Origin of the sequence: Rhizobium sp. NPDC092011 (assembly GCF_044756305.1) — a bacterium.
GTDB lineage: Bacteria > Pseudomonadota > Alphaproteobacteria > Rhizobiales > Rhizobiaceae > Rhizobium.
This window is the reverse complement of the sequence record NZ_JBIVSO010000003.1, coordinates 227,159-447,874: the sequence shown is the minus strand read 5'-3', so window position 1 is coordinate 447,874 and position 220,716 is coordinate 227,159. Positions and strand designations below refer to the sequence as shown.

At 60.3% G+C, this 220,716-nt stretch carries 222 protein-coding genes, 2 tRNA genes and 1 pseudogene (2 of these 225 only partly in view); 102 read left to right on the top strand and 123 right to left on the bottom strand.

All coding sequences use genetic code 11. From position 1 onward, the window contains the following. Positions 1–119, top strand: the 3' end of a protein-coding gene (locus tag ACIQJ2_RS17410; RefSeq protein WP_199147392.1) for a PilZ domain-containing protein. 274 nt of this gene lie to the left of the window's left edge; the window shows 119 of its 393 coding nt (coding positions 275–393); its start codon lies beyond the left edge, outside the window; it ends in the stop codon at positions 117–119. Positions 120–198: 79 nt separating this feature from the next. On the opposite strand, the gene ACIQJ2_RS17405 is transcribed toward ACIQJ2_RS17410, so the two are convergent. Then, positions 199–519 carry a DoxX family protein gene (locus tag ACIQJ2_RS17405; protein ID WP_400667222.1) on the bottom strand — a complete coding sequence of 107 codons (321 nt, stop codon included), beginning with the start codon at positions 517–519 and terminating at the stop codon, positions 199–201. Position 520: 1 nt separating this feature from the next. Then, a complete protein-coding gene (locus tag ACIQJ2_RS17400) occupies positions 521–901 on the bottom strand; it encodes a DUF4267 domain-containing protein (RefSeq protein WP_400667224.1) in 381 nt (126 codons plus the stop codon). A 124-nt stretch (positions 902–1,025) separates the two neighbouring features. Here ACIQJ2_RS17400 and ACIQJ2_RS17395 point away from each other — a divergent pair, with 124 nt between their 5' ends. Both ACIQJ2_RS17395 and ACIQJ2_RS17390 read left to right on the top strand, forming a co-directional pair. Next, positions 1,026–1,613 carry a WHG domain-containing protein gene (locus ACIQJ2_RS17395; RefSeq protein ID WP_400667227.1) on the top strand — a complete coding sequence of 196 codons (588 nt, stop codon included), beginning with the start codon at positions 1,026–1,028 and terminating at the stop codon, positions 1,611–1,613. Positions 1,614–1,742: 129 nt separating this feature from the next. After that, positions 1,743–2,855, top strand: a complete 1,113-nt coding sequence (locus ACIQJ2_RS17390; protein WP_400667228.1) for a pyridoxal phosphate-dependent aminotransferase — start codon at positions 1,743–1,745, stop codon at positions 2,853–2,855. A 342-nt stretch (positions 2,856–3,197) separates the two neighbouring features. Here ACIQJ2_RS17390 and ACIQJ2_RS17385 read toward each other — a convergent pair whose 3' ends face one another. Next, entirely contained in the window at positions 3,198–3,461 is a 264-nt protein-coding gene (locus ACIQJ2_RS17385) for a sel1 repeat family protein (protein WP_004121770.1), read from the bottom strand. A 460-nt stretch (positions 3,462–3,921) separates the two neighbouring features. Between ACIQJ2_RS17385 and ACIQJ2_RS17380 the strand changes: the two genes are divergently transcribed. The 3 genes from ACIQJ2_RS17380 to ACIQJ2_RS17370 all read left to right on the top strand — a co-directional run bounded on the left by ACIQJ2_RS17380 (position 3,922) and on the right by ACIQJ2_RS17370 (position 6,313). Continuing rightward, entirely contained in the window at positions 3,922–4,260 is a 339-nt protein-coding gene (locus ACIQJ2_RS17380) for a DUF2147 domain-containing protein (RefSeq protein ID WP_400667231.1), read from the top strand. Between the two features lie 261 nt (positions 4,261–4,521). Further along, complete coding sequence (locus tag ACIQJ2_RS17375) at positions 4,522–4,689, top strand: hypothetical protein (RefSeq protein ID WP_199147461.1); 168 nt, start codon at positions 4,522–4,524, stop codon at positions 4,687–4,689. A 121-nt stretch (positions 4,690–4,810) separates the two neighbouring features. Next, positions 4,811–6,313, top strand: a complete 1,503-nt coding sequence (locus ACIQJ2_RS17370; protein WP_400667233.1) for an AMP nucleosidase — start codon at positions 4,811–4,813, stop codon at positions 6,311–6,313. Positions 6,314–6,330: 17 nt separating this feature from the next. Here the strand turns inward: ACIQJ2_RS17370 and ACIQJ2_RS17365 are convergent, their stop codons facing one another. Then, complete coding sequence (locus ACIQJ2_RS17365; protein WP_400667235.1) at positions 6,331–6,648, bottom strand: hypothetical protein; 318 nt, start codon at positions 6,646–6,648, stop codon at positions 6,331–6,333. Between the two features lie 69 nt (positions 6,649–6,717). On the opposite strand from ACIQJ2_RS17365, the gene ACIQJ2_RS17360 reads away from it, so the two are divergent. The 4 genes from ACIQJ2_RS17360 to ACIQJ2_RS17345 are packed head-to-tail and all read left to right on the top strand — an operon-like array spanning position 6,718 to position 9,094. Then, a complete protein-coding gene (locus ACIQJ2_RS17360; RefSeq protein ID WP_199147410.1) occupies positions 6,718–7,077 on the top strand; it encodes a YciI family protein in 360 nt (119 codons plus the stop codon). Positions 7,078–7,087: 10 nt separating this feature from the next. Continuing rightward, positions 7,088–7,450 carry a YciI family protein gene (locus ACIQJ2_RS17355; protein ID WP_199147412.1) on the top strand — a complete coding sequence of 121 codons (363 nt, stop codon included), beginning with the start codon at positions 7,088–7,090 and terminating at the stop codon, positions 7,448–7,450. 17 nt (positions 7,451–7,467) lie between these two features. Continuing rightward, positions 7,468–7,845: a YciI family protein gene (locus tag ACIQJ2_RS17350; RefSeq protein ID WP_199147414.1), complete on the top strand. Its 378-nt coding sequence runs from the start codon at positions 7,468–7,470 to the stop codon at positions 7,843–7,845. A gap of 10 nt (positions 7,846–7,855) precedes the next feature. Beyond that, positions 7,856–9,094, top strand: coding sequence for an RNA polymerase sigma factor (locus tag ACIQJ2_RS17345; RefSeq protein WP_400667739.1), 1,239 nt, complete (start codon positions 7,856–7,858; stop codon positions 9,092–9,094). 8 nt (positions 9,095–9,102) lie between these two features. Here the strand turns inward: ACIQJ2_RS17345 and ACIQJ2_RS17340 are convergent, their stop codons facing one another. Next, on the bottom strand, positions 9,103–10,062 hold the full coding sequence (locus ACIQJ2_RS17340) for a lysylphosphatidylglycerol synthase domain-containing protein (protein WP_400667238.1): 960 nt from the start codon (positions 10,060–10,062) through the stop codon (positions 9,103–9,105). A gap of 95 nt (positions 10,063–10,157) precedes the next feature. Between ACIQJ2_RS17340 and ACIQJ2_RS17335 the strand changes: the two genes are divergently transcribed. Next, positions 10,158–11,177, top strand: a complete 1,020-nt coding sequence (locus ACIQJ2_RS17335) for a glycosyltransferase family 2 protein (protein WP_400667240.1) — start codon at positions 10,158–10,160, stop codon at positions 11,175–11,177. Positions 11,178–11,269: 92 nt separating this feature from the next. Here the strand turns inward: ACIQJ2_RS17335 and ACIQJ2_RS17330 are convergent, their stop codons facing one another. Continuing rightward, on the bottom strand, positions 11,270–12,637 hold the full coding sequence (locus tag ACIQJ2_RS17330; RefSeq protein WP_400667242.1) for an aspartate aminotransferase family protein: 1,368 nt from the start codon (positions 12,635–12,637) through the stop codon (positions 11,270–11,272). Between the two features lie 79 nt (positions 12,638–12,716). Between ACIQJ2_RS17330 and ACIQJ2_RS17325 the strand changes: the two genes are divergently transcribed. Then, positions 12,717–14,057: a glutamine synthetase family protein gene (locus ACIQJ2_RS17325; protein ID WP_400667244.1), complete on the top strand. Its 1,341-nt coding sequence runs from the start codon at positions 12,717–12,719 to the stop codon at positions 14,055–14,057. A gap of 5 nt (positions 14,058–14,062) precedes the next feature. On the opposite strand, the gene ACIQJ2_RS17320 is transcribed toward ACIQJ2_RS17325, so the two are convergent. Beyond that, positions 14,063–15,010, bottom strand: coding sequence for a diacylglycerol/lipid kinase family protein (locus ACIQJ2_RS17320; RefSeq protein WP_400667246.1), 948 nt, complete (start codon positions 15,008–15,010; stop codon positions 14,063–14,065). A gap of 326 nt (positions 15,011–15,336) precedes the next feature. Between ACIQJ2_RS17320 and ACIQJ2_RS17315 the strand changes: the two genes are divergently transcribed. Then, the gene (locus ACIQJ2_RS17315; RefSeq protein WP_400667248.1) at positions 15,337–16,554 is read left to right on the top strand and encodes an MFS transporter; all 1,218 of its coding nucleotides are present in this window, start codon (positions 15,337–15,339) and stop codon (positions 16,552–16,554) included. Here ACIQJ2_RS17315 and ACIQJ2_RS17310 read toward each other — a convergent pair. Further along, positions 16,519–16,911: a winged helix-turn-helix transcriptional regulator gene (locus ACIQJ2_RS17310; RefSeq protein WP_400667249.1), complete on the bottom strand. Its 393-nt coding sequence runs from the start codon at positions 16,909–16,911 to the stop codon at positions 16,519–16,521. The genes ACIQJ2_RS17315 and ACIQJ2_RS17310 overlap by 36 nt on opposite strands. Before the next feature lie 104 nt (positions 16,912–17,015). Here ACIQJ2_RS17310 and ACIQJ2_RS17305 point away from each other — a divergent pair, with 104 nt between their 5' ends. Together ACIQJ2_RS17305 and mgtE are read left to right on the top strand one after the other, a co-directional pair. Continuing rightward, positions 17,016–18,029, top strand: a complete 1,014-nt coding sequence (locus tag ACIQJ2_RS17305) for a zinc-binding alcohol dehydrogenase family protein (protein ID WP_199147429.1) — start codon at positions 17,016–17,018, stop codon at positions 18,027–18,029. A gap of 355 nt (positions 18,030–18,384) precedes the next feature. Beyond that, the gene (mgtE, locus tag ACIQJ2_RS17300) at positions 18,385–19,758 is read left to right on the top strand and encodes a magnesium transporter (RefSeq protein WP_400667252.1); all 1,374 of its coding nucleotides are present in this window, start codon (positions 18,385–18,387) and stop codon (positions 19,756–19,758) included. Positions 19,759–19,809: 51 nt separating this feature from the next. Here mgtE and ACIQJ2_RS17295 read toward each other — a convergent pair whose 3' ends face one another. Beyond that, on the bottom strand, positions 19,810–20,283 hold the full coding sequence (locus tag ACIQJ2_RS17295; protein ID WP_199147433.1) for an Lrp/AsnC family transcriptional regulator: 474 nt from the start codon (positions 20,281–20,283) through the stop codon (positions 19,810–19,812). A gap of 145 nt (positions 20,284–20,428) precedes the next feature. On the opposite strand from ACIQJ2_RS17295, the gene ACIQJ2_RS17290 reads away from it, so the two are divergent. Then, complete coding sequence (locus ACIQJ2_RS17290; protein WP_400667254.1) at positions 20,429–21,343, top strand: DMT family transporter; 915 nt, start codon at positions 20,429–20,431, stop codon at positions 21,341–21,343. Between the two features lie 80 nt (positions 21,344–21,423). Here ACIQJ2_RS17290 and ACIQJ2_RS17285 read toward each other — a convergent pair whose 3' ends face one another. Next, the gene (locus tag ACIQJ2_RS17285) at positions 21,424–23,088 is read right to left on the bottom strand and encodes a 4Fe-4S dicluster domain-containing protein (protein WP_400667256.1); all 1,665 of its coding nucleotides are present in this window, start codon (positions 23,086–23,088) and stop codon (positions 21,424–21,426) included. Positions 23,089–23,383: 295 nt separating this feature from the next. Here ACIQJ2_RS17285 and ACIQJ2_RS17280 point away from each other — a divergent pair, with 295 nt between their 5' ends. The 6 genes from ACIQJ2_RS17280 (at position 23,384) to ACIQJ2_RS17255 (ending at position 31,751) form a co-directional block, all read left to right on the top strand. Next, positions 23,384–24,172 carry an SDR family oxidoreductase gene (locus tag ACIQJ2_RS17280; protein ID WP_400667258.1) on the top strand — a complete coding sequence of 263 codons (789 nt, stop codon included), beginning with the start codon at positions 23,384–23,386 and terminating at the stop codon, positions 24,170–24,172. A gap of 429 nt (positions 24,173–24,601) precedes the next feature. After that, complete coding sequence (locus ACIQJ2_RS17275) at positions 24,602–25,843, top strand: efflux RND transporter periplasmic adaptor subunit (protein ID WP_400667260.1); 1,242 nt, start codon at positions 24,602–24,604, stop codon at positions 25,841–25,843. Next, positions 25,840–28,959, top strand: a complete 3,120-nt coding sequence (locus tag ACIQJ2_RS17270; protein WP_199147443.1) for an efflux RND transporter permease subunit — start codon at positions 25,840–25,842, stop codon at positions 28,957–28,959. Before ACIQJ2_RS17275 ends, ACIQJ2_RS17270 begins: the two co-directional genes overlap by 4 nt. Positions 28,960–29,188: 229 nt before the next feature. Continuing rightward, positions 29,189–30,478, top strand: coding sequence for an Hsp70 family protein (locus tag ACIQJ2_RS17265; RefSeq protein WP_400667262.1), 1,290 nt, complete (start codon positions 29,189–29,191; stop codon positions 30,476–30,478). Positions 30,479–30,533: 55 nt separating this feature from the next. Next, positions 30,534–31,421, top strand: coding sequence for a uracil-DNA glycosylase family protein (locus ACIQJ2_RS17260; protein ID WP_400667264.1), 888 nt, complete (start codon positions 30,534–30,536; stop codon positions 31,419–31,421). Positions 31,422–31,559: 138 nt separating this feature from the next. Beyond that, the gene (locus tag ACIQJ2_RS17255) at positions 31,560–31,751 is read left to right on the top strand and encodes a hypothetical protein (RefSeq protein WP_199095190.1); all 192 of its coding nucleotides are present in this window, start codon (positions 31,560–31,562) and stop codon (positions 31,749–31,751) included. Positions 31,752–32,074: 323 nt separating this feature from the next. Here ACIQJ2_RS17255 and ACIQJ2_RS17250 read toward each other — a convergent pair whose 3' ends face one another. Continuing rightward, positions 32,075–32,950: a hypothetical protein gene (locus tag ACIQJ2_RS17250; RefSeq protein WP_199147451.1), complete on the bottom strand. Its 876-nt coding sequence runs from the start codon at positions 32,948–32,950 to the stop codon at positions 32,075–32,077. 494 nt (positions 32,951–33,444) lie between these two features. On the opposite strand from ACIQJ2_RS17250, the gene pepN reads away from it, so the two are divergent. Together pepN and ACIQJ2_RS17240 are read left to right on the top strand one after the other, a co-directional pair. Beyond that, complete coding sequence (gene pepN, locus ACIQJ2_RS17245) at positions 33,445–36,093, top strand: aminopeptidase N (protein WP_400667267.1); 2,649 nt, start codon at positions 33,445–33,447, stop codon at positions 36,091–36,093. 229 nt (positions 36,094–36,322) lie between these two features. Further along, positions 36,323–38,638 carry a PAS domain-containing sensor histidine kinase gene (locus ACIQJ2_RS17240; RefSeq protein WP_400667269.1) on the top strand — a complete coding sequence of 772 codons (2,316 nt, stop codon included), beginning with the start codon at positions 36,323–36,325 and terminating at the stop codon, positions 38,636–38,638. On the opposite strand, the gene ACIQJ2_RS17235 is transcribed toward ACIQJ2_RS17240, so the two are convergent. The 13 genes from ACIQJ2_RS17235 to ACIQJ2_RS17175 all read right to left on the bottom strand — a co-directional run bounded on the left by ACIQJ2_RS17235 (position 38,639) and on the right by ACIQJ2_RS17175 (position 53,950). Continuing rightward, entirely contained in the window at positions 38,639–41,599 is a 2,961-nt protein-coding gene (locus ACIQJ2_RS17235; RefSeq protein WP_400667271.1) for a bifunctional [glutamine synthetase] adenylyltransferase/[glutamine synthetase]-adenylyl-L-tyrosine phosphorylase, read from the bottom strand. Positions 41,600–41,752: 153 nt separating this feature from the next. Beyond that, positions 41,753–43,168 (bottom strand): HAMP domain-containing sensor histidine kinase, encoded by a 1,416-nt coding sequence (locus ACIQJ2_RS17230; RefSeq protein WP_199151406.1) that lies wholly within the window; start codon positions 43,166–43,168, stop codon positions 41,753–41,755. After that, the gene (locus ACIQJ2_RS17225; RefSeq protein ID WP_281436344.1) at positions 43,165–43,923 is read right to left on the bottom strand and encodes a response regulator transcription factor; all 759 of its coding nucleotides are present in this window, start codon (positions 43,921–43,923) and stop codon (positions 43,165–43,167) included. Before ACIQJ2_RS17225 ends, ACIQJ2_RS17230 begins: the two co-directional genes overlap by 4 nt. A 102-nt stretch (positions 43,924–44,025) precedes the next feature. Beyond that, the gene (locus tag ACIQJ2_RS17220) at positions 44,026–45,567 is read right to left on the bottom strand and encodes a Do family serine endopeptidase (protein ID WP_199151405.1); all 1,542 of its coding nucleotides are present in this window, start codon (positions 45,565–45,567) and stop codon (positions 44,026–44,028) included. Positions 45,568–45,735: 168 nt separating this feature from the next. Next, on the bottom strand, positions 45,736–46,242 hold the full coding sequence (locus ACIQJ2_RS17215) for a cytochrome c-type biogenesis protein (protein WP_199151404.1): 507 nt from the start codon (positions 46,240–46,242) through the stop codon (positions 45,736–45,738). Beyond that, complete coding sequence (locus ACIQJ2_RS17210; protein WP_400667274.1) at positions 46,239–48,227, bottom strand: heme lyase CcmF/NrfE family subunit; 1,989 nt, start codon at positions 48,225–48,227, stop codon at positions 46,239–46,241. The genes ACIQJ2_RS17215 and ACIQJ2_RS17210 overlap by 4 nt, the downstream gene beginning before the upstream one ends. Continuing rightward, complete coding sequence (gene ccmE, locus ACIQJ2_RS17205) at positions 48,224–48,673, bottom strand: cytochrome c maturation protein CcmE (RefSeq protein ID WP_199146061.1); 450 nt, start codon at positions 48,671–48,673, stop codon at positions 48,224–48,226. The genes ACIQJ2_RS17210 and ccmE overlap by 4 nt, the downstream gene beginning before the upstream one ends. Beyond that, entirely contained in the window at positions 48,670–49,812 is a 1,143-nt protein-coding gene (gene ccmI, locus ACIQJ2_RS17200) for a c-type cytochrome biogenesis protein CcmI (RefSeq protein ID WP_199146060.1), read from the bottom strand. Before ccmI ends, ccmE begins: the two co-directional genes overlap by 4 nt. A gap of 196 nt (positions 49,813–50,008) precedes the next feature. Continuing rightward, a complete protein-coding gene (locus tag ACIQJ2_RS17195) occupies positions 50,009–50,440 on the bottom strand; it encodes a hypothetical protein (RefSeq protein WP_199146059.1) in 432 nt (143 codons plus the stop codon). 90 nt (positions 50,441–50,530) lie between these two features. Continuing rightward, positions 50,531–51,925, bottom strand: coding sequence for a HAMP domain-containing sensor histidine kinase (locus tag ACIQJ2_RS17190; protein ID WP_199146058.1), 1,395 nt, complete (start codon positions 51,923–51,925; stop codon positions 50,531–50,533). After that, positions 51,915–52,586, bottom strand: a complete 672-nt coding sequence (locus ACIQJ2_RS17185) for a response regulator transcription factor (protein ID WP_199094421.1) — start codon at positions 52,584–52,586, stop codon at positions 51,915–51,917. Before ACIQJ2_RS17185 ends, ACIQJ2_RS17190 begins: the two co-directional genes overlap by 11 nt. A 137-nt stretch (positions 52,587–52,723) precedes the next feature. After that, positions 52,724–52,972: a hypothetical protein gene (locus ACIQJ2_RS17180; RefSeq protein ID WP_199146056.1), complete on the bottom strand. Its 249-nt coding sequence runs from the start codon at positions 52,970–52,972 to the stop codon at positions 52,724–52,726. Positions 52,973–53,641: 669 nt separating this feature from the next. Beyond that, positions 53,642–53,950 carry a Dabb family protein gene (locus ACIQJ2_RS17175; RefSeq protein ID WP_400667278.1) on the bottom strand — a complete coding sequence of 103 codons (309 nt, stop codon included), beginning with the start codon at positions 53,948–53,950 and terminating at the stop codon, positions 53,642–53,644. A gap of 154 nt (positions 53,951–54,104) precedes the next feature. Here ACIQJ2_RS17175 and ACIQJ2_RS17170 point away from each other — a divergent pair, with 154 nt between their 5' ends. Continuing rightward, a complete protein-coding gene (locus ACIQJ2_RS17170) occupies positions 54,105–54,434 on the top strand; it encodes an MmcQ/YjbR family DNA-binding protein (RefSeq protein WP_400667280.1) in 330 nt (109 codons plus the stop codon). Here ACIQJ2_RS17170 and ACIQJ2_RS17165 read toward each other — a convergent pair. Beyond that, positions 54,412–54,900 (bottom strand): YcgN family cysteine cluster protein, encoded by a 489-nt coding sequence (locus ACIQJ2_RS17165; RefSeq protein WP_199146050.1) that lies wholly within the window; start codon positions 54,898–54,900, stop codon positions 54,412–54,414. The two genes, ACIQJ2_RS17170 and ACIQJ2_RS17165, sit on opposite strands and share 23 nt — an antisense overlap. A 265-nt stretch (positions 54,901–55,165) precedes the next feature. Here ACIQJ2_RS17165 and ACIQJ2_RS17160 point away from each other — a divergent pair, with 265 nt between their 5' ends. The 3 genes from ACIQJ2_RS17160 to ACIQJ2_RS17150 all read left to right on the top strand — a co-directional run bounded on the left by ACIQJ2_RS17160 (position 55,166) and on the right by ACIQJ2_RS17150 (position 58,746). Next, positions 55,166–57,361, top strand: a complete 2,196-nt coding sequence (locus ACIQJ2_RS17160; protein WP_400667282.1) for a transglycosylase domain-containing protein — start codon at positions 55,166–55,168, stop codon at positions 57,359–57,361. 256 nt (positions 57,362–57,617) lie between these two features. Next, the gene (locus tag ACIQJ2_RS17155) at positions 57,618–58,205 is read left to right on the top strand and encodes a DUF1214 domain-containing protein (protein WP_199146046.1); all 588 of its coding nucleotides are present in this window, start codon (positions 57,618–57,620) and stop codon (positions 58,203–58,205) included. Continuing rightward, positions 58,198–58,746, top strand: coding sequence for a DUF1254 domain-containing protein (locus ACIQJ2_RS17150; RefSeq protein WP_199146044.1), 549 nt, complete (start codon positions 58,198–58,200; stop codon positions 58,744–58,746). The genes ACIQJ2_RS17155 and ACIQJ2_RS17150 overlap by 8 nt, the downstream gene beginning before the upstream one ends. A 114-nt stretch (positions 58,747–58,860) precedes the next feature. Here the strand turns inward: ACIQJ2_RS17150 and ACIQJ2_RS17145 are convergent, their stop codons facing one another. Continuing rightward, positions 58,861–59,028, bottom strand: coding sequence for a hypothetical protein (locus ACIQJ2_RS17145; protein ID WP_199146041.1), 168 nt, complete (start codon positions 59,026–59,028; stop codon positions 58,861–58,863). 521 nt (positions 59,029–59,549) lie between these two features. Here ACIQJ2_RS17145 and ACIQJ2_RS17140 point away from each other — a divergent pair. Continuing rightward, positions 59,550–59,756 (top strand): hypothetical protein, encoded by a 207-nt coding sequence (locus tag ACIQJ2_RS17140; RefSeq protein WP_199146039.1) that lies wholly within the window; start codon positions 59,550–59,552, stop codon positions 59,754–59,756. Positions 59,757–60,195: 439 nt separating this feature from the next. Then, a complete protein-coding gene (locus ACIQJ2_RS17135) occupies positions 60,196–61,215 on the top strand; it encodes a DUF2336 domain-containing protein (protein ID WP_199146070.1) in 1,020 nt (339 codons plus the stop codon). 42 nt (positions 61,216–61,257) lie between these two features. Here ACIQJ2_RS17135 and ACIQJ2_RS17130 read toward each other — a convergent pair whose 3' ends face one another. The 3 genes from ACIQJ2_RS17130 to ACIQJ2_RS17120 are packed head-to-tail and all read right to left on the bottom strand — an operon-like array spanning position 61,258 to position 64,204. Further along, entirely contained in the window at positions 61,258–61,617 is a 360-nt protein-coding gene (locus tag ACIQJ2_RS17130; protein ID WP_400667285.1) for a DUF1491 family protein, read from the bottom strand. 48 nt (positions 61,618–61,665) lie between these two features. Next, a complete protein-coding gene (locus ACIQJ2_RS17125; protein ID WP_400667287.1) occupies positions 61,666–62,697 on the bottom strand; it encodes a peptidoglycan-binding protein in 1,032 nt (343 codons plus the stop codon). Continuing rightward, positions 62,669–64,204 (bottom strand): ATP-binding protein, encoded by a 1,536-nt coding sequence (locus ACIQJ2_RS17120; protein ID WP_199146068.1) that lies wholly within the window; start codon positions 64,202–64,204, stop codon positions 62,669–62,671. The genes ACIQJ2_RS17125 and ACIQJ2_RS17120 overlap by 29 nt, the downstream gene beginning before the upstream one ends. A gap of 471 nt (positions 64,205–64,675) precedes the next feature. Between ACIQJ2_RS17120 and ACIQJ2_RS17115 the strand changes: the two genes are divergently transcribed. Together ACIQJ2_RS17115 and ACIQJ2_RS17110 are read left to right on the top strand one after the other, a co-directional pair. Continuing rightward, positions 64,676–65,143, top strand: coding sequence for a DUF5330 domain-containing protein (locus tag ACIQJ2_RS17115; RefSeq protein WP_199146034.1), 468 nt, complete (start codon positions 64,676–64,678; stop codon positions 65,141–65,143). Between the two features lie 130 nt (positions 65,144–65,273). Then, positions 65,274–65,696 carry a SufE family protein gene (locus ACIQJ2_RS17110; RefSeq protein ID WP_199146033.1) on the top strand — a complete coding sequence of 141 codons (423 nt, stop codon included), beginning with the start codon at positions 65,274–65,276 and terminating at the stop codon, positions 65,694–65,696. 108 nt (positions 65,697–65,804) lie between these two features. Here ACIQJ2_RS17110 and ACIQJ2_RS17105 read toward each other — a convergent pair whose 3' ends face one another. From ACIQJ2_RS17105 to ACIQJ2_RS17070, 8 genes are all read right to left on the bottom strand, one after another. Next, positions 65,805–66,236 (bottom strand): MucR family transcriptional regulator, encoded by a 432-nt coding sequence (locus ACIQJ2_RS17105; RefSeq protein WP_184701282.1) that lies wholly within the window; start codon positions 66,234–66,236, stop codon positions 65,805–65,807. 530 nt (positions 66,237–66,766) lie between these two features. Further along, positions 66,767–67,132, bottom strand: a complete 366-nt coding sequence (mnhG, locus tag ACIQJ2_RS17100; RefSeq protein ID WP_199146032.1) for a monovalent cation/H(+) antiporter subunit G — start codon at positions 67,130–67,132, stop codon at positions 66,767–66,769. Further along, positions 67,132–67,509, bottom strand: coding sequence for a cation:proton antiporter (locus ACIQJ2_RS17095; protein ID WP_199146031.1), 378 nt, complete (start codon positions 67,507–67,509; stop codon positions 67,132–67,134). The genes mnhG and ACIQJ2_RS17095 overlap by 1 nt, the downstream gene beginning before the upstream one ends. Next, positions 67,506–67,979, bottom strand: coding sequence for a Na+/H+ antiporter subunit E (locus ACIQJ2_RS17090; RefSeq protein WP_199146030.1), 474 nt, complete (start codon positions 67,977–67,979; stop codon positions 67,506–67,508). Before ACIQJ2_RS17090 ends, ACIQJ2_RS17095 begins: the two co-directional genes overlap by 4 nt. Next, complete coding sequence (locus ACIQJ2_RS17085) at positions 67,976–69,541, bottom strand: Na+/H+ antiporter subunit D (protein WP_400667290.1); 1,566 nt, start codon at positions 69,539–69,541, stop codon at positions 67,976–67,978. The genes ACIQJ2_RS17090 and ACIQJ2_RS17085 overlap by 4 nt, the downstream gene beginning before the upstream one ends. Before the next feature lie 4 nt (positions 69,542–69,545). After that, on the bottom strand, positions 69,546–69,923 hold the full coding sequence (locus ACIQJ2_RS17080; RefSeq protein WP_199146027.1) for a Na+/H+ antiporter subunit C: 378 nt from the start codon (positions 69,921–69,923) through the stop codon (positions 69,546–69,548). Next, positions 69,923–70,342, bottom strand: a complete 420-nt coding sequence (locus ACIQJ2_RS17075) for a Na+/H+ antiporter subunit B (RefSeq protein WP_199146025.1) — start codon at positions 70,340–70,342, stop codon at positions 69,923–69,925. Before ACIQJ2_RS17075 ends, ACIQJ2_RS17080 begins: the two co-directional genes overlap by 1 nt. Continuing rightward, positions 70,339–72,732 (bottom strand): putative monovalent cation/H+ antiporter subunit A, encoded by a 2,394-nt coding sequence (locus tag ACIQJ2_RS17070; RefSeq protein WP_400667293.1) that lies wholly within the window; start codon positions 72,730–72,732, stop codon positions 70,339–70,341. The genes ACIQJ2_RS17075 and ACIQJ2_RS17070 overlap by 4 nt, the downstream gene beginning before the upstream one ends. A 381-nt stretch (positions 72,733–73,113) precedes the next feature. Between ACIQJ2_RS17070 and ACIQJ2_RS17065 the strand changes: the two genes are divergently transcribed. Next, positions 73,114–73,629, top strand: coding sequence for a hypothetical protein (locus tag ACIQJ2_RS17065; RefSeq protein ID WP_400667295.1), 516 nt, complete (start codon positions 73,114–73,116; stop codon positions 73,627–73,629). On the opposite strand, the gene ACIQJ2_RS17060 is transcribed toward ACIQJ2_RS17065, so the two are convergent. Next, a complete protein-coding gene (locus ACIQJ2_RS17060) occupies positions 73,604–74,272 on the bottom strand; it encodes a hemolysin III family protein (RefSeq protein WP_199146019.1) in 669 nt (222 codons plus the stop codon). The genes ACIQJ2_RS17065 and ACIQJ2_RS17060 overlap by 26 nt on opposite strands. Before the next feature lie 310 nt (positions 74,273–74,582). Between ACIQJ2_RS17060 and ACIQJ2_RS17055 the strand changes: the two genes are divergently transcribed. Both ACIQJ2_RS17055 and ACIQJ2_RS17050 read left to right on the top strand, forming a co-directional pair. Next, a complete protein-coding gene (locus ACIQJ2_RS17055) occupies positions 74,583–75,449 on the top strand; it encodes a VOC family protein (protein ID WP_199146017.1) in 867 nt (288 codons plus the stop codon). Between the two features lie 178 nt (positions 75,450–75,627). Then, on the top strand, positions 75,628–76,719 hold the full coding sequence (locus tag ACIQJ2_RS17050) for an AI-2E family transporter (protein WP_400667742.1): 1,092 nt from the start codon (positions 75,628–75,630) through the stop codon (positions 76,717–76,719). A gap of 22 nt (positions 76,720–76,741) precedes the next feature. On the opposite strand, the gene ACIQJ2_RS17045 is transcribed toward ACIQJ2_RS17050, so the two are convergent. Then, positions 76,742–77,533 carry a polysaccharide deacetylase family protein gene (locus tag ACIQJ2_RS17045; protein ID WP_199146066.1) on the bottom strand — a complete coding sequence of 264 codons (792 nt, stop codon included), beginning with the start codon at positions 77,531–77,533 and terminating at the stop codon, positions 76,742–76,744. Positions 77,534–77,793: 260 nt separating this feature from the next. Between ACIQJ2_RS17045 and ACIQJ2_RS17040 the strand changes: the two genes are divergently transcribed. Both ACIQJ2_RS17040 and ACIQJ2_RS17035 read left to right on the top strand, forming a co-directional pair. Next, positions 77,794–78,705 carry a DnaJ C-terminal domain-containing protein gene (locus ACIQJ2_RS17040; protein WP_400667297.1) on the top strand — a complete coding sequence of 304 codons (912 nt, stop codon included), beginning with the start codon at positions 77,794–77,796 and terminating at the stop codon, positions 78,703–78,705. A gap of 3 nt (positions 78,706–78,708) precedes the next feature. After that, on the top strand, positions 78,709–79,041 hold the full coding sequence (locus tag ACIQJ2_RS17035; RefSeq protein WP_400667299.1) for a chaperone modulator CbpM: 333 nt from the start codon (positions 78,709–78,711) through the stop codon (positions 79,039–79,041). 12 nt (positions 79,042–79,053) lie between these two features. Here ACIQJ2_RS17035 and ACIQJ2_RS17030 read toward each other — a convergent pair whose 3' ends face one another. Next, complete coding sequence (locus ACIQJ2_RS17030) at positions 79,054–79,443, bottom strand: DUF930 domain-containing protein (RefSeq protein ID WP_199146009.1); 390 nt, start codon at positions 79,441–79,443, stop codon at positions 79,054–79,056. A 388-nt stretch (positions 79,444–79,831) separates the two neighbouring features. On the opposite strand from ACIQJ2_RS17030, the gene ACIQJ2_RS17025 reads away from it, so the two are divergent. From ACIQJ2_RS17025 to ACIQJ2_RS17010, 4 genes are all read left to right on the top strand, one after another. Beyond that, entirely contained in the window at positions 79,832–81,925 is a 2,094-nt protein-coding gene (locus ACIQJ2_RS17025; RefSeq protein ID WP_400667301.1) for a S9 family peptidase, read from the top strand. A 20-nt stretch (positions 81,926–81,945) separates the two neighbouring features. After that, positions 81,946–82,467, top strand: coding sequence for a DUF1697 domain-containing protein (locus tag ACIQJ2_RS17020; RefSeq protein ID WP_400667303.1), 522 nt, complete (start codon positions 81,946–81,948; stop codon positions 82,465–82,467). Positions 82,468–82,584: 117 nt separating this feature from the next. Further along, positions 82,585–84,063 carry a YdiU family protein gene (locus tag ACIQJ2_RS17015; RefSeq protein WP_400667305.1) on the top strand — a complete coding sequence of 493 codons (1,479 nt, stop codon included), beginning with the start codon at positions 82,585–82,587 and terminating at the stop codon, positions 84,061–84,063. A gap of 72 nt (positions 84,064–84,135) precedes the next feature. Next, positions 84,136–84,678 (top strand): hypothetical protein, encoded by a 543-nt coding sequence (locus tag ACIQJ2_RS17010; protein ID WP_400746553.1) that lies wholly within the window; start codon positions 84,136–84,138, stop codon positions 84,676–84,678. An 84-nt stretch (positions 84,679–84,762) separates the two neighbouring features. Here ACIQJ2_RS17010 and bla read toward each other — a convergent pair whose 3' ends face one another. The 3 genes and pseudogenes from bla to dmeR form a co-directional block, all read right to left on the bottom strand. Continuing rightward, positions 84,763–85,764, bottom strand: a complete 1,002-nt coding sequence (gene bla / locus ACIQJ2_RS17005) for a class A beta-lactamase (RefSeq protein WP_400667309.1) — start codon at positions 85,762–85,764, stop codon at positions 84,763–84,765. 86 nt (positions 85,765–85,850) lie between these two features. Next, a pseudogene (locus tag ACIQJ2_RS17000) lies at positions 85,851–86,171 on the bottom strand (cation transporter); the annotation flags it as partial. A 126-nt stretch (positions 86,172–86,297) separates the two neighbouring features. Beyond that, complete coding sequence (gene dmeR / locus ACIQJ2_RS16995) at positions 86,298–86,570, bottom strand: Ni(II)/Co(II)-sensing transcriptional repressor DmeR (RefSeq protein WP_199146002.1); 273 nt, start codon at positions 86,568–86,570, stop codon at positions 86,298–86,300. A 193-nt stretch (positions 86,571–86,763) separates the two neighbouring features. Between dmeR and ACIQJ2_RS16990 the strand changes: the two genes are divergently transcribed. Beyond that, positions 86,764–87,177, top strand: a complete 414-nt coding sequence (locus tag ACIQJ2_RS16990) for a helix-turn-helix domain-containing protein (RefSeq protein WP_400667311.1) — start codon at positions 86,764–86,766, stop codon at positions 87,175–87,177. Between the two features lie 115 nt (positions 87,178–87,292). After that, positions 87,293–87,862, top strand: coding sequence for a GNAT family N-acetyltransferase (locus ACIQJ2_RS16985; RefSeq protein ID WP_400667313.1), 570 nt, complete (start codon positions 87,293–87,295; stop codon positions 87,860–87,862). A gap of 103 nt (positions 87,863–87,965) precedes the next feature. Here the strand turns inward: ACIQJ2_RS16985 and ACIQJ2_RS16980 are convergent, their stop codons facing one another. Then, positions 87,966–88,616 (bottom strand): C39 family peptidase, encoded by a 651-nt coding sequence (locus tag ACIQJ2_RS16980; protein ID WP_400667744.1) that lies wholly within the window; start codon positions 88,614–88,616, stop codon positions 87,966–87,968. Between the two features lie 75 nt (positions 88,617–88,691). Here ACIQJ2_RS16980 and ACIQJ2_RS16975 point away from each other — a divergent pair, with 75 nt between their 5' ends. Then, positions 88,692–89,471, top strand: coding sequence for a class I SAM-dependent methyltransferase (locus tag ACIQJ2_RS16975; protein ID WP_400667315.1), 780 nt, complete (start codon positions 88,692–88,694; stop codon positions 89,469–89,471). A gap of 62 nt (positions 89,472–89,533) precedes the next feature. On the opposite strand, the gene ACIQJ2_RS16970 is transcribed toward ACIQJ2_RS16975, so the two are convergent. The 3 genes from ACIQJ2_RS16970 to ACIQJ2_RS16960 form a co-directional block, all read right to left on the bottom strand. Further along, positions 89,534–90,448 carry a c-type cytochrome gene (locus ACIQJ2_RS16970; RefSeq protein WP_400667317.1) on the bottom strand — a complete coding sequence of 305 codons (915 nt, stop codon included), beginning with the start codon at positions 90,446–90,448 and terminating at the stop codon, positions 89,534–89,536. Positions 90,449–90,606: 158 nt separating this feature from the next. Then, entirely contained in the window at positions 90,607–91,050 is a 444-nt protein-coding gene (locus tag ACIQJ2_RS16965; RefSeq protein WP_199145991.1) for a cytochrome c, read from the bottom strand. Positions 91,051–91,216: 166 nt separating this feature from the next. Beyond that, the gene (locus ACIQJ2_RS16960; protein WP_400667319.1) at positions 91,217–91,852 is read right to left on the bottom strand and encodes a LysE family translocator; all 636 of its coding nucleotides are present in this window, start codon (positions 91,850–91,852) and stop codon (positions 91,217–91,219) included. A gap of 128 nt (positions 91,853–91,980) precedes the next feature. Between ACIQJ2_RS16960 and ACIQJ2_RS16955 the strand changes: the two genes are divergently transcribed. Further along, the gene (locus tag ACIQJ2_RS16955) at positions 91,981–92,682 is read left to right on the top strand and encodes a helix-turn-helix transcriptional regulator (RefSeq protein WP_400667321.1); all 702 of its coding nucleotides are present in this window, start codon (positions 91,981–91,983) and stop codon (positions 92,680–92,682) included. A 118-nt stretch (positions 92,683–92,800) separates the two neighbouring features. Here ACIQJ2_RS16955 and ACIQJ2_RS16950 read toward each other — a convergent pair whose 3' ends face one another. Both ACIQJ2_RS16950 and ACIQJ2_RS16945 read right to left on the bottom strand, forming a co-directional pair. Further along, positions 92,801–93,643, bottom strand: a complete 843-nt coding sequence (locus ACIQJ2_RS16950; RefSeq protein WP_400667323.1) for a metallophosphoesterase — start codon at positions 93,641–93,643, stop codon at positions 92,801–92,803. 127 nt (positions 93,644–93,770) lie between these two features. Next, on the bottom strand, positions 93,771–94,373 hold the full coding sequence (locus tag ACIQJ2_RS16945; protein WP_184701229.1) for a superoxide dismutase: 603 nt from the start codon (positions 94,371–94,373) through the stop codon (positions 93,771–93,773). Between the two features lie 253 nt (positions 94,374–94,626). On the opposite strand from ACIQJ2_RS16945, the gene ACIQJ2_RS16940 reads away from it, so the two are divergent. Further along, complete coding sequence (locus ACIQJ2_RS16940) at positions 94,627–95,301, top strand: aspartate/glutamate racemase family protein (protein ID WP_400667325.1); 675 nt, start codon at positions 94,627–94,629, stop codon at positions 95,299–95,301. Here ACIQJ2_RS16940 and ACIQJ2_RS16935 read toward each other — a convergent pair. Continuing rightward, the gene (locus ACIQJ2_RS16935) at positions 95,296–95,640 is read right to left on the bottom strand and encodes a nuclear transport factor 2 family protein (protein ID WP_400667326.1); all 345 of its coding nucleotides are present in this window, start codon (positions 95,638–95,640) and stop codon (positions 95,296–95,298) included. The two genes, ACIQJ2_RS16940 and ACIQJ2_RS16935, sit on opposite strands and share 6 nt — an antisense overlap. 177 nt (positions 95,641–95,817) lie before the next feature. Here ACIQJ2_RS16935 and ACIQJ2_RS16930 point away from each other — a divergent pair, with 177 nt between their 5' ends. The 3 genes from ACIQJ2_RS16930 to ACIQJ2_RS16920 all read left to right on the top strand — a co-directional run bounded on the left by ACIQJ2_RS16930 (position 95,818) and on the right by ACIQJ2_RS16920 (position 98,654). After that, on the top strand, positions 95,818–96,633 hold the full coding sequence (locus tag ACIQJ2_RS16930) for a helix-turn-helix domain-containing protein (protein ID WP_400667328.1): 816 nt from the start codon (positions 95,818–95,820) through the stop codon (positions 96,631–96,633). 108 nt (positions 96,634–96,741) lie between these two features. After that, positions 96,742–97,428: a YbhB/YbcL family Raf kinase inhibitor-like protein gene (locus ACIQJ2_RS16925; protein ID WP_400667330.1), complete on the top strand. Its 687-nt coding sequence runs from the start codon at positions 96,742–96,744 to the stop codon at positions 97,426–97,428. Next, on the top strand, positions 97,425–98,654 hold the full coding sequence (locus tag ACIQJ2_RS16920; protein ID WP_199145974.1) for an MFS transporter: 1,230 nt from the start codon (positions 97,425–97,427) through the stop codon (positions 98,652–98,654). Before ACIQJ2_RS16925 ends, ACIQJ2_RS16920 begins: the two co-directional genes overlap by 4 nt. Before the next feature lie 5 nt (positions 98,655–98,659). Here the strand turns inward: ACIQJ2_RS16920 and ACIQJ2_RS16915 are convergent, their stop codons facing one another. Both ACIQJ2_RS16915 and ACIQJ2_RS16910 read right to left on the bottom strand, forming a co-directional pair. Beyond that, complete coding sequence (locus ACIQJ2_RS16915) at positions 98,660–98,911, bottom strand: DUF1488 domain-containing protein (RefSeq protein ID WP_199145972.1); 252 nt, start codon at positions 98,909–98,911, stop codon at positions 98,660–98,662. A gap of 70 nt (positions 98,912–98,981) precedes the next feature. After that, the gene (locus tag ACIQJ2_RS16910; protein WP_281436238.1) at positions 98,982–99,104 is read right to left on the bottom strand and encodes a hypothetical protein; all 123 of its coding nucleotides are present in this window, start codon (positions 99,102–99,104) and stop codon (positions 98,982–98,984) included. A gap of 152 nt (positions 99,105–99,256) precedes the next feature. Between ACIQJ2_RS16910 and ACIQJ2_RS16905 the strand changes: the two genes are divergently transcribed. Next, positions 99,257–99,793 (top strand): GNAT family N-acetyltransferase, encoded by a 537-nt coding sequence (locus tag ACIQJ2_RS16905; protein WP_400667333.1) that lies wholly within the window; start codon positions 99,257–99,259, stop codon positions 99,791–99,793. A 54-nt stretch (positions 99,794–99,847) separates the two neighbouring features. Here the strand turns inward: ACIQJ2_RS16905 and ACIQJ2_RS16900 are convergent, their stop codons facing one another. After that, on the bottom strand, positions 99,848–100,735 hold the full coding sequence (locus ACIQJ2_RS16900; protein WP_400667335.1) for a branched-chain amino acid aminotransferase: 888 nt from the start codon (positions 100,733–100,735) through the stop codon (positions 99,848–99,850). A 208-nt stretch (positions 100,736–100,943) separates the two neighbouring features. Between ACIQJ2_RS16900 and ACIQJ2_RS16895 the strand changes: the two genes are divergently transcribed. From ACIQJ2_RS16895 to zwf, 4 genes are all read left to right on the top strand, one after another. Beyond that, the gene (locus tag ACIQJ2_RS16895) at positions 100,944–101,984 is read left to right on the top strand and encodes a zinc-dependent alcohol dehydrogenase family protein (RefSeq protein ID WP_400667337.1); all 1,041 of its coding nucleotides are present in this window, start codon (positions 100,944–100,946) and stop codon (positions 101,982–101,984) included. A gap of 438 nt (positions 101,985–102,422) precedes the next feature. After that, complete coding sequence (locus ACIQJ2_RS16890; RefSeq protein ID WP_400667339.1) at positions 102,423–103,982, top strand: TerC family protein; 1,560 nt, start codon at positions 102,423–102,425, stop codon at positions 103,980–103,982. A 15-nt stretch (positions 103,983–103,997) separates the two neighbouring features. Continuing rightward, positions 103,998–104,768 (top strand): trans-aconitate 2-methyltransferase, encoded by a 771-nt coding sequence (gene tam, locus ACIQJ2_RS16885; RefSeq protein WP_400667341.1) that lies wholly within the window; start codon positions 103,998–104,000, stop codon positions 104,766–104,768. A 243-nt stretch (positions 104,769–105,011) separates the two neighbouring features. Then, on the top strand, positions 105,012–106,532 hold the full coding sequence (zwf, locus tag ACIQJ2_RS16880) for a glucose-6-phosphate dehydrogenase (protein WP_199145961.1): 1,521 nt from the start codon (positions 105,012–105,014) through the stop codon (positions 106,530–106,532). A gap of 96 nt (positions 106,533–106,628) precedes the next feature. Here zwf and ACIQJ2_RS16875 read toward each other — a convergent pair whose 3' ends face one another. Continuing rightward, entirely contained in the window at positions 106,629–107,024 is a 396-nt protein-coding gene (locus tag ACIQJ2_RS16875) for a hypothetical protein (RefSeq protein ID WP_184701199.1), read from the bottom strand. A 328-nt stretch (positions 107,025–107,352) separates the two neighbouring features. On the opposite strand from ACIQJ2_RS16875, the gene ACIQJ2_RS16870 reads away from it, so the two are divergent. After that, a complete protein-coding gene (locus ACIQJ2_RS16870; protein ID WP_400667344.1) occupies positions 107,353–108,867 on the top strand; it encodes a helicase HerA-like C-terminal domain-containing protein in 1,515 nt (504 codons plus the stop codon). A gap of 124 nt (positions 108,868–108,991) precedes the next feature. On the opposite strand, the gene ACIQJ2_RS16865 is transcribed toward ACIQJ2_RS16870, so the two are convergent. Then, entirely contained in the window at positions 108,992–109,768 is a 777-nt protein-coding gene (locus tag ACIQJ2_RS16865) for a VOC family protein (protein ID WP_400667346.1), read from the bottom strand. Positions 109,769–109,982: 214 nt separating this feature from the next. Beyond that, positions 109,983–110,708 carry a DUF899 domain-containing protein gene (locus tag ACIQJ2_RS16860; RefSeq protein ID WP_400667348.1) on the bottom strand — a complete coding sequence of 242 codons (726 nt, stop codon included), beginning with the start codon at positions 110,706–110,708 and terminating at the stop codon, positions 109,983–109,985. Positions 110,709–110,783: 75 nt separating this feature from the next. On the opposite strand from ACIQJ2_RS16860, the gene ACIQJ2_RS16855 reads away from it, so the two are divergent. Further along, complete coding sequence (locus ACIQJ2_RS16855) at positions 110,784–111,230, top strand: MarR family transcriptional regulator (RefSeq protein WP_199145952.1); 447 nt, start codon at positions 110,784–110,786, stop codon at positions 111,228–111,230. A gap of 71 nt (positions 111,231–111,301) precedes the next feature. On the opposite strand, the gene ACIQJ2_RS16850 is transcribed toward ACIQJ2_RS16855, so the two are convergent. The 3 genes from ACIQJ2_RS16850 to ACIQJ2_RS16840 form a co-directional block, all read right to left on the bottom strand. Continuing rightward, complete coding sequence (locus tag ACIQJ2_RS16850; protein WP_400667350.1) at positions 111,302–112,054, bottom strand: RES family NAD+ phosphorylase; 753 nt, start codon at positions 112,052–112,054, stop codon at positions 111,302–111,304. Then, a complete protein-coding gene (locus ACIQJ2_RS16845) occupies positions 112,014–112,397 on the bottom strand; it encodes an antitoxin Xre/MbcA/ParS toxin-binding domain-containing protein (RefSeq protein ID WP_400667352.1) in 384 nt (127 codons plus the stop codon). Before ACIQJ2_RS16845 ends, ACIQJ2_RS16850 begins: the two co-directional genes overlap by 41 nt. Before the next feature lie 120 nt (positions 112,398–112,517). Further along, positions 112,518–112,940 carry an organic hydroperoxide resistance protein gene (locus tag ACIQJ2_RS16840; RefSeq protein WP_199088517.1) on the bottom strand — a complete coding sequence of 141 codons (423 nt, stop codon included), beginning with the start codon at positions 112,938–112,940 and terminating at the stop codon, positions 112,518–112,520. 133 nt (positions 112,941–113,073) lie between these two features. Between ACIQJ2_RS16840 and ACIQJ2_RS16835 the strand changes: the two genes are divergently transcribed. After that, positions 113,074–113,538, top strand: coding sequence for a MarR family winged helix-turn-helix transcriptional regulator (locus ACIQJ2_RS16835; RefSeq protein ID WP_400667355.1), 465 nt, complete (start codon positions 113,074–113,076; stop codon positions 113,536–113,538). Between the two features lie 199 nt (positions 113,539–113,737). Here the strand turns inward: ACIQJ2_RS16835 and ACIQJ2_RS16830 are convergent, their stop codons facing one another. The 6 genes from ACIQJ2_RS16830 to ACIQJ2_RS16805 all read right to left on the bottom strand — a co-directional run bounded on the left by ACIQJ2_RS16830 (position 113,738) and on the right by ACIQJ2_RS16805 (position 120,180). After that, the gene (locus tag ACIQJ2_RS16830) at positions 113,738–114,469 is read right to left on the bottom strand and encodes a L,D-transpeptidase (protein WP_199145944.1); all 732 of its coding nucleotides are present in this window, start codon (positions 114,467–114,469) and stop codon (positions 113,738–113,740) included. A 162-nt stretch (positions 114,470–114,631) separates the two neighbouring features. Beyond that, positions 114,632–115,435: a L,D-transpeptidase gene (locus tag ACIQJ2_RS16825; RefSeq protein WP_400667746.1), complete on the bottom strand. Its 804-nt coding sequence runs from the start codon at positions 115,433–115,435 to the stop codon at positions 114,632–114,634. 227 nt (positions 115,436–115,662) lie between these two features. After that, positions 115,663–116,643, bottom strand: coding sequence for an alpha/beta hydrolase family protein (locus tag ACIQJ2_RS16820; protein ID WP_400667357.1), 981 nt, complete (start codon positions 116,641–116,643; stop codon positions 115,663–115,665). 89 nt (positions 116,644–116,732) lie between these two features. Next, the gene (locus ACIQJ2_RS16815) at positions 116,733–118,370 is read right to left on the bottom strand and encodes a cisplatin damage response ATP-dependent DNA ligase (RefSeq protein ID WP_199145940.1); all 1,638 of its coding nucleotides are present in this window, start codon (positions 118,368–118,370) and stop codon (positions 116,733–116,735) included. Continuing rightward, positions 118,370–119,380, bottom strand: a complete 1,011-nt coding sequence (locus ACIQJ2_RS16810) for a ligase-associated DNA damage response exonuclease (RefSeq protein ID WP_400667359.1) — start codon at positions 119,378–119,380, stop codon at positions 118,370–118,372. The genes ACIQJ2_RS16815 and ACIQJ2_RS16810 overlap by 1 nt, the downstream gene beginning before the upstream one ends. 53 nt (positions 119,381–119,433) lie before the next feature. Next, positions 119,434–120,180 carry a carbon-nitrogen hydrolase family protein gene (locus tag ACIQJ2_RS16805; protein WP_400667361.1) on the bottom strand — a complete coding sequence of 249 codons (747 nt, stop codon included), beginning with the start codon at positions 120,178–120,180 and terminating at the stop codon, positions 119,434–119,436. A 320-nt stretch (positions 120,181–120,500) separates the two neighbouring features. Here ACIQJ2_RS16805 and ACIQJ2_RS16800 point away from each other — a divergent pair, with 320 nt between their 5' ends. Then, positions 120,501–121,871, top strand: a complete 1,371-nt coding sequence (locus ACIQJ2_RS16800; RefSeq protein WP_400667363.1) for a TIGR03808 family TAT-translocated repetitive protein — start codon at positions 120,501–120,503, stop codon at positions 121,869–121,871. Here the strand turns inward: ACIQJ2_RS16800 and ACIQJ2_RS16795 are convergent. The 7 genes from ACIQJ2_RS16795 to ACIQJ2_RS16765 form a co-directional block, all read right to left on the bottom strand. Next, positions 121,868–122,656 (bottom strand): crotonase/enoyl-CoA hydratase family protein, encoded by a 789-nt coding sequence (locus ACIQJ2_RS16795; protein ID WP_400667365.1) that lies wholly within the window; start codon positions 122,654–122,656, stop codon positions 121,868–121,870. The genes ACIQJ2_RS16800 and ACIQJ2_RS16795 overlap by 4 nt on opposite strands. Further along, complete coding sequence (locus ACIQJ2_RS16790; RefSeq protein ID WP_400667367.1) at positions 122,653–123,522, bottom strand: hydroxymethylglutaryl-CoA lyase; 870 nt, start codon at positions 123,520–123,522, stop codon at positions 122,653–122,655. The genes ACIQJ2_RS16795 and ACIQJ2_RS16790 overlap by 4 nt, the downstream gene beginning before the upstream one ends. After that, positions 123,519–125,507, bottom strand: a complete 1,989-nt coding sequence (locus ACIQJ2_RS16785; protein ID WP_400667369.1) for an acetyl-CoA carboxylase biotin carboxylase subunit — start codon at positions 125,505–125,507, stop codon at positions 123,519–123,521. The genes ACIQJ2_RS16790 and ACIQJ2_RS16785 overlap by 4 nt, the downstream gene beginning before the upstream one ends. A 9-nt stretch (positions 125,508–125,516) precedes the next feature. Beyond that, a complete protein-coding gene (locus ACIQJ2_RS16780) occupies positions 125,517–125,900 on the bottom strand; it encodes a RidA family protein (RefSeq protein ID WP_199150930.1) in 384 nt (127 codons plus the stop codon). A 10-nt stretch (positions 125,901–125,910) separates the two neighbouring features. After that, positions 125,911–127,518: a carboxyl transferase domain-containing protein gene (locus ACIQJ2_RS16775; RefSeq protein ID WP_400667371.1), complete on the bottom strand. Its 1,608-nt coding sequence runs from the start codon at positions 127,516–127,518 to the stop codon at positions 125,911–125,913. 35 nt (positions 127,519–127,553) lie between these two features. Continuing rightward, positions 127,554–128,717, bottom strand: coding sequence for an isovaleryl-CoA dehydrogenase (locus ACIQJ2_RS16770; RefSeq protein WP_400667373.1), 1,164 nt, complete (start codon positions 128,715–128,717; stop codon positions 127,554–127,556). An 86-nt stretch (positions 128,718–128,803) separates the two neighbouring features. Then, on the bottom strand, positions 128,804–132,277 hold the full coding sequence (locus ACIQJ2_RS16765; RefSeq protein WP_400667375.1) for an indolepyruvate ferredoxin oxidoreductase family protein: 3,474 nt from the start codon (positions 132,275–132,277) through the stop codon (positions 128,804–128,806). A gap of 304 nt (positions 132,278–132,581) precedes the next feature. On the opposite strand from ACIQJ2_RS16765, the gene ACIQJ2_RS16760 reads away from it, so the two are divergent. Then, the gene (locus ACIQJ2_RS16760; RefSeq protein WP_400667377.1) at positions 132,582–133,241 is read left to right on the top strand and encodes a glutathione S-transferase family protein; all 660 of its coding nucleotides are present in this window, start codon (positions 132,582–132,584) and stop codon (positions 133,239–133,241) included. 60 nt (positions 133,242–133,301) lie between these two features. On the opposite strand, the gene ACIQJ2_RS16755 is transcribed toward ACIQJ2_RS16760, so the two are convergent. After that, complete coding sequence (locus ACIQJ2_RS16755) at positions 133,302–134,198, bottom strand: LysR substrate-binding domain-containing protein (RefSeq protein WP_400667379.1); 897 nt, start codon at positions 134,196–134,198, stop codon at positions 133,302–133,304. A 149-nt stretch (positions 134,199–134,347) separates the two neighbouring features. Here ACIQJ2_RS16755 and ACIQJ2_RS16750 point away from each other — a divergent pair, with 149 nt between their 5' ends. After that, complete coding sequence (locus ACIQJ2_RS16750; RefSeq protein WP_199150936.1) at positions 134,348–134,533, top strand: hypothetical protein; 186 nt, start codon at positions 134,348–134,350, stop codon at positions 134,531–134,533. A gap of 27 nt (positions 134,534–134,560) precedes the next feature. Beyond that, positions 134,561–134,917, top strand: coding sequence for an MmcQ/YjbR family DNA-binding protein (locus ACIQJ2_RS16745; RefSeq protein ID WP_400667382.1), 357 nt, complete (start codon positions 134,561–134,563; stop codon positions 134,915–134,917). Between the two features lie 5 nt (positions 134,918–134,922). Here the strand turns inward: ACIQJ2_RS16745 and ACIQJ2_RS16740 are convergent, their stop codons facing one another. Beyond that, entirely contained in the window at positions 134,923–135,543 is a 621-nt protein-coding gene (locus ACIQJ2_RS16740) for a glutathione S-transferase N-terminal domain-containing protein (RefSeq protein WP_199150938.1), read from the bottom strand. A gap of 150 nt (positions 135,544–135,693) precedes the next feature. Beyond that, positions 135,694–136,050 (bottom strand): DUF4406 domain-containing protein, encoded by a 357-nt coding sequence (locus ACIQJ2_RS16735; protein ID WP_184701129.1) that lies wholly within the window; start codon positions 136,048–136,050, stop codon positions 135,694–135,696. Positions 136,051–136,175: 125 nt separating this feature from the next. On the opposite strand from ACIQJ2_RS16735, the gene ACIQJ2_RS16730 reads away from it, so the two are divergent. Both ACIQJ2_RS16730 and ACIQJ2_RS16725 read left to right on the top strand, forming a co-directional pair. Continuing rightward, positions 136,176–136,931: a DeoR/GlpR family DNA-binding transcription regulator gene (locus ACIQJ2_RS16730; RefSeq protein WP_400667384.1), complete on the top strand. Its 756-nt coding sequence runs from the start codon at positions 136,176–136,178 to the stop codon at positions 136,929–136,931. 162 nt (positions 136,932–137,093) lie between these two features. Further along, positions 137,094–137,570, top strand: a complete 477-nt coding sequence (locus tag ACIQJ2_RS16725) for a DUF2127 domain-containing protein (protein WP_199145007.1) — start codon at positions 137,094–137,096, stop codon at positions 137,568–137,570. A gap of 130 nt (positions 137,571–137,700) precedes the next feature. On the opposite strand, the gene ACIQJ2_RS16720 is transcribed toward ACIQJ2_RS16725, so the two are convergent. Next, positions 137,701–138,708, bottom strand: a complete 1,008-nt coding sequence (locus ACIQJ2_RS16720) for an asparaginase (protein WP_400667386.1) — start codon at positions 138,706–138,708, stop codon at positions 137,701–137,703. Positions 138,709–138,810: 102 nt separating this feature from the next. Then, positions 138,811–139,437: a helix-turn-helix transcriptional regulator gene (locus tag ACIQJ2_RS16715; protein ID WP_400667388.1), complete on the bottom strand. Its 627-nt coding sequence runs from the start codon at positions 139,435–139,437 to the stop codon at positions 138,811–138,813. A gap of 203 nt (positions 139,438–139,640) precedes the next feature. Between ACIQJ2_RS16715 and ACIQJ2_RS16710 the strand changes: the two genes are divergently transcribed. Next, a complete protein-coding gene (locus ACIQJ2_RS16710) occupies positions 139,641–141,065 on the top strand; it encodes an MFS transporter (protein ID WP_400667390.1) in 1,425 nt (474 codons plus the stop codon). Here ACIQJ2_RS16710 and ACIQJ2_RS16705 read toward each other — a convergent pair. The 4 genes from ACIQJ2_RS16705 to ACIQJ2_RS16690 all read right to left on the bottom strand — a co-directional run bounded on the left by ACIQJ2_RS16705 (position 141,046) and on the right by ACIQJ2_RS16690 (position 145,240). Continuing rightward, positions 141,046–142,044 carry an NAD(P)H-quinone oxidoreductase gene (locus ACIQJ2_RS16705; protein WP_400667392.1) on the bottom strand — a complete coding sequence of 333 codons (999 nt, stop codon included), beginning with the start codon at positions 142,042–142,044 and terminating at the stop codon, positions 141,046–141,048. The two genes, ACIQJ2_RS16710 and ACIQJ2_RS16705, sit on opposite strands and share 20 nt — an antisense overlap. Before the next feature lie 79 nt (positions 142,045–142,123). After that, positions 142,124–143,929, bottom strand: a complete 1,806-nt coding sequence (locus ACIQJ2_RS16700; RefSeq protein ID WP_400667394.1) for a GGDEF domain-containing protein — start codon at positions 143,927–143,929, stop codon at positions 142,124–142,126. Positions 143,930–144,138: 209 nt separating this feature from the next. After that, the gene (locus ACIQJ2_RS16695; protein WP_199145018.1) at positions 144,139–144,384 is read right to left on the bottom strand and encodes a type II toxin-antitoxin system ParD family antitoxin; all 246 of its coding nucleotides are present in this window, start codon (positions 144,382–144,384) and stop codon (positions 144,139–144,141) included. A gap of 307 nt (positions 144,385–144,691) precedes the next feature. Beyond that, the gene (locus ACIQJ2_RS16690; protein ID WP_400667396.1) at positions 144,692–145,240 is read right to left on the bottom strand and encodes an HdeD family acid-resistance protein; all 549 of its coding nucleotides are present in this window, start codon (positions 145,238–145,240) and stop codon (positions 144,692–144,694) included. Between the two features lie 154 nt (positions 145,241–145,394). Between ACIQJ2_RS16690 and betI the strand changes: the two genes are divergently transcribed. From betI to ACIQJ2_RS16665, 5 genes are all read left to right on the top strand, one after another. Beyond that, a complete protein-coding gene (gene betI / locus ACIQJ2_RS16685) occupies positions 145,395–145,982 on the top strand; it encodes a transcriptional regulator BetI (RefSeq protein WP_199145022.1) in 588 nt (195 codons plus the stop codon). 4 nt (positions 145,983–145,986) lie between these two features. Beyond that, positions 145,987–146,628, top strand: coding sequence for a glutathione S-transferase family protein (locus ACIQJ2_RS16680; protein ID WP_400667398.1), 642 nt, complete (start codon positions 145,987–145,989; stop codon positions 146,626–146,628). Further along, positions 146,628–148,091, top strand: a complete 1,464-nt coding sequence (gene betB, locus ACIQJ2_RS16675; protein WP_400667400.1) for a betaine-aldehyde dehydrogenase — start codon at positions 146,628–146,630, stop codon at positions 148,089–148,091. The genes ACIQJ2_RS16680 and betB overlap by 1 nt, the downstream gene beginning before the upstream one ends. 163 nt (positions 148,092–148,254) lie before the next feature. Beyond that, the gene (gene betA / locus ACIQJ2_RS16670; RefSeq protein WP_400667402.1) at positions 148,255–149,907 is read left to right on the top strand and encodes a choline dehydrogenase; all 1,653 of its coding nucleotides are present in this window, start codon (positions 148,255–148,257) and stop codon (positions 149,905–149,907) included. Between the two features lie 178 nt (positions 149,908–150,085). Continuing rightward, the gene (locus ACIQJ2_RS16665; protein WP_400667404.1) at positions 150,086–151,447 is read left to right on the top strand and encodes a chloride channel protein; all 1,362 of its coding nucleotides are present in this window, start codon (positions 150,086–150,088) and stop codon (positions 151,445–151,447) included. Between the two features lie 62 nt (positions 151,448–151,509). Here the strand turns inward: ACIQJ2_RS16665 and ACIQJ2_RS16660 are convergent, their stop codons facing one another. Next, a complete protein-coding gene (locus ACIQJ2_RS16660; RefSeq protein ID WP_199145037.1) occupies positions 151,510–151,956 on the bottom strand; it encodes an Rrf2 family transcriptional regulator in 447 nt (148 codons plus the stop codon). 490 nt (positions 151,957–152,446) lie between these two features. On the opposite strand from ACIQJ2_RS16660, the gene ACIQJ2_RS16655 reads away from it, so the two are divergent. From ACIQJ2_RS16655 to cysN, 3 genes are all read left to right on the top strand, one after another. Beyond that, on the top strand, positions 152,447–153,181 hold the full coding sequence (locus tag ACIQJ2_RS16655; protein WP_400667406.1) for a phosphoadenylyl-sulfate reductase: 735 nt from the start codon (positions 152,447–152,449) through the stop codon (positions 153,179–153,181). A 126-nt stretch (positions 153,182–153,307) separates the two neighbouring features. Then, positions 153,308–154,261: a sulfate adenylyltransferase subunit CysD gene (gene cysD / locus ACIQJ2_RS16650; protein ID WP_199145041.1), complete on the top strand. Its 954-nt coding sequence runs from the start codon at positions 153,308–153,310 to the stop codon at positions 154,259–154,261. Between the two features lies 1 nt (position 154,262). Beyond that, positions 154,263–155,753 carry a sulfate adenylyltransferase subunit CysN gene (cysN, locus tag ACIQJ2_RS16645; protein WP_400667408.1) on the top strand — a complete coding sequence of 497 codons (1,491 nt, stop codon included), beginning with the start codon at positions 154,263–154,265 and terminating at the stop codon, positions 155,751–155,753. A gap of 78 nt (positions 155,754–155,831) precedes the next feature. Here cysN and hisC read toward each other — a convergent pair whose 3' ends face one another. After that, positions 155,832–156,890: a histidinol-phosphate transaminase gene (hisC, locus tag ACIQJ2_RS16640; protein WP_400667410.1), complete on the bottom strand. Its 1,059-nt coding sequence runs from the start codon at positions 156,888–156,890 to the stop codon at positions 155,832–155,834. Positions 156,891–157,118: 228 nt separating this feature from the next. Here hisC and ACIQJ2_RS16635 point away from each other — a divergent pair, with 228 nt between their 5' ends. Beyond that, the gene (locus ACIQJ2_RS16635; protein WP_400667412.1) at positions 157,119–157,580 is read left to right on the top strand and encodes a GNAT family N-acetyltransferase; all 462 of its coding nucleotides are present in this window, start codon (positions 157,119–157,121) and stop codon (positions 157,578–157,580) included. 94 nt (positions 157,581–157,674) lie between these two features. Here the strand turns inward: ACIQJ2_RS16635 and ACIQJ2_RS16630 are convergent, their stop codons facing one another. After that, on the bottom strand, positions 157,675–158,598 hold the full coding sequence (locus ACIQJ2_RS16630) for a LysR family transcriptional regulator (protein WP_400667414.1): 924 nt from the start codon (positions 158,596–158,598) through the stop codon (positions 157,675–157,677). A 174-nt stretch (positions 158,599–158,772) separates the two neighbouring features. Between ACIQJ2_RS16630 and ACIQJ2_RS16625 the strand changes: the two genes are divergently transcribed. The 4 genes from ACIQJ2_RS16625 to ACIQJ2_RS16610 all read left to right on the top strand — a co-directional run bounded on the left by ACIQJ2_RS16625 (position 158,773) and on the right by ACIQJ2_RS16610 (position 163,966). Further along, positions 158,773–160,335 carry an MFS transporter gene (locus tag ACIQJ2_RS16625; RefSeq protein WP_400667416.1) on the top strand — a complete coding sequence of 521 codons (1,563 nt, stop codon included), beginning with the start codon at positions 158,773–158,775 and terminating at the stop codon, positions 160,333–160,335. Positions 160,336–160,554: 219 nt separating this feature from the next. Then, positions 160,555–160,914 carry a hypothetical protein gene (locus ACIQJ2_RS16620; protein WP_400667418.1) on the top strand — a complete coding sequence of 120 codons (360 nt, stop codon included), beginning with the start codon at positions 160,555–160,557 and terminating at the stop codon, positions 160,912–160,914. Positions 160,915–161,381: 467 nt separating this feature from the next. Continuing rightward, positions 161,382–162,443, top strand: coding sequence for a porin (locus ACIQJ2_RS16615; protein ID WP_199095091.1), 1,062 nt, complete (start codon positions 161,382–161,384; stop codon positions 162,441–162,443). A gap of 464 nt (positions 162,444–162,907) precedes the next feature. Beyond that, complete coding sequence (locus ACIQJ2_RS16610) at positions 162,908–163,966, top strand: 3-deoxy-7-phosphoheptulonate synthase (protein WP_400667420.1); 1,059 nt, start codon at positions 162,908–162,910, stop codon at positions 163,964–163,966. A gap of 30 nt (positions 163,967–163,996) precedes the next feature. Here ACIQJ2_RS16610 and ACIQJ2_RS16605 read toward each other — a convergent pair whose 3' ends face one another. The 6 genes from ACIQJ2_RS16605 to ACIQJ2_RS16580 all read right to left on the bottom strand — a co-directional run bounded on the left by ACIQJ2_RS16605 (position 163,997) and on the right by ACIQJ2_RS16580 (position 167,235). Next, a complete protein-coding gene (locus tag ACIQJ2_RS16605; protein WP_400667422.1) occupies positions 163,997–164,410 on the bottom strand; it encodes a DUF6314 family protein in 414 nt (137 codons plus the stop codon). After that, a complete protein-coding gene (gene msrA / locus ACIQJ2_RS16600) occupies positions 164,410–164,937 on the bottom strand; it encodes a peptide-methionine (S)-S-oxide reductase MsrA (protein ID WP_199145059.1) in 528 nt (175 codons plus the stop codon). The genes ACIQJ2_RS16605 and msrA overlap by 1 nt, the downstream gene beginning before the upstream one ends. Further along, positions 164,934–165,383: a peptide-methionine (R)-S-oxide reductase MsrB gene (gene msrB, locus ACIQJ2_RS16595; protein ID WP_199145061.1), complete on the bottom strand. Its 450-nt coding sequence runs from the start codon at positions 165,381–165,383 to the stop codon at positions 164,934–164,936. Before msrB ends, msrA begins: the two co-directional genes overlap by 4 nt. Positions 165,384–165,563: 180 nt before the next feature. Next, positions 165,564–166,061, bottom strand: a complete 498-nt coding sequence (locus ACIQJ2_RS16590) for a GAF domain-containing protein (RefSeq protein ID WP_400667425.1) — start codon at positions 166,059–166,061, stop codon at positions 165,564–165,566. Positions 166,062–166,104: 43 nt separating this feature from the next. Then, positions 166,105–166,818, bottom strand: a complete 714-nt coding sequence (locus ACIQJ2_RS16585; protein ID WP_199145154.1) for a pentapeptide repeat-containing protein — start codon at positions 166,816–166,818, stop codon at positions 166,105–166,107. A 340-nt stretch (positions 166,819–167,158) separates the two neighbouring features. Then, positions 167,159–167,235, bottom strand: a tRNA-Pro gene (locus ACIQJ2_RS16580). A 304-nt stretch (positions 167,236–167,539) separates the two neighbouring features. Here ACIQJ2_RS16580 and ACIQJ2_RS16575 point away from each other — a divergent pair. Then, positions 167,540–167,968: a hypothetical protein gene (locus ACIQJ2_RS16575; protein WP_199145065.1), complete on the top strand. Its 429-nt coding sequence runs from the start codon at positions 167,540–167,542 to the stop codon at positions 167,966–167,968. Positions 167,969–168,139: 171 nt separating this feature from the next. On the opposite strand, the gene ACIQJ2_RS16570 is transcribed toward ACIQJ2_RS16575, so the two are convergent. Further along, positions 168,140–168,214: transfer RNA gene (locus tag ACIQJ2_RS16570), tRNA-Gln, on the bottom strand. 158 nt (positions 168,215–168,372) lie between these two features. On the opposite strand from ACIQJ2_RS16570, the gene ACIQJ2_RS16565 reads away from it, so the two are divergent. Continuing rightward, a complete protein-coding gene (locus ACIQJ2_RS16565; protein ID WP_400667427.1) occupies positions 168,373–168,675 on the top strand; it encodes a cupin domain-containing protein in 303 nt (100 codons plus the stop codon). Further along, positions 168,672–169,580, top strand: coding sequence for an MBL fold metallo-hydrolase (locus ACIQJ2_RS16560; protein WP_199145069.1), 909 nt, complete (start codon positions 168,672–168,674; stop codon positions 169,578–169,580). Before ACIQJ2_RS16565 ends, ACIQJ2_RS16560 begins: the two co-directional genes overlap by 4 nt. Before the next feature lie 6 nt (positions 169,581–169,586). On the opposite strand, the gene ACIQJ2_RS16555 is transcribed toward ACIQJ2_RS16560, so the two are convergent. Next, the gene (locus ACIQJ2_RS16555) at positions 169,587–170,519 is read right to left on the bottom strand and encodes a DUF1499 domain-containing protein (RefSeq protein ID WP_400667430.1); all 933 of its coding nucleotides are present in this window, start codon (positions 170,517–170,519) and stop codon (positions 169,587–169,589) included. Positions 170,520–170,761: 242 nt separating this feature from the next. Between ACIQJ2_RS16555 and ACIQJ2_RS16550 the strand changes: the two genes are divergently transcribed. Both ACIQJ2_RS16550 and ACIQJ2_RS16545 read left to right on the top strand, forming a co-directional pair. After that, entirely contained in the window at positions 170,762–171,178 is a 417-nt protein-coding gene (locus tag ACIQJ2_RS16550) for a hypothetical protein (protein WP_400667748.1), read from the top strand. 156 nt (positions 171,179–171,334) lie between these two features. Next, the gene (locus ACIQJ2_RS16545; protein ID WP_199095080.1) at positions 171,335–171,616 is read left to right on the top strand and encodes a hypothetical protein; all 282 of its coding nucleotides are present in this window, start codon (positions 171,335–171,337) and stop codon (positions 171,614–171,616) included. A gap of 54 nt (positions 171,617–171,670) precedes the next feature. On the opposite strand, the gene ppdK is transcribed toward ACIQJ2_RS16545, so the two are convergent. The 5 genes from ppdK to ACIQJ2_RS16520 all read right to left on the bottom strand — a co-directional run bounded on the left by ppdK (position 171,671) and on the right by ACIQJ2_RS16520 (position 180,972). Continuing rightward, complete coding sequence (gene ppdK / locus ACIQJ2_RS16540; RefSeq protein ID WP_199145075.1) at positions 171,671–174,337, bottom strand: pyruvate, phosphate dikinase; 2,667 nt, start codon at positions 174,335–174,337, stop codon at positions 171,671–171,673. 207 nt (positions 174,338–174,544) lie between these two features. Continuing rightward, positions 174,545–175,870, bottom strand: coding sequence for a hemolysin family protein (locus ACIQJ2_RS16535; protein ID WP_199145076.1), 1,326 nt, complete (start codon positions 175,868–175,870; stop codon positions 174,545–174,547). Between the two features lie 133 nt (positions 175,871–176,003). Further along, entirely contained in the window at positions 176,004–179,465 is a 3,462-nt protein-coding gene (locus ACIQJ2_RS16530; protein WP_400667433.1) for a chromosome segregation SMC family protein, read from the bottom strand. Between the two features lie 153 nt (positions 179,466–179,618). Beyond that, entirely contained in the window at positions 179,619–180,308 is a 690-nt protein-coding gene (locus ACIQJ2_RS16525) for a DsbA family protein (RefSeq protein WP_199145156.1), read from the bottom strand. Positions 180,309–180,477: 169 nt separating this feature from the next. Beyond that, positions 180,478–180,972, bottom strand: coding sequence for a DUF721 domain-containing protein (locus ACIQJ2_RS16520; RefSeq protein WP_400667435.1), 495 nt, complete (start codon positions 180,970–180,972; stop codon positions 180,478–180,480). 98 nt (positions 180,973–181,070) lie between these two features. Between ACIQJ2_RS16520 and mutY the strand changes: the two genes are divergently transcribed. Genes mutY through ACIQJ2_RS16505 form a run of 3 tightly spaced genes read left to right on the top strand, consistent with a single transcriptional unit; the run spans position 181,071 to position 183,179 of the window. Next, the gene (gene mutY, locus ACIQJ2_RS16515; RefSeq protein WP_400667437.1) at positions 181,071–182,198 is read left to right on the top strand and encodes an A/G-specific adenine glycosylase; all 1,128 of its coding nucleotides are present in this window, start codon (positions 181,071–181,073) and stop codon (positions 182,196–182,198) included. Then, positions 182,195–182,809, top strand: coding sequence for an HAD family hydrolase (locus ACIQJ2_RS16510; RefSeq protein ID WP_400667439.1), 615 nt, complete (start codon positions 182,195–182,197; stop codon positions 182,807–182,809). The genes mutY and ACIQJ2_RS16510 overlap by 4 nt, the downstream gene beginning before the upstream one ends. Before the next feature lie 4 nt (positions 182,810–182,813). Beyond that, a complete protein-coding gene (locus ACIQJ2_RS16505) occupies positions 182,814–183,179 on the top strand; it encodes a nuclear transport factor 2 family protein (protein WP_199145080.1) in 366 nt (121 codons plus the stop codon). Positions 183,180–183,362: 183 nt separating this feature from the next. Here the strand turns inward: ACIQJ2_RS16505 and ACIQJ2_RS16500 are convergent, their stop codons facing one another. From ACIQJ2_RS16500 to ACIQJ2_RS16490, 3 genes are all read right to left on the bottom strand, one after another. Next, positions 183,363–184,493, bottom strand: a complete 1,131-nt coding sequence (locus ACIQJ2_RS16500) for a site-specific DNA-methyltransferase (RefSeq protein WP_199145081.1) — start codon at positions 184,491–184,493, stop codon at positions 183,363–183,365. 138 nt (positions 184,494–184,631) lie between these two features. Further along, positions 184,632–184,997, bottom strand: coding sequence for an antibiotic biosynthesis monooxygenase family protein (locus ACIQJ2_RS16495; protein ID WP_400667442.1), 366 nt, complete (start codon positions 184,995–184,997; stop codon positions 184,632–184,634). Beyond that, positions 184,994–185,323, bottom strand: coding sequence for an NIPSNAP family protein (locus ACIQJ2_RS16490; protein ID WP_400667444.1), 330 nt, complete (start codon positions 185,321–185,323; stop codon positions 184,994–184,996). The genes ACIQJ2_RS16495 and ACIQJ2_RS16490 overlap by 4 nt, the downstream gene beginning before the upstream one ends. Positions 185,324–185,394: 71 nt before the next feature. Between ACIQJ2_RS16490 and ACIQJ2_RS16485 the strand changes: the two genes are divergently transcribed. Further along, positions 185,395–186,093 carry an ArsR/SmtB family transcription factor gene (locus ACIQJ2_RS16485; protein ID WP_400667446.1) on the top strand — a complete coding sequence of 233 codons (699 nt, stop codon included), beginning with the start codon at positions 185,395–185,397 and terminating at the stop codon, positions 186,091–186,093. Between the two features lie 32 nt (positions 186,094–186,125). Here ACIQJ2_RS16485 and ACIQJ2_RS16480 read toward each other — a convergent pair whose 3' ends face one another. The 3 genes from ACIQJ2_RS16480 to ACIQJ2_RS16470 all read right to left on the bottom strand — a co-directional run bounded on the left by ACIQJ2_RS16480 (position 186,126) and on the right by ACIQJ2_RS16470 (position 188,087). After that, positions 186,126–186,551, bottom strand: a complete 426-nt coding sequence (locus tag ACIQJ2_RS16480; RefSeq protein WP_400667448.1) for a DUF1284 domain-containing protein — start codon at positions 186,549–186,551, stop codon at positions 186,126–186,128. Then, a complete protein-coding gene (locus ACIQJ2_RS16475) occupies positions 186,548–187,138 on the bottom strand; it encodes a biotin transporter BioY (protein WP_400667450.1) in 591 nt (196 codons plus the stop codon). Before ACIQJ2_RS16475 ends, ACIQJ2_RS16480 begins: the two co-directional genes overlap by 4 nt. Before the next feature lie 280 nt (positions 187,139–187,418). After that, complete coding sequence (locus tag ACIQJ2_RS16470; RefSeq protein WP_199145087.1) at positions 187,419–188,087, bottom strand: GntR family transcriptional regulator; 669 nt, start codon at positions 188,085–188,087, stop codon at positions 187,419–187,421. Positions 188,088–188,321: 234 nt separating this feature from the next. Between ACIQJ2_RS16470 and ACIQJ2_RS16465 the strand changes: the two genes are divergently transcribed. Next, entirely contained in the window at positions 188,322–189,014 is a 693-nt protein-coding gene (locus tag ACIQJ2_RS16465; protein WP_400667452.1) for an HAD-IA family hydrolase, read from the top strand. A 115-nt stretch (positions 189,015–189,129) separates the two neighbouring features. On the opposite strand, the gene ACIQJ2_RS16460 is transcribed toward ACIQJ2_RS16465, so the two are convergent. Further along, the gene (locus ACIQJ2_RS16460) at positions 189,130–189,750 is read right to left on the bottom strand and encodes a hypothetical protein (RefSeq protein WP_199145089.1); all 621 of its coding nucleotides are present in this window, start codon (positions 189,748–189,750) and stop codon (positions 189,130–189,132) included. A 313-nt stretch (positions 189,751–190,063) separates the two neighbouring features. Here ACIQJ2_RS16460 and thrC point away from each other — a divergent pair, with 313 nt between their 5' ends. Genes thrC through ACIQJ2_RS16440 form a run of 4 tightly spaced genes read left to right on the top strand, consistent with a single transcriptional unit; the run spans position 190,064 to position 196,354 of the window. Beyond that, positions 190,064–191,461, top strand: a complete 1,398-nt coding sequence (thrC, locus tag ACIQJ2_RS16455) for a threonine synthase (RefSeq protein WP_400667454.1) — start codon at positions 190,064–190,066, stop codon at positions 191,459–191,461. 20 nt (positions 191,462–191,481) lie between these two features. After that, a complete protein-coding gene (locus tag ACIQJ2_RS16450) occupies positions 191,482–192,780 on the top strand; it encodes a pitrilysin family protein (protein ID WP_199145092.1) in 1,299 nt (432 codons plus the stop codon). 50 nt (positions 192,781–192,830) lie between these two features. Continuing rightward, positions 192,831–193,445, top strand: a complete 615-nt coding sequence (locus ACIQJ2_RS16445; RefSeq protein WP_199145095.1) for a GNAT family N-acetyltransferase — start codon at positions 192,831–192,833, stop codon at positions 193,443–193,445. Further along, on the top strand, positions 193,442–196,354 hold the full coding sequence (locus ACIQJ2_RS16440) for an EAL domain-containing protein (protein ID WP_400667457.1): 2,913 nt from the start codon (positions 193,442–193,444) through the stop codon (positions 196,352–196,354). Before ACIQJ2_RS16445 ends, ACIQJ2_RS16440 begins: the two co-directional genes overlap by 4 nt. Before the next feature lie 34 nt (positions 196,355–196,388). On the opposite strand, the gene ACIQJ2_RS16435 is transcribed toward ACIQJ2_RS16440, so the two are convergent. The 3 genes from ACIQJ2_RS16435 to ACIQJ2_RS16425 form a co-directional block, all read right to left on the bottom strand. Next, complete coding sequence (locus tag ACIQJ2_RS16435) at positions 196,389–197,456, bottom strand: putative zinc-binding metallopeptidase (RefSeq protein ID WP_400667459.1); 1,068 nt, start codon at positions 197,454–197,456, stop codon at positions 196,389–196,391. A gap of 137 nt (positions 197,457–197,593) precedes the next feature. Then, entirely contained in the window at positions 197,594–197,785 is a 192-nt protein-coding gene (locus ACIQJ2_RS16430; RefSeq protein ID WP_199145099.1) for a CsbD family protein, read from the bottom strand. Between the two features lie 95 nt (positions 197,786–197,880). Next, a complete protein-coding gene (locus ACIQJ2_RS16425; RefSeq protein ID WP_199145101.1) occupies positions 197,881–198,486 on the bottom strand; it encodes a YqgE/AlgH family protein in 606 nt (201 codons plus the stop codon). Positions 198,487–198,627: 141 nt separating this feature from the next. On the opposite strand from ACIQJ2_RS16425, the gene ACIQJ2_RS16420 reads away from it, so the two are divergent. From ACIQJ2_RS16420 to ACIQJ2_RS16395, 6 genes are all read left to right on the top strand, one after another. Further along, on the top strand, positions 198,628–199,467 hold the full coding sequence (locus ACIQJ2_RS16420) for a protein-disulfide reductase DsbD domain-containing protein (protein WP_199145103.1): 840 nt from the start codon (positions 198,628–198,630) through the stop codon (positions 199,465–199,467). An 83-nt stretch (positions 199,468–199,550) separates the two neighbouring features. After that, positions 199,551–200,036: a peroxiredoxin gene (locus ACIQJ2_RS16415; RefSeq protein WP_400667462.1), complete on the top strand. Its 486-nt coding sequence runs from the start codon at positions 199,551–199,553 to the stop codon at positions 200,034–200,036. A gap of 226 nt (positions 200,037–200,262) precedes the next feature. Continuing rightward, a complete protein-coding gene (locus ACIQJ2_RS16410) occupies positions 200,263–200,391 on the top strand; it encodes a hypothetical protein (protein ID WP_281436227.1) in 129 nt (42 codons plus the stop codon). Then, complete coding sequence (locus ACIQJ2_RS16405) at positions 200,388–201,170, top strand: metal ABC transporter ATP-binding protein (protein WP_400667464.1); 783 nt, start codon at positions 200,388–200,390, stop codon at positions 201,168–201,170. Before ACIQJ2_RS16410 ends, ACIQJ2_RS16405 begins: the two co-directional genes overlap by 4 nt. Next, the gene (locus ACIQJ2_RS16400) at positions 201,167–202,039 is read left to right on the top strand and encodes a metal ABC transporter permease (protein WP_400667466.1); all 873 of its coding nucleotides are present in this window, start codon (positions 201,167–201,169) and stop codon (positions 202,037–202,039) included. The genes ACIQJ2_RS16405 and ACIQJ2_RS16400 overlap by 4 nt, the downstream gene beginning before the upstream one ends. Before the next feature lie 19 nt (positions 202,040–202,058). Continuing rightward, positions 202,059–202,961: a metal ABC transporter solute-binding protein, Zn/Mn family gene (locus ACIQJ2_RS16395; RefSeq protein ID WP_400667468.1), complete on the top strand. Its 903-nt coding sequence runs from the start codon at positions 202,059–202,061 to the stop codon at positions 202,959–202,961. Positions 202,962–203,041: 80 nt separating this feature from the next. Here ACIQJ2_RS16395 and ACIQJ2_RS16390 read toward each other — a convergent pair whose 3' ends face one another. Continuing rightward, entirely contained in the window at positions 203,042–203,350 is a 309-nt protein-coding gene (locus ACIQJ2_RS16390) for a Dabb family protein (RefSeq protein WP_400667470.1), read from the bottom strand. Positions 203,351–203,563: 213 nt separating this feature from the next. Between ACIQJ2_RS16390 and ACIQJ2_RS16385 the strand changes: the two genes are divergently transcribed. Then, positions 203,564–203,992, top strand: a complete 429-nt coding sequence (locus ACIQJ2_RS16385; RefSeq protein WP_400667472.1) for a RidA family protein — start codon at positions 203,564–203,566, stop codon at positions 203,990–203,992. A 25-nt stretch (positions 203,993–204,017) separates the two neighbouring features. Here the strand turns inward: ACIQJ2_RS16385 and ACIQJ2_RS16380 are convergent, their stop codons facing one another. The 6 genes from ACIQJ2_RS16380 to ACIQJ2_RS16355 form a co-directional block, all read right to left on the bottom strand. After that, positions 204,018–204,515: a GNAT family N-acetyltransferase gene (locus tag ACIQJ2_RS16380; RefSeq protein WP_400667474.1), complete on the bottom strand. Its 498-nt coding sequence runs from the start codon at positions 204,513–204,515 to the stop codon at positions 204,018–204,020. 78 nt (positions 204,516–204,593) lie between these two features. Continuing rightward, the gene (rnhA, locus tag ACIQJ2_RS16375) at positions 204,594–205,034 is read right to left on the bottom strand and encodes a ribonuclease HI (RefSeq protein ID WP_199145122.1); all 441 of its coding nucleotides are present in this window, start codon (positions 205,032–205,034) and stop codon (positions 204,594–204,596) included. Further along, the gene (locus ACIQJ2_RS16370; RefSeq protein ID WP_400667476.1) at positions 205,031–205,996 is read right to left on the bottom strand and encodes a homoserine kinase; all 966 of its coding nucleotides are present in this window, start codon (positions 205,994–205,996) and stop codon (positions 205,031–205,033) included. Before ACIQJ2_RS16370 ends, rnhA begins: the two co-directional genes overlap by 4 nt. A gap of 194 nt (positions 205,997–206,190) precedes the next feature. Then, positions 206,191–207,198: a 4-hydroxy-3-methylbut-2-enyl diphosphate reductase gene (gene ispH, locus ACIQJ2_RS16365; RefSeq protein ID WP_400667478.1), complete on the bottom strand. Its 1,008-nt coding sequence runs from the start codon at positions 207,196–207,198 to the stop codon at positions 206,191–206,193. 220 nt (positions 207,199–207,418) lie between these two features. Next, the gene (locus ACIQJ2_RS16360; RefSeq protein WP_400667480.1) at positions 207,419–208,204 is read right to left on the bottom strand and encodes an SURF1 family protein; all 786 of its coding nucleotides are present in this window, start codon (positions 208,202–208,204) and stop codon (positions 207,419–207,421) included. Beyond that, complete coding sequence (locus ACIQJ2_RS16355) at positions 208,173–208,592, bottom strand: DUF983 domain-containing protein (RefSeq protein ID WP_400667482.1); 420 nt, start codon at positions 208,590–208,592, stop codon at positions 208,173–208,175. Before ACIQJ2_RS16355 ends, ACIQJ2_RS16360 begins: the two co-directional genes overlap by 32 nt. A gap of 248 nt (positions 208,593–208,840) precedes the next feature. Here ACIQJ2_RS16355 and ACIQJ2_RS16350 point away from each other — a divergent pair, with 248 nt between their 5' ends. Continuing rightward, positions 208,841–209,488, top strand: coding sequence for a chloramphenicol phosphotransferase CPT family protein (locus ACIQJ2_RS16350; RefSeq protein WP_400667484.1), 648 nt, complete (start codon positions 208,841–208,843; stop codon positions 209,486–209,488). A 125-nt stretch (positions 209,489–209,613) separates the two neighbouring features. Here the strand turns inward: ACIQJ2_RS16350 and ACIQJ2_RS16345 are convergent, their stop codons facing one another. From ACIQJ2_RS16345 to coxB, 7 genes are all read right to left on the bottom strand, one after another. Continuing rightward, on the bottom strand, positions 209,614–210,423 hold the full coding sequence (locus tag ACIQJ2_RS16345; RefSeq protein ID WP_400667486.1) for a hypothetical protein: 810 nt from the start codon (positions 210,421–210,423) through the stop codon (positions 209,614–209,616). Positions 210,424–210,580: 157 nt separating this feature from the next. Beyond that, positions 210,581–211,459 (bottom strand): cytochrome c oxidase subunit 3, encoded by an 879-nt coding sequence (locus ACIQJ2_RS16340; RefSeq protein ID WP_199145129.1) that lies wholly within the window; start codon positions 211,457–211,459, stop codon positions 210,581–210,583. A gap of 63 nt (positions 211,460–211,522) precedes the next feature. After that, on the bottom strand, positions 211,523–212,134 hold the full coding sequence (locus ACIQJ2_RS16335; RefSeq protein ID WP_400667488.1) for a cytochrome c oxidase assembly protein: 612 nt from the start codon (positions 212,132–212,134) through the stop codon (positions 211,523–211,525). Between the two features lie 9 nt (positions 212,135–212,143). After that, positions 212,144–212,284, bottom strand: a complete 141-nt coding sequence (locus tag ACIQJ2_RS16330; RefSeq protein ID WP_199090027.1) for a hypothetical protein — start codon at positions 212,282–212,284, stop codon at positions 212,144–212,146. Beyond that, complete coding sequence (locus ACIQJ2_RS16325) at positions 212,281–213,231, bottom strand: heme o synthase (RefSeq protein WP_400667490.1); 951 nt, start codon at positions 213,229–213,231, stop codon at positions 212,281–212,283. Before ACIQJ2_RS16325 ends, ACIQJ2_RS16330 begins: the two co-directional genes overlap by 4 nt. Before the next feature lie 58 nt (positions 213,232–213,289). Further along, positions 213,290–214,984 (bottom strand): cytochrome c oxidase subunit I, encoded by a 1,695-nt coding sequence (gene ctaD / locus ACIQJ2_RS16320; protein WP_199089976.1) that lies wholly within the window; start codon positions 214,982–214,984, stop codon positions 213,290–213,292. A gap of 14 nt (positions 214,985–214,998) precedes the next feature. Then, the gene (gene coxB / locus ACIQJ2_RS16315) at positions 214,999–215,889 is read right to left on the bottom strand and encodes a cytochrome c oxidase subunit II (protein ID WP_199145135.1); all 891 of its coding nucleotides are present in this window, start codon (positions 215,887–215,889) and stop codon (positions 214,999–215,001) included. A 337-nt stretch (positions 215,890–216,226) separates the two neighbouring features. Here coxB and ACIQJ2_RS16310 point away from each other — a divergent pair, with 337 nt between their 5' ends. Next, positions 216,227–216,847 (top strand): invasion associated locus B family protein, encoded by a 621-nt coding sequence (locus ACIQJ2_RS16310; protein WP_199145137.1) that lies wholly within the window; start codon positions 216,227–216,229, stop codon positions 216,845–216,847. A 63-nt stretch (positions 216,848–216,910) separates the two neighbouring features. Next, the gene (gene tldD, locus ACIQJ2_RS16305) at positions 216,911–218,326 is read left to right on the top strand and encodes a metalloprotease TldD (protein ID WP_199145139.1); all 1,416 of its coding nucleotides are present in this window, start codon (positions 216,911–216,913) and stop codon (positions 218,324–218,326) included. 13 nt (positions 218,327–218,339) lie between these two features. Here tldD and ACIQJ2_RS16300 read toward each other — a convergent pair whose 3' ends face one another. Together ACIQJ2_RS16300 and ACIQJ2_RS16295 are read right to left on the bottom strand one after the other, a co-directional pair. Further along, positions 218,340–218,648 carry a pyrophosphatase gene (locus tag ACIQJ2_RS16300; RefSeq protein WP_400667493.1) on the bottom strand — a complete coding sequence of 103 codons (309 nt, stop codon included), beginning with the start codon at positions 218,646–218,648 and terminating at the stop codon, positions 218,340–218,342. A gap of 211 nt (positions 218,649–218,859) precedes the next feature. After that, entirely contained in the window at positions 218,860–220,164 is a 1,305-nt protein-coding gene (locus tag ACIQJ2_RS16295) for a serine hydrolase (protein ID WP_400667495.1), read from the bottom strand. Positions 220,165–220,391: 227 nt separating this feature from the next. Here ACIQJ2_RS16295 and ACIQJ2_RS16290 point away from each other — a divergent pair, with 227 nt between their 5' ends. Next, positions 220,392–220,716, top strand: partial view of a polysaccharide deacetylase family protein gene (locus ACIQJ2_RS16290; protein ID WP_400667497.1) — the start only. The gene runs 734 nt beyond the window's last position; the window shows 325 of its 1,059 coding nt (coding positions 1–325); its start codon is at positions 220,392–220,394; its stop codon lies off the right edge, out of view.

Sequence of the window (220,716 nt, the reverse complement as noted above, 5' to 3'; positions counted from 1 at the left end):
ACCGGGTCCATGTCCGCTTCATCAACCTGATCGAGCCGGAAACATTGCGTCGCGTCGTGCGCGCCGATTTCATGATCGGCAACGTCGAAGCGCTGGCTGCACGCGGCAAGAGGCAGTAGGCGCAATTCGGCAAAAACCAGGAACGCAGCTGGCGGCTGCGTTCGGTTTTCTGTCGGACCAGGGTCTTGCCGGCAGCGCTCAAGATGAGACCGCGGCAAGAGCAATCAAGGTGACAAAGACGCTCAAAGGCGCAAGGTGCGAATATTCCCGATTACGCAGGACGCTTAGCAACGCGGCCGCGACGATTGCAGCGCCCAGCACTATCCCGGCGACGCGGCTAACAGAAAACGCAATCATTGCGGCGCTGACTATCTCCACCCCACCGGCGACAATGCCCCACCAGGGCGGATAGCCCCAGCGAACGAAATCGTTTCGTGTCGCGGAGCTACGGATCACGTTTGCAAGACCTGCGCCGCAAAACGCAACAACCAAAAACCAGATTGAAAGAATATGAACCATCTCAGTGCCCGCCGATCATCATGGGGATGGCAGCCAGCAGCATGACCACCGCCGTAAGACCGTGAATGCCGAAGGCGCTTTTGCTGGAGCCTTTCGCTGCGAGAATGAGCAGCATGTCGCCGATGGGGATGATCGCTTCGACCAGAAGGACGATGCCGATCTCCCGCTGAGCGCCCCACACCATAAATGCAAGCACGAGCAATCCCGCCGCGATGTCGCGAACTCCCTTGAGGCGCAGCCACCAAGGGATGTTGGGGCCATCTTCCGGAAGCGGCAGGCCAAAACTGCGCGTCATGGTCATTGGGTTCGCAATATAGCCGGTGCCGATCGCAATAATCGCGAGAGCCACAAGCAGCGCGATCCCGTTAACAAGCCAGTCCATCTTTCAATTCTCCTAGCGTTGCAATATAATCTATCGTCGCTAGATATTGACTTAGCGTTGCTAGATAGTCAAGCGTCGCTATAATTCGAGCATGTATTTGCCGTTCGGACATGGAGCTTTTGGGATGACTGTCACAGACCGGAAAAGTCGGGAACGAGCCGAACGCGAGGATCGCATCGTTGCGGCAGCACGTGCAATTGCGGAAAGCGAAGGATGGGAAGCCGTTACCATTCGCCGCCTAGCCAACGAAATCGAATATAGTCAGCCCGTCCTCTATTCACATTTCGCGAGCAGGGATGCCATCGTTGCGGCAGTTGCCCTGGAAGGTTTCAAGGAGCTAGCAACCGCTCTTCGTGCCGCGGCGGAGGCGGCAGACGGACAACGGGATGCCCTTATGAGGGTTGCCAGAGGCTACTTTGCCTTCGCACTCAGTCGCCCGGCACTCTATGACGCCATGTTCATCCTGCCGACCCAGTTGATGTTCGCCGAAGCGGAAACGAGGGCAGAACTTCGGGACGGTTTCGAAGCCATTACGGCAGTCGTTTCTCCGTTCTGCAGGGATGTGGAGATCGTCACCGAGACTTTCTGGGCAGCGCTTCATGGGCTCGCCGAGCTTGAACGTTCCGGCCGCGTGAGGCCCGGCATGCATGAAAAACGCATCGCACTTGTCGTTCAGGCGATCATCAACGCCGAGAGCGCCGAACCGAACTGAAAAGCTCACCTCATTCGGTCGCAGCGCCCAAATGCCGCCATCCGGAAGCGGCGCTTTCTGCACTTGCAACCACCCACCAAGCGCCTATTCTGCCGCACCTTGCAACTGAATTCGGGAAACCAAGCCAGTATGTCCGCCTTCTCGCGCTTCACCCCGCTGATCAGCGCCCTGTCCTCCACTGTTCCCTTCGTCGGCCCCGAAGCGCTGGAGCGTCAGCGCGGGCTGACGGTCAAAGCCCGCATCGGCGCCAACGAAAACGGCTTCGGGCCTGCGCCCTCCGTCATCGCAGCCATGCGTGAACACGCTGGCGACATCTGGATGTATAACGATCCGGAGAATTTCGAGCTGAAGCAGGCGCTTGCGGCGCATCTCGGCATCCAGCCGGCCAATATCGCGGTCGGCGAAGGCATCGACAGCCTGCTCGGCCTGATCGCGCGCATGGTTATCGAGCCCGGCACGCCCGTCGTCACCTCGCTCGGCGGCTATCCCACCTTCAACTTCCATGTCGCCGGCTTCGGCGGTCGCCTCGTCACCGTGCCCTATGTCAATGATCGCGAAGATCTCGACGGGTTGCTCGAGGCGGTGAAACGGGAGAATGCGCCGCTCGTCTATTTCGCCAATCCCGACAATCCGATGGGAAGCTGGTGGGATGCCGAAAAGGTCGTCGCCTTCGCCCGCGCGCTGCCGGAAAACTGCCTGCTCATTCTCGATGAAGCCTATAGCGAAACCGGGCCTGCAAGTTCGCTGCCTGATATTTCGGCCCTGATCGATCTGCCGAACGTGCTGCGCACCCGCACCTTCTCGAAGGCTTACGGCCTTGCCGGCGCCCGCGTCGGCTACGCCATCGGTGCACCGGAGACGGTGCTGACCTTCGACAAGATCCGCAACCATTTCGGCATGAATAGGCTCGCGACTGCGGCCGCCCTCGCCGCGTTGAAGGATCAAGCCTATCTCACCGAGGTGGTCGGCAAGATCCAGGCAGCGCGCGACATTATCGGGACGATAGCTCGCGACAACGGCTTGCTGCCTCTCGCTTCCGCCACCAACTTCGTCGCCATCGATTGCGGCCGCGACGGCGTCCATGCCCGTGCCATCGTCGACGGGCTGATCCAGCATGGCGTCTTCATCCGCATGCCGGGGGTGGCCCCGCTCAACCGCTGCATCCGCGTCAGCGTCGGACCCAAGCAGAATCTGGACCTCTTGGCTGAAGCGCTGCCCAAGGTGCTGAAGGCGATCGACTAAGCCGGAGAGCCTTTCCGCTTTTCTTCGAAACGCGACAACGCTCTATCCTTTTTTGTTATTACGCAATTCCGGACAGAAAACCGCTGCGCACTTTTCCTGGAGTTGCTCTACTGCATAATTCCTTAGGTCGGAATCGACTTGAGGATAAAATTATGCAGCAGATCTAAAGTGCTACAGCGACCTTTGCGCGTCATATATGACGCGCGGCGCTGTAGAACGACGAAACCGCGCCAGCCTTGTTCCGGCTGGTCGCGGTTTTCATCATTCGGCTGGCGTCTCCGTCGTCCGCCGACATCCCCTCCCTCGAGGTCAGTCTTCAGGTCGTGTTCTTTGCGGCACGCTTCAGTGCGTCGTCATCCACTCGCGAGCGGCGCGGAGCGCGGTTGCGAGCTGCATCTTCGTCAAGGTTGCGGCGACGTCGGCACGAAGCTCGGCGGCCCGCGCACTGCCACGGATGGCAGCGATATTCAACCATTTATGGGCGGCAACGAGGTCTGCGGAGCAGCCCCGGCCAGTCGCATAGTTCACGCCCAGCTCGCAAAGGGCATCGGCGCTATTGCCACCCAACATGGCCATTTCAGACATCGGTGTTTCGAAGCGTGCCATCGGTTTTGTCCCTGTTTACTTCCGTTCGTATCTGCCCTGTTTTCCGTCCGAACCTTGCCGTCATTCGCGGCTTTCCGGTTCTTCCGGTCGGCGGGTTTGCCCCGCTCGTTTGATGGCTTCACTATCGCAGACGGCTTTCAAAAAACGGCTAAAATGCATGCTTAATTCGATGCAAACAAAGTACAAATGCTTGGTAAACTTCGGTTTTTGTTAAACATCGCTTCCCTTGCAAATTAAGGACTTTTGCGCGAATTTTACGCTTCGTTAAGATCCGGATTTAAACCCTTCGTTCACCACGAAAAAAGCCGAGACGATCACAAGCAGCATTTCGGCACGGCAACAGGAGCCGCCAAACCGCGATTTCACGCCCGCAAAATATATTTACCTTTACGTTCGCGTCAGATAATCTCGCGCCAGTTCCGGTCATCGCACCGGCAGGTACCTGGGGAGGAGCAACCATATGATCCGTGTGACCATTCTAGCCGCGGCGCTGCTCGCCAGCGCGGGCACCGCATTCGCCGAAGAGCCGATCGTCGGCAACTGGAAAACCGTCGCCGGCGATACCGCCGCCATCGCGCCCTGCGGCGACAGCTATTGCGTGACGTTGAAGACAGGCAAATATGCCGGCAAACGGATCGGCAAGATGCAGGGCAAAGGCGACACCTACACCGGCGAACTCACCGACCCGTCGGAAGACAAGACCTATAGCGGCTCCGGCACGGTCAGCGGCAATACCGTCAGAATGAAAGGTTGCGTGCTGAAGGTATTCTGCAAGTCGCAGACCTGGACCAGGCTTTAAAAGCAAATCCTCTGCACAAAAAATGCCTGCTCGACCCGCCCGCCATCGACCGGCGGGTCTGCAATCAAATGAGTAGCGCGTGATGTCATCCGTAAACCGCCTATACTTTGCGGCAGCACGCTCTATCGGATCAAACGGGCCAGCTCGAAGCTGGTAATATTTCTGAACGCCGGATGAACCGGTATCTCAGCACCCGTTCAGCCTGACCATGGCAAAACAGTGTCCAGTATAGGGCACGGTAGGGCCAGGAACATGGACTCGATGATCATCGCACGGCGCTTTGTCGTTATTATGCTGTTTGCGGCCGTCTTCGCATTCAGCTTTTCGGTTGCGGTCGAACATGCCGGTCGCAGCGGCGCGCAATCGCATTTCGGGGCAAGCTTCACCTGCCTGCAGACCGGCGCGCCTTATTGCACGACGGTGCAATAGACAGACACCACCGCACCGCGGATGACCGGGGTGCGAATGCGGCCAAAAAATAGCTGAGAAAATCCGAGCCCCGCTTTTGCAACGTCGTTTGCTTGTTAACAACGACACTCTATAATAGCTCATGAGCAACCGAATCTCTCCCTTTTCGCCCCTCGACATCTCCTCCCCCAGCCCGTTCCAGCCGCGGACCTTCGATGATCCGGCCAAGGCGGTCGAAGCGCTGACGGAGCTTTACGACCGCAATACGGCGTTCCTGATCGACAATTTCACCAAGCTCGCGCAGGGTGCGCCCATTACGGCGCGTTATCGTGCTTTTTATCCGCAGGTCAGCATCGAGACGACGAGCTTCGGCCATGTCGATTCACGCCTCTCCTATGGCCATGTCACCGCGCCGGGCGTCTACACGACGACGATCACGCGGCCGCATCTCTTCAAGCACTACCTCGAGGAACAGCTGACGCTGCTGATGCGCAGCCACAACGTTCCGGTTGTTGTGTCGGAGTCGACCACGCCGATCCCGCTGCATTTCGCCTTCGGGGAAGGAGCCTATGTCGAGGCATCCGCGGCGGTGTTCGAGGATATCCCGCTACGCGATCTCTTCGACACGCCCGATCTGAACACCACGGATGACGAGATCGCCAACGGCGAATATATCCCGCCGCCGGGCGAGCCCTCGCCACTTGCACCGTTTACGGCACAGCGCATCGATTATTCGCTGGCCCGCCTGGTTCACTACACAGCGACCAGTGCCGCGCATTTCCAGAACTTCGTGCTGTTCACGAACTACCAGTTCTATATCGACGAATTCTGCAAGTGGGCGCGCGACCTGATGGCGAGCGGCGGCGACGGCTACACCGAGTTCGTCGAACCCGGCAATATCATCACCGAGGCAGGCTCCAGCCAGCCAGAAGGCGATACGACACCGCCGCGCCTGCCGCAAATGCCGGCTTACCATCTGAAGAAGAAGGGCCATGCCGGCATCACCATGATCAACATCGGCGTCGGCCCGTCCAATGCTAAGACGATCACGGACCACGTCGCCGTGCTGCGCCCGCATGCATGGCTGATGCTTGGCCATTGCGCCGGTCTGCGCAACAGCCAGCGCCTCGGTGACTATGTGCTTGCGCACGCCTACATGCGCGAAGATCACGTTCTCGACGACGACCTGCCGGTTTGGGTGCCGATCCCGGCTCTGGCCGAAGTTCAGGTGGCACTGGAGGCCGCGGTTGCCGAAATCACCGGCTATGAGGGCTTCGAACTGAAGCGCATCATGCGCACGGGCACCGTTGGCACCATCGACAACCGCAACTGGGAGCTGCGCGATCAGGCAGGTCCGGTCAAGCGGCTGTCCCAGGCCCGTGCCGTGGCGCTCGACATGGAATCGGCCACGATCGCCGCCAACGGCTTCCGTTTCCGCGTGCCCTACGGCACGCTGCTCTGCGTTTCGGACAAGCCCCTGCATGGCGAGCTGAAGCTGCCGGGCATGGCAACCGCCTTCTACCGCACCCAGGTGAACCAGCATCTGCAGATCGGCATCCGCGCCATCCAGAAGCTGGCCGAAATGCCATCGGAAAAGCTGCATTCACGCAAGCTGCGCAGTTTCTTCGAAACCGCGTTCCAGTAACTCACGAGGCGCTTGCCTCACTGCCCGTCCACTGGCACGGAGTTTACCTTCGCAACGGCCGCAACTTGCGGCCGTTCGTCGCTTGGCTGCGCACCCAAGCCCAGGCATAGGATCAGGAAAGCAAAACCCGCAAATCCGATCCAGATGCGATACACCACCCTGCCAGCATCGGCCACCTCAAGCAGCTCCTCTTCCGACAGCGTTTTCCTTTGCCAATAATGAACGATTGCGGCTTCCAGACCGTACATTTCCGTCTCTCCTTGTCGTGATGACGGAACTGGTCGACCGACGGCGGCCTTTTTCGACAGCGCCGGAAATTTTTGCCATGCTGCCAATCAGGGTGTCGATTTGCGCGAAAGCCGCTCGTCTAGGGCTGTCAGCAAATTGAAAGAGGAGACGCTGCGATGAAATATCTCTGCCAAGTCTGGTTCGATGGCACGACGCTCGACGTCATGACCAAGGAGGAAAAGCACAAGCTCGATTCAGATTCGCTCGGCTATGATCGCGATCTGATGGCGAGCGGCAATATGATCCATGCCGAAGCGCTGCAATCGCCGACGTCCGCAGTAACCGTGCGGGTCCGCAATAGCGAGACCGCGGTGACGGATGGTCCCTTCATCGAAACCAAGGAATATCTTGGCGGCTTTATCCTGATCGACGCGAAAGACCTGAACGACGCGATTCGCATTGCCGCCGGCATTCCGCTTGCCAAGCTTGGCGCAATCGAGGTGCGCCCGATCTATAATTTTGGCCCGGATGCTTGAGGAGGCGACCATGAGATTTCTTTGCCAAGTCTGGTTCGAGAGCGCAGAGATCGCCAAGATTTCCGAAGAGGAAGGGCGAAAGCTGACGCAGGATTCAATCGACAACGACAATCGGCTGCGCGAAAGTGGCCACATCATCGTCGCCAATGCCTTGTATGAGCCGCAAGAGGCCAGAACGGTCCGGGTGCGCAAGGGCGAAGCCGCCGTCACCGATGGTCCTTTCGCCGAAATGAAGGAGCATCTCGGTGGCTTCGTGCTGATCGAAGCGAAGGACATGCAGGAAGCGACTGAAATTGCCGCGACCTTCCCCGTCGCCCGGTACGGCATGATCGAGGTTCGCGCCGCCTACGACATACGCTTTCCGGACCAATAGCTAGAAAGGAAAAAGACATGCGGTTTCTGTGCCTGATCTACACATCCGTCGACGTCGACGGACGCCTCAGCAAAAGCGAGATGAACCACCTGATCGGCGAGCATTTCGTTTATGACGAGGGCCTGCGGAGGGACGGCACCCTGATCGTGTCGGATGCGCTGGAGCTGCGAAACAGATCGATCGTTGTCCGGCCGCATGGCGACACCTTTTCCGTCACGGACGGGCCATTCGTGGAAACCAAGGAATATCTGGCCGGCTTTTATCTCATTGACGCACCGGATCTGGAAAGCGCAGTGGATATCGCCAAACGCATCCCGTCGGCGCGTTACGGTGCCATCGAGATCCGTCCGGTGCGCACCCTGACCCTTCAGGGAGACCTTGCGGAGACATCCTGACGCCGTGTCGCTGAACCAAACCATCGACAACATCTATCGCAGCCACTCTCGTCGCGTACTGGCAACGCTGATCCGTCTGCTCGGGGATTTCGACCGAGCCGAGGAGGCGCTTCACGACGCCTTTGCGGCGGCGGCGCAGCAGTGGGCGGAGGAGACGATCCCGGCCAATCCTTACGCCTGGCTCGTCTCTGCCGGGCGCTTCCGCGCCATCGATCACATCAGGCGCCGGACGCGCTTCGATGCGGCTCGCCCTGATATTGCCGAGAGCCTTTACCCGGAGGGAGAGGCGATGGAGACACAAGAAGTCGAAGAGATCGAAGACGACATGCTGCGGCTGATCTTTACCTGCTGCCATCCCCTCGTGCCCGCCGAAGCGCGCATGGCGATGGCGTTGCGAGAGGTTTGCGGGCTGACGACGGAAGAGATTGCCCACGCCTTCCTGATCCCGGCACCGACCGTTGCCCAACGCATCGTCCGCGCCAAGAACCGCATTCGCACCGCCCATATTCCCTATGAAGTGCCCGGCAAGACCGAGCTACCGGAGCGGTTGGCGCAGGTGCTGCACGTCATCTATCTCGTCTTCAACGAAGGCTATTCCGCATCCTCCGGTTCAGCGATAGTGCGCGCCGATCTTGCCGCGGAAGCCATTCGACTCGGCAGACTTTTACAGCAGCTGTTGCCGGATCCGGAGGTCGAAGGGTTGCTTGCGATCATGCTGCTGCAGGATTCGCGACGGCTTGCGCGCTCCGACGCATCAGGCGATCTGGTTCTGCTCGTCGACCAGAATCGCGCACTCTGGGATCGCAGCCAGATCCGCGAGGGCCTGTTGCTCTCGGCAAGGGCTATGTCGGCGGAAAGTGTCGGCAGCTATGCCCTGCAGGCCGCAATCGCAGCAGAACATGCTCGCGCTGCAACAGCTGGCGATACGGACTGGCGACAGCTTGTCACGCTCTACGACCTGCTGTTGATGGCCAGCCCCTCCCCTGTGATCGAACTCAATCGGGCAGTGGCAATCTCCATGCGCGACGGGCCGGCTACAGCGCTTTCCATCGTCGACGTTCTGCTGCACGAAGAGCGCATGGCACGGTATCATCTGACCCATGCCGCGAGGGCCGATTTCCTGAGACAGCTTGGACGATTGGACGAGGCGCGGCAGGCCTACGAAACTGCGCTTGCGCTTTGCCAGCAGGCACCGGAACAAGCCTTCCTGCGCAAGCGATTGTCCGAGCTGGATGACATCGCGCGGTGACGATCGCTTCAGCTGCGCTTGCGCCCGACCAGCAATCCGATCGCAGTTCCCGTCAGCGCCGACACGACGATCAGCAGATGCGCATTGATGCTGGCCTGCGCGAGGTTTTCGATTGCCTCTTTCGCGCTCGAAGCTCCAAAGGCCATGGCACCAGCGGTAATGCCGGCGGGATAGGTGCCGACGCCGCCCGGCGCATGCACCGGCAGAACGGATGAGAGCTCGCCGCCGAGCGCGCCGCCGAAGCTTGCCGAAAGCGGGGCGACATTCATGAGGCGGAGCGCCCAGGCAAGCACGACGACCTTGACCAGCCAGTTGACGACGGTCGTCAACCAGGCGCGCGCAAAGGCGCTGGCGTTAGCCGGCAGGCCACGCTCCAGCTCGTGAACCAGCCCCTGCGCCTTCTTCGGCAGTACCCGGGCAGCAAGACGGATCAGCGGACGCCGAGAGGCAAAGCCCAAGACGGGCAGCACCAGGAAAATCGCCCAAAGGATCCAGGCGAGAGCATGATAGGGTGAGGCAAGCGCGAGGCCGATGCCCGCAGCCGCCAGCAGTGCATGCAGGTCGAGCAGCCGCATGACGAACAGCGCCGACGTGCCCCGCGCCAGCGGAATGCCGAATTCCGAGCGCATCAGCACCGGAAAGCTGGTCTCGCCTGTACGAAACGGCATCATGATGTTCAGAAGATTATGGACCTGTGTCACACGGAAGAGCGCTGCGAAATGACCCGAGGTTTCCTTCGGGAAGTAGTCATAGATGCGCCATGTGCGCAGGACGTAGGTGCCGGTCAGAAGCGCAAGCGCGAGAAGGATCGGCAGCACCCCGACCTTGCCCCATTGCGCCAGGATGGAACTCCAGCCCCAAAACCATTCGATGAAGGCGGCATAGGCTACGACAACGGCGAGAGTCAGCAGCGTCATTCGATTGCGAATAAACCAATTCTGTCGACTGGCCACCATTGGAGTCTTCATGTAGTTAGGGCACCCAAATGCGAGCGGAGGCTGAGCCCGGACGTTTCGCTCGTTCCGTCCGGCAGGTTCTGCCGGTCTTTTAGGAGAAAGAAGAGTTGCAGACAACGGCAGAGTCGACCCTCCCCCAGGCCGATGCGGCAGACCAGCTAGAGCTTTCGCTGGTCGTACCCGTCTTCAACGAGGAAGAAAGCGTCGGACCGCTGATCGAACGTATCTGTACGGCGATGACTGACTTCACCAAGCCGTGGGAGCTGATCCTTGTCGATGACGGCAGCACGGATGCGACGCTTGCCAATGCGCGCCGGTCGCTGGCGCGCGAAGGGCTGATTCTGCGCATCGTCGAACTGCAGCGCAATTTCGGCCAGACGGCCGCCATGCAAGCAGGCATCGATGCCGCCAATGGCCGCCTCATCGCCACCATGGACGGCGACTTGCAGAACGACCCGAAGGATATTCCTTCGATGGTCGACGAACTGGAGCGGCGGCAGCTGGACCTGCTCGTCGGCTGGCGCAAGAACCGCCAGGACGGCCTGCTGCTGCGCAAGATCCCCTCCTGGTGTGCCAATTATCTGATCGGCCGCATCACCGGCGTCAAGCTGCACGACTATGGCTGCAGCCTGAAGATCTATCGCGCCTCGATCATCAAGCAGGTCAAGCTGATGGGCGAGATGCACCGGTTCATTCCGGCCTGGGTCGCCGGCGTCGTGCCGAGCTCGCGCATCGGCGAAGTGCCCGTCACCCACCATGCCCGCCAGCACGGCACATCGAAATACGGGATTTCGCGTACCTTCCGCGTGATCCTCGATCTGCTCTCGGTGATGTTCTTCATGCGCTACAAGGCGCGGCCGGGGCATTTCTTCGGCTCGCTCGGCCTCGGCCTCGGCGCGCTTGCAGCGATTATCCTGTTCTGGCTGTTCATCGACAAGTTCATCTTCGGTGACGATATCGGCAGCCGTCCGCTGCTGATGGTCGGTGTCGTGCTGCTCTTGTCCTCTGTTCAGATGATCACGACGGGCATTCTCGCCGAAATGATCGCCCGTATCTATTATCGCGACGATCTCTCGCCGAACTACATCGTGCGCAAGATTTTCGACCGCGAGCACCAGGACGTTTAGGTTTCCGATCGAAGCTGGCCTGCTGACTTCGTGATTACGCCCTCCGTGCGCCGTTCCATTGGCGCACGGCCGTCGTTGAAGCGAGGCGCCGCCTACGAGCGCATGTCGGCCCAGACGGCATCGAGCGCCTGCCGGGCAATGCGCACCATCGTATCCACTTCCTCATGACTGATGATGAACGGCGGCGAGGCCAGCATTCGGTCGCCGGTCGCCCGCAGCACGAGACCGTTTGCCAAGGCATGGTTGCGCACGGCCGCGCCTACCGCATCCGGCTTTTCGAACCGGCGGCGCGTGGATTTATCCGCCGCAAGCTGCACAGCGCCCATCAGCCCGATGCTGACGGCTTCGCCGACCATATCGTGATCCGCCAGACTGCCCCACGCCTTGGCGAAATAAGGACCGATATCGGCGCGGACGCGCTCCACCAGCCTTTCCTCCTCGATAATCCTCAGATTCTCGATAGCGGCAGCCGCGCAGACGGGATGGCCCGAATAGGTGAAGCCGTGATTGAACTCACCGACCTCGTTGATGAAAACATCGGCGATGCGATCGCTGACGAGCACGCCGCCGATCGGCAGATATCCAGAGGAAAGTCCCTTGGCAATTGGTGCAAGATCGGGCTCGACGCCGAAATGCTGAAAGCCGAACCATGAGCCCAGACGTCCGAAGCCGCATATGACTTCGTCCGAAACGAGCAGGATATTCCGCGCCTTGCAGATGCGTGCGATCTCGGGCCAATAGGTTGATGGCGGGATGATCACGCCGCCGGCCCCCTGAACGGGCTCGGCGACGAAGGCGGCGACATTGTCCTCGCCCAGTTCGTCGATCTTATCTTCCAGCTCGCGGGCAACCTTCAGGCCGAATTCTTCCGGCGAAAGATCGCCGCCTTCGGCGTACCAGTAGGGCTGGCCGATGTGGACGACACCCTGTATCGGCAGATCGCCCTGTTCGTGCATGTATTTCATGCCGCCCATGCTGGCGCCGGCAACGGTGGAGCCGTGATAGCCGTTCCTGCGGGCGATGACGGTCTTCTTCGTGGGCTTGCCGACAGCAGCCCAATAGACGCGCGCCATGCGGAACCAGGTGTCACTGGCTTCCGAGCCGGAATTGGTGAAGAAGACATGGTTGAAATGCGGCCCGGCATGGGCGCAGACCTTCTCGGACAGCAATGTCGTCGGTGTCGTCGTCGTGCCGAAAAACGTATTGTAGTAAGGCAGCTCGTTCATCTGCCGCATGGCGGCTTCGGCGATCTCGGTGCGACCGTAACCGATATTCACGCACCAGAGACCGGCAAAACCGTCCAGATATTTCTTGCCGTTGCTGTCGAAGATATGGGCGCCCTCGCCGCGCTGGATGATCCGCGTGCCATCGGCATTCAGCTTCTTCATGTCCGTGAAGGGATGAAGGTGGTGAGCAGCATCGACGGCGGCGAGATTGGAACGGCTTGACGTATCGGACATCTGCAAGATTCCTGTCGGATTGAAAGGCTGGCTATGATCAGTTACGACCATGCCGTGAGCATTGGGGATTTACAAGAGCATGGCTGCCGACATCGCAACCGAAGGTAACGCGCGCATCGAAGTGCTGATATCGGACATGAACGGCCGGCTGCGCGGCAAGCAAATCCCGATCTCGGCCGAGAAGAAAGTGTGGTCGGGCGCCGTGCGACTGCCGACCTCGACACAATCGCTCGATATCTGGGGCGACGACAATGACGATATTACCGGCCTGTCGCTGACGATCGGCGATCCGGACGGGACGTGCATTGCCGACAAGCGCACGCTGACCGACATGCCCTGGGCTCCGACTGGATCGAAGCAGGTGCTGGCCACCGTGCATGAACTCGACGGCAGCCCGAGCTTTCAGGACCCGCGCGCCATCCTCGCAGCCGTTCTCGATCGCTACAATTCGCTTGGCCTGACGCCCGTTGTTGCGACCGAGCTGGAATTCTATCTGCTCGCCGGAGACTGGCGCGAAAGAGGCGTTCCCTCGCCACCGGCGGCCCTGACCTATCGGGGCGAGCCGAACGGCTTTCAGGGTTACGATATGGACGCCGTCGACCTGCTCGGCGACTATCTTGAGACGCTGCGCGGCTATGCGAGAGCGCAAAGGTTGCCGGCAGACGCGACGACTGCCGAATTCGGAGCCGGGCAGTTCGAGATCAACCTGCTGCATCGCCCGGATGCACTGGCGGCCGCCGACGACTGCATCATGCTGAAGCGTGTGGCCGAGCAGGCAGCACGCAAGCATGGCCTGAAATCGACCTGCATGGCCAAGCCCTATACCGATGAGGCCGGCTCCGGGCTGCATGTGCATGCGAGCATCATCGACGCTCAGGGTCGCAATATCCTCGATGCGGCCGGCGGCGAGCCGAAAAAGCTGAAGTCGATCTGCGCCGGGCTGCTGCAGACGCTGCAGGATGCGCAGCTGGTCTTTGCGCCTTACGCCAATTCCTATCGCCGTTTCCAGCCGGGATCTTTCGCCCCTGTCGATCTCACCTGGGGCTTCGGCCACCGCGGTACGGCCGTGCGGATTCCCGAGAAAGACGGACCGGCCGCCCGCATCGAACACCGCGTCGCCGGCGCAGACGCCAATCCCTATCTGATGCTGGCGGCAATTCTCGGCGGCATGTTGCTTGGGCTGGAAAACGACCTCGATCCCGGCGAAGAATCAACGCCCGCCTACGTGCCGGCCGACGCGCCCAAGCTGACCCATGATTTCCTCACCGCCGTCGAGCGCTTCCGCGCCTCGTCGTTCATCGCCGATGTCTTCGGCGAGCGATATCAGAAGCTCTACGGCGATACGAAGCACAAGGAAGCGATCCGCCACCTGCGCACGGTTTCCGATTTCGATTATCGCACCTACCTGCCCCGCCTCTGATCGCCTCAGACGGCGAGGCTATCGACCGCCCCCTCGCGCTCGACACGGGCGGCGGTGCCTTGCCGCACCATCACTTTCAGTTCGCCGGGATGCACCTTGAGCGTCACGTCACGCTCGAGCGGCAAAAGCTCGCCATCCACCACGCAATTCGCGAGCTGGCGTAGCTTCGGGAAATGCAGGTGCACCTCCGGCGTATGCATGACCATGACATCCGTGTTGTCGCGCACCCGGCCGCGCAGCATATCGATGGCAAGTCGGGCGACGCCGAGCGGCCGCAAGGGCTTTGCCATGTAGAAGCCCAGTTCGCCGCTGCGCAGACTATCGGCATAAAGCAGCGCGTTGGTGCCAAAGGGATTGTTGGAGACGGAGATCGCCGAGACGTGCCTGCGTTCGCTGATATCGCCAGCCTCGAAATCGACGTCGAATTCGGGAGGATTGGCGATGACGCCGAAGGCAGCCCGGGTGCTGGCCGACATCTTCCCGATGCGCGACCGATATGTGTAGCTGTTGCGGTAACGCACCAGGCGCGCATGCAAACCAGCCGAAAACTGATGCACAAAAGCGCGACCATTGGCGCTGCCGATATCGACGTTGTCGACCTCGCCGGTCGCCAGCACGCTCAGCGTCTGCCAGATATCGAGCGGCAATCTCAGCGAACGGGCAAAGAGGTTCATCGTGCCGGCCGGGACGACGCCAAGGGCGACGCCATTCTTCCAGGCTATGGCCGCAGCTGCAGAAATCGTGCCGTCGCCACCGCCGGCGACGATACCGTCAATATCGTCGCGTCGAGCCGCGCGCTCCATCGCCGATACGATGTTGCGCCCCTCGACGATGACAGCTTCGAAATCGTGACCGGCATCGCGGAACACCTGCTCCGCTCTCTTTTCATAGGCATCCATGTCGGTCGTGCGGAATGTACCGCCGTCGCGATTGAAAAAGCCGATCAACTTCATCGGGGCTCTCGGTCTTTTCACAAATTGTGTCTCAAAGAGGGGCTGATACCCCGTGCGCTTCCACAGAGATGGTTTCGGATAAAGCGATTTCAAGCATTGCGTTGCCTGCTCCGGAAGCAGAACCGGCGCGTACTTATGCGCCAGTCGACATACTGCGCTGCAAAAAATGCACGGGACAGAAATGGTACGATCATTGATAGTGCAGTTTGAGGCATGTCCATGCCGTCTCAGTCCATTTATGTCCCCATGATGCGCCGAATGCCCGGATACAGGGCCCGCCGCATGATTCGCGGTGTTTCGACCCGATTGCCGCCCAAGGAGTTTTCGTGAGCGATATTGCCGTCGACGCCCTCGATACCCAAGCCGTCCTGGAAGCGCCGTCGCGTACCGCCATTGCGCTGGTGACGCTGGCTCTTGCGGTCGGCAGCTTCGGCATCGGCACAGGCGAATTCGTCATCATGGGGCTCCTGCCCGAGGTCGCCGATACGTTCGGCGTGACGACGCCGCAAGCAGGCCACGTCATCAGCGCCTATGCACTTGGCGTCGTCGTCGGCGCGCCGATCATTGCCGTGCTCGCCGCCAAGATGGCACGCCGCACGCTGCTCCTGCTGATGATGGCGCTCTTTGCCGCCGGCAATATTTCCAGCGCGTTTGCGCCGACCTTCGCAAGCTTCACGGTGCTGCGTTTCATCACCGGCCTGCCGCATGGAGCCTATTTCGGCGTCGCAGCGCTCGTTGCCGCCTCCATGGTGCCGGTCCACCGCCGCGTGCGAGCCGTCGGTCAGGTCATGCTCGGCCTGACGATCGCCACGTTGATCGGCACACCGATCGCCACCTATCTCGGCCAGCTCCTCGAATGGCGCGCGGCGTTCATGATGGTCGGCGGCGTCGGCCTCGTCACCATGCTTCTCATCGCCCTGTTCCTGCCGAAGGACAAGGTCGAGGAAGGCGCCAGCATCACCCGCGAACTGGGCGCACTCAAGCGCATTCAGGTCTGGCTGACGCTGGGTGTCGCAGCCATCGGCTTCGGCGGCATGTTTTCGATCTTCAGCTACGTCGCCACGACAACGACCCAGGTCGCCGGCCTCGGCACCGCCATGGTGCCGGTCGTGCTTGCGCTATTCGGCATCGGCATGAATGTCGGCAACATCGTCGGCTCGCGCCTAGGCGACATCTCGATCAAGGGAACGATCGGCGGCATGATGATCTTCAATGTCGTCATCATGACGTTGTTTGCACTTACCGCCGCCAACCCCGTCATGCTTTGTATCTGCGTCTTCCTGATCGGCTGTGGTTTTGCCGCCTGCCCCGCAGTGCAGACCCGCCTGATGGACGTGGCAGCCGATGCACAGACGCTGGCCGCGGCCTCCAATCACTCCGCCTTCAACATCGCCAACGCGCTCGGCGCCTGGCTCGGCGGCCTCGTGATCTTCTGGGGCTTCACCGCGGCAGCGACCGGTTATGTCGGCGCGGTCCTCTCCGTCGGCGGTCTTGCCGTCTTCGCGCTGTCAGTTGCTCTGGAGCGCCGTACCGGTCACGCATGAGGCCAGCTGCTGGCGGCCGTCGTGGCAGAACACATTCTCTTCGCCCCATATGGCCATGGCCTTGATGATCGGCCCAAGGCTGGCGCCTAGCGGCGTCAGCGCATAATCGACACGCGGCGGCACCACCGGAAAGACGGTGCGTGAAACCAGCCCGGATTCTTCCAGCTCCCGCAATTGCTTGGTCAACATACGCTGCGTCACCGACGGCAACTTGCGGCGGATCTCGTTGAAGCGCAGTGTTCCCTCCATCAGGTGAAACAGGATTACGCCCTTCCACTTGCCGTCGAGCAAGCTGAGCGTCGCCTCGACCGGACAGCCCGGAAAATTACTGACAAGTTTTGAGCGGGGAACCGACATCGACAGTATCCTTTTTGTACCTACGTACAGAAATTGTGCATTCTTGCGCCATTTGAGGATAATGCGCATCTAGCCACTGTGCAACAAACCGAGGAGCTTCTCCCATGCGCGCAGTCGCCTACAAGCAACCGCAGCCCATTTCTGCAGACACATCCCTGATCGACGTCGAACTGCCGACGCCCGAGGCAAAGGGGCATGATCTGCTCGTCGAAGTGAAGGCCGTTTCCGTCAACCCTGTCGATGTCAAAGTCCGCGCCAACGTCGCTCCCGGTGAAGGTGAGTACAAGATCCTTGGCTGGGATGCGGCCGGCATCGTCAAGGCAGTCGGACCTGACGTCACAATGTTCAAGCCGGGAGACGAGGTCTTCTACGCAGGTGCAATCAATCGAGGTGGCTCCAATGCCGAATTCCATCTCGTTGATGAGCGTATCGTCGGCGCCAAGCCGAAGAGCCTGGATTTTCCGGCCGCTGCCGCTTTGCCGCTAACCGCGATCACCGCCTATGAAGCGCTGTTCGACCGCCTGAAGGTGCAGGACCCGGTTTCCGGTGTAGCCAATGCCATCCTCATTATCGGCGGCGCGGGGGGCGTCGGATCGATTGCCATCCAGATCGCACGGGCGCTCACCGATCTCACCATCATCGCCACGGCGTCCCGGCCGGAAACACAAGCCTGGGTGAAGGAACTCGGCGCTCATCACGTCATCGACCATTCGAAGCCGCTTGCGCCGCAAATGGAAGCCCTTGGCATCGGCGCGCCGGCTTTTGTTTTCTCCACGACGAATACCTCCGACCACATCGCATCGATCGTCGACATCATCGCACCGCAGGGCCGGTTCGCTTTGATCGATGACCCGAAGACGCTCGATATCGTGCCCTTCAAGCGCAAGGCGGTGTCTATCCATTGGGAGCTGATGTTTACGCGTCCCCTCTTCAACACCGCCGATATGATCGAGCAGCACAAGCTGCTGACAAAGGTCGCCGCGCTGGTCGACGCCGGCAAGATCCGCTCGACGCTGACGGAGACTGCGGGAACGATCAACGCCGCCAATCTGAAGAAGGCGCATGCCCTCGTCGAGACCGGCAAGATGAAGGGCAAGATCGTTCTGGCGGGCTTCTGAGCGGCCAAATCCGGTGCAAACCAGGCCGGGCGCTCGTCGTCCGGCCTGGCTATTTTGACCCATCCGCAATGCTACCTGTTGCGCCGCACAAAATTTCAAGCACCCAGGCAAATTTTTCTTTCGACATGAGGCCTTAAACCGTTTCCACCTCTTGACTTTTTATGCCTTCGGCGCGACTTCTGCCCCAGATGGAGAGCAGCGCTTTTCCATGCCGATTAACCGGAGCCATCTTTAGATGCCTAGCGACAGTAGTAGTCGATTGCCTTTGCCGTCAGTAGCATTCGTGCACTAACCGACTCCTGTCGGCTCGCCACGATCCGCTACGACGGCGGATCGACTGGAAAGGCGAGCTATAATGAACATCAACAGCTTTCCCGCGCGGGCTGGCAATGCCGCTCGTGCATTCATCAATAACAACCGCGGCGCCACCATCGCCGAACGCGTCGAGTCGCTGAATGTGCTCGATGTGGCCGAAGCCGCACGCATCCTCGCCAAAATGCCGGAAGAACGCGCCGTGCGCATTCTCGACCGGCCGGAACTGCGCAACGCACACGCTATCCTCGAAGTCATGGGCAATGCAGATGCCTCACGGCTGCTGCACGGCATGTCCAACGACCGTGTTGCCGACGTGCTGCTCGAAATGGATGTGGAGACGCGCGCACGGCTCTTCGCCACCTTCGACGAGCATGCCCGCCAGGCTATCCAGGGTCTGATGGGCTATCCGCCGCGCACAGCCGGCGGCATCATGACGACGGAGTTCGTCAGCGTTCTCGCCAGCTGGACCGTCGCCCAGACGCTCGATCATATTCGCCAGGTCGAGCGCTCCCGCGAAACCGTCTACGCCATCTACGTGCTGGACGACGAAACGCATGTGCTGCTGCATGTCGTGACGCTGCGCCGCCTTATCACCGGCGAGCCGGATGCCTGTATTCTCACCGTCGCGCAGAAGGGCACGCCGGTCACGGCACCGCCGCTGATGAAGCAGGAGGATGTCGCCCGCCTGATCCGGCGCCACGATCTGCTGGCGCTGCCTGTCGTCGACGACAAGGGTCACATGCTCGGCATCGTCACCGTTGACGACGTCATCGACACGATGATCGCCGATACGACCGAAGATGCCCAGAAATTCGGCGGCATGGAAGCACTCGGCCAGCCCTATATGAAAATCAGCTTCGGCGGCATGATCCGTAAGCGTGCCGGCTGGCTCGCAGCCCTCTTCCTTGGCGAAATGCTGACGGCAAGCGCCATGCAGCACTTCGAGGGCGAGCTGGAAAAGGCCGTCGTGCTGACGCTCTTCATCCCGCTGATCATGAGCTCCGGCGGCAATTCCGGCTCGCAGGCAACGTCGCTGATCATCCGCGCGCTGGCGCTCGGCGAACTCAAGCTCTCGGACTGGTGGCGTGTCGCGCTTCGCGAACTTCCCACAGGCATCGTGCTCGGCGCCATCCTCGGCCTCGTCGGCTTCACCCGCATCGTGCTCTGGCAAACCATCGGCCTGTTCGACTACGGCCCGCACTGGCAGCTCGTCGCCCTGACTGTCTTTGCAGCCTTGATCGGCATCGTCACCTTCGGTTCGCTTGCCGGCTCGATGCTGCCATTCGTTCTGCAGAAGCTGCGGCTCGATCCGGCCAGCGCATCAGCTCCCTTCGTCGCGACTCTCGTCGATGTCACCGGTCTTGTGATCTACTTCTCGGTGGCACTGCTGATCCTCAGCGGAACGATGCTTTGACCGCATTGAGATTTTCATCACAAAAGGGCCGGCAACGGCCCTTTTTCGTTTTCATTCCGGCGTCGGCAGCTTCAGCGCGCCATTGGCCTTGATCGTTCGTATCGCGAAGTTCGAGCGCAGATCGACCACCCCGGGGAGAGCCAGCAGCTTTTCCGACATTACCTTTTCGTAGGCGGCAAGGTCCGCCACCACGACCTCCGCCAGAAAATCGGCCGTTCCCGAAATCAAATGGCAGGCAACGATCTCGGGAATGGCGAGCAGCGCGGCCTGCTGCGCTTCGGAATTTTCCTTCGAATGATGACCGACCTTGAGTTCGACGAAGACGGTGAGGCCGAGACCGGCCTCCTTACGATCGATATCGGCACGATAGCCGCGCAAAAGTCCCGATTTTTCCAGATTGCGAATGCGCCTGAGGCAGGGCGATGGCGAGAGATTCACACGTTCGGCAATCTCGACATTAGTGGCGCGCGCATCCTCCTGCAGGCAGTTGAGGATGGCAATATCGAATTTATCCAGTTTTGGCATAATAGAGAAGTTTGGCCTCTCAGATTAGTGGATTAATGCTGATAGCACGATTTTCACGCCATAACTAGCAAGGACATGCCTCGGCCTTCGGCGCTATCTTTTCCTCGTTCACAAGATGAACTGAACGGATCGGAAGGATATGTCGATGACCGCTTTGTCGCTCTCCACACACAAGCCAACATCTACCGCGATGGGGTATGCGGGCGCTATCGTCACCGTATTGATTTGGGCAAACTGGATCCTCGCGACCCGTCATACCGCCGAGACGCAGATGAGCACGATCGACCTCGGCTTGATCCGCTACGGCGTGCCAGCGCTGATATTGGCTCCCGTCTGGTGGCGCACCGGTCTGCTGCCGAAAGGCGTATCGCTGAAACTGCTGGCCTTGATGGTCTGCGGCTCCGGTGCGCTCTTCTTTCAGCTGACCACCTTCGCCATTCAATTTACCCCTGCCTCTTCAGCCGGAATTCTGCTCGGCGGCTCCATGCCCCTCGCCGCTGCTGTCATCGGCATCCTGCTGTTTCGCGAACGGCTTGATATAACCCGCTGGCTCGGCCTTGGCGGCATTGTCGCGGGTGTCGTCATCCTTCTGGCACGCAGCCTTTACGGCGTGCAAATCTCCTGGGAAGGCTTTACGCTGCTGCCGCTCGCAGCGCTGCTTTGGGCTGCTTATACGCACGCCTTCCGTCGCTCGGGTCTAACGGCCGTGCAATCGAGCGCGCTCATCGCGGTCTGGTCGTTCCTGACCCATGTCGGCCTGGCTGCCATCTTCGGTAGCTCGCTGACTTCGCTGCCGCTGCCGGAAATCGGCCTGCAGGTCGTCAGCCAGGGGCTGCTGTCCGGCCTTGCCGCCACGCTTGCCTATGGCCTTGCTGTTCAGGCTCTAGGCGGCACACAGGCCGCAGCCTTCACCGCGATTACGCCCGTTCTTGCCACGATCGGCGGCGGGTTGCTGCTTGGCGAGGAAATCGGCGTGGCCGGGATCGCAGCGGCAATCGTCACCGGCATCGGTGTCGCTCTGTCCACTGGCCTGCTCGCTCGCAAGCCTGCCCGGCATTAATCGCATTCCTTGTACAGATAGTGGTTCCGTAGGGCCAAACGCATTGTTTCAGCGTTTGGCCCTACGTCACTCATTCCATCTCACATATTCGGATAGACCGGCCCCTCGCCGCCCTGCGGCGGTACCCAGTTGATATTCTGGTTGGGGTCCTTGATGTCGCAGGTCTTGCAGTGGACGCAGTTCTGGGCGTTGATGACGAAGGTTTCCTTGCCGTCCTTCTCCACCCACTCATAGACCCCTGCCGGACAGTAGCGCGTTGACGGACCGGCGAAGATATCGTGTTCGGACGATACCTGCAGCGCCATGTCTCCGACCTTGAGGTGTACCGGCTGATCTTCCTCATGATTGGTGTTCGACAGGAACACCGAGGAGAGGCGATCGAAGGTCAGGACACCATCCGGCTTCGGATAATCGATCTTCTGATGCATGGCCGCAGGCTCCAGCGAGGCCGCATCCGTCTTGCCGTGCTTCAGCGTGCCGAAGAAGGAGAAGCCAAACAGCTGGTTCGTCCACATGTCGAGCCCGCCGAGCGCCACGCCGACTGCCGTGCCGAACTTCGACCAGAGCGGCTTGACGTTCCGGACCCGCTTCAGGTCCTTGCCTATATCCGTCTGGCGCCATTCGTTCTCGATCTCGATCACTTCGTCATTGGCGCGACCGGCGGCAATCGCGTCTGCGATCTTGTCGGCCGCCAGCATGCCCGACAGCACCGCATTATGGCTGCCCTTGATACGAGGGACATTGACAAGGCCGGCCGAGCAGCCGATGAGCGCGCCGCCCGGGAAGGTGAGCTTCGGCACCGACTGGTAACCGCCCTCGGTGATGGCGCGGGCGCCATAGGAAATGCGCTTGCCGCCCTCGAAGGTGCCGCGGATGGCCGGGTGCGTCTTGAAGCGCTGGAACTCCTCGAAGGGGAAGAGGTAGGGGTTCTTGTAGTTCAGGTGCACGACGAAGCCGACCGCGACCAGATTGTCCTCGAGATGATAGAGGAACGAGCCGCCGCCCGTCTTCATGCCGAGCGGCCAGCCGAAGGAGTGCTGCACGAGGCCCGGCTTGTGGTTTTCGCGCTTGACCTCCCAGAGCTCCTTGATGCCGATGCCGAATTTCTGCGGCTCGCGGTCTCTCGACAGATCGAACTTGGCGATGAGCTGCTTGGCGAGCGAGCCGCGCACGCCCTCGCCGATCAGCACATATTTGCCCATCAGCGCCATGCCGCGCGTATAGTTCGGGCCGGGCTCGCCGTTCTTCTCGATCCCCATGTCCCCGGTGGCAACCCCGATGACGACACCCTGGTCGTCATAGAGCACTTCGCTTGCGGCAAAGCCGGGATAGATCTCGACGCCGAGCGCTTCGGCCTTCTCGGCCAGCCAACGACAGACATTGCCGAGCGAGACGATATAATTGCCGTGATTGTTCATCAGCGGCGGCATGAGGACATTCGGCAGCCGGACGGAGCCGGCGGGACCGAGAAGCAGGAAGTGATCCGCCTTGACTTCGGTCTTGAAGGGATGCCCCTCCTCTTCGCGCCAGCCGGGCAGCAGGCGATCGATGCCGATCGGATCGACGACCGCGCCCGAGAGAATATGCGCACCGACCTCTGCGCCCTTTTCGAGCACGACAACTGTCAGATCCGGATTGATCTGCTTCAGCCGGATCGCCGCCGACAGGCCCGCAGGCCCTGCCCCGACAATCACAACGTCGAATTCCATGCTCTCGCGTTCCGGCAGCTCGCTCGCGTCAGTCATTCACTCTCTCCGCTTGGCCGGCATCCCATGATATCGGATCGCAGCCTCATCCCCGTTGGGCATCTTCCCCGCTTTGATTATCTCTTGTCAAAATGGAAAGGGATTGTCGAGCCGGGAAGCGACAGGCGATCCTCCAATTCGTCCAACCCGACGGTCAAGTTAAATTACGCTTACGTTAACGTCAATAATTGGATCGCGTTTGCAACCTTCTTCTCGCCGGCGGCTTTCAAAGGCGGCCAATGGCGCTCTATAAGTATGGCTTGGGAAAATCCGGATAGCATTAGAGGTGATCGACATGGATCTTCGTATCGAGGGAAAACGCGCGCTGGTGCTCGCCTCCTCCAAGGGCCTCGGCCACGGTATCGCCGTCGCGCTGGCGCGGGAGGGAGTAAACGTCCTGCTCTGCGGCCGCAGCGGCGAACGACTCCAAAGCAATTGCCAAGCCATCAATGCCGAGGGCAAGGGTCGAGCAGATTGGATATGGGCCGACCTCAGCGACGAAAATTTCGTCGACATCGTCAGCAAGGCTGTAGCCGAGAAGCTCGGAGGCATCGGTATTCTCGTCAACAACAGCGGCGGCCCGACACCAGGGACGACCGAAGAAATGACCGCCGACCGGCTGGAGACCTATTTCATCACCATGGTGTCGCGGATCATCACGCTCACCAATACCCTGCTGCCGGCCATGAAGGCGCAAGGCTGGGGCCGCATTCTCACCGTCGCCTCATCCGGGGTCGTAGAGCCGATCCCCAATCTGGCACTCTCGAATACGCTGCGTCCCGCACTCGTCGGCTGGAGCAAGACCCTGGCCAGCGAAGTGGCGGCGCACGGGATCACCGCCAACATGCTTCTGCCCGGCAGCATTGCGACCGATCGCTTGGCCGAACTGGACACGGCCGCTGCCCGGCGTGGCGGCAAGAGCCTGGAGGATGTCAGCGCTGAACGCCAGCAGCGCATTCCGGCTGGCCGTTACGGTCGTGTCGAGGAGTTTGCGGCAACGGCTGCCTTTCTCTGCAGCGAACCGGCAAGCTATGTGACCGGAACGATGGTCCGTTGCGATGGCGGTGCCGCGCGTTCGCTTTAAATCGTCTCGCCCTTCGAAAAGAGCAGGCCCTTTTGTAAACGGGGCCTGTCAACACAATTGCGTGAGCATAGGCAAAGGCTACCATGAGCGTTAGGGGCCTGCTTCTCACTATAAATGCCGGAAACGACCAAGCAGCTGTCCAATCATTACATGACGGCAATCAAAAAATAGTCATTTGATCATTTATTGCGCCGCACAAGCGGTAGCAATTCCAAAGCTTTCCAAGCTTTAATTTTTCGTCCCGCCGAACTGTGATAGATTGCTGGGGATGAGCGTTCATGAATTCACGTTATAGGGACAGAATTACCGAACGTTAGCGGTAACGGCGATGTGATGAATTGCGGCGAAGCCCGTCTTTGTTGTGCGACGCAATAGATACACCTCGAGTCATCGCGCTTTTTGCAACTCGCTTCGACCGGTTCTTTAAATATGAAAAAATTCTGGCTTCCCCTCGGCCTTCTTGTCGTTGCAGCCCTTGCAGCCTGGGGCTATCGCGACCGTATTCCTTTTCTTTCCGCATTTGTCGATCAGGCCTCCGCAGAAACCAAGGATGCCAGTAAAGCCGCAGCGGCTGGCGGCAAAAAGCATCAGGCCGTATCCTCGGTCGTCAAAACTGCCGCAGTGGTGAAGAGATCGCTGCCGAACGACATCACCGCCACCGGCTCTGCCGTAGCGCAAAATGCGACGACCATCGCCGCACAGGAATCCGGCATCATTACTTCAATCGAGGCGCAGGACGGCGCAATGGTGAAGGCCGGCGATCTGATCGCGAAGCTGGACGCACGCACGGCGCAGGCCGCCGTCGACAAGGATCAGGCGACCATCGTCAAGGATCAGGCGACGCTTGCTGCTGCTGAATCTGCTCTGACCCGCGCAAAGAGCCTGCTCAACAATGCCGGCACGCAGCAGACTGTCGACCAGGCCGTTGCCGCACGCGACACCGCGGCCGCCGACGTCAATGCCGACAAGGCTCAGCTCGCATCCGACCAGGTCCTGCTGGAGAACACGCAAATCCGCGCGCCCTATGACGGACGTCTCGGGAATGTCGTCCCAAGCCCCGGCGCCTACGTCACGCCCGGCACGGCGATCGTGACCATCACGCAATACAATCCGATCTACGTTCAATTCCATATGCAGGAAAACCAGCTGCGGGAATTGGAAGAAGCACTGCAAGCCGGCACCGTGCCGGTCAGTACCGTTCCGAACTCGAGCAAGGGTAAGGCCCGCCAGGGCGCGGTCAGCTTCTTCAACAATACGGTCGACCCCGCTTCGGGCACCATCCTGGTCAAGGCGAAATTCGATAATGCCAACGGTGCGATCTGGCCCGGCCGATCGGTCAACGTCGTCGTTCATCTGACCAACAACCAGCCTGTACTTGTCGCTCCGACTGTTGCGATCAGCCCCGGCCCGGACGGCTTCTATGCCTATGTCGTCAAGGACAACAAGGTCCATCTGACGCCGGTCACCGTCGAGCGGCAGAACGGCGGCTTTACGGCTGTTGCCAAGGGCCTGACTGAGGGAGATCATGTCGTCGTCGAAGGACAGGTGCAGTTGATCGACGGCCAGACCGTCGTCGAACAGTTCAACGACGAAAAGTCTGAGAACGTGGCTGCAGCCAACGATCAGTCGAGCCAGAAGAGCGAAACGATTTCGGTTGGAGCACAGCAATGATCCCACAATTCTGTATCCAACGACCGGTGGCGACGACGCTTCTGGCGCTGGGTGTAGTCATGGCTGGTCTGGCTGGTTATCAGCTCCTGCCCGTCGCCGCCCTGCCCCAGGTGGACTTTCCGACCATCAACGTTTCGGCCCAGCTGACGGGCGCCTCGCCGCAGACGATGGCGACCTCGGTTTCCACGCCGCTGATCAAGCAGTTCGAAACCATCCCCGGCATCAGTGAAATCTCGGCGACGAACTCGCTCGGCAATACGAGCATCGTGCTGCAGTTCGATCTCAACCGAAGCATCGACGCCGCAGCCGCCGACGTTCAGGCCGCGATCTCGAATGCGACTCGGCAATTGCCCAACAACCTGACGACGCCGCCAGGCTACAAGAAGACCAACCCGGCCGACGCTCCGATCATGCTGCTTGCCGTACAGAGCGATACGATGCCGCGCAGCAAGCTGGACGAAATCGCCGAAGACATCATTTCACCGTCGCTGTCGACCCTTCCGGGCGTCGCGGAAGTTACTGTTTACGGCGCACAGACCTACGCCGTGCGTGTCGAAGTCGATCCGAACAAGCTGCAAGCTCGCGGCATCGGCATCGACACCGTCAACGCCGCGATCGTCAATGCCAACAGCCAGGTTCCGGTTGGCACTCTGCAGAACAGCAAACAGAGCATGACGCTCAATGCCAATACCCAGAACACCAACGCCGCGCAATTCAAGTCGCTGGTCATTGCCAGCCCCAATGGCGCGCCGATCCACCTCAGCGACGTCGCCGACGTTCAGGATAGCGTGCAGAACACCAATGCCGGCTCCTGGTACGACGGCAAGCAGGCAATCATTCTTGCCATTCAGCGCCAGCCGGATGCCAACACCGTCGACGTGGTCGATGCGATCAACGCAAAGCTGCCGCAGCTGCATGCGGAAATTCCGGCCTCGGTGCAGACGCATGTCATGAACGATTCGGCGCAGCCGATCCGGGATGCGATCTCGGACGTCAAATTCACCTTGCTCCTGACGATCAGCCTGGTCGTTCTCGTCATCTATCTCTTCACCGGCCATGTGACGGCAACGATCATCCCCGGTCTTGCCGTGCCACTGTCGCTGATCTCGACCTTCGGGATGATGTATGTACTGGGCTACAGCGTCGACAACATCTCGCTGCTAGGATTGACGCTCGCCGTCGGCCTTGTGGTGGACGACGCGATCGTCATGCTGGAAAACATATTGCGGCATGTCGAGGAAGGCATGCCGGTGCTGCAGGCAGCGATCAAGGGATCGGCCGAGGTCAGCTACACCATCATTTCCATGTCCATCTCGCTGATCGCGGTGTTCATCCCGATCCTGCTGATGGGTGGTGTCGTCGGTCGTATCTTCAACGAATTCGGCATGGTGGTTGCGATCGCCATCGTGTCATCGGCAATCGTCTCCCTCACCGTCACACCGATGCTCAGCTCGCGTCTGTCGGCGGGCCACGGCCAGCCGCCCTATCCGGTGCGCCTGTTCAACCGCGGTTTCGACTTGACCCAGCGCGGCTACGACAAGGGCGTCGCCTGGTGCTTGCGCAATCGTGGCACCGTTCTGCTCTGCTTCCTCGGCTCTGTAGCGCTCTCGGTCTATCTCTTCATGGTGCTGCCGGCGAGCTTCTTTCCGACGGAAGATATCGGGCGCCTGCAGATCTCCACCCAGGCGCGTCAGGATATTTCCTATCCGGCAATGCGTGACCTGCAGAACCAGGCCGCAGCGCTCGTCCAGAAGAACCCTGCCGTTGCCGGCGTGATGTCAATCGTTGGCGGCAGTGTCCGCCAGCCGTTGAACAATGGCACCATGTTCGTTCAAATGAAGCCGAAGGATCAGCGGCCTCCGCTGGACCAGACGCTGCGCGAATTGCGCACCAGCATCGGCACCATAGCAGGCCTGAAGGCTTATATCACGCCGCAGCAAAGCCTGCGCTTCGGTGGCCGCCAGACCGCCAGCCAGTATCAGCTCGTCATTCAGGCGCTGAGCGCCGACCAGACCAATCTCTGGGCCAACAAGATGCTGGACGCCATGCGTCGCGACCCAAGCTTTACCGACGTTGCGTCGGACGAGCAGAACAACGCACTGCAAGCCAACATCGTCATCGACACCGAAAAGGCGTCGCAATACGGCATCAACAACAATCAGCTGCGCACGACGCTAGAGGAAGCTTTCGGCGGCTATGACGCCGCGCAGATCCAGACCACCGGCGACAGCTACGACGTGATGGTCGAGTTCGACACAAGCAAGCCCTGGGACGACCAGAGACTGCAGGATATCCACGTAGCCTCGTCAAACGGCTCGCTGGTTCCGTTGTCCAACTTCGCCCATGTTCAGCGCACGACCGGCCCTGTCACCATCAACCAGACAGGACAGCTCGTTTCGACCACTGTCTCCTTCAACCTGCCGGCTGGCGAAGCGCTTGGCGACGCCACGGCGCGGATCGATCAGATCAAGAAGGACATCAACATGCCGGCGGACATCTTCACGTCCTACGGCGGCACGGCGCAGATCTTCCAGCAATCGCAGGGCAGCACGCCTTATCTGATCCTCGCAGCCGTGCTGACGATCTACGTCGTTCTCGGTGTTCTCTATGAAAGCTTCATCCATCCGCTGACCATTCTGTCGGGCCTGCCGGCCGCAGCTCTCGGTGCGCTGCTTGCCCTGAAGGTCTTCGGCTTCGACCTATCGATCATCGCGTTAATCGGCCTGTTGATGCTGATAGGCATCGTGAAGAAGAACGCGATCATGATGATCGACGTCGCGCTGGAAACGCTACGATCGACAACGGGAATATCGCCCGCGGAGGCAATCCATGAAGCATGCGTCCGTCGTTTCCGCCCAATCATGATGACGACCTTCTGCGCGCTGCTCGGCGCCCTGCCGATCGCAGTCGGCGGCGGCGCGAGTTCCGAGCTTCGGCAGCCGCTCGGTATCGCGGTCGTTGGCGGCCTCGTAGTCTCACAGCTTCTGACACTGTTCATCACGCCGGTGATCTTCCTTGAGATGAACCGCCTGAACGACTTCCTCGGTCGCTTCGGCAAACGCAAGGACGACGATCCGCACCACAAGGAACCGCCGTCGGCCATTGCCGCGGAATGACAAGATCGGGCGCCGAAGGGCGCCCGTTTCATTTGCGCGGAGCGAAGCAACGAAGCCCTTCCGACTGTGTCCCGCTCCTCCATCGACGTAGGGAAATAAAACCGGCGCCGCGTCTTGCACTTGCGGCGAAGCCATGCCATGACGCGCCCTCTTTGCGATCTGGGCGCGGCGTGCGCCTCATAGGGGCTTTGCCCCAATCCATAAAATTTCAACGGAAAGGAGTGCGGGCATGGCTCGGGCGCTTGGTTTCGACTTCGGCACCACGAATACGGTTCTGGCAATGGCTGACGGATCTGCGACGCAATCGGTCGCCTTCAACAGTGCCGCCGGTACGGCAGACAGCATGCGCACCGCGCTTTCCTTCATGAAGGATCCGGGACTGGGTGCGGCCGCGCTCAAGGTCGAGGCCGGTCATGCGGCCATCCGCCAGTTCATCGACAATCCGGGCGATTGCCGTTTCCTCCAGTCGATCAAGACCTTTGCCGCAAGCGCACTTTTCCAGGGCACGCTGATCTACGCCAAGCGCCATAGTTTCGAAGATCTGATGGAGATCTTCGTGCGCCGTCTGCGCGCCTATGCCGGAGAAGGCTGGCCAAGCGATGTTTCGCGGATCGTGACCGGCCGCCCCGTACATTTTGCCGGCGCCAATCCGGATCCGGCGCTCGCGACGGAACGCTATAACGCCGCCCTCACCCGCTTTGGCTTTCCCGAGATCCACTACGTCTACGAACCCGTGGCCGCCGCCTTCTACTTCGCACAGCATCTGAAGAAGGACGCGACCGTACTGGTGGCGGACTTCGGCGGCGGTACGACGGACTATTCGCTCATCCGTTTCGAAACCCTGGCCGGAAAGCTGACGGCAAGCCCCATCGGCCATTCCGGTGTCGGCATCGCCGGCGATCACTTCGATTTCCGGATGATCGACAACATCGTCTCGCCGGCCATCGGCAAGGGCAGCTACTTCAAGAGCTTCGACAAGCTGCTGGAAATGCCCAGCTCCTATTACGCCAATTTCGGACGATGGAACCAGCTTTCGATCTTCAAGACCTCGCGCGAATATGCCGATCTGAAGACGCTGGTGCGCAGCAGCCTCGAGCCCGAGAAGCTCGAAACTTTCATCGATCTCGTCGAGCATGATGAAGGCTATCCGCTCTATCAGGCGGTATCTGCTACGAAGATGGCGCTTTCGGCCGAGGAAGAGGCAGAATTCCATTTCCCGCCGCTCGGCAAGGCAGGCCACCGGAGCGTTCGACGCGCCGATTTCGAGAGCTGGATCGCCGAGGATCTTGCCCGCATCGAAGGGGCTCTCGACGATGTCCTGACGACGACGAACACCTCGCCCAACGCCATCGACAAAGTGTTCCTCACCGGCGGCACATCCTTTGTTCCTGCCGTGAGACGCATCTTCACCGAGCGCTTCGGCCAGGAGCGCATCGAGACGGGCGGCGAATTGCTGTCGATCGCTCACGGGCTTGCCCTGATCGGCGAGCGCGAGGACATCGCCCAGTGGACGGCGTAAGATAGCGGGTCGCCCTGCCCTTTCGTTCCGGCGCCGCTTTGGCTAGAGTTCCCCCATGATTTCCGCCAGCGACCTCACACCGGCCGAACTTGCCGCCCTTCTGCATTTCCATGCGGATGCTGGCGTAGATTGGCTGCTGGAAGAGGAGCCGGTGGATCGCTTCGCCGAATTCGAGGCCATGCGCGCTGCCCGGCAGGGCGCAAGGGCCGCACAGGCGCGGCCCGAAGCACAGCAACAGGCGGGCAAAGCGCAGCCGGATCGCCGTCAGGCCGCAAAACCGGCCGCTGCTCCACCGCCTGCTTCGCCACGCAACGCTCCGGCCATTCCCGACGAACAAGCGGTTGAACAAGCGCGATTCGCAGCGGAAAGCGCGCGCTCGCTCGCCGAATTGAAAATTGCGATCGAGGCGTTCAACAGCTGCAATCTCAAGAACAGCGCCCGATCGACGATCTTTGCCAGCGGCACGCCGGAAGGCCGCGTCATGGTGATCGGCCCGATGCCGAGCGCCGATGACGATCGGGAGGGCGCGCCGTTTGCCGGGCGCGCCGGACAGCTGCTCGACAAGATGCTCGCCGCTATCCGCTTGCGACGCGAAGAAATCCTGCTGACCAACGTCATCCCGTGGCGGCCGCCCGGCAACCGGGCCCCCTCTGCGCCGGAAGTCGAGATATGTCGTCCGTTCATAGAACGGCAGATTGCGCTTGCCGAGCCGAAAGCCTTGTTGCTACTTGGTAATTTCACCGCACGGCATTTCTTCGAAAGCGCCGAAACGATCCACGGACTTCGCGGACAATGGCGCGAAATCGACATTCTCGGCCGAAGGATACCGGCTATCGCGAGCCTGCATCCGCAGGAACTGCTCACCGCGCCCATCAACAAGCGGCTCGCATGGAGCGATCTTCTCGCCTTCAAGAATCGTATCGACGCCGAAATATTAGGCTGATTTTCGTCATCATTAACAGAATATGACACGAGCCATGCATTTTGGCATGACAGTTCATCGATGTTGTGCATTGCAAAATCAATGTTGCGTTGCAATATATGGCGTGTCTTGGGAGGAATTTCGAAAGGAACCAAGGCAATGACTATACGTTTTCGCCCTATTCACTGCGGGTTTGATACCCTGCGTCGCGCCCTCGAGCCCGTGCGCGCCACAAACGGACATCGCAACCTCGGCATCGCTGCCAATGAGCAGATGACCGCCCGGGGTACTGGCGTTTCGGCCCGTATCGGCCGCCCGACCGCCATTTTCGCGGATTTCCGCGCCTGCTAATCTGCGGGCGCGAAGTCGCGCGTTCTGTTCAGCGTTTCTATCTTTCAGGAATTACATCATGTCTTCGGGTTTGCGTTCGCTCATCACTCTCTTCGATTCCGTCGGACACATCGGCGCCGCCGTGCGGGCAGCCGAGGAGTTCGAACGCTCGCGGAGCCTTCGTGGTGATGAGTGCCGAAACACAAGCCCTGCTCGCGCTGCTGCCGCAAGCATCCCGCTATAGGGGATTCCAAGTCCACATCCCGGCACGACAGATTTCGTGATGGCTCGGGACATCAGCCCATAAAGGCCGGATCTCGGAACCCGGCATCATCTCGACAAGATCATTTCTTTTGATCGGATTGCCGTGCTGCGTCTCGCGCCCAGGCGAAAGCCTCGTCGATCGCGGCAAGTTTCACGGCCTGCCATTGGCAATACTGATCCAGAAACTCGCGCGAGATCCACATCCGCGTCTTCTTCGTCTCGTCATGCCAGCCTATGTCTCCACGATCGGCGGACTTGCGGAGAAGGCGCTGCAAATGGGTGCGCGATATCATGAAATGTGCCGCAAGCGCGCGTGCATCGATCCTTCCGATGTCGATCTGCGGACCCGGCTCTCCGCCGAGATCCAGCTGCGACATAATATAGTCGACGACCAGACCGCCCGCCTCAGTCCAGAGAAATAGACCGACGCATTCCGGTGGCTCGCGCCAGAGGTCGGTTTCCAGGCAATAGCGCGCCATGCGCGGCTGCGCCAGATCCATCAATTCCGGAGAGGCAGCCAGCTCCGCGGCGCGGCTGCCGTCATCCAGCAGATCGAGCGTCGCCAGATTGGACAGGCACCAGCCGAACATCCCCGTTAGACTGGCCTCGGTCGGCACGTAGCGTCGCGGCCGCTTGACATGACCTGGAGCCAGCGTGAGAAAACGATAGGTGAGCAGTTCGTCGATAAAACTGAGCACTGTATTGCGGCTGGCGACACGATGCTGCGTGATCAGATCGCGAAGCCCGACGACGGTCAGGCCGGAGCCCGGCACCGCCGGATCATATTCAAGATGAAGCGCATAGGCCGTCTGCGTCAGCAACCAACGTTGATGCGAGGCCAGCATACGGGCAATTCGGGGGCCATGATCGTAACGATTTCGCAACGCCTCTGCGAGAAAGCGCAGTGACGACACGAATTTAGGATGACGAGCAAGCTGCTCGATAGAAAAACTCAATCGGGCCTCCTTGGGGTGCCCTTCTCAATGTATCAACAAAAGGAGGATGTTTCATTTTTGTGAACGAATTCACCGGAATCGATCATAATTCCGACATCTAATAGCATGCTATAGTTATGTAGATGCGCTTATACCGCAAGAGGTTAAACAAATAATTTACTTTAAATAACTGTTTCCTGGAACAGGCTTGATGCATTCTAAGGATGGCATCCCAATGATCATGTATCCCCTATGCGAGGAATGCCGCCCGGATATCCGTAAAATCAGGTAGTAGGTGATTGCGTGAGCATCCAGAATACATCCGCGGACGGAGCCTGAACGGACAAGAGCGACAGCTCGTCGCCCTAATACTTGCTGTGTCACAACGGAACATTTCCATGTAGTGATATGACTTTAACTTTGGTTCAGATTTCGATGTAATGATGCGCCGACTTTCGGTCCGGAGGAGGGCTTCGGACTGTGCCTCAAAAAGCATAGCCTGATCAGGATAGACCATGCGAACAGATACCGGCCAGATCGTAAATCTGGCAGATTACCGTCCTACCGACTTCGTTCTGGAACGCGTGGACCTTACTTTCGATCTGCATCCCACCGAAACTAAGGTGGAGGCGCGGCTGATCTTCCATCGCCGCGAAGGCGTCGATTTGAGCGCCCCACTGGTGCTTGACGGCGACGAGCTGGTGCTGTCGGGGCTGTTGCTCGACCAGGTAGAGCTGCCCGGCGAGCAATATGAAGCCACGCCCGAGAACCTGACCGTTCGCGGCCTTCCGGCAAGCACGCCGTTCGAACTGACGATCACAACCGTCATCAATCCGGAGGCCAACACGCAGCTGATGGGCCTCTATCGCACGGGCGGGATCTACTGCACCCAATGCGAGGCCGAAGGCTTCCGCCGCATCACCTATTTCCCCGATCGACCCGACGTTCTCGCCCCTTACACGGTCAACATCATTGCCGACAAGGCGGCCAACCCGCTGCTGCTGTCGAACGGCAATTTCCTCGGCGGCGCCGGCTATGGCGAAGGCAAGCATTTCGCCGCTTGGTTCGATCCACACCCGAAGCCGAGCTACCTCTTCGCACTCGTCGCCGGCGACCTCGGCGTTGTCGAGGACACATTCACGACCATGTCGGGTCGTGAAGTGGCGCTGAAGATCTATGTCGAGCACGGCAACGAGCCGCGCGCGGCCTACGCCATGGATGCACTGAAGCGCTCGATGAAGTGGGACGAAGAGCGCTTCGGGTGCGAATACGATCTCGACATCTTCATGATCGTCGCCGTGTCGGACTTCAATATGGGGGCGATGGAGAACAAGGGTCTCAACGTCTTCAACGACAAATACGTGCTTGCCGATCCCGAGACGGCAACCGATGCTGACTATGCGAATATCGAAGCCATCATCGCGCACGAATATTTTCACAACTGGACAGGCAATCGCATCACCTGCCGCGATTGGTTCCAGCTCTGCCTCAAGGAAGGCCTGACCGTCTATCGCGATCACGAGTTTTCTGCCGACGAGCGCTCGCGCCCGGTCAAGCGCATTGCGGAAGTCCGCCATCTGAAATCAGAGCAGTTTCCCGAGGACAGCGGGCCCCTCGCCCATCCGGTTCGGCCGACAAAGTATCGCGAAATCAATAACTTTTATACGACGACTGTCTATGAGAAGGGTAGCGAAGTCACACGCATGATCGCGACCCTGCTCGGCCGCGATCTGTTCAAGAAGGGCATGGATCTCTATTTCGAGAGGCACGACGGCCAGGCTGTTACGATCGAAGATTTCGTCAGGTGTTTCGAGGATGTCAGCGGCCGCGATCTCACGCAGTTTTCGCTGTGGTATCATCAGGCCGGAACGCCGCTCGTGACGGCCTCCTGCGCCTATGATGCGGATCGTAAGACCTTCACGCTGTCGCTCGAACAGATGGTGCCGGCAACGCCGGGTCAGACCACCAAGAAGCCAATGCATATTCCGCTGCGCATGGCACTGATCGCCGCAGACGGCACCGCGATTGCTCCGACATCGGTAACTGGCGCGGAACTGACCGACGATGTGCTGCATCTGACGGAAAAGGTGCAGACGGTCGTCTTCCACGACATCCCATCGAGGCCGGTGCTGTCGCTGAACCGCAGCTTCTCGACACCGATCAATCTGCAATTCAATCAGAGCGTCGAGGATCTGGCGCTGATCGCGCGTTTCGAGATCGATCATTTCGCGCGCTGGCAGGCGCTGATCGATCTCGGCCTGCCCAATCTGCTGCAAGCGGCTCGCGATGCACGCCAAGGCAACGACATCACCTGTGATTCGTCTTTCGTAGGCGCATTGTTGGCGGCAGCCGCCGACGACAGCCTCGAGCCGGCCTTCCGCGCACAGGCGCTTGCTCTGCCAAGCGAAGCGGATATCGGCCGCGAACTTGGCGGCAACAACGACCCCGACGCGATCCGCACGGGGCGTCAGGCTATCTTCAAGCGGATTGCCGAAGCCGGCAAGGATATCTTTGCGGCACTCTACGACAGCATGCAGACGCCAGGGCCGTTCAGCCCGGATGCCGAGAGCACCGGCCGTCGGGCCCTGCGCAATGCGGCGCTGGGCTATCTGTCGCAATTGGATGGCACTCCGGTCCGCGCAAAAGCCGCCTATGACGCGGCAAATAACATGACCGATCTCAGCGCCGCGCTGACCATTCTTGCGCATCAATTCCCGGAGACAGCGGAAACCGCGGCGGCACTTGAGCATTTCCATGACCGCTTCTCGAAAAATGCTCTTGTGATCGACAAATGGTTCGCTATCCAAGCTGGAATTCCCGGACCCGATGCGCTGGCGCGTATCCAGCGCCTCATGGAAGCGCCGCAGTTCAAGCGCAGTAATCCCAACCGCATGCGCTCGGTCCTCGGCACGTTCGCCTTCGCAAACCCCACAGGCTTCGGCCGCGCAGACGGTGCTGGCTACAATTTCCTGGCCGACGAAATTCTCGATATCGATCAGCGCAATCCACAGCTTGCGGCACGCATCCTGACCTCGATGCGCTCTTGGCGCCTACTGGAGCCGGTGCGTGCCGACCATGCCCGCTCGGCATTGATGCGGATCGAACGCGCAGCCGGTCTTTCGACCGATGTACGGGATATTGTCGACCGCATCCTCAAGGAGTGATTTCGATCGCTCTGCGCGCCGATCTGAAGGGCCGATTTGCATCGGCCTTTTCAGCCTCAACGAGTCCCGCATATGCGCAACTTACCGCTGCGTGTAAGGAAAGCGCCGAAATCGCAGATGGTTAAGAAAGTTTTACCGCACCCTCTGGACAAGCCGAATCACGAATGATTCATTAGGGCAGATTCGGGCGAGCGGCGCAGCGAATCATACGAGGGACAAGGCTAAAGCGATGGTGGACGTGCGGCGGGCAACCGCGGCCGATGGACGGCTGCGTGTTAATTTCGACGGTCTGAAATCCTGGCATAGCGGCGTTACTGATCGAACGGGTACACGGGCGGAGACGATCTCGCGTCGCTTCCCGCAGACCGAGCATATCCTCAAGCGCATCATCCCGGTCCTCATTGTTTCCTTCCTGATGGTCGTGGCGGCTTCGCATTTCTTCGGCATGGTGACAGAGCACGGCCGGATGGCCGCCGCCGCTCGCCGCACCACCTCGCTTTCCATCGCCGCCGCCTCTGCCGCATTCTCGAACGATGCCAGCCTGTTTCAGGCAGGCGACCGCGGTGGCGCGGAGCGGAAACTTGCCGCCTATCTGCCGCAGGACCGGCTGGATACCGGAGCATTTGTGCTGCTCGTGCAATCGAGCGGCCGGGTTTTCGGCTCGTCAGCCGCTGGCTCTGCTTTTATCGGCATGTCGATCTCGGATTTCTTTCCGGAAGTGTCCGCCATCAGAAGCTTCGGCGACCATGCCGGCGTGATCGAAACCATGATCGGCGGCGAGCCTTATTATGCCGCGATCTCCCTGATCGGCGACAAGGGTGATTTCGTCCTGTCGGCGGCGTCGATGGATCAGATCGAAAAGCTCTGGCGCGACGAGCTGACGCTCAACGTCACCCTCTTTGCCGGCATTTCCTCCATCCTGCTCGTCATACTCTACGCTTACTACACGCAGGTGCGGCGGGCTCGCGACGCCGACGAAATCTTCCTCGAATCCAATCTGCGCGTCGAGACGGCGCTTTCACGCGGGCGTTGCGGCCTCTGGGATTTCGACTTCACCAGCCGCGAATTCTTCTGGTCGCGGTCGATGTACGACATGCTGGGGCTACCGGCGGCCGACAAGCCGCTTGCCTTTGCCGACGCTGCGCGGCTGATGCATCCAGACGACAGCAGCCTGCATTTGCTGGCGCGCTCCGTCACGCGCGGCGGCGCCGGACAGGTGGATCAGATCCTGCGCATCCGTCATGCCAAGGGACACTATGTCTGGATGCGCGCCCGCGCTCAGATCATCCGCAACAATTCCGGCCGCGTGCATATGATCGGCATCGCGATGGACGTGACGGAGCAGCACAGGCTGGCGCAGCGCTATGCCGAAGCCGACCAGCGCCTTGCGGACGCAATCGAATGCACCTCCGAGGCCTTCGTATTGTGGGACAAGAACGATCGCCTTGTCATGTGCAACGCCCATTTCCAGCAGGCTTACGGCCTGCCCGACAATGTGCTGGTGCCCGGCACCGAGCGCGCCTTGGTCAATGCAGCAGCAGTCCGGCCCGTCATCGAACGGCGCATCGTCGATCCCGGTCGCTCCAACCATTCGCAGACGACGGAAGTACAGCTGGCCGACGAGCGTTGGCTGCAGATCAACGAACGCCGTACCCGTGATGGCGGCCTCGTCTCCGTCGGCAACGACATCACGCAGCTCAAACGCAATCAGGAGCGCCTTCGCGAATCCGAGCGCCGCCTGATGGCGACCATCAACGACCTCTCCGCATCGCGACAGATTCTGGAGCGGCAGAAGGCAGAGCTTTCCACCGCCAACACCAACTATCTTGCGGAAAAGGAACGCGCCGAAGCCGCCAACAAGGCGAAATCGGAATTCCTTGCCAACATGTCGCATGAGCTGCGTACGCCGCTCAACGCCATCCTCGGCTTTTCGGAGATCCTGCAGGATCAGATGTTCGGTCCGCTCGGCTCGGCACGATACAACGAATATGCCAAGGATATTCACGACAGCGGCAAGCATCTGCTCAACGTCATCAACGACATCCTCGACATGTCGAAGATCGAGGCCGGCCATATCAAGCTTTCCCGCGAGCAGGTCGATCTCGCCCCGCTGATCGAAGAGTGCCTGCGCTTCACCCGCATTCCGGCAGCGAACAAGAACATTCTCGTCGAACAATGCATTTCCCCGGAAATCAAGCTCAGCGCCGATCGCCGCGCGATGAAGCAGATCGTTCTCAACCTGCTCTCCAACGCCGTGAAGTTCACCAATGACGGCGGCCGCATCGCAGTCCGCACCCGCAGGGTAGACGACGCCGTGATGCTCATCATCGCCGACACCGGCATCGGCATCCCGAAATCGGCCCTGGGCAAGATCGGCCAGCCGTTCGAGCAGGTGCAGAGCCAATATGCAAAAAGCAAGGGAGGCTCCGGCCTCGGGCTTGCGATCTCACGTTCGCTCACGGTGCTGCATCAGGGCCGCATGCGTATCCGTTCTCGCGAAGGCATCGGCACGGTCATCGCCATCCGCATTCCCGACCAGGGTTGATCAGTTTCCAACCGTTGCCTGGAATATTTTCCGCACCGCCTTCGACAGCCGCTTCAGCTCCGCCTCGAGCGTGCGGATATCGGGGCAGTCGCCGGCACGGCAGACAAGCTCGATCAGACCGGAAGGGGTATTTTTCGGATCGAACGTACCGTCGATGCAAAGGCGAATGAGCTGCGACACTTCCGTGTAGAGATGCAGGGCCTCCAGGCAAACATCCAGATCGTTGCGATCCATCAGGCTACCGCCAAGCAATTTTAGCGCCTCGGCCGTGCTGAGGCCATTTGCGTCAATGCCGACGCCGCGGGCCGGCGCAATCAGCCGCAGATATTGCGCGATGAATTCGATATCGATCAGCCCGCCGGGGATCAGCTTCAGATCCCAGATGCTTTCAGCCGGCTTTTCCTGCTCGATCAGCCCGCGCATCTCGCGGACATCCTTGGCGATCTTGGCGACATCTCTCGTCGAGGAAAGGATCTCGCCGATGATCCGTTCTGCATCCAGCGAAAACTCCTCGTCGCCGCAGATCAGGCGCGCGCGCGAAAGTGCCATATGCTCCCAGGTCCAGGCTTCCTCGCGCTGATACTTCTCGAACGAGTTGATGCGTGTGGCGACCGGGCCTTTGTTGCCGGATGGACGCAGGCGCATGTCGACTTCGTAGAGTACTCCCTCGGCCGTCGGCGCCGAAAGGGCCGCGATCAGGCGCTGCGTAATACGCGTGAAATAGCGCGTTGCATCCAGCGGCTTAGGACCGGAGGATTCTGCCGCCGTGTCATCGTAGTCGTAGAGCAAGATAATATCGATGTCGGACCCGGCCGAGAGCTCGAAGCTGCCGAGTTTACCCATTCCGATCACGGCAACGCGGCCGCCGGGGTAATCACCATGCGCCGACCGGATTTCCTTCGTCACGGCATCCAGCGCCGCCTCGACGATCAGATCGGCAAGATAGGTGAAGGCGCGGGCCGCCATGATCCCGCCGATCGCGCCCGTCAGCAGGCGAATACCGATCAGGAAGCGCTGCTCGGACGCGAAGATGCGCAGCAGGTCGAGCGTCTCCTCATAATGTCTCGCCGGAGCAAGGAAGCTCTTGAGGCGTTCGGCCAGATAATCGCGCGTCGGCAGCTCGGCCATCAGGCTTGGGTCCAGCATGCCGTCAAAGACATGCGGCTTGGCCGCGATGATCTCGGCAAGCCGCGGCGCCGACGACATGATGTTGACGATGAGCGACAGCAATGCCGGGTTGGTCCCAAGCAGCGAGAAGAGCTGAATGCCCGCCGGCAGACCGGAAATGAAGCTGTCGAAGCGCAACAACGCCTTGTCGGCACGCTTGCTTTCGCCGAAGACGCGCAACAGTTCCGGCGTCAGCTCCGTCAACCGCTCACGCGCCTCCACCGATTGCGTGGCGCGATAGCGCCCGTAGTGCCAGGTGCGGATCACATTGGCGATGTCAGACGGTCTCTCGAAGCCGAGACGGCGCAGCGTTTCGAGCGTGTCGGGATCGTCGCCCTGTCCGGTGAAAACCAGGTTGCCGGTTTCGGACGAGAGCTTCGTCTCCTGCTCGAACAGCTGTGCATAGCGGCGCTCGACCGTCTTTAGCGTGCTGACAAGGGCCTCGGAGAAGGACGATACGTCGGAAAAGCCCATCATGAAGGCAATGCGGCGCAGCTCTGCATCCGTTTCCGGCAGAAGATGCGTCTGCTCGTCACGCACCATCTGGATGCGGTGCTCGACATCACGCAGGAACCAATATGCCGTGGCCAGCTCGTCGCGCGTTTCCGCGTCGATCCAGTTTGCCTTGGTCAGCTCGGCGAGCGTTTCCTCCGTCGCGCGGCTACGCAGCGCCGGCATTCGGCCGCCTGCGATCAGCTGCTGCGTCTGCACGAAGAACTCGATCTCACGAATGCCGCCGCGACCAAGCTTGACGTTGTGTCCCTTCACGGCAATCGCACCATGGCCTTTATGCGCATGGATCTGCCGCTTGATGGAATGAATGTCCGCGATGGCGGCGTAATCCAGATATTTGCGGAAGACGAACGGCACGAGATCGCGGATGAACGCCTGGCCTGCTGCAATGTCGCCGCCAACCGGCCGCGCCTTGATGAAGGCGGCACGCTCCCAGTTCTGGCCCCTGCCCTCATAGTAGATCATCGCCGCGTCGACCGGGATCGCCAGCGGCGTCGAGCCGGGATCGGGGCGCAGACGCAGATCAGTACGGAAAACATAGCCATCGGCCGTACGTTCCTGCAGGATCCGCACCAGACGGCGCATCAGCCGTGGGAAGATATCGATCGCATCTTCGGGATTGGGAACAATGCCGGCCATCTCGTCGAAGAAGACGACGAGGTCGATGTCGGACGAATAGTTCAGCTCATTGGCCCCGAGCTTGCCCATGCCGAGCACGAGCAGACCGGAATTTCGGCTTGGCGCGGCGAGATCGGCCACGGAGATCTTGCCGGCTTCGTGCGACGACAGCAGAAGGTGATCGATCGCCGCCGATATCGAGGCCTCCGCCAGCTCGCTCAGCCAACGGGTCGTTGTCCTGCCGTCATGGATACGCGCGAGATCGGCAAGGGCTGCAAGAAAGGAGGCACGGCGCTTGGCGACGCGCAGGCGGCTCATCACCTCGGACTCCGAAGGCGACTGATCCTCGCCATCGGCCGGCCGCCAGGCATTGCGAGCCTGCTGGACCAAGGTCTCGATCTGCGGCGACAACGGCTTTTCGATTGCGGCAACGAGCAAGGACGGTTCGAGATTGGCCGTTTCGCGCAGATGTGGTGATAGAGCAACGACGGCGACCACAAAGTCCCGCAGAGCGCTTTCGCCGGCGAGCAAGGTGGCAATGGCCGGCTCTGCGGCAGCGATCTGCTTGAGATCGGCGAGCGCGGATTTCGCCTCTGTCTGGTTCAGCGGCCTCAGCCGCCCAGGCGGGACGTCCCGCAACATATCGCCTTGCGTCATCGTCATGCAGCGCTCCCCATGAGCAATCGGATAGAGCATGATGCCGAAAAGTGTGAGCGGTTTTCGGACAACATCATGCTCTACTTCTTCGACGCTAGAGCGGATTCAGATTTTAGGTCGTTTCGACCTAAAATCATCCAGCTCTAGTGCAGGATTAACCTATTGTTTCTGCATGGGGAAGATCATCGTTACCGTTAGCCCCTTCGCATCGACGCTATCGGGATCGGTATCCGAGAGCTCCAACCGACCGCCATGCAATTCCATAACGGCTTCCACCAGCGCAAGGCCGAGCCCGGTTCCCGGTTTGGAACGGCTTTCATCCAGCCGGAAAAAGCGTTTGACGACATCGGCGCGCTGATGAGCCGGAATGCCCGGGCCATGATCCGCAACGGCAAGCATCACAGCATCATGGCTGTGCGACAGTTTCAGGGTCACTTTCGGTTCGCCTTGGCAGCCGGCAGCATATTTGAGGGCGTTGTCGATGAGGTTGAAAAGCGCCTGGCCGATCAGTTCACGATTGCCCTGCACCTCAACATTCGATTCGATATCGGCCGTCAGCGCGAGCCCCGCCTCTTCGGCCACAGGCTCGTAGAGCTCGGACGTATCGGCGACGATGGAGGAGAGGTCGACGCCGGTCATCTCGGCTGCCACCGAGCCCGCTTCGACGCGAGAAATCATCAGCAGCGCATTGAAGGTGCGGATCAGCTGATCGGATTCGCCAATAATGCCTTCCAGCGCGACGCGACGGCCGGCGCTATCGGCATTATCGAGCGCATCAGCCGCCTTGTTGCGCAAGCGCGTCAGAGGCGTCTTGAGGTCATGGGCGATATTGTCGGAGACCTGCCGCAGCCCTTCGTTCAGCTTTTCGATGCGCTCCAGCATCGCATTCAGCGATGCGGACATGCGGTCGAACTCGTCGCCGGAACCGCCGACGGGCAAGCGCTGCGAGAGGTCGCCGGCCATGATCTTCCGGCTGGCATCCGTCATCCGGTCGATGCGTTTCAGGGCGTTGCGGCCGATGCCGAACCAGATGACCAGCGCACCGAGACCCATGATTGCCAGTGCCAGCATCAGAGCCTGGCGCACCAACACGCGGAACCGCTCCGGTTCGCCCAGGTCGCGGCCGATGAGGATGCGCAAGCCATTGTCGAGGATGAAGATATTGGCGATCGCGAGATGCCGGCGCTCTGGATCGTTCGAGGCGTCCGTATAGCGCTCGTAGATGAAGGGCAGCTCCGTCCAGCCGGACTGACCGAGCACTCCGGGCTGCACCGAGGCGACGTTGCCGGCGAGAATATCGCCCGAGGGCCCGGCTATCACGTAGAGATTGGCGCCAGGCTGGCGAGCCCGGCGCTCCATCGTGCGCAGCAGCAGGTTCAGCCCGCCGATATCGTATGCGCGCTTGACCTGACTAACTTCCTGCTGGACGGCATCGCGGATCTGTCCGGTCAGAAGTCGCTCGGACATGGCCGTGACGTAGAAGACCAGCGTCGCGGCGCATAGTGCAAAGAGGAGGATATAAAGGGCGGAAAGGCGGACTGCTGTCGACTTGAAGAGGACGCGGAAGCGACTCATCCCTCGTCCTTGATCATGTAGCCGGCGCCGCGAATCGTCTTCAACAATGGTTGGCTGAAATCCTTCTCGATCTTCGAGCGCAGTCGCGAGACGTGGACGTCGATGACGTTGGTCTGCGGATCGAAATGATAGTCCCAGACATTTTCAAGCAGCATCGTGCGGGTGACGACCTGACCGGCATTCTTCATCAGATATTCCAGCAGGCGGAACTCGCGCGGCTGCAGCGGGATTTCCTTGCCGCCGCGGCGAACCTCGTGCGACAGACGATCAAGTTCGAGATCGCCGACGCGATAGAGAACATCCTGCTCGGGCGTTCCCTTACGGCGCCCCAACACTTCCACGCGCGCCAGCAACTCGCTGAAAGCATAGGGTTTGGGCAGATAGTCGTCGCCGCCGGCGCGCAGGCCGGTGACGCGATCGTCAACCTGGCCAAGCGCCGAGAGGATCAGAACGGGCGTGTGAACGCCCTTGCGGCGCAGCTCGCTGATAACCGAAAGGCCATCACGGCGCGGCAGCATGCGGTCGATAATGGCGACGTCGTAGGTGTTCTCAGTGCCCATGAAGAGGCCGCTCTCGCCGTCGCTGGCGTGATCGGCAATGATGCCGGCCTCGCGAAACGCCTTGGTGAGATAGGCTGCCGCCTCGAGATCGTCTTCGATGATCAGAATCTTCATGTGGGCGACATTACCCGCCGAGGGCGTCTCGGCACAACCGGATTCGGAAGGATCTACGGCATGTTGGCCAGCGGTTGTCATCTTTCACCTGCCTTGGAGCCAGTCATCGTTGACGTCACTTAAAGAGGAAGCCGCGCAAGCCGTGGCTGCGCGGCTTCCCTTGCATTCTAAAGACTGAAAGGATCAGCCAGCATTGATCGGCAAGGCGACGAAACGGCTGCCGTCACCGGACTGGATCTGGAACAGGGCGCGCGTGCGACCGTCCTTCTTGGCCTGCTCGAGAACCTTGACAATGTCCTTGCCGCTCGAGACCTGCTGGTTGTTGACCGACGTGATCTTCTCGCCTTCCTTCACGCCCTTGTCGGCAGCGTCGGAGTCCGGATCGACCGCGGTGATCGCGACACCCTTGCCGTCGTCGGCAGGGCCGACGGTGAGGCCGAGATCAGCCAGCGCCTTTTCGGAGGACGGCTGCGACTGGTTCTGCTGCGAGTTGCTGTCGTCGGTAGAAGCCTGGTTCTGATCGAGTGGCAGCGTGCCAAGTTCAACCGTGACCGACTGGGACTTGCCGTTACGCCACAGTGAAACCTCGACCTTCGCGCCCGGCTGCATGGCACCGATGCGACGAGCCAGATCACGCGGATCCTTGACCGGCTCGCCGTTGACCGCCGTCACCACATCGCCGTTCTTGATGCCGGCCTTCTGTCCGGGCGAACCATCCTGCGGAGAAACGACCAGAGCACCGCTTGCTTCGGAAAGGCCGAGCGATTCGGCGATATCCTTGCTGACAGGCTGGATCTGAACGCCGAGCCAGCCGCGCGAAACGGTGCCCGTCTTGATCAGATCCGTGACGACATCCTTGGCTGTGGTCGCCGGAATGGCGAAGGCGATGCCGACGCTGCCGCCCGACTGCGAGAAGATGGCAGTGTTGATGCCGACCACCTGGCCGTTGAGGTTGAAGGTCGGGCCACCGGAATTGCCCTTGTTCACCGGCGCATCGATCTGGATGTAGTCGTCATACGGGCCGGAATGAATGTCGCGGCCGCGAGCCGAGACGATGCCTGCGGTGACCGTACCGCCGAGGCCGAACGGATTGCCGACGGCAACGACCCAATCACCGACACGAACCTTCGCATCATCGGCCCAGCCGACATAGGTGAATTTCTTGCCCTTCGGATCGACCTTCAACACTGCCAGGTCGGTGCGCGAATCCTTGCCCACCAGCTTGGCGTCAAGCTCGGTGCCATCGTTGAGAACGACGACGAAGGCTGCGCCGTCGGAAACGACGTGATTGTTGGTGACGATGTAGCCGTCCTCAGACACGAAGAAGCCGGAGCCCTGTGCCACCGGCCGCAGGCGACCCTTGCCATCCTCGGAATTCTTCTGCTGGCCGCGGCCCTGCTGCTGCTCGAACTGACGGAAGAACTTCTTCAGCGGGTGATTGTCGGGGAGGTCGTCGAAGCCACGACCGAGGCTGAAGGAGTCGTCTTCATCGGCAGCTGCGTTGACGCGGGATTCGACACGGACCGAGACGACCGCCGGCGATACGGCATCCACTACATTGGCGAAGCTCGGGACCTGCGGAGCCTGGACATTGACGGCATCGGCATAGGAACTGCTGACTTCTGCGGGAACACCCGTGGCCAGCGCAGCAACAGCGAGGCCTGCGACGATAGAAGCCTTCATAGCCGTGCTACGGGACAAGGTGTCCTTGATATTCCTGAACATATGCGAGTTACCTTCTCTTCTCTCGTCAGATTTTTGCCGGCGCAAACCGGCCGTGACTTGCGGTGATAAAGATATAGGGCATGGGACCTTACGGCGAACTGTCCGCCCCATGAAAAATTCGTAATGTAAGGAAATGTTTCCAATGAGGCGAAAGGAAACGCGTCTGCGTCACTTTCCCAAAATCTCTTTGAGCTGGGCTTCTTCCTCTGCGCTCAAAGGCTTGCCGGTCGGCTTGCCTGCGCGGCGGCGGGCGTAGACGGCAAGGGCAATGCCACCCAGGACGAAAAGCGTGATCGGCGCGCCCCAGAGTATGAGTGTTTTCTCAGTGAAGCGAGGCTTCAACAGCACGAACTCGCCATAACGCGACACGACATAATCCAGGACCTGCTGGTCGGTATCGCCGTCGCCGAGGCGCTTGCGGACCAGCAAGCGCAGGTCTCTTGCGAGGTCTGCATTGGAATCGTCGATCGACTGGTTCTGGCAAACCATGCAGCGCAATTCTGATGATATCGTGCGCGCTCGCGCCTCCAGAGCTGGATCGGGCAAAACCTCGTCCGGATTGACGGCGAAGGCCGATAGCGGTGTCAAAAACGCTGCAAGGCACAACCAAAGCCGCAAAGAGCCGGACAGGCGCCGGAGGCTGGCAAACATCGCTATCGACCGGGTACGGCTCATTCGGCCGGCTCCATGGCAGGACGAACGGGCTTTGCCTTCCGGCTGGGCGCGCCGACACGCAGACGTCGGTCGCTGAGCGACACGAAGCCGCCGATCGCCATCACGAGGGCACCCATCCAGATACAGAGGATGAACGGCTTCCACCAGATACGCACGACCATGCCGCCATCCTTGCTGGCGTCCCCGACCGATACGTAAAGCTGGTTCGGCCCGAGCGTCAGAATGCCGGATTCTGTCGTCGCCGTGCGGCTGGCGGTGAACACCCGCTTGGATGAGGACATTTCCGCAAAGGCGACACCGCCGCGACTGACGGTGAAGCGGGCGCGATCCTCGGTATAGTTCGGGCCGACTGCCGGCTGCATACCCTCGAAACGCAGGCTGTAGCCGCCGAGTTCGGCCGTCTCGCCCGGCTTCATGCTGGTGATATTCTCCGTCTCGAACGTCGTCACAGCGACGATGCCGAGGACCGTGATGCCAAGGCCGGCATGGGCAAGCGCCGTCCCGAAGGCCGAGCGCGGCAGCCCGCGCAGCCGCCGCCAGGCGACACCGGCGGCAACCTTGCCCACACCGGCCCGATACCAGAGATCGGCCAGTGCGCCGAAGACCATGAAGAAGCCGGCGGCAAGACCAAGGGCGGCCAATACCGGACCGCCATGCTTGAGATAGAACAGGACGAGGCCCGCAAGAAAGGCAAGAGCCGCCACGACATAGAGGCGCTGCAGCGCACCAAGCAGATCTCCGCGCTTCCAGGCGAGCAGCGGGCCAAACGGAACCGCGATAAGGATCGGCGTCATCAGCAGGCCGAACGTCATGTTGAAGAAGGGCGGCCCGACGGAGATCTTGTCGCCCGTCAAGGTTTCCAGTGCGAGCGGATAGAGCGTGCCGGTCAGGACGGTGCCGCAAGCGACCGTCAGGATGAGATTGTTCAGAACAAGCGCGCCTTCACGCGAAATCGGTGCAAACAGCCCGCCGGCGGCAAGCCTCGGCGCGCGGAACGCAAAAAGCGCCAAAGCACCGCCGATGAAAATCAGGAGAATGCAGAGGATGAAAATGCCGCGCGTCGGATCGCTTGCGAAGGAATGGACCGAAGTCAGCACGCCGGAGCGAACGAGGAAGGTGCCAAGCAGCGAGAGCGAGAAGGTGAGGATCGCCAGCAGCACCGTCCAGATCTTCAATGCGTCGCGCTTTTCCATGACCAGCGCCGAGTGCAGCAGCGCCGTGCCGGCGAGCCATGGCATGAAGGATGCATTTTCCACCGGATCCCAGAACCACCAGCCGCCCCAACCGAGTTCGTAATAGGCCCAGTAAGACCCCATGGCGATGCCGAGCGTCAGGAAACTCCAGGCGGCGAGCGTCCAGGGCCGAACCCAGCGCGCCCAGGCAGCATCGATGCGGCCTTCGAGCAGTGCCGCAACGGCGAAGGAAAAGCAGACCGAAAAGCCGACATAACCGAGATAGAGCAAGGGCGGATGGATCGCGAGGCCGATATCCTGCAGGACCGGGTTGAGATCCTTGCCTTCGGCCGGTGCCGGATTGAGCCGAATGAAAGGGTTTGAGGTCAGCAGGATGAAGACCAGAAAGGCCGACGAGATCCAAGACTGCACCGCCAGCACGTTGGCACGCAAAACATCCGGCAGATTGCGGCCGAACAGGGCGACCAGCGCGCTGAACAGTACGAGGATCAGCAGCCACAACATCATGGACCCCTCGTGATTGCCCCAGACGCCGGAAATCTTGAAGATCAGCGGCATGAGCGAATGGGAATTGGCCCAGACGTTCAGCAGGGAAAAATCGGAGGCAACATAGGCGTAGGTCAGGACGCCAAAGGAAAAGGCCACAAGCAGGAACGTGACGACGGAACCGACGGGTGCAATATCCATCATCGACACATCGCCGCGCCGCGCGCCGATGACGGGCAGAATGGAGACGATAAGCGCCGTCGCCAGCGCCAGCACCAGGGCATAATGTCCAAGCTCGATGATCATCGGGTCGCCTCCTCGCCCTTCCACACTCCATCCGCCTTCAGCTTGTCGGCGACCTGCTTCGGCATGTAGCGCTCATCATGCTTGGCCAGCACGCTATCGGCAACGAAAACGTCACTGCCCGGTTCGAACTTGCCCTCAGTCACCACGCCCTGCCCTTCGCGGAAGAGATCGGGCAGGATGCCGTCATATTTGACCTTGATGGTATCGGTGCCGTCGGTCACGGCGAACTGCACCTGCGTGCCCTGCCCGCGCACGATCGAGCCCTCACCGACGAGCCCTCCCAGGCGGATCAGCGTTCCCGCATTGACGGGAGTCTTGGCGAGGTCCGCCGGCATGTAGAAATAAGCGACCGATTGGCTGAAGGCGAACAGGACAAGCAGGACAGCGGCGGCGATGAAGCTCATGCCGCCGGCAATGACAGCCATACGTTTCTGCTTGCGGGTCATTGCTGCTTCACCTCCGTCGGGAGTCCCAATTCCTTCGCCAAAGCCAGAAGCTGCTGGCCCTCTCCTCCCTCGGCCGGAAACGCCGCAAGGCCGCGCTTCAGCGCATCCGCGGCCCGCTCCCGATCGTTCAGAACCGCATAGGATCGGATCAGCCGCATCCATCCCTCGAAATTCTTCGGATCGTCCTTGAGCTTCGCATCGAGGCTTTCGACCATGCCGCGGATCATCTGCTGGCGATCGCCGCTGCTGAGCGCATTGGCGGCGGCGACGTCCTCGGCGGTAGGATTGCCCGGTGCGTTGGCGTTCGCAGGGGCCGTCGGCTGACCGCCATTTTTGACGATATGCTCGTTGACGGCCGCAAGCCAGGGCGCATCCGGCGGCGACTGCTTGACCAGCGCCTCGAAGGCGGTTTTCGCGTCCGCGGCCTTCCCCTCCTGCTCAAGCGCCAGCGCCAGATAGAAGAGCGTGCGCGGATTGGAGGCATCGAGCGCCAGCGATTGTTGCAGGACGCCGCGAGCATCGGCCGTCACGATGCCGTCGGCCTTGACCACCAGCACTTCGCCGAGATCGCTGAGCCGGGCGGCATTCGGCCCGAGTATGCGGATGACATTGCGATAGGCGAGCTCCGCGTCGCCGATGCGATTGGTCTTGAAATAGATTGGCGCCAGGACCTCCCAGCCCTTGGCGTCGTCTGGGTTCTTGGCCAGATGCTGTTCAATCTTGACGATGGAAATGGCGAGATCGCCTCCCGATTTCTCAAGACGCGCTTCCAGCGGCTGCGACGGCAGGCCGGGATTACCGTTGGCAAGATAAAGACAGAGGCCCACGATGGGCAGAATGGCGATGATGAACGCCTGGGAAAGACGATAGTTGCCGCGAGCGAGCGATTTCGCTCCGATCACCTCGTCCTTGGAAACGGCAATAAGGCGCCGGCCGATCTCGGCGCGAGCATAACCGGCCTCTTCCTGTGAGATCAGGCCGCCGGCTAAGTCACGATCCAGCTCGCGAAGCTGATCGCGATAGACCTCTGCCTCTCCGGAACGACAGTTTTCGGCCTCCTTCGCACCACGCAGAAGAGGATAGAGCAGCACAGCGCCGACAACCGCCGTGATAACGGCCACGAGAATCCAGAACAGCATACACGCCCATTACTTTAACGGGACGCTTATTCCAACCGAGAAAGCCTTGCTGACGAAGATTTGAGGCGTTTGGCCGCGCCTTGCGGCGCGGGAAGCTGGTGCGTCTCCGCTTTTCTGAAACGCGAAAACGCCCATTTCTCTTGTTTGCCTGCGAATTTCCGACCGAAAGCCGCTAAACACTTTGTTGGATCGTGCTCTAGTCGAGCGGCGTCCAGGTGCCATCGTCATTGCGGCAGGCGGCGCCTCTCCCCGTCGTCGGCTTGCCGTCGACGGTTATGGTATGAGTATATTGCCGGCAGTTTTGCGAGCCGACCTGATATGGTGCGGCGGCAACGACCTCACCGCTGGCACCCCGGCCCTTCCAGACCACGGGCTGACCAAGCGGTGCGCTTTCCAGCGCCCGATACTCCGCCTCCAGCGCCCGCTGCTTGTCGTTGTCGCTGAGCTTGATGCCTGTACGGTCGATAATGCCGCCATCGAGCGCCGCGATAAACGTCGCCGACGCCGGCGGCTTCGGCGAGGAAAGCAGGCTACCGCTACCGTCTTTGCCACTCGTGGTGGAACAACCGGAAAGCGCAATTGCTGCGAAGAGAGAGGGAATGACCAGGAAAAAGGTACGAAGCTTCATACAACCGAACCAGTAACAAAAAGCAAAACCATAGGTACTGCGATGCGGCATCATCATGACCCACAATCTCTTTTGGCATCAAGGCGTGCGTCACGCAACATCCTTCATCAACCCAGGCAGAATTAGGCTGGCACGAAGGCCGCCCCAGGCGCCTCGGGACAGTTCGAACCGGCCTTGATATTCATTGGTGATCTCGCTGACGATCGACAGGCCAAGACCTGTGCCCGGCTTGCTCTCATCGAGCCTGCGGCCACGCTTCATGGCCTCGCGTATCTGATCCGGCTCAAGGCCAGGCCCATCGTCTTCTACCACCAGCTCAACCCAATGGCGGCGCGCGGGATCGATCCCCTTGACTTCGGCTGGCGCTTCGCTTGCAACCAGACGTACCTTATGCTCGGCAAAACGGGCGGCATTTTCCAGGAGGTTTCCAACCGTTTCCTCCAGATCCTGCTGCTCCATGGCAAGCGCCAGATTGGGGGAGACGGCGAGTTCGAATTCCTTGTCCGCATTGAGCCGCCGCATGACGCGGACAAGCCTCTCCAGTGCCGGTTCCGCTTCCGTTCGGGCAAGCACGGAGTCACGCTGCGCCGCGATGCGGGCACGGTTGAGATAGGATTGCACCTGCCCCTGCATGGCTTCGGCCTGGTTCTTCACCAAGTCGCCATGCGAGCGCTCCAGCACGCGGGATTCGTTGAGCAGCACTGCAATCGGCGTTTTCAGCGAATGAGCGAGATTGCCGACCTGCATGCGCGCACGCTCGACAATGCGCCGGTTGCTCTCGATCAGGGCGTTGATCTCGTTGGCAAGCGGCAGGATCTCTCTTGGGAAATCGCCTTGCAGGCGCTCGCTCTCGCCGGCGCGGATGCGCTCCAGCGCGGCGCGAGCCTTGTCGAGAGGTTTCAGGCCGAACAGAATGGCGAGCGCGTTGACGATCAGACTACCAACCCCGAAGCCGACCAACGCGAAATAGAGGCTGTGGGAAAAATTGCGGACATCATCCTCGACGACGGCGACGTTGCCGGTGACACGAAAGCGGGCAGCATGGTCCGTATCGAACTGGATTTCGGTTTCAGCCACCTGCACGCGGTTTCCGAAGGCGTCCGTGACAATGTAATAGCGCTGGTACAGCTTGTCGAAGGGCGCCTCCAGCACTGACAACACCGGCAGGTTCGACGCGCCGAGCGACGGCGATACCAGCGGTGCCGAGGTGTAGGTACCGAGAGGCTCGACTATCCAGTACCAACCGGTCTTCGGCTGAGCGAAGCGCAGGTCGCCAAGCTCCGGTTTGCCTGATAGCGCACCCTGATCCCCGATCGTGACCGAATTGATCACGCTGGAGAGCTGTGCCCGCAGCAGGTCCTGAAAGCCGCGCTCGGCGCTTTTGCGATAAATATTGGAGATCACGAGGCCGATCACCACCAGCGCCACTGCCGACCAGAGCGTGGTCAGCAGCAGGACGCGCGCGGTAAGCGACTTAATTCGCATTGGTCGGAGCTTGGATGCGGTAACCAAGGCCACGGACCGTTTCGATCAGGTCAACACCCATTTTCTTGCGCAGGCGGCCGACGAACACCTCGATCGTATTGGAATCCCGGTCGAAATCCTGATCGTACATATGCTCCACCAGCTCGGTGCGTGAAACCACTTCGCCCTTGTGATGCATGAGATAAGCGAGCAGCCGGTATTCGTGGGAGGTCAGCTTCAACTGCTTGCCGTCCACCGTCGCCTTCGAGCTTTTGGTATCAAGCCGCACGGGACCGCAGACGATTTCCGACGATGCATGACCGGCGGCCCGGCGGATCAGAGCGCGGATGCGAGCCAGCACCTCTTCGACATGGAATGGCTTGGCGACATAATCATCGGCGCCCGCGTCGATACCGGCAACCTTGTCGCTCCAGCGGTCTCGCGCGGTCAGGATCAGAACAGGGGTCGCGCGACCGGCGCCGCGCCATTTTTCCAGCACGGTAATTCCATCCATTTCCGGCAGGCCGATATCAAGGATGATCGCGTCATAGGGCTCGGTATCGCCGAGAAAATGTCCCTCTTCACCGTCAAAGGCCGTATCCACCACGTAGCCGGCCTCTTTCAAGGCTTCGGCAAGCTGGCGATTGAGGTTGATATCGTCTTCGACAATGAGAATGCGCATGTTTGGACCCAATTTCCCCGGTTCGATAAACGCTACTGCAAATCGAGCTACAGTGGAATCACGAAAACAATAAGAATTTGTGTTGGATTCAAGGCTTTAGAGCCCCTACCAAGCTTTAAGGCTCAAGATGCCCATGCTCACATCGGCACCTTCATCGTCACCTTGCGCGGACGTTGCCCATTGCCCTGTATAAGGACCGTTACGATGCAGCTGTCGCCGGATGGCTGCACGGAAAGGAGCTGGCCGCCGGTTTTTTCCACAACTTGGTCTGCGGCCTCGCTGCAATCGTTGCTCACTCGGGCCACGAGGGTCGTCGGCGGCGCGGGCAGAACAGTCGAGCCGGCCACCACAAGGGCCGCGGCTGCTATGCTTGATAATGAGGCCATGCTTCGGACTTCCCACAGGGACATTAACTTGAGCAAATATGTACCCAAACAGGTCTGAATGGCAAATGAATGGGCTGTAATTTTCCGTTTTCAACACGTTCAGCGGATCCGAGAGAAGATTTAACCGTTTGAATTTATTGAATGTGCGACCGGCGAGCCACGACGACGATAGCGGATCGGCGCCAAGCGCGCGTATCTCCGGTCAGATCTTGTAGCAATGCCTGTTTGAGCGGTATCTAAATAGCTGCTGGCGGCAGAAGCAAACTACAGGCTCAGCCAATTTTAATCATTCTCTAATATCACTGATCACAGGAGCGCGGTCCGAACGGCCCCGCCTCCGCGGCCGATGCGATTGGCCTGAAGGTGTCTTGCTGGCGCTAGACATCCTGCTTTCCTTGAGTCTTTTGAACTGCTTGAGGCGGCTTTCTTTCAAATTGAATCCGCGACCTCAGAGGCTGATTCAAGAACCTCATGCGACGAATCGGGTTGCCGACAATTCGATTCCGCCGCTACGCACAATCGCTTGAAATAACTAAAGCGCGTCGCGATCTCTAAGATTCGCTTCACGCGCTTTAGCTCTTTGATTTCACGCATGTCGTAGCCGCAAAAACCGCTGCACACTTTTGCGCGACATGCTCTAGGCAGGCCGGCACGCAGTTTCGGCGCCGTTCAGAACGGCTCACGCACGGCGACCGATGTCTCATAGTCCGCGGCGATCCGCATCTCGCGCAGCGGACGCACGCGCTCGATCGAGCGCTGATAATTCGGATGGGCCTTATAGGCTGCAAGCGCGGCCTCGTCGTCGAATTCGCCATAAACGACAATATCGACGTCCGTGCCGAGCTGATCGGTCTTCACGTTCATTCCGATTTCCAGCAGGCGAGCGTGCGGAATGGCCGTCAGGATCGAGAGGCCCGAGCGAACCTCTTCAAGCTTGGCGCGATCGGGAACAGTGAAGAAGACGATATGACGGATCACGCGACGTTTCCTTGTACACGGGCGAAGGCACCGCGCGATATCACGCGCATCCGTTCAATTCAATGAAGAGGCGCCGCTCTGCCATCAGAGTACGTTGTCGCAGGTCCCGCGCATCACCATTTTCCGCGCGTCGCCAGGCATGGTATCGTTCCTCATGACAGATGAGGAACTCGTTAGGCTGGCCCTTGGCCTGCCGGAGACCGTGGAAAGCTCGCATTTCGGGACTCGCGATTTTCGGGTGCGGGGCAAGATCTTCATGACCCTTCCGGGCCCGGATTTCTGCGTCGTGAAACTGACGCCGGATCAGCAGCAAATGGCCTTGGCGACCATGCCAGAACATCTCTCCCCCGTTCCAGGCGGCTGGGGCCTGAAGGGCTCGACCCGTCTCTTCCACCATCACGCCGATGGGGACGCGATCGAGACGCTCGTACGGCGTGACTGGCGGAATGTGGCGCCGAAATCTATGGCTTTGCCGGCGGATTAGGCAACATATCGTCTTCGACGGTCAACGGCCAGTCGACGACGAAGTCCTCGAAGTCGTCGAGATTGACATCATCTTCGCTCACCGTGCGTCCCCGCGCGGAAACGCCGGCTATGTGCACCGTCTCCGGATCACCCGAGATCAGCGGATGCCACCAGTAGAGATCGCGGCCGTCCTTGACGAGACGGTAGGCACAGGTCGGCGGCAGCCATTCCAGCTCGGGCACCTTTTCCGGCGTGAGTTGCACGCAATCGGGCACGAAATCCCAGCGGTTCGGATAGCTGGTGCAACGACAGCTCTCGCCATCCATCAGCTTGCAGCGGATCGAGGTGAAATAGACGTCGCCACTATCCCACTCTTCCAGCTTGTTGAGACAACAGAGCCCACAGCCGTCGCACAGGCTTTCCCACTCCGACGAACTCATCTCCGTCAGGGTCTTGCTTTTCCAGAAGGGTATTTCGTCTGTCATCTTCATTGTCCTCGCCGCCCGGCCAAGGGGAATTCGGGCTGCGGCATGCATGTCTCTTGTTCTTTTCTCTAAATCAACCAATTATTCAATTCGCCGATCTATGAGATAATAGGCTCTGCGCGTGCCATAAGGAAACGCGCAATGTCCCAGCATAATTCCTAAATCGGAACCGATTTAGGAATTATGCTGCAGATTTTGAGTAGTACAGCGACCTTTGCACGTCATATGCGACGCGCGGCGCTGTAATGTGGTCGGGAAGTAGAGCGTGGAAGACCCATCCAATCCAGAAAACGGGCCAAAGTCCGAGCCCGAAGCCCCACAGGATAATGGGGCTGGCAAGCCGCGGCGCCGCAAGCGGTATTTCTTCCTGCGTCTCGATTCCTGGATCGATTCCACTCTTTGGAACGCTGGCTTCCGTCTTGCGGAAGCTTGGGAAGAGATCACCATCTTCTTCCGCCGTTTCCGCGTACGTGGTTGGAAACGCATCGTTTTCGAGTTGCTCGGAGAAGGCCTGACGCTGGGTGCCGCCGGCTCCGTCGTCATGTTGATGCTCGCCATGCCGGCTTTCGAGGCGACGCAGGGCGACTGGCGCAATCGCGGCAACTTCGCCGTTACCTTCCTCGACCGTTACGGCAACGTGATCGGCCATCGTGGCATTATTCACGAGAATTCCGTTCCGGTCGATCAGCTGCCGGACTATTTCATAAAAGCGGTGCTTGCGACCGAGGATCGGCGTTTCTTCGACCATTTCGGCATCGACGTCATCGGCCTCTTCCGCGCGGTGACTGTGAATGCGCAAGCGGGCGGCGTGGTCCAGGGCGGCTCGACGCTGACGCAGCAGCTTGCCAAGAACATTTTCCTCAGCAACGAACGCTCCATCGACCGCAAGATCAAGGAAGCCTTCCTGGCGATCTGGCTTGAAGCCAATCTCTCCAAGAAAGAGATCCTCAGTCTCTATCTCGACCGTACCTATATGGGCGGCGGCACTTTCGGCGCGGCGGCGGCCGCCCAATTCTATTTCGGCAAGAGCATCACCGACGTCAATCTGGCGGAGGCAGCCATGCTCGCCGGTCTGTTCAAGGCACCGGCAAAATATGCGCCGCACGTCAATTTGCCGGCGGCACGCGCCCGCGCCAACGACGTACTGTCCAATCTGGTTCAGAGCGGGCTGATGACCGAGGGCCAGGTGATTGCCGCGAGGCGCAATCCCGCGTCCGTCGTCGACCGCGCCCAGATCGAAACTCCCGATTATTTCCTCGACTGGGCCTTCGATGAAGTCCAGCGCATCGCGACACGTTTTCCGGAGCGCTCGCTGATCGTTCGCACGACCATCGACATGGGATTGCAGAAGGCGGCGGAGGATTCGGTTCAGTCCAGCCTGCTGGAATATGGCGAACGCTATCATGCCAAGCAGGGCGCGAGCGTCATGATCGAAAACGGCGGCGCCGTCCGTGCCATGGTCGGCGGCAGCGATTACGGCGAGAGCCAGTTCAACCGCGCGACCAAGGCGCTGCGCCAGCCGGGCTCCTCCTTCAAGATCTACACCTATTCCGTGGCTATGGAGAGCGGGATGACCCCGACCTCGACCATCGTCGACGCGCCGATCACCTGGGGCAACTGGAGCCCGCACAACTACGAAAACCGCTATGCCGGCAAGGTGACGCTGACGACGGCGATCGCACAATCGATCAACACGATCCCGGTTCGCCTGGCCAAGGAAAAGCTCGGCATTCAACCCATCCGCGACATGGCCAAGGCCATGGGCGTGGAAACGCCGATCCGCAACGACAAGACCATTCCGATCGGCACTTCGGAAGTGACCGTGCTCGATCAGGCAACGGCCTATGCGGTTTTCCCGGCCGACGGCATGCAGTCGCGACGCCACGGCATCGAGCAGATCACCGGCTATGACGGCAAGGTGCTCTACGATTTCACCCGCGACGAGCCGGCAGCCAAGCGCGTGCTGAGCGAAAAGGCCAATTCCTACATGAACCAGATGCTGACGCAGGTTCCGGTGATCGGCACCGGCCGCAAGGCGGCTCTGGACAATGGCATCGTCGTTGGAGGCAAGACCGGCACGACGCAGGCCTATCGCGACGCCTGGTTCATCGGCTTCACCGGAAATTACACTTGCGCCGTGTGGTTCGGCAACGACGACTATACCTCGACGAACAACATGACCGGCGGCACGCTTCCGGCCATGACCTTCAAGAAGATCATGGATTACGCCCATCAGGGCATCGTGCTGAAACCGATTCCGGGGATCAGCGATCCGTTCCCCGCACAGAAGCCTCAGACTGCATCCGCCAAGAAGCCGGCGGATCCGGCAAATGGCGGCTTGCCACCGCTGGTGCGCCCGCGTTCCCTTTCGGTGGACTCCACGAAGATCCTGCGTGATATCGGCGAAAAGCTGAAAGAGGCAGCTCCCCTCGAAGCCCAGAAGCTCGCGGCGGCGGAGTAACGAGCGTCCGGCAAGAGCCGGACGACCTGCCAGCACACATCCCAACGGCTTCCGCCGATCACTCGAAACGGGACGCTCTTCCGTCGAAATTGGCTGATGGGCGTGGGACCGGCTGACGCCTGCGTCAGGTTGTCGGGTGTCCCGTCATTCCGGCTGAGAAAATCGACATAACCGGCCGCAGAAACACCCTGCCCTTCCCCCTGCCGCCAGAATCAGGAATAAATCCATATCGATTTGTCACGAGGACGATCCCAGGGTGTTCCGAGTTCCCTTTCTTGTTGCGCTTTCGCTGCTGATCGCTTTCGGCGGCGGGATCATGTTCACGCTCTTTGCGTTGAACGCGACATCCGGTTTCGGCGCAATCAAGCTCGGCGCGTGGCAGGCATTTCCGGAAATGCAGACGGCGGATGCGGATCCTTACGCCAAGTCGCATCGAGCCCGTGCGGGCCGGCTGCTCTACGGCACGGCCGAGGGCTTGGTCTTTACCGCCTCGGACGACGACAGCCGCGCCAGGCTGACCGCGAGTTGCAGCTATCGTATCAGTGGCCAGACGCCGCCGGCGCGCCTTTGGACGCTCTTCATCGCCGGTAATGATGGCCAGCCCATTGAAGCGGGTGCCGGACGCCCCTCCACCATCAATTCATGGGTCGTGCTACGCAACCCGGACTCAAGTTTCAGCATCACCGTTTCGCCGAATGCGCAGGCGGGCAACTGGCTCGCGCTGCCCGCCACCGGCAATTTCCGGCTGGTGTGGACTCTCCTGGATTCGCCGGCAGCGAGCAGCTCCGGCCTGATCGACCTTACGATGCCGAAACTCGAGAAAATCGGGTGCGGCAATGTTTAAATTTGTTTTCGCCGTTCTGACCGGCCTCTTCGGCGCAGCGCTGCTACACATCGTCATCATCCTGTCGCTGCCGCATTTTTCCGACCGAGATGCCTACACCCGTGTCTCGGATGAAGGCGACGAGAACCATTTCTACGTGCTCGACGACGAGGATGACGAAGCAGGGCTCTCCAACACCGATCCCTATATCCGCACCGCCGTTTGCGCCTTCGACATCGAAGACAAGCCGGTGCATCTGACCGCAAAGGGCAAGGTGCCTTTCTGGTCGCTTGCCGTCTATGATGCCGCTTCCAACGAAGTGTTCAGCATGAGCGACCGCACCTCGGTCGGCGGCGCGCTCGACCTGCTGCTTGCCTCTCCGGTCCAGCTGACAGGCATACGCAAGGCGCTGCCGCCAGCTCTTGCGCAATCAATCCTGGTGGAAGCTCCGCGCACGCAAGGCTATGCAGTCCTGCGCACGATGGCACCGCAGGCGAGCTTCAACGATGCGGCCGGGGAATTTTTGTCGCAAGCCGGCTGCGACGAGTTCGGCGATAATTGATTATTGGCTGGTGACGACGGTTACACTGCCAGTCGACCCGATTGTGAGAGCACAATACGCCTCAGCAACCAAAGGGCGCGTTCTAACGCGCCTGCTGCGTCTTAAGGACGGGTGCTACTTGCCTTTCGCCCGCTTCGGTCCAGCTCCCGGACGATGGGTAGGAGTGTCCAGATGCTCGTAGCGCACCCCGGTAAACAGCAACACCCTGGCTTCCACCGGTTCCTTCTGGACGCGCGGCGGCTGGCGTAAGCGCCAGTCCGAAAGAGATATTATCTTTGCCATTCTCGTCTCCATTTACGTCTCGAGACGGATGAACTTGCGACTGATTTCACCCTACCCGCCACTGAGGCGGGCTAGCGTATCCCTTTCTCAACCCTATCCTTCTCGGTCGAGACCCGGGACCATTTACGCCTTCTCGCGGCATCTCCGGAACGCCTCGGCATGGGCTCCGATGTCGGTTTCCATGCCTTCCTTGCATCTGATGACATTCTGCCAACGGCTGCATTCACCGGAATTCAGACATATTGCAGTTAACAGAATGCTAATCTTCGTCGCACGCCATCCTTTGCACGAGTCGTCATGGTCTATTAACGCTGCGATAGGCGCTTTGGTTTCATCCATCGCGGAAAAATGTCGGGCGTCAGTTTTTCCATAAAATAAAATAATATCAGTAGTTTATTTCAAATATCGACGTAGATGAAAAAAGCGTCGTCCCTGAATTCGTTGCATAAAAGCGTCACGCAAATATTATTTGCGCTCACGAAAAATTAACGTATTGTAAGGCCGATAATCGAGGGCGAAACATGTTTGCGACGGGCAATTCCGTCTTCTCTCCAGAGGATGTCATGGTCCTGCGTGGCGCGCTCGATGAGTGGTGCCAGGAAAAGCGGATCGACATCAAAAGCGCGGAAGCCCAGTTCGCAGCGACGGCAGCACTTGGCCTTTTTCAATCCGGCTACAACACATCGGAAAAACTTCTGACCGCCTTGCGCGAGCATAGAGGCATCTAAGTCCTTTGCGCTTTTTCGAGACTTGTCGCGGCTAGAGCAAATGCCTGTGGACAAGCCTGCCGAGGTCTCCGGGGCCTCCTTAAATCAAAGCCCTCATAGGTTGAATTTGGAAATAGGCACTCCTACGGCGAAAGTGGCCTATGGTGGGCCATAGCCTCTGATCTCCATCCCATCCCGCGGAAACATCGCCGTTTCCTTCGCGCAAGCTTAACGCGCAATTTTTATTTGGATTTTAATAAAGTTTTCACGAACCATTAACCCAACCGGCCTTAGTCTTTCCCGAAAGCCAGACAAGGACGGTCGTGTCCATACCCATTTCGCCAATCGCTGCCGCGGATGCCCCGTTACCGGGAAGCGTCATTCGGCACGAACCGAAGGTGGTGTGGTGGCATCGGCGCTCGACAATCCGGCTCCCCGTGTTTTTGTTCTGCGTATCAGTATGGGTGTTTGCGTGCGTGACCGGTTTCGAGACCTTGAAGAACCTGCAACAGTCCGGAAAAAGGACGTGGTTCTGATGGCAACGATCACCAGTTTCGAAGGCATGGGACACCCTTCCAAATCGGAACTTCGCCAGTTCGCCGAATTGTTCACGCCAGTCTTCCAGGCTTCCTCGGATGAGGCAAAGCGCCAGGCCGTGGCCGCGCTTTCCCAGTGCCCGACAGTGCCGCAAGCCGTCGCCCTTTTCATCGGCTGTCAACCGATCTCCATCGCAGCCCCTTTTCTCACCAGTTCCCAGGCGATCGACGACGACACGCTGATCACCATTGCCCGCACGCAGGGCGCAGCCCATGCCCGCGCGATCGTCAGCAGGCCATCGCTGTCACCCAGGGTGATCGACGCGCTCGTCGGCCTGCATCAGGCCGAGCCGGATCGAGGCATGGCAATGCAGGGCGCTGCAACGAACTTGCCCGCGGCCAAAACCGAAACGTCCGAAGCCGAGCGGTTTGCGCGCGAAGAAGCGCTGCGCATGCAGATCAAACAGGCCGCACGTCACCTGGCGCGGGACGACAGAGATCGCCTTGGCCTGCGCAGCCTTGGAGAAATGCAGGAAGCCCTGCTCGTTCGCTTCGCGCGTGAACGCGACGCTCTGCAGTTTGCGACCACGCTCGCCGATGCACTTTCCTCCAGCCAATGGCTTGCGGAACGCATCATGCTCGACACGTCCGGCCAACAACTGGCCGTGACGCTGGTGAGCCTTGGCATGGGCATTGCGGATGCGGTCTACTCTCTTGAGCGCTTCTATCCGCACCTGACGGAACGGCACGGCAGCGTCAGCCGCGCGTGGCTCGTGCTCGATGGCATCGATGCCGAAGAAAGCCAGGCCCGCGTCGAAGCATGGCGTCGAGCCGACAGCTATACCTATCTTCCGCAAAACAATATCGCGCCTCGCCCGGCCACGCCGCTATTCGGCGCCAAGTCCGTGTCGATCCGCGAATTGAAGGTGGCCGGCAAGCGATAGATAATCGCCGCTTTTCTTCGGCGCGAAAACGCTCTCGGAAAATCAATCCAGAGGATTGGAGCGGGTCTCGGCCAACGGAACGATATCGGCTATGTCGTCCGTTTCCAGCTCGACAATCCACAGATCCGGGTCGAATTTCAGCTCGCGATCGAGTGTCTCGCGGATCTCCTCCTGCTCCTTCCGGTCGATGCGAACCTCGAACAGGCGCCCTCCGCCCCCTTCTCCGTCGAAGAAGCTCTGTGGCGCCGGAGCATAAAGGGTTTCAAGGCCATCGCGGAAACGCTGGCGGATGAAGATCGCTCCCGCCTGCTCTTCGCCCTTCCGCTCCACAGCCGCGAAATCGCCCCGAGCAAACATTCGGCGCGTCATGGCTGATACGAAGATGTCGCTGCGCAATCTCATGATCGAGCTATAGCGGCGCTCGGGCGGCGAGGCAATTGAAGCGGCGGATCAAAGCGCGCCGATATCCTGCAGTTTCTTCAATACGGCCATGTTCGGCTCGCCCGTCTCCTGCAAGCGATAGTGCTTCTGGAATCGGCGGATGGCGGCCTTTGTCTGCTCGCCAGCGACACCGTCGATGCTGACATTGCTATAGGCGATATTGCTCAGGCCCTTCTGGATCTGCATGACCATATTGAGCTTGGTGACCGGATCGCTCGACACGGGCTTCGGTGCAACGGCGCCGGTCCTCATGTTTTTGTCTGCGTTCTGGATTGCGGCAGCAACCGGATCGATGGCATCGGCGGTCGCGGAAACGTTGACCGGGCGTTCTGTAGGAAAGGCGGCCGCGCTTGCCTTGACCGCCGTCACCGGGGCGGAGCCGGCCGCATTGCTGGCCTTCAAAGCGGCCAGAAGCTCAGGTGTCGGCGTGCCGGTCTGCGCAAGGCCGGACGCTTCCTGGAAAAAGAGAATGGCGGATGTCGTGCGCGAGCCGGGGACGCCATCTGCCGCGCCGTCATAAAGGCCGTGGCGGATGAGTTCGGCCTGAACGTCAGCAACCAGTTTCGATGGAGCCGCGGCCTGCACGGCGGTCGGTTTTCCCGAAGGTCCGCCCGCGGTAGGCGCGGTTGCGGCCACCGAATCCTGCCGCTCGATGCGGAACGTCGTGACGTTGCCGGCATCAGCCTGCTGCGCATGCAGGAACGATTTGCGGCCGGGGATCTGATAGGGAGATGCGGGATCGCGGGTGCGCAGCAGGGGCGATGGATGGATGCCCGGCTGATACCAGAGCGCATTCGCCGTGACGAAGCCAAAAACACCGAGAAAGAGAGCTATGCCGCCGGCGATGGCGGGATGCCGGCCGACCGCGCCGCCAAGCAGACCCGCAAACGCGCCCGCGCCGCGAAGGCCAAGACCGCCGAGCGCAGTACTGCCACGCAGGCTGAGATTACCGAGGGCCATCACTCCGCGAGAAGCGAAGCCAGGCTGCTTGCGTTTGCCCTTGCCTCTTCCCTTAGGCGATTTTCGCTTTTGCGGCGCCATCCATCCCTTCCTCTTTTCGGCCTTCACTTATCTCCACAGTATGTTTCAGACGCGGCGGAAAATCGACGGGACGATTGACATCCACAGGCTGTTGCGCGGCCGAGGCGCCCGAACCGTCGAACGGAATAAGGATCGTGATCACCGTGCCCTCGCCCGGGGCGCTGGCGATAGAGAAGCTTCCGCCATGCAGGGCAACGAGCCCCTTGACGAGCGACAGGCCAAGACCGGTACCGGCGTAGCGGCGGGTGTAGTCGTTCTGGATCTGCACGAAAGGTTGCCCCAAGGAGGCCAAACGTTCGCTGGCAATGCCGATACCGGTGTCGCCGACCGAAAGCTTCAGCATACCGTCGGTCAGTGTCGCATCCACGGTGACCGCGCCACCGGCATCGGTGAACTTGATCGCATTGCCGACGAGGTTGATCAGGACCTGCTGAATGGCGCGCTGGTCGGCAACCACATCGCCAAGACCGCGCTGAACGCGGCTCGAAAGGGTGAGCCCCTTTTCCTTGGCCTGTAGCGCCAACATCGCTTCGCATGTCGCAATGGAGTCTTCGATCGAGAAGGATTCCATCAGCAGTTCATAGCGGCCGGCCTCGATCTTGCTCATATCGAGCATGGTATTGACCACCGACAGCAGATGCGCTCCCGACTGGCGGATCAGGCCGACATATTCGCGCTGGCGGTTGTTTTCCAGCTTGCCGAAATATTCGCCGCTGAGGATATCGGAAAAGCCGAGGATCGCGTTGAGCGGCGTGCGCAGCTCGTGGCTGACGGCGGCCAGGAAACGTGACTTGGCGTCATTGGCCGATTCCGCTTCCGCCGTCTTGCGCGCGGCATCGTCCCGCAGTTGCTGGTCTTGCGAGATGTCCCGCAGCTGGCTGACGATCGCGGTCAACCGCCCGTCAGCGTCGCGACGCGCAGTCAGTTCCACGCGAACATGAACGAATTGCTGGTCACTGCCGATGACGGCGGAGCGTTCCAGCCGCAGATCGACACAGAAGGCGTCCTTGCCCTGGCGAAGCACATCGATCGCCTGCAGGAAGACGATTCGGTCCGATACATGGATCTGATCGATCAGACCCCGGCCCGTCGGGTCGCGCATCCAGCTCAGGAACTCCGCGCGATCACGGCCCCCGACCGTGGTGACGTTACCCTGTGGATCGAGCAGCAATACCAGGCCGAAAGCGGCTTCCAGCATCAGATCGTGATGCTCAACGAGGACGGCTTCTGCAGACTGACCGGCTGGCCGCTGGCGCGACAGCGCGATGCTACCGACAGCAGAGAACAGAAAGGCGGCGCAAACCGTCGCCACACCGGCAGGCAGAGCAACGGCTGGGCTGGTTATAAAGGAGAGGCCGGCGGGAACCGCAAAAAGCGCCACGGAGGAGGCGAGCGCGAGCCGGCGAAGGATCGCCAGCTCCTGCGTCCGGACTTCGCCATTGCCACTCGTCCCGGAGAGCCAGCTTCCGCTCACCCGGTCTACGAAGGCTACGGCTCCGACAGCCATGTCACTCAATACGCGCACACTACAATCCGTCAAAACGGTCTCTTATTGGACTGCACAATAGGCCTTCGCGACTTAAGGAAAGAATAAAGGGAGAACTCGTCGACTGGCCGAAAAAGCGCCAAAGTCTCGTTTTGGCGCAGAATGCGAGACCTTTGTTTTTTGTGGTTAACAGCAGGTAAGCAGCGGATTTTATTCATATTTCTGCCGCGCGTTAACTTTTGCGACAAGGGTTGACGCCGCAAAGCCCTGCATATCAGGCGGATAGGGCGAGACATGCTTAACAGCAATCGCTACAATTTGAACTAAGTACGGTGCGAATTCGGAAAGCTAAAATTTGAATCAAATTTGCCGAAAAAGCCGCCGAGTTTTGAAAAGCGATGTTGTCCTCTGCCGGATAGGGTCAAGCCACATCGGACGAATGAAGTCCGAATTCGGCGATTGCGCCGACCGACAGAGAGGATGGGCAGGATAATGTGGTTTCTGATTAGAGCGGGGTTCTGGTTTTCGCTGGTTCTCATGTTCCTGCCGATCTTTGCCAAGCCCGAAGGCGGACCGCGGCCGGCTGGCGAAGCGACTCTGCAGGTTTCCGACGCAATTTCGGCGGCCTCGGGCGTTGTTCAATATGTCGGCGCCATGTGCACCGAAAAACCTGAGGTCTGCGCCAAGGGCGGCGAAACGCTGACGGCGCTCGGCTATCAGGTCGGTGACGGTGCCCGCGTCGCCTATGACATGCTCGGTCGCCACTTCAAGGATCAGTCTTCCAACACCCCTGCCAACGTTGCCGCGACGGCGCGTGCGGATGTGGAGCAGATTGCCGCCACGGCACAGCCGATGCCTGCAAAGCGCATCATGGGAACTGAGACGGCCGATGTGGTCGTGACCGGAACGGTGCGGCTGCCCAATTCCATACCGCTGCCGAAGCCACGCCCGCGGACCTGAAACGCCTCGTTCCTTCCCCACCCGGCGCCGCGAGCCCTTGCATGGCCCGCGGCGTTCTTTTTTGCCGCGGGTTCAAATCATCAGCCGTTTCGCCTATATCCAAGATCAACGGATAATCTGGACAGATACAATGACTGCGCTTGATAAGATCATCGACGACTTCGCCTTCCTGGACGAATGGGAGGATCGCTATCGCTACGTGATCGAACTCGGCAAGGCGCTGCCCGATCTGCCCGATGACAAACGGACGCTGGAAAACAAGGTGCAGGGCTGCGCAAGTCAGGTCTGGCTTGTCACGCATGCATCCGGAGACCCTGAAAACCCGATACTGACCTTCGAGGGCGATTCCGATGCGCATATCGTGCGTGGGCTTGTGGCTATCGTGCTTGCCACCTATTCCGGCAAGCCGGCTTCGGAAATCGCCGCGCTCGATGCACTTGACGTCTTTGGAAAGATCGGGCTGGTCGAGCATCTGTCGTCGCAGCGCGCCAATGGATTGCGTTCGATGATCAAGCGCATCCGCGAAGAAGCCAGCATCAGGACTGCGGCGTAGATCGCCTTCACTTTGAACCGTGCGGCCGGCACATTAAAATCAACGCCTGCTTGGCTGTCATAAACAAAACCCGGCTCGAAAGCCGGGTTTTGGAAGTTTCTGAAACTCTTAGCGAGAGCCGCGCTTGCGGCGTTGGCCGAGGCCCATTTCCTTCGCGAGCCGGGAGCGTGCTTCTGCGTAAGCAGGCGCCACCATCGGATAGTCGGCAGCGAGATCCCACTTTTCGCGATATTCTTCCGGGGAGAGACCGTGATGGGTCATCAGGTGACGCTTCAGCGACTTGAAGCTGCCGCCACATTCCAAGCAAGTAATCTGGTCGTCCTGGACCGACTTGCGAACCGATACGGCCGGCTTCTGCTTTTCCACGACAGCAACGGCAGGAGCCGGGGCGGAGGTGTTGCTCAAGGCGGAATGTACGTCGGAAATCAAATTCGGAAGGTCACTGACCGGTACGACATGGTTGCTGACATAGGCCGCAACGATGTCGGCAGTCAGTTCAACCAGTAACTCCTGCCCATTGCCAAGGGCCGCGTCTGACATTGTGTTCTCCTGTTCATCGGCTTGCTTGCTGCACCGCGCCCCCCACAGAGCGCGCAAGGTACAGTGTTGCTATATGATCTGCGCTCAGCTCAGAAATCTGTTGATCATCAAGTTCCCGTAGCGCCGAGCAATCCGCACAAGCGTACTGCTCGCATTCGTAGCAGCGACCGACAAAAAACGGTGCATAACGCCATATTTCCTATCGCACGAAATCCACCCCTAGACTTCCCGCAACGAAAACCGTCTAATGCCGACTGATGTTAGGATTAGCGATCGCGAAAGGTGATCTCCAATCGTTAACCGGAAGAAAGTTTCGCCTACCTTTTCCCAAAGGAAAGTTAAAAGCATTGAGAGCTTAACCCCGGTCGAGACTAATTCAACATCAGAACTCTACTTGAATCTGAATTAGCACTCTTTACCCAAATGTCCAGTTTTTAATCCCAACATTTCTTTGCAAAAAATTCATCTACAAAAAAGCAGGTAACTAAAGAAGCGAACTTGCGTTGCTTCTTCTTCAATCTCCGCGTTTGTTAGCCCTTCTTTCTATACCCGCGTTTCGCGATTCTCCGCTGCAACAGTAGTTCGTCCCGCACGGAAGGCTCCGTCAACTTGTACCCGGCCTCGTGCGCGGCGCGTGCGAGAAGATGGGCAGCAATCGGCGCAGTCAATGCAAAGAACACGAACCCTGCCAAAGCTCGGGCCAAAATTGACAAATCCTGCGAGTGAATCCCGACGGCAAGCAGGAGAAGTCCCGAGCCCACAGTGCCGGCCTTCGACGCCGCGTGCATGCGGCTATAAAGATCGGGCAGGCGAACGATACCGATGGCCGCAATCAGCGAGAACAGCGCGCCTGCAATCAGAATGACGGCCACAACGATGGCCCATACCAAATCCATTAACGCCCTCCTTTGCGCCGTTTGCCGTGTTTACGCGTTCTGCCGCCAAGCGATTCGCCGTCATCGCCCTGATCCGAGTGGGGCTGCTTAGCGGAACTAGATTGCGCCTGCGTGATGACAAAGCGAGCAAAAGCAACGGTTGCGAGAAAGCCGACGAGGCCAAGCGAAATGGCGATATCGATGTAGAGCATGAAGCCGGTCTTGATGGCGATGACAGCGATGAAGCCGATCGCGATCGCCACCAGCATGTCGAGCGCCAAGATCCGATCCGGCAAGGTCGGACCGGCCACCACACGATAGACCGTGAACAGAAATGCCAGGCTCAGAATGCCGAGAGCCACCATTGCAGCGGCCGAAACGACGGATGCCGCCATCATCGAAAAGCCTCCATGATCCGTCTTTCGAAACCATCGGCTATACTTCGCCTGATAGCGTCCGGATCGGAGCAGTCGAGCGCGTGGACATACAGGGTCTTGCGATCCTCCGAGACATCGACGGACAAGGTGCCGGGCGTCAGCGTGATGAGGTTTGCAAGCAGGGTGATTTCGAAATCACGATCGACAGTCAGGGAGAAGGCGAAAATCCCCGGCTTCACATCCATCGTCGGGCTCATGACCGCAACGGCGACCGCCCAAGCCGATTTGGCAAGTTCGCTTATGAACAGCAGCAACAGCGCCAGGATGCGGCGGATGCGTCCGAGATAGAGCGTACCGCCATAGGACGACCGCACGATGGCCAGCGCAAGCGCCGCAAGGAAGAAGCCAAACACCAGATTGATGAAGGAAGCGCTGCCGGTGATGGCGACCCAGACGAAGGCAAGCAGCAGATTGAAGACCAGGAGGATCATTGCGCGCCTCCTGTCTGCGGGAAGACCGAATGCAGGTAGGCGGATGGCTGCTCCAGGCCGGCGGCCGCCGCCTGGGTCAATTGCAAGAGGCTCTCCGGAAACACGCCGAAGCCGACGACGAGAGCCGTAAGGGCAATCAGCGGCAATCCCGCCTGCCACTTGATGGGCCCGACAGCCATACTCCCCTCATCCGCAGCTGGTCGCCAATAAGCCAGGAGGAAGACCCGACCGAAGGCGATCGTGGTCAGGAAGCCCGCCAACAGGATCGCCGCGGCAAGCCACCAGGCTCCAGCCGCCAACGACGCCTTGACCAGCACGACTTTCGGCCAGAAGCCGGAAAATGGCGGCAGGCCACTGACAGCGAAGAAGAGTATCAAGGATAGACCCGCGAACCAGCCGTTGCGCCGGTAAAGCCCGCCGAGCGCGGTCAGCGAAAAGCTGCCGCCGAGCCGGGCGGCCTGCCCCGCCAGCAGATACAGCGCCGTCATCAGCACCATCGAGTGCAGCGCATAGAAGATCGCGCCACTGAGGCCAGCGGCACCGCCAAGCGCGACGCCCGCCAGCATGGTGCCGATGCCTGAGATAACGATATAGCCGAGCAGACGGCGAATATCGGTCGACCCGAGCGCGCCCACCACCCCGGCCAGCATGGTGGCGATGGCAACGACCGTTATCATGGGGCCAAGTTCCGTACGCTCGATCGGCAGCAGCATGACCAGAATGCGGATAAGCGCATAAACGCCGACCTTGGTCAGCAGGCCCGCGAAAAGCGCCGAAACGGTAATCCGCGGCGTATGATAGGAAGCCGGCAGCCAGAAATTGACGGGAAAAGCCGCCGCCTTCATGCCGAAAGCGAGCAGAAACAAGCCGGCCAGCGTCATCATCGGCGCGGTGCTACCGCCAGCCCTCGCCTTGATCGCAATATCGGCCATGTTGAGCGTGCCGAACACGGCATAGAGATAGCCGACGGACACGAGAAACAGCGTGGTGGCTATCAGGTTCAGCACGGCATATTTCAGCGCGCCGTCGATCTGCTCCCGTTCGGAACCGAGGATCAGCAGGCCGAAAGACGAGATCAGCAACACCTCGAACCAGACATAAAGATTGAAGACGTCTCCCGTCAGGAAAGCGCCGCTGACGCCGGCAAGCAGCAGCATCAGAAGCGGGAAAAAGCCGTAACGGCGGCCGCTGGTGCCGATTTCCGCGAGAGCATAGACGGCCGCAGCGAGTGCCACAATCGCCGCAGTCAGAGCCATGGCCGCGCCGAGAAGATCGACGCTGAAGGCAATGCCGAAGGGCGGCAGCCATCGGCCCATGACCATGGTCACCGCTCCCTCACTGGCAACTTTGCCAAGCAGGGCGATATCGATGAGCACCAAAAGCAGCAGCCCCGGAATGGCGATCCAGGCTTGCCATTCGGTGCGGTTGCGCAGCATCAGGAGAATGGCGCCAAGGCCGATGCATAGCGCGATCGGCGCTATGACGAGCCAATGCCCGAGCGGCACCGGCGCGGCCACCAGCGCTGCGGAGAGATCGACGGGGATATCGGTTGATCCGGCCATATCGTCAGTACCCCAGAGGCGGCAGCGGCCGCTCGTCCGGTTCGGCGGCCAGCATCTCGCCCGTATCGTCCGTCTTGAGGTCCTGATAGGCCCTGTAAGTCAGGACAAGCAGAAAGGCGAGGAACGAAAACGAAATAACGATCGCCGTCAGGATCAACGCCTGCGGCAGCGGATTGGCGGCAGCCAGATCGAGCGTGCTCGCACCCTGCGGAATGATGGGCGGCACCTCGGGCGTTATCCGGCCGGCGGTGAAGAGCAGCAGATTGACGGCATTGCCGAGGATGGCTATGCCGAGCATGATACGGATCGAGAACTTCGACAGCATCAGATAAATCGCCGCCGAGAAGAACAGGCCGACAAGAACGGCAAAGACAGCCTCCATCAGTCGACCTCCCGCTCTTCGAGCGCAAGCGCGATCGATGTGATCGCACCGACGACGACCAGATAGACGCCGATATCGAAGAGCATCACCGTGGAAAGCGCCACTTCCACACCGAACAGATGCGGATAGACCCACAGCCCGGTCATGAACGGGACACCGAAAAAGACGGAGAGGAAACCTGCGAGCGTCGACGCCAACAGGCCGAATCCGGCAATGGCCAGCGGATGAAAGACGATGGCGCGGCGCACAGCAGTCACCCCACAGGCAATACCGTAGATCGCGAAGGCGGATGCGGCGATCAGGCCGCCGATGAAGCCGCCGCCCGGTTCGTTATGACCGCGCAGCAGGACGAAGACGGAAAAGAGCAGCATCAATGCGGTCAGAAAGGGAGCGGCGGTCCGAAAGATCAGCGTGTTCATGAGCGCTCCGCCTCCATTCTGTTTTCAAAATCGGCGTTTTCCTCACGGTCGGGATCGTTGGCTGCAAGCTTGCGCTCGCCGCCCGCACGGATGCGGATCAACGCCAGGATCGCCAGCCCGGTCATTGCGACAACCGCAATCTCGCCGAGCGTATCCGTACCCCGGAAGTCGACGATGATGACGTTGACCACATTGTCGCCGTGGGCGATCAGCTTCGAGTAACGGTCGAAGAAAGCGGTCAGCGTCAGATCGAAGGGAGCCTGTATCGCTTTCAGCAGGAGAAGCGAAAAGCCTGCCCCACAGCCAATCGCGAGCACTGCATGGGCAAACATTTTCAGCGGCGGACGGCGATCCGCCGACGAAAGACGCAGCCTCGTCATCACCATGGCCAGAATGACGACGGACAGGGTCTCGACCATGAACTGCGTGAAGGACAGATCCGGCGCACCGAACAGCAGGAAGATGACGGCGACCGCAAAGCCTTGAATACCAAGCGAGACAATAGCGGTCAGCCGGTCTCGCGCCAGAACGACGGCGGCAAGCCCGATGACGGCAATCAGGAAAATCGTTGCCTCATGCCACTGCAAATTCGGCCATGCCGGCATTGCCGGAAGTTCGCCATGGATGACGAGCGGCGCCAGCAGCATAGCGGCGATGCAGAGGAAGGTGACAGCGACATAGATTTCCAGGCGGCCCGGCTGCAGGATGCGCGAGACAGCATGCGACAGCCGCACCAACCCGGACATAAAGCCATCGAAGCCGCGATCCGGTCCCGGCCCGAGGTGCCGCAGGATGACCGACATGACGAAGCGAGCACGGTCGAGCTGCCAATAGACCAGGATACCAATCAGCACGGTTGCCAGCGAGAGCGCGAACGGCAGCCCGATATGCGGGATCGGCGTGGCGGTCACATGCAGCTCCTTGCCGCCAACGGCACTGGCCATCGGCGACGTGACGTAGGCATGCCATGTCCCCGAAAGCAAAGCCGAAGCGAGGCCGAGCAACGCGAGCAGTACCGGCCCAAGCCAAAGGAGCGGCGGCGCCTCATGCGGAAGGCGCGGCGTCTCTGTCAGTGGCCCGACAAAGGGCTTGAGCGCCACGGCAAAGGCGATGGCGAACATCAGGGCGTTGCCGGCGACGGCGACGATCGTCAGAACGATCGGCCACGGCGAAGCCTGCGCCAATGCCGCATAGATCTCCTCCTTGGCAATAAAGCCGAAGGCTGGCGGCAAACCGCCCATCGAGATTGCGGCGAGCAAGGCTGCTGCAAAAGTCAGCGGCATGGCGGAGCGCAAGCCGCCGAGGCGCGTGATGTCGCGCGTTCCGGTCTCATGATCGACGATGCCGGCGACCATGAACAGGGCGCCCTTGAACAGCGAATGCGCCACCAGATAGAGGACTGCAGCTTCGACGGCATAATCCGTGCCGAAGCCGGTGAGCAGCACGAGCAGGCCAAGAGACGAAACAGTGGTATAGGCGAGTTTCAGTTTCAGGTCGGTCTGACGGATCGCAAGCAGAGTGCCTACCAACAGTGTCGCCGCACCGAAAACCGGCAGGATCGTCTGCCACGCCACCGTATCGCCCATGACGGGATTGAGCCGCATCAGAAGATAGACGCCTGCCTTCACCATGGTCGCGGAATGCAGATAGGCCGATACCGGCGTCGGCGCTTCCATTGCGTTGGGCAACCAGAAGTGAAATGGAAACTGCGCCGACTTGGTGAAAGCGCCGCCGAGCACGAGGATCAGCGCCGTGAGATAGAGCGGGCTTGCCCTCAACACATCGCCGGAGTGCAGCAGCTCCGACATCGAACCGAGGCCGGTGATTTGCCAGATGAGCAGCAGACCCGCCAACAGCAACAGGCCTCCCCCACCCGTCACCACCAAAGCCTGCAGCGCCGCCCGTCGCGACGCTTCCCGACGATGATCGAAGCCGATCAGCAGGAAAGACGTGATGGAGGTCAGCTCCCAGAAGACGAACAGCGTCAGGAAGCTGTCCGAGACGACGAGACCGAGCATCGAGCCCATGAAGAGAAAGATGAAGGAGAAGAAGCGCCCGAGGTCCGGGTGCCCCTTCAGGTAGCCGCCGGCGTAGAGAATGATCAAGGTGCCGATGCCGGTGACGAGCAAAGCAAAGGTCAGCGACAGGCCGTCGAGCAGCCAGGAAAACCGCAGACCGAGGCTCGGCACCCAATCAAAACCGCCCTGGACAATTCTACCGGCGGCAATATCGGGCAGGAATCCGGCGAAATGAACGAAGGCAAGCCCGGGCAGCAGCGCCAGCAGCCACGCCGCATTGTGCTCCACGCGCCGAACGACGAGGGGCGCGATCAACGCACCCAGGAAGGGCAGACATAGAGCCAGGAATGTCAGGCCCGTGACACCGGCCATGCCTTCCCCCTGCTGAACGATCATGCGGAAACCGGCAAAGCCGGAGCTAGGGTGCAGGGATAGGCGAAAGGGTTGACAGCCTCAAGTGCAAACGGTCGAAAAGCGGGAGTAAACCACTGAAATCGCTTTTCCGCCGATGCTTTGCGGACTTACCGGAGCGGGTCCAATACCCTTGGCGGACAGGCGTTCCACCATTTTGAGGCGTGGTTTCGACACGAATGGCAAGAACATGATGTCAAAGCATCCAATTCTGCATGGCTTGCAATGAAGCTGTAACGAATCTGAGCTAATTTTGCGCCATTTCCAAAATCGCCATGGAATCTTCGCTGAAAAAAGCGCTATTCTTAAGCGATTTGCAGACCCCGCCTCCCGGAAACCGCAATGCTCGCCCGCTTGATAGCTTTCCTGCTGCTTTGCCCCGCCTCGGCGTTTGCCGCCGAATGGTGGTCTTATGACAATACGGGCTTCGGTTACGCCATCGAACTGCCATCGGACTTCCACCTGTCGGCGCCTTCGGAGGACACCAACCGCTTGTCGTTGTCGCCGGCGGATCGATCAGCCGTGCTGCAGGTTTTCGGCACGGCGCTTGCCAAAGGCGACTTCGTCGAAGAGGCCAATGTTCGCGTCGCGCTCGCCAGGGATCAGGGTTGGAAGATCTCCTATGCGAAGTCGAATTCGCGCGGTGCCAGCTTTTCCGGCACGAAACAGGGTCGTATCGTCTATGTGCGCGGTGTGGCGCTTTGCAACGGCGGAGCGGCGTTCTTCGAAATGGATTATGCCAAGGCGGACATGCAGCGCTACGACGCCATCGTGATGCGTCTGGTGCGCAGCTTGCGCCCGACCAAGAAGTGCACGCCAACCGCGCAGGTGGTCAAAAGCTTTCCGGAGACAGGCTGAAACAGGCGAGAACGGCCGAATAATGCACGGCGGCAGCGGCAATCACAAAGCCGTGCCAGATCGCATTCTGGAACCGCAGCTTTTCCCAAACGTGAAAGATGACGCCCAGCGAGTAGATCACCCCGCCGATGATGATCAGCAGCATGGACGCGAAGGGGATATACATCGAGACCGGCTTTGCCACGATGACGCCGCTCCAGCCCATGGCAAGGTAAAGCAGGATCGCCAACCGGTCGTAACGGCCTGGGAACAGACACTTCAGCACGATACCGAATGCCGCGAAAACCCAGACGGCGATCAGCATGGCGAATAGCAGCGGATCCTCGGCGCCGCGCTCCAGAAACGGCGTATAGGTCGCGGCAATCAGCACGTAGATGAAGGAATGGTCGAAGCGCCGGAGGAACCATTTCGTCCGCGATACCGGCCAGAGGTTATAGGTGAAGGACATGCCGAGCGTCAGCACCAGGCCGACGCCGTAGATCCAGGCGGCGGCGATGGCGCCGTAGGAGCTCCAAACGGTCGCGTAGAAGATCAGCACCGTTGCGCCGATGAGCGCAAACACCACCCCAACGCCGTTGACGATGCTGTCGGCGATCACTTCATATCGATCATACGCCCAACGGATGCCTTTGTACTCGGCCATTTTTTACGCATTCCAGTTCAGTAACAACGCGATCCTTACATCCCGCCGACATGGAAGCAACTGCGTCAAACTGGCATTTCGATCAATCTTCGTGAACGCGACGAGGCATATCGTCAACATTCAGCGAACGCTCAATCCGCAATTTCTGGCCTTCTGTGAACAATCGGAATCCTCCATATAGTTTGGTAAGTACAGCGGGCCGAGGATATCGAAGAGGCATTCAACCGGCGAAACCTCCCGCCCGCCACTGACGGCTCACCGCCGTCCACGCCGGTTGCCTTTTTCAAGATTGTCGAGGTTGGAACTACCCATGACCGAAACCGCCCCCTCCTATGCATTGACGCGCCCTGCCTATGTCGGCCAATCGCATTTGGTCGTCACCGACCTGCCGCTGGTGTCACGTTTCTACCAGGACATGCTCGGCCTGAAGGTCATCGAAAAGACGGCGAGCGGCGAAGTCCTCGGCGTTGCCGGCCACCCCCTTCTGACCCTGACGACGGATCGCGCAGCCGCGCGTGCGCCGCGGACGGCGGCCGGCCTGTTCCACACCGCCTTCCTGCTGCCGAGCCGCGTCGAGCTTGCCCGCTGGCTTCGTCACGCCGCGCACAACAATGTCGCGCTGGAGGGCGCATCGGACCATATCGTCAGCGAGGCGATCTATCTTTCCGACCCCGAAGGCAACGGCATCGAGATCTATGCCGACCGACCACACGAGGAATGGACATTCCACGACGACGGCACGGTGGAGATGGCGACGCTCAGGCTCGATCTGCAGAAGCTCTATGAAAGTGCCCCGCAGGACCGCTGGGACGGCATGGCCGACGGTTCGGCGATCGGCCATATTCACCTGCAGGTCGGCGACGTTGCCGAAGCCAACGCCTTCTACCGCGACGTTCTCGGCATGAAGGTTATGGCCGCGCGCTATCCCGGCGCGACTTTCCTCGCGACAGGCGGCTATCACCATCATCTCGGCGCCAATACATGGAACAGCCGCGGCGCCGGTGTACGCTCCGAGCACATGACCGGTCTCTCGGACTATACGCTGCGCTTCAACGACAGCGCCTCGCTCGACAAGGCCGTGGCGGCTCTCGACCAGCACGAGATCAAGACCGAAAAGCGCGACGGCGGCATTTCGCTGCGCGATCCATGGGGAATCGGCCTCAACCTGATCGCCTGATTGCTCCATATGGCATGCTTTCAAAAGCCCGTTCCGGAACCGGAGCGGGCTTTTTCGCGTTTGAATACCGAGGCAATCGTGCCTTCGGGGATTTGAGGGCATGGAGATCGATAGAAACGCCGGCAAGCAGCCAGGCGGACCGGGGTTGCGCGACGGGAATTCCGGCGCGGGGCGAAACATGTCGCAAGGATATGGCAGCGACGCGGCCCTTTCCGAACTGGCGGATAATCCACCAACTGGTCAGCTTCATACCGCCGCCGCGTGGGCGACCATCGGTATCTTCCTTATTCTGGCGCTGGCCGGCGTTTATATGATGTCGATCATTCTCATTCCGGTAACCCTTGCCGTCGTCGTCGGCATGATCCTGGGGTTGGCGGCGGAAAAACTCAGCAAGCTCGGTGTACCGCGCGTCCTTAATGCCGTTCTCCTGTCATCGGCGGTGGCACTGGCGATCTTCCTCGTCATCAATGCGCTTGCCGGGCCGCTTGCCAAGCTGGCGCAAGAGGCTCCCGATTTCTTCCAGCGAACCTCGGACAGGCTGATGCCTTATCTCGACCGGTTCAAATGGCTGCACATTTCGCCGGAAACTTTCCAGAGCGGGCCGATGTCGATCAATACCCTGCTGGAGAACAGCGGCAACGTCCTGCACGTCGTTTCGAGCAATCTCACGCCGGCCATCGTTCAGATCCTGATATTCTTCGCCGCCCTGCTCCTGTTTCTCGTCAGCCGGATCAGCCTGCGCAAGACGATCATCATGACTTTCTCAAACAGGGCGGCGCGACTGACGACAATCCGGATTATCAACGCGGTAGAGCAGGTGCTGGGCTTCTACTTCGCCACGGCTTCCTTGATCTATGCCGGCATCGGCGTCGCGATGACGATCATCGCCTATGCCGGCGGCTTGAGCGTGCCGGTGCTCTGGGGCGTGTTCGCCTTTGTTGCCAGCTTCATTCCATTTCTCGGCGTCACCGCCATGACGATCGCTTTGGCGATCGCCGGCATCATCACGCATTCGGACATAGTCTTTGCGCTCGCTCCGGCCATTGTCTTCTTTGCCGTCCATCTCGCCGTGGAAAATTTGGTCTTTCCAGCGGTCATGGGCCGCCAGTGGGAGCTCAATCCCTTCGTCGTCTTCTTCGCCATCATCTTCTGGACATGGATGTGGGGCGCCGTCGGCGCGATGCTGGCGCTGCCGCTATCACTGATTGTCATGACTGTCGTCGATGAACTCTTCCTCGAGGAGAAAGTTCAGCCGCAACTACCGGGATAACGCAGGGGCGTGTCCTATGCGATCAGTTCGTCGTACCGGCATCGCCCTTTTCGGGAATGTCCTGAAGGCGCACGAACTGAACGCCTTTCGCCTTCAACGCCAGGATGCTTGCGGCCACACCTTCGCCGGCAGCATGCGTCGGCTGGTTGATATGGGAAATGATGACATCGCCGTCTTTTGCGGAAGCGTACTGCTTTTCCACCATCTTGGCCGGCAACAGCGAGCCGCTGTCGCCATTCACCGAATAGCCGGCAATGCGATAGCCCATGCCGCGAATCTGTTCGATCGACGAGCGACTGTATTTGGCCGTAGCACCGCGGAACCAACGTGGTTGCGGAATGCCCGCCGCGATCATCGCATCCGCCCCGCCCTTGACCTCTTGGGCAACCGCCTCCGGCGAACCGGCAGCGGGGATGCCGTAGACCTTGGTCGGGATATCGACGGCCGGAATATGGTTCTGGCCATGGTTTTCCAGCTCGAACAGATCCGGGTGAGCCAGGAAGACCTTCAATGCATCCGGATTGGTGCGCAGCCAGCGCGCGGTAACGAAGATCGTCGCCGGAATGCGCTGATCGACCAGCGTATCGAGGATGCGCGGATCGGTCTTGCCCATGCAGGCATCGAAAGTCAGCGCAATGCGCGGCGCGCCCTTACCCGCCCGATCGACGCGCAGGTGCGGCTCGACCAGCTTTACGTTCGAGGCCGGTGCTTTCGGCGGCAGCTTGGGCCAGCCGGCGGGCGGTTGCTCCGGCTGCGCCGCAAAAGCGGCCCCTGCTACGAAGACAAATGCGGAAGCAAGCAGAAAGCGGTTCATCGAGCAGCCACCGAACGGATCGAGCAAATGAAAACAGGCGGAAAAATCTGGCATCGCCACAGGTTTCCAGCCTGAACGCCCGCCATCTTCCGGCAACACGCCGGAAATATGGCAAACGTGCCCATTTCACATCACAAATGCATTGAACTCGCAGAGCATCGAGTTGCGGGCTTCAACCTGACAGCGTCTATGCTACGATTGATATGAGGCCATCGTAACACTATCTGCGTATTTTTCCGTGCTCCCGAAGAGAGACATGCATGAGCCGCGATCCCTATGAAGTACTGGGCGTAAAGCGAGACGCCCCGCAAAAGGATATTCAAAGCGCCTATCGCAAGCTTGCCAAGAAGCTGCACCCCGACCTAAACCCCGGCGACAAGCAGGCCGAGGACAAGTTCAAAGAGGTCTCGGCAGCCTATGGCATTGTCGGCGACGAGGAGAAACGTGTGCGTTTCGACCGCGGCGAGATCGATAGCAGCGGCGCCGAGCAGGCACCGCGCAACTATTATCGCGACTACGCAGCCAAGGAAGGCCAGCGTGGCCCCTATCAAAACACCGGCGGCTTTGCCGATTTCGGTGATGCCGACGACATGTTTTCCAGTTTCTTCTCGCGGCGCAGCCGAGGCCAGTCCCAAATGCAGGGTCAAGATCGTCAATATTCGATGGAGGTCGACTTTCTTGACGCCATCAACGGCGCGAAGAAGCAGATCAGCCTGCCTGATGGACCGGCCCTCGACGTGCAGATACCGCCGGGCACACGCGACGGCCAGACGCTGCGCCTGAAGGGCAAGGGCGATCCCGGCTTCAATGGCGGACCAGCGGGCGATGCATTGATTTCAGTGCATGTCCGGCCGCATCGATTCTACACCCGCGATGGCGACGACATCCGGCTGGAGCTGCCGATCTCGCTGACGGAAGCGGTGCTCGGCGGCAAGATCAGGGTCCCCACCCCCTCCGGCGCCGTCACCGTGACGCTGCAGCCGAACTCCAACACCGGCAAGGTGCTGCGGCTGAAGGGCAAGGGCGCACCGGTGCGCGGCAAGGACAATGGCGACGCTTATGTTTCCTTGAAGATCGTCCTTCCGGACACACCGGACCCTGAGCTGACACGCTTCGTCTCGGAGTGGGAAGCCGGCAAGACACAAGATCCCAGAAAGACCATGGGAGGATAAGCGATGAACGAGAGAGAGTTTCGACTGCACCTCGAAATCGAGACCACGGTGCTGGAAGTCTGGATCTCACAGGGCTGGGTGGTGCCGGAGGTGACGGATCAGGGCAGGAATTTCCGCGAGGCCGACATTGCCCGCGGCCAGCTCATCCTCGACCTTGGCAATGCCATGGGCGTCAACGAGCCCGGTGTCGATGTCGTCATGGATCTCGTCGATCAGCTGCACAGCCTGCGGGCAACATTGCGCGATCTCACGGATGCGGTGCGCCGCCAGCCTTCCGACGTGCAGCAGCTCATCCTGTCCGAGCTCACTCGCGTCGATGTCCTGAGGCCGCGCTGACGGCGCCGCCCGTCAATCGTAGAGATAGTGTTCCTGCCACGCCCCGCGCGGCACTTTTTCGCCGATCTGATAGCTCAGTTCCCGGACATGGATGTGTTTCGGGCCGGTGACGCAATTGTAGGATAGATGATACCAGTCGCCCTTGCTGCGGAAGACGGCGCCCGGCGCATCCATCGAATCCGGGTTCATGGCGGGGTCACCGAATGTATAGGCGATGACCTTGTCCGGCTTGAATCCCGTCTTGTCCGTGCCGATCCGTTTCATCGCCTCCGCATCGCACGCCTGCTCCATCCGCTCTGACGGATCAAGTTTTTCCAATTGTTTCTTCATCGCCGGATCGACGGCGAAGGCAGAGTTGGCGAAAGCAGCCAATGGAATGAGGATGGCAACGAGTTTCAGCATGAAGACCGGTCCCTTTGCATTATTCTGGATTTGATTGCGTCCGTTCCATCAGGGATGGCGGTTTGACCGCCTTTATGTCGACGCAATGTATATCGACTTCGATAAAGAATGTGGTCTCATCAAGGCAGCTCCCCCATCGGCTTTCCCGCGAGCTACCCGCTGCACAATTCCTCACATCGCAGTCGATCTGAGGAATTGTGGAGCATTTGAAATGCCCTACCGCGTCCTTGGCACGCCTTGCAAGACGCGCGGCCCGATAGTCGATCAACAGTATTTTACCCAACTTGCATGAAACTTGAGGGGAGATTTCCCTATTGAACCTCATGCGGCTGCCCTCTATCTCTCTCTTCTCTTCGCATCCGACTTTCACTCCATAGAAAGCGCTATCGTGTCTGTATTCAAGAACCTCCCCACCCCGCCTGTCGCCCCGAAACATCCCGTTACGGATACGCGCCACGGCATCAGCCGTAGCGACGATTATGCGTGGCTGCGCGCCGACAATTGGCAGGCGATGTTCAAGGATCCGTCGATCCTGGCCCCGGAAATCCGCGCCCATCTGGAAGCTGAAAACACCTATATGAATGCGGCGATGACCGACACGAAGGACCTGCAGAAGGTTCTCTTCGGCGAGATGAAGGGCCGCATCAAGGAAGATGACAGCTCGGTGCCGGTCAAGGACGGCCCCTATGCCTATGGCACGCTTTTCGTCACCGGCGGCGAGCAGCCGCACTATTTTCGCGAGGCCCGCAATGGCGGCGATCGCAAGCTGCTGCTGAACGGCGACAAGGAAAATGAAGGAAAGTCCTATTTCCGCCTTTCCGGCCTCGATCACTCCACCGACCATAGCCTCGGCATCTGGGGTTATGACGACAAGGGTTCGGAATATTTCACGCTGAAGATCCGCAACCTCGAGACCGGCGAGGATCTGTCGGATGTCCTCGAAAACACCGGCGGCGGCGGCGTCTGGGCGCCGGACGGCAAGAGTTTCTTCTACACGTTGCAGGACGAGAACCATCGCCCATCGAAGATCTACCATCACATCCTCGGGACGCCGCAATCGCAAGACCGGCTCGTCTACGAAGAGGAGGATGCCGGCTTCTTCATGGGCGTCGGCGGCTCGCTGCTCGACGACTACATCTTCATCGACATTCACGACCACGAGACCAGCGAATACCGCATCATCCCGACCTCCGACCTGACTGCCGAGCCGAAGATCGTGGCCGCGCGCGAAACGGGGATCGAGTATGAGCTCACCGAAGGCGGCGACGTCTTCTACATCCTCACCAACGACGGCGACGCCAAGGATTTCAAGATCATGGAGACGCCGGCGGACAGGCCGGGCAAGGAAAACTGGCGTGAAGTGGTGGCCCACAAGCCCGGCACGTTGCTGCTCAACCACATGGCCTATGCCCGTCACCTCATCTGGCTGGAGCGCAAGGACGGCCTGCCGCGCATTGTCATCCGCGATCGTCGCAGCGGCGAGGAACATTCCATCGCCTTCGAGGAAGAAGCCTATTCGCTCGGCCTGCAGGGGGCAGCGGAATACGACACGGATGTCATCCGCTTCTCCTACTCGTCGATGACGACGCCGAGCCAGCTCTTCGACTACAATATGGTGACGCGCGAGCGCACCCTGCTGAAGACGCAGGAAGTGCCCTCGGGCCACAATCCCTCGGACTACGTCACCCGCCGCGTTTTCGCGCCCGCCTGGGATGGTGAAAAAGTGCCGGTGACGCTGCTTTACCGCAAGGACACGCCGCTCGACGGTTCAGCACCCTGCCTGCTTTACGGCTACGGGGCTTACGGCATCGCGATTCCTGCCGGCTTCAACACCAACTGCCTGTCGCTCGCAGATCGCGGCTTCGTCTATGCCATCGCCCATATCCGCGGCGGCAAGGATAAGGGCTTTGCCTGGTACGAAGACGGTAAGATGGCGAAGAAGACCAATACGTTCAAGGACTTCATCGCGGCGGCCGACTATCTGAATCAGGAGAAGTTCACCTCTTACACGAAGATCATCGCCGAGGGCGGCTCGGCAGGCGGCATGCTGATGGGCGCGATCGCCAACATGGCGCCGGAGAAATTCGCGGGCGTCATCGCCGCCGTGCCTTTCGTCGACGTGCTCAACACCATGCTCGACGACACCTTGCCGCTGACGCCGCCGGAATGGCCGGAATGGGGCAACCCGATCGACAGCAAGCAAGAGTATGAGCAGATCGCCGCCTACAGCCCCTACGACAATGTCGGCGAGAAGCCCTATCCGCCGATCCTTGCCCTTGGCGGCCTCACCGATCCGCGCGTCACCTATTGGGAGCCGGCCAAGTGGGTCGCCAAGCTGCGTGACAAGACGACGGGCGACGCGCCGATCCTGCTGAAGACGAATATGGATGCCGGCCATGGCGGCGCGTCCGGCCGTTTCCAGCGCCTGGAGGAAGTGGCCTTCGAATATTCCTTCGCCATCAAGGTCGCGGGCAAAATGTAGGCTGAAGCCGGGAGGAGCGAATGGCAGTCTTTGTTGCCTTGCTGCGTGCCGTCAATGTTGGCGGCACCGGCGCATTGCCGATGGCAGAGCTAAAAACGCTCTGCGAGGAGAGCGGCTTCACCGACGTAAAAACCTATATCCAGAGCGGCAACGTGCTCTTTCGCTCTGAAGAAGATGAGAAGACGGTGCAGGCGCGGCTCGAGGAGGCTCTGGCGCGCAAGATGGGAGCCTCTCCCGGCGTCATCCTGCGCAGCCGCCAGGAGCTGGAAAATGCGGCCGACAATTCGCCCTTCCCGCACGCCAAGCCAAACTATCTGCTCGTCAGCTTCCTGCCGGATGCACCGCCGAAGGACGCGCTGGATAAGCTCGTGGCACCCGGCGGCGAAGAAGTGCATATCGCCGGCCGCGAAATCTACGTGCATTACCCCGATGGTTCCGGACGTTCGAAACTGAAGCTGCCGGCGCTGAAGGCAGGCACATCGAGAAATCTCAACACGGTACGGAAGCTTGCGGAGATGGCGCGCGAGCTGGAGAGGGAATAAAGACGCGCAGCGTCACCTTGATGCGACCCGCCAAGAGATGCCTGGAACAAGCGTCTTGCGCCTCCCTCTCGCCAGCCCTACTTTAGTGGCATGAGCTCTCTTCCGTCCGAAACGCCAATGCTTCAGGCACTCCCGATTCCGTTCGACAACAGCTATGCGCGCCTGCCGCCGCAATTCTTTGCGGACCAGGTGCCGACGCCTGTCGCTGCCCCGAAGCTGATCAAATTCAACGAGGTGCTGGCGCGGGAACTCGGGCTTGATGTGGATGCATTGAGACTTGATGCCGCGGCGATCTTCTCCGGAAACGAGTTGCTGCCAGGCTCGCAACCGATCGCTATGGCCTATGCCGGCCACCAGTTCGGCAATTTCGTGCCGCAGCTCGGCGACGGGCGCGCGATTCTTCTGGGCGAGGTCAAGGATCGCAACGGCAGGCGCCGCGATATCCAGCTCAAAGGCCCGGGGCCGACGCCGTTCTCGCGGCGCGGTGACGGGCGCGCGGCGCTTGGTCCGGTTCTGCGTGAATATATCGTCAGCGAGGCCATGCACGCCCTCGGTATCCCAACAACGCGGGCGCTGGCGGCAGTGACGACCGGCGAGCCTGTTTACCGCGAGGAGGTGCTGCCAGGCGCCGTTTTCACGCGCGTCGCGGCGAGCCATATCCGCGTCGGCACCTTCCAGTTTTTTGCGGCGCGCGGCGACACGGACAATCTGAAGGTTCTGGCCGATCATGTCATCGGCCGTCATTACCCAGACATCAGCGACCGCACAAATCCTTATCTTGCACTGCTGGAAGCAGTGGCAGAACGGCAGGCCGCACTCATCGCGCGCTGGCTGCATGTCGGTTTCATCCATGGCGTGATGAACACCGACAATATGACCGTTTCCGGCGAGACGATCGATTTCGGTCCCTGTGCTTTCATGGATAGCTACGATCCGGCGACAGTCTTTTCCTCCATCGACCGGAATGGTCGTTATGCCTATGCCAATCAACCGGCGATCGGGCAATGGAACCTCGCGCGCCTCGGCGAGACCCTTATTCCGCTAATCGATCCGTCCGCCGACACCGCGATCGAACTCGCGAACACTATCATTAGAGCCTATGGCGAGCGCTTTCAGGCCCACTGGCTCTCGGGCATGCGCGCCAAGATCGGCGTGACAGACGAGGAGGAAGGCGATCTCGAGCTGATCCAGTCTCTGCTGGCGATCATGCAGCAGCAGGGCGCCGATTTCACGCTGGCCTTCCGCCGGCTCGCCTCCCTTGCCGCCGACGAGGACGTCACCGACTTCACGGCGACCTTCCACGAGCCGCAATCGGTTGCGCCATGGCTCGCGCGCTGGCGCGAGCGCCTTGCCCGAGACCCTCAGTCGTCCGGCGCACGCGCAAATGCCATGCGGAAGGTCAACCCGGCTTTCATCCCGCGCAACCATCGAATCGAACAGGCGATCCAGGCGGCCGTCGAGGACGACGATTTTTCGCTGTTCGAAGCGCTGCTGCAAGTGCTGGCCAAGCCCTATGAGGATCAGCCTGCCTTTGCGCCTTATGCCGAGCCACCTTTACCCTCGGAACGGGTGCTGCAGACCTTCTGCGGCACCTGACACAACCGAGGACATAAGCCCCAGACAGGCTTGGGGAGTCATCGTCGCGCCAACCCATAGGGAGACATGACGATGAAAGTGCATGGCAGCACCCAGAACTATTTCAGCGCCCCGATCCGCAGCACCCAGCAGGATGCGGATTCAGACGACAGTACGCCCTTCAGCCTGCCTGATGACGGCGAGCAGCAGGACGAATCGCAGGGACCGTCCATCGCATCCAGCAGCGGCATCCCCTCCTCCATTTCGTCGGCTTTCTGGCTCAACCAGATCGGCGCAACGTCGACTTCGGCAGCCGACGGCAGCGGCGCAGACGACGACGGATCGGGCGCCATTGACGGCAGCAGCCAGACGGCTTCGTCCAAGAAATCCAACCAGGACATCCTGGACGAATTCAGCAAGTGGGCGAACATGACGCCCGCGCAGAAAATCCGCGCGCAATATCTGGAAGCGCATGGGCTGACGGAAGAGTCTTTCAGCCAATTGTCGGCCGAAGACCAGAAGGCCATCACCGATCAGATCGCAGCGGAGATCAAGCAGAAGCTCGGCGTCGGAAACAGCGCTGCCGACAGCGAGAAGGAAACGGACGGCGCAGCCTCTGCCCTATCCTTGGTCTGAGTATATTGCCACGCTACATGAAGGCGATGCGATCCTGATTCACATCTCGATCGCATCGCCTTGTTTTATCTGCCGGATTTTCTGTTATTGCCCGACCATGCTGACGACGATCTTGCTGACTTCAGCGAACACAGCCTCCACGTCTTTCGCCGCTGCCGTGGCTTCCGCGACAAAAGTCGTCACCAGAACCGGCCCGCGCTCCGGCGGCCAGATGACAGCGATATCAGCGTAAGAGCCATTGTTGCCCGTGCCGGTCTTGTCGCCGATCTTCCACTCCTTGGGCAGGCCGGCGCGCAGGCGATTGTTTCCAGTCGTATTGCCGACCAGCCAGTTGACCAGTTGATCCCTGGAGGTTTCCGACAGCGTGTTGCCGAGCGTCAGAAGGCCGATCGAATCCAGCATGGCATCGGGTGTGGTGGTGTCGCGGGGATCGCCCTTGGTCGCCTGATTGACGTCCGGCTCATTGCGATCGAGACGGGTCTCGGTGTCGCCTGTCGTGCGCAGCCAGGCGGTCAGCGCCGCCGGGCCGCCGAAGCTTTCCAGCAGCAGGTTGCCAGCGGTATTGTCGCTCAGCGTGATGGCCGCAGCACACAATTCTGCAACCGTCATGCCTTCGGCGCCGGCATGCTTTTCGGTTTCCGGAGAGTAGGTCACCACGACATCCTTCCCGTAGGTGACGCGACGGTCGAGTTTTTCGACACCCTGATCGACCCTTGCCAGCACGAAACCGGCAGCCAGCGCCTTGTAGGTGCTGCAAAGGGGAAAACGCTCTTCCTCGCGATTCCCAAGCGAAATGTTGGTTTCGGTGTCGAGGACGGAGACGCCAAGGCGACCACCGGTCTTCTTTTCCAGATCCGCCAGCTGCTTATCGACATCGTCGGTCAGCTGCGCATTGCCCTGGGAGCCGCCATCGCCGTCCGTGGCCTGTCCGTCAGATGGCATTGCAGTATTGTCCTGAGCAGCCGGCGCAGTCGCCGAGGTGCCGGCGGCGGTCTGGGCCAGAAGCGCGCTCGGGCCGAGCGTCAGAGCGGGAACGAGCAGCGCGGAACCTGCCACAAGGCGGCGACGGGTGAGCAAAATGGGCATTCAAGAGCCTCCAGCAGAATCGGACCGGATTGTGGGCTATGCGAGGAATATGGCAAGCCTCCGACCGGCCCGATTGCTATCGGATTTTATGCCGCCTTGTCGACCGTGACTTCAACGGTGACATGCGACAATTCGTGAATGTCGGCGAGGCGCGCCTTATAGAAGGCCGGGTCGCGCGAAACGGGCGTGACCACGGCCACGATGGCGGCATGATGACCGGGGCCGACTTGCCAGACATGCAGGTCGGTAATGCGGTCCGTGCCTGTCTCGATCGCCCCGCGGATTTCGCCCGGCAGATCCTCTCCCTGCGGGATGAAATCGAGCAAGACGGTACCGGAGGCACGCAACAGGCTCCACGACCATTGCGGGATCACCAGGCCACCCACGATGCCCATGACCGCGGTCAGCGCAATGACGAGCCAGATGCGCCGCTCGTTGCGCTGATGATCGGAGCCCAGAAACACGTGGCTGTGGCTCATATCGGAAGACATACTCATAACATCACTCTCCTGTTGCCCGTCCCGAAGCCTTGATCACCGCAAATAGGTCTTCAGCACATCGGATATTTCATCCACCGCCTGACGGCGGACCGGTTCGCTTTCCGCATGCAGCACATGCTCATGCAGATGATCCTCCAGAATTTCACCGGTCAGCCCCGTGAGCGCGCCGCGAATGGAGGCAAGAAGCTGCAGCACCTCTCCGCATGGACGCTCGGCCTCGAGCGCACGTTCCACGGCCTCCATCTGCCCTTTGAGGCGACGAACACGCGATAGCAACTTGGCTTGCTGGCGAACTGTGTGGGACATCAGGATCTCCGTTATAATATAGAGGGGTATATTATAATGATATGACAACGGAAGCCGGTCTTCGAGAAAAGTCGCGGCGGGCGATACGATTGAAATCAGCGGCTGCATGGATGGGCATTGCGCCCAGCCCTTGCAAATATGGGCGATCGGCGGCATATATAGCTCTAGAAACTAGAGGTATCGGAGACGAGAGATGCTGACGATCGGCGATCTATCCAAGCGTACCGGCGTGAAAGTGCCGACAATCCGCTATTACGAGCAGATGGGCCTGATCTCGGAGCCCGATCGCAGCGAGGGCAATCAGCGGCGCTATTCTCGGGCCGATCTGGAACGACTGGCTTTCATCCGCCACGGCCGTGATCTCGGCCTGACGATCGACGCCATCAGGGAATTGATCTCGCTCAGCCAGCACCCTGACCGTCCCTGCGTGGGTGCCGACCGCATCGCACGCGAGCATCTGGACGATGTGCGTATCAAGATCGCCCAGCTGAAGCGGCTGGAGCACGAGCTGGAGCGCATCGTATCGCATTGCGACGGCCATAGCATCGAGGATTGCTATGTGATCCGGGCGCTGTCCGATCACGGGCTATGCGAAGCAGAGCATTGAGGCCCATTGACAAACGCGCTGAAGCGGATCATCTATGCGCCCATGATCAAGCACGTGCTCCATACCTGCTCGTATTTTTGGCTGTACCTGTAAGGGGCGGCCAAGACAGATCATTTTGTCAACAAGCCGCCGTCAGGCGGCTTTGTTGTATCGGCAGCGTCCTGACGGCTCATTTAGAAACAAGGACGCAAATGCCATGCTAGACGATAGCGACATCTCACTTCTTCGGCCGCCTGTTCTGACCATTCGCAACGCACAGCCGCGCGACCTGCCCCAGCTCAACGACATGATCCGGCTTCTGGCCGCCCATCACGGCGATCCCTCCGGCACGACGCCCGAGCAGCTTGAACGCGACCTTTTCGGCCCGCTGCCGTGGATCACAGCGCTCGTTGCCGAAGGCGAGGATGGATTGATCGGCTACGCCATCCTCGTGCCGCTGTACAAGGCACAGGAAGGGCAGCGGGGCATGGACCTGCATCATCTCTTCGTCCGCGACGGCCATAGAGGCCACGGCATCGGACAGCATCTTGTCGACCGCGCCCGCGACATCGCCCGCAAGGCCGGTTGCAGCTACCTTTCGGTCGGCGCCGCAACGGGCAATTTCCAGGCGCACCGCTTCTACGAACACATGGATTTCAAGCCACGGCCGGTCACCGGCATGCGCTACCTGCAGGCTCTTGCCTGATGCCGGCCTTTAACGGGATCGCCATCGGATACTGACCTCCAGAGCGTTTCTGGCTTTACGCATTCCGGACGGAAAAGCGCTACGCGCTCCTCCTGGAAATGCTTCAATGATCGATGGCGATCCCGCGGCCTGCAAAGAATTTAGCGAACATCTCCAGCGTCATCTCCGCATTCTCGCGCGTCGCATCGACGTGACCGGAGGGATTGTGGAAGCGGATCATATTTCCGTTGATGGCCGTCACCAGCACCAGATGGCCGCCCTTTGTCGGCGGCTCGGTCTCCGGCCATCGAACGGAATGATGCACTGACGCGATGAAAAATTCCGATTGCGTGAGGATATCGGTAATATCGGCTACGGAAATCCCGGTGACGACCCTTGCGCTCAGCCCGAAGCGATCGCGGACGAAGGGGATAAAGGGCGCGTAGATCAGGCCCTTGATCCTGCCATCCGGCTCCTCGACATAGCCGCCATATTCCCTGCACCCCATGGCCAGATCCATGATCGGAACGGCTTTGCCGGTCCGGGCGGCAAGCACCATTTTCAGGCAGGCCATACCGCAGAGATTGGCGGCCCAATGGGCATATTCCTCGATATCGCGCGCGCCGGAAGACGCCCAGAGCGGATCCTTCAACAAGGCCGGCCGTGCGCCCTCGGCAACGACCGCGAGGGTCATGTCAGGCGTTTCCCATTGGCTGAAATAGGGAACCTTTCGCCCCACGCATGCATCCACGATCACCCACTCCCCTTGCCGAATCCCGTCGCTATAAGCTTGATGGAAAATGCGCTAGAAAAAAGGCTGTCGGCCTCGATCCGCAACTGGAGGTGCATCTTGGAACAGCGGTTCACATTCGATGGCGTCGCCAACCTCTATAACAGCGCCCGACCGCTCTATCCCGATCAACTGTTCATGGACGTCATCGATTTCGCCCGACTGGAGGCCGTGGATGCGGTTCTTGAGATCGGCTGCGGCACCGGGCAGGCGACGGAAGGCTTCGCCCGCCGCGGGCTTTGCGTTGTCGGACTTGATCCAGGCGCGGAACTGATCGCAATCGCACGCGAAAGACTGGCGGAATTTCCGCAGGTGCGATTTCAGCAAACCACGTTCGAAGCATGGCCCGGCGAACAGGGAGGCTACAAGCTGATAGCGGCAGCGCAATCCTTGCATTGGGTCGCGCCGGAACTGCGCTTGACAAAAACAGCTGCGCTGCTCGCGCCTGCGGGTGTGTTCGCCGTCTTCGGCAACGTGCCCATGCCGCTAGAGCCCCCTCTTTCAGGAGTATTCGGCGATATTTATGCCCGTCATGCTCCGCATCTCGCAGGCCCACCCGTGGAGGCCTGGTATCTGCCCGATGGCCCGTTTGCCGCAGAGCTAAAGCAGTCCGACCAGTTCGAGACACCGATCCTTCACTGCTACCGCTGGAGCCGGCCGCACACGACAGACAGTTACATCGATCTGCTGCGTACCCTTTCAAGCTACAGGCTTCTGCCTGAAGATCGAAGGGAGGTTTTGCTTTCCGAGCTTGCCGATACCATCACCGCCCAAGGCGGCGAATTCGAACTGCATTACGAAACGCATCTCCATCTCGCCCGGCGCTCAAACGTCAGGTAGAGCGCGATGTCGTCCGAAAACCGCAAACACTTTTCGGCATCACGCTCCGAGCATACAGCAATCTATTTCTTGGGCAGCGCCTTCAGATAGGCGGCAATCGCCTCGCGGTCGGTCGCCGGCAGGTGGGCGATGTTCTGCTGGACTTCGGCCATCGAACCGCCGGCGGAATCATAATCCGGAGTGAAGCCGGTTTCGAGGTAGTTGGCGATATCACCCGTACTCCAGCCGCCGATTGCCTTCGAACCCGGTGTGATATCCGGGATCTGGCCCTTGCCTTCCGGGTTGGGTGCTCCCGCCAACCACTGGCCACTCACGAAGCCGCCGAGACCGTCGCGCGGCGTATGGCATTCGCCGCAATGCCCCGGGCCCTCCACCAGATATTGTCCGCGCTTGACCTTCTCATTCGCATTGGCAAGGACGACGCGCGGCTGATCGTTGAGATAGAGGAACTTCCAGCCGCCCACCGCAAGCCTGATGTTGAACGGAAACGGCAGTTCATGCGGCGGAGCGACGTTACCGCTCTTCGGAAGCGTCTTCAGGAAGCCCCAGAGATCGTTGATATCCTTGTCGCTCATGCGGGTATAGGAGCCATAGGGGAAGGACGGATAGAGATGCTCTCCTTGTTTGCCCACACCTTGTTTCATGGCATTGCCGAAATCGGCGAGCGTCCATGTGCCGAGGCCAGCCTTTTCATCCGGCGAGATGTTCGGCACGTGGAATGTGCCGAAGGGACTCGTGAGCGCGAGGCCGCCCGAAAGCACAAGCTTGGCGTCGCCCTGAGCGCCTGATACCGCATGGCAGCTTGTACAGCCGCCGGCCCAGAAGACCATCTCGCCATTCTTGAGATCGGGATCGCCGAGATTGGCCCAATGGCTTGCCGGCAAGGGCGAAGGCGCTGTCACCACATAGAACGCGCCGCCGCCAAGGACGACCACGCCGAGCAGGCAAAGCAACCACCGGATAAACCGCGCCATCACATTTACCCCCTTCCGGCTCCAAAACCGACATGCTCCGCGCCGGTCGCAGACCGGACGCGGAGCCAAAACAAATCGTCAGATGAGGCTGACCTACCGCTCAGAGCATTTTCTTGCGCATTCCGGACGGAAAACCGCTGCGCACTTTTCCTGGAAATGCCCTAGTCCTTCTTGACGCGGTAGGCCTGATGACAGGCGCCGCAAGCACCACCGAGGGTCTTCAGCGTCGCGCCGACGCCAGCCTTGTCTGCGGGTAACTGGGCGAGCGCCGTCTCGGCATCGGTGGAAAGCTTGGCCGCCTTCGACTTGAAGTCGTCGAGATTGTCCCAGATCTTCGGATTGACTTCGGCGTCGCCCTTGTCGCTCTGCGGATTGAACTGATCCGGGAATGCCTTGGCCGTTTCTGCGATCGTCGTCAGCGACGCCTTGACGATATCGGCATCATAGGGCTTGTCGCCCTTGGCAATCGCGCCGAGGGCCCCCGTGGCGCCGCCGATCTTCTTCATCATCCCGATGCGGGAGTCATGCGTGCCATCGGCTGCAACGACCGAACCCAGGGCGATGCTGGCCAAAGCCGCTGCCGCCACAATCGCTTTCCACTTCATTTCGTTCTCCTACCTCTTTCCCAATGATCGAGACCGCATATGCGGCCCGGCGCATGATTACAGCGACATGTTTGCCGGTTTCCCCTCCGGCAATGAAGTCACAAAGTGGTGAGAGCTGAGTGAAATCAGTGTCATGCTATCGACACACTTATCTTTCCCCCGGACTTCACGTCATTTTCAAACCTTCCCAGACAGTGAAGACCGAAACCGCAACGAGCAGCAATCCGGCGGCGCGGCCGGCAAAGGCGGTCGCCCTGGGATTGGCAATCAGCAGATCCCGGCTTCGCCCGGCAGTTACGGCGAGGCCTCCATAGACGGCAAATTGCGTCGCGACGGTCATGGCTCCCATGATAACGGCCTGTATCCACATCGGCCCGTAGTCCGGTTTCAGGAACTGCGGGTAGACGGCAAAGATGAAGAGATAGGCCTTGGGATTGATCAGGCAAGTGACCGCGCCCTGTCGGAAAGCCTTCCAGGCGGAGCGGCTGCCGGCAGGCCCCTCGCCGCCAACGGTGATGGAACTGCGCATCAGCGTATAGCCGATGAAGGCCATGTAGGCGCCGCCGGCAATCAGCAGCGGCTTGAAGAGAATGGGCACGAAATGCATCAGCAAGCCGATGCCGATGGCGCCGTTCAGCGCGTGAACCGCGCCGCCCAGCATGATGCCGCCGGTTGCGGCAAGGCCGCGATTGCTGCCGCCGGTCAGGGAATTTGCAAGCACGAACAGCATGTCCATGCCCGGCACGATGATGATGCCTAAGAGAAGGATGAAGAAGAGCCAGAGATTTTCTGCGTAACCCATGTCAGTTGCCTATCGCCCTCTCTGTCAAAGCAGAAGAGGAAATGATTGATTTTCAAGTCGATAGACGATCTTATAAATCGATCCAACTGACGGGGTGTTGTCAGTAGCCTTCATCTTCGGGGCAAGAAATGCGCAAGGCATCTCGCCTGTTCGAGATCATCCAGATTCTGCGGCTGGCCAAAAGGCCGGTGACGGGAGCCGATATTGCCACGCAGCTCGAGGTGACGGTGCGCTCGGTCTATCGTGACATCGCGGCCCTTCAGGCGATGCGCGTGCCCATCGAAGGCGAGCGCGGCATCGGCTACATCCTGCGACCTGGGTTCGACCTGCCACCACTGATGTTTTCGATAGAGGAAATGGAGGCGATCGTCCTTTCGCTGGCGCTGCTGGAGCGCACCGGCGATGCCGAACTGAAGCTGGCGGCCAAGCGCGTGACCGCGAAGATCGCCGGCGCCGTGCCGCCGCCATTGCGCCAGACCCTCGATGCCAATGCGCTGCACGCCTGGGGTTTCGCGGCGCCCTCTGCATCCGCAACCGACCTGGCGCTCGTCCGCCGTGCCATTCGCGACGAGGAAAAACTCGAGCTCGCCTATCGCGATGAGCTCGGTCGGGCAACGGAGCGCATCATCCGTCCGATCGCGCTGATCTACTATGCCGAGGCGGCAAACATCGTCGCCTGGTGCGAGCTACGCCAAGCCATCCGCAATTTCCGCAGCGACAGGATCGACGATTGCCAGCCGACGGGACTCTGGTTCAAGGGTGAAGGCGACGGCTTACGTCAGATCTGGGTGAACGGTTGGCAAACGAACACTTCCGCCGCAAACGCTTGAGATGTTCTTGAACCCCGATCGTCAGACCGGATTCTGCAAAGCCGAACAACCTCTTCTCGCATGCCTCATAGGCCACAGAAGGGACGCGATCGACATGCGGATGGCTGCGAAGCAAGGCTCAGCGCAACATCAAGGTTCTATCGATTTCGCGCCCGTAGCCGGTAATTTCGAGACGATTCTCATAAACCGAGAGGATTGCATAGGCACTGGTATCTTCGGTATCGACCATGCCTTTGAAATTGACGAAGTAAGTGCCGTCAGACATGCCGAAGTTGCCGGCGTGATTGTGGCCGTTGAAATAAGCGACGACATGGTCGTGTTCAGCCAGAAGCGAAAGCACCCGCCCGCTATTCAACGCATTGTGGCCATTGTCCGGGAAGACCGGATAATGGTTCATGACGATGACCTTCTCTCCTGCCCTCTTCGCTTCCTGCAGCTTCTCGCCAAGCCAGCCGAATTGCGTGTCGCCGATGGCGCCGTTCCAGCGTTGGCCGTTGAGCGCGCCGGCACTCTCCAGCGCCGCCATCAGCTCCTTTGCCTCCTGCCTCCTGGGATCACCTTCCGGCGGAGCGAAGACGCTGATCTCATTGCCGTCGAGCGCAATGAAGCGGTAGCCGGAATGGCTGAAATCGTAGTACGCGGACGGCATGCCGACCCGTGCGGGTACATTGCCGAGTTGCTCGGGTGCTATCGCGAAGTCATGGTTGCCAAGCAGAAAGTGCTTGCGATGACGTAACGTCTCGTAGACGGGCAGGATCGCGTCAAAACTCTTCCATTCGCGATCGATTATGTCACCAAGTGTGACGACGAAGGCGAGATCATGCCGGTTGAACTCTTCTATCGCCGCGCCAAGCTTGGCAAGACTGTTCGCGGGATAGCGATCGAGAGTCAGATTGGGCTCGAGATCGGCATATTGCGGATCGGCGACGACACCAAAGCGGAAGAGCGGTGCTGACGGCATTGAGCCTCCTTGAGCGGCCTCCCCGGGACGCCAAGCGACCCACGGATACATCAATATAGGCTGACGATAAGAAAACACCCGACGCCATCAAGACGCCGGGTGCGAAAGCCAGCCTATACGGCAAACCTTACTTCGTTGCGGCTTCGTAGCGCTCCAGGACGTAGTCCCAGTTGATCAGGCTGTCGATGAAGGCTTCGAGATACTTCGGACGCAGGTTGCGGTAGTCGATGTAGTAGGAGTGTTCCCAGACGTCGACGCCGAGGATCGGGTCTGCACCATGAACCAGCGGGTTTTCGCCGTTCGGGGTCTTGGAGATTTCGAGCTTGCCGTTCTTGACGGAAACCCATGCCCAGCCCGAGCCGAACTGCGTGGCGCCGGCAGCGGCGAAATCGGCCTTGAACTTGTCATAGCCGCCGAGATCGGAATTGAAGGCAGCTTCGAGCTTGCCCGGCAGCTTGTTGCCGCCGCCGCCCTTCTTCATCCACTTCCAGAAATGGATGTGGTTGTAGTGCTGGGCAGCATTGTTGAAGAGGCCTGCATTGGTGCCGAAAGACTTCTTCACGACTTCTTCGAGCGACAGATCTGAAAGACCTGCTTCGGCAGCGAGCTTGTTGCCGTTGTCGACATAGGCCTTGTGGTGCTTGTCGTGGTGATACTCGAGCGTCTCACGCGACATGAACGGCGAAAGAGCGTCGTAATCGTAGGGAAGTGCAGGCAATTCGAAAGCCATGGTCATATCTCCTCTTGGCAGAAAATTGCGGTCGGCAGGTGACCGGAACATAGGAGCGGTCGCCAGGAAGAGCAACCGCCGACATGCCAAAAAAGTTGCAGACGAGAGCAAAAATTGCCCTATTTTCAATTAGGTATAGCCTCGACTTAGAAATTTACCTTACTGAATGCGACGGCATTGGCCCACATCCCGAGACAGTTGGATAGACCATCGACACAGAGGGTCGCCGACGCTAGTTTCGCCGGAACTTGCAATGCCGGGGAATGTCCGTGACGATAGCCTGCCTACACACAGAGCCGAGAGCAACATTGCCGTCTACGAAGCTGCGGCGAAGGCACTCGGGCTGCCTGCCGGCATATTGCGCCATCATGTCCGCGCCGATCTCTTGCTTGCCGCCGAAAAGGTGGGGCATTTGACGGAGGAGATTTCAGCGGAAACGGCAGCGCTTCTGCTGCATCTGGCCGAAGACGCCGATGCCGTCGTGCTCAATTGCTCGACGCTTGGCCCGGCAGTGTCGCAAGTCGCCGCCGGCGCAATGGCGCCCATCATTCGAGCGGACGCCACACTTGCGGACGAAGCCGTCAAGACCGGTGGCAAGGTCGTCATCCTGTGCACGGTCGAAACGACCATAGCTCCGACAACAACGCTTTTCAAAGCGGCGGCGGAGGCAACGAGTGCCGAAATCGAGGTTCGCCTGGTGCCGGGCGCATGGGCGCATTTCCGGGCGGGTGATCTGCCGGCCTACCTGACCGCCATCGCCGATGCCGTGAAAGCGGTCCATGACGAAGGCCCCGTCACGATCGCCTTCGCGCAGGCGTCCATGACCGATGCGGGGCGTCTTCTTCCGGCAAGCTACCCGCAGCCGATGAGCGGCCCGACGACGGCGCTTTCGGCAGCAATGGCAGGGATTGCGGACCAGCTATTATAGGTTGCGGCCGAAATAGACATTCACCTCGGCGATACGATCGCCGGCAAAGCGGATCAGCTCGACATTGCGGAAGCTGCCGCCGTCCATTTTTTCGGCGCGATAGCCGACGATCACCTCATCGCCATCGGCAACGAGATGCTCGATGTGGATGTCGCGGAAGACTTTGTCTTTCGGCCAGCAATGTTCGAAATACCGTTTCCGGTCGATATGATCGTCGCGCGGGCTCGAAAAAGTAAAGTCCGGCGTCAGCATTCGATCGACGAGATCAGGTTGCTGCGCGATATAGGCGACAAAGAGGCGCCGAACCGTGTCGCAACGGGCACTTTCAAGAGAGTTCATGAACTGCCCCCTCTGTTGCTAAGAGACATTTTCCGGCTAATCAGCTCAAACTGATTGTATAATGCAATCAGTTTTTAACATAGGATGAGCGAACCGACAAGGCGGTTTGCGGACTTGGCATCTCCGCCCGCATGGTCCAAACTCCGTAACACCCCCAATCAGCAGGAAGCCATCGCGGTGTCCGAGGCTCATCATCACATGTTGGAAAAGCTGCGCCATCTGGCGGCAAAGGATAACCGTCCGACGGCCCCGCCGACCGGCATCGGCAGCTACTCGACGCTTTTCACCTTCGTCACGCGCGAACGTGAGCGCATTGCGGGCTCGGCCTTTTCGCAGGTTTCAATCGTCGCCATCCTCGAAGGCTCCAAGGAAATCGTCAGCATGGGGCGGCAGCGGCACTTTTCGGCCGGCACGGTGCTCGTGTTGCCGGCCGGCTGGAGTGGCGATGTCGTGAACGACCCCGACCCGCAGACCGGCGCTTACCGCGCGATCTTCATTACCTTTCCCAAGGAGTTGGTGCGTCGAGCCGCAAAAACCTATCCGCCGGCCCAGATCGCGGCACAAACCGAACTGCCGCTCGATCCGCTGCTGGCCGCGGCCATCGACCACGCTGGCGAAGGCATTGCTGGCGGCAACGTGCCAATCCCTCTGATCGAGCACAGGCTCTTCGAAATACTGTTGGTGCTCGGCATGCGCGGCGCCCTGCCCGGTTCGCCCGAGACAACAGCCGAGGCGGTGCGTGCGCTGGTGCGCTGGCAGCCGGATCGCGCCTGGACGGCAGATCTCATCGCCACCGAACTCGGCACCAGCAATGCGACCTTGCGGCGACGGTTGTCGCGCGAAGGCGCTTCGCTGCGTGATGTGCTGGCGAGCGAGCGCGTGGCGCTGGCAACGACGCTGCTTGCCGAAGACGGGCTGTCGCTGCGCGAGGCCGCCCTTGCCACAGGCTATCGCTCGCCCCGCCGCTTCGCTGATCGACTTCGCAGCGCATGAGCGTTTCCGGCTCGATTTTGAGCGTTTGAGTGCGCAGCCGTTCGATGCGAATTTGTTAGACCCTGCCCTCGAAGGCTCACACGAGCCGCAACACGAAAGGGCAACATCATGAAAACCATGCTCAACGTTCTGAATGCCACCGTTATCGCCGCAGCCGTCGCTACCCCGGCGCTATCGGCCGATCTCAAAGTGACCTTCGCCAAGAGCGACGGCCGGATGCTGCTGCCTGAAAACGCCTCCTGCATTTCAACGGGAACGGACAAATCCGCGCCTGGACCGAACAAGAGCCTGGCGGTTTCGTGGTCGAAGGGGCCAAAGGGAACACGCTCTTACGCGCTGACCATGGTCGACCCCGACGTTCCCGCGGATTTCTCGCTTTTCAACAAGGCCGACAAGACAATCCCGAAGGATTTCAAGCGGATGGAGTTCGTTCATTGGGTGCTGGCCGATATCCCGGCGTCGCGCACCAGCCTTGCCGAAGGCACCGATGGAAACGGCCCCTCCTCCGGTGGCCTGCCGCTCGAGCGCACGGCCTATGGGCGGCGCGGACAGAACGGAGCCGGCGGCGGCAATTTGAAGAACGGACCGCATGGCGGCTATATGGGCGCCTGCCCGCCCTGGAATGACGAGCGCGTTCACAGCTACCACGTCACCGTCTATGCGCTCGACGTCGACCGGCTGAAGCTTCCCGACCTCTTCACCCGCGCCGATCTCATCGCCGCCGCGAAGGGGCACATTCTGGCCTCGGGCAGCCAGGAATTATTTTACACATTGAATGCAAAGGCCGAGAAATGACCGAGACGAGATGGGATGCAGCCGCACCGGCCGAGCCGGAAACCGCACATTGGATGCGGAACCTGATCATCTGCCTCGTCGGCTCGTTCACCACGATCGTGGCGATGACGCTGCTGCTCCCCTTCCTGCCGCTCTATGTGGAAGAACTCGGCGTCAGCGATAAGGCCGCGATCGTGCAATGGTCCGGCATCGCCTATGGCGCCACCTTCTTTGCCGCCGCCTTCGTCGCGCCGCTATGGGGGCGGCTCGGCGACATCTACGGCCGCAAGCTGATGCTGGTGCGCGCCAGCCTCGGCATGACAATCGCCATTTCGCTGATGGGCATGGCCGGCAATATCTGGCAGCTGGTGGCGCTGCGCCTGTTCACCGGCCTTGCCGGCGGTTACGCCTCCGGATCGATGGTGCTGGTCGCCGCGCAAACACCGAAGCATCGCTCCGCCTGGGCGCTGGGCACGCTTTCAGCCGGGATCATGGCCGGCAATCTCGTGGGACCGCTGATCGGCGGCGCGCTGCCGCCTGTCATCGGCATCCGTGGCACATTCCTGCTGGCCGGCGGCGTGATCTTCTTCACCTTCCTGGCGACGACCTTCCTGATCAAGGAGGAGAAATCCACGGCGCGGAAGAAGGCGGCGAAGGCAAGCGGCAGCTGGGCCTCCATTCCGGACAAGCGTCCAGTCATCGCCATGCTGTCGCTCGGCCTGTTGCTGATGCTGGCCAACATGTCGATCGAGCCGATCATCACGGTCTATGTCGCACAGTTCGTCAGCGATGCTCAGGTGACGATGGTCTCGGGCGTCGTCATGGCCGCCGCCGCACTCGGCAGCATCCTGTCGGCCTCCTGGCTCGGCAAGCTGGCCGACCGCATCGGCCACTGGAGCGTCATCATGGCCGCGCTTGGCGTCGCCGCACTCCTGCTCATCCCGCAGGCCTTCGTGACCTCGGCCTGGCAGTTGATTGCCTTGCGTTTCCTGATGGGCGTTGCGTTAGGTGGGCTTCTGCCCTGCATCACGGCCGTCATCCGGCATAATGTTCCGGATACGGCCACCGGCAGCATCCTCGGCCTTTCCATCTCGTCGCAATATGTCGGCCAGGTGGCAGGCCCGGTCATCGGCGGTTTCGTCGGTGGTCATATCGGCATGCCGGCCGTGTTCCTCGGCACTTGCGTGCTTTTGGCCATCGGAGCCGTGTATTGCTGGTGGGTGAGCCCGAAGAAGGAAACGGAGTAGCCTCGTCAGCGAAAATCGCTAGCCGTCAGAATATACAGGCGCCGTCGCGTGTAGCCGTAGGCTTTCGCGGCGGCCTTCTGAATTACATCACGTCCGGCATCAAAGGCGGCAAGATAACCCGCTTCGGTGCTGGCTCCCGGAAAGACATCCGCATCGACGAGAAACGGAACCTCGAACATGCCGTCATGACCGGTAAAACGGATTCGGTTTGCCGAAGCGTCGTAGCTACGGCTGCGGTTGGGAAAGCTCAGGCCCATCGTCGAGTACTCCATAACAAACCAGATCCGGCGCCCCGAAGGGAGCAGACGGCTTCGATTGCTTTCGATGTCACCAGGTCAATCCGAACAGCATCGAATAGATGACGAAGCCGATCGCTGCGACGACGCAGAGCTGCAGGAACAGCCCGTGATAGTCGAAAAGATAGACGGAAGCAGGAAGAGAGATCTTCATGGCGGCCTCCTTAGTGGTTGTGCCGACCACACTCACAATAGCATAAAAGCTGTCTTCGCGCCGCTTATTTTGGATTGAGTTCGCGCCTAAATTATCGCCATGGATTTTCTCTTGCATCTCGCAAACCACGTCGACAACCTTGGGAAACAACAGTGCTACCGACTTTTGAAACCAACCGGCTGATCCTGAGCCCGCGCACTATGAAGGATATAGAGGATTGCCTCGCCATGGATCGCGACCCAGAGGTGACGAAATTCATTCCGGGGCCGTGGAACGATCCGGAAGCGCACCGACTATTTCTGACGGACCGCATAACAGCTGATTTCGGAGCGGGCCTCGGCTATTGGTCAATCTTCGCCAAGGAAAATCGTCAGCAATTTCTTGGCTGGGTTTTACTGATTCCAGCGGATGCAGTCGGGCCGGAAATAGAGATCGGCTGGCGACTGAATAGAGCCGCCTGGGGCAAGGGGTTTGCGACGGAGGCCGCAAGATCGGTTCTTACCCACGCCTTTGCTACGCTCCGCCTCGAATATGTGATTGCCGACATCGCTCCCGGCAATGTCGCTTCGATACGAGTTGCCCAAAAACTTGGCCTCTCGGCAAGGCATGAGACGAAATATCTCGATCAGCCGTTTGCATCCTATCAGATCGACAGGGCGGCCTTCGAAGCGAACGCATCAGCAGACTGATCCGGCAGACGGCTTAGCTCCACCGGATCAGCGCTTCAAAACGTTGAAGAGCACTCACTCTTCGCTGGCGCTGCGGCCGTGTGCCCAATCCATATAAAGCTCCAGCGCCTTGCGGGCGACCGGTCCTTCCTGGAATTCGCGATCGTCCAGGCGCTTGACCCCGACGACCTTGGAATAATTGCCTGTCGTGAAAACCTCGTCAGCGGCCTTGAACTGCTCGACGGTGAGCGTTTCCTCGCGCACGTCGAAGCCTTCCTGGCGCAACAGGCCGATGACGCGGGCGCGGGTGATGCCGGCAAGGAAGGTGCGGTTGGCGATCGGCGTGTAGACGATGCCGTCCTTGACCATGAAGACGTTGGATGCGGCGGTTTCAGCGACGTTGCCGTTCATGTCGCAGACAAGCGCATTGTCGAAGCCGCGCTTCTTCGCTTCAAGGATCATGCGGCCGCTGTTCGGATAGAGCGAGCCGGCCTTGGCGTCGGTCATCGCCGTTTCCGGCGACGGGCGGCGGAAGGGCGAAACGGTGAGCGTCACGCCGCCATTGCCGCCAAGCGGCGCTTCGAACAGGCAGAGTGCAAAACGCGTCGATTCCGCATCGACCGCGACGACGCTGCCGGCCGAGCCATGCTCGCCCCAATACATCGGCTTGATGTAGATCGGCGTCTTGCCGTCGAATTTCTTGATGCCTTCCCAGGCAAGCGCTTCGATCTCTTCAGCCGTCTTGACCGGCTTCAAACCCATGGCGACGGCGGAGCGGTTGACCCGCTGGCAATGCAGATCGAGATCGGGTGCGATACCATCGAACCAGCGCGCGCCGTCGAAAACCGTCGAGGCGAGCCACATGGCATGCGAGGTCGGCCCGATGAGCGGCGGATTGCCGGAGAGCCACTCTCCTTCGACATAGGTCCAGGTGGTGGAGCGGGGCGACGTATCGACGGACATGGGTGTTTCCTCTCTAAATTGGCGAAGAGCAAATAACCGCGCAATCTCAGGGTCAAGCAGAAACTGCGCGGCAAAATCCATTTGCAACAAAGCGCCCGATACCGCATTCATAGCGCAATTTTCATGCGCCGAAACAACAACTTGACGAATGGGTCCATCAGGAAAAATGATGGACCGTACGGACGGCAGGCAAATAGGGAGAACTCCGATGAAAGCGATGTACTACGAGTCTTTCGAGGCGACGCCCGAGATACGCAACCTGCCCGACCCGACGCCCGGTGAGGACGGCGTGGTCATAGCCGTTGGCGCGAGCGGGCTCTGCCGCAGCGACTGGCATGGCTGGATGGGACATGACCCGGATATCAAGCTGCCGCATGTGCCGGGCCACGAGCTTGCCGGCAAGGTGGTGGCGACCGGTCGCGGCGTCATGCGGTTCAAGGTCGGCGATCGCGTCACAGTTCCCTTCGTTTCCGGCTGCGGACATTGCGCCGAGTGCCATTCCGGCAACCAGCAGGTCTGCCCGAGCCAGTTCCAGCCAGGCTTCACCCATTGGGGTTCCTTCGCCGAATATGTCGCCATCGACTATGCCGACACCAATCTCGTTCACTTGCCCGAGACGGTCGACGATGCGACGGCCGCTAGTCTTGGCTGCCGCTTCGCCACCTCGTTCCGCGCCGTTGCCGATCAGGCCAAGACGCGGCCGGGCGAATGGATCGCCGTGCATGGCTGCGGCGGCGTCGGCCTTTCGGCAATCATGATCGCCAGCGCCCTTGGCGCCAATGCCATCGCCATCGACATTTCCGACGAGAAGCTCGCCTTCGCCCGCGAATGCGGGGCCGTGGCGACGATCAATGCGGCTGCGGTCGCCGATGTGGCGGAAGCGGTGCGCGAGATCACCAAGGGCGGCGCCCATGTCTCGATCGATGCGCTCGGCCATCCCACAACCTGCTTCAACTCGATCAAGAACCTGCGCCGCCGCGGCCGGCATGTGCAGGTCGGCCTCATGCTCGGCGACTATGCGACGCCGCAAATTCCGATGGCCCAGGTGATCGGCCATGAGCTCGAAATCTATGGCAGCCACGGCATGCAGGCGTGGCGCTATGATGCCATGCTCGACATGCTCGCGGCCGGCAAGATCGCACCGCAAAAGCTTATCGGCCGCAGGATAAGCCTGGAAGAGGCCGTTCCGGCGCTCATGTCGATGGACAAGGCCGAAGGCACGGGCATTAGCGTCATCACGCAATTTTGAACCCAGCCAACCAGGAAAATAAAACCTCCGAATTTGCCCAGATCGTTCGGCTCAACCGGGCGATGTGGGCGTTTTTTCGAAAAACTGTCATGCAATCCGGATAGACTGATTTATCCGATGCCCTTGCGCAAATGTCATTTCATGTCCAGATTGCCGCCCATGCCCGAAAGCGAGCCTTATAGTTCCTGCTCTACAGCACCGGCCCGAAAATCGGACACGATTTTCGGAAAGCCTGATGCGTAGATTCAAGGAGATGGAGCGCCTTTTGTGCTTCCGAAAGGAAGCACGGCGCTCCAGGAAAGCCGGCCCGACAAATAGCGATCCGGATAGCGACGGCTGTACCAGCCGCGCGATGGCAATGGCGCGCGGCATCTTACTCGACAAACAGAAGGAAAGAATTGGCAGGCCGATCCCGGCCGGCGCCAAACTTGCATATTGATGATCTTCGACTGGCTATCCGACCCTTCCGCCTGGATCGGTCTTGCTACCTTGATCGTTCTCGAGATTGTTCTCGGTATCGACAATCTCGTCTTCATCGCGATTCTCGCCGACAAGCTGCCGCCGCACCAACGCGATGCCGCACGCATGATCGGCCTGGCGCTGGCCCTCATCATCCGCCTGGCGCTGCTCGCCTCCATCGCCTGGATCGTAACGCTGACGACGCCGTTGATCTCGGTCTGGGGCTACAGCCTCTCGGGCCGCGATCTCATCCTGATTTTCGGCGGTCTGTTCCTGCTATTCAAGGGCACGATGGAGTTGCACGAGCGGCTGGAAGGGCATGAGTCGCAGGGCGAGAAAAAACTCGTTCATGCCGTCTTCTGGCAAGTGATCGTACAGATCGTCGTCCTGGATGCCATTTTCTCGCTCGACAGCGTCATTACCGCCGTCGGCATGGTGCAGGAACTCTCCATCATGATGGTCGCGGTGATCTTCGCGGTCGCCGTCATGCTGTTCCTGTCGAAGCCGCTGATGGCATTCGTCTCGAAACATCCGACCGTGGTCATCCTCTGCCTCGGCTTTCTGATGATGATCGGCTTCTCGCTTGTCGTCGAAGGCTTCGGCTTCCATGTGCCGAAGGGCTATCTCTATGCGGCGATTGGCTTCTCGATCATCATCGAGGCTCTGAACCAGCTCGCCCGCCGCAACAAGGAGCGGCTTATCACGCCAAGCAATATCCGCAACCGCACCGCCGATGCGGTTCTCGGACTTCTCGGCGCCAAGCGGCCGCAGGCAACACTCGGCGAGCCGGCCGAGAAAAGAGCGGAGCACACCGTCAGCGATGAGGTGTTCTCCGTCGAGGAGAAGGACATGATCCACGGCGTGCTGACGCTTGCCGATCGTTCGGTCCGCTCGATCATGACGCCGCGCACCGATATCGTCTGGCTCGATCTCGACAAGCCGCGCGCGGAGCAACAGCGCCGCGTCATCGAGATGGGCCATTCGCGCTTCCCGGTCGTGCGCGGCAGCCTCGACAACTTCATCGGCATTGCAAGCGCCCGCGACGTGATGCGCGACCTGATGGAAAAGGGCGAGATCGATCTGGAACGCTCGATCCGTCAGCCGCTGGCCGTGCACGAGAGCATCAACGTGCTCAAACTCATGGAGCGATTGCGCCATCAGAATCAGGCCCTGGCGCTAGTCCTCGACGAGTACGGCGAAATCGAAGGACTGGTGACGACAACGGATCTCTTCGAGGCGATCGCTGGCGAATTTCCCGACGAAGAGGACGAGCGGCTGACCATCGACAAGAGTGAAGACGGATCGCTGACTGTCGACGGCTGGATCGACATTCGACACCTCTCCAAGCTGGTCGGCGTCGATCTCGTCGATGAGACGGATCGCTACTCGACGCTTGCCGGTTTCATCCTTTGGGGTCTCGGCCATTTGCCGCACGAGGGCGAGCGCTTCAACTCTGGCCGACTCGCCTTCGAGGTGGTCAAACTCAATGGCCGAAATATCGACAAAGTCCGGATTCAACCGTTGGAATATGCAATCTAGGAAGAGGATAGGCTCATGGCATGGTCTGCCGGCCAATATGTGAAATTCGAGGATGAACGCACGCGCCCGGCGCGGGATCTCCTGGCGCAAGTGCCGCTGGAGCGCGTCGAGCGCGCGATCGATCTCGGCTGCGGCCCCGGCAACTCGACGGAACTGATCGTCGAGCGATACGGTGCCGCCGGCGTCTCTGGCCTCGATAGCGACGACAACATGCTGGAAGCCGCACGCAAGCGCATGCCGGGCACGGCCTTCGCCAAAGCCGATCTCGCCACCTGGCGTCCCGAGACACCCGTCGACCTCCTCTTTGCCAACGCCGTCTTTCAGTGGTTGCCCAACCATCTCGACATTCTCGACCACCTGATGGATGGCCTGAAGCCCGGCGGCGTGCTTGCGGTACAGATGCCCGACAACCTGACGGAACCAAGTCATTTGATGATGGAAGAGACCGGCAAGAGCGGCCCGTGGAGCGATGCCTTCGCCAAGAAGAGCGTACGGCGCAATCCCCTTCCCGCGCCGTCAGTCTACTACAACAGGCTGATCGGCAAATCGGCCCGCATTGATATCTGGCACACCAACTACAATCATGCGCTGGAGAACGCCGCTGCGATCGTCGAATGGGTGAAGGGAACAGGCCTTCGTCCCTATCTCGACCATGTCGGCGCCGAACATCGCGATGCCTTCGCGGCCGAATATCTGAAGCACATCGAGAAGGCCTATCCGCCGCTTGTGGACGGCAAGGTGCTGTTGCGTTTCCCGCGCCTCTTCCTGATTGCCGTGAAGAAATAGGCAGCCTGACTCCTCTTAAAAGTCTGCCGACGGCGGGCGCTACAGCGTCGCGCGCCACATGTGGTGCGCAAAGGCCGCTGTAACACGTTAAATCTGCTGCATAATTTTGCCCTTAAATCGATTCCGGTTTAAGGAATTATGCAGTAGAACATCAGTAGCCAATGCTGAAACAGCAATAGCTCCGAGGAGATAGTCGATGTCGTCCAGAAGCCCCCTTTATGGCCGTCGCAAGGAGAAGCGCTCATGACCACCCCCGACGTCGCACCCGCCCCGCCACTGACATTCGTGATCTTCGGCGCCGCCGGCGATCTCACCAGGCGCCTGCTCGTCCCGACGCTGATCAACATGACCCGCAGCGGGCTTGTGGGAGAGGATCTGCACATCCTCGGCGTCGGCATCGAGACCGGCGGCGTGGACATGCTGCTGGAGCGGTTGGAAGCCTTCCTCAAGACCTCCGGCGACATGGACGATCCGCAGCGTCAAGCCGCGTGGCAGAGCCTGCGCAAGCGCATCAGCTACATCTCCGGCGACTTCACGCAGAATGCCGTCTACAAACAGATCGCCGATTACCTATCGAGTGCGCCGAGCGCCAATGCGGCGTTCTATTTCGCCGTACCGCCGCAATTCTTTGGCGACATTGCCGAGAAGCTATCCGAAAACGGACTGATGAACGAGGCGACCGGCGCCTTCCGCCGCATCGCGATCGAAAAGCCCTTCGGCCACGATCTCGCCTCGGCGCAAGCCCTGAATGCGCGGTTGCTGAACCATGTCCACGAAAGCCAGATCTACCGCATCGACCATTTCCTTGGCAAGGAAACCGTCCAGAACATCATGACGACGCGCTTCGCCAACATGATGATCGAGGCCTTGTGGAACAACAACTATATCGATCACGTGCAGATCACGGCGGCGGAGCTTGTCGATGTCGGCACGCGCGGCAAGTTCTACGATGCGACCGGCGCTTTGCGCGACATGGTGCCGAACCATCTCTTCCAGCTGCTGGCGATGGTGGCAATGGAGCCGCCGAACAGTTTTGACGCGGAGTCGATCCGCAATGAAAAAGGCAAGGTGCTGAAAGCTCTGCGTGCCTATTCGCGCGAAGAAGCAGCCCAGAACGGCGTGCGCGGCGCCTATACGGCGGGCCCGATTGCCGGCCGCGATCTGCCGGCCTTTACCCAGACGCCGGATGTCTCGCCCGATAGCAACACAGAAACCTTCGTGGCGCTGAAGCTCCTCGTCGATACCTGGCGCTGGGCGGGCGTGCCGTTCTATCTGCGTACCGGCAAGGCGATGAAGGCGCGCGATACGGAAGTGGTCATCACCTTCCGCCAAGTGCCTTTCGCGCAATTCCCCCGCCACGGCACCCAGCCCGAACTGCCACCGAACAGGCTGATCATCCAGGTGCAGCCCGACGAAGGGCTGGACATGGAAATCTCGATCAAGTCACCGGGACTGGTGCTGAAAACCGCGCCGGTTTCGCTCGACTTCCGCTATGCGGACAATTTCGACATCGGCAAGCAGACCGGCTACGAAAGCCTGTTCTACGAACTTTTCGTCGGTGACCAGACCCTCTTCCAGCGCGCCGACGGCATCGAGGCAGGCTGGGCAGCCGTGCAGCCCTTCCTCGACCTTTGGGCCGAGGGCGGCAAACCCGATCCCTATGCCCCCGGCAGCTCAGGCCCGGCTTCCGCCGACGAACTCATCGAACGCGATGGCCGCAAGTGGCATCAGATCGACGGGGCCTCGAGCGGTAAAAGAGTCTAACGCTCAGAGGGCGGGTATGAATAATGCCGCCCCCTCATCGCAACAAAAAGCCCCGCGAGATTATCGCGGGGCTTTTGTTGTCAGCGACAATACCGACTAGATGAACTGGCTCAAGCCGGGAACAGAATTCACCACCTGATCGACGACATCGTTGCCGGCATATTGCCGGGCAGTCGCGACGGTTTCCTTGGCGAGCGAGGTAATGTCGCCCATGCCGAGGCCGGTGCTCATCAGCTGCTGGCCGAGGCCCATGATGCCGCCGCCGGCGCCAACCGCACTCAGGAGGCCGCCGAGAAGACCGCCGCCGCCCGAGGCATCGCCGCCGTACTGAGCAACCAGATCGGTTGCACCGGGGAAGGACTCAATCATCTTGGTAACCGGACCTTCTGGAGCTTCGCGCTGCAGGAAGCCGAGAATCATGCCGACGGCCTTCTCCGCGAGGTCGGGAGCGATACCGGCTTTGGTCGCGATCTGATCAATAACTTCGTTCACTGTGGCCTCCTGCCTTTACGACGTTAACGTCAACGTAACTCAATGAAGCAACCGACACAAGCCGCGCCGGGCGTCGTTATTCTACCAGAAGCGGAACCCTGACGCGAATGGTTGTCCCTCTCCTTTCGAGTTCTTATAACAGTGTCAGCACAAATCAATGAACGGCTCTGGCAGCTTCAAAAAGCTGCTGTGCCGCCGCCCCGGAACCGGATGACTTTGGATCGAATCGGTCCAAAGTCATCCGGTTCTGGAATCAAACAGCTAGAGCATGATGTCGTCCGAAAACCGATGACACTTTCCGGCATCATGCTCTAAGGGAGACGACACCATGCCGCAGCAGGACGGACAGATTTTCGTTGGCGCCAGCCGCAATCCGGATGAAAGCATCAACAAGGACGAGTTCCTGACGTTGAAATTCGGCAACCGCCACGGTCTCGTTACCGGCGCCACCGGCACCGGCAAGACGGTGACACTGCAGGTGCTTGCGGAGGGCTTTTCCAAAGCCGGCGTGCCTGTCTTTTGCGCCGACATCAAGGGCGACCTCTCCGGCATTGCCGTCAAGGGCGAGGCGAAGGATTTCCTGCTCAAGCGCGCCGAGGAAGTCGGCCTCTCCCCTTATGAATTCGATCAGTTTCCGGTCATCTTCTGGGATCTCTACGGCGAGAAGGGCCACCGCGTTCGCGCGACCATCGCCGAGATGGGACCGCTTTTGCTGGCACGCTTGATGGATGCCTCCGAAGCGCAGGAAGGCGTGCTCAACATCGCCTTCAAGATCGCCGACGAAAATGGCCTGGCGCTGCTGGATCTCAAGGATCTGCAGGCGCTGCTGAACTATATGGGTGACAATGCCAACGAGCTTTCCAGCAAATACGGCCTGATCTCGAAATCCTCGGTCGGCTCGATCCAGCGCGCAATGCTCGTCCTGGAGCAGCAGGGCGCGGAAAACTTCTTTGGCGAACCGGCCCTGAAGATCTCCGACATCATGCGGGTCAGCAACGACGGTTACGGCCAGGTTTCCGTGCTCGCGGCCGACAAGCTGATGATGAACCCGCGTCTCTATGCGACCTTCCTGCTATGGCTGATGTCGGAACTGTTCGAGGAACTGCCCGAAGTGGGAGATCCGGAAAAGCCCAGACTGGTCTTCTTCTTCGATGAAGCGCATCTGCTCTTCAACGATGCACCGAAAGTGCTGATAGAGCGCGTGGAGCAAGTGGTGCGGCTGATCCGCTCGAAGGGCGTCGGCGTCTATTTCGTCACGCAGAACCCGCTCGACGTCCCCGAAACGGTGCTGGCCCAGCTTGGCAATCGCGTGCAGCATGCTCTGCGCGCTTATACGCCGCGCGAGCAGAAGGCCGTGCAGACGGCAGCCTCCACCTTCCGCCCCAACCCGGCGTTCAATTGCGCCGAGGTCATCACCACGCTTGGCACCGGCGAGGCGCTGGTGTCGATGCTGGAGGGCAAGGGCGCGCCATCGATCGTCGAGCGCACGTTGATCCGGCCGCCCGCCGGCCGCATCGGCCCGCTTAACGATGCAGAACGTCGGGCCGTCATGCATGCAAGCCCGGTTGCGGGCGTCTACGATCAAACGATAGATCGTGAATCTGGCTACGAAATCCTGACTGAGCGGGCGCGCAAGGCATCGGAGCAGCAAAGCGGCAGCGCAGGCGATGGCTGGACGCTTCCTGGCTTCGGCGGAGACAGCAACAAGCCCGTCGGCCGTGGCCGTTCGGGCTATCAGCGCGAAACAATCCTTGAAGCAACGATGAAAAGCATGGCGCGCACGGTCGCAACGCAAGTCGGCCGCGCCATCGTCCGCGGCATTCTCGGCAGTTTCAAGCGGTAAAAGGAGACCTCCCCTCAAGCGGGAGGTCGCGGCAAAGCCGAGGGTCGGGGTGACATGCCGCAAACCGCAGATCACTCCGACCCGATCCTACAGGCCAATCCTCCCCTCGAGGGGAGGGTAAAAATCACCGCACCGGCGCGACGAGCGAGAAGAATGCGCCTTGCGGATCGGTCGCCTGGACGATCCAGCTGCCGCCGGGGACTTCCATCGGGCCGTTGACGATCGCGCCGCCACCTTCGGTGATGCGGGTGATCGCGGCGTCGATCGCCGGAACGTTGATGTAGAAATTCCAGGCCGCGACAGGCATTTCCGCCGGCTTGGTCATGATGCCGCCGAAGTCGCGGTCGCCGATCTTGAAGATCTTGTACTTGCCCATCGGCCCCATGTCGAAATCGGAGCTCAGTTCCCAACCGAACATCTCGCTGTAGAAATCGAAGGCCTTCGGACCGTCGCCGGCATACAGTTCGTGCCAGCCGAAATATCCGGGCGTGGCGGGGGCCGCGGGCTCCCAATCCTGGCCGGGCAGCGGCGTGAACAGGCAGAAGGCCGCCCCATAAGGATCGGAGACGACGGAAAACCTGCCGACGCCCGGAATATCCATCGGCTCGCGATAGACCTTGCCACCTTTGCTAACAACCGTCTTGGTCGCTTCGTCGACATCTGGAACGCCGATATAGCCGGTCCAGCACGGCGGCGTGCCCATGGCCTTCGCCTCTTCCGGCAGGATCATCAGACCAGCAACCGGACCTGCGCCGGCGCTGAACAATGTGTAATCCATTCCGACTTCGGGCATGCCGGCATCCGCAGCATCCCAGCCGACGACCTTGCTATAGAAGGCCTCAGCCGCCTTCATGTCCGTCGTCATCAGCTCGTACCAGACAAAATAACCCTTCTCAGCCATGGTAGCTCTCTCCCTATTATGATTGCTAAAGTAGCCGTCTCATCCAGAGTCGGCTGTCGGCGCTGGCTCATCATGGCCGATCAACGTGACGGCGAAGCGATGGTCGCTCGCTTCGCCCGTCGGCCGTTAGCATGCGCCAGATGTTAGTTAGGCACGAAATACAATATTTCGACCCCTGCCCCCAACGGCACGCATTCGATTGCCTCGCCGCGCGTCAATCACAGCAGGAATGTGTCTTCTCCGCGTGCTCATATTCGTCGTGGCGACGCACGAAGTTCATCGTGCTGGTTTCATTGCGTCCCTTGGGCGCTCGATCGAGGATCATCAGCGTGCCGATCAGTTCCTCGGGACCGCGTGCGTAGCTCGAATAGGTATGGAAGATATTGCCGGCTTCGTCCTTGTAGAAGGAGCTGAGGCCCGGAAGCTCGTCAAAGCCTTCGGCTGGATCCATCAGCGTGAAGTTGTAGTAAATTACCTCGCCGGCAAGCTGCTCCTTCGAAAAGGAAACGTGATAGTCGAAGTTGAAGTCGTTGGCGAAGGATGACACCCAGGGGAAATTCCAGCCCATGCGCTTCTTGTAGGCTTCCACCTTCTGCAGCGGCGCGCGGGAGACAGCAACCAGGGTGACGTCGTGATTGCTGAGATGCGGAAGCGCGCCATCGAAGTGGTCGGCAAGGAAGGAGCAACCGGGGCATCCGGCGTCCCAATCGGGGCCGAGCATGAAGTGATAGACGATCAGCTGGCTGCGGCCAGCAAAGAGATCGGCGAGCGTCTTCTTGCCCTCCGGCGTATCGAAGACATAGTTCTTATCGACCTTGACCCAAGGTAAAGCCAAACGCTCTGCATTGACGCGATCGCGCAAATGCGTTGCCTCTTTCTCGCTGGCGAGCAGCTGGCGGCGTGCTTCTAGCCAAATTTCCCTGGAAACGATCTGGTTCATGGTGAAGCGCCCTCCTCCGGCGACCTTAACACCCCGAAATCTTGACAAATATATTGATATCAATATTAATGAAGCATGTCAAACGCGATACAAGTCCCCTTCGAAACCACCCTACTTGTGCGGGATACCTGCCTATGCCTGCATGTGCAGCGTGCCGCACGCGCCCTGGCTCGTCGCTTCGATGAAGCGCTGAGACCATTTGGACTGACCAATGGCCAGTTTTCCCTCATGATGTCGCTGAACAGACCGATGCCTGCCTCGATGGGCTCGGTGACGGCGCTGCTGGCGATGGACCAGACAACGCTAACGGCGGCGCTGAAGCCGCTGGAGCGGCGCGGATGGGTTGATATCGTGCCCAATCCTAGGGATCGTCGCGCCCGGCTTCTCAGCCTCACCCCGTCAGGCAAGGCAACGCTTGCCGCCGCCGTGCCGATCTGGAAGGTGACGCATGCAGCCCTGGAAGAGCGCCTGCCAGAGGGCAATGGCGACAGGTTGCGCAGCGATCTGGCGGCTTTGCTCTAGGCCGCCAGCCTTTCCCTGCCCGTTGATGCATTCCAGACAAAAAACCGCAGCGCAATTTTCCCGTAACGGCTCTATTGCGCAAGCCGGGGATCGGCGCCGAAATCCTGCCTCTCGAAACCGATGCGGCGTCTGGGAAATTCGCAGAGCGCCTGCACGCCCGCGCGCGACAAACGGATGCGCCACGTCTGGCGCTCCACCGGCTCACGCGCCGCGAAGGCCTTTGCGGTCAAGAGCGCGATGTTCCGGCCACCCCTGGGGTCGCGAACCGAACGGTAAAGGATCGCCTCGATACCCCCCGCACGCGCCGCTTCGGCCAGCGATTGGCAGGCTTCATAGTCGACCGGATCGGTCCATTGCTGGCGATCGCGATCCAGTGGCGGCCTCGTCAGGTCGAGAGCGCCCTTGGTGGTGATTGCCGCGGCAAAGGCCGTGTATTCCGCCGCATTGGCAGGCAGCGGTGTATCCGGAGAATCGCGGAAGAAGAGCAGCCTGTAGAAGCTCATCTCCGCAAGAGCCGTCTCCACCTGCTCCGAGGCGTAGAAGACGCCAAGCGTCCGCCCCGCCCGGCGAAAGCGGGAACCATGTGGATAGATCGCGCCATAGCGAAAGGGCGTGGCAAGCAAATAGTCGAGACCGGCACATTCCGGTGGTAATCGCGGCTTGCTCTCGTCCAGCAGACGCTCGAGCAGATCCTGCTCTTCCAGATTGTCCACCAGCTTCAGCGTCGAGACCTGATGCTGCGATTCCACCAGCCGCCAATAGCGTCCGGAAATGGCCTTTGCCTCAGACGAGAGCGCGGCGGGCGTCCAGATAGGCAAGGACATCAGTCAAACCCGAAATCGAGGTGATCTTGTTCAGCGGCGCTGCGCCGAAGGCGAGGTTGTCATTGCGCAGCCATTGCCGCGCCACCGTTTCGTCCCCGCCGACAATCGCGTCCAGCGAGCGAAAGAGACGCACGAAGAGCACGCCAAGCTCGAACGGCTTGCTATCGCGCTCGAGAAGATGATCCTGCCGCTTCATGCGCGACACCGTCGCCTCGGAAACGCCGATAATATCCGCGAGTATGCGTGCATTCACCCCCAACCGCTCGGCCGCATTGACCACTGCCTTGGTGATAACAAGGGCTTCGCCAGCGATTGGTTGACCTATTGCCTGAACTTTTGCCATGGCCATATCCTTTCCTTAGAAAATATATAGCACTTTTCTTGCAAAAGAAAAGGAGCGATAGATAGGACTGTCGCTCCTTTCAATAGAGGTGGCCTCTAACGGCCAGCCATCCGTTCCGGCTCAGACAACCGCGAACTGCACTTCGGTCGAGGTGCGCATGGCGTGGCTGTAAGGGCATACGATGTGGGCGGCGGCGGCAAGCTTTTCAGCCTCAGCCTTGTCCATGCCGGGAATGTGAACAGCTAGGGACACTTCGATGCCGAAACCGGTGCCATCTGCGCGCGGCCCGATACCGACGGTCGCGGTGACCTTCGCATCTTCCGGAATCTTGACCTTCTGCTGACCTGCGACAAATTTCAGGGCACCCAGGAAGCAAGCGGAGTAGCCGGCGGCAAAAAGCTGCTCGGGGTTGGTGCCGGTAGCGCCGTCGCCGCCCAGTTCCTTCGGCACGGTCAGCGTGACGTCAAGGACGCCATTTTCGGAAACTGCATGGCCAGCGCGGCCACCGGTGGCAGAAGCTTTGGTCGTGTAGAGAATAGGCATGTCATGTCTCCCTTCGGTTTGGATAATTTTTTATATAGCACGATTTAATCGTGCGCAATATTTATTTTTTGCAATTTGATTTCGCAAAGTGAATTTGTGACAATGACGCCGACACGGAAACGGCAGGGCAGCGATGACGGATAGTGCCGATGGGCAGATCATAATCCCCGATGAGGAAAAGCGGCTCGAAAGGCAGCTCTGCTTTGCCGTCTACAGCGCCGCCCACGCATTCAACCGCGCTTACAAGCCCATCCTCGATCGCGTCGGCCTCACCTACCCTCAATATCTTGTCATGCTTGTACTGTGGGAAAGGGGCAGTCTTTCGGTCAAGACGATCGGCGAAAAACTGGATCTCGATTCAGGAACGCTGTCGCCGCTTCTGAAGCGATTGGAGCAGGCCGGATTGATCGGCCGCGCCCGCGATCCGAGAGATGAACGTCAGGTGATCGTTTCGTTGACGGAAAAGGGCGCCGGGATGCAATGCCAAGTCGATGCGATCATGGGCGCAATCGGTCAGGCCACCGGTTGCGCCATGTCCGAAATCGCCGATCTACGCGAACAGTTGCAGCGGCTGAAAGCCAATCTGGCGGCCGAGTGAAGGACGGCTCGCCAACATCCCAATGGATATCTGTAGGGCCGCTAGAGCATGTCGCGCAAAAGTGTGCAGCGGTTTTGCGACTACGACATGCGTGAATTCAAAGAGCTAAAGCGCGTGAAGCGAATCGAAAGATCGCGACGCGATTTGGACAGTGAAGGGCGCCACGTAAGGGCGCCCTGCCAGTTTTCGGTCTGTGATCCTACGACGTCACGAGGATCGGCGCGCGCTCAGGCACGCGATCGTAGAGATCGATGACATCCTGATTGAGCAGGCGCACGCAACCGGACGAAACCGCCTTGCCGATGGAGCGCCAGTCGGGATTGCCATGCAGGCGATAGAGCGAATCCTGCTTGTCTTCGAAGATGTAGAGCGCACGTGCGCCGAGCGGATTCTTCAGGCCCGGATCCATACCGCCATTGGCGATGGAGAACTTCACGAGCTCAGGCTGGCGAGCAACCATCTCATCCGGCGGGTTCCAGCGCGGCCACTTCTTGCGCCACTGAATGACACCACGGCCCTGCCAGGCAAAGCCCTCGCGGCCGACGCCGATGCCGTAACGCATGGCCGTGCCGCCCTGCTCGGTGACGTAGAGCATGCGCTGCGTCGTGTTGACGACCACCGTGCCCGGCGCCTCGCCGGTCGGGTCGACCACGCGCTGCCGGTAAAAGCGTTGATCGATCTGCTGATAAGGAACGGCCGGAATATGGAAGCCGCCGTCATCCAGCGCCGCATAGATCACGGCAGGATCTGGCTGCTCGCCGTCATAGCTGGAGAACCAGCTGCGGAACGGCCTGGGCGACCCGGTATATTGCACGGGGCTGACGATGGGCCCGCTGTTGACGGTGGAGGCACAGCTAGCGAGCGTGGAAGCAGCGCCGATGCCTACTAGGGTGAGGAAATTACGTCGGGATAGCGAAGAGGGAAGGCTCATGTCGACAGCATAGTTCCTGTTGATGAGGAAGCGAGAACCCGCGATACATAAGCTGATTCGGCTTCCCGAGAGGTTTGCAGAGACAGAGGTAAAACTAAAGAGCGCAGCAACACCCCGCTATCGCACTTATGCAACATCACGAAAATTTGTGGTAAAATACCGCTACAAAACGACGATTTCCGTCTTAGCAGGCACTCGGTTGTAGAGATCTATCACGTCCTGGTTGAGCATGCGCACGCATCCGGAGGAAGCTGCCCTGCCGATCGACTGCCAATCCGGAGTACCGTGGACGCGATAAAGCGTGTCCTTACCATTCTGGAAGATGTAAAGCGCACGCGCGCCGAGCGGGTTGGTCGGTCCCGGATTCATGCCGCCGCGCTCAGCCGACAGCGGTTTCATCTGCGGCTCGCGAGCGACCATTTCTGCCGGCGGCGTCCAGCGCGGCCATTTCTGCTTCCACTGGATCATGCCTCTGCCATGCCAGGCATAACCGGCCGCACCCAGGCCCACGCCATATCGCATGGCTTTGCCGCCCGGCTCGACGAAATAGAGAAAATGATCCCTTGTGTCGACGATGATCGTACCTGGACGCTCGTTGGTCTTGTAATCCACTTCCTGGCGCAGAAAGCGCGGATCGATGCGCTTGTAGGGAATGGCCGGCAGCGTGAAATCATCCTCGCTCCGCTGTGCATACATGGCCTGATGCACGGGATTGGAGGTCGGCAAACCATAGGTCTGATGGAACTGCGTGCGGAAAAGATCGCGCGACTGCGGCACCGGCTGCACCGGAAGGCGATGCACCCTCTGCGGATCGATGCCCTCCGGACGATAGAAGATCGGCGACGTCTCCTGTACGAACCGATCCGGATCGGTCGCGCCTGTATCGGGAATGATGCTGCAGGCGGACAAAGTCGTCAAAGCGGCAGCAGCAAGCAGGCGACGGGAAACGGGCAGCAGTTCGGCCATCATCGGAAACCAGTTGGAACACATATCGGATCGGCGACATGATGAACCGCGCGGCTGGAGCGAGGCTGGCGTCGGCGGCGAAGATATTGCGCGAATTGGCCAAACGCCTGATTTTTGCCATGGGCGATGTAAATGTCGCAAGGTGCGAGAAGCCGTGAACACAGATGTCCCGACATCACCGCCGCATCGCTTTACAAGTCCGGCGCCTCGTTGTGCAATCGGCCGAGCTAGGCGGCCACGCTTTCGAAAAACCGGATGCTCTGCTCGATCTCACCCGGCAGCGCTGAATTGTGGCTGCCCGGAACCGTCTCCATATCCATTTTCACGCCGCCGGCCGTTGCTCGCTTGGCCAGCAGAGCCAGCCGCGAGTCGAAATGGGCTTCCTCGGTGCCATGAAACAACTTCATCGGGCACCTGAAGCTGTGGGCATAGCAGAGCGGCGAGCGCATCTGGAATTCGCGCGGGTTCTTGGTGTTGAAACGGATATCCTGCGGGTAGCGGCTGAAGAACGCATAGGCATCCGGATTTCCGGATATCGGCGCTGCCGCACGGAAGCGCTTGGTCGACATCGCGGTCAGCATAGCGAGCGTACCGCCGATGCTGTGGCCTGCCAGAAACAGGCGACGCGGATCGACACCGGGCAGATGCCGCAGTCGGTTCGACGCCGCCAACACATCGGCAACCTCGTCGTAAAAACCGGAGAAATTACCCCTTTGGCCGTTTTCGCCGCGCATCGAGGGGATCATGACGACATAGCCGGCCTCGACGTAGGGCTTCATCAGCTGCCAGTGCCCCTGGCCTATGGCGTTGCCGCCGTGAAGGAACAGCACGGCCGGTTTCGGCGTGCGCTCGCGCGTATACTTCGATACCCAGGAGACGAGTTCCAGCTCGCCGCCGATACCACTGCGATAAAAGAGCTGATCGGCGGTCGGCGGCGTCACCAGCGGCTCATAGATATCCGGCGCCGGTCCCTTGCTCAGCAAGTCCGTCCGAAATAGCCGGCGCTCCCTGCTATAGTTGCCGGACAGAAGCGGCGGTGCATCCTCGGCCTTTTCCTCGGCGACGGCATTCTTGCTATCGGCAGGCTTGCCACCGGTCGTGCTGTCGTCGGCGGCTCTTACGATGCTCGGCGCAAAAAGCGCAGCGGCCAGGCCCGCAAGGACGCTGCGGCGATTGGGACGGAATGTGTTGTCGTCAGACGTGGTCATGGGCTCTGTCCAGATATGCCGGCGCAGCTCGAATCTGCACAGGTCGAAAGGCAAGGCCAACTCACATTGTGGTGAGGATTCGCCCTTTCTCATTCATCAACAGCGGGAGCCTTCGCGTCAATGAGCGCAATCAAACTTTCCAGCCGATCCGCCTCGTATGGCGGCTTGTCGGGCCGCAGCCGGGCGATGCGGGGAAAACGCATCGCAACGCCGGATTTATGACGGGTGGAGCGGTTGATGCCTTCAAAAGCCACCTCCAGCACGAAGCCGAAATCGCGATCGGCGCGGACAGCCCTTACCGGGCCAAACCGGTCGACCGTATTGTTGCGCACGAACTTGTCGAGCACCTCCAGTTCAGCATCGGTGAAACCGAAATAGGCCTTGCCGACGGGCACGAGCTGCTCACCCTCCGGCGTGGTCGCCCAGACACCGAAGGTGAAATCGGAATAGTAGCTGGACCGTTTGCCGTGACCACGCTGCGCATACATCAACACGGCATCGACATTGTAGGGATCGCGCTTCCACTTGAACCATGGCCCCTTGGCCCGTCCGGCAAGATAGGCGCTATCCCGGCGCTTGATCATGACGCCTTCGATTACCGGATCTGGCGGTGACGAGCGCAACCGATCGAGTTCTTCCCATGAGGAAAAATCGACGAGCGGCGAGAGATCGAAGCGGTCGTGCGGCGCTGCCTCGACAATCTCCGTCAGCCGCTCGCGCCGATCGAGAAAGCCGCGAGCGCGAACGTCCTCAACACCGTCGAACAGAAGATCGTAGGCGCGGATGAACGCCGGGAACTCTTCCAGCATTTTTGCGGTAACGGTCTTGCGATTGAGGCGCTGCTGCAGATCCGAGAAGCTGCGCGTCGCGCTGTTGGAACGCACCGTACCGCCGACCAGCAGCTCGCCATCCATGACGCCTTCGAAGCTTATCGCATCGACGATATCGGGAAAGGCACCGGAAATATCGTCGCCCGAGCGTGAATAAAGCTTGCTCGTGGCTCCCGAGCGCGAAAGCTGTACACGGATGCCGTCCCACTTCCATTCGGCCGCGAAATCGCGGGGATCGAGTCCATCGAGATCACCTGGCTCGACCGGATTGGCAAGCATGACGGAATGGAAGATTGCCGGCGTCGCCAATATCGGCTTTTCAGCTTCCCCCTCAAGCCAGCCGAACAGGCTTTCATAAGGTGGCTGCAGACCATGCCAGAGCGTTTCGATTTCAGTCACGTCCTTGCCGCCGAGTTCGGCCAGCGCCTGTTTGGCGAGACGGGCCGAAACGCCGATGCGCAGGGCGCCCGTTGCAAGCTTCAGAAAAGCGAAGCGACCCGACGTATCGAGCCGATCCAGCAGTTCGCGGACGAAACTGCGCACCTCGGTACGCCCCAGCGCATTCATGCGGCGCACGACGTCGCCGAGCCTCGGCTGGTCACCGGCAGGGCGCTCGACATCGCTCTCCTTGTCCCAGACCAGCGAGATCGTCTCGGCAAGATCGCCAACATAATCGTAGGAATAGCGAAACAGCACGTCGTCCATGCGCTCCAGAACGAGTTCACGCAGCATGGCAGGCTTGACGTTGCGCACCTCCAGCGTGCCGGCAATGGCGGCAAGGCCATAGCCGCGATCGGGATCCGGCGTGTCGCGGAAATAGTCGGTCAGCAGCTTCAGCTTGCCGTTGCGGCTCGGCGTCAGGACCAAGCGGTCGAGAAGGTCGGCAAAAGCTTTCATCAATCGCCCTCGTCTTCGTAGCCGATGAGATGCAGCGGCTTGGCGGCTATGCCCTGCAGCTCGCACCAGCGTACCAGCGCCTCTTCGCGGCCGTGGGTGACCCAGACCTCGCTCGGCTTCAGATCGGAGATGGTCTCGGTCAGCTCTGGCCAATCGCAATGGTCCGATATGACCAGCGGCAGCTCGACGCCGAGCTGCTTGGCACGCTGGCGCACCATCATCCAGCCAGAAGCGAAGGCCGGCAGCGGATCATGGAACCGCCTTGCCCAGCGGTCCTGGAACGTGGATGGCGGCCCGACGACGACCGCGCCTTGGAAGATCGATTGGTCGCGGCTTTCTATGGTGGCCGGCTTCAACTCGCCGAGCGCGATACCCTGGCTGATGTAATAGTCACACAGGGATTCCAGCGCGCCATGAATGTAGATCGGCTTGTCATAGCCGGCATCGCGCAGTAGCCGAATGACGCGTTGCGCCTTGCCGAGCGCATAGGCGCCGACCAGATGGGTTCTTTCCGGAAACTGACGAAGCGAGGCCAGAAGCTTGCGTGTCTCCGCCATGGGATCCGGATGATGGAACACCGGCAAGCCAAAGGTGGCCTCGGTAATAAATACATCGCAAGGAACCGGTACATAGGCGGCACAGGTCGGATCGGGGCGCCGCTTGTAATCGCCCGAGACGACGATGCGCAGCCCATCCTTCTCCACGGCAATCTGTGCCGAACCCAGCACATGGCCTGCCGGATGGAAGCTGACCTTCACTCCGTTGACCGTTACCTCTTCGCCGAACGCAACCGCCTGCTCCGATCCGGCAAAATTATCACCGTAGCGGATGCGCATGATATCGAGCGTCTGGCGGGTGGCGAGCACATGGCCATGTCCCGAGCGGGCATGGTCGGAATGGCCATGCGTGACGAGCGCCCGCTCGACCGGCCGCACGGGGTCGATGTAGAAGCCACCGATCGGGCAGAACAACCCTTCGGGCGCGGGGTAGAGCAGTTGATCAGGTCTCATGATTCAAGAGGATAGCGCCATTCGCGCGTTTAGGTAGCGATCACGGAGCTTTTTTAATTGCGACGGCGCTCCGGCTGCCGGTCCGGCAGATCGAAAACAAGCACATCCTCGCTATAGGGTTTGGCTTTCGCCACGACGACACCATTCGGATCGACGATCGCGCTGCTGCCATAGCTCACCCAACCGTCATCGTTGCTGCCGACCACATCCGATGCCATCACCCAGCATCCGGTGTGCCTGGCGCATATCTGCATGCTCGATATGCCTGGCTTATGCCACCTCTCCGCCTTGTGTGCCCTGAGCATCAGATTGATGGGATTGCAGATGAGACCGGCGCCCTTCTGAGCTAAACGGCGCGCTGTATAAGGGTACCTCAGGTCAGCGCAGATATTGATGCCGAAGCGCCAGCGCCCTGCCTCCCAGACGGGGAAATCCGTTCCGGGCGAGCAGCCGCTTTCGAGCGGATGGGCCTTGGCATAGACGCCAACGATTCGCCCTCCCTTGGCAACCAGCGAGCTATTATGGAGCGCGGCGCCCCGCTTCTCGAAAAGACCGACGATCGCCGTCGTCCTGCCCGGGGCGCAGCGAGCCACAAGCGCGTTCAAGCAGGGATCGTCTAGGGAAAGCGCGCGGCGCCTGGCAATGGCCTCGTCGTAGCTATGCCCCTGCAGGTAGCATTCGGGGAAAAGCGCGAGATCAATTCCCTGCGTTTCGGCCCAAGCCAGATCGCGCGTCAGGGTCTCGGCCGCCTGCTCGACGGCATCAAAAAGAGCCAGACGTTGAAAGGCCGCGATCCGCATATGGCAGAGCTAGCATGGCCGGTGAGTCGCCCCTAGATCGTTTCCGGCTTTCCTTGAATCGCGGAAGTGATCTACCTCCTTGTTTCCTCGTGTGTTCCGGACGGAAACCACTGCCCAGTTTTCCAGAAAGTGCTCCATCGCCGACCGGCCGAGTGGCTATCGCTGTCCGTGCCTGATTGGTTAAGGAAAAATACAAGGCGCGCGCCGTCCAGCCGCACCAAATGCCTGCGAACCATAGCCTGAGACCCCAGATGTGCCAAAACGGCACAGATTTTCCTGGCACGATTTCTGCTTCAGCATTGCCGTTTCGGGAGTTCGTCATGATCCACCGCCGTGCCTTCCTCGCATCACTGGCTGCTTCGGCCACCGCCGGCCTGTTCGCGCCAGGCATCTTCGCCGCGCCGCTTGCCAGAACAAGCGGAGCGGATCTGCGTGGATCGATCGACGCCATTGCCTATAAAACGACACCAGGCACTAGTGATATGAAAAGCGGCAGACTGCAGGCGTTGATCGACAACGCTGCTCGCACCAACACGCCGCTGTTCCTGCCGCCGGGTAACTACACCGTGTCGAACCTGACGCTGCCCGACAATACGCGCATCACCGGCGTACCCGGCGCCACGCGTCTTATCTATGGCGGTGACGGCCATCTGATGAATGCCGACAAGGCCAAGCGCATCGAGCTTTCCGGCCTCGTGCTCGATGGCGGTAATCGCTGGCTGGCCGACTACGCCGGAGGCCTTTTGCAATTTACCGGCGTTGGCGATGTACGGATCGACAATTGCGAGATATCAGGCAGCCGCAAGCACGCGCTGCAACTGGAGCGCTGCGGCGGCCGGATCGAGCGCAGCCACATTTCCGGTGCTGCGGAGGCCGGGATCTATTCCGTCCAATCCACCGGATTACAGGTGGCGGGCAACAGCGTCGAGGATTGCGGCAATGGCGGCATCCTCATCCATCGCTGGGCCAAGGGCGAAGACGGCAGCAGCGTCACCGACAACCGCATAGCGCGCATCCGCGCCAATAGCGGCGGCACGGGCCAGAACGGCAATGGCATCAATGTTTTCCGTGCCGATGGCGTGCAGGTTTCCGGCAACCGCATCAGCGATTGCGCCTTCTCCGCCATCCGCGCTAATTCGGCATCGAATGTGCAGATCTCCGGCAACCAGTGCCTGCGCTCGGGCGAGACGGCAATCTATTGCGAATTCGAATTCGAAGGTGCCATCATCAACAACAACCTGATCGATGGCGCCGCTAACGGCATTGCCGTCACCAACTTCGACAATGGCGGCCGGCTCGCAACCGTCACCGGCAATGTCGTTCGGAACCTGTCGGCAACGCCGCCCTACGCCCAGGATGTCGGGCTCGGCATCGGCATATCAGCTGAGGCCGATACGCTGATTTCAGACAATGTCATCGAAAACGCGCCACTCTGCGGATTGAGGCTCGGCTGGGGACCCTACCTTCGCAATGTCAGCGCCACAGGCAATATCGTCCGCCATGCCGGTATCGGCTGCGTCGTGTCCGTGGTGGATGGCGCCGGCTCGGCCGTCATCTCCAACAATATTTTCCAGGAAATGGAGAAGGCCGCGATTATGGGCTTTCGCTGGGACAAGGCAGCCTCCGGCGATCTCTCCGCTGGAAGCTCGCAATTTCCGCAACTGACCCTGGCGAATAACAGGGTGGTTTAAGCCTGCCGCCAGTTCGGCTGCCGCTTTTCGAAGAAGGCTGTAATGCCCTCCTTCGCCTCTTCGGTTTCCCAGGCGTCAGCCAGTTGCTCGACGACATCGTCGATCATGCCGTCGGTGATCGGCCTGCCGACCGAGCGGGCCAACGCCTTTGCGCGTGCCGCAGCCTGCGGAGAAGCAGAGAGGAAATGGCGGATCTCGGCCTCGACGGCTTCGTCCAGTGCCTCCTCGGCAACGACCCGGGACAGCAGGCCGGTGGCATGTGCCTGCCACGCGTCGATGATCTTGCCGGAAAGGAAGAGCGGGCGGGCATGCGCCTCACCGATACGAGCGACCACATAGGGGCTGATCGTGGCAGGGATGATGCCGAGGCGCACCTCCGTCAGGCCGAAGCGGGCCGTCGATGCGGCGATGACCATGTCGCAGACGCTGAGGACGCCGATGCCGCCGCCAAATGCATTGCCGTGTACACGGGCAATCAGCGGTTTGGGCAGCTCGTTCATGGCCTTGAACAGCATGGCGAGCCGGCGAGCCTCGACCATGCGGCCAGCGCGCGTCGCGTCAAACTGCGCCCGCATCCAGCCTAGATCTCCGCCCGCACAAAAGCTCGCCCCCTCGCCCGTGAGCACGACGACGCGGACCGTCTTGTCATTGCCGAGATCGCGGACTGCCGACGTCAGGGCATCGATCATCTCGGCCGAGAGCGCGTTGTGCTTGTCCGGGCGCGCCAGCGTGAGGCGGGCGACGCCGCGTTCATCGGTGGCGATATGGATCGTCTGCGACGTCATGAACTGCTCCTGAGACTGCGGGCAAAGGCGGCGGCGCGGGCGAGCTTCTCCTCGTCGAGGCCGGTCTCGTAACCATGTGCCGTCAAATAATAGTGGACCGCGACGGTATCGACATTGCCCTTTGCACCGGGGGCGAAAGGACAGCCGCCGAGACCACCGGCGGCGGCATCGAACACGCGCAGGCCGCGCTCGAGGGCAACGGCGATGTTGTCGAGCGCGCGGCCGGACGTGTCGTGAAAATGTCCAGCGAGAGTCGCAGCCGGAAGTTCGTCCAGAACCGCAGCAAGCATGCGATCCACAGCCTCCGGCGCACCTCTGCCGATTGTGTCGCCGAGGCTGATTTCATAGCAGCCGAGCGCCCGCAATTGCCAGGCGACATCGGCGACGCTCTTCGGCAGCACTGCCCCTTCATAAGGGCATTCGACAACGCAGCTCACATAGCCGCGCAACGGAACGCCGCGATCGCGGCTTGCGGCAGCCACGGGCCGGAAGCGCTCGATGCTTTCGGCGATCGAGCAATTGATATTGCGCTGTGAGAATGTTTCGGAGGCCGACGCAAAAATCGCGACCTCATCGGCACCTGCCACGATTGCCGCTTCGAAGCCCTGCATGTTCGGCGCGAGCGCCGCATATCGCACGCCCGGCCTGCGCTCTATCCCGGCCATGACCGCGGCGGCATCAGCAAGCTGCGGCACCCATCTCGGGCTGACGAAGCTGGTGACTTCGATACGGTCGAAACCGCTATCGGAAAGCAGGTTGACCAGCTCGATCTTGCGCGCGGTATCGATCGGCTGCTTTTCGTTCTGCAGACCGTCGCGCGGCGCCATTTCGACGATGGTGACATGGTTCGAATGCTCCTGCATCATGTCGCATCCTCCGGGCGAAGCGACAGCAGCACAGCGCTCTCGCTGGTCTGATCCCCTTCGCCAACATTCAAGCTCTCGACGATACCGTCGCGCATCGCCGTCAGCGTCAGCTCCATCTTCATGGCCTCCATGACGATCAGCGCCTGTCCCTTCGCCACCACATCGCCCTCGCGGACGCGGACGATCTTGACGAGGCCCGGCATCGGCGCGATCAGCCGATCACCTCCGGCGGCCGCCTCTTCGCCGCCATCGAGCGGATCGTGGCGATGGAAGTGATGCGTTTGCCCATCCATGAACAAGGTCGTGCCGTTCGATGCCTCGAACACGGTGACGCTTGATTGGCGGCCATCGATCTCGACCCGGCGGGCTTCTCCCTCTCCCGCCAAAAGCCGGACCAGAAGGGTACGCCCCTCAAGCGCGACGCTGAAAAGTGCCTTTTCCTTTGCGGCCACGCGGCAATGCGTCTGTCCGCTGTCATGGTGCAACGTAACGGGACGGCTCGCTTCGCCCCAAAGCTGCCAGGGGCCGAGCGAAAGCCAGGGGGTATCTCCATCCGCCTGAGCAAAACCGCCAGCCTCAACGATCGCAGCAACGGCCAGAGCGGCATCGTCCGGCTGCTGCGCCGAGGTCAGCATCTCCACGTCACGGTCGATCAGCCCGGTGTCCGGGTGGCCGGCCGCGAAATCCGGGTGGCGGCTGAGGCGAATGAGGAAATCGAGATTGGTGGTGGTCCCGGCGACCTGCGTCTGCTCCAACCCGCGCGTGAGCCTGGCAAGGGCGGACTGACGATCCGGCGCATGGACCGTCAGCTTGGCGATCAGCGGATCGTAGTGCGGGGTGATGGTATCTCCCTCGCGCACGCCCGCATCGATGCGAACATCGCCTGCGGGAAAACGCAGGTGCGAGAGCGTGCCTGTTGCCGGCAGGAAGCCGCGCGAGGGGTCTTCTGCATAGATGCGAGCCTCGAAGGCCCAGCCGTTTATGGTGAGCTCATCCTGAGACTTCGGCAGCGGTTCGCCGCTCGCGACCCGCAATTGCCATTCCACCAGATCGACGCCGGCGATTGCCTCGGTGACGGGGTGCTCGACCTGCAGGCGGGTATTCATCTCCATGAAGAAGAAGCGATCCGGCGACAGGCCTTCGGAAACATCGGCGATGAATTCGACCGTGCCGGCGCCGCGATAATCGATGGCGCGGGCGGCGCGAACGGCCGCTTCGCCCATGGCGCGGCGCATCTCCTCCGTCATGCCGGGAGCCGGCGCCTCCTCGATCACCTTCTGGTGTCGGCGCTGCAGCGAGCAATCACGCTCGAAGAGATGAACAGCCTTGCCGTGGCTGTCGCCGAAAACCTGGATCTCGATATGCCGCGGCTTGATCAGGTATTTCTCGATCAGCACCGCATCGTCACCGAAGGCGGATTTTGCCTCGCGCTTTGCCGCCTCCAACGAGGAGGCGAAATCCTCCGGCCGGTCGACGCGGCGCATGCCCTTGCCGCCGCCGCCCGCCCGCGCCTTGATGAGGACCGGAAAACCGATGCCATTGGCCTGCTCGGCCAGGAAGCCGGGTTCCTGGCCATCGCCGTGATAGCCGGGAACGACGGGCACGCCGGCGCGCTCCATCAGCGCCTTGGCGGCATCCTTCAGCCCCATGGCGCGGATCGAGGCCGGCGACGGGCCGATGAAGACAAGGCCTGCAGCCTCAATGGCTTCGGCAAAGTCCGCGTTTTCAGAGAGAAAGCCGTAGCCGGGATGAATGGCCTCCGCACCGGTGCGCTTTGCCGCCGCAACGATCTTTTCCTTCGAAAGATAGCTTTCGCTCGCCGCCGCCGGTCCGATGTGAACGGCTTCATCGGCCAGGGCCACATGCAAGGAACCCCGATCGGCATCGGAGTAGACAGCGACCGTGCGGATGCCCAGGCGCCTTGCGGTGTTGATGACCCGGCAGGCGATTTCGCCGCGATTGGCGATCAGTATCTTCGAGAACATCGGCAAATCCTATTGCGCGGCAATGACTTCGACTTCGAGCAGCCAGGCGGTGTCGAAAATACCGGCAATCACCACCGTCATGGCAGGCGTGAGAGCCCCCAGATATTCGGCGCGGATCTCGCGGTTTTCCATCGTATGATGCCGGTCGGCGAGAAAGACCGTGACCTTGACGATGTCGGCCTTGCTCATACCGGCAGCCTTCAACTGGGCGTCGACATTGAGCCAAGCCTGACGCGCCTGCGCCTTGAACCCCTCTGGAAGAGTATCGTCCGATGTCAGCGGGACCTGGCCACTGACAAAGAGCAATCGCTCGAAGTTCTCGAGCTTTACCGCCTGTGCATAACCGCCGCGCGGCTGCGGCGCATTCTTCGCATTGATGGCATCGCGTTTCATCTCCGTCTCCTCACATTCTGAACAGACCGAAGCGCGTGTCTTCGATCGGCGCGTTGAGTGCTGCTGAAAGCGACAGAGCCAGGACGTCGCGGCTCTTGCGCGGATCGATGATGCCATCGTCCCACAGGCGGGCCGAGGCATAGAGCGGGTGGCTCTGGGTTTCGAACATCTTGAGCGTCGGCGCCTTGAAGGCGGCCTCTTCCTCTTTCGTCCAGGGCTTACCGGCGCGGGTCAGCGCCTCGCCGCGCACCGTGGCGAGCACGCCCGCCGCCTGCTCACCGCCCATGACGGAGATGCGGCTGTTGGGCCAGGTCCAGAGGAAACGCGGCGAATAGGCACGGCCGGCCATGCCGTAATTGCCGGCACCGAAGGAGCCGCCAATCAGCATCGTGACCTTGGGAACCTTGGTCGTGGCCACAGCAGTCACCAGCTTGGCACCGTTCTTGGCGATGCCTTCCGTCTCGTATTTACGGCCGACCATGAAGCCGGTGATGTTCTGCAGGAAGACCAGCGGGATCTTGCGTTGCGAGCAGAGCTCGACGAAATGCGCGCCCTTCAGCGCCGATTCCGAGAAGAGCACGCCGTTGTTGGCGATGATGCCGACTGGAATGCCGTGAATATGGGCAAAGCCGCAGACCAGCGTCGTGCCGTAGCGTGCCTTGAACTCATCGAGGCGGGAGCCGTCCACCACGCGGGCGATGACCTCACGCACGTCATAGGGGGTGCGCAGATCGGAGGGGACGATGCCGAGGATTTCTTCGGGATCGTAGAGCGGCGCTTCCGGCGTTCGAAGCTCGACACCATCAGGCTTGCGACGGTTGAGATTGGCAACCGCCTGCCGGGCGAGCGCAAGCGCATGGGCATCGTCACGCGCCAGATGATCGGCAACGCCGGACAGGCGTGTGTGCACGTCGCCGCCGCCGAGATCTTCGGCCGAGACCACCTCTCCTGTCGCCGCTTTGACCAGCGGCGGACCAGCGAGAAAGATCGTTCCCTGCTTCTCGACGATGATGGTTTCATCCGACATGGCAGGCACATAGGCGCCGCCCGCCGTGCAGGAACCCATGACGACGGCGATCTGCGGAATGCCGGCCGCCGACATATTGGCCTGATTATAGAAGATACGGCCGAAGTGATCGCGATCCGGAAAGACCTCGTCCTGGTTCGGCAGGTTTGCGCCGCCGGAATCGACAAGATAGATGCACGGGAGATTGTTTTCCGCCGCGATCTCCTGCGCACGAAGATGCTTCTTCACCGTGACCGGATAGTAGGTGCCGCCTTTGACCGTGGCATCGTTGCAGACGATCATGCAGTCACGGCCGGAGACACGGCCGATACCCGCAATCAGGCCGGCACCCGGAGCCTCGTCGCCGTGCATTCCGTGGGCCGCCGTCGCGCCGATTTCTAGAAACGGCGTGGCGGGATCGATCAAGCCGGCAACGCGATCGCGCGGCAGCATCTTGCCGCGGTTGACATGCCGTTCGCGCGCCTGCGCTCCGCCACCTTCCGCCGCTTTCGATGCCGCAGCCTCGGCAACGCCGATCGCCTCCAGCAACGCGGCGCGATTGTCGCGGAAGCGCTCCGAATGCGTCGATATCTCTGATTTCAGGACGGTCATGCGGCCTCACCGATCAAGTAAAGTAGAATTGGAAATCAGGCCGTTTCGCCAAACAACTCGCGGCCGATCAACATGCGCCGGATTTCGGACGTGCCGGCGCCGATCTCATAGAGCTTGGCGTCGCGCAGCAGCCGTCCGGCAGGATAATCATTGGTGTAGCCGTTGCCGCCGAGCGCCTGGATACATTCGAGCGCCAGCGCCGTCGCCTTCTCGGCGGAATAGAGAATGCAGCCGGCGGCATCCTTGCGGGTCGTCTCGCCGCGGTCGCAGGCGGCTGCCACCGCATAGACATAGGCGCGCGCGGCATTCATCGTCACATACATATCGGCAAGTTTGCCCTGCATCAGCTGGAACTCGCCGATGGACTGGCCGAACTGCTTGCGCTCATGCACATAGGGCAACACCACATCCATGCAGGCAGCCATGATGCCGACGGGACCGCCCGACAGCACGACCCGCTCATAGTCAAGGCCCGACATCAGCACACGAACGCCGCCGTCGACCTGCCCCAGGACATTTTCCTCCGGCACCTCGCAATCGACGAAGATCAGCTCGGAGGTATTCGAACCGCGCATGCCGAGCTTGTCGAGCTTCTGACCGACCGAAAACCCTTTGAAACCCTTCTCGATGAGAAAGGCGGTGATCCCGCGTGGACCGGCATCCGGAGAGGTCTTGGCGTAGACGACGAGGACGTCGGCATCAGGACCGTTGGTGATCCACATCTTGCTGCCGTTCAGCACATAGCGATGACCGCGCTTTTCGGCATGGAGCTTCATGGAGACGACATCCGAGCCGGCGCCCGGTTCCGACATGGCGAGCGCACCCACATGCTCGCCTGAAATCAGCTTCGGCAGATAGCGCTCCTTCTGCGCCGTCGTGCCGTTGCGGTGGATCTGGTTGACGCAGAGGTTGGAATGGGCGCCGTAGCTGAGGCCGACGGAGGCAGATGCACGGCTGATCTCTTCCATGGCAACAGTATGGGCGAGATAGCCGAGCCCGGCACCGCCGAAATCTTCCTTGACCGTAATCCCGAGCAGGCCAAGATCACCCATCTCCCGCCACAAGTGCATCGGGAAACTATTGTTTCGATCGATCTCGTCGGCAAACGGAGCGATGCGGCGGTCGGCAAAGCGGCGCACCTGCTCGCGCAGTGCATCGATGTCCTCGCCGAGCGCGAAATTCAGTCCCCCTTCAAACATCCGGCTTCTCCTCTGGTACTTCCCGAACACTCGCCTCTTGCGAACGTATGTCTTGTTGTCCCTGCTTCAAGCTACGGACCCCATGGTCACGCGGCATTGGCCGGCACATGTTGCTTTTCGCGTGGCGTCTCATAGGCCACCAGCTTGTCGGCAATGCTGGTCATGACCCGTTGAGCGGCCTCCTCCTTGACCGGACCGAAGCCTCTTATCTCATCAAACAGCGAAAGGATGGCAAGGGCTTCGGCTTCGTTGTCGTGGCGCAAACCGTCAAGCACACGACCGGCAATCCGTTCATATTCGGCAATCAGGCGACGTTCGAACCGGCGCTCGCCCATATAACCGAAAGGATCGAAAGCCGTTCCCCGCAGACGCTTCAGCGGAGCCAGCATGCGCAGCACCGGCAGGATCCAGGCACCGAACTCACGCTTCTTCGGCCTGCCGTTCGGATCCTTGCCGCCAAGGATCGGCGGCGCAAGATTAAGCGCCAGCCTGAAATCGCCCTCCATCTCCTCGCGCAGTTGCGCTTCGAAAGCGGGATCCGTCAGAAGCCGGGCAACCTCGTACTCATCCTTGTAGGCCAGAACCCGCCCATAGGTCACTGCAACGGCGAACGGCACCTTGTCCGACAGGCGCTCTTTTGCTGCCAGCGCATTGGCATGAGCGACAAAGCGGCCGTAGCGTTCGGCAAGCGCGGCATCTTGATAGGCCGTCAAATGTGCTTTGCGATGCCTGACGAGGTCATCGAGGCCCATATCCGCCAGCGTCTTGCGTGCATCCGGCTCAGCGATCATAGCTTGCACCGCCTGCGGATCATGCGCCAGAAGCCGGCCCCAGTAGAAGGCGGAAAGGCTGGCCTTGACCGCAACGCCGTTTAGCTCGATCGCCTTCTCAATCGCCTCCAACGACAGAGGCAGCAGGCCGCGCTGCCAGGCGAAACCGGTCAACAGAATATTGGTCGATATGGCGTCGCCGGTCAGCTCGGTTGCGACGCGATTGAAATCGAGGAAGACGGATTTGTCGCTGACGGTCTTTGCGATGGTGTGCTGGATCGAGCCGGCCTTGAAATCGAAATCGCGATTGCGCACAAAATCTGCAACCGGCATCAGACCGGTGTTGACGATGGCCGTGGTGCGCGCCTGGGAGCAGAGCGTGATTGCATCCTTGGACGCACCGACGACCTCGTCTGCGGCAAAGAGCAGATCGGCGCCACCGTTGACAATGCGTGACGAGGTGACGTCGTCCTGGTTGAGGCCGATGCGCAGATGGCTCATGACGGCGCCGCCCTTCTGGGCAAGGCCAGCCATATCGAGGATCATCGGCACCTTGCCGTCAAGATGCGCGGCCATGCCGAGGATGGCGCCGATGGTCAGAATGCCCGTGCCGCCGACACCGGCGATCGCGATGTTCCAGGGGCGATCGGCGATGACAGGAATCTCAGGCAAGGGCATTTCGATATCGGCATGGGCGAGCGCCTTCCGCTTCCGGCGCTTACCGCCATGAACGGTTACGAAGGACGGGCAGAAGCCTTTGACACAGGAGAAATCCTTGTTGCAACTCGACTGGTTGATCTGGCGCTTACGGCCGAATTCCGTCTCAAGCGGCTCCACTGAGATGCAATTCGATTGCACCGAGCAATCGCCGCAGCCTTCACAGACTGCCTTGTTGATGAAGACGCGCTTGGCCGGGTCTTCCATCAGCCCGCGGCTGCGGCGACGGCGCTTCTCGGCCGCGCAGGTCTGGACATAGACGATCGCCGAACAACCTGCGGTGTCGCGCAGCGTCAGCATCACCTGATCAATATGGTCGCGATGGAGTATCTTGACGCCTGGCGCCAGCTCGGAGGGGCGATAGGCATCGGGATTATCGGACAGAAGATAGATCGGCCTGACGCCCTCATCATGCAACTGCTTCGTCACCAGTTGCGGCGTCAAGTGACCGTCGATCTGCTGGCCGCCGGTCATGGCGACGGCATCGTTGTAGAGCAACTTATAGGTGACATTGACCTTGGCCGCGACGGACTGGCGGACGGCGAGAATGCCGGAGTGAAAATAGGTGCCGTCGCCGAGATTGACGAACATGTGCTTTTCGTCGGTGTAGCGGGCGATCGCCGTCCAGGGCACACCTTCGCCACCCATCTGGGTAAAGGTCTCGGTGTTGCGATCCATCCAGGTGACCATGTAGTGGCAGCCAATGCCGGCGGCGGCGCGGCTGCCTTCGGGAACGCGGGTGGACGTATTGTGCGGACAGCCGGAGCAGAAGAATGGTGTGCGGTTCAGCGGCGCGACATGGCTTCTGCTGATCTGGCCACGCTCGGCAAGATAGGCAAGCTTGGCGGCGATGCGATCATGCAGACCCTGGTCGAGATCGAGTTTGACGATGCGCCCGGCGATTGCCCTGGCAACGGCACCGACGGTCAAAGCCGAAGACAGGCTGAGATAGGGTTTGTCATGCTCGTCGAACTTGCCGACGATGCGCGGACGGACATCGGAGCGCCAGTTGAACAGCTGCTGCTTGATCTGGTTTTCGATGATCTCGCGCCGCTCCTCGACGACGAGCACCTCGTCCAGCCCTTCGGAGAAGTGCCGCACCGCCTCCGGCTCAAGCGGCCAGGGCATGCGCACTTTCAGAATACGCAGGCCGATCGCCGCCATTTCCCTCGGACCGATCTCGAGCTCACGCAGCGCCTGCAGCACATCCTCATAGGCCTTGCCGGACGAGATGATGCCGAAGCGGGCATTGGGGACATCGTGCGTAATTTCGTCGACGCGGTTCGCACGAGCAAAGGCGATGGCCGCATAGGCCTTGTAATTCTGCAGCCGGTCATCCTGCATCAAGGGCGGATCGGGCCAGCGCAGATTGAGGCCGCCGGGCGGCAATTCGAAATCGGTAGGCAGTACGAACTGCCGCTTCTCGCCGGAGAGGTCAACGGCTGCCGTCGTCTCAACCGTATCGGCAATGAACTTCATGCCGACCCAGCAACCGGAATAGCGCGACATGGCGATGCCGAGCAGACCGTATTCGAGGAACTCGTGGATGGACGAGGGGTAGATGACAGGCATGACCGCCGACATGAATTCATGATCGGTCTGGTGCGGAATAGTCGAGGATTTGGCGGAGTGATCGTCGCCGGCAAAACAGAGGACGCCGCCATGTCTGGAGGTGCCGGCGGCATTGCCGTGCTTCAGCACATCGCCGGACCGATCGACGCCAGGGCCTTTGCCATACCAGATGCCGAGCACGCCGTCCTTGCGGGCACCGGGCGAGAGGCCGACCTGCTGCGAGCCCCAAACGGCCGTTGCAGCAAGATCCTCGTTGATGCCAGGTTGGAAGGTGACGTCGTGCGCGTCGAGGTAAGTTTGCGCTTTCAAAAGCTGCTGGTCGTAGCCGCCGAGCGGCGAGCCCCGATAACCGGAAATGAAGGCTGCCGTGTTGAGACCGGCGGCGCGGTCGCGCCGCATCTGGGTCATGGGCAGACGTACCAACGCCTGCAGGCCCGTCATGAAAACGCGGCCGTCCTCTGCCGTATATTTGTCGTCTAGCGAAACGCCGGTCGCAAGCATCTGCTCTCCTCCCGAGATCGCAGTCACCGATTGCCCATATGCATTTCACCGGATGCCTCCTACCGCATCCGACGAAAGCCGTGATTGGACGGTAACATGCAGCGCCGCTAATTTCTGAACGAAGGCTAAGCCTCTGCAGCATGATTTGCAAAGATTTCGGGCGGTTGACGGATGTTTTCGTGCTTGGCGAGCAAACGGCACTCCCATCCATCACGAGCTTTCATCGCAGATATCAGCGCCAGGGCCTTTTACTCCCACGACCCGCCCAATAATGTCGCGCCGACTCGAATCTGGGAGACCTCATATGCTGACGATCTACGGTGTCTATCGCTCGCGCGCCTCGCGCAATTACTGGATGGCGGAGGAGCTCGGCATCGCGTTCAAATCCGTACCGGTCATCCAGGGCAGCCGGCTTGCCAATCCGCTCGCCGCCGATGCACCGATCAACACGCTGTCGCCGGAGTTTGTGGCCGTCAATCCGATGGGAATGATTCCGTGCATCAAGGACGGCGATCTCATCCTGCATGAATCGCTTGCCATCAACCTCCACCTCGCGCGCAAATACGGTGGTCCGCTTGCCGGCAAGACTGTCGATGAGGAAGGGTTGATGACCATGTGGACCATGTGGGCCGCAAACGAAGTCGAGCCGCACAGCGTCGCAATCGTACGCATCTACGACAATGCGCAGGAGAATAGCGAGCAAGGCAAGGCCGGGATCGCCGTTGCCTGCCGCTCGCTGAAGCGACCGCTCGCCGTCTTGGAAAAACATCTGCAAAATCAGGAATATCTTGTCGGTGGCCGCTTCACCGTCGCCGATCTCAATCTTGCGGAAGTGCTGCGCTACGCCCAGACGGAACGGGAGCTCTTCGACACCCATCCTGCGGTGAAGGCATGGATCGAACGCTGCCAGTCGCGTGCCGCCTACAAGGCTATGCAGGCTACCCGCGGCAAAGAGCCGGTCTGATAGAGAGTAGAGACGGGGATGATGTCGGCCGCGATCCCTCACTCGTTTCGGCATCACCCTTTATCGGAAGAGACGCATGCTCTCTTCCATTTCCTCACGGATCCAGGCTTTGAAAGCGGTGACCTTCTTCGGTTCCCGCACACCTTCGGCCGTAACGAAATAGTGGCCGAAGCCGGTCTTGGCGCGGATGCCGAAGGGATCGACAAGGCATTTCTGCTCGAGGGCATAGGCGGCCAACGTCTGCCAGGCGAGCATCACGCCCTGCCCCGCCATGGCAGCATCCAGGCACAACGACGCGTCGTTGAAGATGTGCCGCTCTTCCATGCCATGGCCTGACAAGCCGGCTTCTTTCAACCAGACCTCCCAGCCGAACATCGCGTGGCCGTCGATGACGGCCGGCACCTTCAGGAGATCGGCAGGCTCGCGGAGCGTAGCGGCGACCCGTGGTGTGACGACCGGAAACACTTCCTGCGCCAACAACAGCTCGGATTTGACATCCGACCACTGCCCGTTGCCAACCCGAATGCCGATATCGACATCCGACGTTGCGGGATTGATCAACCGCGTGGTGGCGTCGATGCGCAAGCGGATATCGGGATGGCGATTGGCGAAGCGATCAAGCCGGTATACCAGCCAGCGGGCAGCGAACACCGGGGCAACGGAAATGGTGAGGATGTTCTCATCCTTATGCTGCGCGACCGCCACCGCTGCCGATAAAGCCCTGAAGCCCTCTCCAAGCCGGGCCAGTGCTGCCGCACCCGCTTCGGTCATCATCATGCCCTTCGGCGTGCGTTCGAACAGCGGCCGGCCCAATTGCGCCTCGGCCTTTATGACCTGCTGGCTGACCGCACCGATCGTCACGCCCAGTTCGTCCGCAGCCGCCTGCAGGGAACCCAGCCGCCCCACCGCCTCCACGGCTCGAAGACCGTTCAAATGCACGCTGTTGAGATTTCGCATATAGAATATCTATATCAGCATCTCGTCATTCTCAATTGAATAAGACAGGGATCGGCGCGATTATTGCAGCATGGAATTGAAACCTGCCGCCGCCCGACCGGCTGATGCCCTCATGGTTGCATCAATGCGTAGATCTCAGGAGGCATGCCATGTCTATATTGAAGCTTTTCTTCAGTCACCTGCTGGACGAAGACCCCAAGCGGGACGGCGACCCGCTACAGCACCCTATGCTCGCCGCAATGTCGCTCGAAGAACTGGCCGACTTGCCGCTGATGCCGGAAAATCTTGGACGCCCTATGGACAAAGGAACCGTTCAGCCGGAAGAATGCGCGTAAGAGGAATCCGGATCCACGCGCGCAGACATGACAACGAACGTCGACATGGATGCCATAGCGGAGCGGCTGCAGCGTCTTGTGGCTCAAGCCCGGCTGCCTGAAGTCGAGCCCGGAACACATTACGGCCTACCGGCTTTCAAAGTCGGCGGCAAAGCTTTCGCGACGGTGAAGAACAACGAGACCATCGTCTTGGCCTTACCGATCGACCGCAAGGAACAGCTGATGGAAATGGCGCCGGAGATCTATTTCCAGACGGATCACTATGTCGGCTGGCCTGCTCTGCCCCTGCGGATCGCCATGATCGGAGACGAGGAGCTCGAGCTGCGCTTGATCGAGGCGTGGCGATACCGCGCCCCGAAAAAACTTCTGGCAATATTCGGCTGACGCGATCAGCCCGCTTCGACGGCAAGCGCCTTCTTCACAGCCGGGCGCTCGAGCATGCGCGCGTAGTGGGCACTGACCTTTGCGAACTGGTCGCGATCGACACCGTCTCCCGGCAGCCACTTTGCGATCGTGAAAAGATAGCCGTCCGCCACGGTGTATTGATCGCCCATCACCCAAGGCCCCTTGAGCATACCGTCCTCGATAAGCGCGAAGCTCTCCGTCATGGTTTGCGGCACCTTGGCTTTCATCGTCTCGATGGCTGCGGCATCGTCCGTCCAGCGATAACCACGCCCCTTGTGCGAATGGTTGATATGGACGGTCGACGACAGATAGCTGTTGAAGGCCTGCATCTGGGCGAACGCGAAGGGATCGTCGAGCGGCGCCAGCTTTGCGGCGGGCACGATCTGGGCGAGGTAAGCCAGAATCGCAACGTTTTCCGTAATCAAGCCCTTGTCCGTGACCAGCGCCGGCACACGCCCTTTGGGGTTGACGGCCAGATACTCCGGCTGGCGCTGATCGCCATTGGCGAGGTTGAGGCGCCGGGGCTCATAGGCGAGACCGGATTCTTCCAGGGCGATGAGGCTGGCGAGAGCACAGCTTCCGGGCGCGAAATAGAATGTCAGCATGTTCCGTTCCTCGATTGGATCCGACCGGAAGCTAAAGGCAAGCCGAGCAATACGGAAGTGCCGATACTGATACCTTCTACAAAAGGTTTTGATCGATCGGGCATGCATGCCCATCCTCATGAGGGTAAACCATGAAGATGGGCGAGCGTGTCAGGCGCAGCCGGGAACGTCTTCCAGCTTGTACCAGACGGGAATGCCGCGCTCGCGGGCAATGCGGACATCATTATCCGCCCCCTTCGAATCGCCCGGCAACCTCAAAACGCCCTCGCAAAGCTGCAGCAGACGGCCGGCGGTCGGGTGGAAGATCTCCTCGTAAAGATCGTCGCCGATGCTCTTGCCGCCAGCGGCATGCCAGACCGGCAAAGCGACCCATTCGCCGATCATCGGCAGATGTCCAGCCTTGAACAGGGCGTAGGACGGCTCCTCCAGACGCTTGAGGTTCTCGGCCATCTTCTTCGGATCGTCCCCGGTGCCGGAACGATAGGGCCCGGCGATCAAGATCAACATGTCGATTCTCCATTTTTCCTCCTGCCTGCTGCAGGAATTTGCACGAATATGCGCATATTTTCTTGAATGTCGAATCGATTCTGATAAATTCACGAATATTCATGAAATTTCGTGCGGAAACGAACATGCTCACCAGCCAACGCAAAGCCCTCATCCTCGACCGATTGCGCCGCGACGGCCAAGTGATCGCCAAGGCCCTGGCCGATGATCTCGACCTGTCGGAAGACACGATCCGCAGGGATCTGCGGGAAATGGCTGCGGAGAAGCTGCTGAAGCGCGTGCATGGCGGCGCGTTGCCGCTTTCGCCCGAGCTGCCGGATTTCTCGGCGCGCCAGGCCGTTTCATCGGACGAGAAGCGGCGGCTTGGCGCATTTGCGGCATGCATGATCGAACCGGGGCAGACAGTCTTTCTTGACGGAGGCACCACCAACGCGGAGATCGTCCGCCACCTGCCGAAAGATCTCGCCGTCACCATCGTCACCCACAGCCCGACGATAGCGGGCGAGCTGGAACATCACCCGGCCGTCGACGTCATCCTGATAGGCGGCAAGCTTTACAAGCACTCGATGGTGGCAACAGGTGCCGCGGCCATGGCGGCAATCGCCTCCATACGAGCCGATATTTTCTTTCTCGGCGTCACCGCCGTTCACCCGGCGCGGGGCGTCTCCACGGGCGACTTCGAAGAAGCTGCCATCAAGCGACATATCGCTGAATGCTCCGCGGAAACTTACGTGCTGGGCACCGCGGAGAAACTAGACGCGGCGTCGCCATGCCAGATCCTGCCGATGACTGATATCTCGGGCCTGATCGTGCCGTCAGATCTTCCCGAGGAAAGCCTGGCGCCCTATCGCAACGCCGAAGTGCCGATTCTGCTCGCGTGAAGGGAGCTTTGCCACAAGGAGCTGGAACAAGACGTGGCGATGGGATTTAGATGTGGACGAACATGATCCGGTCGAAGATTGATCCTATCTCAAGCTGAGAGGGCCTGCCCAGCAGCGATTGCCGATCAGGTCCAGCTCAAACCTTGCAGATTACGGTCGAACATGAACGAACGCCGCATTCACCAGATTTTTGAAATCAGCATCCTGCTGAAAGGCGCCCATGCCCTGATCGAATGCATCAGCGGCCTGATCCTGGCACTCGTCAGCACGGAATCCATCCTGCGTCTGGTGAATTGGCTCGTACAGCCCGAACGGCTCAACGACCCCAAGGATTTCGTGGCGAGCCACCTACATGCCTGGGCGCAGGATTTCTCCGTCAGCACCAAGAATTTCTACGCCTGGTATCTCTTGAGCCATGGTGTAGTGAAGGTGCTGCTCGTCATCGGCTTGCTGAGAGGCAAGATGTGGGCCTATCCGGCATCGCTGGTGGCGCTCGGGTTTTTCATCGCCTACCAGCTGTACCGTTTTACAGATACGCACGGCATCGGATTGATCATCCTCACCGTCTTCGACCTGTTCGTCATGGTTCTCATCTGGCACGAATACAAGATCGTCCGGCAACATGTGCCGGCACGATAGAGCGCCGTGTTTCCTTTCGGAAACACAAAGGTCGCTCTATCTCTTTTATTCTACTCGTCAGGCTCTCCGAAAATCGGTCCCGATTTTCGGGCCGATGCTGTAGGCCAGAAGCCGAACTGCTGGCGGGAATTTAGGCCGTCAGGGCCGAAGCCGGCCTGATATCGCCGACATGGATGCCGTTCCAGTTCTTGAAGGACTTGTTGGCGATCGCCATCAGGCCGGCATGCACGGCACCGTCCTTCTCGAAGAAGCGCGCAAGCGTTGCGGCAACCATGACTTCCGTAGCACGGCCGGTGCCATCGTCGCATTTCAGAGCGATGGCGATGCCCTGTTCCGGGATCGCAGCGCAGAACACGCCTTCAGCGCCGGTCTTGGCGAAGATGCGGCCGGGAGCAACCTGCATCAGCTTGGTGCAGGCGCGATCGGTGCCAGCCACGTAAAACGGCTCAGCCATGCAGGCCTCGAACAGCCGGCGCGATGCCTTGGCGCGCAGCGGCTCAAGGTCGACGCCGGTTGCCATCTTGGCAAAGCCATGCGCCAGCCCCTTGAGCGGCACTGCATAGGTTGGGATCGAGCAGCCATCCGTGCCGCAATTGTCATGGCCGAGAACGGCGCCGGTCAGGTTCTGCATGGTGTCGCGGATCTGTTGCTGCAGCGGGTGCTCGTAGCCGACATAGCCCTTGGGATCGATATCCTGATGGCAGCAGGCGCAGACGAAGCCGGCATGCTTGCCAGAGCAATTGTTATGCAGCGCAGTCGGCTTGTCGAGCGTGCGCGCCTGGTGGATGAGGGTCTTCTGATCGGAAGACCAATGCGCGCCACATTCCAGCGTGCCGACATCGCGGCCGGCGCGCGCCAGCATGGAAGCGGCAAGCGCAACATGCTCGTCCTCGCCATTGTGGGAGGAGCAGGCGAGCGCCAGTTCCTTGTTGCCGAAGCCATAGGCGTCTGCGGCGCCGCTTTCAACCAGCGGCAGGGCCTGCATTGCCTTGCAGGCGGAGCGCGGAAATACGCCTCTGTCGATATCGCCGACCGAAAAGACCACCTTGCCGTCGCCATCGACCGCAACGATGGAGCCGCGGTGACGGCTCTCGACCAGATTGCCACGAGTGACTTCGACGCAGACGGGATTTGACATGATGGAATGCAGCCTTTGATTTGCGGGATGGCCACTGATAGCCGCTGTGCCGCGGATTGCCAATCTCCGATCACGCCCGATCGAGGCGAAAAAAGCGACCGCTCAAGCTGCGGCGCGGATGCGATAGGCGCAACGCCTCGCGCCGAGCAGAATATGCTCCTCGCGCTCTACCTGCGCGCCGAGTATTGCACGAAAGGTCTCCAATTCCGATCGGCAGAAGCCTGAGCAGGCGCTCGCGGCGGTGCAGATCGGGCAATGATTCTCCACCAGGACGAGCGTGCCATCATCCTCCTGCCAGTGGTCGGCCATATAGCCTTCCTGCGTGCGGATGGCGGCCAGACTCGCAACGCGCGACGGAAGATCTTCGTCAATGTTGATCTGTGCACGGTAGCGCCGAAGCGTTTCGGTTTCGCGCGCCGAGATGACGATATCGACGGCGCCCTGCCCCAGCTGGCTGACCATGGTCGATAACAGCGTGGCCGTCAGATCCGCATGGCCGTCCGGAAATTGGCGGTTACCGGCGACGGTGAGATGCCACAGCTGCCGGGGCCTGCCTCTTCCCGAAGCTGCTTCCGCCACGGGCTCGACCAGTCCCTCCTCCGCCATCTTCGTCAGCTGCTGACGCGCGGCCTCCGACGATATGCCCAACGCATCGCCGATCGCTGCGGCAAGCTGCGGACCATCGGTTTTCAACAGGATCAGAATTCTGTTGGCAGGTGATTGACGCATTTTTCCAAGTTATCTCTTGTTTTAATTCGATCGTCGTGCAATTTTCCAAATTATAACTTGGAAAATAAACGACCGCCAGAGCAATTCCGTTTTTTACACCGCGTCGCGGAAATGCTCCGTCTCTTGCTTCACGCAACACCGGAAGCCACGCCGCTGCGCATGTTTGCCGGGACTGCTTTCAGGAAAATACCGAGGCTCATCCGATGTCCAGCATCGAAAACTCCACTCCCCTCAAGTCGGCCACCATCTTCACCCTGTTCTCGCCAAGGCTTCTGCCCGCAACGTTGATGCTTGGCGGTGGCGTCACGCTCTATGCCGTCGAATCCTACATCACGGCCACCATCGCCCCTTCCATCGTCCGCGATATCGGCGGCCTTGAACTGTTCTCCTGGATGACGACGCTCTTCGTCGCGGCCGGCGTGCTCGGCTCGATCACGGTTGCGACGCGGCCGAAAGGCATGGGCCTTCGCGCCGTCTATATCGCGGCAGCGCTCACCTTCGGCATCGGCAGCCTCGCCTGCGCCATCGCGCCGACCATGCCGGTGCTGCTCATCGGCCGCGCCGTTCAGGGTTATGGCTCGGGCATGCTGTCGGGCCTTGCCTATGCTTTCATCCGCTTTATCTATCCAGAACCCTTGTGGCGCAGGGCGTCGACGCTCTATGCCGCCATCTGGGGCGTGGCGACCGTGCTCGGACCGACACTCGGCGGCCTTTTCGCAGCCGGAGGCGCTTGGCGGGAAGCCTTCATCGTTCTGGTGCCATTGGCCGTCCTTATGGCGCTTTCGGCCCGCCGGCTGCTGCCCGATGTCGCGGACGACCGCATCGACACCAGAACGCCACTCATTCAGATCATACTTCTGCTTGCCGCAGTCCTGTTGGTCAGTATTGCCGGGACGATCGAACACGGATCCTACAAGGCCATACTGATTGCGGTTTCGATCGCGCTCGTCGCGACGATGGTCCTGATCGAACGCAAGAGCGAGATACGCCTCCTTCCCTATGGCGCCGTCATGCTCAGCAATCCAATCGCGCGGCTCTACCTGACCATATTCACGATGATGCTGGTGCTGACGAGCGACATCTACATCCCCTACTTCCTGCAGACGCTTCATGGCGTAACGCCGCTGGTCTCGGGTTATCTCGTGGCGCTGGTGGCGCTTGGCTGGACCATCGCCGCCTTCTTCAGCAATTCTTTCACCGGCAGGACGGCGGCCATCGCCATCATTGCCGGCTGCATTCTGGAAACGGCTGCCACCGCATCGCTGATTCCGTTCCTGGCGACCGCGACGCCCTTCTCGGAGGTCGCATCATTTGCGCCGTCCGTGATCGCCATGTTCCTGATGGGCTTCGGCGTCGGCCTGGGATGGGCGCATCTCGTCACGAGGATCATCGGCACCGCCAGGAAGACGGAGCAGGACAAGGCCTCCGCGGCGATCTCGATGACGCAGTCGCTTGGCGGCGCCTTCGGCGCAGCCCTGACCGGCGTCATCGTCAATAGCGCCGGACTGACCCATCCGGGTGGCATGGCCGGCAGCCTTTCCGCCGCGCACTGGCTCTACGCGCTGATGGCGGTCCCCGGTCTGATCGCGATCGTCCTGTCCTTTACGATCAAGCCAACTTCAGCATGATCTTGCCGATGTGGTCGCTGGTCTCGAGCAATCGATGCGCCTCGACCACGTCGTCAAAGGAAAATACCTTGTGAATGACAGGGGCAACCTTGCCCCCGTCGAGCAGCGGCCAGACCTGAGAAAGCAGATCATCGCGGATCGCCCGCTTCTCCTCTGCCGTGCGCGGACGCATGGTCGAGCCCGTCACCGTCAAGCGCTTGACCATGATCGGCGTCAGATTGGCCTTCTCCGCGACCGCCCCGCCAAGGAAGGCAATGATGGAAAGGCATCCGTCGCGAGCAAGCGAGGCAAGATTCTTATCTAGATAGGCTGCACCGATCATGTCGAGAATGATATCGACGCCATGCTCCGTCTCTGCCTTGATGACCTCGGCGAAATCCTCTTGCTTGTAGTTGATCGCCCGCTTTGCGCCGAGTTTCTCGCAGGCTTCGCACTTTTCCTTCGAGCCAGCCGTCGCGTACACCGTTGCGCCGAAAGCCCGGGCAAGCTGGATCGCCGTGGTGCCGATGCCGCTCGAGCCGCCGTGGATCAGCACACTTTCCCCCTCGGTGAGACCCGCCATCTGAAAGAGATTGGCCCATACGGTGAAGAACGTCTCGGGAACTGCCGCGGCCCGCACGGCGTCATAGCCATTGGGAAAGCGAAGCGCCTGGCCTGCGGGCAGCACGCAATATTCGGCATAGCCGCCGCCATTGGCGAGACCGCAGACCTTATTGCCGATCGCAAATTCCGTTACACCCGGGGCAACATCGACAACCTCTCCGGCAATCTCCAGTCCCAATATCGGGCTTGCATCCTTCGGCGGCGGATAGGTGCCCTGGCGCTGCGCCACATCAGGCCGGTTGACTCCGGCTGCCTCGACACGAACGAGGATTTCCCCCGGCTTCAGGGTGGGCAGAGGTTTGCGGCCTATGGTCATGACCTCAGGACCGCCGAAGGTCGGCAAATCCACGAAACGCATTTCAGACGGCAAGGGCATCACGCAATCTCCTATCCCGATTTAGCACTGGAGATAGTTGAGCGCGCGGCGCTTGAAAAGGAGGGACTGTAAGAGGGCGTCAATTCGTCTCGGCAAGAGCGAGGAAGGCGACGCCAGCGTTGCTCTCCTTCGCCTTAGCCTTGATACCGGCGATGGAGGTGCTGACACGATTGATATTATCGATCACCAATCCCTCAGGCAGTTGCAGGATGCCGATAGAGCATCGCATCAGCGGAAACTCCGCTTCGGCGCCGCTGCGGTCGTGGCCGTGAATGCGGCCAGCGGCACGATCATCAGCCGAATAAAGATCGAGAACGTCGGCATGGAAATCAGCCAGCAGGCGATCGAGGACTTCGCGAAGCTCGCCCATGCTCCAGCCGGTGACGCCGATGAAGAAATCGTCGCCGCCGACATGGCCAAGGAAATTGCGCTCGGCAAAGAAGTAGCGGCGCATCAGCGCCGCAAACAGTGAAATGGCATGATCGCCAAGATGAAAGCCATAGGCATCGTTGAAGGGCTTGAAGTTATCGAAGTCGCAATAGCAGAAATGCCTGATTTCATCTCCGTCGCGACCAGTGCCCTGCATGAAATCGTGGATTGCCCTGTTGCCCGGGAGGCCCGTCAGCGGGTTCTGATCCTGCGCAATCTTCAGCTGCTTTTCATTGATGACCTTGATCAGTGACGCGGCCGAGACGATGCCGGCATAATGCGTGCCTTCGGTGACGATCAGGCAATCGCTGCTTTCCATATTGGCGAAGATCGCCATCAGCGTGTCGGCATCGGAATCGAGGCCGACGATCGGCGCCATCTCGACGAAATGAGAGATCGAGCGCTCATAGACCTTGTTCTTCAGAAGGTCGCGGCCGAAGGGCTGATAGATATATTCCTTCAGCTGGTACTCGTGGATGATGCCGCGCGGCTCATCATTGGCATTCACGACAGGGAAATAAGCGCGGCGCGGATTGCGGCGAAAAAGCTCGAAGACGCTATCGATACTGTCGCTTTCGCGGATGGTTGGCAGCACCTCGATCTGCTTGCGGATGAGGATTTCGTCCAGCGATTGGCTGTTGCGCGCCGTCTTGCCGAGATCCTGCAGGTGCGGAAAGCTCTGTTTCAGCTCGTTGACCAGCACCGTCGGGCGAGCAATGAACCAGCCCTGGACCAGATCGACGCCGAATTCCCGGCAGGTCAGGAATTCAGCCTCGGTCTCGATGCCTTCGGCGATGACCCGCGTGCCGAGCACATGGGCGATGTTGACCAGATTTCGGAGAATATGGCGCTTGCGGGCGCTGCGATCGATATCGACGATGAAATGCCGGTCGATCTTGAGATAATCGACCGGATAGTCGGACAGCAGCTTCATTTCGCCATGGCCAACGCCGAAATCGTCGATCGCCAGTTTGAAGCCGGCGTTTCGCATTCTGGCAACGAGGCCTGAGAACTCGGGGACGCTGGTATTGTCGAAGCGCTCGGAAAATTCGAAGCAAACGGAAGATGGCGTTACTCCGGCTTTCTTCATGTGCTGCAGCAGACTGTCTATCAGCGCCGCACCCTGTGGGATCAGCCGGACATCGAGGTTGAGAAAAAGCGTTGCCGAAGCCGCATTGGGTAGCGTGGCGAATTTTGCCAGCGCCCGGCTCGTCACCATCTGTTCCAAGCCGAGAAGCTGGCCGGTGCGCTCGGCTTCGTCGAGTATGTCGATGGGGCTGTCGAAACCAATGCGTTCCTGGCCGCGCATCAGCGATTCATACCCGAAGACGGCACCCGTGCCGGCTTCCACGATCGGCTGAAATGCGTTTTCAATCACGAGCTTGGCGAGAGTGACGATCTGGTCGCTGGCATACCGGCGCAATACGCCGGGCTCGACTGCGGCAGTCAGGGACATGCCCATCTCCCTTGGGATTTTTTGATCAAATTAATTGAGTAAGATTTTGGATCTACTGCGTTTTCGACCCAAGATGCGCCATAAAGCGTCAACGAAACCTTTCCCCTATGTGAAAGTTTCGTGAATGGTAAAGCAATATTAACCATTCATCCGACCGAAAAAACAGGCACGCCAAGGTGGCTCACGACGTGAAGATGAGCGTTTCCGGCTTAGTTATGCGGGTGCGTTTCTGCCTCATAATCTGCGAACATGTCGGCGACACAACGACCGCCCTTGCTGGTCTCGTCATTGGCGGCTCTTGGCACATCACAGACATCGCTTCGCTTGCGCGCTGCGTCCCACATGCGAAGTGCTTCCCGCACGACTTCGCTGCTTGAGGCATAGGTGCCGGTGTCGACCGCGGCGCGAATGCCGGCAGCCTGAAGCGGAGAGATGGAAACCGTTACCATCGGCATGATATTCCTCCCTTGACGTTATCAAGCGGAACTTGCACTGGAGACCTATTCCGCAGCCTTCTTCGGTGCCTGCCGACAAGCCCCTCGGACATGTCCGCTCCAGATGATGACACCGTCGCTACATCAATTCGACGCCGCTCCGCCCTAGAGCGTTGCACTTCCTTTCGGAAGTGCAAAGACACTCTATCTTTTCTGCTCTACGCATCAGATTTTCGGGCCGATGCTGTAGACGGCAGCAGGCAAAGAGTAGCGCCGCTCACACTCCTTGTCAAAAAGTAGCAGTTCGTTACCCCTTTTGGGACCTCCCTTACCGCCGAAGGACGAGCCCGAAAGCCACCAGCGTCCACCCCTGGAAAATCAGATCGAACGCCAGGAAGAGCCCGAGGATCCAGAGGCTGTTGACCGGCCAGCCGACCATGATGGCAATGCCGGCAATGGCGGTCGCGACGCCACCGATGACAATCCAGATCCAGCCGCGCTCAGGCTTCACCTTGCGCCCTACCCAGACGCGGAAGGTCCCCGCAACGATCAACGAGACGGCGAGGAACAGGGTCAGCGCCGCGGAGGCCAGGAGCGGATTGGTAAAGGCCAAGATCCCGGCAAGTGTGTAGAGCAGGCCGCTGAGCACCCAGAAGAGGATATGTTCCCATCCCCTCACCTGAAAGGCCTGTACCAGATGCACGATGCCGCCGATCAGCATCAGCACGCCGACATAATAGACCGATGCCACCGTGGCGATAAACAGATTGCCGAGCGCAATGCCGCCGCAGACCAGCAACAATATGCCGAGGCCTACAAACCAGCCCCATTTGCCGCGCATTGCAGATGAGGGAACTCCATCAAGAACATCGACCATGATCGTACCTCCTCCTAGGTGGAAGTATGACACAGAAATACAACTCGGAAAGAGGCGGCGCATTTTTCGGCGAAGCTTGGTGTCGCAAGTGATTTTTTTATTGATTGATCAGTCAATCAAAAATAAAGTCACTCTCAGCTCTGGAGATCGACGCATGCCGAAAGTCGGAATGGAACCGGTGCGCCGCAAGGCGCTGGTGGATGCTGCGATGCGCGTGATCGGCGATCACGGCTCGCTGACCGTCACGATGTCCGAAATCGCCAAGCAGGCCGGCGTTTCCCCTGCCCTTGCCCATCACTATTTCGGCAGCAAGGAACAGCTGCTGATCGAGACGGTCCGCGTTCACCTACAGCGCTTGCGCGACAGCGTCGTGACGGCGCTGCGGGAGGCGAAATCGCCGCGCGACAAGCTCTCCGCCGTCATCCGGGTCAGCTTCCAGGCCGATCAGTTCGCGCCGGAGACGATCGCTGCCTGGCTCGCCTTCTATGCCGAGGCGCAGCGTTCCGAAGAGACGCGACGCTTTCTCGTCATCTACGCGCGCCGCCTGCACTCCAATCTGGTCGCCAATCTCAAGGCGTTGTGCCCGGCAGGCGATGCAGCGCGGATTGCCGAAGGTGCAGCCGCCATGATCGACGGCCTCTATATACGCCAGAGCCTGCGCTCCGCGCCGATCAGCACCGAGGCGTCCATCGCCCTGACGGAAGACTATCTCACGACCAACCTCAATGCCTTGAAAGGCTGACGCGATGTTGACCGTCTGGGGCCGCAAGTCATCATCCAACGTTCAGGCGCTCATGTGGTGCATCGGCGAACTCGGCCTTGCCCATGAGCGCATCGATGCGGGCTTCAAGTATGGCATCACCGACACGCCCGAATTCCTCGCGATGAACCCGAACGGCACCGTCCCGGTCCTGCGCGATGGGGATGATGAGCCGCTCTGGGAAACAGGCGCGATCCTGCGCTATCTCGCCACGCAATATGGCGACGATACGTTCTGGTCCAAGGATGTGCGCCATCGCGCCCAGATCGACAAATGGACCGAATGGGCGAAGATCAACATTGCCCTGAATTTCACCGGCCCGGTGTTCTGGCATGCGGTTCGTACAGCCCCTGCCCTGCAAGACGAAAAGGCGATCAACGCCGCCGTCGCGGTGCTTGGGGCGAAGCTTGACATCGCCGAGTCGCAGCTCGGACGGCATCGCTTTCTTGCTGGCGATAGTCTGACGCTTGCCGACATACAATTCGGGCACGTTCTCTATCGCTATTTCGACATCGACATCCAGCGCCCGGTCCATCCGCGGCTTGAGCGCTACTACGAAAACCTGACCGAACGGCCTGCTTTCAGAGAGCATGTCATGGTGTCCTACGAAGAATTGAGGGTTCTATAATGCGCGCACAACCGAAAGCCTCGCATTTCATCGACGGGGAATATGTCGAGGACACCGACGGCACTGTCATCGAAAGCATCTATCCCGCGACCGGCGAGGTAATCGCCCGCCTGCATGCGGCAACATCAGCCATCGTCGAAAAGGCGATCGCAGCCGCCAAGCGGGCGCAGCCGGAATGGGCCGCCATGAGCCCGACAGCGCGCGGACGCATCCTGAAGCGCGCGGCCGACATCATGCGCGAGCGTAACCGCGAGCTTTCCGAGTTGGAGACGCTGGATACCGGCAAACCGATCCAAGAGACCATCGTCGCAGACCCGACGTCGGGCGCCGACAGCTTCGAATTCTTCGGCGGCATCGCGGCAGCCGGCCTCAATGGCTCCTATATCCCGCTCGGCGGCGACTTTGCCTATACCAAGCGCGTGCCGCTCGGCGTCTGTGTCGGCATCGGCGCATGGAACTATCCGCAGCAGATCGCCTGCTGGAAGGGGGCGCCTGCTCTCGTCGCCGGCAACGCCATGGTATTCAAGCCCTCGGAAAACACGCCGCTCGGCGCGCTGAAAATCGCCGAGATCCTCATCGAGGCTGGTCTGCCGAAAGGACTTTACAACGTCATCCAGGGCGACCGCGAAACCGGGCCGCTGCTCATCAACCATCCTGACGTTGCCAAGGTGTCGCTGACGGGCTCGGTGCCGACGGGCCGCAAGGTCGCGGTTTCGGCCGCCGGCAGCCTCAAGCATGTCACCATGGAACTCGGCGGCAAGTCGCCGCTGATCGTGTTCGACGATGCGGATATCGACAGCGCCATCGGCGGCGCGATGCTCGGCAATTTCTATTCGACGGGTCAGGTCTGCTCGAACGGCACGCGCGTCTTCGTCTCCAGCAAGATCAAGTCCGAATTCCTGAAGCGCCTGAAGAGCCGCACCGACGCGATGGTTATCGGTGACCCGATGGATGAGGCAACGCAGATCGGCCCGATGGTCTCCTGGGCGCAGCGCGAAAAGGTGCTCGCCTACATCGAAAAGGGCAAGGCCGAGGGCGCGACGCTGCTGACCGGCGGCGGCATCCCGAACAATGTCTCCGGCGAAGGCTACTACATCCAGCCGACCGTCTTTGCTGATGTCACCGACGACATGACGATCGCCCGCGAGGAGATCTTCGGGCCGGTCATGTGCGTTCTCGACTTCGATGACGAGTCCGAGGTCATCGCCCGCGCCAATGCTACCGAATTCGGCCTCTCCGGCGGCGTCTTCACCGCCGATCTCACCCGCGCCCATCGCGTGGTCGATCAGCTCGAAGCCGGCACGCTGTGGATCAATACCTACAATCTCTGCCCGGTCGAAATCCCCTTCGGCGGCTCCAAGCAATCCGGTTTCGGCCGCGAGAACTCGCTGGCGGCGCTGGAGCACTATTCGGAACTGAAGACCGTCTATGTCGGCATGGGGCCGGTACAGGCGCCCTACTAAAGCAACCTCGGGGCTCGCCCCCGCCCTTCGAGGCCGCCTGCGGCGGCACCTCAGGGTGAGGTCGAGAGTGACCAACCGCAAACTCGGACGATGACCTGCCTCATCCTGAGGTGCCCGCCAAAGGTGGGCCTCAAAGGATCGCGGCGGCCACAGGGAGATAGACATGGAACAGGCAGATTTCGTCATCGTCGGCTCGGGTTCGGCCGGCTCCGCCATGGCTGCGCGCCTGTCGGAGGACGGCAAGCACTCGGTTCTTGTTCTGGAGTTCGGCGGCAGCGACTTCGGCCCCTTCATCCAGATGCCGGCAGCGCTTGCCTGGCCGATGAGCATGGATCGCTACAATTGGGGCTATCTCTCCGAGCCCGAACCGCAGCTCAACAATCGCCGCATCACCGCGCCGCGCGGCAAGGTGATCGGCGGCTCCTCCTCGATCAACGGCATGGTTTATGTGCGCGGCCATGCGGAAGACTTCAATCGCTGGGAAGAGCTTGGCGCCCAGGGCTGGGCCTATGCCGACGTGCTGCCCTACTTCAAGCGGATGGAGCACTCGCATGGCGGCGAAGAGGGGTGGCGCGGCACCAGGGGCCCGCTGCATGTGCGCCGGGGCGATGCTCGCAACCCGCTCTTTCATGCCTTCATCGAGGCAGGCAAGCAGGCGGGCTTCGAGGCGACGGAGGATTATAACGGCAGCAAGCAGGAAGGCTTCGGCCTGATGGAGCAGACGACGTGGATGGGCCGGCGCTGGTCCGCGGCGACAGCCTATCTCAAACCCGCGCTCAAGCGGCCAAACGTGCAGCTGATCCGCTGCTTTGCCCGCAAGATCGTTATCGAAAACGGCCGTGCAACGGGCGTCGAAGTCGAGCGTGACGGCAAGATCGAGGTGATCAGGGCGAACCGCGAGGTGATCGTCTCCGCCTCCTCGTTCAACTCGCCGAAGCTGCTGATGCTTTCGGGCATCGGACCGGGCCAGCATCTCCGCGACATGGGGATCGAGGTCAAGGTCGACCGTCCGGGCGTCGGCGCGAACCTGCAGGACCACATGGAATTCTATTTCCAGCAGACGAGCCTGAAGCCGGTATCGCTCTATTCCTGGCTGCCCTGGTACATGCAGGGTATCGCCGGCGCACAATGGCTGTTCTTCAAGAAGGGGCTGGGCACCTCAAACCAGTTCGAAGCCTGTGCCTTCCTGCGCTCGGCGCCGGGCGTCAAGCAGCCCGATATCCAGTATCACTTCCTGCCTGTTGCCATCAGCTACGACGGCAAGGCGGCGGCCAAGAGCCACGGCTTCCAGGTGCATGTCGGCTATAACCTGTCGAAATCACGCGGCAACGTGACGCTGCGTTCCTCGGATCCGAAGGCCGATCCTGTCATCCGCTTCAACTATATGAGCCATCCGGAAGACTGGGAGAAGTTCCGCCACTGCGTGCGTCTCACCCGCGAAATCTTCGGGCAAAAGGCCTTCGATGATTATCGGGGCGCTGAGATCCAGCCGGGAGCAAACGTCCAGACAGACGACCAGATCGATGCGTTTCTGCGCGAACATCTGGAAAGCGCCTATCATCCCTGCGGCACCTGCAGGATGGGCTCGAAAGACGATCCGATGGCGGTGGTCGATCCCGACACCCGCGTCATCGGCGTCGACGGCCTGCGCGTTGCCGACAGCTCGATCTTCCCGCATGTCACCTACGGCAACCTGAACGGCCCCTCGATCATGACCGGCGAAAAGGCGGCCGACCATATTCTCGGCAAGCCGAGACTGGCGCGCTCGAACCAGGAGCCCTGGGTCAATCCGCGCTGGGAAACGAGCGATCGTTGAGATCGGTACAGCTCATCACCTGCAGCCGGTTGACGTAGCAGCACAGTCGGCGCAAAGAGACGGCCAGCAAAGTGAAGCTCTGTAAGACAGTGTGACTATCTTAAGACGTCGTTTTTAAGCAGATTGCCCGAACAGAGTCCGCAAAGACCCGTCCATCAATCCGCCGGTCACACGTCCCATGCCCCCTATCTACCGCAAGTCCAAGCTGCTCCGCCGTTCCCGCGTCATCTGGGGATCTTTCAATCTGTGGCGACCGCGCTTGGTGTTCTGGACGGGAGCTCTTGCTATCGGCGTCATCAGCGTCGGCTTTGCCAAGCTGGCCGATCTGGCGCAGCGCGCCTTTACCGGTGTAACCCAATCGGGCGAGTGGATGTGGCTGCTGCCATTGGTGCTGACACCCCTCGGCTTCGTGTTGTCGGCCTATCTCGCAGCGACGCTGTTTCCCAATTCGCAAGGGAGCGGCATTCCGCAGGCCATCGCCGCCCGGCACCTGCATCATGACGAGGATCGCACCAAGCTGCTGTCGCTGCGGCTCGCCTTCGGCAAGATCGCGCTGACCATATTGGGACTTCTGAGCGGAGCCTCGATCGGGCGCGAAGGGCCGACGGTGCAGGTCGGCGCGTCCTTCATGCTGGCTGTCGCCCGCTTCGGCGGCATGGCGCAGGCAAAGGGGCTGATCCTTGCCGGCTCCGCCGCCGGTATCGCGGCCGCGTTCAACACGCCGCTGGCCGGTATCGTCTTTGCCATCGAAGAGATGAGCCGCACCTATGAATCCCGCGCCAATGGTCTGGTTCTGACCGCCGTTATCCTTTCCGGACTTGCCGCGCTCGGCCTTTCCGGCAGCTACAACTATTTCGGCACTGCCGATGCCGCGCCGACGATGTTTCGGGACTGGATCGTCATGCTGATCTGCGGCGTCGGCGGCGGTGCGCTCGGCGCCACTTTCAGCGGACTGGCGCTCTATGCCGGCATCCGTATCCGCCGCTGGGCGCAGCCGCAGCCGCTCAAGCGCATGCTGATCCTTGCCGGCCTCTGCGGCCTTGTCGTGGCGGCCGTCGGCGTCATCTCCGGTGGCCAGACCTTCGGCACCGGTTACGAGCAGGCTCGCGGCGCGGTCGAGGGTCACGCCCTGCCGCCGCTGTTCTTTGTCGAAAAGCTTCTCGCCAGCTTTCTGTCGATGATCTCAGGCATTCCCGGCGGCATTTTCGCGCCGTCGCTTGCCGTCGGCGCGGGCTTCGGCAGCACGGTGGGGACGCTGGTCGGCGGCGGCGTGGCGCTTGCCGCGATCCTCGGCATGGCCGGCTATTTCGCCGGCGTGGTTCAGGCGCCGATGACCGCTTTCGTCATCATCCTGGAAATGACCGGCGACCATCAGGCCGTCATTCCGATCATGGCCGTGTCTATGATCGGCTATGTCACCTCGAGACTGCTGTCGCGTGAGCCGCTTTATCATGGCCTGTCGCGTGTCTTCATCGCGGCAGCCATCCGCGCGCGGCGCGCCATGGAAAAGGAAGCCGGCGAGGAACACGCCGCCAGCTGAGGCCGGAATGGCTTCACGCCATTGCGAACGGACAGGCGCTCAAGACCGTTGCTCGAGATGCCTCAGGCCATAAGCCTTGTGACCTCGGCGCCGTCAGTCTGAGCAACCGCATCGGCGATCGTGGTCGAGAATAACACCTTGCGGGTCGCATCCGCGACCCGGGCAAAGACATGGCGGATTTCGCAGGTCTGCTCACCATCACAATCATCACAGCGACGATAGGCGGTGAGCGACAGACAGGGCAGCGGCGCGATCGGCCCGTCGATAATACGAAGGATCTCGCCGAAGGTGATTTCTTCGGCCGGCTTGCGCAGGAGATAGCCGCCCTGCTTGCCGCGCCGACTGATCACGATACCCTGATGCTTCAGGTCGAGAAGGATCTGCTCCAGAAACTTCTTCGGGATCTTCTGCTGGGTCGCAATGTCGGAAATCATCATGGGCTCGCCTGCCCCTGACTGGGCCAGGGCAGATAGCGCCCGCAACGCATATTTCGCTTTTTGAGTAATCATTTCGAACCGCTTCACACACACATGCGATACGTTCGGCTGATGGATTCAGCCGGTCCGCTCCCGAACTCCTCAGCCCTCGTCCCGGGGGCAATTTCGAAGCACCCACACCCCTGGCGCAACACCAGGAAAGATCAGCAACCCAGACTTGTTGTCATTCTTCGTCGCTATGCCCCTAGTTTAGCTTAAAATGCGCCATCACGCATCATTTTGGGCATCACTTCCGATTTCCGTTTGACAAGCTATGTGTAACTCTACTATTTCTATAGACATTAAAGCAAGCACTTAAACATGGCTAGCCATACTGAGTGCTTCCGAAAGGCCGCTTCCGGCGGCAAAACGCCTTGGTTAACAGCCGAGGCGGTCGCTTTTCCTTATCGGCGCTGCTTCATGGAGATATTTACTCTCCATCCACTCCCTTTCGAAATCTATTTTTCTGTCCGCCATCCGTGTGAGCTGCGATACTCCCGGCAACATCAGGACAGGATCCCCCATGACTGCCATTACCTCAATTGAAGATGCAGCGACGCTGAACAGCCAGCTGGCATCGCTCGATCTCGCAGGTCGTCTGTCTCTCGTGGCCGGCCTCGGCGGCCGTGCCGTCTTCACGACGTCGCTCGGCATAGAAGATCAGGTGATCACGGCCGAGATCGGCAACCACCGCCTGCCGATCGAAGTCGCGACCCTGCAGACCGGCCGGCTCTTTCCAGAAACGCTTGCCCTGATCGACGAAACGGAAAGCCAGTACGACATCGATATCGTCCGCTATGAGCCGGAACAGGCCGATGTCGATGCCTATGCAGAAAAATACGGTCTGAACGGTTTCTATGAAAGCGTCGAAGCCAGGCATGCCTGTTGTGGTGTGCGCAAGCTTAAGCCGCTTGCGCGTGCGCTGTCCGGCGCCAGCATCTGGATCACCGGCCTGCGTCGCGGCCAGTCCGCCAATCGCGCCGATACGCCGTTCGCCGAGTTCGATCCCGAGCGCAACCTGATCAAGATCAATCCGCTTGCCGACTGGGACATCGATGTCGTGAATGCTTATGTCGCAGACAACGGCGTTCCGACAAACCCACTGCACGCACGCGGCTATCCCTCGATCGGCTGCGAACCCTGCACCCGCGCGATCAAGCCCGGCGAGCCGGAGCGCGCCGGCCGCTGGTGGTGGGAAAACGACGAGAAACGCGAATGCGGCCTGCATGTCCACGAAGAGACTGCAGCAGCACAATGAAACACCCGCTGGCCTCCGATCTCGACCCGAAGCGCGTTTCCTCGCCGCCGGTCGATCGGGAGCCAAAGCATAGATTCCTTCCGGCCAACCTCCCGGCCGGGGCACTTGAAAGTTCTGGAGTTATAAATGCCCGATAGCCGTCCGGATACGGAACTCTCCAATCCACAAAGCATCAAGCCACCGCTCGACCCGCATTTGAAGGCGCTGGAAAACGAAGCCATCCATATCTTCCGCGAGGTCGCGGCCGAATTCGAGCGTCCAGTCATGCTCTATTCGATCGGCAAGGATTCGTCGGTGCTGCTGCATCTGGCACGCAAGGCCTTTTATCCCGGCCGCGTCCCCTTCCCGCTCCTGCACGTGAACACCGGCTGGAAATTCGCCGAGATGATCACCTTCCGCGACGAGATCGTGAAGAAGTACGATCTCGATCTGATCGAGCACATCAATCCGCGCGGCAAGGCTGAAAATATCACGCCCTTCACCTATGGTTCGGCTCGCTATACCGACATCATGAAGACGGAAGCGCTGCGCCACGCACTCGATGCCGGTCAGTTTGATGCGGCTTTCGGCGGCGCTCGCCGTGACGAGGAAGCGTCCCGTGCCAAGGAACGCATCTACTCCTTCCGCACGCCCGACCATCGCTGGGACCCGCGCAACCAGCGCCCGGAACTCTGGAACGTCTATAATGGCCAGATCCGCAAGGGCGAGAGCGTTCGCGTCTTTCCGCTGTCCAACTGGACCGAAGTCGATATCTGGCGCTACATCCAGGCTGAAGAGATCCCCATCGTGCCGCTTTATTTCGCCGCCAAGCGCCCGGTTGTCGAGCGCGACGGCATGATGATCATGGCGGCCGACCCACGGCTGGAGTTGCTGCCGGATGAGGTCAAGCGCGAGGAGCTGATCCGCTTCCGCACGCTCGGCTGCTTCCCGCTGACCGGCGCCATCCGCTCCACCGCCACGACCCTTGAAGAAATCATTGCAGAGCTGGAAATCGCCACGGTTTCCGAACGGCAGGGCCGCGCCATCGACCGCGACCAGTCCGGCTCCATGGAAAAGAAGAAGCGCGAAGGATATTTCTGAGATGACCGCAAACGCAAATGTCGTCGCCCTGCCCGCTGTCGGGCCTGCCGCCGAACCCGCTAAGGCCGTCCGCGATTCGCGCCCGCTTCGCCTCATCACCTGCGGCAGCGTCGATGACGGCAAGTCGACGCTGATCGGTCGCCTGCTTTGGGATACCAAGGCGGTCAAGGAAGACCAGGCTGCCACGCTGCGGCGCGATTCCACCGGCAAACAGAACGATCTCGGCCTGCCCGACTTCGCACTGCTGCTCGACGGTTTGCAGGCCGAGCGCGAACAGGGCATCACCATCGATGTCGCCTATCGCTATTTCTCGACGGACAACCGCTCCTTCATCGTCGCCGATACGCCCGGTCACGAGCAGTACACGCGCAACATGGCGACCGGCGCCTCCACCGCCGATCTTGCCGTTCTGCTGATCGATGCGCGCGTGGGCATTCTCGAACAGACGCGCCGCCATGCGACCATCGCTTCGCTGCTCGGCATCAAGCAATTCGTACTGGCCGTCAACAAGATCGACCTGACGAATTACGACCGCGCCGGCTTCGAGAAGATTTCGCATGACTTCCGCGAATTCGCGCTGTCGCTCGGCGTCAAGCAGATCACCGCCATCCCGATGTCGGCCCTCAAGGGCGAAAACGTCGTCTATTCCGGCCAGGCCGTCATGCCCTGGTACACCGGCCCGACACTGGTCGAGGCGCTGGAACTGGCAACCGTTCGCTCGGCGCAGACCGTCGGCTTCCGCCTTTCCGTGCAGCGCGTCTCCCGCCCGGGCGAAAGCTTCCGCGGTTATCAGGGCACGGTCGCCGGCGGCTCGGTGAAGCCGGGCGACAGCGTCATGATCCTGCCGTCTGGCATGGTCGCCAATGTCTCCAAGATCGTCACTTTCGATCTGGTGCGGAACGCTGCCGTTGCCGGCGACGCAATCACCCTCGTTCTCGACCGCCAGGTGGACGTATCGCGCGGTGACATGATTGTCGCCATCGACAGCCAGCCGCAGTCGGGCCTGTCCTTCGATGCTCAAGTTGTGGCGCTGCAGCCCGAGGGCATCGAGCCTGGCAAGCGTTATTGGCTGAAGAGCGGCAGCCGCCGCCAACGCGTCCAGGTGCAGCCGATCGCGCAACTCGAGCTGAAAACCGGCGCTTGGGCACCGGCGCAGGCGCTGTGGATGAACGCCATCGGCAAGGTTCGTCTTTCCTTCGATGAAGCCGCCGTCTTCGACCCCTACGACCAGAACCGTTCGACCGGCTCCTTCATCCTGATCGACCCAGAGACAAACAACACGATCGCCGGCGGCATGATCACCGGCAAGCGCACAGATGTCGGTGGCATCCACAAGGAAGGCCAGCGTGTTCTCCTGTCGCTGCCGGCCGATCTCGCCGAACAGATCATGGCAAGCGAGCTCTTCGCCAGCCGTCGCGACGAAACCGATGTACGCCGCGTCACAGCCTCCCAGGCGGCGGAAATCTGGGCAAATGCCGCAAGCGACATCTGATCGCGGCTTGGACTGAAACAACGAGAGGCCGATTTTGATCGGCCTCTTCTTAAAAATAATGTGCCGCGCTCGTCCAGATCAGCGCAATATGTCGTCGAGCGCTGCCAACAGCCGATCGCATTCGGCATCGGTTCCGATAGAGATGCGCAGGAAGTCGCTGATGCGGGCTCCTGAAAATCTCCTGATCAGTACTCCCTTGCTCCTTAGCTCCGCCGCCAGGTCCGCGCCCGGTTTGCTGGCATGTCTTGCGAACACGAAATTGGCAGAAGACGGAAGCACCTCGAAGCCGAGTGTTTCGAGCGCGATACTCAAGCGATCCCTAGTCGCAATAACCAGCGCGCGGTGACGCTCGAACCAGTCGCGATCCCCCCAGGCAGCAATGGCGCCGGCCAAGGTGAGCCTGTCGATGGGATAGGAGTTGAAGCTATCCTTGACGCGCTCCAGAGCCTCGATCAACGGCCTCTGCCCAACGGCGAAGCCGACACGAAGCCCGGCAAGCCCGCGAGACTTCGAAAATGTCTGGACCACCAGGAGATTAGGGTATTTGCGCACCAGCGGAATGGCGCTTTCGCCACCGAAATCCACATAGGCTTCGTCAATAACGACAACCTGCTCAGGGTGCTCGCGGACAAGGGTTTCGATATCGGCAAGGGGCAGGCCGATCCCTGTGGGAGCATTGGGATTGGGCAGGATGATCGCACCGCAGGATTGGCGGTAATCGGCGACCCGAACCCGCATCCTGGCGTCGAGAGCCACTTCCCGAAACTCGATGCCATAGAGACGGCAATAGGTCGGATAGAAACTGTAGGTGATATCAGGGAACAGCAGAGGCTCTTCGTGATTGAGCAGCGCCTGGAACGTATGTGCAAGAACTTCGTCCGATCCGTTGCCGATGAAGACCTCATCCTTGTCCAGCCCATAGCTTGCAGCGATCGCAGCCCGCAGTCCTCGCGCCGTCGGATCCGGATAGAGGCGCAGCGTATCGGATACGGCCTTCGAGATCGCCTCCAGCGCAAGCGGAGAAGGACCGTAAGGGTTTTCATTGGTGTTCAGCTTGGCAATATCGCTCATGGCAGGCTGCTCGCCAGCGACATAGGGGATCAAGGAATGAACAACAGGACTCCAGAAACGGCTCATCGTGGTTCCCACATCTTGGCGGTTGCAGGCGGCCTTGGTATCGCGCGGTTCGATTTGCGGTCAATATGGCAAATGCTGCCATCGAAGGCAGCTTTCGGTCCTTAGCGGCGGTTGAAACTCTGGGATAAGAGGAAATATCGCGGTTATTCATTGCTACGATAGGCTTGAGGCGAAGTCGGACCGTGGTTGCCTCGAGCACGACATCGATTGAAACAGGGAACCCAAAGCTTGACGGATTTGACATTTCGCAGGGCGATCGCCGCCGATCTGACAACGATAATTGACTTGCTTGCGGATGACATTTTGGGCGCCACGAGGGAAACGAGCGGGCCGGAGGATGCGGCTCGTTACCGCGAGGCATTCTCCGAGATCGAAGCTGACCCCAATCAGTTTCTGTGCGTTGTCGAGGATGGAAGTGAGGTAGTCGGGACATTCCAGCTGACGATTATCCCCGGACTGTCGCGCCGAGGGGCCAAGCGTGCCCAGATCGAAAGTGTTCGAGTTTCCCATTCAAGACGAAACGAACAGATCGGCGAGGCCATGTTCAAATGGGCCATCGGCTATAGCCGTTCACACGGATGTTCCTTGATGCAGCTGACCACCGACAAGGCGCGCCCTGACGCACACCGCTTTTACGATCGGATGGGCTTTGAGCCTACCCATATCGGTTATAAACTGCAGCTGTCGTGATAGAGGCGTGGCTGCCGCAGGCAAAGTGGCGGCTACCGCCAGCTCAATCGGCAATCTCGCAGATGTTTTGAAGGCGAGCCAACACAGCCCTTATTCATGCGTTGGGCGCAGAGGGCAAGATATCGCAACTCTTTGCGAATAGACGCTCGCCGAGAAAGTCGACGAAGACGCGGACCTTGGGCGACAAATGGCGGCTCGACGGCCAGAGCACGTGGAAATGGCCGGGCTCGTCGATGAAATCATCGAGGACGGTCTGCAGCTTGCCTCCGGCAAGCGAGCTCCGCACAAGAAAATCCGGCATGCATCCGATGCCGAGCCCGGCAACGGTCGCGCCGCGTACGGCCTCCATGTTATTGCAGGAGAAGGCGGTGCGCAGCCGCAGCTCCGGCTCTCCATCTGGCAAGCTCAATGGCCACTCCTGCAGCTTGCCGCTGTTCGGAAACCGGAAGCGCACTGCCAGATGCTCGTTGAGCGCACGCGGGCAATCGGGAACGCCGTGGCGCTCCAGATAAGAGGGTGCCGCGCAAAGCAGCATCTGGAACGGCCGCAAAGTGCGTGACATCAGGCGTGAATCCGGAAGATCGCCGCTGCGGATGGCCACATCGACGCCCTCTTCGATCATATCGACAATGCGGTCGTTGAAATCGATATCGAGTTCGACCTCGGGATAGCGCGTCACGAATTCCGGCACCACCGGAAGGAGGAAGTGATAGCTGACGATCGGCACGCTGACGCGGAGCCGCCCGCGCGGCACCGCAACCGCCTGCGCCAGTGAAGCCTGGGCATCATCGAGGTCGTCAAGCACGCGCCTGCAGCGCTCGTGAAAGAGGCGCCCCTCCTCCGTCAAACGGATGCTGCGGGTGGAGCGCTGAAGCAACCGAACGCCGAGTTGGCGTTCCAGAGTGGTCACGGCCTTGCCGACCGCGGAAGCCGAAAGGCCGAGCACGCGACCGGCGGCTGCGAAACTGCCGAGATCTGCAGTCCGCACGAAAGCATTCAGGCCACTCAGGCGATCCATGGACATTCCATTCGAGCGTTTTCTTCCGGTATATGTGGAGTTATAGCCCTATTATCATCAGATTACAGCAAAACTATCTTGCTGAGGTCATTCGAAGCCGTGGGCAGCGGCATCCGACCGCCCCACTCCCAGGGATGCCCACGGTCTCCTTGCTCAAACTCAACGGAAAACCCGATGACCTCGCCCAAGACACAGGTCGCAAGTCCGACCGAAAAATTCTTCGTTCTCGTGGCGGTCTGCTGCGCCGCCGCAGCCATGCCCCTGACATTCACAGGCCCGGCCGTCGCGCTGCCGGCGATTAGCCGCACGCTCGGCGGCAGCCCGATTGCCCTCAACTGGGTGACCAATGCCTTCATGCTCACCTTCGGCAGCAGCCTGATGGTTGCCGGCGCGCTCGCCGACAGCTTCGGCCGCCGGCGCATCTTCCTGACCGGCGTGGGCTGCTTTGCCCTGTTTTCCGCCGGTCTCGCCTTTGCCGGCAATATTGTCCTGTTCGACATCTTGCGGGCGCTGCAAGGTCTCGGCGCGGCAGCCGCCTTCTCGGGCGGCATGGCGGCTCTTGCCCAGGAATTCGACGGTACCGCGCGCATGCGGGCGTTCAGCATCGTCGGCTCCAGCTTCGGTGTCGGCCTCGCTTTTGGCCCGATCGCTTCGGGCCTGATGATCGATGCCTTCGGCTGGCCATCGATCTTCCTTCTCGTGGTCGTGCTGGCGCTGCTGGCTCTCGGCCTCGGCGCTTATTATCTACGCGAATCCCGCGATCCCGATACCGCCGGCCTCGATTGGCCGGGAGCGCTAAGCTTTACCCTTGCGCTGACACTGTTCACCTATGGCGTGCTGCGCGCGCCGGAGACCGGCTGGAGTGATTTACTTGTTATTGCGCTGCTGGCCGGTGCCGCATTGCTGTTCCTTGCTTTCGGCATCATCGAACGCTCCGCAAAGAGGCCGATGCTGGATCTCACCCTCTTCCGTTACCCGCGCTTCGTCGGCGTGCAGCTGCTGGCGGCAGCACCCGCCTATGCCTTCGTCGTTCTTCTGATCCTCCTGCCGGTGCGCTTCGTGGGGATCGAGGGTATGAGCGAGATCGCCGCCGGGCGGATGATGATCGCGCTTTCGGCTCCTCTTCTCGTCCTGCCCATTGCCGCTGGCCTCTTGACCCGCTGGTTCAGCGCAGCAACGATTTGTGGCAGCGGCCTGCTCGTTTCGGCGGTCGGCCTCTTCTGGCTCAGCCATTTCACCGCCGGGGCCGCACCGCAGGCATTGATTGGTCCGCTGCTGACGATCGGCATCGGCATCAGCCTGCCCTGGGGCCTGATGGATGGGCTGGCCGTCAGTGTCGTTCCGAAAGAGCGCGCGGGCATGGCGACCGGCATCTTCAGCACGACACGCGTCGCCGGCGAAGGGGTTGCGCTTGCCGTCGTCAGCGCCATCCTCTCCGCCTTCATTCAGTCTAATCTCGGCGCTGATGCGGGCGAACAGGCTTCATCTGCCGCCCAGCGGCTTGTCACCGGCAATCTTGCCGCCGCCGCATCGAGTGTCCCGGCGATCGGCCACGATGCGCTGATCAGCGGCTACGGCGATGCCTTCAGTTCGCTGCTTTGGCTGCTGACGGCGATTACCGCCATCACCGCAATCGTGGTTTTCACCGTCCTCGGTCGGGGCTCGTCAAGCCACATTGACGAGGACGCAAATCCGATCCCCCAGGAAGAAGAGGCGCTCGGCATATCCAAGGCATGACTGCATTCAGGGCCGGTCTCAGGTGCAAGCGCCAACCGGCCCACGACACACGCACGGCAAGACGGCGAATAAAGGGCCGAATTGCGCCGAAATCGCTTCGGCCGCGCAACATAATATTTCGTCAACACATAAAATGTGCGCATCCAAATGCAATACCGCCCGCTCTTCGAAACGATGCAAGGCTGGCGTTTGGATGCGCCGCTGCTATATCATCGCCTGATGATGTCTGACCGTCTTTTGAAGATAATCGCATGGGCCTATATCGCGGCACTCGTTGCCGTGACCCTTGCGCATCTCAATTGGCAGGTTGCATTCGGCAATCCATTCGACATCTTTCGCGCCGGCGCACTCTGCATAGCCGGCATGCTCGCTCGCCTTGCCTATCCGCAATCCCCTTCCTTCACTTGCCTCCTGATGATTGGAAGCGTGCTGGTGCTTTGCCTTTCGCATTTCCTCGCAAACGGCAACTACGGCTCGACGCTCGACATCGTCGTCGGCATGATCAGCGGACTTTGGGGCATCATGCTCGGATCCGTTTTGAGCAAGGTCATCGCCTCTGCCGGCAAGCGAACCGCATAACCTTCGAAACGTGCCACTCCTTTGGAGTGCTGGCGCTTTCCCTTGAATCCCGAAAACACTCTATCCCATTGTTTTCTTGCGTATTTTTGGCAGAAAGCGGCTACATCTCATCCGGAGACGCCATCGACGCGCACCCTCAGCGCTTATTCAAGTATATCCAACACAACCAAGAGAAGTAATGGGGCTTTTTCGTTCCGCTAAATGACTATTACCTAGCCAATATTACGCACAACTTACTATTTCTGTTTGTATATGTGGCATTCGTGCAACTAAAATTTTTAAATCACGGAAATGCCATGCTGATAAAAATATATCATATAACTTTACAGGAATTCATCTTTAATAGGACCAGAAGCGGGTGGGGCCCGTTTCTCCCGAGTCGGGGTATTTAAACAGGGATAGGGTTAGGGCACGTCGATTTTTCGGCGCGATTGCCTATGCCCAATCTATATTGGATTGGAGTTTTTATGAACATCAAGAGCCTTCTTCTCGGCTCCGCTGCTGCTCTCGCAGCAGTTTCTGGCGCTCAGGCAGCCGATGCCATCGTCGCCGCTGAGCCGGAACCGCTCGAATACGTCCGTATTTGCGACGCATACGGCGCTGGTTATTTCTTCATTCCGGGCACGGAAACCTGCCTCAAGATCGGCGGCTACGTCCGTACCGAAGGCAAGTGGTACAATGCTTACAACCCGGCTGACCGTTTCGGCACGCTGTGGCACACCCGCGCTCAGCTCCATGTCGACACTGCGACCGACACCGAATACGGCCCGCTGAAGACCAACATGGTTCTGCGTTGGGACTGGCAGGATGGCGGCGCGACTGCCACGAAGATGGTATTCGCCAACATCAGCCTCGGCGGTTTCCTCGTCGGTAAGGCTGACTCGCAGTACAACTCGTACATCGGCTATGCCGGCGGCGTCATGAACGACGACGTTGTCTATGACGGCCCGTACGAGCTGAACCAGTTGACCTACAGCTACGACGCCGGCAACGGCTTCACGGCTGTCGTCTCGGTCGAAGACACCAACTCCGGCTCCGGCGCCACCGGCGTGAACGGCGAAGACAGCTCCAACCACTACCTGCCGGACGTCGTCGCTGGTGTTGGCTACAAGGCTGGCAACTTCGGCTTCAAGGTCGTCGGCGGTTACGACTCGATCGTTGAAGAAGGCGCTGTCAAGGCTCGCGTCGATGCCGACTTCGGCGTCTTCAAGGCCTTCTTGATGGGCGGCTGGAACACCAACGGCGACAAGCTCAACAAGTACGCAAGCTCGAACGGTGCTGGCCCTGCCAAGACCATCGGCTGGGGCGACTGGGCTCTCTGGACCGGCGTAACCGTTCCGATCAACAGCAAGCTGCAGGCCAACGCTCAGATCGCTTACACCGACTCCAAGATCTTCGCAGCGACCGCGAACGTCAAGTGGAACCCGGTTAAGAACCTGCAGATCACGCCGGAAGTATCCTACACCAACTGGGACTCCATCAATCAGGACCAGTGGGCCGGTATCCTGCGCTTCCAGCGCACGTTCTAAGAACTCGTTTTCGAGATCTGATCTGACTTGACCCCTGATCGGATGAGGACTGGCCCGACTTCCAGCGAAGTTGGGCCGGTCTTTCCGAGACAGGGGTTAATTTATTCATGCAAGCCGCGAGGCAGGCGAACAGCCTTGCGGGAAGCAAAGCAGCAGTCGCAGCCAGCCAGTTTGGCGTGCGCGCACCCGAGCACCGATTTCCACTTTGTAGAGAAAGGGGTGCCGCGCTACGAACTCTTCCATTTCCCGATACCAATCTCATCGACAAGCAGGATTTTTTGTCGTAGAGACAGCGCATGTCGATCATTTGCGCATACGCCTCGCGATTTTATTCGTACCGCTGCTCTCAGCGGAGGCGGGCCTGTGCGTAGTTAGAAAAGACACGACAGCAAAGACCCGAACAGCCGCTAGTCTACCTGGCGGCTTTTTTGTCGCCACGGTATGACCCCAAAAGGAACTATACCGTGTTGAATTCCACTGACGATTTGCGCATTCTTGAAATCACGGCACTCACGCCGCCTTCCCGGATCATCGATGAAATCCCCCGCGACCAGGCGGTGACGACCACGGTCACCGATGCGCGCAGTGCCGTTCACAATATCCTGCGCGACAACGACGACCGGCTTATCGTCGTCATCGGCCCCTGCTCGATCCACGATCCGGCGGCAGCGCGAGAATACGCTGCGCGGTTGAAGGAGCAGCGTGACCGGTTCGCCGGCGATCTCGAAATCATCATGCGGGTCTATTTTGAGAAGCCGCGTACGACGGTGGGTTGGAAGGGTCTGATCAACGATCCGCATCTCGACGGAAGCTATCGTATCGAGGAAGGCCTGCGCATCGCGCGCAAGCTGCTGGTCGACGTCAACGAGATCGGCCTGCCGGCTGGCTGCGAATATCTCGACACCATCACGCCGCAATACATCTCCGACCTCGTCAGCTGGGGCGCAATCGGCGCGAGGACGACCGAGAGCCAGGTGCACCGTCAGCTGGCGTCCGGCCTCTCCTGCCCTGTCGGCTTCAAGAACGGCACCAACGGCGATGTGCGGATCGCGCTCGACGCCATCGTCGCCGCATCGCAGCCGCATCATTTCCCGGCAGTAACCAAGGAGGGACTTGCGGCGATTGCTTCGACGCGCGGCAACGAGGACTGCCACATCATCTTGCGCGGTGGCAAGCAAACCAACTATGACGCCGCAAGCGTTCAGGCGACCGCCGAGCAGTCCCTCAAAGTCGGGCTTGAGCCGCGGATCATCATCGACGCCAGCCATGCCAACAGCAGCAAGAACCCCGAGAATCAGCCACTCGTCGTCACTTCGGTCGCGGAGCAGGTTTCGGCTGGCGATCGGCGGATCAAGGGCATGATGATGGAGAGCAATCTCGTTGCCGGCCGCCAGGATCTCGTGCCCGGCAAGCCGCTGGTCTACGGCCAGAGCATCACCGATGGCTGCATCGATTGGCCGACTTCGGTCCGCACGCTGGAAGATCTGGCAAAGGCGGTACAGGCACGGCGCCGGGCGCGCTAAGCCTGCCTTCCGTCAGCGGACAGGCTCGGGTCAAACACGTCGATAGTGCGCGAGGCTCAGATAGTTCTTTCTAGGCCCGCGCACCCACCACGCCTCTGCCCAGGCGTCGGGCGCGCGAAAGAACAAACGGCCCCGATAGAGATCGGGACCACAATGATGGATGACGCGCTGCGTTGCCGCAGCGCCGACACGGATGAATTCCGAAAGATCGGGAAAACGCACGACGAGCTCGCTGTCGGCCTCATCGAGCCGATAGGTACGACTGCTTCTCAACGTGGCAATGCCGCTGCGCGTATCACCATGCTCCTCAAACTGGACAGGCGTTACGAACGCCTGTCCCTCGAAGGTGATCAGGGAGCCGTTGAAACGATCGATGATCCGCCGCCTCACCTCCCACGTGCCGAGGAAGGAACTCAGCCGGCCAGCGCCGGCCGATCTCTCCATTAAGATGCCGCACGCTGCGCTGCGTCGGCCTGCCGGCGCGGAAGCTTCCAGCCGGGACGGACGAAATGGCACGTATAGCCGTTCGGATAGCGCTCCAGATAATCCTGATGCTCCGGCTCGGCCTCCCAGAAATCGCTGACGGGGGCTACCTCGGTGACGACCTTGCCGGGCCACAAGCCAGAAGCATCGACGTCAGCAATCGTATCAAGAGCGACCTGCTTCTGCTCTTCGCTGGCGTAGAAGATCGCCGAACGATAGCTCGTGCCGAGATCATTGCCCTGGCGATTGCGCGTGCTGGGATCGTGGATCTGGAAGAAGAATTCCAGCAGATCGCGGTAGCTGATCTTCTGCGGATCGAAAATGATTTCGATCGCTTCTGCGTGGGTGCCGTGGTTGCGATAGGTGGCATTGCGGACATCGCCGCCGCTGTAGCCGACGCGCGTCGAGATGACGCCGTTGTAGCGGCGGATGAGATCCTGCATGCCCCAGAAACAACCGCCGGCGAGAACTGCACGTTCCGTTGTCATCTTACATCCTCCACTTGGTCGATATAGGCACCATAGCCCTCTGCTTCCATGCGGTCACGCGGCACGAAACGAAGAGAGGCGGAGTTGATGCAATAGCGCAGGCCGCCGCGATCATACGGCCCATCAGGGAAAACATGGCCGAGATGGCTGTCACCATTTGCCGAACGCACCTCCGTGCGCACCATGCCATGCGAAATATCCGTAAGCTCGCTGACATTGGCGGGCTCGATCGGCTTCGTGAAGCTCGGCCAGCCGCAGCCGGAATCGAATTTGTCTGCAGAGGCAAAAAGCGGCTCGCCCGAGACGATGTCCACGTAGATGCCTGGCTCCTTGTTGTAGAGATACTCGCCCGACCCGGGACGCTCCGTGCCGCTCTGCTGCGTCACGCGATACTGCTCGGGGGTAAGCTTGGCGACCGCTTCTGCTGTCTTGCTGTATTTGCTCATTCTTGTTCTCCTTGCCCGTCGGCACACATTTCGAGCTTGGCCAAGGCCTGCGGGGAGGAACCAGGGACGGATATCAAGCTCGATCAGCGCTAAGGGAATGATTGCCTGCCGAATATAGGCATCACGCGGCCGATTTGCCATATCGATCACGCGCGCGTGACGCCCCGCCCTTGCAGGCGTTCAATCAACCGCTGCGCAGGCAGCGACATAGATTGCCGCGAGCGCTTCGATACCGGCCTGATCGTCAGGATCGAACCGGCCGGCAACCGGGCTGTCGAGATCGATCACGCCGAAAAGCCGGCCATCCCGGAACAACGGCACCACCAGTTCCGAACGCGAGGCAGCGTCACAAGCAATATGGCCCGGAAAGGCATGCACGTCCTCGACAAGGATCGACTGCGCCCTTTCGACCGCCGTTCCGCAAACCCCGCGGCCGACCGCAATGCGCACGCAGGCCGGCTTGCCCTGAAACGGTCCGAGCACCAGTTCATCGTCGGCGTGCAGGAAGTAGAAGCCAGCCCAATTGAGATCCGGCAGCATCTGGAAGATCAGCGCCGATGTGTTGGCGGCGTTGGCGATCGGATCCGTTTCCCCGGCAAGCAGCGCCCGCAGTTGGTCCGCAAGTTCGCGGTAGAATTCGGGCTTGCTGTCGCTCTGGATCGTCTTCTCGGCAAACATCACATATCGCTTTCTTTGCGTACTACGCCCCTCGGGAGCGACATTAGTCCTTGTCGTCGGGATCGTCAGGCGGACACGGCCAGACGGCCGGCGCCTTCAACCACGTCGGCAGCTTGGTGGAACCGTCTCCACAGGCCAGATTGAGCTGGGCCTGCTGAAGGCCAGTCGCATTCGACAGATCGAGACCTTCGATGCGGGCCAGATACAGGAAGGCGCCGCTGAAGGAGACCGGCCCCTTCATCACAGCGCCGCCCAGCGTCGCGCGGGAGAGATTGGCGAATGAGAAATTCACATCCGAGAGAATAGCCTTGTCGAAGTCGGCGCGACCGAGCTCGGCCTTCTGAAAATCTGCATTGGCAAGCTGAGCGCCGGCGAATTCGGCCCGCTGCAGCTCGGCATTCGCGAAGGACGCGCCGTTGACGGATGCGTTGCTGAAATCGGAGCGATAGGCCTCGATCCTCTTGAAGTTGGCGCCATCGGCCTTGGCGTTCTTCAGCCAGGCCCGCACGAGCGTCGCCTTCTCAAGGTTGGCCGACGTCAGGTTGGCATCGCTGAGATCCGTGCTGTCGAAGTGAGCGCCAGCAAGATTGGCGCCGTGCAAATCGCTGTTCTGCAGCATGATGTTGGTCTTGCTGCATTTGCTCCAATCGAGGCCAGGCGCCGCGACATTGCCGCAATCGGCGGCGCGAAGAGCATTGGTGCTGGAGGCGAGGAGAAATCCGGTGCTCAGGGCCAAAATGCCGAAGCCCGTCGCCATCCCGAGCTTGCGAGCGATCGCGGTACGCGACCGACGGCGCAAATGTCCTTCGCCAGCCAATTGGACCGCTCGTTCAGCAAGACTCATTCCATCCCTCCACTTCGACGCCCACAAGCCATTCCATGCCCGAGTCGGACGTGCTCCCACCTTTTGTATATCGTGATTTGTATGACAAAAAGAGCCGGTTTTGCAAAAGCATATCCGAACGGCAGCCGGATGCCGAGCTGGCAATCGAGAAGACGCCATGGTAGCTGGCGGATCAAGCGCAACCATTTTAACGGTCGGGGCTGAGCATCTCGTTTTGGCTTGGAATTTTTTCGGGAAGATCGGTGTTTAGAACTGGTCGGAGTGGAGTGATTCGAACACTCGACCCCCACGTCCCGAACGTGGTGCGCTACCAGACTGCGCTACACTCCGTGACCAGCGGCGCTTCTATAGACCAGCCATTTTTGATGCACAAGCACCAATTTCAAAAAAAAGCTTTGATTTTTGACGAAAAAATTACAGCGGCATCTGCCTAGAAAAACGGCAGGAAACCGGAACCGAAATTGCCGGCGTGCAAAAGACGCAACAGATCGATTAAAATCCCTCTAGAACACGCGGATGGGAATTTTCTTTTGCCGGCTTTGGCGCTAAAGCCCTTAGCGGGACAGGTGGAAACGTCGTTGGACAGAGCGGCTTTCCGCAACCGAATGCGTGACAGAAGCTCAAGGACGACACGATGAATATCCGCATGATGACCGCGGCGGGACTGTTGCTGGCGCTAGCCGGTTGCAGCACCACAACCACGACGACAAAGACAGCAGTCATTCCGCTGCTCGCCAAGAACCCCGTTCAGGATCGCTGGCAAGGCCAGTCCGCCGGACGCTTCTTCGCGGCCTACGGCCCGCCGCTCTCGGACCGCGACGACGGCGGCAACCGTGTCTACACCTGGCGCGGCGGCTACAAGAACGTCACCGTCAAGACCAAGGAAGGCAAGACGACCGGCAAGCGCTCCCTCAGCTGCAAGGCCGACATCGTCACCAACCAGAGCTACGAGATCCGCTCGGTCCGCATCCTCGGCGACCAGCCCGGTATCAGCGGCCCCTCCTATTGCGCCGAGCTTCTGGCGCCCGTGGAAAAAGCCGCGAAGGCCGACGACGCCGATTGAGGCCAAAGCTTCATCACGAGGAATACCAGCGGGCGGCCTGCAAGGGCCGCCTGTTATGTTTTTAAACCTCGGCCATTTGCTGACAGAAAATGCGGGGTCATTTTCGGCTAGCGCAAATCGGCGCCTTTGGATGAAACCTTATCGGCGGAAAAACACTGCGCTGAAGATGGATGGCTGGGGCGCCAGGATTCGAACCTGGGAATGCCGGTACCAAAAACCGGTGCCTTACCGCTTGGCGACGCCCCAACAAAGGAAATGGCTTCGATATCGGCCAAATCGGCGTCTGATTAGCAAAGGTCGCACCCGGCCACAATCACTAAGTTATACGTGAACGCATATTTCTGTGTGCTTTTCTGGCGGCTATGCTAGGTCTTGCTGCACTGCAATCCCAAGGAGAAGGCCCGATGAGCCAGTTTCGCGCCCGACCGCCGGCTGTTCCTACCGTGCTTCTTGATGACGCCGTCGTGCGCATCACGCGCTGGGACTTCGAGCCGGGCGCCGATACGGGGCATCATGTCCACGGCCTTGGCTATGTCGTCGTGCCAATGACGGATTGTCAGTTCCTGCTGGAGGAGCCTTCCGGCCACCGCCGGGTCGATATCGCCCGGGGCGCCGCCTACCGCCGCGAGGCGGGTGTCGAGCACAATGTCGTCAACGCCGGCTCGGAGCCGATGTCCTTTATCGAAATCGAATACAAGCAATCATGAGCACGCCCGACTTCGACCTTGCCTTCGAGCCCGCTTACGGCCGGGCTGTTCCCATTGCGCCCGGTATCGAGCGGATGACGGTGAACAATCCCAGCGCGTTTACCTTTCACGGCACCAACAGCTATATCGTCGGCGGCTCGTCCGTTGCGGTCATCGACCCCGGTCCGGAGAACGAGGCGCATTTTACCAGCCTGATGGCGGCACTGAAGGGGCGCGAAGTTACGCATATCTTCGTCAGCCACACGCACCGAGATCACTCGCCGCTCGCCAAGCGGCTGAAGGAGGCGACTGGAGCGCTCACTGTTGGCGAAGGGCCACATCGCTCCGCGCGCCCGCTTCATCAGGGCGAGGTCAACCCGTTTGCCGAAAGCTCCGATATGGAGTTTCAACCGGATATCGTGCTTGGCGACGGTCAAAGCGTCTCCGGAGACGGCTGGCAGATGACGGCGCTGCTGACGCCGGGCCACGCCGCCAATCACGCCTGCTTCGCGCTCGACGGCACCGGCATCGTGTTCTCCGCCGATCACGTCATGGCCTGGGCGACCTCGATCGTCGCGCCGCCGGATGGCTCGATGGCCGATTACATGGCCTCGCTGGAGAGGCTTCTGGCCCGCGAGGACCGGCTGTTCCTGCCCGGTCACGGTGGGCCAGTCGCGGAACCCGCGTCCTTCATGCGTGGGCTCAGAACCCATCGCCGCATGCGCGAGCGCGCCGTGCTGGAGCGCATCAAGGCCGGCGATCGGCAGATCCCCGACATGGTGAAAGCCATCTATCGCGATACGGACCCGCGGCTGCATGGCGCGGCAGCGCTTTCGGTGCTGGCGCATCTGGAAGATCTTGTCGAGAAAGGCCGGGTGGAAACCGATGGCCCGCCGGCACTGGCTGGAACCTATCGGCCGCTCTGAACGACTTCAGCTGCCGGCGATGCCGAGCAATTCCGCATCGAGCGCCTTCAAAAAACTGTCCGCCGCATCGGCGCTGACACCAAGATCATTCTGACCGTAGCGGGAGGCGACGCGAATATCGACGAGCGTCGTCTCAGATTCCTCGCGGATCCGGATCAACACATCGCACGGCAGACCGAAAATGCGCGTGCGCATCTCGCCCTGGAGGATGACATCGGTGTTCTGACGGATGAGATCGGCAACGCCGTCGCGGAAGGGACGCGGCGTCGGCACGGGGATGAAATCCGGGACATCGCCGACGGCCGTGTCATTCTGTGTCGGGGCAGTGTGTTGAAGACGCGTGCGGCGTTTGGCCTTCACAGCGCCGTTCGGATCGGCCACATCAGCCCCTTCCGCCTTGACGATAGTGATGTGATAATCCCGCGCGACCTTGCGCACTGCCTCGAGCACACGGTCGGCCGCTCCTTCATATCGGCGGCTGATGAGGGCCGGATAGGCATCGAACTGCGCTTCGCGCTCCCCTTGCGTTACCAAATGGCGTGGCGGCAGCCAGATCTGTCTGGCATCGGGCGGCGCAAGCCATTCCGGCGGGTCATTGAGATCGGTCGAAACCTCGTAAATCGGCGGGCGGCTCCAATAGCGCTCGGCGCCGAAGCCGAAAATGGCAAGCGGCACGGCGGCATAGACGATTGCCTTGACGGCCGAGACACCACCAAAGGCGGCACTTTGCCAAAGCTGGGCAAGACCGATGGCCGCAAGCAGCAGCGCAACCGCCGCACATGCCGCCGAGATCAGCATCAGCAGCACGAAATAAGGCATTTCCAGCGGCCCGAAGCGATGGCCGATCAGCGTCACTCCGCAGAGCACCAGGGCAAAGGCGGCAATGAGACGCGCGGCGCGGGCAGCATGTGAAACGGGACGGTCGAAACGAATGGTCATCAAGGGCTCGTCGGCGCGTCGGATCGGAAGCCGGATGCACCGAATCCCGGATAAGTGATCCCTGTTTAAAGCAAGAAATGATGAAAATAAATCTTAAGTCATGCCATGTGCGAGCGCCGCCTTGCCAAAACCGAACCCCGCGATAGATAGGCCCAAAATGTGAGCGCTTGCTTAAATTCCCTAAAAAGGCCATTCTTAGGCGTTTTATCGAGGCTTTGAAGGGACTTGATGAGATGGAATCGATGCTTTCTCAAGACATCGCCGCCCAGCCGCTACCGAGTGCGGCCATTGCCGCGGCGGACGCTACAGACCCGGTCCTGCCGCTTGAGCTTCTCGAACTGGAGCTCTCCCTCGAAGGCTTTTCCGGTGGCGAGCCCTCGTTCTGCGAAGCCGTACGGCAGGCGGCATCCGCCGTGCGCGGCGACTTCCTGTTCGATCTTCCCGCCACAGGACTGATCTCCGATTGCCGCCGCCTGGCGGTTATCAGGATTCCGGAAGGGGATGCGACGATGCGCACGCTCTTTGCGGCGCTGGATGAAGATGGGGCCGAAATCCGCCTGCTGCAGCCGGATGAGGAAACAGAACACCTGTTGCGCTTCGCCGACGCCTTCGTGAACCTGCTGCAACGGCTGCCGGGAAAACCGAAAGAAGACGCCTAGAGTATTTCCGCGCTGACGCATTCCTGATGCAAGGCAATTGCGCACTTTTCCGGAGCTGCTGTCGGCATCCCAGCCTGCGGCGATGACAAGCCTTTCGCGCCATGACGCGCGGCGCTATAATCCGTCTTTGCATATCTGCATTCGGGACATCAAGTCATGCGTATCACCGCTTCCATCCTCTCTCTCCTCGCCATCGCCTTCGTGCTTTCGTCGTGCCAGACGGCCGAGGAAATCCGAGCGGCCGATGAGGCCAGATGCGGCGGTTACGGCTTCCGGCGCGGCAGCGAAAATTTCGCAAATTGCCTTATGAATCAGGATCTTAGCCGTCGCGCCGATCAGCGCGCGTTCATGGAAAGCAACGATGATTTCTTCTGGGGGCCGACGGTCGTCGTCGGAGGTCCAGGATACTACTATCATCGCGGCTACTGGCGCCGCTGACGATCGCTCGAGCGGTTCAACCCTTCGAGATATATCCGAGCGAGATCGACGTCATCATGCGCGCGCCTTGATTGCCGCCTGCGCCGCCGCAAGTCGTGCAATCGGCACGCGGAAGGGCGAGCACGACACATAGTCCAGCCCGATATCCTCGCAAAAATGGATCGAGGCGGGATCGCCGCCATGTTCGCCGCAAATCCCCAGCTTCATGTCGTTGCGCGTGCGTCGGCCGCGCTCGGCGGCAATGCGGATCAGCTCCCCTACCCCATCGAAATCGAGCGAAATGAACGGATCGTGCTCGATGATGCCCTTGCGTTGATAGGTGGGGATGAAAGCCGCAGCGTCGTCGCGCGATATGCCGAAGGTCGTCTGCGTGAGGTCGTTGGTGCCGAAGGAGAAGAATTCGGCTGCCTCGGCGATGATATGGGCACGCAGGGCGGCGCGCGGCAGCTCGATCATCGTGCCGACGAGATAGTCTATCTTCATCATGGCTTCGGTCATGACGGCGCGCGCCACTTCGTCGATCCGGGCCTTGACGTAGTCCAGCTCCGAGCGCAGGCCGACAAGCGGCACCATGATCTCGGGCACGACCGGAGCGCCTGTTTCGCGTGCGGCAAGAACCGCCGCCTCGAAGATCGCGCGAGCCTGCATCTCGACGATCTCCGGATAGGAAATCGCCAGGCGACAACCGCGATGGCCTAGCATCGGATTGAACTCATGCAAGGCATCGACGCGCTGACGCAATATCGCCGGCTCCATGCCCATGCTGCCGGCAACCTCGGCGATCTCCTCGTCCGTCTTCGGCAGGAATTCGTGAAGCGGCGGGTCGAGCAGGCGGATTGTGACCGGCAGGCCGTGCATGATGGTGAAAAGGGCGGTGAAATCGAGCCGCTGCATGGGCATCAGCTTGGCAAGTGCCGCGCGGCGCCCGGCCTCGTCTTCAGCCAGAATCATCTCGCGCATCACATGGATGCGGTCGCCCTCGAAGAACATATGTTCGGTTCGGCAAAGCCCGATGCCTTCGGCGCCAAACGAGCGGGCGGCCCGCGCATCGGCAGGCGTATCCGCATTGGTGCGCACTGTCATGCGGCGGGACCGATCGGCCCAGACCATGATGCGTCCGAAATCGCCCGACAGTTCCGGCTGGATCATCGGCACTTCGCCCTTCAGTACCTGGCCTGTCGAACCGTCGATGGTGATGATATCGCCCTTGGTCAGGGTTACGCCGATGCCGATCAGCTTCTCGTTGCGCATGTCGATACGCATGGTGCCGGCACCCACGACGCACGGAATGCCCATGCCGCGGGCGACAACGGCCGCATGGCTGGTCATGCCGCCGCGCGTCGTCAGGATCGCTTCGGCCGCGTGCATGCCGTGAATGTCTTCCGGGCTGGTTTCGATGCGCACGAGGATGGCTTTGCGGCCCTCCTCCTCGGCAACGATCGCCTCCTCGGCGGTAAAGACAATCTCACCGGTAGCGGCACCGGGCGACGCCGGCAGGCCGGAGCCGATGACCTCTCGACGAACGCGCGGATCGATCGTCGGATGCAGCAGCTGATCGAGCGTCATCGGATCGATGCGGGCCACGGCTTCATCTTCCGTGATCACCCCCTCGTCGACCATATCGACGGCAATCTTCATCGCCGCCTTGGTGGTTCGCTTGCCGGATCGCGTCTGCAGCATCCAGAGCTTGCCGCGCTCGATGGTGAACTCCAGATCCTGAACGTCGCGATAATGTGCTTCCAATTGCGCACAGATACTCCGGAACTCAAGGAAAGCTTCCGGCATCAGCTTTTCCATCGACGGCCGCTCGTAACCTGAGGCGATACGGGCGGCCTCCGTGATGCTCTGCGGCGTGCGAATACCGGCGACGACATCCTCACCCTGCGCGTTGACGAGGAATTCGCCGTAAAGCTCCTTCTCGCCCGTCGACGGGTTGCGGGTGAAGGCGACCCCGGTTGCCGAGGAATTGCCGAGATTGCCAAAGACCATCGCCTGAATGTTGACAGCGGTGCCCCAAGCTTCCGGAATGTTGTGCAGATGACGATAGGTGACGGCGCGGGCATTCATCCAGCTGGAAAAGACAGCGGAGACGGCACCCCAGAGCTGCACCTCCGGATCCTGCGGGAAGGCTTCGCCCAACTCCTCCTCGATCACCGACTTGTAGATCGAAACGACGTGCTGCCATTCGACCGCGGTCAGGTCCGTGTCGAACTCATGGCCGAACCGGGCTTTTTCGTCCTCGAGGATTTCCTCGAAAATCTCGTTGTCGAGACCCATGACGACGTCGGCATACATCTGGATGAAGCGACGATAGCTGTCCCAGGCGAAACGGGCGTCGCCGGCATCGTGGCCGAGCGCCTGCACCGTCGTGTCGTTGAGACCCAGGTTGAGAACGGTATCCATCATGCCGGGCATGGAAGCACGACCGCCGGAGCGCACGGAGACCAGCAGCGGTCGCTCCGTATCGCCGAATTTGCGGCCGGTAATGGCCTCCATCTGCTTGAGGCCCTGCATCACCTGCGGCTTCAGCTCGTCGGAGACTTTGCGTCCGTTTTTATAATAGGAAGTGCAGGCGTCGCAGACAATCGTCAGTCCCGGAGGAACCGGCAGGCCAAGACTGCACATTTCGGCAAGGTTTGCGCCTTTGCCGCCGAGCCTCTCAAAGTCTCCCGCGCCGCCCTCGGCTTTGCCGTCGCCGAATGTATAGACCCACTTCGTCATTGTCCCGTCCAACTCCCGAGGCTGAACTTAATTCATTGAGCGACAAATGAAAATCGACAAATGCGGCGGAATGTTGCATTGCACAATAAATATGGCCCGCAAGCCATGGAATTCAATCGATTGATTGGAATCCACGGCTTGCGGGCCATTTCGGATGCGAGAAAGAGACCGGCTCGAACGAGCGGCTCACCACCCACAGATCGGTGCCTAGGCTTGCGATTCGCGTCGAGCCAGGATCTTGTCGATCCGCATGCCGTCGAGGTCGACGATCTCGAAGTGCCAGCCGCCGAAGATGAAGCTTTCGCCCACCTCGGGCAGGTGACCGAGATGATAGAGAGCAAAACCGGCGAGCGTGTGGAAATTGACGTCTTCCTCGCCCTCGCGCAGACCGAGCCTCGCAAAGGCATCATAAACCGGCATCATGCCTTCCATCAGCAAGGAGCCGTCGGCACGCTCGACGACGTCGGGCGCTTCGTTTTCCATATCGGGAAGATCGCCGGCAATCGCCTCCAGCAGATCCGTCTGGGTGACGATACCTTCCAGGCTTCCATACTCGTCGATGACCATGGCAAGACGAACGGGCGCGCGCTTGAAGTTTTCAAGCACCTTGAAGACGGCGGTGGATTCGTGGACGACCAGAGGCTGGCGAATGACGGCCATTGGATTGAGCGGTTCGCCATTTAGAAGTTGATCGAGAAGATCCTTCTTCAGGACCATGCCGAGCGGCTCGTCGATCGATCCGCGCGCAACCAGCAGCTGTTCGAAGCGGCTCGCGCGAATGGTCTTCTGCATCTCTTCCGGCGTATCGTCGGCATCGATCCAATCCACCTCCAGCCGAGGCGTCATGATGTTCGACACATCGCGATTGCCGATGTTGAAAATGCGTTCGACCAGGTCCTGCTGTGCCTGTTCCAAGAGACCGGCCTCCTGGCTTTCGGCGATCAAGAGCTTGATCTCGGCCGGCGAATGCAGCGAGCCCTCGCCGGCGCCGGGACGCAGCCCGAAAAGCCGCAGGACGAGATTGCCAAGGCCGTTGAGCACGGTGATCGCCGGACGCAATAGGAAGAGGAAGAGGCCTAGCGGCCGCACCACGCCCAGAGCCGTACCCTCGCTGCGCTGCAAGGCCAGGCTCTTCGGCGCGAGTTCGCCGAGCACGATATGGAGCGCGGTGATGATGATGAAGGAAATGGCGACGGCGATCGCGTGAGAGCTTGCCGCGGCCCATGCGCCTGGAAGAAAATCGAGAAGTGGCTCGAGAAGATGGGCGAGAGCGGGTTCACCGACCCAGCCGAGAGCGAGCGACGAAATCGTAATACCGAGCTGCGTGGCCGCCAGGTTGGCGTCGAGATTGTCGACCGCCTTCTGCAGCGACTTGGCATTCATCCGCCCCTCGGCGACCAGCTCCGTCACACGGCTGCGGCGAACGGAAACCAGAGAAAACTCCGCCGCAACGAAAAAGCCGTTGGCGGCAACGAGTAGCAGCACGGCGAGTATTCCGAGGAAATCGAAAATACCGCCACCAGATCCAGACATACTTCCCTTCCGGGCGGATGAGCGCCACATGTTGTTGATCGGAAACGAAACTATCACGCTTTCAGGCTGTGCGGCAGCCGAGGCGGCAATTTCTTGTCTATATCAGAACAGTTTTCTTTCCTGACGGAAAGGCTCAGGCGATCTCGCGCAGCCGCTCTGCGGTCTGGAGGTCAACGGAGACGAGTTGCGATACGCCCTGTTCGGCCATCGTCACGCCAAAGAGGCGATCCATGCGGGCCATGGTGATGGGATTGTGGGTGATGACCACGAACCGCGTCTCGGTCGAAGCAGCCATCTCGTCCATCAGATTGCAATAGCGCTCGACATTGTGGTCGTCGAGCGGTGCGTCCACTTCGTCCAGAACGCAGATCGGTGCGGGATTGGTGAGAAACACCGCAAAGATCAGCGCCATCGCCGTCAACGCCTGCTCGCCACCGGACAGCAGTGTCATGGTCTGCGGCTTCTTGCCCGGCGGGCGGGCGAGAATTTCCAAACCCGCTTCCAGCGGGTCGTCTGACTCGATGAGCTGAAGTTCGGCGGTGCCGCCACCAAAGAGATGCGTGAATAGCCGCTGGAACTGCGCATTCACGATGTCGAAGGCCACGATCAAACGCTCGCGGCCCTCACGATTGAGGCTCTGGATCGCGCCGCGCAACTTCCTGATGGCGTCGATGACGTCATCGCGCTCCTTGATCAGCGCCTGCAGCCGCTCGGTCAGCTCCTTGCTTTCCTCTTCGGCGCGCAGATTGACGGCGCCAAGGCGCTCGCGCTCCATCTTCAGCCGTTCCAGCTCGCGCTCCACCTCGCGCAGATCCGGTATAGTCTGCGATGCAGAAAGGCCGGTCAGGCGCATCGCTTCATGCGGCTCGACATTCAGCGCCTGCCGAATGCGCAGCTCGCTTTCCTGCCGCCGCTCCCGTGCGGACACCAGGCGCTCCTCGACGCGGCCGCGCTTTTCGCGGCTTTCGGCAAGCTCGGAAAGCGCTGTCGCCGCGTGCCGATCGGCCTCACGCTGAACGACTTCCGCTTCGGCAAGACGGTCCGCAGCCAAACGGCGGGCATCATCGGCCTTCTGCAGCTCGTTCATCAGCGCACGGCGCTTGTCGTCGAACTCATCAGGCGCGAGATCAAGCTCGGAAGCTTCGTCACGCGCTTCCTCTTCGCGGTCGCGCAGGGTCTGAATGTGTTCTTCGGCGCTGGCCGCACGCTGGCGCCAAGTGTCGCGCTCCTGCCGGATAGCGAGGATGCGGCGTTGCCGAGCCTCGTTTTCCCGGTTCAGGCCTTCGTGGCGTGCGCGGGCTTCGGCCAGCGCGCCGCGATCGGTCGCGACTTCCACCTGCTGCGCCTGCAGTTTCAGATCGATGCTTGCGAGATCCGGCGCATCTTCCAGCTCGATCCGGACATTCTCGTCCTGCATCGTCACGTCTTCCAGCTGCTCGTGCAGCCCACTGACGGCCTCCGCAATCACATCGCGGCGGCGGATGAGGTCGCCGGATGCACGTTCAGCTGCAGCCAAAGCTTCCCGAGCTTCGGCGAGGTTGCGGGCGGCGAGCCGGCTGGTATCGCGAGCCGCCGTCAAGCGTCCTTCCTCGGCCCGGATCGCCTCGGCGGCGGCAGACAGGCGCTCTTCCGCTTCCATCTGCACGTCGCGCGCAAGCTCAGCCTCGGCTTCCAGTTCGGAGAGACGGTTTTTCTGCGCCAGCCGCAGAGCTGCTGCACTCGGGGCGTCCGCCCCGGTCACATGGCCGTCCCACCGGAAAACCGCGCCATCCTTCGTCACCAGCCGCTGGCCCGGTTTCAACGCCGACATCAGGCGCTGTGCATCATCTGCGGCCGCGATACCGATCTGGTGAAGGCGCCGCGTCAGCGCCGTCGGCGCACCGACATGCGTAATGAGCGGCACCACGCCTTCCGGCAAGGCCGGATCGGTCGCGCCGCTGCCATTGTCGGACCAATAGACCGGCGCCTGCGGATTAAGCGGGGATTCCAGATCATCGCCGAGCGCCGCACCAAGCGCCGTCTCATAGCCGCGATCGACACGCAGTTCCTCGGCAACGGGCGAGAATGCGCCGGACGCGGCGCCCGCTGCCAGCATCTTGGAAATGGTGCGGGCTTCTGTTTCGAGCGCGTTCAGCCGCGAGCGCGCCTGTTCGACCGGGCCGCGCGACAGGGCTTCGGTCTCCCGAGCCTTGGAGAGAGCCGTCTCGACAAGCTGGATAGCAGCTTCAGCGTCAGCGACAACACTCTCCGCCGCCTCGACCATGTCGCGCTTCTCGCCCGGGTCCGGCAACTCGGCCATCTTTTCGTCAATCGCGGCAAGTTCACGGTTCGCCTCATCGACCTGGCGCTCGAGCCTCATCTTGCGGTCGGCGAGATCGCGAATGGCGCGCTCGAGCTGATTGCGAGCAGCGGCAGCCTCGGCGCGCTCTGCGGTCAGAGCGGAAAAAATCCGTTCGCTATCGGCAAGCTTTGCAGCCGCCTCCTCGAATACGCCGCGTGTTTCCTCGGCAAGCCGACCGGAATCGGCGAGAATATCAGCGAGATCTGCCTCCTCGGCATCGAGCTTGGCGAGAATGGACGCGTTGTCGGCGACGAGACGTTCCTCGCGGCTGATATCTTCGCCAAGCTGCGCCAATCGGCGCGTCAGCTCGTCGCGCCGACGCAGGATGCGGTTGGCATCCTCTTCCAGCTGGTTGCGTGCGAACTGCAGGCGTTGCAGGGCAGCGGCGGCTTTCGCCTCCTCGTCGCGCAATTCCGGCAGCTTGAAGCTGGCGATGCCCTGCGCCTTCGCCGCCTCCATCTGGATCTGCGCCTTTTCCGCGACCAGAACGGTTGCCTGATTGAGAGCGCTATCGGCCTCGGCTTCGGCTTCCTTGGCCTGCACCCAGCGAATATGCAGCAGCATTGCCTCTCGGGCGCGAATATCGGCCGAAAGCATCTTGAAGCGGTTCGCCTGGCGGGCCTGACGCTTCAGGCTCTCGATCTGGCTTTCGAGCTGCGACGTCACATCATCGAGCCGCTCGAGATTGCTCTCCGCGGCGCGCAGACGAAGCTCGGCCTCATGGCGGCGAGAATGCAGGCCGGAAATGCCGGCCGCCTCTTCCAGCAGCTGACGCCGCGCCTGGGGCTTTGCCTGAATGAGTTCGCCGATACGCCCCTGCCCCACCATGGATGGAGAGCGCGCGCCGGTGGAAGCGTCGGCGAAAAGCAGCTGCACGTCCTTGGCTCGCGCCTCCTTGCCGTTGATACGATAGACCGAACCCTGTTCGCGCTCGATGCGGCGCGTCACCTGGATTTCATCGCTATCGTTGAAAGCGGCAGGCGCCGTGCGGTCACTATTGTCGAGATAAAGGCCGACTTCGGCGGTGTTGCGCGCCGGACGATTGCCCGATCCTGAGAAGATGACGTCGTCCATGCCCGACGCGCGCATGTTCTTGTAGGAATTCTCACCCATCACCCAGCGCAAGGCTTCGACAAGGTTGGACTTGCCGCAGCCGTTCGGGCCAACCACGCCGGTCAGGCCGCGCTCGATGACGAATTCTCCCGGCTCTACGAAGGATTTGAAACCGACGAGTCTAAGCTTGTTGAACTTCATCGGGAACGCACCCCACTCCACCGGCAGGAGAAGGAAACGCGAGAAGCCGCCGTCCGAGATACCGAGACGGTGGCGACAAAATACTTGTGTTCAAAGGGGATTGTCACAGGCGTGCGACCTCGGCCGCTCGCCTGTGATTCAAAAAGGCGCGGATCAGAGCAGGCTGTCGATAAGCTTCGACATGGCACCAACAGACATGTCCCCTGCGTAGCGCTTGCCATTGATCAGGAAGGTCGGCGTCGCATTGACGCCGAAATCCTTGGCTGCGCGTTCACGTACGGAGTTGACATCATCCAGAAGCTTCTGGTTCGTCAAGCATTTCGTGAAGCTATCCTCAGTAAAACCGGCGAGTTTCGACATCTGAAGCAATGCGGCGCGACCGTCGACATCAGGTGAAGCCCAGGCGATCTGCTGCTTGAACAGCATCTCGACCATCGGCATGTACTGCTCCTGCGGGGCGCAACGAGCCAGCATGAAGGCTGCGGCGGCGCGCGGGTCAAACGGGAATTCGCGAATGATGAAGCGAACCTTGCCGGTATCGATGTATTTCTGCTTGATCGTGTCGAAGGTCGTGACGGCGAAATGCGCGCAATGCGGGCAGGTCAGCGACATGTATTCGACGATCTTGACGGGAGCATCTTCCTTGCCGAAAGCGATTTCCGGCAGCGGGCCGGGCTTCATCACCTCGTTCATGTCTACGTTGCCATCCGACGGGGGAATGGCGTCGTCGCCGGACGCGGCGGATGCGGTGTCGGCAAAGGCAGCGAACGCCACCGAAAGAGCTGCAACGGCGGAGCCGCCCAGCAGGTGGCGTTTGGTCAAAAGCATGTCGGACATCGGCATAGAGTCACCCGTCGTTAAAAGAGGTCTTCGAATGTTCCATGCGATATAACGGCTGGTTGCTGCTAACAAGGCACGGTTGACCAACTTTCTTCAAAGAATTGTGACCTGGCGAAGACAAACAACTCAAATTTCTTCCACAAGTCTACAAAGAGCTATCTGGCGAGCGCTCTCAGCGCCGTTTCCAGACCATCGCAGTGCCCAGCCTCTGGATTGCCGCGCGAATTTTCTCGTCCTCGATACCATCCATCATGCTCTCGAGCTTTCTTGCGGCCTCCCCCTTCAACGGCGGCGGCGTGCGGGACCGCTTCGAAGCCACCGAAACCGGCTTCTGCACGATGCGGATCTGGTGAACAGCGTGAAAGCCGAAGAAGCCGTTGATGCGCTGGATGAGTTCACCTTGCGCATGGGTGAGAAAGAGCGCACGGGCACCTTCGCAGGCAATCGTCAGCACGCCTGGCTGATATCGGTCATCCATGCCGGGGCCGCTGCGCCTGGCCCAGGCAATCTTTTCCGGGCGCGTGCAATCGGCAAAATCCTCGCCGGCGATCTCGTCCCAGCAGCCCAGCAGCGTCGTATTGATCCCCGCTCGCTTCGCCAGCACGGGATCGACGATGCCGTTGGTCAACTCGGAAATCTGTTTCTCGCCTTTTCGGGGATAACTCATGTCAATCGGGTTCCGGCGCATGCTTTGTACGTTCCGGACCTTGATCGCCCGACGCAGCTTGGCCAAGTATAGAGCACTTCCCCTCGATGCGGCAAATCATGACCACGACTTTAGAATCTCCTTCGGCCGCTTCCCTGCTTGCTTGGTACGACCGCCATCACCGAGACCTGCCCTGGCGCGTTTCGCCGCCGATGGCCTCGCGCGGCGTCAAGCCCGACCCCTATCGCATCTGGCTGTCGGAAGTGATGCTGCAGCAGACGACGGTGCCGGCAGTCAAATCCTATTTCGCAAAATTCCTAGAACGCTGGCCCACGGTCAATGATCTGGCGGCAGCACCCAACGACGATGTCATGGCAGCATGGGCGGGGCTAGGTTACTACGCCCGCGCCCGAAACCTGAAGAAGTGCGCAGAAGCGGTCGCGGGCGAGCACGGCGGACGATTTCCCGATACCGAGGAAGGCCTGCGGGCACTCCCGGGTATCGGCGATTATACGTCTGCCGCGGTCGCAGCCATCGCCTTCAACCGGCAGGCAGCCGTGATGGACGGCAATGTTGAGCGCGTCATCTCCAGGCTATACGCGATCTCAACGCCCCTGCCCGCCGCCAAGCCGCTGATGAAACAGAAGGTTGCCCTGCTGACGCCCGCGGACCGGCCGGGCGATTTCGCGCAGGCGATGATGGACCTCGGCGCGACGATCTGCACGCCCAAGCGCCCCGCCTGTTCGCTCTGTCCCTTCAATGGCGCCTGTGAGGCGCTGACTGCACACGATCCCGAGCATTTTCCGGTCAAGGCCGCAAAGAAGGATAAGCCCGTGCGCCAAGGTGCTGCCTTCATTGCCGTCAGTGACGAAGGCGAAATCCTTCTGCGACGGCGGGTCGAGAGCGGTCTGCTCGGCGGGATGACCGAAGTACCGACGACAGGCTGGACGGCGCGCATCGATGGCGCGACCGGTATCGAGGCAGCCCCCTTCCCGGCGGACTGGCAGCAGGCTGGAACCGTGACACATGTCTTCACGCATTTTGAGCTGAGGCTGTCGATCTGGCGTGCAAAATCCGTTTCGCGGAAAGACAACCATGACGGATGGTGGGAGCCGGTTACAAATCTTGAAGAGCAGGCGCTGCCAACAGTCATGAAAAAAGCGATCGCTCAGGCTATTCCCAATGCGTTCGTAAAAACGCACATCCGAGAAAAATCAGGCAACAGAAAATCAGGAACTGACTTATGACGACGGAAATACGGCATATCGTTTTCGATATCGGCAAGGTTCTCATCCACTACGATCCGAACCTTCCCTACAGCCGCGTCATCCCCGACGCAGCCGAACGCGAATGGTTCTTCGCCAATGTGTGCACGCACGACTGGAACATCGAGCAGGACCGCGGCCGCACCTGGGAAGAGGCAGAGGGCCTGCTGATTGCCGAGCACCCGGAACGCGAAGAGCAGATTCGCGCCTTCCGCAAACACTGGCACGAGATGGTTCCGCATGCCTATGAGGACAGCGTCGCCATCATGGAAAAGCTGATCGAAGAGGGTCGCGACGTCACCATGCTGACGAACTTCGCCTCCGATACTTTCCGCGAGGCGCAGGTGCGCTATCCCTTCCTCAACAAGCCGCGCGGTGTCACGGTATCGGGCGACATCAAGCTGATCAAACCGGATGTTGCGATCTACGATACCCATGCTAGGAGTTTCGGCCTCGATCCGGCGGCGACGATTTTCATCGACGACTCGCTTCCGAACGTCGAAGGCGCACGCGCTGCCGGCTGGCATGCGGTCCATTTTACCGGTGCCGAGAAGCTGCGCAGCGATCTCGCCGCCCATGGCATAAAGGTTTGAAACCATGATTTTCGATCCCGCAGAACGCATCGAGCTGTTTCACGACGCGATCAATCGCATCAACTATGAAGAGATCGAGAATTTCTTCGCCGAGAACGCCACCTATGTCTCCAACGGCGTCGGCAGCCTTGCCGGGCGCGACGCGATCATGGAGGCCTTCCGCGGCTACTTCGACAAGTATCCCGATCAGACTGCATCCAACTCGCTGGTCGAGACGCTGACGCCGCTTTCCGGTCGGGCTGTCTGGTCGGTCCGCGCCACCAACAGCAAGACTGGCCAGCCGCTGATCCGCGAAGGCGAAGAGACGATCACCTTCGACCAGGAAGGCCGCGTCGTTCGCGTCGACGTCACGGACTATCAGGACTTCTGAGGTTTCAAACGAAAGATGCCCAGGGCCCTACCGCATGTTTCGTCGGTAAGGCCCTGGGCTTCTCACCTTCTTCCCTAACTGGAGGTACACGACGGAAGAAGACGGATGTGTCGATCTTATCGGAGACCTCCGGGAAACCGTGGGGCGGCTTGCGACAGGGCGCTCCCGAGCTGACGGCGGAAACTATTCCACCTTCGCCAGATCGCTGCGGATGATGGCTCTGAGTTCGTCGATCGGACGCAGGGAACTCCCATCGTCGAAATGCCAGAACATCCATCCGTTGCATGCATCAAGGCCCTGGACCTTCGCGCCAAGGCGATGAATGGAGCCGGCGTCACCACCGGAGGCGACCGTGCCGTCGGCGCGCACAATCGCGCTATAACGACGCTTCGCATCGGTCAGTACCTGACCGGGCTTGATAAGGCCGCTTTCGATCAGCACGTTGAACGCAACGCGGACCTCAGCCTTCTTGCCGGTCATAACCGTCAGCTCGGCCTTACCCAGCGGCTCGACGGCAGCAATGCGGGCGCTCGCCGCATCGATGTAATCCTGCTCGCGCTCAATGCCGACGAAATGGCGGCCGAGGCGCTTGGCAACGGCACCCGTCGTGCCCGATCCGAAGAAGGGATCGAGAATGATGTCGCCTGGCTTGGAGGAGGCCATGATGACGCGGGCAAGCAGCGCTTCCGGCTTCTGTGTCGGATGCACCTTCTTGCCGTCGTCGCCCTTCAGCCGCTCGTGGCCGCTGCAGATCGGGAACAACCAGTCGGAGCGCATCTGCACATCGTCATTGGCAGCCTTCATCGCATCATAGTTGAAGGTGTAGCCCTTCGCCTTGGCGTTCGGGCTCGCCCAGATCATCGTCTCATGCGCGTTCTGGAAGCGACGTCCCTTGAAGTTCGGCATCGGGTTGGTCTTGCGCCAGACGATGTCGTTGAGGATCCAGAAGTTCAGATCCTGCAGCGTCGCGCCGACGCGGAAGATGTTGTGGTAGGAACCGATGACCCAGATCGTGCCCGTCGGCTTCAGCACACGACGGCAGGCAAGCAGCCACGCGCGGGTGAAGGCATCATAGGCTTCGAAAGAGGCAAACTGGTCCCACTCGTCATCGACGGCGTCGACGAGCGACTGGTCCGGACGATGCAGCGTGCCGCCGAGCTGGAGATTGTAGGGTGGGTCGGCGAAGATGACGTCGACGGATTGATTGGGCAGTGCTTCAAGAGCGGCCACGCAATCGCCCTTGATGATCGTGTCGATCCAGGACCCCGGAACTGGGGATTTCCTGAGGTCGGCAAGCGGGAAAACTGACGCCATTTGATACTCGCTGTTACGCTGACTCGGTGCTCTTAACTGAGTGTTATGGTTACCTAACTTGGTTACCAAACACTAAAGCGGCGTCATATTTTTCGAATTCCCGGTTGTTGCCGGGAATTCGTCGCGCACCGATTGCGCCTATCTTGCGGTGCCGGCCGGCTTGTCATGCATGGCGCGGCTGTCATCAGGCGCTTCGTCCCGTTCCATCATGCCGTAGTCGCGAAGGACTTGCGCCACTCGCAGCCGATAATCGGCGAAAACCGTTGCACGACCGGCCTTTTGAGCGGCGCGGTGTGCCTCGCGATTTCGCCATTCGAGAACGGCTGCCTCATCGCGCCAGAAGGAAAGCGACAGGAACTTGCCTGGTTGGCTCAGGCTTTCGAAGCGCTCGATCGAGATAAAGCCATCGATCGTTTTGAGTTCGGAAAGCAGCCTTGCGGCAATGTCGAGATAATGCTGCCGTTCGTCGGCATGCGGGACGACTTCGAAAATAACTGCGATCACGGCGATACCCTCGGAGAATGTGGCAGAGATACGTTTTTCAGGAAAATTCGATCCTCCTGCAAGATGAAACGCTCCTTGCGCGCGAAATCGAGATTGGCGCGGGCGAGCGAATCACTAGCCAGGCTCTTACGATAGGCTTCATAGGCGGCCAGGCTCTCGATATTGTAGATGCCATAAGCCGTCGTGAGCGAACCTTCATGCGGTGCGAAATAGCCGATGAGATCGGCGCCGTTGCGCGGGATGGTCTGGCCCCAGGCCTTGCCATACTCGGCGAAGGCTTCCTGCTTGAAAGGGTCTATCTGATAACGGATGAGACAGGTAATCATGATGTTCTCCTTTGCTGATGGCAATGTTTTCGCACGTTGCGCCACGGAGATGCTTCGGTTACCATCGAAGTATGAAGGAAGGCCCAGACATAGCCCAGATCGGCTCGCTGATCGGCGATCCGGCGCGAGCGAACATGCTGACGGCGCTGATGGGCGGCCGCGCCCTGACGGCTACGGAACTGGCAGGAGCGGCAGGCGTGACGCTGCAGACCGCGAGCGCTCATCTTTCCAAGCTAGAAGCAGGAGGCCTGCTGGCGCAGCGCAAGCAGGGGCGGCATCGCTATTTCACGCTGGCGGATGACGGCGTCGGCAAGTTGCTCGAAGGGATCATGGGCTTTGCCGCCGGCCGCGGCCACCTGCGTCATCGTCCCGGCCCGAAGGATCCGGCGCTGCGCAAGGCGCGTATCTGCTACGACCATCTCGCCGGCGATTATGGCGTGCGGATGCTGGACAGTCTTGTGGCAACCGGTGCTATTTCGGCGATGGGCGAAGGTCTGAACCTGACGGCGCATGGCGAGACCCATCTCGGCTCGATCGGCATAGACGTCTCCGGATTGCGCTCGAACCGGCGCCCGCTCTGCCGGTCTTGCCTCGACTGGAGCGAAAGACGAGCGCATCTGGCGGGCAGCCTCGGTAATGCGCTGCTTTCGAATTTCCTCGATAAGGGTTGGGCGCGGCGGACCGAAAACAGCCGCTCGATCTTCTTTACGCCGGAAGGCGAGCGCCGTTTCCTGGCGCTCTTTCCCATCGAGACAATCGGCCTGCCCTAAGCAAAGCAGTCGTACAAGGCGATGTGACGACTTCAGGCATGGCCTATCAGCACGCCCGCGAATTTATCCCCGGCGACGCGGCTGCACAGATCTCCCCACTCGCAACCGTTGCAGGCATTACGAATCTCGCCGCTGGCGAAGTTGCGTCGCAGCTTTGTGAGAAAACTTGCATCGGGTACGAATACGGCGCCTGGCTCGATCGTTTCGCCCAAAAGCGCCGCCACGTCCGCAAGGGCGGCAGCATCCCGCTCGATGATCGACGCTTTGAAACAATGCGGCTCCTCTTCGCCGAGCAGCGGCACACAGATATCGTCGGGGCCGGAGACCAGCTTGATCTCCTCCCCTGCCGTCAGGCGTTCGGCTATGCGTCGATAGTTGTCGGTGAAGGCTGAGGTATAGCCTTTACCGACAAACGTCAGCATGCAGAGCAGATGATGGGCGCGAAGCCGAACTGTCAATTCAGCTTTACCTTGCCGCCATGGGTCTTGACCGCCTTCAGCGCGGCAGCTGCCAGAGCCGACTTCAACACCGCACCAAGGATGAAGGGGGCAACGCCAAGCAGCCATCCTCTTTCGGCACCGATCAATGCACCAAGCCACACGCCACCGATCGCAAGGCAAAGGATGTTGGCCGAGAGATGAGCGAGAAAGCTGCGAACGACGCGGTCACCGCTCCAGCCACGTTCGGCAAGCAAACCGACGAGGGCACCGATGATCGGGAACGAAGCGAGATAGCCGGCCGTCGGACCCATGAAGGGCGCGATGCCCCCTGCTCCACCGGCGAGGACCGGGAAGCCCACCATGGCTTCGCCCAACCACGCCAGAATGGTGACGGCGCCGAGGCGCCAGCCATAGAGCGCACCGATCATCGTAACCGCAAAGGTCTGCATGGTGATCGGCACCGGCACCATCGGCACGGAAATCTGCGATGCCAGCGCCAACACCAAGGTTCCTGCGAGGACAAAAACCGATTTGGCGACCAGGGATCGCTGACCGAGACGAAGCGGATCGAAGGCGGCTTCGTCGTGATGATGCAATAGGGACATGGTCTCTCCTTTTAGAAAACTATAGATAATTTTTGCTTCCCATATATTATATGGCCGAGTTTATGAAACGAGGCAAGCGACAGAGGTGAAAATCGATTTCCGGCACACAAACGCAGGAATCATCACCCACATGGAGAGAAATTAGAAGTTGCGCGCCGCCTTCGCGTGCGGAGCCATCAAGGTGCCGCCGCACCAATCTCACGTGAAGAGGCAGGAGCCACCGCATCGCAAAGCAATGCACGAGAGCGCCAATGCAGGATTATCTATAATTTTTTGGCATTTAGCCGACGATGGCGAAAGCTTCGCGAGTTGAGCCGGAGGGCGTGCGCACAGGGGCACGGCCGATCCATTGCACATGCTTCTGCAGAATGGCTGCTGCTTCATCCGTGCGCCCCTGGCGCAAGGCCGCAAGGATGGCGCGATGATCGTGATCCGTGCGTTTTTCCCAGCCGGATTGCCATGCTGAGAACAGAAAACGCGCGCTGGCGGCGTGCAGATCGTCGATGGCCGCCAATAGGCGCGCCATGCCGGAAGGCGCCAGGATTAGACGATGGAAGCGGCGGTTGGCCTCCTCCCACGCATAGACGTCGGAGGCTGCATCCCCTTCCCGCGTCGCCTCTTCGGCCGCATCCAGAATGGCCGGGGTCAGGTGCTGTGCCGCGTGCCTCAAGGCGAGGCCTTCCAGTGCGGCACGCATTTCCGCAACCTCCCGCACCTCCTTGAGATCGAAGGACGCCACGCGAACGCCGCGGCGCGGCAGATTGATCGCCAGACCCTGCGCCTCCAGCCGCCGAAACGCCTCGCGCACCGGCACATGACTGGTGCCGAACTCCTCGGCAATATGATCCTGCCGCAAACGCGCATCGGGCGCGAGCTCTCCGCGAATGATGCGGTCGGCAAGCACCCGGCTGATGCGGCTGGCAATTGTGTCGTCGCGCTCCTTGGCCATGATCGATCCTTAATGACGGGCTTGGCCGATGTCGAGCGACAAGCTGACGCCATCAAGCCTTTTGAAGCGGTCTCGACCCTTTCGATCCGTGCAGTACAGCCATGTCCGCCAATTGGTTGAGCTTTGTCGACACATCGTGTAAAGCGCGACGGTCATTTTCAGAGCCTGTTCCGAGACGCGAATGTTTTCGCCGGAACTTGCCGAACCCAGCCCACACCAAAGGCAGCAATTTTCATGAGCAATGGCTTCGACCTCATCATCTTCGACTGCGACGGCGTTCTGGTCGATTCGGAAATCATAGCGGCAGAAGTCGAATCCAAATTGCTGACCGACGCAGGCTACCCGATCAGCACCGAGGAAATGGGCGAGCGCTTCGCCGGCATGACCTGGCGCAACATTCTCTTCGAAGTCGAGCGCGAGGCGAGCATTCCACTCTCGGCGTCGCTGCTCGACAAATCGGAAAAGCTGCTCGATCTGCGGCTTGCCAACGATGTTCAGGCGATTGCAGGCGTTCCGCTTGCGCTATCGCGCCTGCCAATGCCGCGCTGCATCTGCTCGAACTCCAGCGCCGCCCGTCTCGACATGATGCTTACCAAGGTCGGCTATATCAAGCTGTTTGCGCCACACATCTATTCCGCCAAAGATCTCGGCGCCGACCGTGTGAAGCCCAAGCCGGACATTTTCCTGCATGGCGCCCAGCAGATGAATGTCAGCCCCACCAACACGATCGTCGTCGAGGATTCGATCCACGGCGTTCAGGCTGCGCGCGCCGCCGGCATGCGCGTCATCGGCTTTACCGGCGCATCGCACACCTACCCCTCGCATGCCGACAAGCTGACGGACGCCGGCGCGGAAACCGTCATCAGCCGCATGGCTGACCTGCCGGGCGTGGTCATGGCTCTGGCCGAATGGGACGGCGTGCTTTAAGGCAGCCGAAATTATCAACCAAAGAAAAGGCCCCGCCGATCGATCGGCGGGGCCTTTTCTTTTCAAATCATCACGGTGCTCTCGCAGCGCCGGGCCGGCGCCGCGATCGAAAGCCTTAGTGGCGCTTCTTGCGCACCGGCTTGTCGCCCTTTGCGGGCTTCTGCGGGCCTTGATCGAAACCGATCTGAACGATCGTGAAGCCGCCCGAGCCGCCGGCAACCTGGATATCGTTGTTCGTGAACAGGAACTGCGTCGTGGTTTCGCCTGGCGGGATCTCTGCGACGAAGTTGATCGTCTTGCTGTAGAGCGCCTTGTCGTTGTCCATGACGGCGACGTGGATTGGCAAGGTCACCTTGCCGGAGCTACCCATCGGGCCGGCAACCAGGCGCCCCTGTGCCACAACCTGAATGCCGAGGCTGGTACCGTCGGACGTGCATTGGCGCGAGGCCTGGGCGAGCGAAGCCTGATAGGCCAGCTTGCTTGCATCGTCCTTGGCGCCCTTGGCGTATATCTTGTAGACGGAGTCCTCATCGCGAATAACCGCCTGAGGGCACTTGCCGACGACATAGCCGCCGGCGTTTGTGGGGGCAGCACTCGCAGCACCTGCCTGCGGAGCGACGGTAACATCGGTTGCCGGCTGCTTATCACTGCTACCGCCGATGCCGAGGGTACTGCAACCGGTCAGCAATGCCAGAACCGAAGCGGAGAAAAGACGACGCGAAACCTTGCCAAACACTATAATTCCACCCTCTCCATATATTTCATATTATCGGCCTGCAGCCCGTCAAACGGGCCTTTTATGACACTTGGCGATGGTCTATACCAGCGGCGCAGCGAAAAATCGATTGGGTAGACACCGTTTTGGCTCACTTTTCGAGATCGACAGATCGGCATAAACCGCCGCCGGCAGGCGCCAATCCCACGCGCCTTGTGCAAACGCGAAAACCACGGGGCTGATCCGGCGCAAAAAGACAGGCCGGCACCGTTTCGTTCCTCTACTCTCTCAACCGATCACTCAGGCAATTTTGCGACCAAAGGAATCCTAGACCGTGGACTATATTTCAACCCGGGGAGAAGCCCCTGCCCTTGGCTTCTGCGACGCTCTCCTGGCTGGCCTTGCCCGTGACGGCGGGCTCTATGTTCCCCGTGAATGGCCAACCCTGACGAAGAAAGAAATTCGGGCTTTCCGCGGCAAGAGCTATCAGGACATCGCCTTTGCCGTGCTTTCGCCCTTCACCAACGGCGAGATCCCTGCCGACGTCTTCCGTGGCATGATCGATGACGCCTATGCCACCTTCCGTCATCCGGCCGTGGCGCCGCTTGTCCAGACCGGCCCGAACAGCTTCGTCATGGAGCTATTCCACGGCACGACGCTTGCCTTCAAGGATGTCGCCATGCAGTTGCTGGCGCGGCTGATGGACTATGCGCTGGAAAAGCGCGGACAGCGGGCGACCATCGTCGGCGCCACTTCGGGCGATACCGGCGGCGCTGCGATCGATGCTTTTGCCGGCCGGGAACGCACCGATATTTTCATTCTCTTCCCGCATGGCAAGGTTTCCCCGGTGCAGCAACGGCAGATGACCACGTCCACGGCGGCAAACGTCCATGCGTTGGCGGTCAAGGGCAATTTCGACGATTGCCAAAACCTCGTCAAAGCCATGTTCAACGACGCCGCCTTCCGCGACAAGGTCAGGCTTTCAGGCGTCAACTCGATCAACTGGGCGCGAATCATGGCGCAGGTGGTCTATTATTTCACGACGGCGGTTGCCCTTGGCGGCCCGGATCGTAAAATCTCCTTTACCGTGCCGACGGGCAATTTCGGCGATATCTTTGCCGGCTACGTCGCCAAGCGTATGGGCCTGCCGATCGAGCGCCTGATCATCGCCACCAACGAAAACGATATCCTCGCGCGCATGCTCAAGACCGGCCGCTATGAAATGCGCGAGGTCAAGGCAACCACGTCGCCGTCGATGGATATTCAGATTTCCTCCAACTTCGAACGGCTGTTGTTCGAGGCCAATGGGCGCGATGCTTCCAAGGTGCGGGCCGCGATGGAAAGCCTGAAGCAGTCGAATGGCTTCTCGATCAGCGAAGAGGCACTGAAGTTCATCAAGAAGGATTTCCGCGCCGGACGCACGAGCGAGAAGCAGGTGGCCGAAACCATCCGCAAGACCCTTGCCGAAACCGGCTATTTGCTCGATCCGCATACGGCAATCGGCGTCTTCGTCGCGGAAAAGAACGAGCGTCCGACGAGCCCGATGGTGACGCTTGCCACCGCCCATCCGGCAAAATTCCCTGCAGCAGTAAAATCCGCATCCGGTATTGACCCAGCGCTTCCGACGTGGCTTGCTGGTTTGATGACCAGGGAGGAGCGTTTCGAGGTTCTCGATCCGGAGCTTAAAGCTGTTGAAGGCTTTATCGGCAAACACACCCGGGCCGGCGAATAACAGACGCGGAAAGACAAGCGATGACAGTGGAGTGCACCCGGCTCGCGTCCGGGCTGACAGTAGCGACCCAATCGATGCCACACCTCGAAAGCGTGGCACTCGGCGTTTGGATCAAATCGGGCTCGCGCAACGAGACCGAAGCAGAACACGGGATCGCCCATCTGCTCGAACATATGGCGTTCAAGGGCACGGCGCGGCGCAGCGCCCGTCAGATCGCCGAGGAAATCGAGAATGTCGGCGGCGAAGTCAACGCCGCCACATCCACCGAAACCACCTCCTACTATGCCCGGGTTCTGAAAGATCACGTGCCGCTCGCGGTCGATATCCTTGCCGATATCCTGACCGAATCCGCTTTCGACGAGGAAGAGCTGGCACGCGAGAAGCAGGTTATCCTGCAGGAAATCAACGCCGCGAACGACACGCCTGACGACGTGGTCTTCGACAAGTTTTCCGAAGTCGCCTATCGCGGACAAACATTGGGGCGAGCCATTCTCGGCACGCCTGAGACCGTCGTTTCCTTTTCGCCGGCACAGATTCGTCATTACCTGGATCGCAACTACACCACGGACCGCATGTTCGTGGTGGCGGCCGGTGCGGTCGACCATGAGAGCTTCGTTCGCCAGGTCGAGGAGCGTTTCTCCAGCCTGCCGACGAAACCGTCCGCTCCGCCCATTATCGAGCCTGCTCGTTATATCGGCGGCAATATTCGCGAGACGCGCGACCTTATGGACGCGCAGATATTGCTCGGCTTCGAAGGCCGCGCCTATCACACGCGCGATTTCTACTGTTCGCAGATCCTCGCCAATATCCTCGGCGGCGGCATGTCCTCGCGACTGTTCCAGGAAGTGCGCGAGCTCCGTGGCCTCTGCTATTCGGTCTATGCCTTCCATTGGGGCTTCTCCGATACCGGCATTTTCGGCATCCATGCGGCGACAGGCGGCGAGAACTTGCCGGAGCTGGTGCCTGTGATCGTCGATGAACTGCATAAGGCGTCCCACAATATCGAGCAGCAGGAAATCGAGCGCGCACGCGCCCAGATCCGCGCGCAGCTGTTGATGGGACAGGAGAGCCCGGCCGCTCGCGCCGGCCAGGTCGCCCGGCAGATGATGCTCTACGGCCGCCCCATTCCGAACCAGGAAATGCTGGAGCGCCTGCAGGGCATCACCATCGATCGCCTCACCGATCTTGCCGGCCGGCTGTTCTTCGATACAGTACCGACGCTTTCGGCGATCGGGCCGCTGGAGCAGCTCGCACCGATGGAAGACATCGTCATGTCCCTGTCCTCACCGGCGCTCGCTTCCAAAAGCGCAAACGGCTAGGGGCATGCCGCGAGCCGATGGGTTCAATTCTCGGGGGAGTGCTTGGCGGCATGCAAAAATCAGTCTTTCGATTTCTCTCCCGTCATCCGGACGCGGTTGAACTCGAAGACGACACATATTTGCTGCGCCTGCCGCGCTACTCCGATTTCAACCAATGGCACAGGCTGAGGGCCGAAAGCAGACGCTTTCTCGAACCCTGGGAGCCGACTTGGCGGCATGACGAACTGACGGAAGGCGCCTATCGGGCGCGCATCATCAGGGGAAAGCAGGAGTACAATTCCGGCCAGGCGATCCCGCTGTTCATTTTCCTCAGGGAAAACATGACGCTGGTTGGAGGCATAACGATCGGCTATATTCGCCGCGGTGCTGCGCAGAGCTGCATGATCGGATATTGGATGGGCGAGCGCTATTCCGGTCAGGGCCACATGTTCGCCGCACTTCGGTTGGTTATACCCTATATCTTTTCCGGACTTGAGTTGCACCGTATTGAAGCAGCCTGTATTCCGGATAACGAGCGTAGCATGCGGCTTCTAGAAAAAGCCGGTTTCCAACGGGAAGGTCATTTGCGCGGTTATCTCAAAATCAACGGTCAGTGGCGCGACCATGTGATGTTCTCAAGGCTGGCAGCCGATGCCGGCCCGAACCGAAGCTACGACCAGCGATGATCGCCGGATTGATGCAGACGAGGCCGATGGCCGGGCGGCTGTGCGCCGTGTTCGCAACGCTTGCGGCCATCATGCTGCTGTTGATCGCCGGGATGGCGCAGGCAGCCGAGCCCGTGAAAATCTCGCGCGACGACACCGCTCTCGACCTGACGGCGACGACCGAGATCTATACCAACCAGGGCGAAGCCTTTCAGGTTTCGACGGCCGCCGGCACCGACGGCATCAGGCGACGCATCGAGGTCAGATCTTCGTCTCCGAATCATCAGGGTGACTGGGCGGTTTTCGCGCTTGCCAACGTCTCCGAAGAGCAGCTTGAGCGCGTCATCGTCGCTCCGCATTTCCGCCTGGTGAATTCGAAGGTCTTCTGGCCCGATCTGGGCTCGCAACGCATCGTCGCGATCACGCCGAGCGAAGGCTTTGCGCTCGATCGGCAGCCAAGCGACGAAGCGGACGTTTTCCGCATCACGCTGAACCCAGGCGCGGTCGTTACCTTCGTTGCCGAACTTTCGTCTCCCAATTTGCCGCAGCTCTATCTGTGGGAACCCAACGCCTACAAGGACACGGTCAACGCCTTCACGCTCTATCGCGGCATCGTGCTCGGCATTGCCGGCCTGCTGGCGGTGTTCCTGACCATCCTTTTCGTGGTCAAGGGAACATCGATGCTGCCGGCAACCGCGGCCCTTGCCTGGGCGGTGCTCGGCTATATCTGCGTCGACTTCGGCTTCCTCGGCAAGCTCATCAGCATCACCTCCAGCGACCAGCGAATATGGCGCGCCTGCGCGGAGGTGGCGCTCGCGTCGAGTTTGGTGATCTTCCTGTTCACCTATCTCAATCTCAATCGCTGGCATGCGCATCTCGGCTATGTGACGCTCGCCTGGGTTCTTGGCCTTGCACTCCTCTTCGGCGTGGCGATCTACGATCCGTCGATTGCGGCCGGCATTGCGCGGCTGTCGCTCGCACTGACGGCAACGGCCGGCCTGCTGCTCATCATCTACCTCGGCTTCAGCCGTTATGACCGTGCAATCCTGCTCGTGCCCGCCTGGGCGCTGATCCTCGTCTGGCTATTCGGAGCCTGGATGACGGTCATGGGCAAGCTCGACAACGATATCATCCAGCCGGCCCTCGGCGGCGGCCTGGTGCTGATCGTCCTGCTGATCGGCTTCACCGTCATGCAGCACGCCTTTGCCGGCGGTGCTTTCCAGCAAGGCCTGTTTTCGGATCTGGAGCGACAATCCCTGGCCCTGACCGGTTCCGGCGATACCGTCTGGGATTGGGACGTGGCCCGCGATCGCGTCGTAACCACGCCCGATATCTCGATGAAGCTCGGCCTTTCGCCCGGCAGCATGCATGGCGCTGCGCGCAACTGGCTGCCGCGACTGCATCCCGACGACCGCGACCGCTTCCGAGCGACGCTCGACGTGCTGCTGGAACATCGACGCGGCAGGCTGAACCACGAATTCCGCATTCGCGCCGAGGATGGACATTTCCATTGGCTGTCGATCCGCGCCCGGCCAGTGCTCGGCTCCAACGGCGAGATCATTCGCTGCGTCGGCACCATCGTTGATATCACCGAGCAGAAGAATTCGATCGAGCGGCTGCTGCATGACGCCGTGCACGATAATCTCACCGGATTGCCGAACCGCCAGGTTTTCCTCGACCGTCTCCAGTCCGTGCTGACACTCGCGTCTGAGGGCAATCAGCTCAGACCGACGGTCATGGTGATCGACATCGATCGCTATAAGCTCGTCAACGATACCCTTGGTTTTGCCGCGGGCGACAATATCCTCATCGCGCTGACCCGGCGTCTTCGCCGCCTGATGAAACCGCAGGATACGCTTGCCCGCCTTTCGGGCGACCAGTTCGGCCTCATCCTCGTATCCGAGCGCGATCCGGCCAAGGTCGCCGATTTTGCCGATGCGATCAGCAAAGCGATCATGGTGCCGATCAACTTCGCCAACCGCGAAATCATCCTGACCGCATCGGTCGGCCTGACCTCATGGGTCGACCAGCAGGAAAACGCAGCCGGCATGCTCAGTGACGCCGAACTTGCCATGTACCGCGCCAAGCGCGCCGGCGGCAACCGCGTCGAGCCTTTCCAGCCTGCCTTCCGCAGCTTCGGCACTGATCGCCTGCAGCTTGAAACCGACCTGCGTCGTGCTGTCGAGCGCAAGGAGCTCTCGCTCGTCTACCAGCCCATCGTCCGACTGGAAGATGCAGAGGTGGCAGGCTTCGAAGCGCTGATGCGCTGGGAGCATCCGAAGCGCGGCAATATTCCGCCCACGGAATTCATCCCGATCGCAGAGGCTTCCGACATTATCGGGCCGCTCGGCATGTTTGCGCTGGAGCAGGCGACCAATGACCTGAAGGCGTGGCAACGACAGACCGGCGACCTGCCATTGTTCGTTTCCATCAACCTTTCCAGCGTGCAACTGCTCAACAATGAACTTTACGACGATATCCGCGCCCTGCTCGCCAAGACCCATTGCGATCCACACCGGATCAAACTGGAGCTGACGGAATCGCAGGTGATGGAAAATCCGGAACAGGCGCGCCTCGTGCTCGACAAGCTGCGCGACGCCGGCATTGGCTTGGCGCTCGACGACTTCGGCACCGGTTATTCCTCGCTTGCCTATCTCACGCGCTTCCCCTTCGACACCATCAAGCTCGACAAGGCTATGGTGCGAGACGAGAGCGATAAGAAGGCCGTGCTGCTCCGCTCCGTCATCTCCATGGCGCGCGAACTCAACATGCGGGTCGTCGCCGAGGGCATCGAATCGGAAGAGGACGCGCTGGAACTCGCCAAGATCGGCTGCACCTACGGTCAGAGCTTCATCTTCGGTCCGCCAATGGGGTCGGATTCGGTGATCAGGCTGCTCAAGGAACGCTTTCCGCTGACGAAGCGCGCCTAAAATAGCGCCCCCGCTCTGAGGCGCGTTGCGATTTCTAAGATTCGCTTCCCGCGCTTTCGATCAGTCGCCGGATATAATCCAGCTTTGCGACCACCGGCGGGGAAAGGATAAAGGGGTAGGAATCCGGCTGCCCCATGCTGCGCTGGATGGAATTGATCGCAACGCTCAAGGGGATCCAGGCGCTGACAAGCTGGTCTGCGCTCTCAGCCTTGTAGGGGTTGAAGTCAACTTCCGCCGCCATGTCGTGATAGCGCTGCGGATCGATCGCCAGCCCGAAAGAGCGAGCCGTCTCCAGCGTATCCACGATATGCAGGTAATGCGCGAAGCATTCGGCAAAATCTTCCCAGGGATGGGAGCTGGCATAGGCACTGATGAAGCTTTCCTGCCAGTCCACAGGCGGACCGTTGTCGTAATGAGCCTGAAGTGCTGCGCCATAATCGGCGCGCTCATCGCCGAAGACGGCGCGAAAGGCGTCGAACTGACCACGGTCGCGCACGAGCTTGTCCCAGATGAAATGACCGGTCTCGTGTCTGAAGTGCCCCAGCAGCGTGCGATAGGGCTCGTTCATCGAGGTGCGCGCCTGCTCGCGTGTCACATCATCGGCCTCTGCGGCACGAATGGCAATCAATCCGTCTTCGTGGCCGGTCATGGCGGGAATGACGGTATTGCCCTGCATTTCATCTTCGAGGAAGTCGAACACCAACCCGCCTTGAGGATCCTCCGTCCGGTCGGGATGCGGCAGCTTCCAGCGCAGCAGAGAGTAGAACAGATGGCGTTGCGCCTGCCCGATGCGCCTCCAGCGATTTATCCCCTGCTCCGTGCCCGTATTCGGCACGAGACGATTGTGGCGGCAGGCGACGCAATAGGAGTTAGAATCATCCGCATCAATCAGCCAGTTGCAAATGTCGAGTTCGGCATTGGCGCAGAAACGGACATGTCGCGCCGCCTCGGAAACCAGATGCCAACTCGGGCCTTCATCCGGCTCCAGCGCATAGATTGCCAGACGATCCGGGACGAAGCCGAGCTGATGGCCACAACGGACACATTGCCTATTGTCGAAATGGACGGGTTGGCCGCAATGATCGCAGGTGAAAAGCCGCATGAACTCCTCGGAAAAGGTGGATTGGCCCAAGATAAAGAGCCTGCCACGTTTCCGTAACAGGCTCTTCCTCCCAACATCGCTGCTACAACGTCAATTCAAACGGAACAGCGAGCACATATTGGCTAGCAATCAGTCGATCACATACGATCGACGGCGCCCTTGACCTTGTCTTTGGCCTTACCAACGGCAGACTGCACCTTGCCCTTGGCTTCCTGGGCGGCACCTTCGGCGCGCATCCTCTTGTCATCGGTTGCCTTGCCGACGACCTGCTTGGCCTTGCCGGCGATTTCGTTCACCTTGCCCGTAACCTTATCGGTCGTGCTGCTCATGTGTAGCGCCTCCTTGGCTGGCACGGCTCTATTGCCGTTGCTCTGTCAGGGTAACGCCACGAGCGCTATTTCGTTCCGAAATAGTGCCGATCGTCTCAGCTATGGCCGGCGTGCGGCGACAGCATTGCGGCATTGATGCCCATCAAGGCAAGGGCACGCTCATACTTGTCGTCGAGGCTGCGGTCGAAGATCAGCTCTTCGTTTGCCGGGCAGTTCAGCCAGCCATTGTTGCCGATCTCCGCCTCCAGCTGGCCTGCTCCCCAGCCGGCATAGCCGAGCAGCATCGTGGCTCGTTTCGGCCCGCTTCCTTTGGAGATGGCTCGCACGATGTCGAGCGTCGCCGTCAAGCTGATATCATCGCTGACCGGAATGCTGCTGTCGCTGAGGTAATCGTCGGAATGGAGGACAAAGCCCCGGCCGCTTTCGACCGGCCCCCCGGTCTGGATCGGGAAATTCCGTGCGTCCGCCGGGAGGACGATGGCATCGTCATCCTTGATCATATCCAGATGCAGAAGAACATCCGTAAACGTCAGCTTCTGAGGTCGATTAATGACGAAGCCCATGGCCCCGGCATCGGAATGAGCGCAAATGTAAATGACCGTCCGGTTGAAGTTCCTATCCTCCATGCCGGGCATGGCGATCAGGAACTGACCGTCGAGCAAACCTCTTTCGCGTTTATTCTTCAGCGTCGATAGGGACATCGTGCCTCCTGACCGCAGTCCATAGCTGCACCGCTAAAAAAGCAAGATGGGGCAATGTCATAAATCAATCAACTGAAAATGATCATTTCTTTTTTAGGCGGTGCTGGCTCCATGCCGCCCGATCCGCTAAATCCTCATTCCATGACCGGATCAGCCACCCTCTCCCGCCTGTCGGCACTATCCGCCGGCGCATTTGCCACCATTCTTTGCATCGGCTCTGCCGCCCATGCCGCGACAAGCGAATGGGCGGACAATCAAGGCGGCCGCATGCGCCTTGTGGCGCTGGCACCCGATGCAGAGGGCCATATCCGTGCCGCTCTGCAGATCGAACCGCAACCCGGCTGGATCACCTATTGGCGTGAACCGGGCCAGAGCGGGATTCCGCCGCAAGTGACCCTTGCGCCCGAGAGCGGCGTGACGCTGGAAAAAGCCAGCTATCCGATACCGAAGCAGATCGTCGTCGGGAACATACATGAGATCGGCTACGATGCTCCCGTGACATTGCCGCTCGATTTCCGCGTCGCGGGCAAGGCGCCGGCCAAGTTGGAGCTGACCGCCTTCATCGGTCTTTGCAAGGATATCTGCATCCCCTTCCAGGCGGACTATTCTCTGCCGCTACCGGCAGGCGAACAGCCGACGACACATGAGTTGGCTCTGCTGGATGCCGCGAAGGCTTTGCTGCCGCAAACGCCGTCCTCCGATTTCGCCGTTCAGGGCCACAGCCTCTCCGCGGATTCGAAAAACCTGACGCTGCGCCTCACCCTGCCGGAAACAACCGGAAATGCTCCGGCGATCTATGTCACCGGCCCGGCAGGTTACGTGTTCTTCCAGCAGGCGAATACCAAGCGGGAAGGCAACGCCTATTCGGCCGATATCGAGATCGGCAAGCTGCCGAAGAATTACGACATCAAGGGCAAGACCTGGGGCGTTCTGGCCGTCGACGGCGATCGCGCCATCGAAACCACCCTTGCGTTCGAATAGGCCCGACCTATAGTTCTGCCCGACAATTTCGCCCCATCGAAGGCGGTTCAAACGCCTCGAAACCATGCCCCAAGGAGAGAGCCATGACCATCGCAATCGGTGATAAACTACCCGCCGCCACCTTCAAAGAAAAGACCGCGGACGGCCCGGTCGAAATCAGCACCGAGCAGCTCTTCGCCGGCAAGCGCGTCGTGCTCTTTGCCGTTCCCGGCGCATTTACCCCGACCTGTTCGCTCAACCATCTGCCGGGCTATCTGGAAAACCGGGACGCCATTCTTGCAAAGGGTGTCGATGACATCGCCGTCATCGCAGTCAACGACTGGCACGTCATGGGCGCCTGGGCGCAATCGTCGGGCGGCATGGGCAAGATCCATTTCCTCGCCGATTGGGACGCTTCCTTCGCGAAGGCGCTTGGCCTCGATATCGACCTTTCCGCTGGGGGCCTCGGCGTCCGCTCGAAGCGCTACTCCATGCTGGTGGAAGACGGCGTGGTAAAAACGCTCAACATCGAGGAGAGCCCGGGCCAGGCAACGGTTTCGGGCGCTGCGGCGATGATCGAGCAGCTCTAAAGCCAATTCCGGTCAGAGATGAAAGGGCGCCTCAATGGCGCCCTTTGTTGTTTTGCCTGCCTGCGAGAACTTCAATGGCTCCAACCGGGCCACGGCGCGTGCAATCCCCCCGCTTGAATTCCTCCGCGCCGGCGCCAGCCACAGCTATTCTGGCCACCGCCTCTTTTTCGCCGCATTTCATCGGCTACTAGATGTAATGTTATTACATAAATGAAAGCCCCCCTGAATGCCGTTCGATCGTGATCCATTCGCACCCTCCCTGATGGGGCGTTCCGCCCTGGTGCGGCTTGCCTATGTGGCGGTCGGCATTGTGGTACTTTGGGCAGCCATCGGCTGGGCGGTGGCTCTGGCATGAACGACCTGATTCGACTCGACAACGTCACCGTGACCTATGAGCGACATCCCGCCGTGCATCACATTAGCGGTGCCTTCCGGGCCGGCAGCCTCACGGCGATCGCCGGGCCAAATGGTGCGGGTAAATCGACGCTGCTGAAGGCAATGGTTGGCGAATTGCGGCCGGCGGAAGGTTCGATCGATCGCGGTGCGTTGACGCGTAACGATTTCGGCTATCTGCCGCAGGCGGCTGATATAAACCGCCGCTTTCCGATTTCCGTCGCCGATACGGTCATGCTCGGAGCTTGGAAAAATACCGGCGCCTTCGGCGAGGTCTCACGCAAGGATGCGGAACGCGCTCGCGACGCACTCGCCGTCGTCGGCCTCTCCGGCTTCGAAAGCAGGCATATCGGCTCGCTCTCCGCCGGACAGTTCCAGCGCGTGCTCTTCGCGAGACTGTTGTTGCAAGACGCTCGCGTCATCCTGCTCGACGAACCATTCACCGCCATCGACCAGCGCACGACGCGCGACCTGCTTGATCTCGTTCTGCGCTGGAACAAGGAGGGGCGTACCGTCATCGCCGTACTGCATGATTTCGATCAGGTGCGCGCGCATTTTCCCGAAACACTGCTGATTGCCCGCGAGCTTGTCGGCTGGGGACGGACGCAGGATGTCATGAATTCGGCGAACCTTATCAAGGCACGCGCCATGGCCGAGCGTTGGGACGAAGGCGCCGAAGCGTGCCTGCCGGACGATGAACACGCGGCAGACGGCCACGCGAGGCAGGAGCCGGCCCAATGACCATCTACGATATCTTCATCGCGCCATTCGCGGATTATGGCTTCATGCGGCGTGCGCTGATCGCCTGTCTCTGCCTCGGCCTCGGTTCCGGCCCGATCGGCGTCTTCCTGATGCTCCGGCGCATGAGCCTGATGGGGGATGCCATGAGCCATGCCGTGCTGCCGGGTGCTGCCATCGGCTATCTCATTGCCGGCTCCTTATCGTTGACGGCCATGGGGCTTGGCGGGCTGGTGGCGGGTCTCTCGGTGGCGCTCCTTTCCGGCCTCGTCAGCCGCATGACCGTACTGCAGGAGGATGCGAGCTTTGCCAGCTTCTACCTGACATCCCTCGCGCTCGGCGTCCTCATCGTCTCGTTGCGCGGCTCTAATATCGATCTGCTGCATGTGCTCTTCGGCACCATCCTGGCGATAGATGCGCCTGCCCTCTACCAGATCGGTGCTATCACCACCGTCACGCTCCTAGCTCTCGCCATCATCTACCGGCCGCTGGTCATGGAATGCTTCGACCCCGGTTTTCTGCGTGCCGTCGGCGGCCGTGGGCCAATCTATCACTTCCTGTTTCTGCTGCTCGTCGTGCTCAATCTCGTCGCCAGCTTCCAGGCGCTCGGCACGCTGATGGCCGTGGGGCTGATGATGCTACCTGCTGCCGTGGCGCAGCTCTGGTCGCGCAGCCTGCCTGCGATGATGTGGATTGCGACGGGAACGGCGGCAATATCGGGCTATGTCGGCCTCATTGCCTCCTATCATCTCGAATTCGCCTCCGGCCCGACCATCATCATCACGGCGAGCCTGATCTATGGCTTCTCCATTCTCTTCGCACCCTCGGGCCTTGCCCGACGGTTCTTCCCCCGTCCCCATCTCCGGGGCTAATTCGAACAAGGAGACTCGCATGAACAAACAGAGACTGCTTCTCTCAGCCGCTGCATCGGCCTTCGTCGCCTTCGGCGTCGCCGGGTCGGCCTCGGCCGAAACGCTCAACGTCGTCGCGTCCTTCACCGTGCTTGCCGATGTCGTCAAGCATGTCGGCGGCGATCATGTGAAGGTATCGAGCCTGGTAGGCCCGAATGGCGATCCCCATGAGTTCGAGCCGTCCCCTGCCGACGCCAAGACACTGAACGCGGCAAAGGTCGTCTTCGTCAGCGGCGAAGGTCTCGAGGGATGGATGGATCGGCTGATCACCGCATCGGGTTACAAGGGCACGCCCGTCGTTGCCTCTGACGGCATCAATACGCGGACGATGGTCGATGACGGCAAGACGGTCACCGATCCGCATGTGTGGAACAGCCCGGTCAATGTGAAGGTCTGGGTCGCCAATATCGAGAAGGCGCTTTCCGCGGCAGATCCGGCCGATGCGGCCGACTTCAAGGCCAATGCCGAGCGCTATACCAAGGTGCTGACCGACCTTGATGCCTATGCGCACAGCAAGTTCGACAAGGTGCCGGACGATCGTCGCAAGGTGCTGACAAGCCATGATGCCTTCGGCTATTTCGGCCGCGAGTATAAGGTGAACTTCCTCGCCCCACTTGGCTTTTCGACAGAAACCGAAGCCTCTGCCGCCAAGGTTGCCCAGTTGATCGAGCAGATCAAGACGGAGCATGTGAAGGCCTACTTCTTCGAAAACTCGAACGATCCGCGCCTCGTCAAGCAGGTCGCCAAGGCAACCGGTGCAGAGCCCGGTGGCGAACTTTACGTCGAGTCCCTCTCCAAGGCCAATGGGCCGGCTTCGACATACGAAAAAATGTTCCGTTATAACGTTGACCAACTCGCCGCTGCGATGGCGAAGTCGAGCTAAGGCAACAGCCGGGCACATCAACGAAACCGGGTCGCAGGTATGTTTTGCCTGCGACCCGTTCTACTTGAAGCCCGCTCTTCTCAAAGATTGAGATCGAAAACCAGCAAACCGGCCAGACCGCCATCGGTCGAAGAGACAATCCGCTCGCCGACGGCGACATGCTGCGGATGGACGAGATAGGCATCCCGCGCCTCGGGGCTTTCGAATGTTACGGCAAAACCATCGACGAAGCCGCCATGCAGGCCTTCGGGCGAGACATTCGGCCCGTATTTCACATCGACAATCCCGGGAATGACCTTTTGCAAACCGGCCACGGCTTCGAACATGGCCCTCTTCTCGTCCTGTGTCATGGCGGACTTCAGCCGCAGAAAAACGCAGTGCAGGATCATGGATAATGTCTCCGTGAATGTCGCTGGCAGCATAGAGGGAACGAGCTGGGGGGCAAGACGTCGCGTTGTCGTCCCTGTGCTTTTTACAGATGGTCCGCTCGACATTCGCTACGGACTCGGAACAGATTGCAGTAGGTTGCAAGCAGCACCACCCGGGACGCAACGGCTTCTGCAGGCGGGCTTAGCCAGGGTCTGGTCTATCCCGAAACGACGATGAGCGCCACGATGGCAACAAGCTATAATCCTCCGAACATATGGAAGCCCTTTGGCGCCTTCTCCATGGTGAAGGCTATTGGCAACGGCCAAGTTGTTCACCTGAAGGGTCAGGTTTCGCTCGACCACGATGGGCAAATCGTCGGAAAGGGCGATATGCGCGTGCAGGTTCAGCAAACGCTCGAAAACATCAGGGCCGTGCTGGACGCCATCGGCGGCGAGATGGGCGATACCGTGTCACTTACTCAGTATGCGACCGATATCGAAGCCTTCATGGCGGCGGGAGATATCCGCAAGGCGTTCTTCTCGGAGCCCTACCCCGTGACGACGACCGTGGAGGTCGTGCGCCTCTATCATCCGGATTTGCTGATCGAAATCACCGCGACGGCGGAAATCCCTCGGGCTCGGTTCAAGATACCGGCTGAGTGAACCGCTGAGAGCGACGATTTGTCGATCAGCTGGCGTTGAAGCCGTCGTGATAGTTGACACGTCCCGAAGGTACGGAGCCATCGATTATCAGCCTCATGAAATACTCGGCCGGCACCCCCTCGAACACCAGGCGAGCATCGTTCTCGAAACCGAAGCGCTTGTAGTAGTCGGGCGCCCCGAGAACGACACAGCCCTTGGCTCCGGCTTTGGTCAGACGCGCAAGACCTTCCCGTATGAGCGCGCCGCCTGTGCCCTTCCTCTGATAATCCGGCGACACTGAAATCGGACCGAGCCCGTACCAGCCGCAATTCTTGCCATCGATCGTAACGGGCGAAAAGGCGACGTGTCCGATGATGTCGCCGTGCGCCAGCGCCACGAGGGAAATCGTCAGCGCTCCGGCATCGCGAAGCGCATCGACGATTTCGGCTTCCGTCTGGCTGCTATGCTCGATCGATGCGAAGGCCGCTTTTGTCAGGCGACGGATCGCTTCGATGTCCTGCTGTTCCTCGGGGCGGATTTCCATCCTGTCATCCTGTCGTTCCGGGGCTCAAGATCCGCGGCGCAACCGCGGCCGCGCTCGGCGCCGGGGAGCAAGCCCATCCTATTTCCTCTTGAAGGGTTCCATGCCCTTGCGCGCCAACTCGTCGGCACGCTCATTCTCGGGGTGTCCGGCATGACCCTTGACCCAATGCAGCGTGACCTTGTGCCTGTTATAGGCTTCGTCCAGCGCCTGCCAAAGCTCGGCATTCTTCACCGGCTTCTTGTCCGATGTCTTCCAGCCGTTCTTCTTCCAGCCGAAGATCCATTTGGTGATGCCGTCCTTGACATAGACGCTGTCCGTATAGAGATCGACCTCGCAAGGGCTCTTCAGGGCACCCAAGGCCGAAATCGCCGCCATCAACTCCATACGGTTGTTGGTGGTGTCGGCTTCGCCGCCCGACAATTCCTTCTCCACCTCGCCATAACGAAGCACGGCGCCCCAGCCGCCGGGACCGGGATTGCCCGAGCAGGCGCCATCGGTGAAAATATCGACGTGCTTCATGCCTCTAGCCCGTATTCAACGGCAGAAGCGATCTGGCGATGGAAACGCAGCTTGCGCAGATATTCGATCGGATCCTTCTTGGTGACGAGGGCGCCGGCCGGCGTCGTCAGCCAATCGTAGAGGCGGGTCAGGAAGAAACGCAGTGCCGAGCCGCGAGCGAGCGTCGGCAGGGCTGCAATCTCCGCTGCACTCATCGGCCGCACGCTCTGATAGCCCTCCAGCAGCGCCTTGCCCTTGGTGATGTTGTAGGCGTGATCCTTCTCGAAGCACCAGGCATTGAGGCAGATCGAGACGTCGTAAGCGAGCAGATCGTTGCAAGCGAAATAGAAATCGATCAGGCCGGACAACTTGTCGCCGAGGAAGAAGACGTTATCCGGGAAAAGATCGGCATGGATAATGCCTTTCGGCAGATCTTTCGGCCAATGATGCGCGAGGAAATCAAGCTCGCCGCCAATCTCGTCCTGCAGGCCGGCTTCGACTTCGTCGGCACGCGCCGCGGACTTTTCCCAAAGCGGCTGCCAGCCGTCGACCGAGAGCGCATTCGGTCGCCGAATGTCAAACCCCTCCCCGGCAATATGCATGGCGGCGAGCGCCTTGCCGACTTCGCGGCAATGATGCGCATCGGGCTTGCGCAGCCACATGCCCTCAAGGAAGGAAATCAGCGCGGCCGGACGGCCGGAGAGATGACCAAGCAACGCGCCGTCCCGGCGCGGCAAAGGCAACGGGCAGGAAAGCCCCCGGCTTGCCAGATGCTGCATCAGCCCCAGGAAAAACGGCAGGTCACCCCTGTCGACCCGCTTTTCATAAAGCGTCAGGATCAGCGGGTCGCGGGTCGTATGCAGCAGGAAGTTCGAATTCTCGACGCCCTCGGCAATGCCCTTGTAGGAGAGCAACTCGCCGACCTCATATTCCGTCAGGAACCACTTCAAATCGTCTTCGGTAATATCGGTATAAACGGCCACAAAACATTTCCTTGATACACGCATGCCGCCGAGGCCACCCGCCCTCTCCCTTCGAGGGCCCTTTGGGCCACCTCAGGGTGAGGGCTGATCTTTGGGCGCCTGGCGACGAAACTCTCTCCACTTCATCCTGAGGTGCCTTGCCGATGAAGCGTCAGCGCAAGCGGCCAGGCCTCGAAGGACGAGGTGGCCCTTCTTCAATCTCCGTTGACGAAGGCCATATCTGATGTCGTCAGCTCTATACTGCGCAGCTCGCGGTTGACGAGGAAATTTTCGGTTTCCTTCACAGTTTCCGCAAGTTCCACCACAGCATTATAGCGGGCGCGGAAAGCTTCGATGATCTCGTTGACGATGACTTCTGGCGCAGATGCACCAGCCGAGAGACCTACGGTTTTGATATCGCCGATATTGTCCCAGTCGATCTCCGAAGCGCGCTGGACAAGGACGGATTTCGTTGCCCCTGCCCGCAACGCCACTTCGACGAGACGCTTGGAATTGGAGGAATTCGGCGCACCGACGACGATGAAGAGATCGCAGCCCGGAGCTGCCACCTTCACCACTTCCTGTCGGTTGGTGGTGGCGTAGCAGATCGAATCGGCTGAAGGCGCCGTGAGATTGGGGAAGCGCTCCTGCAGACGAGCGATGACCCCGGCGGTATCGTCGACCGAAAGGGTGGTCTGCGTGACGAAGCCGAGATTATCGGGATCGACGGGCTGATAGGCATCTGCGTCTTCTACCGTCTCGATCAGCGACACCGTGCCTTCCGGTAGTTGACCCATGGTGCCGATCACCTCCGGATGCCCGGCATGGCCGATCAGGACGACATGGCGGCCGAGGCGATTGTGGCGCATCGCCTGCTTATGAACCTTGGAAACCAGAGGACACGTCGCATCGAGATAGAAGAGATTGCGCGCATCGGCATCGGCGGGAACGGATTTCGGCACGCCATGGGCAGAGAAAACCACGGGTTGGGCGCGGTGTTCGGCCGGAATCTCGTCCAGCTCCTCAACGAAGATGGCGCCTTTGGCTTCCAGACCTTCGACGACATAGCGATTGTGTACGATCTCGTGGCGAACATAGACCGGAGCGCCATAGGCCTTCAGCGCCAGCACGACGATCTGGATGGCGCGGTCAACGCCGGCGCAGAAGCCGCGCGGCCCGCAGAGCCGGATGGTCAGTTCAGGTTTGGAAACGGCTATGTTCATGTCTCTTCCGAAATGCGCGACGATGGCTTGAGCATAGATAGGCACGCCCTGCCGCCTGCTCTAGCCCAATATTCCATCGAAATGAAGCTATTCTAGAGCGTGATGCCGAAAAGTGTAGGCGGCTTTCGGACGACATCACGCTCCACTTGTTTGATTCTGGAGCGGATTCGAATTTAGTTCGAACGGGCCTGAAATCATCCGGCTCCAGTGCAGCATGCCTCTATTGCGAGGGTGCATCCGGATGGTGCTTGCGCCACCAGGAGATCGCGACGATGGCAACCAGCGCCACCGCCAGCCCGTACCAGGTCACCGCATATTGCAGGTGATTGTTCGGCAAATCGATGATGGTGACGCCTCCCACGGGCAAGCCCGCCGGATTGGGTGTCTTGTCGGCATCGATGAAGAAAGGCAGCACCTTGTCTTTCGGCAGGCCGACACTGGACGCCATGGCATCCAGGTCCTTCCAGAAGAAGAAATTCTTGGCAAGATCGTTGTCCGGCATGCCATCGGGCCGGCCCGCAAGCTTGGCGCGCGCAAGACCGGTCACGGTCTGATCGCCGGTCAACTGCCCCTGCTTGCGCATCTCCGGCTCTTTGGCCGCGGAGGGCACGAAACCCCTGTTGACGAAGAGGTAGCGGCCATCCTCAAGCTGCAGCGGCGTATAGATGTAAAAGCCGGGCTCATCGCCATAGGTGGCGAGGAAGTGGCGTTCCTTGTTGTTAAGATAGCGACCATGGGTCGTGACGACCCGATATTCGATATCGCCGCCGGAAGCAGCCATCGCCTCTATAGCCGAAAGCGGAACCGCAGCCGCATCCTTGCGCGCGGCAATATCGGCGAGCAGGCCTTCCTTCCATTGCAGCCGCTCGACCTGCCAGGTGCCGAGCCCCAGCAGAATGACGAGTGCGACGAGCAGGATCAAAGCCTTGCCGATCTGCCACAAAAAATTGGGACGGCGAACTGGCGCGGCGGTCTCACTCACCACTGATGCGCCCCTCGCTGGCATTGTTGCGATACTGCAGCGCGATCAGAATACCCTTGCACCAGCGCAGGGACAGCAGCGACAGAATGATGGTCAACGGCGCAAACAGCACTATGTAGACCCAGACCGGCGGCGCGTAATTGACCTGCATCCACAGAACCAGGCCGATGACGATGAAGCCGACGATCAGGATGACGAAGACCGCGGGACCATCGCCCGCATCGGCAAAGGCATAGTCGAGATCGCAAGCGGCGCAGCGCGGCTTGACCGACAATAGCCCGTTGAAGAGCTTGCCGTGACCACAGCGCGGACAACACCCCTTAAAACCGACCTTGAAAGGATCGACAGGTGCGAAGAGAGCGCCATCGTCATGCGGTGCGCCAGTGGGGCTTTTGTCTTGCTCTGAGTTCAAAATACGGTCTCGGCTAGAGCATTTCCAGGAAAAGTGCGCAGCGGTTTTCCGTTCGGAATGCGTAAAAAACAAAGAGATAGAGCGTTCTCGCGATTCTAAAAAACGTAAACGCCCCGGCCTGCCATTGCGGGCGAGAATTTCGATCTCGTCCCTGTCATAATCAGTAGCCGCGATGCGCTCATTCGTCCAATCGAAAAGCTCGCATATCGTTGCGTCCCCGCTGAAACACCCACAGGAGGGTTCGTCTTTTGGAACATAGTAATGGCATCGCCAAGGGCCGCATCGTCATCCTCAATGGTGCGCCACGGTCGGGAAAATCAAGCATCGTCGAAGTCATCCAGGCGGGATTCGACGGCGTATGGGTCAATCTCGGTGTCGACGCCTATGTGCGACACGTCACGCCTGAGCGCTATCGGCCGGGCATCGGCCTGCGCCCCGGCGGGGAGCGACCCGATCTCGAGCCGTTGGTTCCGCGCTTTTATGCCGCACTCTACGCTTCGATCGCCGCTCATAGCCGTCTTGGTTTCAATGTCGTCGCCGAGTTCGGACATCATGACGCCTATTCGCGCCCGCTCGGCATCCTCCGCGATTGCGCGAGGCAGCTGGCAGGATTGCCCGCTTTGTTCGTCGGCGTACGCTGCTCGCTCAATGTCGTAATGCAGCGCCGGCTCGCGGAAGGACCGGAAAGGCAAGGCAGCTATGTTGCCGTTGAAGCCGGCAAGCCGATCCCTGCGCCGGTCATCGCCTGGCAAGAACATGTGCACCGGCCCGGCATCTATGATTTGGAAGTCGACACCGCATCGAAGAACCCGCAGGAATGCGCCAAGGAGATCCGGCAGATGCTTACGCACGGCATTCCACACCCGTCGGCATTTGAGCGCCTCGCCGCCAGCTGAAAAGACGTCGTGACGACCGCTTGCCAACGCACGCCGCCAAAGTGTTCAGCGGTTTTGCGACACGACATGCGTAAGACCAGAGGCCCAAGGCCCAGGAAGCGAAGCTGAGAGATCGCCGCCGCGCTTTAGGACTCGAGCAAGCGGATGTAGCGCTCGGCCGAGCGGGCGACACTCTCCTTTGCCCCTGCCGGAATGAACTTTTCCTTCCACGGGCCGTAGATGCGATCAAAGTGGAGAGCAGCAGCGCGATCCGCGATACGCCTGACCTCACGCGCCGGCAGCGGAATCACGTTCGGAAACGAATACATGAAGGAAACCCAGCGCCTGTCGGCGACCACGTGAATGGTGTCGCCGACGAGAAGAACTCCCTTCCCGTCAGCGCCGGCCCGCCATTCCAGAACGCTGCTCCCGTCGAAATGGCCGCCGAGCCGATGCAGAGCGATGCCGGGCAGCACCTCAAGGCGATCGCCCTGCCAGGGTGTGATCAATTCGCTCGGGCGTTGAACATAGGCAAGGTCAGACTCGTGAAGCAAGATCGGCACGCCGCCCAGGGCTTCGCTCCACTCCACCATCCCGGTGTAGAAATGCGGATGGGACAGGCAGATGGCTTTGAGGCCGCCAAGCTCCTGAATGCGATCCCGCGTTTTCCCGTCGAGCATGGCCGTGCAGTCCCACAGAACATTTCCATACGGGGACTGCAGGAGAAGCGCTCTTTGACCGATACCGACATCTGGGACGACGCTGATGCCAGTCAAGCCCGGCTCCAGCTCGCTCCATTCATTTGCATGGGTCGCGGCGAGCGCCTCGCGTGCGATCCACTGTTGCCCGACTTCGGGAACATATTGCCGTTCGTCCTCGCAGATGAGGCAGCGGGAAGGACAGACGTCGCTGGGCGCAAAATGCGCACCGCATGTCTTACAGATCCAGATCGACAAGGGAGCAAACCTCCATGAACAATGGGGAGCCGATGCATATGGAAAGCGGCGAGGATCTCATGGCTTCCCGTCAAAAAAATACCGCCGCAAAAGCCTCGGATCGAGATGACTTTTGCGGCGGCAGGATTTCACAGTCTTGGCTGAAGATCGGCCGGCCTTAGCCAGCCGCCAAAGGCGCTCCCCAGCTACCCCAAATGTAGATGGCGAAGAACAGGAACAGCCAGACGACGTCGACGAAGTGCCAGTACCAGGCGGCGGCCTCGAAGCCGAAATGCTGTTTCGGGGTGAAATCACCCTTGATGGCGCGGACGAGGCAGACCAGCAGGAAGATCGTGCCGATCAGAACGTGGAAGCCGTGGAAGCCGGTCGCCATGAAGAAGGTCGCGCCATAGATCGAGTTCTTGAACGCGAAGGGCGCATGGGCATATTCGTAGGCCTGCACGCAGGAGAACAGCGCACCGAGCAGTACGGTGAGGGTCAGTCCCTGGATCAGCCCCTTGCGATCACCATGCAGCAGCGCATGGTGCGCCCAGGTAACCGTGGTGCCCGACAGCAGCAGGATGATGGTGTTGTAGATCGGCAGGTGCCAGGGATCGAGCACTTCGACACCCTTCGGCGGGAACTGGCCGCCAAGGAAGGCCGTGCGCGATGCCTGGATCGCCTCGTTCGGGAACAGGCTGACATCGAAATAGGCCCAGAACCAGGCAACGAAGAACATCACCTCGGAGGCGATGAACATGATCATGCCGTAGCGCAGATGCAGCGAGACCACGCGGGTATGCGCGCCTTCATGCGCTTCCTTGATGGTATCTGCCCACCAGCCGTACATGACGTAGAGGATTACGGCCAGACCGATGAAGAACAGCCAGGGCTGCGCGAAATTGATCCCGAACAGATGCACTGCGCCGCCGTTGAGGTAGCGCATGAAGCAAACACCGCCGAAAGTGATCACGAAGGCGCCGAAGGCCGCGACGATCGGCCATGGGCTCGGATCGATAATATGATAGTCGTGTTTTCTCTGATGCACTTCGGCCATGTCAGCAATCCCCGAATAACTTTTTCCCATATTGCTTCCGGTCAAACCGAAAAGCACTCTCCATCAAAGCTTTTTTTCCGCCGGCCGCACTGCAGTGTCGGCGGATGCCACGGGCTTTGCGCCGTCCCGTGGGTAATAGGTGTAGGACAATGTCAGCGCATTGATCGTCTTGGTTTCCACCGCCGTGGCGATCTCCGGATCGACATAGAAGACGACAGGCATTTCACGCTTTTCGCCAGGCGCGAGATCCGTCTCGTTGAAGCAGAAGCACTGGACCTTGTTGAAATAGACCCCGGCTTCCAACGGCGAGACATTGAAGATCGCCTGGCCGCGCTCCGGCTTGTCGGACTTGTTCTCGATCACGAACTTGACTTCGATCGTCTCGCCGATTTTCGGATTCACCGACTTCTGCACCGGCTTGAAATCCCACGGCAAGCCCGGCGCGACATTGGCGTCGAAAGAGACCTGAATCCGCTTGTCGAGAATGACGTTGGAGACCTGCTCGGTCCGTTGGGTCGTGCCGTTATAGCCCGTCACCTGACAGAACATACGATAGAGCGGCACGGCTGCAGCGCACATGGCGCTCATGCCGATGACGAAGCTCAGGCACATGGCAACGACCAGCCCGTTGTTACGGCCGCCCGTTTCAGTGCTCTTCTTTGCCCCCTCCTCCATCACGCCTCCTCAAACGTGTCCGGAACCGACCTTGATGATGGTGATCGCATAAAACAGGATCACCAGGCCGGCCAGTACTATGCCGAGCGCTATATTGCGCCCACGCCGCGATTTCTTCTGCGCTTCCGTCAGCTTGACAAGTTCGATCATAGCCAGCCTCCAGACATCAGCACGGTAACGAGCCTGTCGATGAGCAGTGCGGAAAAGATCGCGAAGAGATAGAAAATGGAAAAGCCGAAGAGCTTCTTTGCCGGCACCATCTTTACGTCGCCATCGGCCATCCGCCAGACGGCGATGGAACAGTGCACGAAGATCACGCCCAATGCCGCAGCGACGAAGCCATAGCCGAGGCTCGCGAAGCCCATGAAGGTGGGCACCACGCCGATGATGGCGGTCAGCACGGCATAGACGACGATCTGGTTCTTGGTTGTCGGGATACCGGCCACGTTCGGCAGCATCGGTACGTCGACCGCTTCGTAATCACCCATCTTGAACAAGGCCAGCGCCCAGAAATGCGCCGGTGTCCAAAGGAAGATGATGAGGAACAGAACGATGCTCTCGATCGGCGCGCTACCCGTGACGCAGGCCCAGCCGATAACGGGCGGGAAAGCGCCGGCAGCGCCACCGATGACGATGTTCTGCGGCGTCGAGCGCTTCAGCCACATCGTGTAGATGACGGCATAGAAGAAAATGGTGAAGGCGAGGATGCCGGCGGACAGCCAATTGATGGCAAGACCGAGGATCGTCACCGAGAAGCCCGACAGCACAAGACCGAACGCCAGGGCTTCGGACGGGCTGATGCGACCCGAAGGGATCGGCCTGCGTGCCGTGCGGCTCATGACGGCATCGATGTCAGCATCGTACCACATGTTCAATGCGCCGGATGCGCCGGCGCCGACAGCGATGCAGAGGATGGCGATGAAGCCGAGCACCGGATTGATATGGCCAGGAGCCAATACGAGACCGGTGAAGGCAGTGAAGACGACCAGCGACATCACGCGCGGCTTCAAAAGCTCGAAATAATCGCGTGCGCTCGCTTCCGACAGGCCGCTATCGCCTTGTTTTGCAAGCGCTTCGTGATTGTCGATGACCGTCATTCTTTTTCCAATTATTCAGTTGAGCCGGACGCCGTTTATCACGGCGTCCGGAAACAGACTACTTGATGCGCGGCAGCTCTTCCCACTGGTGGTGGGGCGGCGGCGACGAAAGCTGCCACTCGAGCGTGGTTGCGCCCTCGCCCCAGGGATTGTCGCCGGCAACGCGCTTCTTTGCGAAAGCATCTATAACGCCCCAGAAGAAGAAGCAAAGGCCTACGGCTGCGACATAGGAGCCGATGGAGGACACGAAGTTCCATCCCGCATAGGCATCCGGATAGTCGATATAACGGCGCGGCATGCCGGCACGACCGAGGAAGTGCTGCGGGAAGAACACCATGTTCACGCCGATGAACGTGATCCAGAAGTGCCAGTTGCCGATCCGCTCGTTGTACATGTAGCCGGTCATCTTCGGGAACCAGTAGTACCAGGCAGCGAAGATGGCGAAGACGGCGCCGAGGGACAGAACGTAGTGGAAGTGCGCCACGACGAAGTAGGTCGCATGCAGTTCACGGTCGAGGCCGGCATTGGCGAGCTGAACGCCGGTGACGCCGCCAAGCGTGAACAGGAAGATGAAGCCGAGCGCCCAGATCATCGGCGTGCGGAACTCGATTGAGCCGCCCCACATCGTCGCGATCCAAGAGAAGATCTTCACACCCGTCGGGACAGCGATAACCATCGTCGCGAAGACGAAGTAGCGCTGCGTGTCGAGCGACAGACCGGTCACGTACATGTGGTGAGCCCAGACGACGAAGCCGACGGCACCGATCGCGACCATGGCGTAGGCCATGCCCAGGTAGCCGAAGATCGGCTTGCGCGAGAAGGTCGAGATGATGTGGCTGATCATGCCGAAGCCGGGCAGGATCAGGATGTAGACTTCCGGATGGCCGAAGAACCAGAACAGGTGCTGGTAAAGCAACGGATCACCGCCGCCTTCCGGCGCGAAGAAGGTCGTGCCGAAATTACGGTCCGTCAGGACCATGGTGATGGCGCCGGCGAGAACAGGCAGCGACAGCAGCAACAGGAACGCGGTGATCAGAACCGACCAGGCAAACAGCGGCATCTTGTGCAGCGTCATGCCCGGAGCGCGCATGTTCAGGATCGTGGTGATGAAGTTGATCGCACCGAGGATCGAGGACGCGCCTGCAATATGCAGCGCGAAGATGACCAGATCGATCGCCGGACCCGGATGGCCGACGGTTCCCGACAAGGGCACATACATCGTCCAACCGCCGCCCGCGCCGTAAGCACCTGCAGGGCCTTCGACGAACATCGAAAGGATGAGCAGGAGGAAGGCCGGCACGAGGAGCCAGAAGGAGATGTTGTTGAGGCGCGGGAATGCCATGTCCGGCGCGCCGATCATGATCGGCACCATCCAGTTGGCAAAGCCGCCGATCATCGCCGGCATGACCATGAAGAAGATCATGATCAGCGCGTGAGCGGTGACGAAGACATTGTACATCTGCTTGCCGCCGTCGATGGCAGCATCGCCGGAGAAGCCGTAGACCATCGACGCCAGACCGCTGAAGATCTGAATGCCGGGCTCCTGCAATTCCATGCGGATGGCGACCGAGAGCAGGAAGCCGATGACGCCCGCGAAGATCGCGAAGATCAGATAGAGCGTACCGATGTCCTTGTGATTCGTCGAAAACAGCCAACGATCGGCGAAGGACTGCTTGTGGGCGTGGTGATCATCGTGCGCATGGGCGTCTTGCAGACCGTGCGAGTGATCGTCGTGTACCTTGGATCCAGCCATTGTTCCTACCCCTCTTACTTGGCCGTGTTTTCGGCGACCTTGACGGTCGTCGGTTCGTCAACAGCGGCCATCAGAGCCTTATTCGCCTTGTTGAGATCGGTTGTAGCGGCAGCAAGCCATTGCTTGTACTGATCGTCGGAGACGACACGAATTGCGATCGGCATGAAGGAGTGATCCTTGCCGCACAGCTCGGAACACTGACCGTAGAACAGACCTTCACGGTCGGCCTTGAACCATGTCTCGTTCAAACGACCGGGAATGGCGTCGATCCTAACACCGAAGGACGGCATGGCGAAGGAATGAATGACGTCGGCCGGCGCGGCAGTGACGAGAACGCGGACGTTCTTGCCGACGGGCACCACCATTTCATTATCCACAGCCAACAGGCGAGGATATTTCGACTTGTCTTCCTTGCCGGCGGTCGTGCGGTCCTGCTCTTTCAGCATGAACGAATCAAAAGCGAGCGGCGTCGTGCCGCTTCCCTCATATTCATAGTTCCACTGCCACTGCGTCGCCGTCGCCTTGACGGTCACGTCCGTCTTTTCGGGGAAGGTCAGCTGGTCAGTGAGAAGATTGAAGGAGGGAATTGCCAGGAACAGCAGGATAAGGACGGGACCGATGGTCCAGATAACCTCGATCAGCGTGTTGTGGCTCGTCTTGGACGGGACCGGGTTCCTGGAAGCCCGGAATTTCACCATGACGACCAAGAGGAGAGCGAGAACCAGCAGCGTGATCGGAATAATAAACCAAAGCGTGTATGTCTCAAACCAGCGGATTTGATGCATGATGCCGGTTGCGGCTTCCTGCATACCAGTTTCCCAAGGTTTCGGCTGATCGGCGTAACTGCCTGTCGCAAAAAGCAGACAGATCATAGCCGCCAGAGCCGCGTAAGCTCTCTTAATCACGATGTCTCTCCCTCCAGCGTTTGATCCCAGATCTTCCTCAAACGCAGTATCCCTACAATCCATTGCGCTTCAAACCACAGTTTGGGGTGCTCCGCAACAACTCACGACATTTGTTAGTGCGGCATTTTTGCGCGAATCCGATCCCCCCTGCCGGCCAGACATGGCAAGCATTTCATCATCATACGAAAAATTGCACCCTGGTCCATGGCGCCACCCCGACAAAATAGAGTACACGTCGTATTTCCGCCGCAGTCGATTGGAATCCAGCACGCGGGGCTTTTCATTTGCTGGCCTGGGCTTCAACAATAACGGCACTGATTCGAATCTAGAGGTTTTCATGGGTTTTCGTTCCCTCGCCCGGCTTTGGCTTGTTACCGGCAGCGTCGTCGCTGCGGTTGCGGCACCCGCATGGGCGCAACAAGCGCAACAGACTCAGCCCGCGCAGCAAACCCAGCAGCTACAGCCCCAACCACAGGGCCAGCCGCAGCCTCATACGCAGCAGGTTCCGACCAGCCAGGTTCCGCAACCGCCGGGCACGGTGCGCTCCAGTCATGGCGCATGGTCCGTCGTCTGCGACAAGCCGGCAGGCGCCTCGACTGAACAATGCGCGCTGATGCAGAATGTGATCGCCGAGGACCGGCCGGAAATCGGACTTTCTGTCGTCGTCCTGAAGACTGCTGACCGCAAGTCGAAGATCCTGCGTGTTCTTGCCCCGCTCGGCGTTCTGCTGCCGAACGGCCTCGGCCTCAACATCGACGGCAAGGATATCGGCCGCGCCTATTTCGTGCGTTGTTTTGCCGATGGCTGCTATGCCGAAGTCGTGCTCGAGGACGAGCTGCTGAAGACGCTGCGCAGCGGCGCCACCGCGACCTTCATCGTCTTCCAGTCACCGGAAGAAGGCATCGGTATACCCGTCGATCTGAAGGGCTTCGCGGAAGGCTATGACAGCCTTCCCTGACGGGATGGGCTTGCTCTTGCGCCGAGCGAAGCCTACATCGGCTTTGAACGGAGCACCTCAGTCATGAATACCGATCTCCTTACTCTTTTCGACGCCGACGAAGCCAAGCTGCGCAGCATCGTGGCGGATGCGCTTTCGGGCGCGGATGATGGCGAGCTCTTCATCGAGCACGCCCAGGCCGAATCGCTGACCTTCGACAACGGGCGGATGAAGGGCGGAAGCTTCAATACCGAACAGGGCTTCGGCCTGCGCGCCGTCGCCGGCGAGGCAGTAGGGTACGCCCATGCGGGCGACCTTTCCGAAAGCGCCCTCAAGCGCGCCGCCGATGCCGTGCGCGCCGTCACCTCTGGCTATGCCGGCTCCTATGCCGCCGCACCCCAGCGCACCAATAAGGTGCTCTACGGCGACGAAAACCCGATCGGCACGCCGAGTTTCGAGGAAAAGGCAAAGCTTCTGCAGCAGATCGACAGCTATCTGCGCGACAAGGACGACAAGGTGCGCCAGGTAACGGCTTCCATCGCCGCAAGCTGGCAGGTGGTCGACATTCTTCGCGCTGATGGCCATCGCGTGCGGGATATCCGTCCGATGACGCGAATCAACATCTCCGTCATCGTCGGCGACGGCGATCGCCAGGAGGCGGGCTCATTCGGCACGGGCGGCCGTGTCGGCTTTGGCGACTTCGTTACTCAGGACAGTTGGCGCCGCGGCGCCGACGAAGCCCTGCGGCAGGCACTCGTCAACCTCGAGGCGATCGAAGCGCCGGCCGGTACGATGGACGTCGTGCTCGGCTCGGGCTGGCCGGGCGTCATGCTGCATGAAGCGGTCGGGCACGGGCTCGAAGGCGATTTCAACCGCAAGAAGACGTCGGCCTTCGCCGGCCTGCTGGGTCAGATGGTCGCCGCACCCGGCGTTACCGTTGTGGACGATGGCACGATTGAGAACCGCCGCGGCTCCATCACCGTGGACGACGAAGGCACGCCTTCGGCCTACAACGTGCTCATCGAGAACGGCAAGCTGGTCGGCTACATGCAGGACCGGCAAAACGCGCGGCTGATGGGCATGAAGGCAACCGGCAACGGTCGGCGCCAGGGCTATGCCCATACGCCGATGCCGCGCATGACCAACACCTACATGCTCGGCGGCGACAAGACACCGGAAGAAATCATCGCTTCGGTAAAGAAGGGCATCTATGCCGTCTCCTTCGGGGGCGGCCAGGTGGATATCACTTCTGGTAAATTCGTCTTCGGCTGCACGGAAGCCTATCTCATCGAAAACGGCAAGATCGGCGCGCCGATCAAGGGCGCCATGCTGATCGGCAACGGTCCCGATGCGATGAAGCGCGTCACGATGATCGGCAACGACATGAAACTCGATACCGGTATCGGCAATTGCGGCAAAGCCGGCCAATGGGTGCCTGTCGGTGTCGGCCAGCCGCATCTGCGAATGGACCAGATCACCGTTGGGGGCACCAAGGCCTAAATACCCTCCCCCCTCATTCTCCGTGAGGGCGAAAGAGCCATTTGCGCTCGACGGCAGCGGCCAGATCCAGGCCGTTGCGGTGCGCGAACAGAAGGACATGGCCGAGCACGTCGGCCGTCTCGTCTGCCAAGGCCGTTGCCATTTCCGTCTCGGTCATGCCTTTGCGACGCCCGCGGCCCGTGACCCTGTTCCAGATCTGGATCAATTCACCCATTTCCTCCTGAAGCTTCAGGACGAACCAGTCATCGTCGCGCGCCAGGTTGTGATCGGCGGCATAGGTCGCCGAGGCGGCCTCGAATTGCGTCATCAGATCTTTCAACATCGATATCGTTCCTCTTATGTTCCGAGCAAAAGTGAACGATTCCGACAAAAAAGTCGAGCCGGCGGAGTTTTGCCCCGCCGGCTCGTGCATTCAAAACTCACGCTATACCTACAATATCGGTCCGAAAATCGGAATCGATTTTCGGAAAGCCCGATGCGCAGATTCAAGGAGATAGAGCGACCTTTGTGCTTCCTAAAGGAAGCACGGCGCTCTAGCCCTTGTTGGGCAGCAGCATGCAATCGAAATCCTTGCGCTTCAGAGCCGAGCAGGCCGAGCTTGCGTCGTCGCGGCTTGCAAAGCCGACGAAGCGGGCGCGATAGACCGTGTTGCCGCCTTTGCCGACCGCTTCGGTATAGGGCGATGCATTGGCAAGCGCACTGCCGGCGCGGGATTTCGCTTCCGACAGCAGGTCCTTGGCGGCCTGAGCGCTCGGTGTTGCCGCGATCTGCACCTGCCAGCCACCGCTTGCGGCCGGCTTGTTGCTGGCCACGAGAATCTGGTCCATCGCAACCGGGCGATCCATCGGCACGGTCACATTCGAGCCTGCATAGGCAAGCGGAGTAAGCTCGGCACGCTTGCGCGTCGGCGCTGCGGCGACCGTGGTCGTGGCGGTCGTCTGCGTATCAACATCGACGGCAACGTCGTCCGAGGCTGAGGCGACTTCGACCTGCTTGGCCACCTTGCCGCCGCCGACGCTCGCCATCAGGCGCGATGTCGCGACCGAGCTTGCCTTCGGCATATTGCGATCCAGCAGCGAGGCCATCAAGGCATCGCGGCCGCGCGCGGTGGCGCCGCCCATGACGACACCGATTACCCGGCGGTTGCCCTGGCGCACGGCGCTCACGAGGTTGAAGCCGGAGGCATTGGTATAGCCGGTCTTGATGCCGTCCATGCCTTCATAGCGATACATCAGATTGTTGTGACCACGAACGCTGCGGCCGCGATAGTTGAAGCCCGTCTGTGAGAAGAGCCGGTATTCCTGGGGGTAATTGTTGATGAGCGCGACGGCGAGCGTCGACATGTCGCGTGCCGTCGTCCACTGCTGCATGTTCGGAAGGCCTGAAGCATTCAGGAAGGTGGTGCGGCGCATGCCGAGTTCGCGTGCCTTCTGCGTCATCAGCCGGGCAAAGCCGCTTTCGCTGCCGCCGAGCGCTTCCGCCATTGCCGCAGCGGCATCGTTGGCGGATTTGATAATCATGCCATCGACGGCTTCGCGGACGGTCACGGTACCGCCCGGCTTGAGGCCGAGCTTGGTTGGGGGCTTGGCAGCGGCGGCACTCGAAACCGGGATCCTGGTGTTCCACCCGAGCTTGCCCCGATGGATCGCCTCGAAGGCCAGATAGAGCGTCATCATCTTGGTCAGCGACGCCGGGTGATTGAGATTATCGGCATTGCTTGATGCCAGCACCTTGCCGGTCTTGGCATCCATTATGAAATAAGCGCTGCCGGCGAAGCTCGCCACAGGTGCGCTCAATAGTAAGACGGCCGCCGATAGAGCCATCAAAAGTCTTTTCATATTTGTCCCCAACCGAAAAAATGCCAACACACCGCATCAATCCCTGTACGATTTTGCGACAGAAAACCTGATATCAGTGCGATATTGAGGCAACAGCCTCCATAGTTCTCCAATTTTGCCTTTCCTGGTAAAATAACTATTAACGCATTGGAAATTATGGCAAAGATTCAGTAAGGTTTAACGGGGATGGGCTAGAGCCTTGGCATTCGTCAATCGGATCGATCCGTATGGAACAGGGCATCAAGGTTCGCCTGAAGCGCGGGATGATCTCCGGCGGACTTGAGGCATCAGCAATTCTCAAGGGTATGGGTCTCCTGCGGGGCTGCGCCGGCATCGGCACTATATTCACCCTGCATCATGTTCGCCCTGCCCTCCCCCGGCGCTTTGCACCCAATGCGCATCTTGAAGTCACGCCCGATTTTCTGGATTTGGCGATCACACGACTGAAGCAGGATGGCTATGAATTCATTTCCCTCGAGGCGCTGCCGGACCGGATGGAGAACCTCCGTGGCAGACAGCCTTTCGTGGCCCTCACCCTCGACGACGGGAACC

What these genes read in the sequence shown, in the direction of transcription:
- ACIQJ2_RS17045 (WP_199146066.1), bottom strand. Translation starts at nt 77,533, where the DNA reads ATGAACCGCTTTCTGCTTGCTTCCGCATTTGTCTTCGTAGCAGGGGCC.
- ACIQJ2_RS17400 (WP_400667224.1), bottom strand. Translation starts at nt 901, where the DNA reads ATGGACTGGCTTGTTAACGGGATCGCGCTGCTTGTGGCTCTCGCGATT.
- ACIQJ2_RS16525 (WP_199145156.1), bottom strand. Translation starts at nt 180,308, where the DNA reads ATGCCGATGTCCGACATGCTTTTGACCAAACGCCACCTGCTGGGCGGC.
- ACIQJ2_RS17140 (WP_199146039.1), top strand. Translation starts at nt 59,550, where the DNA reads ATGTTTGCGACGGGCAATTCCGTCTTCTCTCCAGAGGATGTCATGGTC.
- ACIQJ2_RS16395 (WP_400667468.1), top strand. Translation starts at nt 202,059, where the DNA reads ATGAACAAACAGAGACTGCTTCTCTCAGCCGCTGCATCGGCCTTCGTC.
- ACIQJ2_RS16850 (WP_400667350.1), bottom strand. Translation starts at nt 112,054, where the DNA reads ATGTCCTTGCCTATCTGGACGCCCGCCGCGCTCTCGTCTGAGGCAAAG.
- ACIQJ2_RS17390 (WP_400667228.1), top strand. Translation starts at nt 1,743, where the DNA reads ATGTCCGCCTTCTCGCGCTTCACCCCGCTGATCAGCGCCCTGTCCTCC.
- ACIQJ2_RS16795 (WP_400667365.1), bottom strand. Translation starts at nt 122,656, where the DNA reads ATGACGTCGCAGACGATCCATATCGCCACCGATGAACGCGGCGTCGCC.
- ACIQJ2_RS16710 (WP_400667390.1), top strand. Translation starts at nt 139,641, where the DNA reads ATGTCCAGCATCGAAAACTCCACTCCCCTCAAGTCGGCCACCATCTTC.
- ACIQJ2_RS17265 (WP_400667262.1), top strand. Translation starts at nt 29,189, where the DNA reads ATGGCTCGGGCGCTTGGTTTCGACTTCGGCACCACGAATACGGTTCTG.
- ACIQJ2_RS16920 (WP_199145974.1), top strand. Translation starts at nt 97,425, where the DNA reads ATGACCGAGACGAGATGGGATGCAGCCGCACCGGCCGAGCCGGAAACC.
- ACIQJ2_RS16955 (WP_400667321.1), top strand. Translation starts at nt 91,981, where the DNA reads ATGCGCAAGGCATCTCGCCTGTTCGAGATCATCCAGATTCTGCGGCTG.
- ispH (WP_400667478.1), bottom strand. Translation starts at nt 207,198, where the DNA reads ATGAACATAGCCGTTTCCAAACCTGAACTGACCATCCGGCTCTGCGGG.
- ACIQJ2_RS17070 (WP_400667293.1), bottom strand. Translation starts at nt 72,732, where the DNA reads ATGGCCGGTGTCACGGGCCTGACATTCCTGGCTCTATGTCTGCCCTTC.
- ACIQJ2_RS16815 (WP_199145940.1), bottom strand. Translation starts at nt 118,370, where the DNA reads ATGAAAGCTTTTGCCGACCTTCTCGACCGCTTGGTCCTGACGCCGAGC.
- ACIQJ2_RS17330 (WP_400667242.1), bottom strand. Translation starts at nt 12,637, where the DNA reads ATGTCCGATACGTCAAGCCGTTCCAATCTCGCCGCCGTCGATGCTGCT.
- ACIQJ2_RS16585 (WP_199145154.1), bottom strand. Translation starts at nt 166,818, where the DNA reads ATGGCGACGGGCTTCGGCATTTTGGCCCTGAGCACCGGATTTCTCCTC.
- ACIQJ2_RS17355 (WP_199147412.1), top strand. Translation starts at nt 7,088, where the DNA reads ATGAGATTTCTTTGCCAAGTCTGGTTCGAGAGCGCAGAGATCGCCAAG.
- ACIQJ2_RS16730 (WP_400667384.1), top strand. Translation starts at nt 136,176, where the DNA reads ATGCTCACCAGCCAACGCAAAGCCCTCATCCTCGACCGATTGCGCCGC.
- ACIQJ2_RS16535 (WP_199145076.1), bottom strand. Translation starts at nt 175,870, where the DNA reads ATGTCTGGATCTGGTGGCGGTATTTTCGATTTCCTCGGAATACTCGCC.
- ACIQJ2_RS17385 (WP_004121770.1), bottom strand. Translation starts at nt 3,461, where the DNA reads ATGGCACGCTTCGAAACACCGATGTCTGAAATGGCCATGTTGGGTGGC.
- ACIQJ2_RS16835 (WP_400667355.1), top strand. Translation starts at nt 113,074, where the DNA reads ATGACGGATAGTGCCGATGGGCAGATCATAATCCCCGATGAGGAAAAG.
- ACIQJ2_RS16410 (WP_281436227.1), top strand. Translation starts at nt 200,263, where the DNA reads ATGCCGTTCGATCGTGATCCATTCGCACCCTCCCTGATGGGGCGTTCC.
- ACIQJ2_RS16390 (WP_400667470.1), bottom strand. Translation starts at nt 203,350, where the DNA reads ATGATCCTGCACTGCGTTTTTCTGCGGCTGAAGTCCGCCATGACACAG.
- rnhA (WP_199145122.1), bottom strand. Translation starts at nt 205,034, where the DNA reads ATGAAGCACGTCGATATTTTCACCGATGGCGCCTGCTCGGGCAATCCC.
- ACIQJ2_RS16690 (WP_400667396.1), bottom strand. Translation starts at nt 145,240, where the DNA reads ATGGTCGATGTTCTTGATGGAGTTCCCTCATCTGCAATGCGCGGCAAA.
- ACIQJ2_RS16910 (WP_281436238.1), bottom strand. Translation starts at nt 99,104, where the DNA reads ATGAAGATCTCTCTTCCTGCTTCCGTCTATCTTTTCGACTATCACGGG.
- ACIQJ2_RS16895 (WP_400667337.1), top strand. Translation starts at nt 100,944, where the DNA reads ATGAAAGCGATGTACTACGAGTCTTTCGAGGCGACGCCCGAGATACGC.
- ACIQJ2_RS17015 (WP_400667305.1), top strand. Translation starts at nt 82,585, where the DNA reads ATGCTTCAGGCACTCCCGATTCCGTTCGACAACAGCTATGCGCGCCTG.
- ACIQJ2_RS16425 (WP_199145101.1), bottom strand. Translation starts at nt 198,486, where the DNA reads ATGTCCCTATCGACGCTGAAGAATAAACGCGAAAGAGGTTTGCTCGAC.
- ccmI (WP_199146060.1), bottom strand. Translation starts at nt 49,812, where the DNA reads ATGCTGTTCTGGATTCTCGTGGCCGTTATCACGGCGGTTGTCGGCGCT.
- ACIQJ2_RS17115 (WP_199146034.1), top strand. Translation starts at nt 64,676, where the DNA reads ATGTGGTTTCTGATTAGAGCGGGGTTCTGGTTTTCGCTGGTTCTCATG.
- ACIQJ2_RS16745 (WP_400667382.1), top strand. Translation starts at nt 134,561, where the DNA reads ATGACAACGAACGTCGACATGGATGCCATAGCGGAGCGGCTGCAGCGT.
- ACIQJ2_RS16940 (WP_400667325.1), top strand. Translation starts at nt 94,627, where the DNA reads ATGCCGGGGAATGTCCGTGACGATAGCCTGCCTACACACAGAGCCGAG.
- tam (WP_400667341.1), top strand. Translation starts at nt 103,998, where the DNA reads ATGGCATGGTCTGCCGGCCAATATGTGAAATTCGAGGATGAACGCACG.
- bla (WP_400667309.1), bottom strand. Translation starts at nt 85,764, where the DNA reads ATGCCCATTTTGCTCACCCGTCGCCGCCTTGTGGCAGGTTCCGCGCTG.
- ACIQJ2_RS17270 (WP_199147443.1), top strand. Translation starts at nt 25,840, where the DNA reads ATGATCCCACAATTCTGTATCCAACGACCGGTGGCGACGACGCTTCTG.
- ACIQJ2_RS16505 (WP_199145080.1), top strand. Translation starts at nt 182,814, where the DNA reads ATGATTTTCGATCCCGCAGAACGCATCGAGCTGTTTCACGACGCGATC.
- ACIQJ2_RS17405 (WP_400667222.1), bottom strand. Translation starts at nt 519, where the DNA reads ATGGTTCATATTCTTTCAATCTGGTTTTTGGTTGTTGCGTTTTGCGGC.
- ACIQJ2_RS16705 (WP_400667392.1), bottom strand. Translation starts at nt 142,044, where the DNA reads ATGCCCTTGCCGTCTGAAATGCGTTTCGTGGATTTGCCGACCTTCGGC.
- ACIQJ2_RS16805 (WP_400667361.1), bottom strand. Translation starts at nt 120,180, where the DNA reads ATGCGGATCGCGGCCTTTCAACGTCTGGCTCTTTTTGATGCCGTCGAG.
- ACIQJ2_RS16590 (WP_400667425.1), bottom strand. Translation starts at nt 166,061, where the DNA reads ATGTTTGCCGAGAAGACGATCCAGAGCGACAGCAAGCCCGAATTCTAC.
- ACIQJ2_RS16780 (WP_199150930.1), bottom strand. Translation starts at nt 125,900, where the DNA reads ATGAAACGCGATGCCATCAATGCGAAGAATGCGCCGCAGCCGCGCGGC.
- ACIQJ2_RS17180 (WP_199146056.1), bottom strand. Translation starts at nt 52,972, where the DNA reads ATGGCCTCATTATCAAGCATAGCAGCCGCGGCCCTTGTGGTGGCCGGC.
- hisC (WP_400667410.1), bottom strand. Translation starts at nt 156,890, where the DNA reads ATGAGCCGTTTCTGGAGTCCTGTTGTTCATTCCTTGATCCCCTATGTC.
- ACIQJ2_RS16340 (WP_199145129.1), bottom strand. Translation starts at nt 211,459, where the DNA reads ATGGCCGAAGTGCATCAGAGAAAACACGACTATCATATTATCGATCCG.
- ccmE (WP_199146061.1), bottom strand. Translation starts at nt 48,673, where the DNA reads ATGACCCGCAAGCAGAAACGTATGGCTGTCATTGCCGGCGGCATGAGC.
- ACIQJ2_RS16510 (WP_400667439.1), top strand. Translation starts at nt 182,195, where the DNA reads ATGACGACGGAAATACGGCATATCGTTTTCGATATCGGCAAGGTTCTC.
- ACIQJ2_RS17295 (WP_199147433.1), bottom strand. Translation starts at nt 20,283, where the DNA reads ATGCCAAAACTGGATAAATTCGATATTGCCATCCTCAACTGCCTGCAG.
- ACIQJ2_RS16545 (WP_199095080.1), top strand. Translation starts at nt 171,335, where the DNA reads ATGCGTATCACCGCTTCCATCCTCTCTCTCCTCGCCATCGCCTTCGTG.
- ACIQJ2_RS17130 (WP_400667285.1), bottom strand. Translation starts at nt 61,617, where the DNA reads ATGAGATTGCGCAGCGACATCTTCGTATCAGCCATGACGCGCCGAATG.
- ACIQJ2_RS16860 (WP_400667348.1), bottom strand. Translation starts at nt 110,708, where the DNA reads ATGAACCAGATCGTTTCCAGGGAAATTTGGCTAGAAGCACGCCGCCAG.
- ACIQJ2_RS17225 (WP_281436344.1), bottom strand. Translation starts at nt 43,923, where the DNA reads ATGACAACCGCTGGCCAACATGCCGTAGATCCTTCCGAATCCGGTTGT.
- mutY (WP_400667437.1), top strand. Translation starts at nt 181,071, where the DNA reads ATGACCACGACTTTAGAATCTCCTTCGGCCGCTTCCCTGCTTGCTTGG.
- ACIQJ2_RS17235 (WP_400667271.1), bottom strand. Translation starts at nt 41,599, where the DNA reads ATGACGATGACGCAAGGCGATATGTTGCGGGACGTCCCGCCTGGGCGG.
- ACIQJ2_RS16665 (WP_400667404.1), top strand. Translation starts at nt 150,086, where the DNA reads ATGCCCCCTATCTACCGCAAGTCCAAGCTGCTCCGCCGTTCCCGCGTC.
- dmeR (WP_199146002.1), bottom strand. Translation starts at nt 86,570, where the DNA reads ATGTCCCACACAGTTCGCCAGCAAGCCAAGTTGCTATCGCGTGTTCGT.
- ACIQJ2_RS16565 (WP_400667427.1), top strand. Translation starts at nt 168,373, where the DNA reads ATGAGCCAGTTTCGCGCCCGACCGCCGGCTGTTCCTACCGTGCTTCTT.
- ACIQJ2_RS16800 (WP_400667363.1), top strand. Translation starts at nt 120,501, where the DNA reads ATGATCCACCGCCGTGCCTTCCTCGCATCACTGGCTGCTTCGGCCACC.
- ACIQJ2_RS17285 (WP_400667256.1), bottom strand. Translation starts at nt 23,088, where the DNA reads ATGACTGACGCGAGCGAGCTGCCGGAACGCGAGAGCATGGAATTCGAC.
- ACIQJ2_RS16440 (WP_400667457.1), top strand. Translation starts at nt 193,442, where the DNA reads ATGATCGCCGGATTGATGCAGACGAGGCCGATGGCCGGGCGGCTGTGC.
- ACIQJ2_RS16310 (WP_199145137.1), top strand. Translation starts at nt 216,227, where the DNA reads ATGGGTTTTCGTTCCCTCGCCCGGCTTTGGCTTGTTACCGGCAGCGTC.
- ACIQJ2_RS17030 (WP_199146009.1), bottom strand. Translation starts at nt 79,443, where the DNA reads ATGCTGAAACTCGTTGCCATCCTCATTCCATTGGCTGCTTTCGCCAAC.
- ACIQJ2_RS17280 (WP_400667258.1), top strand. Translation starts at nt 23,384, where the DNA reads ATGGATCTTCGTATCGAGGGAAAACGCGCGCTGGTGCTCGCCTCCTCC.
- ACIQJ2_RS16855 (WP_199145952.1), top strand. Translation starts at nt 110,784, where the DNA reads ATGTCAAACGCGATACAAGTCCCCTTCGAAACCACCCTACTTGTGCGG.
- zwf (WP_199145961.1), top strand. Translation starts at nt 105,012, where the DNA reads ATGACCACCCCCGACGTCGCACCCGCCCCGCCACTGACATTCGTGATC.
- cysD (WP_199145041.1), top strand. Translation starts at nt 153,308, where the DNA reads ATGCCCGATAGCCGTCCGGATACGGAACTCTCCAATCCACAAAGCATC.
- ACIQJ2_RS17055 (WP_199146017.1), top strand. Translation starts at nt 74,583, where the DNA reads ATGACCGAAACCGCCCCCTCCTATGCATTGACGCGCCCTGCCTATGTC.
- ACIQJ2_RS16840 (WP_199088517.1), bottom strand. Translation starts at nt 112,940, where the DNA reads ATGCCTATTCTCTACACGACCAAAGCTTCTGCCACCGGTGGCCGCGCT.
- ACIQJ2_RS16845 (WP_400667352.1), bottom strand. Translation starts at nt 112,397, where the DNA reads ATGGCAAAAGTTCAGGCAATAGGTCAACCAATCGCTGGCGAAGCCCTT.
- ACIQJ2_RS17105 (WP_184701282.1), bottom strand. Translation starts at nt 66,236, where the DNA reads ATGTCAGACGCGGCCCTTGGCAATGGGCAGGAGTTACTGGTTGAACTG.
- ACIQJ2_RS16785 (WP_400667369.1), bottom strand. Translation starts at nt 125,507, where the DNA reads ATGTTCTCGAAGATACTGATCGCCAATCGCGGCGAAATCGCCTGCCGG.
- ACIQJ2_RS16430 (WP_199145099.1), bottom strand. Translation starts at nt 197,785, where the DNA reads ATGAGCAGCACGACCGATAAGGTTACGGGCAAGGTGAACGAAATCGCC.
- ACIQJ2_RS16790 (WP_400667367.1), bottom strand. Translation starts at nt 123,522, where the DNA reads ATGATGCAGGAGCATTCGAACCATGTCACCATCGTCGAAATGGCGCCG.
- ACIQJ2_RS16945 (WP_184701229.1), bottom strand. Translation starts at nt 94,373, where the DNA reads ATGGCTTTCGAATTGCCTGCACTTCCCTACGATTACGACGCTCTTTCG.
- ACIQJ2_RS17145 (WP_199146041.1), bottom strand. Translation starts at nt 59,028, where the DNA reads ATGGCAAAGATAATATCTCTTTCGGACTGGCGCTTACGCCAGCCGCCG.
- ACIQJ2_RS17065 (WP_400667295.1), top strand. Translation starts at nt 73,114, where the DNA reads ATGCTCGCCCGCTTGATAGCTTTCCTGCTGCTTTGCCCCGCCTCGGCG.
- ACIQJ2_RS17080 (WP_199146027.1), bottom strand. Translation starts at nt 69,923, where the DNA reads ATGGAGGCTGTCTTTGCCGTTCTTGTCGGCCTGTTCTTCTCGGCGGCG.
- ACIQJ2_RS17035 (WP_400667299.1), top strand. Translation starts at nt 78,709, where the DNA reads ATGAACGAGAGAGAGTTTCGACTGCACCTCGAAATCGAGACCACGGTG.
- ACIQJ2_RS16925 (WP_400667330.1), top strand. Translation starts at nt 96,742, where the DNA reads ATGAAAACCATGCTCAACGTTCTGAATGCCACCGTTATCGCCGCAGCC.
- ACIQJ2_RS16765 (WP_400667375.1), bottom strand. Translation starts at nt 132,277, where the DNA reads ATGCTTGCGACCGGCGTTTCGCTAGACGACAAATATACGGCAGAGGAC.
- mgtE (WP_400667252.1), top strand. Translation starts at nt 18,385, where the DNA reads ATGAACATCAACAGCTTTCCCGCGCGGGCTGGCAATGCCGCTCGTGCA.
- ACIQJ2_RS17135 (WP_199146070.1), top strand. Translation starts at nt 60,196, where the DNA reads ATGGGTGTTTGCGTGCGTGACCGGTTTCGAGACCTTGAAGAACCTGCA.
- ACIQJ2_RS16325 (WP_400667490.1), bottom strand. Translation starts at nt 213,231, where the DNA reads ATGACGGTCATCGACAATCACGAAGCGCTTGCAAAACAAGGCGATAGC.
- ACIQJ2_RS17095 (WP_199146031.1), bottom strand. Translation starts at nt 67,509, where the DNA reads ATGATGGCGGCATCCGTCGTTTCGGCCGCTGCAATGGTGGCTCTCGGC.
- ACIQJ2_RS17110 (WP_199146033.1), top strand. Translation starts at nt 65,274, where the DNA reads ATGACTGCGCTTGATAAGATCATCGACGACTTCGCCTTCCTGGACGAA.
- ACIQJ2_RS17090 (WP_199146030.1), bottom strand. Translation starts at nt 67,979, where the DNA reads ATGATCCTCCTGGTCTTCAATCTGCTGCTTGCCTTCGTCTGGGTCGCC.
- ACIQJ2_RS16435 (WP_400667459.1), bottom strand. Translation starts at nt 197,456, where the DNA reads ATGCGGCTTTTCACCTGCGATCATTGCGGCCAACCCGTCCATTTCGAC.
- ACIQJ2_RS17240 (WP_400667269.1), top strand. Translation starts at nt 36,323, where the DNA reads ATGGTGGACGTGCGGCGGGCAACCGCGGCCGATGGACGGCTGCGTGTT.
- msrA (WP_199145059.1), bottom strand. Translation starts at nt 164,937, where the DNA reads ATGACAACGGAACGTGCAGTTCTCGCCGGCGGTTGTTTCTGGGGCATG.
- ACIQJ2_RS16625 (WP_400667416.1), top strand. Translation starts at nt 158,773, where the DNA reads ATGACCTCGCCCAAGACACAGGTCGCAAGTCCGACCGAAAAATTCTTC.
- cysN (WP_400667408.1), top strand. Translation starts at nt 154,263, where the DNA reads ATGACCGCAAACGCAAATGTCGTCGCCCTGCCCGCTGTCGGGCCTGCC.
- ACIQJ2_RS17275 (WP_400667260.1), top strand. Translation starts at nt 24,602, where the DNA reads ATGAAAAAATTCTGGCTTCCCCTCGGCCTTCTTGTCGTTGCAGCCCTT.
- ACIQJ2_RS16890 (WP_400667339.1), top strand. Translation starts at nt 102,423, where the DNA reads ATGATCTTCGACTGGCTATCCGACCCTTCCGCCTGGATCGGTCTTGCT.
- ACIQJ2_RS16630 (WP_400667414.1), bottom strand. Translation starts at nt 158,598, where the DNA reads ATGGATCGCCTGAGTGGCCTGAATGCTTTCGTGCGGACTGCAGATCTC.
- ACIQJ2_RS16820 (WP_400667357.1), bottom strand. Translation starts at nt 116,643, where the DNA reads ATGACCACGTCTGACGACAACACATTCCGTCCCAATCGCCGCAGCGTC.
- ACIQJ2_RS16475 (WP_400667450.1), bottom strand. Translation starts at nt 187,138, where the DNA reads ATGTCCCTATTGCATCATCACGACGAAGCCGCCTTCGATCCGCTTCGT.
- ACIQJ2_RS17380 (WP_400667231.1), top strand. Translation starts at nt 3,922, where the DNA reads ATGATCCGTGTGACCATTCTAGCCGCGGCGCTGCTCGCCAGCGCGGGC.
- ACIQJ2_RS16990 (WP_400667311.1), top strand. Translation starts at nt 86,764, where the DNA reads ATGCTGACGATCGGCGATCTATCCAAGCGTACCGGCGTGAAAGTGCCG.
- ACIQJ2_RS16335 (WP_400667488.1), bottom strand. Translation starts at nt 212,134, where the DNA reads ATGGAGGAGGGGGCAAAGAAGAGCACTGAAACGGGCGGCCGTAACAAC.
- ACIQJ2_RS16965 (WP_199145991.1), bottom strand. Translation starts at nt 91,050, where the DNA reads ATGAAGTGGAAAGCGATTGTGGCGGCAGCGGCTTTGGCCAGCATCGCC.
- ACIQJ2_RS16960 (WP_400667319.1), bottom strand. Translation starts at nt 91,852, where the DNA reads ATGGGTTACGCAGAAAATCTCTGGCTCTTCTTCATCCTTCTCTTAGGC.
- ACIQJ2_RS16300 (WP_400667493.1), bottom strand. Translation starts at nt 218,648, where the DNA reads ATGTTGAAAGATCTGATGACGCAATTCGAGGCCGCCTCGGCGACCTAT.
- ACIQJ2_RS16695 (WP_199145018.1), bottom strand. Translation starts at nt 144,384, where the DNA reads ATGCCGATGGTAACGGTTTCCATCTCTCCGCTTCAGGCTGCCGGCATT.
- ACIQJ2_RS16415 (WP_400667462.1), top strand. Translation starts at nt 199,551, where the DNA reads ATGACCATCGCAATCGGTGATAAACTACCCGCCGCCACCTTCAAAGAA.
- ACIQJ2_RS16575 (WP_199145065.1), top strand. Translation starts at nt 167,540, where the DNA reads ATGAATATCCGCATGATGACCGCGGCGGGACTGTTGCTGGCGCTAGCC.
- ACIQJ2_RS16750 (WP_199150936.1), top strand. Translation starts at nt 134,348, where the DNA reads ATGTCTATATTGAAGCTTTTCTTCAGTCACCTGCTGGACGAAGACCCC.
- msrB (WP_199145061.1), bottom strand. Translation starts at nt 165,383, where the DNA reads ATGAGCAAATACAGCAAGACAGCAGAAGCGGTCGCCAAGCTTACCCCC.
- ACIQJ2_RS16605 (WP_400667422.1), bottom strand. Translation starts at nt 164,410, where the DNA reads ATGGAGAGATCGGCCGGCGCTGGCCGGCTGAGTTCCTTCCTCGGCACG.
- ACIQJ2_RS16485 (WP_400667446.1), top strand. Translation starts at nt 185,395, where the DNA reads ATGAAGGAAGGCCCAGACATAGCCCAGATCGGCTCGCTGATCGGCGAT.
- ACIQJ2_RS16740 (WP_199150938.1), bottom strand. Translation starts at nt 135,543, where the DNA reads ATGCTGACATTCTATTTCGCGCCCGGAAGCTGTGCTCTCGCCAGCCTC.
- ACIQJ2_RS16330 (WP_199090027.1), bottom strand. Translation starts at nt 212,284, where the DNA reads ATGATCGAACTTGTCAAGCTGACGGAAGCGCAGAAGAAATCGCGGCGT.
- ACIQJ2_RS16470 (WP_199145087.1), bottom strand. Translation starts at nt 188,087, where the DNA reads ATGGCCAAGGAGCGCGACGACACAATTGCCAGCCGCATCAGCCGGGTG.
- ctaD (WP_199089976.1), bottom strand. Translation starts at nt 214,984, where the DNA reads ATGGCTGGATCCAAGGTACACGACGATCACTCGCACGGTCTGCAAGAC.
- ACIQJ2_RS16295 (WP_400667495.1), bottom strand. Translation starts at nt 220,164, where the DNA reads ATGAAAAGACTTTTGATGGCTCTATCGGCGGCCGTCTTACTATTGAGC.
- ACIQJ2_RS17325 (WP_400667244.1), top strand. Translation starts at nt 12,717, where the DNA reads ATGGCTGCCGACATCGCAACCGAAGGTAACGCGCGCATCGAAGTGCTG.
- ACIQJ2_RS17185 (WP_199094421.1), bottom strand. Translation starts at nt 52,586, where the DNA reads ATGCGCATTCTCATTGTCGAAGACGATATCAACCTCAATCGCCAGCTT.
- mnhG (WP_199146032.1), bottom strand. Translation starts at nt 67,132, where the DNA reads ATGGATTTGGTATGGGCCATCGTTGTGGCCGTCATTCTGATTGCAGGC.
- ACIQJ2_RS16620 (WP_400667418.1), top strand. Translation starts at nt 160,555, where the DNA reads ATGATGTCTGACCGTCTTTTGAAGATAATCGCATGGGCCTATATCGCG.
- ACIQJ2_RS17320 (WP_400667246.1), bottom strand. Translation starts at nt 15,010, where the DNA reads ATGAAGTTGATCGGCTTTTTCAATCGCGACGGCGGTACATTCCGCACG.
- betB (WP_400667400.1), top strand. Translation starts at nt 146,628, where the DNA reads ATGCGCGCACAACCGAAAGCCTCGCATTTCATCGACGGGGAATATGTC.
- ACIQJ2_RS16560 (WP_199145069.1), top strand. Translation starts at nt 168,672, where the DNA reads ATGAGCACGCCCGACTTCGACCTTGCCTTCGAGCCCGCTTACGGCCGG.
- ACIQJ2_RS17085 (WP_400667290.1), bottom strand. Translation starts at nt 69,541, where the DNA reads ATGGCCGGATCAACCGATATCCCCGTCGATCTCTCCGCAGCGCTGGTG.
- ACIQJ2_RS16555 (WP_400667430.1), bottom strand. Translation starts at nt 170,519, where the DNA reads ATGACCATTCGTTTCGACCGTCCCGTTTCACATGCTGCCCGCGCCGCG.
- ACIQJ2_RS16380 (WP_400667474.1), bottom strand. Translation starts at nt 204,515, where the DNA reads ATGGAAATCCGCCCCGAGGAACAGCAGGACATCGAAGCGATCCGTCGC.
- ACIQJ2_RS16445 (WP_199145095.1), top strand. Translation starts at nt 192,831, where the DNA reads ATGCAAAAATCAGTCTTTCGATTTCTCTCCCGTCATCCGGACGCGGTT.
- ACIQJ2_RS17350 (WP_199147414.1), top strand. Translation starts at nt 7,468, where the DNA reads ATGCGGTTTCTGTGCCTGATCTACACATCCGTCGACGTCGACGGACGC.
- ACIQJ2_RS16915 (WP_199145972.1), bottom strand. Translation starts at nt 98,911, where the DNA reads ATGGGCCTGAGCTTTCCCAACCGCAGCCGTAGCTACGACGCTTCGGCA.
- ACIQJ2_RS16935 (WP_400667326.1), bottom strand. Translation starts at nt 95,640, where the DNA reads ATGAACTCTCTTGAAAGTGCCCGTTGCGACACGGTTCGGCGCCTCTTT.
- ACIQJ2_RS16660 (WP_199145037.1), bottom strand. Translation starts at nt 151,956, where the DNA reads ATGATTACTCAAAAAGCGAAATATGCGTTGCGGGCGCTATCTGCCCTG.
- ACIQJ2_RS16385 (WP_400667472.1), top strand. Translation starts at nt 203,564, where the DNA reads ATGAGCGCCACGATGGCAACAAGCTATAATCCTCCGAACATATGGAAG.
- ACIQJ2_RS17040 (WP_400667297.1), top strand. Translation starts at nt 77,794, where the DNA reads ATGAGCCGCGATCCCTATGAAGTACTGGGCGTAAAGCGAGACGCCCCG.
- ACIQJ2_RS16405 (WP_400667464.1), top strand. Translation starts at nt 200,388, where the DNA reads ATGAACGACCTGATTCGACTCGACAACGTCACCGTGACCTATGAGCGA.
- ACIQJ2_RS16720 (WP_400667386.1), bottom strand. Translation starts at nt 138,708, where the DNA reads ATGTCAAATCCCGTCTGCGTCGAAGTCACTCGTGGCAATCTGGTCGAG.
- ACIQJ2_RS17075 (WP_199146025.1), bottom strand. Translation starts at nt 70,342, where the DNA reads ATGAACACGCTGATCTTTCGGACCGCCGCTCCCTTTCTGACCGCATTG.
- ACIQJ2_RS16775 (WP_400667371.1), bottom strand. Translation starts at nt 127,518, where the DNA reads ATGACCGTCCTGAAATCAGAGATATCGACGCATTCGGAGCGCTTCCGC.
- ACIQJ2_RS17120 (WP_199146068.1), bottom strand. Translation starts at nt 64,204, where the DNA reads ATGGCTGTCGGAGCCGTAGCCTTCGTAGACCGGGTGAGCGGAAGCTGG.
- ACIQJ2_RS16950 (WP_400667323.1), bottom strand. Translation starts at nt 93,643, where the DNA reads ATGCCGTCAGCACCGCTCTTCCGCTTTGGTGTCGTCGCCGATCCGCAA.
- ACIQJ2_RS16450 (WP_199145092.1), top strand. Translation starts at nt 191,482, where the DNA reads ATGACAGTGGAGTGCACCCGGCTCGCGTCCGGGCTGACAGTAGCGACC.
- ACIQJ2_RS17215 (WP_199151404.1), bottom strand. Translation starts at nt 46,242, where the DNA reads ATGAGCCGTACCCGGTCGATAGCGATGTTTGCCAGCCTCCGGCGCCTG.
- ACIQJ2_RS17360 (WP_199147410.1), top strand. Translation starts at nt 6,718, where the DNA reads ATGAAATATCTCTGCCAAGTCTGGTTCGATGGCACGACGCTCGACGTC.
- ACIQJ2_RS17290 (WP_400667254.1), top strand. Translation starts at nt 20,429, where the DNA reads ATGACCGCTTTGTCGCTCTCCACACACAAGCCAACATCTACCGCGATG.
- ACIQJ2_RS17125 (WP_400667287.1), bottom strand. Translation starts at nt 62,697, where the DNA reads ATGGCGCCGCAAAAGCGAAAATCGCCTAAGGGAAGAGGCAAGGGCAAA.
- ACIQJ2_RS16735 (WP_184701129.1), bottom strand. Translation starts at nt 136,050, where the DNA reads ATGTTGATCTTGATCGCCGGGCCCTATCGTTCCGGCACCGGGGACGAT.
- ACIQJ2_RS17255 (WP_199095190.1), top strand. Translation starts at nt 31,560, where the DNA reads ATGACTATACGTTTTCGCCCTATTCACTGCGGGTTTGATACCCTGCGT.
- ACIQJ2_RS17370 (WP_400667233.1), top strand. Translation starts at nt 4,811, where the DNA reads ATGAGCAACCGAATCTCTCCCTTTTCGCCCCTCGACATCTCCTCCCCC.
- ACIQJ2_RS16500 (WP_199145081.1), bottom strand. Translation starts at nt 184,493, where the DNA reads ATGGCGTCAGTTTTCCCGCTTGCCGACCTCAGGAAATCCCCAGTTCCG.
- ACIQJ2_RS17050 (WP_400667742.1), top strand. Translation starts at nt 75,628, where the DNA reads ATGTCGCAAGGATATGGCAGCGACGCGGCCCTTTCCGAACTGGCGGAT.
- ACIQJ2_RS17230 (WP_199151406.1), bottom strand. Translation starts at nt 43,168, where the DNA reads ATGAGTCGCTTCCGCGTCCTCTTCAAGTCGACAGCAGTCCGCCTTTCC.
- ACIQJ2_RS17395 (WP_400667227.1), top strand. Translation starts at nt 1,026, where the DNA reads ATGACTGTCACAGACCGGAAAAGTCGGGAACGAGCCGAACGCGAGGAT.
- ACIQJ2_RS17150 (WP_199146044.1), top strand. Translation starts at nt 58,198, where the DNA reads ATGTTTAAATTTGTTTTCGCCGTTCTGACCGGCCTCTTCGGCGCAGCG.
- ACIQJ2_RS17060 (WP_199146019.1), bottom strand. Translation starts at nt 74,272, where the DNA reads ATGGCCGAGTACAAAGGCATCCGTTGGGCGTATGATCGATATGAAGTG.
- ACIQJ2_RS17195 (WP_199146059.1), bottom strand. Translation starts at nt 50,440, where the DNA reads ATGAAGCTTCGTACCTTTTTCCTGGTCATTCCCTCTCTCTTCGCAGCA.
- ACIQJ2_RS16520 (WP_400667435.1), bottom strand. Translation starts at nt 180,972, where the DNA reads ATGAGTTATCCCCGAAAAGGCGAGAAACAGATTTCCGAGTTGACCAAC.
- ACIQJ2_RS16900 (WP_400667335.1), bottom strand. Translation starts at nt 100,735, where the DNA reads ATGTCCGTCGATACGTCGCCCCGCTCCACCACCTGGACCTATGTCGAA.
- ACIQJ2_RS16770 (WP_400667373.1), bottom strand. Translation starts at nt 128,717, where the DNA reads ATGTTTGAAGGGGGACTGAATTTCGCGCTCGGCGAGGACATCGATGCA.
- ACIQJ2_RS16615 (WP_199095091.1), top strand. Translation starts at nt 161,382, where the DNA reads ATGAACATCAAGAGCCTTCTTCTCGGCTCCGCTGCTGCTCTCGCAGCA.
- betA (WP_400667402.1), top strand. Translation starts at nt 148,255, where the DNA reads ATGGAACAGGCAGATTTCGTCATCGTCGGCTCGGGTTCGGCCGGCTCC.
- ACIQJ2_RS16755 (WP_400667379.1), bottom strand. Translation starts at nt 134,198, where the DNA reads ATGCGAAATCTCAACAGCGTGCATTTGAACGGTCTTCGAGCCGTGGAG.
- ACIQJ2_RS16865 (WP_400667346.1), bottom strand. Translation starts at nt 109,768, where the DNA reads ATGGCTGAGAAGGGTTATTTTGTCTGGTACGAGCTGATGACGACGGAC.
- ACIQJ2_RS16490 (WP_400667444.1), bottom strand. Translation starts at nt 185,323, where the DNA reads ATGATTACCTGTCTCATCCGTTATCAGATAGACCCTTTCAAGCAGGAA.
- ACIQJ2_RS17190 (WP_199146058.1), bottom strand. Translation starts at nt 51,925, where the DNA reads ATGCGAATTAAGTCGCTTACCGCGCGCGTCCTGCTGCTGACCACGCTC.
- ACIQJ2_RS16825 (WP_400667746.1), bottom strand. Translation starts at nt 115,435, where the DNA reads ATGGCCGAACTGCTGCCCGTTTCCCGTCGCCTGCTTGCTGCTGCCGCT.
- ACIQJ2_RS17310 (WP_400667249.1), bottom strand. Translation starts at nt 16,911, where the DNA reads ATGTCGGTTCCCCGCTCAAAACTTGTCAGTAATTTTCCGGGCTGTCCG.
- ACIQJ2_RS16725 (WP_199145007.1), top strand. Translation starts at nt 137,094, where the DNA reads ATGAACGAACGCCGCATTCACCAGATTTTTGAAATCAGCATCCTGCTG.
- ACIQJ2_RS17340 (WP_400667238.1), bottom strand. Translation starts at nt 10,062, where the DNA reads ATGAAGACTCCAATGGTGGCCAGTCGACAGAATTGGTTTATTCGCAAT.
- pepN (WP_400667267.1), top strand. Translation starts at nt 33,445, where the DNA reads ATGCGAACAGATACCGGCCAGATCGTAAATCTGGCAGATTACCGTCCT.
- ACIQJ2_RS16870 (WP_400667344.1), top strand. Translation starts at nt 107,353, where the DNA reads ATGCCGCAGCAGGACGGACAGATTTTCGTTGGCGCCAGCCGCAATCCG.
- ACIQJ2_RS17010 (WP_400746553.1), top strand. Translation starts at nt 84,136, where the DNA reads ATGAAAGTGCATGGCAGCACCCAGAACTATTTCAGCGCCCCGATCCGC.
- ACIQJ2_RS16830 (WP_199145944.1), bottom strand. Translation starts at nt 114,469, where the DNA reads ATGAGCCTTCCCTCTTCGCTATCCCGACGTAATTTCCTCACCCTAGTA.
- ACIQJ2_RS16700 (WP_400667394.1), bottom strand. Translation starts at nt 143,929, where the DNA reads ATGTCCCTGACTGCCGCAGTCGAGCCCGGCGTATTGCGCCGGTATGCC.
- ACIQJ2_RS16530 (WP_400667433.1), bottom strand. Translation starts at nt 179,465, where the DNA reads ATGAAGTTCAACAAGCTTAGACTCGTCGGTTTCAAATCCTTCGTAGAG.
- ACIQJ2_RS16715 (WP_400667388.1), bottom strand. Translation starts at nt 139,437, where the DNA reads ATGCGTCAATCACCTGCCAACAGAATTCTGATCCTGTTGAAAACCGAT.
- ACIQJ2_RS16655 (WP_400667406.1), top strand. Translation starts at nt 152,447, where the DNA reads ATGACTGCCATTACCTCAATTGAAGATGCAGCGACGCTGAACAGCCAG.
- ACIQJ2_RS17220 (WP_199151405.1), bottom strand. Translation starts at nt 45,567, where the DNA reads ATGTTCAGGAATATCAAGGACACCTTGTCCCGTAGCACGGCTATGAAG.
- ACIQJ2_RS17375 (WP_199147461.1), top strand. Translation starts at nt 4,522, where the DNA reads ATGATCATCGCACGGCGCTTTGTCGTTATTATGCTGTTTGCGGCCGTC.
- ACIQJ2_RS16680 (WP_400667398.1), top strand. Translation starts at nt 145,987, where the DNA reads ATGTTGACCGTCTGGGGCCGCAAGTCATCATCCAACGTTCAGGCGCTC.
- ACIQJ2_RS16465 (WP_400667452.1), top strand. Translation starts at nt 188,322, where the DNA reads ATGAGCAATGGCTTCGACCTCATCATCTTCGACTGCGACGGCGTTCTG.
- ppdK (WP_199145075.1), bottom strand. Translation starts at nt 174,337, where the DNA reads ATGACGAAGTGGGTCTATACATTCGGCGACGGCAAAGCCGAGGGCGGC.
- ACIQJ2_RS17305 (WP_199147429.1), top strand. Translation starts at nt 17,016, where the DNA reads ATGCGCGCAGTCGCCTACAAGCAACCGCAGCCCATTTCTGCAGACACA.
- betI (WP_199145022.1), top strand. Translation starts at nt 145,395, where the DNA reads ATGCCGAAAGTCGGAATGGAACCGGTGCGCCGCAAGGCGCTGGTGGAT.
- ACIQJ2_RS17260 (WP_400667264.1), top strand. Translation starts at nt 30,534, where the DNA reads ATGATTTCCGCCAGCGACCTCACACCGGCCGAACTTGCCGCCCTTCTG.
- ACIQJ2_RS17020 (WP_400667303.1), top strand. Translation starts at nt 81,946, where the DNA reads ATGGCAGTCTTTGTTGCCTTGCTGCGTGCCGTCAATGTTGGCGGCACC.
- ACIQJ2_RS17170 (WP_400667280.1), top strand. Translation starts at nt 54,105, where the DNA reads ATGACAGATGAGGAACTCGTTAGGCTGGCCCTTGGCCTGCCGGAGACC.
- ACIQJ2_RS16360 (WP_400667480.1), bottom strand. Translation starts at nt 208,204, where the DNA reads ATGCCAGCGAGGGGCGCATCAGTGGTGAGTGAGACCGCCGCGCCAGTT.
- ACIQJ2_RS16550 (WP_400667748.1), top strand. Translation starts at nt 170,762, where the DNA reads ATGCTTTCTCAAGACATCGCCGCCCAGCCGCTACCGAGTGCGGCCATT.
- ACIQJ2_RS16760 (WP_400667377.1), top strand. Translation starts at nt 132,582, where the DNA reads ATGCTGACGATCTACGGTGTCTATCGCTCGCGCGCCTCGCGCAATTAC.
- ACIQJ2_RS16420 (WP_199145103.1), top strand. Translation starts at nt 198,628, where the DNA reads ATGACCGGATCAGCCACCCTCTCCCGCCTGTCGGCACTATCCGCCGGC.
- tldD (WP_199145139.1), top strand. Translation starts at nt 216,911, where the DNA reads ATGAATACCGATCTCCTTACTCTTTTCGACGCCGACGAAGCCAAGCTG.
- ACIQJ2_RS16400 (WP_400667466.1), top strand. Translation starts at nt 201,167, where the DNA reads ATGACCATCTACGATATCTTCATCGCGCCATTCGCGGATTATGGCTTC.
- ACIQJ2_RS16810 (WP_400667359.1), bottom strand. Translation starts at nt 119,380, where the DNA reads ATGAGACCTGATCAACTGCTCTACCCCGCGCCCGAAGGGTTGTTCTGC.
- ACIQJ2_RS17165 (WP_199146050.1), bottom strand. Translation starts at nt 54,900, where the DNA reads ATGACAGACGAAATACCCTTCTGGAAAAGCAAGACCCTGACGGAGATG.
- ACIQJ2_RS17210 (WP_400667274.1), bottom strand. Translation starts at nt 48,227, where the DNA reads ATGATCATCGAGCTTGGACATTATGCCCTGGTGCTGGCGCTGGCGACG.